The following is a 230,686-nucleotide window of genomic DNA, read 5'->3' as shown; positions in this document are numbered from 1 at the left end:
CAGCCGCGCGGTCCCTTGAGCCCGAAGTCCTCGGCGGTGACAGCTGCCCCGTGCGGGCTGTCCACAGACCCTCCCCTTTTAGACTGACTGGTCAGTACAAAAAGATAGCTCGAACTCCCGAACGACACAAAAGGCCAGGTCAAGGGCTAGCCGAGGTGGATTGTCAGTGGTGGGCCCCACGATGGATGCATACGGCCACGGAGCCGTCACACGACGACAGGAGGTTCGTCATGGCCAACTCGTCCGCAGCAGCCGCCTCTCGGTGCCGCGCAGGCGGCCCTGCCCCCTCACCGACCGGACCCGTCGCGGCATCGAGCGGTCCGGCGAACGACGTCCACCCGGTGCTGCGCCGCACCACCGCGCCGCCCGCCGCCCTCGATCTGCTGGCCCAGGCCCGCGCCGGCCTCGACGAGGCCGCCGTTCTCCCCGTGCCGAACGAGCGCTATGCCACCGCCCATCTCGCCGCGCTGCGCACCGCCGCCGCCGTGCTCGCCGCCCGCGGCCGGCCCGAAACGACCAGGCGACGCAGGGAGAGGATCCGCAGCGCCTGGGAGGTCCTCCCGGAGATCGCCCCGGAACTCACCGAATGGAGCGCCCTGTTCGCCTCGGGGGCCCGCCGCAGGGCCCGGGCGGAAGCGGGCATACCGGGGGCGGCCGGCAGCCGCGACGCCGATGATCTGCTGCGCGACGCCGCCATGTTCCTGCGCCTGGTGGAGCGGCTCCTGGCGCTCCAGCCGACGCTCCCGCAGGCCCGGAAGGAGCGGCCCGACGCGGGATGACGGCCGCAGCGGTCCGAGGCAATAGGGTGGACAGCACCTGCATCACCTGCACCGTTCACGCTCCGCCCGCAGTGGCGGCACCGTGCCGAGGAGTCAACTGCCGTGTCGGACCAGCTGCGCCCCCGCGCCTCCCTCCGTACCGCCGTGGTCTGGGAGGTCCTGAAGGACGCCCTCGACCGTCAGGTCAAGGCGACCGGCAGGGACGCCCTGGACGTCCTGGACACCGGCGGAGGCACCGGAAACTTCGCGGTGCCGGTCGCCCGGCTCGGCCACCGGGTCACCGTCGTCGACCCCAGCCCCAACGCGCTCTTCGCGCTGGAGCGCCGCGCCGCCGAGGCCGGAGTCGCCGACCGGGTCCGCGGCGTCCAGGGCGACATCCTCGGCCTGTTCGAGGTGGCCGAGCGCGGTGGTTACGACGCGGTGCTGTGCCATGGCGTCCTGGAGTACGTCGACGACCCCGCCGAGGGCGTGCGGAACGCTGTCGAGGCACTCCGCCCGGCCGGTGCGCTGAGCCTGCTCGCCGCCGGCCTCGGCGGCGCCGTCCTCGCCAGGGCCCTCGCCGGCCACTTCACCGAGGCCCGGCAGGCGCTCAGTGACCCCGCGGGCCGCTGGGGCGACGGCGACCCGATGCCCCGGCGCTACACCGCGGAGCAGCTCAACGAACTGGTCTCCGCGGCGGACGTGGAGGTCGGCGCGGTCCACGGTGTACGGGTCTTCGCCGACCTCGTTCCGGGCGTTCTGGTGGACACCGAGCCCGGAGCGATGGAGGCGCTGCTGAAGCTGGAGAGCGCGGTTGCGGAACTGCCGGCCTTCCACTCGGTCGCGACCCAGTTGCACGTTCTGGGCACGAAGCGCACCTGAGCCCGCGGCCGGGTCCGGGCGTAGCCGGGCCCCGGCACGGGCCGGTACCGGGCCGCGCCCGGCCGTAGCGCGGCTGATCAGCAACGCAGCTGCATACGGAGTACGCCCCAGGACCCCCGATCGGGCTCCAGTCACCGTATGATCGGGGGACACCATCCGGCATGACGGATCGGAGGTTGGGGAATCAACGCCTCAGCAGCTGTGCCGTCGTGGCGGCCCGGACTGGCTGATTGGCAATGAGGGCGGGTTTCACGGGGGCGAATCCCTGCCTATCCTGGAAGGGCCGCAAACCGGCCGCCCCCCGTGGCCGACGACGAGGAGGACTCCGTGCCGCTCTCGGAGCACGAGCAGAGAATGCTCGAGCAGATGGAGCGAGCGCTGTACGCCGAAGATCCCAAGTTCGCGACAGCGCTCGAGGGAAGCGGGCTGCGTACGTACACCCGGCGACGGGTCTACCAGGCGGTCGCAGGATTCCTGGTGGGTATCGCGCTCCTCATGGCCGGAATGGTCGCCAAGCAGATCTGGATCAGCGTGGTGGGGTTCCTCGTCATGCTGGGCTGTGCGGTCCTTGCGGTCACCGGTTGGCGCAAGGCGCCCAAGCCCGGCGAGCAGCAGGCTGCCGGTAGCGGGAGCGGACGCCGACACCCCAAGCAACGCCGAACCGTGATGAACCGGATCGAGCAGCGGTGGCAGCGCCGCCGTGACGAACAGGGTCAGTAACCCCTTCTGAACGTGTGTGGGTCAGGGGCGGCCGCATGAGCGCGGCCGCCCCTCACCCATGTCTGCGTACCACCCGCGCGGGCTGCACGCCCTGTGCTGCGGTGCCGCGCGGTCTCCGATCCGAACCGCCCACGGCTTTCGCTCTCCGCCGTCGCACGGCCGAGGGCGGAGCCGATCCGGCACAGAGCGTGCGGGACGGGGCGCGGCCGCCGGCCGCGCCCCTCAGCCCTGCTGCCGGGACGGCCACCGCGGCAACCCGCTCCACCGTGCCGCCCACCGGCCGGTCAGCGCGGACCAGCGCTCGGAGGCCGCCCACACCGCACGTGCCGTCGAGCGCGGTGCCAGGACCGCCCGGATCCGGGCGGAGCGGTCGGCGGAGGCCCGCAACCCGCTGCGTACCGTCTCCACGTCCTCCGTGAGCCCCGTGGCCGCCCGGGGCTCCGGGGCGTACAGCACCTGCTCCACCGCCCCCGCCACCCGGTGCACGGCGGCGGCCTCGTCGGGGTCCAGCTGCCCCAGCCGCACCACCCGCGCCGCCGCCTTGCGCGGCGTCTGCGAATCGTCGGGGCCGATGCCGTGGTCCCACGCCGTGTCGGTGATCTCCAGCCACGCAGCCAGCGTCCTGGCCGTCGCATCCGCCGGCGTACGGCCCGAGGACGCGTTCAGCCTCTGTGTACGCACCCGGACCCGCCAGAACATCGGCAGCAGCGGCAGCGTGAGCACCAGCAGGATCGCCAGGGCACCCCAGACGATGGTGCTCGTGGGCGTCCCGGGGTCCTGCGGAGCCGCGAAGCCCGGTGCCGCAGTGGGGCCGCAATCGCCCTGCCTGCTCTGCTGCGACGAGCAGCTCGCCGACGCGGAGGGCGCTGCCCGCGGGGCGGCCGCGGCACTCGCCTCCGGCCCGCTCGGGGCGGTCGTGTCGCCGGTGGGCGCGTCCGGCTGTGTGTACGTGGGCACGCTGCCCCGCGACGGCGTCGGCTCGAAGCGGGTCCATCCGATGCCCTGGAAGTACAGCTCGGGCCAGGCGTGCGCATCGCGCAGTCCGACCGACACCGAACCGTCCGTCTGCACGGTGCCGGGCGTGAAGCCCACTGCGACCCGGGCCGGGATGCCCAGCGTCCGTGCCATCGCGGCCATCGTGAACGAGAAGTGGACGCAGAAGCCCCGCCTGTCCTTCAGGAAGCGGGCGATCGCCGCCGAGCCGGTGCCGGAGGTCACCGAGGTGTCGTAGGTGAAGTCCCCCTCCGAGGCGAAGAAGTTCTGCAGCTTCACCGCTCGCTCGTAGTCGTTGGTGGAGCCCTTCGTCACCCGTTCCGCCGTCTCCTTGACCACCTTCGGGAGCGAGCCGGGGATCTGGGTGTACTCGTTCCGCAGCGCGGCCGGTGCCGGGACCGCCGCGGCCAGCTGATCCGCGGTCGGCTGCACCACCAGGCTGGAGACCTGGTACGTCGCCCCGCGGGTCGTCTGGCCCCGGTCACCGACGAGGGTGCGCCCCTCGGGCTCGTACCGCCAGCGCCCGTCGATCCTGATCTCGGCAGCCGGGTAGGGGAGCGGCAGATAGGTCTGCTGGTACGAGCGAGACGCGGAGACGTTCGTCCTGATCTCCGTGACGGCGACGTCCGAAGCCAGTCCCGCCGGATCGGGAAGCCGCTTCGGTACGTCCTGCAGGCTGCGCCGCGAGGGCCGCCACTCGCTTCCGGTGAACTGGTCCAGGGCCAGGATCCGCAGATAGAAGTCCTGGGGACGGGTGGAATTGGTGCGGTACGACATCACCTGCCGGTTCTCCGGCTGGTTCAGATCGTTCTGCAGCGAGACCAGCGGGTTGACCGCGGAGATCGTGCCGCCGCCTCCGCCCTTGCCCGCCCCGCTCCCCGAACCGGCCAGCACGCCGCCGTCGAGCGCGGGCAGCGCCGCCGGCACGGCCAGGGAGATCCCCAGCGCCAGCGCACCGATCCGCCGGCCGGTGCGGACCGGGGCGTGCACCTGGCCGCCCGACGCATCCCGACCGGCCGGTGTCCGGCCCACGCCGCCGAAGACCCGGCCCCACTGGGAGATCCGGTCCCGGCCCTCGGCCAGCAGAAGGAGCAGATAGCCGCAGGCCGCGAGCAGGAACCACAGCCAGCCCGCACCGCCGCCGCCGGACAGTCCGGCAGCCACCGAGTAGAGCGCGAGGAGCGGCAGTCCGGCCGGGGCCGCGCTGCGGAACGTCACCGCAAGGGTGTCCACGACAAGCCCGACCAGCAACACGCCGCCGACCAGCATCAGCCGGATGCCCTCCGTCGCGGGCGCCGGAATGGCGTACCTGCCGACATCGTCCACGCCTGTCGTCAGCAGGTCCGCGAGCCGCTGGACGGCCTCGGGACCGGGCAGGAAGCCGAGCACGGCCTGGCCCCGGGCGAACACCACGGTCACCAGCACCAGAGCGACGAGGAACTGCATCGCGATGGTGAGCAGCCGCGGCAGCGGCGCCCGGCGGGCGAGCGCGCCCACCCCGCTCTGGACCGCCAGCAGGAAGGTGGCCTGCAGGATCCAGTAGGACCGGTCGACCAACGGCAGCATCGACCCCGCCGCCAACAGCGTCGCCGCAAAGGCGCAGAGCGCCAGCCGACCGCGACCGCTCATGACCGTCCCCTCATGACCGTCCCCCGCCGAAACCTCATGACCATCCCCCGGTGAAACCTGTCGTCCCGCCCGTGGCGCCGTTCGACAGGGCGGACTGCGTCACGGAACTCTGCTGTCCCGCCAGCTGCCACAGCTCGGCGAGCTTCGCTCCGGGCTCCACCGGGACCACCGTCCAGCCCGACTCGCGCAGCAGCCGCAACCGCTCCTGCGACGCCTCGCGTGCGGCCTCCTGCGGATCGCCGTGCGCCCAGGCCTCGCTGTCCAGCACGAATGCGACGGCACCGCCGCTGCGCTGACGCATCCTGGCCGCCACTGCCGCCTGCTCCTCGTCCAGATCGCCGAAGAAGGCGACCAGCAGCCCTTCGTTGCCGCCGCGCAGCACGTCGTACGCGCGCGACAGGCCGTCCCCGTCGGAGTGGTCGACGACCGCGAGCGTGTCCATCATCAGCCCCGCGGAGTCGGCGGACTCCTGGGTGGATCCGGCGAAGCCTCCCTCGCCGTGCCCCGGCACCGAGCTTCCGTCGTCGGTCAGCAGCCGCACCGCGAAGCCCCGCTCCAGCATGTGCACCAGAGCGGACGCGGCCCCCGACACCGCCCATTCGAAGGCGGAGTCGGGACCGATCCCCAGATAGGCGATCCGCCGGGTGTCCAGCAGCACCGTGCACCTGGCCCGCTGCGGCTGTTCCTCGCGGCGCACCATCAGCTCGCCGTACCGCGCGGTGGAGCGCCAGTGGACCCGGCGCAGATCGTCGCCGTGCCGGTAGCCGCGCGGAATCACGTCGTCCTCACCGGCCAGCGCCAGGGAGCGCTGCCGCCCCTCGCCGTACCCGGAGGCCTCGCCCGCCAGCCGCATCGGCGGCAGCGGCTCGGTCCGAGGGATGACGACCAGGGTGTCGTACGCGCTGAACGAGCGGGTCAGCTCGCACATGCCGAACGGATCGCTGAGCCGCAGCTGCAGCGGTCCGAGCGGATACCGCCCGCGCAGATCCGACCGGACCCGGTACGACACCTCGCGGGCACCGCCCGCCTCCACCCGGTCCAGCACGAACCGGGGCCGTGGCCCCAGAACGTACGGCACCCGGTCCTGCAGCATCAGCAGCCCGGTGGGCAGCCGCGACACGTTCTCCATCCGCAGATGCACCCGCGCCTCGGTGCCCGCCGGGACCCGGGACGGAGAGAGCCGCCGGGTGCCCGCGACCCGGTAGCGGGTGCGGAAGAGCACCGCGACACAGACCAGCGGCAGAACGGCGAGCAGCATCCCGACCCGCAGCAGATCCCCCTGGCCCAGCACGTACGCGCAGACCGCGGCCGCGATCCCGGCCGCGAGGAAGGACCGCCCGCGCGTGGTCAGCCCGCCCAGCGCGGCCCGGAGACCGCCCTTGTCGTCGCCGTCGTTCATCGCGGCGGGCCCCCCGGCGGCCATCACACCCGCCGCATGCCGGGCGGCTGCTGCCGGCCGTACACCGCGGCGCCGGGCTGGTGCGGCGACGGCGCCGGGACAGCCGTACCGCCGCCGGCGGTCGGCACCGGTGTCTGCTGCAGGATCTCCAGCACGACCTGCTCAGCCGTACGGCGGTTCAACTGGGCCTGGGCGGTGGGCAGCAGCCGGTGCGCGAGGACCGCGACCGCCAGCGCCTGCACATCGTCCGGAAGGCAGTAGTCCCGCCCGCTCAGCGCAGCCGAGGCCTTCGAGGCGCGCAGCAGATGCAGCGTGGCACGGGGCGAGGCGCCGAGCCGCAGATCGGGGTGGACACGGGTGGCCCCGACCAGCTCCACCGCGTACCGCCGTACCGAATCGGCCACATGGACCGTCCGTACCGCTTCGATCAGCTTCACGATGTCGTGGGCGTGCGCCACCGGCTGCAGATCGTCGAGCGGTGAGACCCCGCCGTGGACATCGAGCATCTGCAGCTCGGCCTCCGCGCTGGGATAGCCGATCGACACCCGGGCCATGAACCGGTCGCGCTGGGCCTCGGGCAGCGGATACGTGCCCTCCATCTCCACCGGGTTCTGGGTGGCCACCACCATGAAGGGGTCGGGCAGCTCGTAGCTGTGCCCGTCGATGGTGACCTGGCGCTCCTCCATCGACTCCAGCAGTGCGGACTGCGTCTTCGGCGAGGCGCGGTTGATCTCGTCGCCGATCACGATCTGGGCGAAGATCGCGCCCGGCTTGAACTCGAACTCGCGCTGCTGCTGGTCGAAGATGGACACCCCCGTGATGTCCGAAGGCAGCAGATCCGGTGTGAACTGGATGCGCCGCACCGAGCAGTCGATGGACCGCGCGAGCGCCTTGGCCAGCATGGTCTTGCCCACCCCGGGGACATCCTCGATGAGGAGATGCCCCTCCGCGAGCAGCACGGTCAGCGAAAGCCGTACGACCTCAGGCTTGCCCTCGATCACAGCCTCCACCGACCTGCGCACCCGCTCAGCTGTGGTCGTCAGATCTGTGAGGCTCGCTCGATCGTCATAGGTCGTCACCCCGGCCCTCCTCGGCCCTGCCCCCTGCTCCCGAGGAGCAGGGGGGTACCCCATTCACGGGCCGATGCGCTGTCGTTGGACCGGCCACCCCGAAACTCGGACACCCCTCGGACGCGTCCGGCGGGATGTCACACCCGCATTCTTGTTGCCGTTACCGCTTCGTGTCACTCGCCTGTGGACAAGTGGGAGCGAAATGTCGGGGTTGCGGGAATTTTTGGTGCCCGCCGCGAAGCCTCGGACGTCAGCTGGTGGGGAGGATCTCCCGCAGCAAGCCGCTGGTCACGTCGAAGACGAAGCCGCGGACGTCATCGGTGTGCAGGAGGAACGGCGAGGTGCGGACGCGCTGCATCGACTGCCGTACGTCCTGATCCGCGTCCTTGTACGCCTCCACGGCCCAGACCGGCCGCTGGCCGACCTCCACCTCCAGCTCCTGCCGGAACTCCTCGGTGATCGACTCGAGGCCGCAGTTGGTGTGGTGGATGAGTATGACGCTGCGGGTGCCGAGCGCCCGCTGGCTGATGGTCAGGGACCGGATCACGTCGTCGGTGACCACACCGCCCGCGTTGCGGATGGTGTGGCAGTCGCCGAGCGCCAGGCCGAGCGCGTCGTGGAGGTCGAGCCGGGCGTCCATGCAGGCGACCACGGCGACCTTCAGCACCGGCCGCGCGTCCATGCCCGGATCGTCGAATTCGGCCGCGTAACGGATGTTCGCCTCGACCAGCCGGTCGGTGACCGTACCGCCGGTGAGGGCCTGTCCGGCAGCGGGTGCGGAGTGCTCGGTGGGGGACTGCGCGGTAGTCGACATGGATATGACGTTAGCTGTCGCGAAGCGCCCTGGCGTGCTGTGGGAAGGGACAAAGAACGTCAACGAGGCTTGTTGTGAGGTAACCCACAGGCCCCGCGCCGGATCGCCCGTCCGGGTGAACGGCGGGCCGGGCGACGCGCTGTCCGGTTGATTGATCGGGAATCGATCGAATGGCAGGGTGGACTAAAGTGACGGGAAGTTACCGAGAGCTTGCACATTTCCGAAGATTTCCCCTGTGTGCGCGGCGTACGTACGGCCCGGCCCTCTCCCGCTCGCCGGTCGGCCGACGCCACTTCCCCGGCGCCGGCTGACCTCCCCTTCCGAGCGGGCGGGGACCAGGCCGCACGTGCAGCCACACGGGACCTGAGCCTGAGAGGGCGCATGAGCCAGACCCGACACGTCCCGGTGATGCTCCAGCGATGCCTGGACCTGCTGGCCCCGGCTCTGGAAGCACCGAGCCCGCAGCAGCCCGTGGTGGTCGACTGCACCCTCGGTCTCGGCGGCCACAGCGAGGCCCTGCTCGCCGCCTTCCCGTCCGCACGGCTGATCGCACTGGACCGGGACAAGGAAGCCCTGCGCCTCTCCGGTGAGCGGCTCGCCCCGTACGGTGACCGGGCCACGCTGGTGCACGCCGTCTACGACGAGCTGCCCGAGGTGCTCGCCCGGCTCGGTGTCCCCAAGGTCCAGGGCGTCCTGTTCGATCTCGGGGTCTCCTCCATGCAGCTGGACGAGGCCGACCGCGGATTCGCGTACGCCCAGGACGCCCCGCTCGACATGCGGATGGACCAGACGACCGGCATCGGCGCGGCCGAGGTGCTCAACACCTACCCGCCGGGCGAGCTCGTCCGGATCCTGCGTGCGTACGGCGAGGAGAAGCAGGCCAAGCGGATCGTCTCCGCGATCGTGCGCGAGCGCGAGAAGGAGCCGTTCAGCAACAGCGCCCGGCTCGTCGAGCTGATCCGTGACGCGCTGCCGCAGGCCGCCAAGCGCACCGGCGGCAATCCCGCCAAGCGCACCTTCCAGGCCCTGCGCATCGAGGTCAACGGCGAGCTCACCGTCCTGGAGCGGGCGATCCCGGCCGCCGTGGAGTCCCTCGCCGTGGGAGGCCGGATCGCCGTCCTCTCGTACCACTCGCTGGAGGACCGGCTGGTCAAGCAGGTCTTCGCGGCAGGTGCCGCGAACACGGCGCCGCCCGGACTGCCCGTGGTCCCCGAGCGCTACCAGCCCCGGCTGAAGCTCCTGACCCGCGGCGCGGAACTGCCCACGGAGGAGGAGGTCGCCGAGAACCGGCGCGCCGCCCCCGCCCGGCTGCGCGGCGCCCAGCGGATCCGCGAGGAGGAACGATGAGCACGGCCGGCCCGGCCGGCACGGCACCGGGAGAGGTCGAGGTGGCGCGGTGAGCCGACCGGCAGGACAGCTGAGGGGACGGGCCGCGCGGCTCGTGCGGCTGATGCCCTCCGGGCCCAGCAACGCGGCACGTACGCCCTTCGTCCTGCTGATCGTGCTGCTCCTCGGCGGCGGTCTGATCACCCTTCTGCTGCTGAATTCCGCGCTCAACGAAGGATCGTTCAGGCTGAGCGAGCTGAAGAAGCGGACCACCGACCTCACCGACGAGGAGCAGGCCCTCCAGCGGGATGTCGACGGCCGCTCCGAGCCGGACGCCCTGGAGCGGCGCGCCCGCGAGCTCGGCATGGTGCCCGGCGGCAGCCCCGCCTTCCTCGGCCCCGGCGGTACGGTCCGCGGTGTTCCCTCCGAGGTCGTCGCCCCGGCGCAGCCCCGGAAGGCCCCGCCGCCGGTCACCGCCTCGCCGTCGCACTCCGTGTCGCCGGCGCCCCCGCCCTCCGGTTCCGCCTCCGCGCCGCCCGCCACGAAGCCCAGTACCTCGGCCGCGCAGCCGAGCACCCCGGCACACCAGTCCTCGACGAGCCCCGGCAGGTGATGCAGTGCCCTCCAAGGAACCACCGCGCCGCCGGGTCCCCGGCCCCGCGCGCCCCCGCAGCGCCGCCCCCGGCCAGGCCCGCCCCCGGCCCGCCTCCCGTCGCCCGTCGTCGGCGGCCCCGCGCGGCCACGCGCCGCGCAGACCGTCGTCGCGCCCGCTGCGGCTGGGCAGCCCGCGTCCCCGGCTCCGCCTGGTCAGTCTGGCGCTGACGCTCGTCATGCTGGCGTTCGTCGTCCGGCTTCTCCAGGTCCAGGCCGTCGACGCCAGCGCGTATGCCGCCAAGGCCGAGAAGAACCGCTACCTCGAGTACACGATCTCCGCCGAGCGCGGCGAGATCACCGACCGCAGCGGTATCGCCCTGGCCACCAGCGTCGACGCGTACAACATCACCGCCGACCCCAAGATGTTCACGCCCGAGGACAGCAAGGCCCCGGACGCACCGCAGCAGGCCGCCGCCCTCCTCGCCCCCATCCTCGGCGTCGACGCCGAGGAGCTGACGGAGAAGCTCTCGAAGCCGAACAGCCGGTACGCCGTCCTGGCCCGCCGGCAGACCCCGCAGGTCTGGAAGCAGATCAAGGACCTCAAGTCCGTGTTCGCCGAGAAGGCGCAGAAGGACAAGGCCGACGGCGGCACCGGCGCCAATGTGCTGGCCGGTGTCTTCCAGGAGGCGACCACCAAGCGGGTCTACCCCAACGGCGGGCTGGCCGCCGGGATACTGGGTTACGTCAACGCCGAGGGCAGGGGTGCGGGCGGCCTCGAGTCGCAGCTGGACCAGGAGCTCGCGGGCAAGGACGGCGAGATCAAGTACGCCCAGTCCGGCGGCCGCCGGGTGCCCACTGCGGGCACCAGGGAGGTCCCGGCCGTCGCGGGTTCCGACATCGAGCTGACCATCGACCGGGACATCCAGTGGGCCGCTCAGCAGGCCATCTCGAAGCAGGTGAAGAAGTCCAAGGCGGACCGCGGCTACGTCATCGTGCAGAACGCGCGGACCGGTGAGGTGCTCGCCATGGCCAACGCCCCCGGCTTCGACCCCAACGACCTCTCGCAGGCCGACGCGGCGTCGCTGGGCAACGCGGCGCTGCAGGACGTGTACGAGCCCGGCTCCACCAGCAAGGTCATGTCCATGGCCGCCGTGCTGGAGGAGAAGGCCGCCGGCCCCGGTACCCACGTCACGGTCCCCAACCGGCTGCACCGCGGCGACCGGCTCTTCAGGGACGACATCGACCACATCACCTGGTACCTGACGCTCAACGGCGTGCTCGCCAAGTCCAGCAACATCGGCACCATCCTGGCCACCGGACAGCTCGGCAAGACCCAGGCCGCGGCCAACAAGGTCCTCTACTCGTACCTGCGCAAGTTCGGCATCGGAAGCCCGACCGGGCTGGACTACCCGGGGGAGACCCCCGGCATCCTCGCCCGGCCGCAGGACTGGTCGACCTCCCAGCAGTACACGATCCCGTTCGGCCAGGGCCTCTCGCTCAACGCCATGCAGGCCGCCTCGGTCTACTCGACGATCGCCAACGGCGGTGTCCGGATCCAGCCCACGCTGGTGCGCGGTACCAAGGGCGCCGACGGCCGGTTCACCCCCGCGGACGCTCCCGAACAGACCCGGGTGGTCAGCGAGAAGACCGCGAAGTCGCTCGCACGCATGCTGGAGTCGGTGGTCGGTGACGAGGAGGGCACCGGCACCAAGGCCCGGATCCCCGGCTACCGGGTCGCGGGCAAGACCGGGACGGCCAACCGGGTCGATCCGGTCCGCGGCGGATACCACGGCTACACCGCGTCCTTCGCGGGCTTCGCGCCCTCCGACAACCCGCAGATCACCGTCTACTGTGCGATCCAGAACCCGACGAAGGGCAGCTACTTCGGCGGCCAGATCTGCGGTCCCATCTACAAGCAGGTCATGGAGTTCGCACTGAAGACGCTCCAGATCGCACCGTCCGGCAGCAAGCCCGCCCGGCTGCCGGTGTCCTTCCAGCCCGGCGAGTGAACTCGGGGTAACCAGCCAGTGACAACCATCGCCCCTGATCCCGGAAAGCGGAACGGGAACCACCCCGGCCCGGCCCCCTCACTTCGCGAGGGGCCGGGTGCGCCCGGTACGCTCACCGCCGTGCCCCACGCTGAACAGTCCCAAACCACCCAGAAGGACGCGCCTGTGAACTACCCGGGAGCGCCCCGCCCGGACCGGCTCCAGCCGACCCCCCTCGGCGAGCTGGCAGCCCGGCTGGGAGTCGAACCGCCAGGATCCGGTGAGGTCACCGGCATCACCCATGACTCGCGGGCGGTACGGCCCGGCGACGTGTACGCGGCGCTGCCCGGCGCCCGGTTCCACGGCGCCGACTTCGCCGCCCAGGCGGCCGGCCTCGGCGCGGCAGCGGTCCTCACCGACCCGGCGGGCGCCGAACGCGCCGCCGCCACCGGACTGCCGGTGCTGGTCACCGAGAACCCGCGCGGCCGGATGGGCGAACTCGCCGCCGAGATCTACGGGCGGCCCGGCGCCGGCCTCCTCCAGGTCGGCATCACCGGAACGTCCGGGAAGACCACCACCGCGTACCTCGTCGAGGGCGGCTTCCGGGGCGCCGGACGCAGCACCGGGCTGATCGGCACGGTCGAGATGCGGATCGGCGACGAGCGCATCAAGTCCGAGCGCACCACCCCCGAGGCCACCGATCTCCAGGCCCTCTTCGCCGTCATGCGCGAGCGCGGCGTCGACGCGGTCACCATGGAGGTCTCCAGCCACGCGCTGGTCCTCGGCCGGGTCGACGGCTGTGTCTTCGACGTCGCCGTCTTCAACAACCTCAGCCCGGAGCACATGGAGTTCCACTCCGGCATGGAGGACTACTTCCAGGCCAAGGCACAGCTGTTCACCCCGCAGCGCAGCCGGCAGGGCGTCGTCAACCTCGATGACGCGTACGGCCGCAGGCTGGTCACGGAGGCGACCGTGCCGGTCGTCACCTTCTCCGCAGAGGGCCACCCGGATGCCGACTGGCGTGCCGAGAACGTCGAAATCGGCCCGCTGGGATCCACCTTCACCGTGGTCGGCCCCAAGGACGAGCGGATCACCGCGGGCGCTCCGCTGCCGGGCCCGTTCAACGTCGCCAACGCCCTCGCCGCGATCGTCACCCTCGCCGTCGCGGGCGTCGACCCGCAGACCGCGGCCGACGGGGTCGCCGCCGTCCCCGGCGTCCCGGGCCGGCTGGAACGCGTCGACGCCGGACAGCCGTACCTCGCGGTCGTCGACTACGCACACAAGACCGACGCCGTCGAGTCCGTCCTGCGCTCCCTGCGCAAGGTCACCGAGGGCAAGCTGCACGTCGTGCTCGGCTGCGGAGGCGACCGCGACACGACGAAACGCGGCCCGATGGGCGCGGCCGCTGCCCGGCTCGCCGACACCGCCGTACTGACCTCAGACAACCCCCGCTCCGAGGACCCCCTGGCCATCCTGACCGCCATGCTCTCGGGCGCCGCCGAGGTGCCGCCGCACGAGCGCGGCGACGTCCTGGTCGACGCCGACCGGGCGGCCGCCATCGCCATCGCGGTCGCCCGCGCCCGGCCCGGCGACACCGTGCTGATCGCCGGCAAGGGCCACGAACAGGGCCAGGACATCCACGGAGTGGTACGCCCCTTCGACGACCGCACGGTGCTGCGCGCGGCCATCGCACGGTCCACGGGGCACACGAGCGCCGACGACACCCCGGTGGCCGTCCCGGAACTCGCCCACACCCACGAGAACAACAGTCAGGGATGACCAAGTGATCACCCTTACCCTCGCCGAGATCGCCGAAATCGTCGGCGGGCAGCCGCACGACATACCGGATCCGGCAGCGACCGTCAGCGGGCCAGTCGTCATCGACTCCCGAGCGGTGGAGCAGGGCAGCCTGTTCGTCGCCTTCGCCGGCGAGCGGGTCGACGGCCACGACTATGCGCAGCGCGCCGTCGAGGCGGGCGCGGCGGCCGTGCTCGCCACCCGCCCCGTCGGGGTCCCGGCCATCGTCGTCGACGACGTCGTGGCCGCGCTGGGCGCCCTCGCCCGGACCGTCGTCGAACGCCTCGGCACGACCGTCGTCGCCCTCACCGGCTCCGCGGGCAAGACCTCCACCAAGGACCTGATCGCCCAGCTGCTGGAGCGCAAGGGGCCCACCGTCTTCCCGGCGGGCAATCTCAACAACGAGATCGGCCTGCCCCTCACCGCCCTGCGCGCCACCGAGAAGACCGAGCACCTCGTCCTCGAAATGGGTGCCCGCTACATCGGCGACATCCGCTACCTCACCGGCCTGGTCCCGCCGCGGATCGGCCTCGTCCTCAACGTCGGCACCGCGCACATCGGTGAGTTCGGCGGCCGGGAGCAGATCGCCATCGCCAAGGGCGAGATGGTCGAGTCGCTCCCCGAGGACGGACTCGCCGTCCTCAACGCCGACGACCCGCTCGTGCGCGCCATGACCTCCCGCACCAAGGCCCGGGTGCTGCTCTTCGGCGAAGCCGCGGAAGCGGACGTACGGGGAGAGAACGTCCGTCTCACCGACGACGGACGCCCTGCTTTCACGCTCCACACACCCACCGGGTGCAGCGATGTGACCATGCGCCTGTACGGTGAGCATCACGTGTCGAACGCGCTCGCCGCGGCCGCCGTCGCCCATGAGTTGGGCCTGTCCGCAGACGAGATCGCCGAGGCGCTCTCCGAGGCGGGCACCCTCTCCCGCTGGCGCATGGAGGTCACCGAGCGACCGGACGGCGTGACGTTCGTCAATGACGCCTACAACGCGAACCCCGAATCCATGCGAGCAGCGCTGCGCGCGCTGGTGGCCATGGGGAAGGGGCGTCGTACGTGGGCGGTGCTCGGTCCCATGGCCGAGCTCGGCGACGCCTCGCTCGCCGAGCACGACGCGGTCGGACGGCTCGCCGTCCGGCTCAACGTCAGCAAGCTCGTCGCGGTCGGGGGCAGAGAAGCCTCCTGGCTGCAACTGGGCGCATACAACGAGGGTTCGTGGGGTGAGGAGTCGGTGCACGTGTCCGACGCACAGGCGGCCGTCGACCTGTTGCGCAGTGAACTGCGCGCGGGAGACGTCGTGCTGGTGAAGGCGTCCCGGTCGGCCGGCCTGGAACAGGTCGCCCAGGCACTGCTGGAGAACTCGACCGAGGGCGAGGTCACCGGCCGATGAGGCAGATCCTCTTCGCGGGGGCCATCGGGCTCTTCCTGACCTTGGTCGGTACCCCGTTGCTGATCAAGCTCCTGGCCCGCAAGGGATACGGGCAGTTCATCCGCGACGACGGCCCGCGCACCCACGGCAGCAAGAAGGGGACGCCCACGATGGGCGGCATCGCCTTCATCCTGGCCACGCTCATGGCGTACGTCCTGGCGAAGGTGATCACCGGCGAGCAGGTGCGCTTCTCCGGCGTGCTGGTCCTGTTCCTGATGACCGGCATGGGTCTGGTCGGGTTCCTCGACGACTACATCAAGATCGTCAAGCAGCGTTCGCTGGGCCTGCGGGCCAAGGCGAAGATGGCCGGCCAGCTGATCGTCGGTATCGCGTTCGCGGTGCTGTCGCTGCAGTTCGCCGACGGCCGCGGCAACACCCCGGCCTCCACCAAGCTGTCGTTCGTCACGGACTTCGGCTGGTCGATCGGGCCGGTGCTGTTCGTCGTCTGGGCGCTGTTCATGATCCTCGCCATGTCCAACGGCGTGAACCTGACGGACGGTCTGGACGGCCTGGCCACCGGCGCGTCCGTGATGGTCTTCGGCGCGTACACCTTCATCGGGCTGTGGCAGTTCCAGGAGTCCTGCGCCAACGCGGTCTCCCTGACCAACCCCAACGCCTGCTTCGAGGTCCGCGACCCGCTCGACCTCGCGGTCGTCGCCTCCGCGCTGATGGGGGCCTGCTTCGGCTTCCTGTGGTGGAATACCTCGCCGGCCAAGATCTTCATGGGCGACACCGGTTCGCTGGCCCTCGGCGGCGCGCTCGCGGGTCTCGCGATCTGCTCCCGCACCGAATTCCTGATGGCCATCCTCGGCGGCCTCTTCGTGATGATCACCATGTCCGTGGTCATCCAGGTCGGCTCCTTCAAGATGACCGGCAAGCGGGTCTTCCGGATGGCTCCGCTCCAGCACCACTTCGAACTCAAGGGGTGGTCCGAAGTCCTTGTCGTGGTCCGGTTCTGGATCATCCAGGGCATGTGCGTGATCGTCGGACTCGGTCTCTTCTACGCAGGGTGGGCAGCCGCCAAGTGAGCAATCAGGACTGGCAGGGCAAGCACGTCACCGTCGCCGGGCTCGGCGTCAGCGGTATCCCCGCGGCCCGTGTCCTGCACGGCCTCGGCGCCATCGTCACGGTGGTCAACGACGGGGACGACGAGCGTTCCCGTACGCAGGCCGCGGAGCTGGAGGCGCAGGGCATCACCGTGCGCCTCGGCGACGGGGCGACCCTGCCCGAGTCCACCGAGCTCATCGTCACCACCCCGGGCTGGAAACCCGACAAGCCGCTCTTCGCAGCAGCCGCCGAGGCGGGCGTCCCGGTCTGGGGCGACGTCGAACTCGCCTGGCGGCTGCGCGGCTTGAACGGCCGGGAGCCGGCACCCTGGCTCGCCGTCACCGGCACCAACGGCAAGACCACGACCGTACGGATGCTCGCCTCGATCCTGGAGGCGGCCGGGCTGCGCACGGCGGCCGTCGGGAACATCGGCGTCTCCCTGCTCGACGCGGTGCTCGGTGACGAGACGTACGACGTACTCGCCGTCGAGCTCTCCAGCTACCAGCTGCACTGGGCGCCCTCGCTGCGCGCCCACTCCGCGGTCGTCCTCAACCTGGCGCCCGACCACCTCGACTGGCACGGCTCCATGGAGGCGTACGTCGCGGACAAGGGCCGGGTCTACGAAGGCAACCGGATCGCCTGCGTCTACAACGCGGCCGACAAGGCCACCGAGGACCTGGTCCGGGAGGCGGACGTCGAAGAGGGCTGCCGCGCCATCGGCTTCACCCTCGGAACCCCCGGCCCGTCCCAGCTGGGCGTCGTCGACGGGATCCTCGTCGACCGGGCCTTCGTGACCAACCGGCAGAAGCAGGCCCAGGAGCTCGCCGAGGTCGGGGACGTCAACCCGCCCGCCCCGCACAACATCGCCAACGCCCTGGCGGCCGCGGCACTGGCCCGCGCGTTCGGCGTCGAGCCGCGGGCGGTTCGGGACGGTCTGCGAGCCTTCCGCCCCGACGCGCACCGCATCGAACATGTCGCGGACGTCGCCGAAGTCGCCTACATCGACGACTCCAAGGCCACCAACACCCATGCCGCGGAGGCCTCCCTCGCGGCGTACGACCCGATCGTCTGGATCGCCGGCGGCCTCGCCAAGGGCGCCACTTTCGACGAACTGGTGACCGGGGCCGCGAAGCGGCTGCGCGGCGTCGTACTCATGGGCCGCGACCGGGCGTTCATCCGCGAAGCCCTCGCGCGACACGCCCCCGAGGTCCCGGTCGTCGACCTCGACCGGACCGACACTGGGGCGATGTCCGAGGCGGTCCGCGAGGCGGCACGGCTCGCCCGGCCGGGAGACACCGTACTGATGGCCCCGGCCTGCGCCTCCATGGACATGTTCGTCAATTACAACAAGCGGGGCGAGGCATTCGCGGACGCGGTTCGCGCACTCGCCGACGAGAGCGCCTGACGAGCCCGGCCGCCGCGCCGTACTGTCCCGGACAACCGGGTACGGCGGGCGGCTCCGCCGCACGCCCTGGCCCTCGGCAGCAGCCCCGGGCACGAGCAGTGGAGGGGACAGCGACAATGCCGGCCGACGAGAGCTCCGCCGCGCGTGGCCCAGACCGTTCACGGGTGACCGCGGCGATGAGCGGGGTGCTCGCCCCACCGCTGCAGGCCGGGCCCCCTCGGCCCGCCGGTTTCGCCCTGCGCGGCAGACTGGCGGCGGGCGCCCGGCAGCCCGCGTCGGTACCGCGCTCCCGAAGCCGTGACGGCTCCGGCCCGCGCACCCCCCGCGGCGGCGGCGGTGTGCGACGGATCTACGAGCAGGCACGCCGGGCCTGGGACCGCCCACTGACCGCGTACTACCTGATCCTCGGCGCCGGACTGCTGATCACCGTGCTCGGCCTGGTGATGGTCTACTCCGCCTCGATGATCAAGGCCCTGGAGCTCTCGAAGCCCGGCACCTACTTCTTCCGCAAGCAGTTCCTCGCGGCCGTCATCGGCTCCGTCCTGCTGGTGGCCGCCTCCCGGATGCCCGTCAAGCTCCATCGGGCGCTCGCCTACCCGCTGCTCATGGGCACGGTCTTCCTGATGGTGCTGGTCCAGGTGCCGGGGATAGGGATGTCGGTCAACGGCAACCAGAACTGGCTCTACCTGGGCGGCCCCTTCCAGCTCCAGCCCAGTGAGTTCGGCAAACTGGCCCTGATCCTCTGGGGGGCCGATCTGCTCGCCCGCAAGCAGGACAGACGGCTGCTGGTGCAGTGGAAACACATGCTGGTTCCCCTCGTCCCGGTCGCCTTCATGCTCCTCGGGCTGATCATGCTCGGCGGCGACATGGGAACTGCGATCATTCTCACCGCGATCCTCTTCGGCCTGCTCTGGCTGGCCGGGGCACCCACCCGGCTCTTCGCCGGGGTGCTCGCCGTCGCGGGCGCCCTGGTCTTCCTGCTGATCAAGACCAGTCCGAACCGGATGTCCCGGCTCAGCTGCATGGGGGTCAGCGAACCCGGCCCCGACGGCTCGTGCTGGCAGGCCGTACACGGCATCTATGCTCTGGCGTCCGGCGGATTGTTCGGATCGGGACTTGGTGCGAGTGTGGAAAAATGGGGCCAACTGCCTGAACCTCACACCGACTTCATCTTCGCCATCACCGGTGAGGAACTGGGGTTGGCGGGGACGCTGTCGGTGCTCGCCCTCTTCGCGGCTCTAGGCTATGCGGGTATCCGCGTGGCCGGACGCACGGAGGACCCCTTCGTGAGGTACGCCGCGGGAGGTGTGACCACCTGGATCACGGTTCAGGCCGTGATCAATATCGGTGCGGTGCTCGGCCTGCTGCCGATCGCCGGGGTCCCGCTCCCGCTGTTCTCCTACGGAGGATCGGCCCTGCTGCCGACCATGTTCGCTGTAGGGCTGCTGATCGCGTTCGCGCGGGAGGAGCCCGCCGCGAAGGCGGCCCTGGCCATGCGGAGGCCCGGGGTGAGATGGAAGACGATGAGACGGCGCGTCAAGAAGCGTCCGTCCGGAGAGCGGTGAATTTCGGTGCATGTCGTACTCGCCGGTGGGGGGACCGCCGGCCACATCGAGCCGGCGCTCGCCCTCGCGGACGCCCTGCGCAGGCAGGACCCGAGCGTGGGAATCACTGCCCTGGGCACGGAGCGCGGACTCGAGACCAGGCTCGTACCCGAGCGGGGGTACGAACTGGCGCTGATCCCGGCCGTGCCGCTGCCGCGCAAGCCCACCCCCGAACTGATCACCGTCCCGGGAAGGCTGCGCGGCACCATCAAGGCCGCCGAGCAGATCCTGGAGCGCACCAAGGCGGACTGCGTGGTCGGCTTCGGCGGCTATGTCGCCCTGCCCGGCTATCTCGCCGCCAAGCGGGTCGGGGTGCCGATCGTCGTCCATGAGGCCAACGCCCGGCCGGGCCTGGCCAACAAGATCGGTTCGCGGTACGCGCACGGGGTCGCCGTCTCCACCCCCGACAGCAAACTGCGCGGTGCCCGCTACATCGGCATCCCGCTGCGCCGCACCATCGCCACCCTGGACCGGGCCCGGGTCCGCCCGGAGGCGCGCGCCGCGTTCGGCCTCGACCCCAACCTGCCGACGCTGCTGGTCTCCGGCGGCTCGCAGGGCGCACGCCACCTCAACGAGGTGATCCAGCGGGTCGCCCCGCTGCTGCAGCGCTCGGGGATCCAGATCCTGCACGTGGTCGGCCCGAAGAACGAATTGCCGCGTATCGACAACATGCCCGGGATGCCGCCCTACATCCCGGTACCGTACGTGGACCGGATGGATCTCGCGTACGCCGCAGCGGACATGATGCTCTGCCGCGCGGGCGCGATGACCGTCGCCGAACTCTCCGCCGTCGGGCTTCCCGCCGCCTATGTTCCGTTGCCGATCGGCAACGGCGAACAGCGGCTCAACGCCCAGCCGGTGGTCAACGCCGGCGGCGGCCTGCTGGTGGACGACGCGGCGCTGACCCCCGAGTGGGTGCAGGGCAACGTCCTTCCGGTGCTCGCGGATCCGCACCGGCTGTACGAAATGTCCCGCGCCGCAGCCGAGTTCGGCCGCAGGGACGCCGACGACCTGCTCGTCGGCATGGTGTACGAGGCGATTGCCGCACGCCGCAACGCGTGAGGCGGGCGGGTCCGGGGGCGGCGCCCCCGGACCCGGTGAAGGAGCGAGCGTGGCCGGACCGACGACCGCCCGGCGCGGTACAGGGCATCAGGAGGACAAGCCGGCCCGCCCGCCGCGCCCCATCGGGCCCAGTGTGCGCAGCCGCCGACGACTGATCGTGATCGTCCTGGCCGTCCTGCTGCTCGCTTCGGGCTCCGTCTGGGCGCTCTACAGCTCGTCGTGGTTCCGGACCGAACACGTCAGGACCACCGGTGTCGACGTACTGACCCCGGCCGAGGTGGAGGCCGCCGCGGCGGTGCCGATCGGGGCCCCGCTGATCTCCGTGGACACGGACGCCATCGCGGACAGGTTGCGCCAGAAGTTGCCTCGTATCGACTCGGTGGATGTCGTGCGGTCATGGCCGCACGAGATCGGACTTAAAGTGATCGAACGCAAGCCGGTCCTGTTGGTGAAAAAGGGCGCAAAGTTCATTGAAGTGGACGCGAAAGGTGTCCGTTTCGCCACGGTGGACAGCGCGCCCGGGCGCGTACCGCTGCTGGAACTGACGCCCGAACGGGCAGCGAGCCTGCGCCGCTTCAGCAGTGGCCGGCTGGTGCGGGAAGCAGTCCGGGTCGCGGGCGAACTCCCCGCCGCAGTCGCCAAGGACACCCGGGTCGTGCGGGTCACCTCGTACGATTCGATCACCTTGGAACTGGCCGGGGACCGAACGGTGGTCTGGGGCAGCAGCGAAGAGGGGCCGGTGAAGGCAAGAGTCCTCACCGCTCTCATGAAAGCGGCTCCCAAAGCGGGACACTTCGACGTAAGTGCACCCACTGCTCCTGCGGTGTCCGGCAGTTGACGGACATTTGACCTGGCCAGCACCCTGGTTGGTCAGCGCTACGGGTGATCACATAGGGTGAAAAGAAAAACGGGAGGTTCGGCGTGTTCGTTGAACGTGCGCCACGTGTCGACTTAGTGTCCTGTTCGGAAGAGTCCAAGAAGCAGACACACTGGTAACCCTAAACTTCAACGTTAGGGTTTGGGTCGGCGTTCGGACCGTCCCCATCGGCATCAGTCGTCGCAGCGGGAGACCCGCGAAGCGACGACACGTAACTCGAGGCGAGAGGCCTTCGACGTGGCAGCACCGCAGAACTACCTCGCAGTCATCAAGGTCATCGGTGTCGGCGGCGGTGGTGTCAATGCCATCAACCGAATGATCGAGGTCGGTCTCAAGGGCGTCGAGTTCATCGCGATCAACACTGATGCGCAAGCCCTGTTGATGAGCGACGCCGACGTCAAGCTCGACGTCGGCCGCGAACTCACCCGCGGCCTCGGCGCCGGGGCCAACCCGGCCGTCGGTCGTAAGGCGGCAGAGGACCACCGTGAGGAGATCGAGGAGGTCCTCAAGGGGGCCGACATGGTCTTCGTCACCGCCGGAGAAGGCGGCGGCACCGGTACCGGCGGCGCACCCGTCGTCGCCAACATCGCACGCTCGCTCGGCGCCCTCACGATCGGTGTGGTCACCCGCCCGTTCACCTTCGAGGGCCGGCGTCGCGCGAACCAGGCGGAGGACGGCATCGCCGAGCTCCGCGAAGAGGTCGACACCCTCATCGTCATCCCCAACGACCGGCTGCTGTCCATCTCGGACCGCCAGGTCAGCGTGCTCGACGCGTTCAAGTCGGCCGACCAGGTGCTGCTCTCGGGCGTCCAGGGCATCACCGACCTCATCACCACCCCTGGTCTGATCAACCTCGACTTCGCCGACGTCAAGTCGGTCATGTCCGAGGCCGGATCGGCACTCATGGGCATCGGCTCGGCCCGTGGCGACGACCGCGCGGTGGCCGCGGCCGAGATGGCGATCTCCTCGCCGCTCCTGGAGGCGTCCATCGACGGCGCCCGTGGTGTCCTGCTCTCCATCTCCGGCGGCAGCGACCTCGGTCTCTTCGAGATCAACGAGGCCGCCCAGCTGGTGAGCGAGGCGGCCCACCCCGAGGCGAACATCATCTTCGGTGCGGTCATCGACGACGCGCTGGGCGACGAGGTGCGGGTCACCGTGATCGCCGCGGGCTTCGACGGCGGGCAGCCGCCGGCCCGTCGCGAGAACGTCCTCGGTGCGGGCGCCGGCAAGCGCGAGGAGACGGCGCCGCCGGCCCGGGCCGCCGAGCCGGTGCGTCAGTCCGGCGGGCTCGGTTCCGTGCCGGTGCGCGAGGAGATCCCGGCCCAGGCCGAGTCCGCACCGGTGGCGAACGAGACCCCGATGTCGCCGGTCTCTCCGCCGCATGTCCCGCCGGCCCGTCCCTACCAGGACTCCCAGGCCGAAGAGCTGGACGTTCCGGACTTCTTGAAGTGATAGGTCAGCACCACGCAGTGACTGCAGTGTCCCCGGCAGGCGGCGCTCGCTTCGCTTTCACCGACAGGTGGGGTGGGGTGAGCGCCGCTCCGTACGAGGAGCTCAACCTCGGCGGCGCGGTCGGGGACGACTCCGCCGCCGTGCTCGCCAACCGCGAGCGCGCTGCTCGGACCCTCGGTCTCGACCCGGCCCGGGTCGTCTGGATGAACCAGGTGCACGGGCGGGACGTGGCCGTGGTCGACGGTCCCTGGGGAGACGTTTCCGAGATTCCCGCGGTGGACGCGGTGGTCACCGCACGACGCGGACTCCCGCTCGCCGTACTCACCGCCGACTGCACCCCCGTACTCCTCGCCGACCCGGTCGCCGGGATCGCGGCGGCGGCCCACGCCGGCCGCCCCGGTCTCGTCGCCGGAGTCGTCCCCGCCGTGGTCGAGGCCATGGTGAAGCTCGGCGCGGAACCCTCCCGGATCACCGCGCACACCGGACCCGCCGTCTGCGGACGGTGTTACGAAGTCCCGGCGGCGATGCGGTCCGAGGTCGCCGAGGCGGTTCCCGAATCGTGGTCCGAGACCAGCTGGGGGACTCCGGCCGTGGATGTCACCGCCGGGGTTCACGCCCAGCTCGAAGCCCTCGGGGTGCGCGACCGGCACAAGTCGCCCGCCTGCACCCTGGAGTCGGGCGACCATTTCTCGTACCGCCGCGACCGCACGACCGGGCGGCTCGCCGGATATGTCTGGTTGGACTGATAGGGCATGACGGACCGTAGAACTCAACTCGACGAGAATCTGGCACAGGTGGAGGCGCGTATCGCTTCCGCTTGTGCTGCCGCCGGTCGCAAAAGGGAAGAAGTGACCCTCATTGTGGTCACGAAGACCTACCCCGCGAGCGATGTGCGGATCCTGCACGAACTCGGTGTGCGCCACGTCGCGGAGAATCGCGATCAGGACGCGGCACCCAAGGCGGCTGCTTGTTCGGATCTTTCGCTCACATGGCACTTTGTCGGACAACTGCAGACGAATAAGGTTCGTTCTGTGGCGAGTTATGCCGATGTCGTGCAGTCGGTGGACCGGACGAAGTTGGTCACGGCCCTGTCGGCCGCCGCCGTGCGCGGCGGGCGTGAACTGGGGTGTCTCATCCAGGTCGCACTCGACGCCGAGAGCGGCGCGCGCGGTGACCGGGGCGGCGTCGCGCCGGACGGGATCGAGGAGTTGGCCGCCGCGGTGGACGCCGCGCCGGGGCTCCGGCTCGACGGTCTGATGACCGTGGCGCCACTCGCCGGACCGTACGCGGGACGGCAACGCGCGGCGTTCGACCGGCTGATGGAATTCTCATCCCGCCTGCGCGGGAACCATCCGGCTGCGAACATGGTCTCTGCAGGGATGAGCGCGGACCTTGAGGAAGCCGTTGCGGCCGGAGCGACACATGTGCGCGTCGGTACTGCGGTACTCGGAGTCCGACCCGGGCTCCGGTAACGTCGCCAAGCAGGTCGGACCACAGCAGAAAATATGGTCATTCCCGCTGATGGCGGGCAGGGCCTCAGTGGATCGCGGGCACTTGGTGACAGATGCCGATCCACCACAGAGCGGAGGACTCAGAGCATGGCCGGCGCGATGCGCAAGATGGCGGTCTACCTCGGCCTCGTGGAGGACGATGGGTACGACGGTCCGGGGTTCGACCCCGACGACGAATTCGAACCCGAGCCGGAGCCGGAGCGCGACCGGCGGCGGCACCAGCCCGCGCATCAGGTGGAGCGGGACCGCGAGCGGGACGAACCGGTGCGAGCGGTGCAGCCGCCCGCGCAGCGGGAGCCCGTCCAGATTTCGGCGGAGAGCGTGCGACCCGCCCGAATCGCACCCGTGGCATCCATCACACCTGAACGCCCGAACATGGAGAAGAACGCACCGGTGATCATGCCCAAGGTCGTGTCAGAGCGGGAGCCCTACCGCATCACCACGCTGCACCCCCGGACCTACAACGAGGCCCGTACCATCGGGGAACACTTCCGTGAGGGCACTCCGGTGATCATGAATCTCACGGAGATGGACGATACGGACGCGAAGCGACTTGTCGACTTTGCCGCAGGACTCGTCTTCGGTCTCCATGGCAGCATTGAACGGGTGACGCAGAAGGTGTTCCTGTTGTCGCCTGCTAACGTCGATGTCACGGCGGAGGACAAGGCCCGCATCGCTGAGGGCGGATTCTTCAACCAGAGCTGAGAACACGACACCGGGAACAACCCCGGCCGCAAGGCCGGAGCTACGAGAGCCAGGGGAGAGGGAAGCGCGAAATGGGCGTCGCACTGCAGGTTGTCTATATCGCGCTGATGTGTTTCCTCATCGTGCTGATCTTCCGGCTGGTCATGGACTACGTCTTCCAGTTCGCACGTTCATGGCAGCCAGGCAAGCCGATGGTGGTGCTTCTCGAGGCCACCTACACTGTCACCGATCCACCGCTCAAGCTTCTGCGGCGGTTCATTCCGCCGCTGCGTCTCGGGGGCGTGGCACTCGACCTGTCCTTCTTCGTTCTGATGATCATCGTTTACATCCTGATCTCGATCGTGACCAGGCTGTGAGCGATACGGTCTTGCCGACTGCCGACGACTACGTAGAGGTGAAGAAGAGATGCCGCTGACCCCCGAGGACGTGCGGAACAAGCAGTTCACGACCGTCCGTCTCCGAGAAGGCTATGACGAGGACGAGGTCGATGCCTTCCTGGACGAGGTCGAGTCCGAGCTGACCCGCCTGCTCCGTGAGAACGAGGACCTGCGCGCCAAGCTGGCAGCCGCCACGCGTGCCGCCGCGCAGAACCAGCAGCAGGGCATGCGGAAGCCGGAGCAGCAGGACCGGCCCGGGGCACCTGTGCCCGCCGCCATATCGGGTCCGCCGGTCCAGCAGCAGCCCCCGCAGATGGGTCCGCCCCAGCTGCCCGGTGGTGCTCCGCAGCTGCCAGCCGGTCCCAGCGGTCACGGCCCCCAGGGTCAGCACGGCCCGGGCCAGCACGGTCCCGGTCAGCACGGTCCGGGTCAGCATGGCCCCATGCAGGGCGGTCCCATGGGTGGCCCCATGGGCGGTCCCATGGGCCACGCGCCGCAGATGCAGCAGATGCAGCAGATGCAGCCGCCGCAGATGCAGCAGCCCCAGGCACCCGGTGGCGACAGCGCCGCCCGTGTCCTCTCGCTCGCGCAGCAGACCGCCGACCAGGCGATCGCGGAGGCCCGTTCCGAGGCCAACAAGATCGTCGGCGAGGCACGCAGCCGCGCCGAGGGTCTGGAGCGTGACGCGCGTGCCAAGGCGGACGCGCTGGAGCGGGACGCGCAGGAGAAGCACCGCGTGGCGATGGGCTCGCTGGAGTCGGCCCGCGCGACGCTGGAGCGCAAGGTCGAGGACCTGCGTGGCTTCGAGCGCGAGTACCGGACCAGGCTGAAGTCCTACCTGGAGAGCCAGCTGCGTCAGCTGGAGACCCAGGCGGACGACTCGCTGGCCCCGCCGCGGACCCCGGCGGCTGCTTCGCTGCCGCCGTCGCCTTCGCTGGCTCCGGCCGGTGCGGGCGCCATGGGCCACACCATGGGCGGTAACCACGGTGGTCACGGTGGCCCGCAGATGGGTGGCAACCCGGGCATGGGCGCTGGACCGTCGTACGGTGGCCAGCAGCAGATGTCGCCGGCCATGACGCAGCCGATGGCACCGGTGCGGCCGCAGGCGCCGCAGCCGATGCAGCAGGCGCCGTCGCCGATGCGTGGCTTTCTGATCGACGAGGACGACAACTGATCGGGGTGCGCGCGATCTGCGCGTAGCCGTCGGCAGGCTGAGGGCCGGGCCCCGGGGATTTCCCCGGGGCCCGGCCCTTTTGCCGTGGGCGGGGCGGGGACGGCGGCCGTGTGCGGTGGGGTGGGGCGCCTGCGGCGGGCTCGTCCCCCGCGCCGTCCCTTCCCGCAACCGGGGCGCTGCCCCCGGACCCCGCTCCTCTCTCGCCGGAAGGGCTTGGGCGGCGGTGTCGCGGGTGCTGCCCGCGGATACCTGCTCCGCAGCGGCGGAGGGCCGCGAACGCGGCGTCGGCGGCGCCTGGGGTGGCGGGGGAACACGCCGAGGGCCCGGCCGGAATGCTCCGGCCGGGCCCTCGGGACAGGTGTTACTGCTCCGTCTTGCGGAGGCGGAACGTCAGCGACAGGCCGTCGTCCGTGAACGGCTCGCCGTACGAGCCGTCCGCCTCGCCCTGCGCATAGTCCACAGCCAGGACCTCGTCCGCGATCAGCGGTGCGTGCTCGGTCAGCGCCTCCGCCGTCGCCGGCGCCGTGGACGTCCAGCGGACGGCGATGCGGTCGGCCACGTCCAGGCCGCTGTTCTTGCGGGCCTCCTGGATCAGCCTGATCGCGTCACGGGCCAGCCCCGCACGGCGCAGCTCCGGGGTGATCTCCAGGTCCAGCGCGACCGTCGCGCCGGAGTCGGACGCCACCGACCAGCCCTCGCGCGGCGTCTCGGTGATGATCACCTCGTCGGGGGAGAGGGTGACCGTCTCGCCGTCCACCTCCACCGACGCCGTGCCCTCACGCAGGGCCAGGGACAGGGCCGCCGCGTCGGCGTTCGCCACCGCCTTCGCGACCGCCTGGACGCCCTTGCCGAACCGCTTGCCCAGCGCCCGGAAGTTCGCCTTCGCCGTCGTGTCGACCAGCGAGCCGCCGACCTCCGAGAGCGAGGCCAGCGAGGAGACGTTCAGTTCCTCCGTGATCTGGGCGTGCAGGTCGGGGGAGAGCGTGTCGAAGCCCGACGCCGCGACCAGGGCCCGGGACAGCGGCTGGCGCGTCTTGACGCCCGACTCGGCGCGCGTCGCGCGGCCGAGCTCGACCAGACGGCGGACCAGCGCCATCTGGGTGGAGAGCGCCGGGTCGATGGCCGTGAGGTCCGCCTTCGGCCAGGTGGAGAGGTGGACCGACTCAGGGGCGTCCGCGGTGACCGGGACGACCAGGTCCTGCCAGACCCGCTCCGTGAGGAACGGGGTCAGCGGGGCCATCAGCCGGGTGACCGTCTCCACGACCTCGTGCAGGGTCCGCAGCGCCGCCTTGTCGCCCTGCCAGAAGCGGCGGCGGGAGCGGCGTACGTACCAGTTGGACAGGTCGTCCACGAACGCGGAGAGCAGCTTGCCGGCGCGCTGGGTGTCGTAACTCTCCAGCGCCTGTGTGACCTGGTCCACCAGCGCGTTCAGCTCGCTGAGCAGCCAGCGGTCCAAGACCGTGCGGTCCGCCGGGGCCGGGTCGGCCTCGGACGGCGCCCAGTTCGACGTACGGGCGTACAGGGCCTGGAAGGCGACCGTGTTCCAGTACGTGAGGAGGGTCTTGCGCACGACCTCCTGGATCGTGCCGTGGCCCACGCGCCGGGCCGCCCACGGGGAGCCGCCGGCCGCCATGAACCAGCGGACCGCGTCGGCGCCGTGCTGATCCATCAGTGGGATCGGCTGGAGGATGTTGCCCAGGTGCTTGGACATCTTCCGGCCGTCCTCGGCGAGGATGTGGCCCAGGCAGACCACGTTCTCGTACGACGACTTGTCGAAGACCAGCGTGCCGACGGCCATCAGCGTGTAGAACCAGCCGCGGGTCTGGTCGATCGCCTCGGAGATGAACTGCGCCGGGTAGCGGCTCTCGAACAGCTCCTTGTTCTTGTACGGGTAGCCCCACTGTGCGAACGGCATCGACCCCGAGTCGTACCAGGCGTCGATGACCTCCGGGACGCGGTACGCCTCCAGCTGGCAGTTCTCGTGCGTGCAGGTGAACGTGATCGCGTCGATGAACGGACGGTGCGGGTCCAGGTCCGACTGGTCGGCGCCGGTGAGGTCGGTGAGCTCGGCGCGCGAGCCCACGCAGGTGAGGTGGTTGTCCTCGCAGCGCCAGATCGGCAGCGGGGTGCCCCAGTAACGGTTCCGGGACAGCGCCCAGTCGACGTTGTTGTTCAGCCAGTCACCGAAGCGGCCGTTCTTGACCGAGTCCGGGAACCAGTTGGTCTTCTCGTTCTCTTGGAGGAGCCGGTCCTTGATGGCGGTCGTACGGATGTACCAGGACGGCTGCGCGTAGTACAGCAGCGCCGTGTGGCAGCGCCAGCAGTGCGGGTAGCTGTGCTCGTACGGGACGTGGCGGAAGAGCCTGCCGCGGGCGGCCAGGTCCTCGGTGAGCGCCTCGTCGGCCTTCTTGAAGAAGACGCCGCCGACGAGCGGCAGCTTCTCCTCGAAGGTGCCGTCGGGGCGGACCGGGTTCACGACCGGCAGACCGTACGCGCGGCAGACCTTGAGGTCGTCCTCACCGAACGCGGGGGACTGGTGGACCAGACCCGTACCGTCCTCGGTCGTCACGTACTCGGCGTTGACGACGTAGTGCGCCGGGGCCGGGAAGTCGACCAGGGCGAAGGGGCGCTCGTACTCCCAGCGCTCCATCTCGCGGCCGGTGAAGGACTGGCCGGTGAGCTCCCAGCCCTCGCCGAGCGACTTCTCCACGAGGGGCTGGGCGACGACGAGCTTCTCCTCGCCGTCGGTCGCGACGACGTACGTGACGTCGGGGTGCGCGGCGACGGCGGTGTTGGAGACCAGCGTCCAGGGGGTCGTCGTCCAGACCAGCAGTGCGGCCTCGCCGGCCAGCGGGCCGGAGGTGAGCGGGAAGCGTACGAAGACCGAGGGGTCGACGACCGTCTCGTATCCCTGCGCCAGCTCGTGGTCCGAGAGGCCGGTGCCGCAGCGCGGACACCACGGGGCGACGCGGTGGTCCTGGACCAGCAGGTCCTTGTTGAAGATCTCCTTCAGGGACCACCAGACGGAGTCCACGTACGACGGGTCCATCGTGCGGTACGCGTCGTCCAGGTCGACCCAGTAGCCCATCCGGGTCGTGAGCTCGGCGAACGCGTCGGTGTGACGGGTCACGGACTCGCGGCACTTGGCGTTGAACTCGGCGATGCCGTACGCCTCGATGTCCTTCTTGCCGTTGAAGCCCAGCTCCTTCTCGACCGCGAGCTCGACCGGCAGCCCGTGGCAGTCCCAGCCGGCCTTGCGGCCGACGTGGTAGCCCTGCATGGTGCGGAAGCGGGGGAAGACGTCCTTGAAGACACGGGCCTCGATGTGGTGGGCACCGGGCATGCCGTTGGCGGTCGGCGGGCCCTCGTAGAAGACCCACTCGGGGCGGCCCTCGGACTGTTCGAGGCTCTTGGCGAAGACCTTGCTCTCGCGCCAGAAGTCGAGCACGGCGTGCTCCAGCGCGGGCAGGTCGACCTGGGCGGGTACCTGGCGGTACTGCGGCGATGTCATGGGCAGGAATCCTCCGGCGGACGTTTTCCACTTCCGTCGGAGGGACGAGAACCGAGCCGGCTCCCGCGGTACCACCCTCCTTGGCCGCGGGTGTGCGCCCGTGGCCCCCTCATTGGGGTCGCGATGCCGGTTCTACTTGCCTTGCGGCGTTCTTCCGACGGCTCCGGGTGATTTTCACGACGCGCTCGCCCCCGGGCTCTCACCGTCCCCGGGTCGCTCCTGGCTGCGTACGACGCTACTCGTCCCATCCACGCCTCTCGCTGGGGCCAGTGTACGGGCCCGTACGGGCGGCGGCCGACCGGTTTATCCAGCGGCTGCGGGCATGACCCGAATGGCCAGACGGGGCGCGCGGAGTCCCGGCGGGCGCCGGGAGGCGGATTACGGGGCGGGGAGCTGGGCACAACGGATTCAGGCGCGTGGTGATCCGGCATGGGGAGGGGCGATTCGGCGGCGTGCCCCGTTGCCGCGGGGCTGGGGTCGATTTATCGTCCCAGCACGATTCGCGTGCAAGATCACAATATGTGAAGGGGCCGCGGCCATGGTGGCGAAGAAGACCGCCGTAAAGAAAACGGCGTCAGCGAGATCCACGGGCGCGGCGGCCGAGGAGACGACCGGAGAGGCGGGCCCGGAGACCGCCGCGGAGCCCGGCCCGGAGAAGGCCGCGGCGAAGCGGACGGCGGCGAAGAAGGCCACGGTGAAGAAGACTGTGGCGAAGAAGACCGCGACCGGCAAAGCCCCGGCCAAGAAGGCCACGGCGAAGAAGAGCGCGGTCAAGAAGGCTTCGAAGAAGGCCGCTGCGGCGGCCACGGGGGCGGCCGAGGCCGCCGAGCAGACAGGAGCCCACACGGTGGTAGCCAAGAAGAGCGCAGCCCGGACCCGCACGGCCGCCCAGGACACGGCGCCGGTGCCGCCCGCCCGGGCTGCCGCGACAGCGCCGGGGGAACTGGCCGTACGGCCCGGTGAGGACCCCTGGACGCCGGAGGAGGTCGCGGAGGCCCGGGCCGAGCTGACCAGCGAGATCATGCGGCTGCGCAGCGAACTGGAGGCCTCGGGGGTCGCGCTCGCCGGCCTGATGAGGGACTCCGGCAACGGGGCGGGTGACGACGAGGCCGACACCGGCACGAAGAACATCACCCGCGAGCACGAGATGGCGCTCGCCGCCAATGCCACGGAGATGCTGGAACAGACCGAGCGGGCGCTGGCCAGGCTCGACGCGGGGACGTACGGACTGTGTGAGATCTGCGGCAAGCCGATCGGCAAGGCGCGGATGCAGGCCTTCCCCCGCGCCACGCTCTGTGTCGAGGACAAACAGAAGCAGGAGCGCCGCGGCTGATCCATGCAGGTGTGTCGTACCCTCGTCATCGGTCAGGAACCTAGGTTGAGGGACTCACGTGGCAGAGGCGGAGCGCATCATCAGTACGCCGGACATCCCTGAAGCCGAGGGGGCCGAGGGCAAGAGCGAGGACACGGTCACCGGCGAGGTCCGGGGCAAGGGCAAACGGAAGATCGTGGTGCTCTTCGCCGTGGCCGTCTTCGCCTATCTGCTCGACCTGATCAGCAAGATGATCGTGGTCGCGAAGCTGGAGCACCACGAGCCCATCGACATCCTCGGTGACTGGCTCCGGTTCGACGCGATCCGGAACGCGGGCGCCGCCTTCGGCATCGGTGAGGCGTTCACGGTGATCTTCACGGTTATCGCCGCGACGGTGATCGTCGTCATCGCCCGGCTGGCACGCAAGCTCTACAGCCTGCCGTGGGCCATCGCGCTCGGTCTGCTGCTCGGCGGTGCGCTCGGCAACCTCACCGACCGGATCTTCCGCTCGCCCGGCATCTTCAAGGGCGCGGTCGTGGACTTCATCGCCCCCGCCCACTTCGCCGTCTTCAACCTCGCGGACTCCGCCATCGTCTGCGGCGGCATTCTGATCGTGATCCTTTCCTTCAGGGGCCTGGACCCCGACGGCACCGTGCACAAGGACTAGCAGGGGCAAGGCATACTCGACTGGTGAGTACGTATCCCGAGGTCCGAACCCTGCCCGTACCCGACGGTCTGGAGGGCGAGCGTGTCGACGCCGCCATCTCCCGGATGTTCGGGTTCTCCCGCACCAAGGCCGCCGAGCTGGCCGTCGCCGGAAAGGTGCAGGTGGACGGCGCGGTGGTCGGGAAGTCCGAGCGGGTGCAGGGCGGCGCCTGGCTGGAAGTGGAGATGCCGCAGGCACCCGCTCCCGTGCAGATCGTCGCCGAGCCCGTCGAGGGCATGGAGATCGTGCACGACGACGACGACATCGTCGTGATCGTCAAGCCGGTCGGAGTGGCCGCCCACCCGAGCCCCGGCTGGACCGGCACCACCGTCATCGGCGGTCTCGCCGCGGCCGGGTACCGGATCTCGACGTCGGGCGCCGCCGAGCGCCAGGGCATCGTGCACCGTCTCGACGTCGGCACCTCCGGCCTGATGGTCGTCGCCAAGTCCGAGCGGGCCTACACACTGCTGAAGGCCCAGTTCCGCGACCGGGTCGTCGAGAAGAAGTACCACGCGCTGGTCCAGGGCCACCCGGACCCGATGAGCGGCACCATCGACGCCCCCATCGGGCGCCACCCCAACCTCGACTACAAGTGGGCCGTCACGGCCGAGGGCAAGCCCTCCGTGACGCACTACGACCTCATCGAGGCCTACCGGGCGGCCAGCCTCCTCGACATCAAGCTGGAGACGGGCCGCACCCACCAGATCCGGGTGCACATGTCCGCCCACCGTCACCCCTGCGTCGGCGACCTGACGTACGGCGCCGACCCGACGATGGCCAGGCGCCTCAAGCTCACGAGACAGTGGCTGCACGCGGTCCGGCTCGGCTTCGAGCACCCGTCGGACGGCAGCTGGGTGGAGTTCACCAGCAGTTACCCGGACGACCTCCAGCACGCACTGGACACGATCGCGGCGGAGAGCGAATGACCACCGGCACCCGGACCCCGTACACCACCCGCACAGCCGTCGACGAGAGCGACCGCGCGGCCTGCTTCCAGGTCCGCAAGGAGGTCTTCGTCGGCGAGCAGAACGTGCCCGAGGAGATCGAGTACGACGCCTACGACGCGGACGCGGTGCATGTCATCGCCGTCGCGGCGGACGGCTCGACGCTCGGCACGGGACGGCTTCTGCACGGCGCGGGGGTGGCCGCCAAGACCGGTGGCGACCTCACCGTCGGCTCGCTCGGCCGGCTCGCGGTGACCAAGCGGGCACGCGGCCTCGGAGTCGGCGTGGCGCTGGTGCGGGCCATCGAGGACGCGGCCCGAGAGCTGGGGCTCGCCGTCGTGGACCTGCACGCACAGACCCATGCGCTCGGCTTCTACGAGCGGCTCGGGTACGTGGCGTACGGCCCCGAATTCCCGGACGCGGGAATCGCCCACCGGGCGATGCGCCGGAGCCTCTGACCGACTGCGCCGCACCAGCGGGGCGGCACCCCCCGGTGCGCCTGCAGCGGCCGGGCAGGGAGCCTGCGCCGACGACGGGACCGCCCGCCGTTCTGCGTGCTGTCGCGCACAACTGGCACCATGGCTCCCATGGACATCATGCTTTTCCACTCGACGTACGGCCTGCGCCCCGCGGTGCACGCCGCCGCCGCCCGGCTGCGCGCCGCCGGGCACGAGGTGCACGTGCCCGACCTCTTCGGCGGGCGCACGTTCGACACCGTCGAGGAGGGCATGGCCTTCAAGGACGAGGTGGGCAAGGACGAACTGCTCAGGCGCGCCGTGCTGGCCGCCGCACCGTACTCCGAGCGCGGCCTGGTCTACGCGGGCTTCTCCTTCGGCGCGTCCACCGCCCAGACCCTGGCACTCGGCGACAAGAAGGCGCGCGGACTGCTGCTCTTCCACGGCACGTCGGACATCGCGGAGAACGCATCGGTCGAGGAGCTGCCCGTACAGCTGCACGTCGCCGACCCGGATCCGTTCGAGACGCACGACTGGCTGAACTCCTGGTATCTGCAGATGCAGCGGACCGGTGCCGATGTCGAGGTCTACCGGTACCCCGGCGCCGGTCACCTCTTCACGGACCCGGAACTGCCGGACTTCGACGCGGCGTCGGCCGACCTGACCTGGAAGGTCTCGCTCGGCTTCCTCGCCACCCTGTAGATGTGCGGAGGGCTCCGCAACCGGGAGGGTATGCGGAGCCCTGTCGCACGGGGACCGTGATCAGGCGCGGTACGCGGTCCAGCTGTCGCTCATCCGCTGCACCTGGCCCGCGGTGAACTGGTACATGCAGGAGTCGTACGTGTAATCCATGAAGTTGTGGATCGGGTCGACCCCGGTCTTGTTGGGGCAGGTGTCGCGTCCGGTCGGGCACTCGAACGCGGCGCTCTTCTCGGCGGGCGTGTCGGCGACGTAGTCGCCGTTGCCGTTACAGCCGCCCTGGAAGGTGTGGTACAGCCCCATCCAGTGGCCGACCTCGTGGGTGGCGGTGTCGCCCTCGTCGTAGTTGGTGGCCGAGCCGCCCGGCAGCGAGGCGTCGAGGATCACCACGCCGTCCATGCTCGGGTTGGAGGCGTACGAGCTGGGGAAGGTCGCCCAGCCGAGCAGCCCGCCGCCCAGGTTGGCGGTGTAGACGTTGAGCGCGTTCTTGCCGCCCTTGCGCAGTGCCGTCTTCATCGCCTTCTCGGCGGCCGAGCCCGAGGAGAGGTTGTACCAGGACGCGTTGTCCGTGTAGTCGGTGCCGGCCAGCGAGAACTGGAAGCCGGTGGCGGTGTTTCCGGTGCCCTGGCCGCTGTAGGCCGCGTTCAGCACGTTCATCTGGCTGCTGATGTCGCCGGCCGTGAGGTTGCCGGCGGCGCCGGAGTGGATGACGTGGAAGTAGACCGGGATGGTCGCTCCGGCAGCCAGTGTGGAGCCGCTGAGCCTGCGGTCCGCGAGTCTCTCCTTGAGCTGCGTGTCCATGGCCTTGGCCTGGGTCGTGGTGAGTTCGTTGGGATCAGCGGCGTGCTCGGTGCCCGAGGGCCGGGCCTGGCGCGCGGTGGCGTCGGTGCTCGCGCACTTCTCGGCCGAGGCGGCGGCGGAGGCGGTGGACACCTTGGCGGCGGCCGAGCCGGAGGGTGCGGCGAGCGGCGCCAGGGCCAGGGTTCCGGCCAGGACGACGGTGCCGATCGCCCGGTTACGTAGGCGCGGCGATATGCGGGCAAGAGTGTGCACAGGTACTCCTCGCGGATGTGTGGGGGAGGTATTTCCTCACCCGCCCGCCGGGAGATTACGTGCGCATGTCATATGTTCGCGAGAATCGATCGAGCCCAATCAATCGCGGGGCAAACCGGGGAAACGGGAAGAAATATTTCTGCGGGCTCCGGAGTTTGAGACGCGGACGTAACGTCGCGCGTCGTCCCGGCGGGTGGTGTGTCCCCATTGGGGCCGGGGAACACACCACCCGGCGTAGCGATGTAATGCGCCGTCAACATATGCCGTCGTGGCTGGAATTCGATGCTCAGCGCACCGGGCGGTCCACCCGCTCGACCTTCTGGGTCCCGCTGAGCGTCCGGTACGAACGCGTCCAGGCGGCGGTGGCGTCCTGCCTCGTCTTGTCGGAGACGACGTAGTAGTCCATCTGCGAGCGCTCGGCGGTCACATCGAGGACGCCGTAGCCGTGCGAGTCCATGTCCACCCACTTCACATGGCGGTTGGCGGCCTTGACCGCCGCCGCGGCAAGCACGGAGACCGTCTGCGGCGCGACATGGAGGATGTCGTCGAGGTTGTCCGACGTCACCGACGTCACCACGAACTCCGTGGCGGCCGACGCCGAGAGCGGATACGTCGCGGCCTTCACCGGCACGTCGTTGGCCCACGCCATGTGGATGTCGCCGGTCAGGAAGACCGTGTTGGTGATCGACCGGTCCCGCAGATGCGCGATCAGTTCCTTGCGGTCGTCCGTGTACCCGTCCCACTGGTCGACATTGACGGCGAGCCCCTCCGTGGGCAGCCCCAGCAAGCCGGCCAGCGGCTCCAGCAGATGAGCAGGCAGGGAACCGAACGCGACCGGCGAGATCATCACCGATGTGCCGACCAGCTTCCAGGTGGCGTCCGAACCGGCCAGGCCCGACTTCAGCCAGTCCAGCTGCGCCCGGCCGGTGATCGTGCGGTCCGGGTCGTCGACCGAACCGTTGCCGACCGTCGACTGCTGGGAGCGGAAGGTGCGCAGATCGAGGAGGTGGAGATCGGCCAGGTTGCCGAAGCGCAGCCGCCGGTAGACGGTGCCCTCGGTGGAGGCGCGGACCGGCATCCACTCGAAGTACGCCTGCTTGGCGCCGGCCGCCCGGTCGGCCCAGGAGCCCTCGGTGCCCGGCGTGTGATTCTCGGCCCCGCCCGACCATGCGTCGTTGGCGAACTCGTGGTCGTCCCAGATCGCGATCAGCGGGTGCGTGGCGTGCAGGGTCTGCAGATCGGCGTCCGTCTTGTAGTGGCCGTGCCGGGTCCGGTAGTCGGCCAGGGTGAGGATCTCGTTCCTGGGCTCGTGCGGCCGTACGACGTACTTCGCGTCCGGGTAACTGCCCGACGCGTACTCATATATGTAGTCACCGAGGTGGAGGACCGCGTCGAGATCGGCGCGGCCGGCGAGATGGCGGTACGGGGAGAAGTAGCCGGACTCCCAGTTGGCGCACGACACCACCCCGAAGCGCACTCCCGGGGTGGCCGCGCCGGCCGCCGGAGCCGTACGGGTGCGGCCGGCCGGGGACCGTACCGCCGCACCGTCGCCCGCCGAGAAGCGGAACCAGTACGCGGTCGCCGGGGCCAGTCCCCGGACGTCGGCCTTGACGGTGTGGTCGGACGAGGCCCTCGCGACGGTGGAGCCCTGGGTGACGATCCGGGTGAACTCCTTGTCCTCGGCGACCTCCCACCGCACCGTCGTGTCGGCGCCGCGGCCGGAGCCGGGCACCGCGTCGGGGGTGGGGGTGACGCGGGTCCACAGGAGGATGCCGTCGGGCAGCGGGTCGCCGGAGGCGACGCCGTGCAGAAAGGCGGGCCCGGCGGCGGCGCGGGCGCCGGTGGCGGCGCCGAGCACGGGGGCCGCGACGGCGGTGGCGGCAGCGGCCTTCACCAGGGTGCGGCGGCTGGGGGCGGAAAGGGACGGAGAAAGGTGTCGACTGGTCACGGAGCAGCACCCTACTGACCAGTAAGGCGAACGGGCAGGCGAACAAAGGAAGTTCGCCTGCCCGTCGGGAATCCGCTGCCCGGAATTAGCCCTTCAGCGCCTTGGTGATCGCGGTGCTGAAGTCGGCGACGGTCATCGGGGCGTTGTCGCTGCCCCCACCGGTGACCGTCTTGCCGTCCATCTTCAGCGTCGGGGTGCCCTGGACGCCGCTCTTGTCGAACGTCTCGGACATCTTCATGGCCCAGTTGTCGTACGTGCCGTCGTTGACGTCCTTCTGGAAGGCCTTGTTGTCCTTCAGCGCGTCCACCGTGTTCGCGACCTCGATGAGGTACGAGTCCTTGGCGAACTTGTCGTCGGTCTCCTCCGGGTGGTACTTCGCGGAGTAGAGCGCGTACTTGTAGTCGAGGAACGCCTGGGGGCTGACGTTCAGCGCCGCACCCAGGGCGCTCAGCGCGTTCTTGGAGCCCTCGCCGCTGTCGCTGTTGTCGATGAACGTCGCACCGATGTACTTGACCTTGTACTTGCCGGCGTCGACGTCCTTGTGGACGGTCTCGCCGACGGTCTGCTCGAACTGGGCGCAGATCGGGCAGCGCGAGTCCTCGTAGAGTTCGAGGGTCTTCTTCGCGCTCGACTTGCCGACGACGACGGTCGTGCCGTTGGTGCCCGACGTGTTCTTCGGCGCGGTGACGTTCTTCGCGTCCGCCGCCGCCTCCCAGTGGCCGGGCTTGTTCAGCTGCATCACGCCGTAGCTGGCGACGCCGGCCACCGCCAGCACGCCGACCACCGAGACGGCGACGACGACCTGCTTGCGGACCTTGTCCTTCTTGGCCTGGCGCTCGCGTTCGGCGCGCAGCCGCTCGCGGGCGGCTGCCTTGTTGGCCTGGCTGTTGCGCTTGCTCATGGCTGATTCTCCGTGGGGTATGTGGTGTACATCGTCAGGGACGTGCGTGCTCAGGCGGTGGCGCAGGCCGAGCGCGGCGGTCCCCTCCGTCCCACGGAGTGCACGAGGAGACGGGCGTGCGCGACCAGGTGCGGGCCGGACGGGGCGGGCCGGGTGGCGCGGCGCACGCAGGTGCGAGCCGTGCCCACGACGGCGGCCGCGATCAGCAGCGGCCGGAACGCCGTGGCGGCGGCCGCCCGCAGCAGACCCGCGAGCGCGGACTCGCCGTGCCGCAGCCACGCCGCGGCCAGCAGCCCGACCGTCACATGGGCGGCCAGCAGCAGCCACGGCACCGCGGGGCCCGGGGAGGCCAGCAGAGCGGCAGCGCCGTGCCCGCCGCCGGTCACCGAGGCCAGCGGAGTGCCCACCGTGCCGACGTGGCCGAGCCGCGCTGCCGCGGCTCCGACGTCGCCGCCGCCGCACAGGACGTCGACCCCCACCGAACGCAGCGGGCCTGCGATCGGGCCGCCCGCAGCGCCGTAGCAGAGGTGCTGGCCGGTGGTGAAGACGGTGTCGGCGGCCAGCTCCAACGGCACCAGCAGCCCGGCGATCGCACCGAAGCCGCGCTCCCGGCCGGCCAGCGCGTACGCCACGGCGAAGACGAGACCGGCCAGTGCACCGACCACCGTCAGAGGCAGCGGGACCCGGGAGAGCAGCACATGGGACGCAGCCGAGAGCGTCACGACGAGCGCTGTGAAAAGCGCCGCGCGAACGACTCTGAGCTGCGTCCCTGATATGTCCATCGCCCGAGAGTGTGCCATGTGAACCTGTAAGCGATCGCTAAAGGGGGCGCTCGGGTGTGGGCGGGATCACAACCCCGGGATGCGGCCGTTGCGGAAGAGGTCCACGAAGATCTGGTGGTCGGCGCGCGCCCGGGCCCCGTAGGTGTGCGCGAAGTCCACCAGCAGCCCGGCGAAGCCCTCCTCGTCCGCCGCGATCGCCGCGTCGATCGCCCGCTCGGTGGAGAACGGCACCAGCGAGTGCCCGCTCTCGTCGTCCGCCGCGGAGTGCATCGTCGCCGTCGCCCGGCCGAGATCGGCGACGACCGCGGCGATCTCCTCCGGTTCGTCGATGTCGGACCAGTCCAGATCGACCGCGTACGGCGAGACCTCGGCGACCAGCTGCCCCGAGCCGTCCAGCTCGGTCCAGCCGAGCCACGGGTCGGCGTGCGCCTGCAGGGCACGCTGAGAGATGACCGTGCGGTGCCCCTCGTGCTGGAAGTAGTCGCGCACGGCCGCGTCGGTGATGTGCCGGGAGACCGCCGGGGTCTGCGCCTGCTTGATGTAGATCACCACGTCGTTCTCGAGGGCGTCGCTGTTGCCCTCCAGCAGGATGTTGTACGAGGGCAGCCCGGCCGAGCCGATGCCGATGCCGCGCCGGCCGACGACGTCCTTCACCCGGTACGAGTCGGGGCGGGTCAGGCTCGACTCGGGCAGCGTCTCCAGGTAGCCGTCGAACGCGGCCAGCACCTTGTAGCGCGTCGCCGCGTCGAGGTCGATCGCGCCGCCGCCCGCCGCGAACCGGCGCTCGAAGTCCCGGATCTCCGTCATCGAGTCGAGCAGCGAGAACCGGGTCAGCGACCGGGCGTCGCGCAGCGCGCCCAGCAGCGGTCCCTCGGCGGTGTCCAGCGTGAAGGGGGGCACCTCGTCGTTCTTCGCGCCCGTCGCGAGGGCGTGGATCCGCTCGCGGTAGGCCGCGGCGTACACCCGGACGAGCTCGCTGATCTGGTCGTCGCCCAGTGCCTTCGCGTACCCGATCAGGGCGACGGAGGCGGCGAACCGCTTGAGGTCCCAGGTGAACGGGCCGACGTACGCCTCGTCGAAGTCGTTCACATTGAAGATCAGCCGGCCGTTGGCGTCCATGTACGTGCCGAAGTTCTCCGCGTGCAGATCGCCGTGGATCCACACCCGGCCGGTCCGGTCGTCCAGGTACGGGCCGCCGTGCCGCTCCCGCTCCAGGTCGTTGTAGAACAGGCACGCCGTGCCCCGGTAGAAGGCGAACGCCGAGCCCGCCATCTTCCGGAACTTCACCCGGAAGGCCGCCGGATCGGCGGCCAGGAGCTCACCGAAGGCGGTGTCGAAAACCTCGAGAATCTGCTCCCCGCGCTGCGCTGCGCCGGTCTGCGCTTCCGACATCTGTGGGTGCCTCCTGGTACCTGGCGTTCATGACAAATGGGACGGGTGTCTCCGTCCTTCCAACGCGCGACGGTACCCGGGAGTGCCCATCGATTGTCAGTCCGGAGACGTAGACTTCCACGCTGTCCCCCCAGTCCGTCATTGCTTGTTTCCCCGGAGGCCCGACGCCGTGACCAAGCCGCCTTTCACGCACCTTCACGTCCACACCCAGTACTCGCTGCTGGACGGTGCCGCGCGGCTCAAGGACATGTTCGCGGCCTGCAACGAGATGGGCATGTCGCACATCGCGATGACGGACCACGGCAACCTGCACGGTGCGTACGACTTCTTCCACACGGCGACCAAGGCCGGCGTGACGCCCATCATCGGCATCGAGGCGTACGTCGCCCCCGAGTCGCGCAAGCACAAGCGGAAGATCCAGTGGGGCCAGCCGCACCAGAAGCGCGACGACGTCTCGGGTTCGGGCGGGTACACCCACAAGACGATCTGGGCGTCGAACAAGACGGGTCTGCACAACCTCTTCCGGCTCTCCTCGGACGCGTATGCCGAGGGCTGGCTGCAGAAGTGGCCGCGCATGGACAAGGAGACCATCTCCCAGTGGTCCGAGGGCCTGATCGCGTCCACCGGCTGCCCGTCCGGCGAGGTGCAGACGCGGCTGCGGCTCGGCCAGTTCGACGAGGCGGTCCAGGCGGCCTCCGACTACAAGGACATCTTCGGCGAGGGCCGGTACTTCCTGGAGCTGATGGACCACGGCATCGAGATCGAGCGCCGGGTCCGTGACGGGCTCCTCGAAATCGGCAAGAAGCTGAACATCCCGCCGCTCGTGACGAACGACTCGCACTACACGTACGCCGGCGAGGCCGCCGCACACGATGCGCTGCTGTGCATCCAGACCGGCAAGAACCTCTCCGACCCGGACCGCTTCCGGTTCGACGGCGGGGGCTACTACCTGAAGACGACGGACGAGATGTACGCCGTCGACTCCTCCGACGCCTGGCAGCAGGGGTGCGCGAACACCCTGCTGGTCGCCGAGCAGATCGACACCACCGGGATGTTCGAGAAGCGCGACCTGATGCCGAAGTTCGACATCCCGGACGGCTACACCGAGATCACCTGGTTCCAGGAGGAGGTCCGGGTCGGCATGAACCGCCGCTACCCGGGCGGCGTCCCCGACGACCGGCAGAAGCAGGCCGAGTACGAGATGGACGTCATCATCCAGATGGGGTTCCCGGGGTACTTCCTCGTCGTCGCCGACTTCATCATGTGGGCCAAGAACAACGGCATCGCGGTGGGCCCCGGGCGTGGCTCCGCGGCCGGTTCGATCGTCGCGTACGCGATGGGGATCACCGACCTCGACCCGATCGAGCACGGGCTGATCTTCGAGCGGTTCCTCAACCCCGAGCGTGTCTCCATGCCCGATGTCGACATCGACTTCGACGAGCGCAGGCGCGTCGAGGTGATCAGGTACGTGACGGAGAAGTACGGCGCCGACAAGGTCGCCATGATCGGTACGTACGGCAAGATCAAGGCCAAGAACGCGATCAAGGACTCGGCCCGCGTCCTCGGCTATCCGTACGCGATGGGCGACCGGCTCACCAAGGCCATGCCCGCCGACGTCCTCGGCAAGGGCATCGACCTCTCCGGGATCACCGACCCCAAGCACCCCCGCTACAGCGAGGCGGGCGAGATCCGGGGGATGTACGAGAGCGAGCCGGACGTCAAGAAGGTCATCGACACCGCCAAGGGTGTCGAGGGGCTGGTCCGGCAGATGGGCGTGCACGCCGCGGGCGTCATCATGTCCAGCGAGCCCATCGTCGACCACGCCCCGGTCTGGGTGCGGCACACCGACGGCGTCACCATCACGCAGTGGGACTACCCGCAGTGCGAGTCGCTCGGCCTGCTGAAGATGGACTTCCTCGGCCTGCGCAACCTCACCATCATGGACGACGCCGTCAAGATGGTGGAGGCCAACAAGGGCATCAAGCTGGAGCTGCTCTCCGTCCCGCTGGACGACCCCAAGACGTACGAGCTGCTGTGCCGCGGTGACACGCTGGGCGTCTTCCAGTTTGACGGCGGTCCGATGCGCTCCCTGCTGCGCCAGATGCAGCCCGACAACTTCGAGGACATCTCCGCCGTCTCGGCCCTGTACCGGCCGGGCCCGATGGGCATGAACTCGCACACGAACTACGCCGAGCGCAAGAACGGCCGCCAGGAGATCACCCCGATCCACCCGGAGCTGGAGGAGCCGCTCAAGGAGACGCTGGGCCTGACCTACGGCCTGATCGTCTACCAGGAGCAGGTGCAGAAGGCCGCCCAGATCATCGCCGGGTACTCGCTCGGCGAGGCCGACATCCTGCGCCGGGTGATGGGCAAGAAGAAGGCCGACGAGCTGGCGAAGAACTTCGTGCTCTTCCAGGCGGGCGCGAAGAAGAACGGCTTCTCCGACGCGGCGATCCAGGCCCTGTGGGACGTGCTGGTCCCGTTCGCCGGGTACGCGTTCAACAAGGCGCACTCCTCCGCCTATGGCCTGGTCACCTACTGGACCGCGTACCTCAAGGCGAACTACCCCGCCGAGTACATGGCGGCGCTGCTGACCTCGGTCAAGGACGACAAGGACAAGTCCGCGGTCTACCTCAACGAGTGCCGCCGCATGGGCATCAAGGTGCTCCCGCCGAACGTCAACGAGTCCGAGTCGAACTTCGCCGCCCAGGGCGACGACGTCATCCTCTTCGGGCTGACGGCCATCCGTAACGTCGGACAGAACGTCGTCGACTCGATCATCCGGTGCCGCAAGGCGAAGGGGAAGTACAGCTCGTTCCCCGACTTCCTCGACAAGGTCGAAGCGGTCGTCTGCAACAAGCGGACCGTCGAATCACTGATCAAGGCCGGCGCCTTCGACGAGATGGGCCACACCCGCAAGGGCCTCGTCGCCCACCACGAGCCGATGATCGACAACGTGGTGCAGGTCAAGCGCAAGGAGGCCGAGGGGCAGTTCGACCTCTTCGGCGGCGGCGAGGAGGACAGCGACGAGCCGGGCTTCGGGCTCGACGTCGAGTTCTCCGACATCGAGTGGGAGAAGTCGTACCTGCTGGCCCAGGAGCGCGAGATGCTCGGGCTGTACGTCTCCGACCACCCGCTCTTCGGTATCGAACACGTCCTGTCGGACAAGTCCGACGCGGCGATCTCGCAGCTCACCGGCGGTGAGCACGCCGACGGTGCGATCGTCACCATCGGCGGCATCATCTCCGGCCTCCAGCGCAAGATGACCAAGCAGGGCAACGCCTGGGCCATCGCCACCGTGGAGGACCTGGCGGGTTCCATCGAGTGCATGTTCTTCCCCGCCACGTACCAGCTGGTCTCCACACAGCTCGTCGAGGACACCGTTGTCTTCGTCAAGGGGCGGCTCGACAAGCGCGAGGACATCCCGCGGCTGGTCGCCATGGAGATGCAGGTCCCCGACCTCTCGTCGGCCGGGACCAACGCCCCGGTGGTGCTCACCATCCCCACGGTCAAGATCACGCCGCCGATGGTCGCCCGCCTCGGCGAGGTGCTCAGCAACCACCGCGGCAACACCGAGGTACGGATCAAGCTCCAGGGCCCCCGGAAGACCACCGTCCTGCGGCTCGACCGGCACCGGGTCCAGCCCGATCCGGCGCTCTTCGGCGACCTGAAGGTGCTGCTCGGCCCGTCCTGCCTGGCCGGCTGAGCCGTACACCCGCGCACGTACGAGAGGGGCGCTCCGCGAAAGCGGGTGCGCCCCTCTCGGCTGCCGGCCGGGGCCGGACCGGTTCAGTTGTGGCCGAAGCGCCGCTGGTGCTTACGAGCAACATCAGCAGGGCTGCCCTGGGCCTGCGACTGAGGCTGTATCTGCGACTCGTAAGCCGTCGACTTCGCCTCCTCCGCACCACGCTCCGATGCGGCCGCGCGGCTCGGCTGGCTGCTCTGCTTGCGGTTCTTGTTCTTGGCCATGGTGTTCCTCCTGTGCGGAATCTCGGGGCCAGGACCGCTGTCAGACTCACATATCAGGATATAGCCCGCATGTTGGATCATTACCGTGTGTAGTAAGCGGGTATCATGCGCCGATTTACCGATTCGCCACGCCGATGATCGAGTTCCGGCCGTCAACCCTCCTGCTGTCGGGCAGACTCGAAGGAAACCCTGAGCAGAACCCATTCCCGAGGTCAGGAAGAGGGTGGAACGCGTGGACCGTTGTGTCGTCCTGGTGGACGCCGGCTATCTGCTGGGCGCAGCCGCGAGTCTGCTGGCCGGAGAGCCCGCCCGTTCCCGTATCACCGTCGACCATGCGGCGTTGATCCAGGGCCTGCGCGAGCGCGCCGAAGCGGATACGGCGCAGCCGCTGCTGCGGATCTACTGGTTCGACGGCGCCCCCGACCGGGTACCGCAGCCCGAGCACCGCAGGCTGCGCGTCATGCCACGAGTGACCGTGAGGCTCGGGGCGCTGACTCGCAGTGACGGCCGGTGGGCGCAGAAGGGCGTCGACGCCGCCATGCACGCCGAACTGACCGAACTGGCCAGAAACCGCGCCTGCTCCGATGTGGTCCTGGTGACCGGCGACGGCGATCTGCTGCCCGGCCTGATGTCCGCCAAGGAACACGGTGTCGCCGTCCATCTGTGGGCCGTCCAGGCCGCCGACGGCGACTACAACCAGTCCGAGGACCTGGTCGCCGAGGCCGACGAGCGCCGGGTGCTCGACCGGGCCTGGATCACCCAGGCCGTACGGGCCAAGGACAACGGCGGCAGTTGCGCGCCGCCGCCCGCCCCCCGCCCCGAGATCGCCGCGATCCTCTCCGCGCCGCTGCCCGAGGCCGCCCTCGCCGCCTCCGCCGAACGGGCCTCGGAAGCGCAGGCGGCCGCCGCCCGCAACGGAGCGGCGGAACCGCCCGGCGACGAGGCGGTGCACGCCCCGGTCGCGCATGCGGGCAGGGGCGTCCCCACCCCCAAGGACCTGGCGGGCAGCCTCCGCGGCCCCGGCGTTCCGGTCGGCCAGGCCGCCCAGCCCCCGGCGAGCGCCACGCTGCGCTGGTCGTCCGACAAGGGCTGGATGGAGCGCAGCGGCGCGCTCGGCGAACCCGCGGAGACCGCGTCGCTGCCCACGCTCGCCCAGCTCACCTCCGCCGAGCAGCGCTGGGCGGACCGCGAGGAGGACATCACCACCGTCGGCGGCGACCCCTTCGAGGTCGGCCAGGTCTTCGCCCGGCGCTGGATGGAGCGGCTGCCGGAGACCGTCCACCTGCAGAAGCTGTCGAGCATGTACCCGCGCATTCCGCACCGCATCGACGGCGAGCTGCTGCGGTACGCGGCACGGTTCGGCCTGCTCGCCCACAAGGACGACCAGATCGACGAACACGACCGGTACGCGATCCGGGCGGGCTTCTGGCGCGAGATCGACGTACGGGCGGCGGCCGAACACGCCCCCGCTGCGGAGTAGTCCGACGGCCCCGGGCGCAATACGGGGCATCCGACCCCGTACCCTCGTACCTCGTGAGTACGGGCACAGCACAGGCGCAGACGGCGACCGGGACCGTGTGCGCGGTGCGTGATCTGGTCAAGACCTATCCCGCCGTCCGCGGCCGCCGCGGCGCACCCGCGACCCCCGAGGTGCGCGCCACCGACGGGATCAGCCTCGACGTCCGGCGCGGCGAGATCTTCGGGCTGCTCGGGCCCAACGGAGCCGGCAAGTCCACCCTCGTGCGGCAGCTCACCGGGCTGATGCGGCCGGACTCCGGCAGTGTCGAGATGCTCGGCCACGACCTCGTACGCCACCCCGAGCGGGCCTCCCGGCTGATCGGTTACCTCGGGCAGGAGTCCACCGCCCTCGACGAGCTGACCGTGTCGCTCGCCGCCGAGACCACCGGGCGGCTGCGCGGCCTCGCGGTACGCGAGGCCCGCGCCGCGCGCGACGCCGTACTCGACGAACTCGGCCTCACCGACATTGCCGCCCGCCCGCTGAAGAAGCTCTCCGGCGGGCAGCGGCGGCTGGCCTGCTTCGCGGCCGCGCTGGTCGGGGAGCGGCCGGTGCTGGTCCTGGACGAGCCGACGACCGGGATGGACCCCGTCGCCCGCCGCGCCGTCTGGGCCGCCGTCGACCGGCGACGCGCCGAGCACGGCGCGACCGTGCTGCTGGTCACCCACAACGTGATCGAGGCGGAGACCGTCCTCGACCGGGTCGCCGTCATCGAACGCGGCAAGGTCATCGCCTGCGACACCCCGGCCGGGCTCAAGCAGCGCGTGGCGGGCGACGTCCGGGTCGAGCTGGTGTGGCGCGATCGCGCGCCCCTGGACGTACCCGAAGTGGCGGCTCTGCGCCCCCTGGCCCAGGAGTCCGGGCGCCGCTGGGTGCTGCGGCTCGGGCCGGACGAGGCGCGTGCGGCGGTCGCTGCGGTGACCGGCGGGGCGGCGTTCGCCGCGCTGGACGACTTCACGCTGGCGACGCCGAGCCTGGAGGATGTCTATCTGGCCCTCGGCGGCCATGCGACGCAGGGGCTGGTGAAGGCGTGACCGGGGCGATCGGCGTGATCGGTGTGTGCCAGGTGTTCGACGCGATCCGGTGCGGATCCGGGGCCGGGCAGGAACGGAACAGGAGCGCCGTCAGGTGACGAGCATGGTTCGTGCGGAGGTGGCCGGCGCCGAGCCGGTGGCCGGAAGCCTTCCCCCGGCCGGGGACACGGCCGCCGTCGTCGCGCCGCTCGCGCCGCGGGCCCGGCTGTTCCCCGCGCTCGCCGCCGTCTACCGGGCCCAGCTGTCCCGGGCCAGGGTCGCCCGGATCCCGCTGCTCTTCGTGGCGACCTTCCAGTCCATCGGGATCATGGTCCTGATGCGCGGGGTCGTCGACGGCGGTGCGGAGGCGCGCGCCGTCGTGGCCGGATCCAGCGTGCTCGTCGTCGCCTTCGTCGCGCTCAATCTGCTCGCCCAGTACTTCGGGCAGCTGCGGGCCGGCGGCGGACTCGACCACTACGCCACCCTGCCGGTGCCGCCCGCCGCGGTGGTGCTCGGTGCGGCGGGGGCGTACGCCTCCTTCACCGTGCCCGGCACGATCGTCACCGCGGTCACCGGGAGCGTGCTCTTCCAGCTGCCGATGACCCACCTGTGGGTGCTCGTCGCCGTCATCCCGCTCGCCGGGGCCGCACTCTCCGGGCTCGGTGCCGCGCTCGGACTGCTCGCACCCCGGCAGGAGCTGGCCACGCTGCTCGGACAGCTGGGCATGTCGGCGGCGCTGCTGCTCGGGGTGCTGCCGGCCGACCGGATGCCCGAGCCGATCGGCTGGGCCCGGGATCTGCTGCCCTCGACGTACGGGGTCGAGGCCCTGTCCCGGTCGTTCGGCAGCCACCCCGACTGGGCGGTCATCGCCCTCGATCTCGGGGTCTGCGCCGTCGTCGGCGTCCTCTCGCTGGCCGTGGCGACCTGGGCGTACCGCAGGGCAGCGGTCCGGTGAGGCGCGGCACGGGGACGCCTGGCACGATGGCACGGTGACCGCACCTCTGACGCCGCCTCACCAGCCCTCGTCCAACGATCCCTGGCAGATTCCGCCGGGTGGGATGCCGCCCAAGGGCGGTGGCTCCTACCCCGGGGTTCCCATGGGGCCCCAGGAGTCCCAGGGGGACGACGATCCGCGGGCGGATCTGCGGCGGGCTGCCGTGATCACCGTGGTGCTGACCGTGGCAGGCGTCGCGCTCGGAGTGCTGTGGCTGTGGCTGGCGCCGCGGGTCCCGCTGATCTCCGACAACCAGGCGGTCTTCCTCAAGGACAGCGAGGGCGAGGAGGCGATCGGGGCCGACGGCACGTTCGTCCTGCTGGCTCTCGCCTTCGGTGCGGTCACTGCGGCGCTGGTCTTCTGGATCCACCGACGGGGCGGGATCGCGCTCGTGGCGGGCCTCGCCCTCGGCGGGCTGCTCGGGTCGCTGGTGGCCTGGGGGGTCGGCGTCTGGTTCGGACCCGAGCGGGATGTGGTCGCCCACGCGCGCGAGGTCGGCAAGGGCGTGGTGTTCGATGCGCCGCTCGAGCTGCACGCGAAGGGGGCGCTGCTGGCGTGGTCGGTGGCGGCGATGGTCGTTCACCTGGCGCTCACGGCGGTCTTCGGGCCGAGGGATCCTGAGCCGGAGTGGGGAGTCTGGCCGGGGGCGTCCGGGGCGCCGGAGGCTCCTGGGGCGGCGCCGGGCTCTCCGCCGCAGCCGTAGGGACGGGCGGAGGGTGCGGGGTGGACTGCTCCGCGAGGCCGTCCCCCCGCTCGCCACCTCCCGAAAGCGGGGCACTTCCCGCCACCCCGGTCCTCGACCGCCGGACGGGCCGGCGGTGCCCTCGACCGCCCCGCGGGCCCGGAGGACGTGCTCGCGGGCGGGCTACGGGCGGCCGATCGCTGCGAAGAGCGCCCCGGTCAGCCCGGCCAGATCCTTCGGGGACAGTTCCACCTCCAGGCCTCGGCGGCCGGCCGAGACGCAGATGGTCTCGTGGGCCTGCGCCGACGCGTCCAGCACCGTCGGCAGGCGCTTTCGCTGACCCAGCGGGGAGATGCCGCCCCGTACGTAGCCCGTCGTGCGTTCCGCCGCGGCCGGGTCCGCCATAGCCGCCCGTTTGCCGCCGACCGCCGAGGCCAGGGCCTTCAGGTCCAGGGAGCCCGCCACCGGGACGACCGCCACGGTCAGGTTGCCGTCCACGTCGGCCACCAGGGTCTTGAACACGCGGTCCGGCGAGACGCCCAGCGCCTCCGCGGCCTCCTCGCCGTAGGAGGGGGAGGCCGGGTCGTGCTCGTATGCGTGCGTCGTGAACGGCGTGCCCGCCGCGGTCAGGGCGACCGTCGCCGGGGTACCGCCGGCGCCGGACTGCTGCTGCTTCTTCGACTTCTTCGCCACGGGGCAGGGTCCTCGGGTGGTGGAGGTCAGTTGGGATGGGTGGGGGCCCTGGTCAGGTCCACCGCGGGCAGCGACGGCAGATGGCGGATGACCGCCGTCTCGGAGCGCAGCAGCGTCAGCTCCTCGCGCAGCCGCGTCGCCGTGTCCGGCGCCTGCAGCAGCCGCTGCTTGGTGGGAATGTCCAGGACGGCGGCGGCGGCCACCAGGTACGAGACGACCGACGGGTCGTCGGGCAGGTCCGCGCCCGTCGTCAGCGAGCGTTCGCTCGCTCCGGCCAGCCGCTTCTGGTAGCTGCGGAACGCCCGCAGCACGCCCTCGGCGAGCGCGCCGGCCTCGTCGCCGGCGTCCTCGTCGAGCTCTTCGAAGTCGGCCGTCAGATACGGGCCGCTCGCGTCGACCGAGAGCAGCCTGACCCGGGTGGTGCCGGTCGCCAGGACCTCGTAGCTGCCGTCCGCCCGCTCCCGGATCTTCGCCGCGTCCGCGATACAGCCGACCCGGTGGAAGGTCTGGACGGGGTCGGGCCCGAAACCGTCGGCGGGTCCGCGGTCGGTGGCGTCGGGCGCCGAGGTGGTGTCCGGCATTCCGACGGCCGTCGGGGCGGTCTCGCGGCCGTCGCGGATGGCTACCACGGCGAAGCGGCGCGGTTCGTCCTCATCGGTCTTCAGCAGCTCGCGCATCATGGCGCGATAGCGCTCCTCGAAGACGTTGAGCGGCAGCACGAGGCCGGGGAACAGCACCGCGTTCAGCGGGAAGAGGGGCAGACGAGCGGTGGTCACAACGGTCAAGCGTAATGGCCCTGCGACCGGCCGTGGTCGGCCCGGTTCCACAAAGGCGTCGCGGAGGCCACCTCGAGCCGCGCACCGTCCCGGGCATCCAGGAACCGGCCCAGCGGGTCGTCGGACACCAGCGACCACGGGAACGACGTCGCATACGGCCCGATCAGCCGGAACTGTTCCAGGGCCTCCTCCCACCGGCCGCGCACGACCAGCACGTACGCCAGCAGGTTGCGGACCTCGGCCGGCCAGGGATCGCCCGGCTCGAACGCGGCGGAGAGCGAGATCGCCAGATCCGCGGCCGAGTCGATCCGCTCCTCGAGTACGGAGGTCGTCTTCACGTCCGGACCGGCGATCAGCAGCGCGAACGCGGCCCGCACCGGCAGGGCCTGCACCAGGGAACTGGGCAGCGAGTCCTCGGCGGCGCGCTCGGCGAAGTCGAAGCACTCGCGGTGCGAGCCGTACCAGGCGGCGGAGAGGTACTGAAGCGCCGCGACGTGGCAGCCGTAGTGGTGCGAGGAGCGCCGGATCGCCTGCTCCCACAGGGCCTCGAAGGTGGTGTGCGAGGCATGTGTGCCACGCGCGTGGTCCAGGGCGAGCCGCCACGGCACCGGGTCGCGCGGATCGCTGTCGGCGGCCGCGGTGATCAGCGGCCCCACGTCGCGCAGCCGTTCCGCCCGGGCCGGCGACTCCCAGGCCCGGCGGACCGCCAGCTCGGCCTTGACCAGCAGCGCGTCCGGGTCGTGCGGGGCGGCGGCGAGCCAGTCGTTCAGCCAGCCGTCGCGGTGGTGGGCGAAGGTGACGAGACGGCTGAGGTAGCGGTCCCGGTTCTCCCATTCGGCGGAGTCCCGGGTGGTGGCGAGGAGCTTGGCGGCCGGCTCGTACTCACCGAGGGCGGCGGCGACGAGGGCCGGAGAGAGCCGTTCGTCGGGGGCGTCGAGCAGCACCGCATCGTCCGCCGGCAGTCCCGTGGACAGCTGCGGAGAGTGCCGGATCATGCGCGCGGTTCTGAGCAGAGCGCGAAGGAATGCCATGGTGCAGACCATTCAAAAGCGCTGGTCGGAGCAGCGCCAGAGGGGCACTGTGAAGCTTTGGTGCCGAGTGCAAGGGTTGCCTCGAAGGCGGTCAACAAAGCGTAAAGGAATCGCCGGAATCTGGCTTGATCATTTCGCTTCGGCCGGCCGCTGCCCGGCCGGCCGATGGGGCGGAACGGTGTGCTGCCTGGAGCCCGGGCGCCGTCGGTCACCCCCTGCGCAGCAGCCGGGACGCGCCCGCGGCCACGGTGGTGGCCAGTATCCATCCCAGCAGCACCAGGGCGGCCGCCGCCCACTGCCAGTCGCCCTCCATCCGCCAGTACCCGTCCTGCCCGAGGTTGATCACGGGCACCAGCAGGTCCAGTGCGTACAGCGCCGCGTTCCACTCGGGGTGCTCGTCCCGCTTGATCGGTGCCGGCTCGTACTGCGAGAAGGCCATCGCCCCCGCCGCCCACAGCACCGCCATCCACACCGCCGCCCGGCCCGGCCGGTAGCCGTACGCCACCGTCCAGTCCTGCAGGATTCCCCACAGCTTCGCGGCGGGCGGCAGCGTCTCGCGGCGCCGCCGCTGCTTGGCGAGCAGCACCTCGCGGGCGTCCGCGTCCTCCCCGCAGTTGCGCAGCACGGCCGCCAGCCGTTCGTACGGTTCCGGCACGTACTCCGGGGTCGCCGCCGCCACCCACTCCAGGCGCCGGGAGAGGGGGAAGTGCCCGTACGGGACGAGGTTCTCGTACACGAAGCCGCCCATCGCGAGACCGCCCGGTCCGGGCCAGCTGGTCGACAGGTCGATCAGCGTGACGACCTTCGCGCCGTTCAGCACGACCCTGCCCTCCTCGGGGCGCTCCGCGTTGAACCGCAGCTCCGGGGTGACGATCCGGCGCAGCGACAGCTCCTCGTGGGGTGTCAGGACGAACCGTGCCTTGTGCAGGTCGACCGCGTCACCGAACCGGCCGTCGTCCAGCCGCACCCCGCCGCGGCACTCGAAGATCTGCGAGCGGGAGCCGTGCGCCGGGGTCGGCGCCATGACGATGCCGTACGGGGGAGTGGTCCCCTGGTTGCCGGTGTCGACGCTCACCCACGCCTCGGTCATGTACAGCGTGCGCTCCACGGTCAGCTGCGGGGCGTTCAGCGCCCGCCGCCCCGGCCCGGCCTTCAGACGGCTGCCGCGCAGGCTCATCGAACCGCCGACCTTCGCCCCGCGCAGACTCAGTTCGCCGCGTGCCTCCACCATCTCCGCCTGCAGGTCCTGGGCGACCGTGAGCCCGTCCCCGGCGAGGGCGCGGCCCTGCCGGTCGGCCCCGAGCGCGATCTGGTTGAGCAGGAGATCCGTGCCGATGTGGGCGTCCGTGAGCCGGATCCCGCGCTCGATCCGGCAGCGCGGCAGATGCAGATCGCCCTCGGTGCGCAGCCGCGCAGCCTCCAGCCGGGGCGCCGCGCAGCCGGCCATCCGCAATGTCGTGAAGTGGCACTCGGGCAGCAGCACCTCGTTCTCCAGACGGCACCCCGTCAGTTCCACGTACGGTGCGACGCGACCACCCGCAAGATCCAGCGTCCCGGTGATCCGTACCCCCCGGAGCTTCAGTGCGGCGACACGCCCGGGCCTGGCCGGCGGTCCGCTCAGCAGCAGCCGGGCGACCACCCGCGCATCCACACTGCGCTCCGCGCCCCAGATCGTCGGCGCGAACGGATCGTCCCGGACCGTGTCACGGGTGCGCAGATCGTAGGTGCTGCCGTTCCGGAAGGCCTGCCACATCCCCAGCTCGGCCGCGCTGAGACCGTCCGGAATGTCATCGCTGTGCGGTTCGGTCACCGTGGCCCCTCCCGCTTGCAGTTGTTATGCCCACTGTGTTCCCTCTGTGTGACGCCGTGAACGCCAGTGGTCAGCTGTGGCCGGGAGTGGTCGCCGGTGACGGCCGGACATGTATCAGTCAGTGATACGGGCGGACTGCTGCCGGAAGCGGTCTGAGAGAATTGCGGTGTGATCTCTCGAATCGATCTGCGCGGCGGTGCCCTCCCCGAGGGCGGCGACCTGCGCGACCTGCTGCCCCGAGCCGAGTTCGACGTGGAGGCCGCACTGGAGACGGTGCGCCCCATCTGCGAGGACGTACGCCATCGTGGCTCAGCGGCAGTGATCGATTGGGGGGCGAAGTTCGACGGCGTACGGCTCGAATCGATCCGGGTCCCGGCATCGGCGATCGCCGATGCGCTGGAGCGGCTGGATCCCGCCGTGCGGGCCGCTCTCGAGGAGTCGATCCGCCGCGCCCGTCTCGTCCACCACGAGCAGCGCCGCACCACGCACACCACCCAGGTCGTTCCCGGCGGCACGGTCACCGAGAAGTGGGTGCCCGTCGAGCGCGTCGGCCTGTATGTGCCGGGCGGACGCTCGGTCTACCCGTCGTCCGTGGTCATGAACGTCGTACCGGCCCAGGAGGCGGGCGTCGAGGGCATTGCCGTCGCCTCCCCGCCGCAGAAGGAGTTCGGCGGCCTGCCGCACCCCACCATCCTCGCCGCCTGCGCCCTGCTCGGCGTCGACGAGGTGTACGCGGCCGGTGGCGCCCAGGCCATCGCGATGTTTGCGTACGGAACGGCCGAATGTCTTCCGGTGAACCTCGTCACCGGCCCCGGCAACATCTATGTCGCCGCGGCCAAGCGCCTCCTCAAGGGCCGCATCGGCATCGACGCCGAGGCCGGACCCACCGAGATCGCGATCCTCGCCGACTCCACCGCCGACCCGGTACACGTCGCCGCGGACCTGATCAGCCAGGCCGAGCACGACCCCATGGCCGCCGCGGTCCTGGTCACCGACTCCGAGGAGCTGGCCGCCGCCACCGAGGCCGAACTGAAGCCTCAGGTCGCCGCGAGCAAGCACGTCACCGACCGGATCGAGCCCGCGCTGGCCGGCCGCCAGTCCGCGATCGTCCTGGTCAACGACCTGGAGGACGGCCTCAAGGTCGTCGACGCGTACGCCGCCGAGCACCTGGAGATCCAGACGGCCGACGCCGCCGCGGTCGCCGGCCGGGTCCGCAACGCCGGAGCGATCTTCGTCGGCCCGTGGGCCCCGGTCTCGCTCGGCGACTACTGCGCGGGCTCCAACCACGTCCTGCCGACCGGCGGCTGCGCCTGCCACTCCTCGGGTCTGTCCGTGCAGTCCTTCCTGCGCGGCATCCACATCGTCGACTACACCCGCGATGCGCTCGCCGAGGTCGCGCACCACGTGGTCACCCTTGCCGAGGCGGAGGACCTCCCCGCCCACGGCGCAGCAATCAAGGCTCGTTTTGCCGGAGGCGAACCGGACGAGCACCGTGCCGGAGGCGAACCGGACGAGCACAGTGGCTGGAAGGTCCCGCAGCAGTGACGAACAGCAGCACCACCCGTATCGACGACCTGCCGATCCGGGACGAGCTCCGCGGACAGTCCCCGTACGGAGCGCCCCAGCTCGACGTGGCCGTCCGGCTGAACACCAACGAGAACCCGTACCCGCTCCCCGAGGCGCTCGTCGACCGGATCGCCGAGCGCGTCCGCGAGGCCGCCCGCGCACTCAACCGCTACCCCGACCGGGACGCCGTCGAGCTCCGTACCGAGCTGGCCCGCTACCTCACCCGCACCGCCGGGCACGAGGTCGCTCTCGCCAACGTCTGGGCGGCCAACGGCTCCAACGAGGTGCTGCAGCAGCTGCTGCAGACCTTCGGCGGCCCCGGACGCACCGCGATCGGTTTCGAGCCCTCGTACTCGATGCACGCTCTCATCGCCCGCGGTACCGGCACCGGATGGATCTCCGGTCCGCGCAAGGACGACTTCACCATCGATGTCGCGGCGGCGCGCGAGGCCATCGCCGAACATCGGCCGGACGTCGTCTTCATCACCTCGCCCAACAACCCCACGGGCACCGCCGTCGACGCGGACACCGTCCGCGCGCTGTACGACGCCGCCCAGGCCGCCAGGCCGTCGATGGTCGTGGTCGACGAGGCGTACGGCGAATTCAGCCACCACCCCTCGCTGCTCCCGCTGATCGAGGGCCGGCCGAACCTGGTGCTCTCGCGCACCATGTCGAAGGCGTTCGGCGCCGCCGGCCTGCGGCTCGGCTACCTCGCGGCGGACCCGGCGGTCGTGGACGCCGTCCAGCTGGTGCGGCTGCCGTACCACCTGTCGTCCATCACCCAGGCCACCGCGCTCGCCGCCCTGGAACACACCGATACGCTCCTCGGGTACGTCGCCCAGCTCAAGAGCGAGCGCGACCGGATCGTCACGGAGCTGCGCGCACTCGGTTTCGAGGTGACCGACTCGGACGCCAACTTCGTCCAGTTCGGCCGCTTCGCCGACAGCCACACCGCCTGGCAGCAGATCCTCGACCGGGGCGTCCTGGTCCGGGACAACGGCGTACCGGGATGGCTGCGGGTCTCCGCAGGGACCCCGGCAGAGAACGACGCGTTCCTCGATGCGGTGCGCGAACTCAAGAAGGAGCACGACGGATGAGCCCCCGCGTAGGCCGCGTGGAACGCACCACCAAGGAGACGTCGGTGCTCGTCGAGGTCAACCTCGACGGCACCGGCAAGGTCGATGTGTCGACCGGGGTCGGCTTCTACGACCACATGCTCGACCAGCTCGGCCGCCACGGCCTCTTCGACCTCACCGTGAAGACCGACGGCGACCTGCACATCGACACGCACCACACCATCGAGGACACCGCCCTCGCCCTCGGCGCCGCCTTCAAGCAGGCGCTCGGCGACAAGGTCGGCATCTACCGCTTCGGCAACTGCACCGTCCCGCTGGACGAGTCGCTCGCCCAGGTCACCGTCGACCTCTCCGGCCGCCCCTACCTGGTGCACACCGAGCCGGAGAACATCGCGCCGATGATCGGCTCGTACGACACGACGATGACCCGGCACATCCTGGAGTCGTTCGTCGCCCAGGCGCAGATCGCCCTGCACGTCCACGTCCCGTACGGCCGCAACGCCCATCACATCGTGGAGTGCCAGTTCAAGGCGCTGGCCCGAGCCCTGCGCTACGCCTGTGAGCACGACCCGCGCGCTGCCGGAATCCTCCCGTCCACGAAGGGCGCCCTGTGACCGGCCTCAACACCGTACTGATCGTCCTCGGCCTCTTCCTGGCCGGCGGCGTCTACTCCTTCTCGAAGCAGAAGATGCCCAAGGGCCTCATCGTGCTGCTCGGGATCGCGTCCGTGATGTGCCTGGTCGCAGGTGCCTTGCGGATCCAGGGACTCTGGGACTGAGGGAGCGACCTGTGAGTGACCAGAAGAAGGTCGTCGTCTTCGACTACGGCTTCGGCAACGTCCGTTCCGCCGAGCGCGCCCTCGCCCACGTCGGCGCGGACGTCGAGATCACCCGCGACTACGACAGGGCGATGAACGCCGACGGGCTGCTGGTGCCCGGCGTCGGCGCGTTCTCCGCCTGCATGGAGGGGCTGAAGAAGGCCCGCGGCGAATGGATCATCGGCCGCAGGCTCTCCGGCGGCCGGCCCGTGATGGGCATCTGCGTCGGCATGCAGATCCTCTTCGAGCGCGGCATCGAGCACGGCGTGGAGACGGAGGGCCTCGACGAATGGCCCGGCACCGTCACCCCGCTGAAGGCCCCGATCGTCCCGCACATGGGCTGGAACACCGTGCGAGCCCCGGAGGACTCCGAGCTCTTCGCCGGACTCGACGCCGAGGCCCGGTTCTACTTCGTGCACTCCTACGCCGTGCACGACTGGGGCCTCGAAGTCACCAACCCCAAGATCCGTGCCCCCCGGGTCACCTGGGCCACCCACGGCGAGCCGTTCGTCGCCGCGGTGGAGAACGGCGCCCTGTGGGCCACCCAGTTCCACCCCGAGAAGTCCGGCGATGCCGGCGCCCAGCTGCTGACCAACTGGATCGGAACACTCTGATGCCCACCACGCTTGAGCTCCTTCCCGCCGTCGACGTCCGCGACGGCCAGGCCGTCCGCCTCGTGCACGGCGAGTCCGGCTCCGAGACCTCGTACGGCGACCCCCTGCAGGCCGCCCTCACCTGGCAGCGGGCGGGCGCGGAATGGCTGCACCTCGTCGACCTGGACGCGGCGTTCGGCACCGGTGACAACCGGGCGCAGATCGCCGAGGTCGCCCGCTCCATGGACATCAAGGTCGAACTGTCCGGCGGCATCCGTGACGACGCCTCGCTCGCCGCGGCCCTCGCCACCGGCTGCACCCGGGTCAACCTCGGCACCGCCGCCCTGGAGACCCCGGAGTGGGTCGCCAAGGTCATCGCCGAGCACGGCGACAAGATCGCCGTCGGCCTCGACGTCCGCGGTACGACGCTGCGCGGGCGCGGCTGGACCCGCGACGGCGGCGACCTCTACGAGACGCTCGCCCGTCTCGACTCCGAGGGCTGCGCCCGCTACGTCGTCACCGACATCGCCAAGGACGGCACACTGCAGGGCCCCAACCTGGAGCTCCTGAAGAACGTCTGCGCCGCCACCGACAAGCCCGTCGTCGCCTCCGGCGGCGTCTCCTCGCTGGACGACCTGCGCGCGATCGCCTCGCTCGTGCCGGACGGCGTCGAGGGCGCGATCGTCGGCAAGGCGCTGTACGCGAAGGCGTTCACCCTCGAGGAAGCGCTCCGGGCGGTCTCCGCATGACCGACCCCGTACGCCGTGTCTTCACGGGCGCACCCTGGGAGGAGAAGTTCGGTTACGCCCGCGCGGTGGAGCTGTCCAACGGGCTCGTCCTGGTGGCCGGCTGCACGTCGGTGGTGGGCGGGCAGATCTCCGCGGGCGGCCCGTACGAGCAGGCCGTCACCTCCTTCAACGTCGCCTTCGACGCGCTGAAGCAGGTGGGGCTCGGCCGCGAGGACGTCGTCCGTACCCGGATGTACCTCACACACGCCCGGGACGTGGACGAGGTCGGCCGTGCTCACAAGGAGCTGTTCGACGATGTCCGCCCCGCGGCTTCCATGATCATCGTGTCCGGTTTCGTCGACCCCAGCCTGGTCGTCGAGGTCGAGATCGAGGCCTACAGGGCAGGTGCGCAATGAGTCTCGCGGTACGAGTCATCCCGTGCCTGGACGTCGACAACGGCCGTGTCGTCAAGGGCGTCAACTTCCAGAACCTGCGCGATGCGGGCGATCCCGTCGAGATGGCGAAGCTGTACGACGCCGAGGGCGCCGACGAGCTGACCTTCCTGGACATCACCGCGTCCAGCGGTGACCGGGAGACCACTTACGACGTGGTGCGCCGCACCGCCGAACAGGTCTTCATCCCGCTCACCGTCGGCGGCGGCGTCCGCACCGCCGACGACGTCGACAAGCTGCTGCGGGCCGGTGCCGACAAGGTCGGCGTCAACACCGCGGCCATCGCCCGCCCCGAGCTCATCCGGGAGATCGCCGAGCGGTTCGGGCGTCAGGTGCTGGTGCTCTCCGTGGACGCCCGGCGCACCGCCGAGGGCACCTTCGAGGTCACCACGCACGGCGGCCGCAGGGGCACCGGCATCGACGCCGTCGAATGGGCGCACCGCGCCGCCGAGCTGGGTGCGGGCGAGATCCTGCTCAACTCGATGGACGCGGACGGCACGAAGGACGGCTACGACACCGAGATGATCGCGGCGGTCCGCGCGCATGTGACGGTCCCCGTCGTCGCCTCCGGGGGCGCGGGCCGGCTCGCGGACTTCGCGCCGGCGATCGCGGCGGGGGCGGATGCGGTGCTGGCCGCGTCCGTCTTCCACTTCGGTGATCTGCGGATCTCCGAAGTCAAGGGCGCGCTGCGGGAGGCCGGGCACCCGGTTCGCTGAAGGTGCGGCGGGCAGGGGTGTTTCCCGTTCCTCGGCCCGCCCCTTCCCGGGACCGGGGCGCTGCCCCGGTCCCGAACGCAGGACTTGCTGAGGATGTCCTCGACCGCCGGACGGGGGAGAGGCACCCGCAGGCACCCGCAGGCGCCGGCGGGCCGGCAGCCGGCTGCGCCGGGCGGTTCCGTGCCGGCCGGCCCCGTACGCCCTACATGCCCAGCTGGGCCTTGCTCACCCGGGTGACCGCCTCCTTGTCGCCCTCCAGCTCCACGTGCGCCGCGTCCTGGCGCCCCGACGCGAAGAGCAGCAGCTCGCCCGGCTCCCCGGTCACCGTCACCACCGGAGTCCCCTTGTGGGCCACCGCCGTCTGTCCGTCCGGGCGGCGCAGCACCAGCCCCACCGGGGCCTTGCGCCCCATCAGCCGCGCAGCCTTCTCCATGCGCGACCACAGGGCGTCGGCGAAGACCGGGTCGAGCTCGCGCTGCGACCAGTCGGACTGCGCCCGGCGCACGTCCTCGGCGTGGATGTAGAACTCCACCGTGTTGGCCGCCTCGTCCACCGGCTTCAGCCCGAACGGTGACATCCGGGGCGGGCCCGTACGGATGAGCTGGATCAGCTCCTCGTACGGCTTCTCGGCGAATTCGGCCTGCACCCGGTCGAGCCGGCTCTTCAGCGGGCTCAGCAGCACCCCGGCCGCCGCGTCCGGGCGGCGCTCGCGAACCACCACATGGGCGGCGAGGTCGCGAGTCGTCCAGCCTTCGCACAGGGTCGGGGCTTCGGGGCCCGCCGCCTCCAACAGGTCGGCGAGCAGAAGTCGTTCACGCTTTGCATGGGTCGACATGACCGCCAGCGTACGACCGGTGCACGCAGTCCGCCCAGTGGACGGCCCGCCGAAAGGCTCGTGCGGCCACGGCACAATGGGGCACATGACCAGCACGCCCGCGCCCAGCACCCCGCCCGCCAGCAGCCTGGACCCCGCCATCGCCGCCCGCCTCAAGCGCGGCGCCGACGGACTCGTTCCGGCCATCGCCCAGCAGTACGACACCGGTGAGGTGCTGATGCTCGGCTGGATGGACGACGAGGCCCTGCACCGCACCCTCACCACAGGCCGCTGCACCTACTGGTCCCGCAGCCGCCAGGAGTACTGGGTCAAGGGCGACACCTCCGGTCACATCCAGCTGGTCAAATCCGTCGCCCTCGACTGCGACGCGGACACCGTCCTCGTCAAGGTCGACCAGACGGGAGCGGCCTGTCACACCGGCGACCGCACCTGCTTCGACGCCGACGTCCTCCCGCTCGGCCAGTAGGGTCAGCCGTCATGGATCTCGAGACCTTCCGCAAGCTGGCCGCCGACCGGCGTGTCATCCCCGTCAGCCGCCGGCTTCTCGCGGACGGCGACACCCCGGTCGCGCTCTACCGCAAGCTCGCGGGCGAGCGCACCGGCACGTTCCTCCTCGAATCCGCGGAGAACGGCCGCACCTGGTCGCGCTACTCCTTCATCGGGGTACGCAGCGCCGCCACCCTCACCGCCCGCGACGGCCGGGCCCACTGGCTGGGCACCCCGCCCGTCGGCGTGCCCGTCGACGGCGACCCGCTCGACGCCCTGCGCGCCACCATCGACGCCCTGCACACCCCGCGGGACCTGCACTCCGGCATGCCGCCGTTCACCGGCGGCATGGTCGGCTACCTCGGGTACGACATCGTGCGGCGGCTGGAGAGGATCGGCGAGCACGGCGGGGACGACCTGAAGCTCCCCGAGCTGACCATGCTGCTCACCTCGGACCTCGCCGTCCTCGACCACTGGGACGGCAGCGTCCTGCTGATCGCCAACGCGATCAACCACAACGACCTGGAGACCGGGGTGGACGAGGCGTACGCCGACGCCGTCGCCCGCCTCGACGCCATGGAGGCGGACCTCTCGCGTCCGGTCGAGAGCGCCCCCGCCACCCTCCCCGCGTCCGAACTCCCGCCGTACACCGCACTGTGGGGCGGTCCGGCCTTCCAGGACGCCGTCGAGGACGTGAAGGAGCGCATCAGGGCCGGCGAGGCCTTCCAGGTCGTCCCTTCCCAGCGCTTCGAAACCCCGTGCACGGCAAGCGCGTTGGATGTCTACCGGGTGCTGCGCGCGACCAACCCGTCGCCGTACATGTACCTCTTCCGGTTCGACGGCTTCGACGTCGCGGGCTCCAGCCCGGAGGCCCTCGTCAAGGTCGAGGACGGGCGCGCCATGGTCCACCCGATCGCCGGTACCCGGCCCCGCGGTGCCACCCCGCAGGAGGACCAGGCCCTGGCCGACGAACTCCTCGCCGACCCGAAGGAGCGCGCCGAGCACCTGATGCTCGTCGACCTCGGCCGCAACGACCTGGGCCGGGTCTGCGTGCCCGGCAGCGTGGAGGTCGTCGACTTCATGTCGATCGAGCGGTACTCGCACGTGATGCACATCGTCTCGACCGTCACCGGCCGCGTCGCCGAGGGCCGTACCGCCTTCGATGTCCTCACCGCCTGCTTCCCGGCCGGTACCCTCTCCGGCGCCCCCAAGCCCCGTGCCATGCAGATCATCGAGGAGCTCGAACCCACCCGTCGCGGACTGTACGGGGGCTGCGTCGGCTATCTGGACTTCGCCGGCGACTCCGACACCGCCATCGCCATCCGCACGGCGCTGCTGCGCGACGGCACCGCGTACGTCCAGGCCGGAGCGGGCATCGTGGCCGATTCCGACCCGGTCGCGGAGGACACCGAGTGCCGCAACAAGGCCGCAGCGGTGCTCCGCGCCGTCCATACCGCCAACCGCCTCCACACGAACTGACCGGGTAAGGGATAGTGGGGTACGTGAGTGCTGTTCCCGTACCCCAGCCCCGTGCCCAAGCCGTCGTCGCGCCCGACGCCACGGGAAGCCGCCGCAGCCTGGCCGTCGGCCTGCTTCTCGGGGCGATCGGCGCCACCGTGGTCCTCCTCGCCTCCGGCCAGACCTGGGCCGAGGGCAAGGCCGCCGTCGCCGGCGGCGCACTGCCGCTGAGGGTCGACGGCCAGGACGTCACCGGTCTCCCCGCCGCCCTCGCCATCGTCGGTCTGGCCGCCCTCGTCGCCGTCTTCGCCGTCCGCAGTGCCGGCCGGCTGCTCGTCGCCGGGCTGCTCGCCCTCAGCGGACTGGGCGCCGGAGTCAGCGCCTACCTCGGCGCCGCCGACAGCGCCGCCCTCGACGAGAAGGCGGCGCAGACCACCGGCGACGCCTCCGCCACCATCGACGCGCTGAGCCACACCGCGTGGCCGTACGTCACCGCCGCCGGCGGCCTGCTGATCCTCCTCGCCGGACTGCTCGCCCTGCGGTACGGGAAGTTCTGGCCCACGATGTCGGGACGGTACGAACGGGACGGCACCCCGCGCCCGCGCAGGACCACCCGCACCGCCCCGGACCCGGACCGGCCCGAGGACCTGTGGAAGGCCCTGGACCGCGGCGAGGACCCGACGCGCGAGGCATGACCCCCAGCTCACGTCGCACCCGGACGTACGGGACAATGGCGCTGAGCCCGCTGCAGAGCAGCAGCCTTTTCTGCACAGCGCACCGCAGCGGCACCAGCTTTGCGTACAGCGATATCACCAGCGCAACACCAACGAGGAGCAACTCATGGCGGGCAGCAGCCACGGACACACCCCGGCCGCCTGGACCGGTGTCATCATCGCCTTCATCGGCTTCTGCATCGCAGGCCTGTTCATGGTCGCGGCCAACCCGCTGGGCTTCTGGGCCGGCATGGTGGTCATCCTCATCGGCGGGATCGTCGGTCTGGCGATGAAGGCCGCGGGCCTGGGCATGCCGAAGGAGTCGGCCGAGCTGGCCGCGGCCAGGGCGCGTGCCGGACGGGCCCAGGTCTCCTCCTGACCCCGGTCGGACCCGTCGTGCGAGGCGCAGCCCGGTTCGGGCTGCGCCTTTCGGCGTGAGCGGGGACAATCACCGCGTGGACGCCTCGCCCTCTCCCGCCGCCGCATCCGGCCCGCCCGCGCCGGTCCTTCCGCCCGGGCCCCCGCCCTGCTTCCCGCCCGCGCCGGTGCCCCGGTCGGCCGTCCGCCGGCTCGCCACCCCCGTCGGGGTCATGGCCGCCGTCGTCGCGGCCTTCGGCTACGTGGGCGCCGTCGATCCCAACCAGCCGGGCCACTATCCGGTCTGCCCGCTGCTCCGGCTCACCGGCCTGTACTGCCCCGGCTGCGGCGGGCTGCGCAGCGCCCACGCCGTCGCGCACGGCGATATCGCGGGCGCCCTCGGCTCCAATGCCCTCGCGGTCGTCGGCTACGCGGCCTTCGCCGTCTTCTGGGTGGTCTGGATGGTCCGCGCCAGCAGGGGAAGGCCCGTACGGATCGGTCTGGCGCCGGTCTGGATGTGGGGGATCGGCGCGGTGCTGCTGATCTTCACCGTCGTCCGGAATCTGCCGTTCGGATCGATGCTGGCGCCGTGATTGCCCAGGTAGTGGGACATCCGTCGGCCGGATGTGAACCCGGGGCCTTCCTGCGGATACCATCGAGATGGCTGATCCTGTTCCCTCATCACCGTCCCGGAAGGGGGCCGCTCGCGTGAGTGTGCTCGACGAGATCATCGATGGCGTACGCGCCGACCTCGCAGAGCGGCAGGCGCGCGTCAGCCTCGACGAGCTCAAGGAGCGCGCGGCGCGCGCTCCCGCGGCCAAGGACGGAGTCGCCGCCCTGCGCGGCGAGGGCGTGACCGTCATCTGCGAGGTCAAGCGCTCCAGCCCCTCCAAGGGGGCCCTGGCCGCGATCGCCGACCCTGCCGCGCTCGCCGCGGACTACGAGGCCGGTGGCGCGTCCGTCATCTCCGTCCTCACCGAGGAGCGCCGTTTCGGCGGTTCGCTCGCCGACCTGGAAGCCGTGCGCGCCAAGGTCGACATCCCGATCCTGCGCAAGGACTTCATCGTCACCTCGTACCAGCTCTGGGAGGCCCGCGCCTACGGCGCCGACCTCGCCCTGCTGATCGTCGCCGCCCTCGACCAGGAGGCCCTCGTCTCCCTGATCGAGCGCGCCGAGTCCATCGGCCTGACGCCGCTGGTCGAGGCGCACGACGAGGAGGAGGCGGAGCGTGCCGTGGCCGCCGGAGCGAAGATCATCGGTGTCAACGCGCGCAACCTGAAGGACCTCAAGGTCGACCGTTCGACATTCGAGCGCGTCGCCCCGGAGATCCCGGCGGGCATCGTCAAGGTCGCCGAGTCCGGCGTCCGCGGCCCGCACGACCTCATCGCCTACGCCAACGCCGGCGCCGACGCCGTGCTCGTCGGTGAGTCCCTGGTCACCGGCCGCGACCCGCGCGCCGCCGTCGCCGACCTGGTCGCCGCGGGCGCCCACCCGGCCCTGCGGCACGGACGGAGCTGACCCGCACCGTGTCCGCCGACCGTCCCGCGCCCCGCACCCGTCGGGGCCCGCGCCTCGCCGGGGTGACGGCTGCCCGGGATCCGCACGCGCCGCTGGCGCGCGGCTGCCGCCCCCGCGGCTGCCGCGCCCCCGCGCGCCGCGTGCACGGCCGGCGGGTGCGGTACGTGATCGGTGACGAGCCCGGCCAGGTCAACGGCATGCGATGGCGCACGGGGACCGCGCCGTAGCGAGCCCCGGCCGACGTACCCGTACCTCTCCTTTCGTACGTACGACCCGCACCGCCCGACCACTCCCGGTCGCGGCGGCGCTCCGCTCGCGGCGCATACGGTGAACCCACCCGTTGCCATGACGAGGAGCACGTCGGATGTCATCTGACTTCTTCATTCCGGACCCCGAGGGTCTGATCCCCAGCGCCGAGGGCTACTTCGGTGCGTTCGGCGGCAAGTTCATCCCGGAGGCGCTCGTCGCCGCCGTGGACGAGGTCGCCGTCGAGTACGACAAGGCGAAGGCCGACCCGGCCTTCGCCGCCGAGCTCAATGAGCTCATGGTCAACTACACCGGCCGGCCCAGCGCACTGACCGAGGTGCCGCGCTTCGCCGAGCACGCGGGCGGCGCCCGGATCTTCCTCAAGCGCGAGGACCTCAACCACACCGGCTCACACAAGATCAACAACGTGCTGGGCCAGGCGCTGCTCACCAAGCGCATGGGCAAGACCCGTGTCATCGCCGAGACCGGTGCCGGACAGCACGGCGTCGCCACCGCGACCGCCTGCGCCCTCTTCGGCCTCGAATGCACCATCTACATGGGTGAGATCGACACCGAGCGGCAGGCGCTGAACGTGGCGCGGATGCGGATGCTCGGCGCCGAGGTCATCGCCGTGAAGTCCGGTTCCCGCACGCTCAAGGACGCCATCAACGAGGCGTTCCGGGACTGGGTCGCCAACGTCGACCGCACGCACTACCTCTTCGGCACGGTCGCGGGCCCGCACCCCTTCCCGGCGATGGTCCGCGACTTCCACCGCGTCATCGGTGTCGAGGCCCGCCGGCAGATCCTGGAGCGGACCGGACGGCTGCCGGACGCCGCGATCGCGTGTGTCGGCGGCGGTTCCAACGCCATCGGGCTCTTCCACACCTTCATCCCCGACGCGGCCGTCCGGCTGATCGGCTGCGAGCCCGCCGGACACGGCGTGGAGACCGGTGAGCACGCGGCGACCCTGACCGCGGGCGAGCCCGGCATCCTGCACGGTTCGCGCAGCTACGTCCTCCAGGACGACGAGGGCCAGATCACCGAGCCGTACTCCATCTCGGCCGGACTGGACTACCCGGGCATCGGCCCGGAGCACTCGTACCTCAAGGACATCGGCCGCGGCGAGTACCGCGCGGTCACCGACGACGACGCCATGCAGGCGCTGCGGCTGCTGTCGCGCACCGAGGGGATCATCCCGGCCATCGAGAGCGCCCATGCGCTGGCCGGCGCCCTGGAGGTCGGCAGGGAACTCGGCCGGGACGCGCTGCTCCTGGTCAACCTGTCCGGGCGCGGCGACAAGGACATGGACACGGCGGCCCGTTACTTCGGGCTGTACGAGACGGACGCGACCGTCGAGGCGGACGCGGACAACGGCGACGCCGAGATCGAGGGAGACGTCCAGTGAGCGGCAACATCGAGCTGCTGAGCTCCACCCTCGCGGCGGCCCGGGCCGAGGACCGCGCCGCGCTCATCGCCTACCTGCCGGCCGGGTTCCCGACGGTCGACGGCGGCATCGAGGCCGTCAAGGCGGTCGTCGCCGGTGGCGCCGACGTCGTCGAGGTGGGCCTGCCGCACAGCGACCCGGTGCTCGACGGACCGGTCATCCAGACCGCCGACGACATCGCCCTGCGCGGCGGTGTGAAGGTCGCCGACGTGATGCGTACGGTCCGCGAGGCCTACGAGGCGACCGGCGCCCCGATCCTCGTCATGACGTACTGGAACCCCATCGACCGGTACGGCATCGAGCGCTTCACCGCCGAGCTCGCCGAGGCGGGCGGCGCCGGGTGCATCCTGCCCGACCTGCCGGTCCAGGAGTCCTCGGTGTGGCGCGAGCACGCCGACAAGCACGGTCTCGCGACCGTCTTCGTCGTCGCGCCGAGCAGCAAGGACGAGCGCCTCGCCGCCATCACCGCGGCCGGCTCCGGCTTCGTCTACGCGGCCTCGCTGATGGGTGTCACCGGCACCCGCGAATCGGTCGGCGAGCAGGCCCAGGAACTGGTGCGGCGCACCCGCGCCACCACCACGCTCCCGGTCTGCGTCGGCCTCGGCGTCTCCGACGCCCGGCAGGCCGCCGAGGTCGCGGGCTTCGCCGACGGAGTGATCGTCGGCTCCGCCTTCGTCAAGCGGATGCTGGACGCCTCCGACGAGACGTCCGGCCTGGCCGCCGTCCGCTCGCTGGCCGGCGAACTCGCCGAGGGTGTTCGAAAGCGCTGACATCGGGCCTCACCCGAACGGGTGGACCTGGGACCGGGGAGGCACGCAGGTGCCTCCCCGGTTCGTTGCTGCGGGTGTGAGCGAGAACAACCAAGAGGGAAAAAGGGCCGCGCGCGACCGGCTCATCCAGCAGCGTGAGCAGGAGAAGGCGCGTGAGCGCCGCCGGCGCACGCTGATCGTCTCCGTCGCGGTGGTGGGTGTGCTGGCGCTCGCCGTCGTCGTCGGCGTGATCGCCGCGAATTCGGGCGGCAAGGGCGACAAGGCCAGTGGGTCCGGTCCCGTCGTCGCGCCGTCCGGGGCGACCGGCAAGGACAACCTGGCCATCCCGGTGGGCGCGGACGATGCCCCGTCCACGCTCACCATCTGGGAGGACTTCCGCTGCCCGGTCTGCGCCCAGTTCGAGAACGCGTTCCGGGACACGATCCACGAGCTGGAAGGCAGCGGTCAGCTGAAGGTCGAATACCACCTGGCCACAATCATCGACGGCAACCTCGGCGGCAGCGGCTCGCTGGACGCGGCCAATGCGGCGGCCTGCGCGCAGAACGTCGGCAAGTTCTCCGCCTACCACGACGTCCTCTACCGCAACCAGCCGGAGGAGACCGACGACGCCTTCGGCAAGAGCAGCAAGCTGATCGAGCTGGCGGGCAAGGTCGACGGCCTCGACACCCCCGCCTTCCGCAGCTGCGTCGAGGACGGCACGCACGACACCTGGGTCAAGAAGTCCAACACCGCGTTCCAGAACGGCGGCTTCCGGGGCACGCCCACCGCGCTGCTCAACGGTGAATCGATCTTCCCGAAGAAGGGGAACGAGGCGATCACGGTGGCGAACCTGAAAAAGTGGGTCGCCGAGGCCAACAAGGGGAAGAAGCCGGGGAAGGTCACTCCGACGCCGTCCGCCTCCTGACCTCGGCCGGCTTCCGCCGTCGGGGGGATGTGACGACACGCTCGTTACCCAGAAGTTGTCGGGCGGGTTGCCGCAGGTCCCGCCCGGCAAGGTAGCGTCGACCCTGTCATGGACCTTGCCTACATTCCCAGCCCGTCGACCGGCGTGATCGAGCTCGGCCCGATCCCGCTCCGCGGCTACGCGTTCTGCATCATCATCGGTGTGTTTGTCGCCGTCTGGTTCGGCAACAAGCGCTGGATCGCCCGGGGCGGCACAGCCGGCACGGTGGCCGACATCGCCGTCTGGGCGGTGCCCTTCGGCCTCGTCGGCGGTCGGCTCTACCACGTCATCACCGACTACCAGCTGTACTTCAGCAAGGGTGAGGACTGGGTCGACGCCTTCAAGATCTGGCAGGGCGGCCTCGGCATCTGGGGCGCGATCGCGCTCGGTGCCGTCGGCGCCTGGATCGGCTGCCGCCGCCGCGGGATCCCGCTGCCGGCCTGGGCCGACGCGCTCGCCCCCGGCATCGCCTTTGCCCAGGCGATCGGCCGCTGGGGCAACTGGTTCAACCAGGAGCTCTACGGCAAGGCGACGGATCTGCCGTGGGCCCTGAAGATCAGCGACGGCCCCAACCGGGTCGCCGGGACGTACCACCCCACGTTCCTGTACGAGTCGCTGTGGTGCGTGGGCGTCGCGCTCCTGGTGATCTGGGCGGACCGCCGCTTCAAGCTCGGGCACGGTCGGGCGTTCGCGCTGTACGTCGCGGCGTACTGCGCGGGGCGGGGCTGGATCGAGTACATGCGGGTCGACGAGGCCCACCACATTCTGGGCCTGCGCCTGAACGTGTGGACCGCGCTGATCGTATTCGTGCTGGCGGTGACGTACATCGTGATCTCGGCGAAGGTGCGGCCGGGGCGCGAGGAGGTTGTCGAGCCGGGGGCCGTCGAGGCGGCCGAGGGCGTGGAGGCGGCCGAGGGCGTGGAGGCGGCCGAGGGCGAGCAGGACGCGGACGCGGCCTCGGCTCCGGACGCCGCTTCGGAACCGGACGCGGACGCGGCTTCGGCACCGGACCCGGATGCCGATGATGACGCCGAGCGTGACGGTGAGGCTCGGGCGACGGAGAAGAACGGCGCCGCGGAGGCAGCCAAGAACGCCTGACACCGGCCAGGTCTACGAAAGGCCCCGGACCATGTGGTCCGGGGCCTTTGGCGTTCCCCTCCGTCCCTTCCCGAACCGGGGCGCCACCCCGGACTCCCCGGACCCCACCCGTGCTCCTGGATCGCCGGAGGAGCTGGAGTGTCTACCCGTCCTTCACGCTTTCGGGTCACCCCATCCGTTCCGCCAGCGCCAGCGTCCGGCGGGCCGCCGCCACCACCGCCGCGTCCACGAACCGTCCGTCCGGCAGCGCCAGCGCCCCCGCCTCCGCGAGCGCCGCCTCCACGATCTCCTGGGCCGAGTCGATCTCCTCCCGCGTGGGCCGGAACGCCCGTTCGATGACCGGTAGCTGCCGCGGGTGGATCGCGGCCCGGCCGACGAAGCCCAGCGCACGACCGTGTGCGCAGGAGTGCTGCAGGCCGTCCAGGTCCCGGACGTCCGGGAACACCGACTGGGTCGGCGGGGCGAGGCCGGCTGCGCGGGCCGCGACCACCACCCGGCTGCGCGACCAGTCGAGGCCCCGGTCGTCCCGTACCCCCAGATCGGCCCGGAGATCGGTCTCGCCCAGGGCGATGGAGCGGACCTGGGGATGGGAGGCGGCAATCGTGTACGCATGTTCGATACCGAGTGCCGACTCCAGCAGCGGACAGAGCGCGACACCGGGGGCCAGCGCCGCGATGTGGTGGACGGTCGCGGCGTGCGTGATCTTCGGCAGGCGCAGTTCGGCGAGGCCTGGCAGTCCGGCCAGGGTCAGCACGTCGGCCTCGGTGGCGACCCGGACATGCACCGGCGCGGCCGTGTCGGCGGCCGGTTCGGCGAGGAGTTCGGCGGTGGCGGACCGTGCATACTCCTTGCGGTCCGGTGCGACCGCGTCCTCCAGGTCGACGATCACCACGTCCGCGCCCGAGTCTCGCGCCTTGCGCACCACGTCGGGCCGGTCCCCGGGAACGTACAGCCAGGTCAGATGGGTTTCTTCGGGCGATGTCACAGGGCGCTCTCTGCTCGCAGTGCGGCGATGTCCGTGGCCGACAGGCCGAGCCCGGTCAGGATCTCGTCGGTGTCCGCGCCGTGCGGGCGGCCGGTCCAGCGGATCGCGCCGGGGGTCCGGGACAGCCGGAAGAGGACGTTCTGCATCCGCAGCGGGCCGAGATCGGGGTCGATGATCTCGGTGATGGAGTCCAGGGCCCGGTACTGCGGGTCCTGCATCACGTCGCGGATGTCCTGGATGGGCGCGATGGCCGCCTCCGCCTTCTCGAAGGCGGAGATCGCGTCGTCGCGGGTGTGCCGGGCGATCCAGTTGCCGACCGCCTCGTCGAGTTCGTCGGAGTGCTCGGCGCGGGTGGTGCCGGACGCGAACCACGGCTCGTCGATCAGTTCCGGCCGCCCGACCAGATGCATCACGCGTTCGGCGATGGACTGGGCGGAGGTGGAGACGGCGACCCACTGGCCGTCGGACGTGCGGTACGTATTGCGCGGGGCGTTGTTGCGCGAGCGGTTGCCGGTGCGTTCCTGTACGTAGCCGAGCTGGTCGTACCAGAGCGGCTGCGGGCCGAGCACGGTCAGGATCGGCTCGATGATCGCCATGTCGACGACCTGGCCCTCCCCGGTACGGTCCCGGCCCGCCAGCGCCGCCATCACGGCGTACGCGGTGGCGAGCGCCGCGATCGAGTCGGCGAGCCCGAACGGCGGCAGGGTGGGCGGCCCGTCCGGCTCCCCGGTGATCGCGGCGAAGCCGCTCATCGCCTCGGCGAGCGTGCCGAAGCCGGGGCGGTGCGCGTACGGGCCGAACTGGCCGAAGCCGGTGACCCGGGTCAGTACGAGCCGCGGGTTGACGGCGTGCAGCTCTTCCCAGCCGATGCCCCAGCGCTCCAGGGTCCCCGGCCGGAAGTTCTCGATGATCACGTCGGTGGAGGCGGCCAGCCGGAGCAGGACGTCGCGGCCGCCGGGGCCGGCGAGGTCGAGGGTGAGATTGCGTTTGTTGCGGCCGAGCAGCTTCCACCAGAGGCCGATGCCGTCCTTCGCCGGCCCGTGACCGCGTGACGGATCGGGTTTGCGCGGATGCTCGACCTTGATCACCTCGGCGCCGAAGTCGCCGAGCATGGTGGCCGCGAGGGGGCCCGCGAAGAGCGTGGCGAGGTCGAGGACCCGCAGGCCGGTGAGGGGTGCTTCCGTGGGCGCGCTCATGCGGCGTCGATCTCGGCGCGGTACGGCATGGACGTCGAGGCGCCGGGTTTCTGCACACAGAGCGCTGCGGCGGACGACGCCCACGCCAGCGCCTCCGCCATGGGCCGTCCCTCGCCGAGCGCCACGGCGAGCGTACCGACGAAGGTGTCCCCGGCGCCGGTGGTGTCGACGGCGGTCACCTCGGGGGCGGGGAAGTGGACCGGTTCGCCGCCCCGGGATGCGTACAGGCAGCCCTTCCCGCCGAGGGTGATGACGACCTCGGGGACCTTCCGGAGCAGGATCTCGGCGGCCGCGTGGGGTTCGGACTTCCCGGAGAGGGCGCACGCCTCGTGCTCATTGGGGATCAGCAGGTCGACGAATGCCAGGAGTTCGTCCGGAAGGGGCTGGACGGGGGAGGGGGTGAGGATCGTCCGGACGTCCTGCTCATGGGCCATCCGGGCCCCTTCGATCACGGCCGGCAGGGGCAGTTCCAGCTGGAGGAGCAGCAGATCGGCTTCCGCGATGGCGGCCATCTCGCCGGGGCCGAGCGTGTGGATGGTGCCGTTGGCGCCGGGGACCACCACGATGGCGTTGCCGCCTGTGTCGTCGACGACGATGTGCGCGGTGCCGCTGGGGCCCTCGGCGGTGTGCAGCAGATCGGTTTCGACGCCTGCGTGCTCAAGTTCGGCCCGGAGCCGCGTGCCGTACGCGTCGTCGCCGACCGCGCCGATCATCAGCACCTCTCCGCCCGCGCGGGCGGCGGCGATGGCCTGGTTGGCGCCCTTGCCGCCGGGGATGGTGCGGAACTCCCTTCCGGTGACGGTCTCCCCGCGCTCCGGGGCCCGTGCGACGTACGCGACAAGGTCCATATTGGTGCTGCCGAGCACCGCGATGGCGGTCATGGGCGAAGTGCCTCCTGGTAGGTCAGTTCAGCGAGTGCGTCGAAGCCGATGGAGCCGAAACCCGGGATCGACGTGGCGAGGCGGTTCTTGAGGGGAGCGGTCCACCGGTCGGGCAGCGCCTCGGGCCGGCCGGCCAGCAGACCGGCCAGCGATCCCGCGGTCGCACCGTTCGAGTCGGTGTCCCAACCGCCGGACACCGCACGGCAGATGGAGGCGGAGAAGTCGCCGTCGGCATGGGTGAGGGCGGCGGCGAGCAGCGCGGCGTTGGGCAGCACATGGACCCAGTGGTACGCGCCGAACGCGGCGTGCAGACGGTCGGCGACCGCGTCGAAGTCCGGCTCCTCGCGCGCCGCCCCGATCCCGGTGCGGACCGCGTGCGCGAAGCGCGAGCGCGGCGGCACGACGCGCAGCCCGGCCGCCAGCGCGCCGTGCACATCGGCCTCGCCGCCGGCCGCCTCGGCGAGCGCGGCGGCGGTGAACATCGCCCCGTACACCCCGTTGCCGGTGTGCGTGAGGAGCGCGTCCCGGTGCGCCTGCTCGGCGGCGGCCACTGGGTCGCCGGGGTGGGTCCAGCCGTGCACATCGGCGCGGATCTGGGCGCCGATCCACTCCCGGAACGGGTTGCGGTACCGGGCGGTGTCCGGTGGTTCGACGCCGTCGAGCAGATTGCGGTACGCCACCCGCTCGGCGGTGAACGTCCGGCCCGCGGGGAGTTCGTCGAGCCAGAGCCGGGCGAGATCGGCCGTGCTGAAGGACCGTCCGTACCGCTGGATCAGCAGCAGGGTCAGGAGCGGGTGGTTGAGGTCGTCGTCCTCCGGCATCCCGTCGATGTTCTCCGCGAGCGAGGTGGATGCGGAGCGGCGGTTCCAGGGGTACGCCGCGGCCAGTTCGGCGGGCAGTCCCCTGGCGGTGAACCAGGTGGTGAGCGGCCAGTTCCCGGTGGCGCGGGCCAGCGCCCGGATCCCGGCGAGGGGCAGCTTCTCGACGGGTTTGCCGAGCAGGCAGCCGGCGGCCCGGCCCAGCCAGGCCGCCTCCAGCCGGGCCGCACCGACCGGGGGAGGGTCCCTGCGGGGCGTGGGCCAGTGCGGGCAGGCCGCCCGGATCCCGGCCAGATCCGTGGGCTCGTCGACGGCCAACGGCGAAGCCGACCGCGCGAGTTCGTCGAGCAGCCGGCCGGCGAGCGCGCGCAGGGCAGGGGGCGCGGAGGGCTTGGACGCGCCCGCCCGCTCCGGGGCGGGGGCGCCGCCCGCCGCGTACCACCGGCGCTCGATCTCCCGCGCGTCCCGGCCGTCCTCGGCCGCCTGGCGCAGTTCGTGCCCGATCAGGTCCTCGGGCTGCACCCAGGTGACCCGCACGGTCATGTCGTGCCCGCCAGCGTGCCGAACGCCGCCTCATGCGCACGCCGCCGGGCGGTGTCCCGGGCGAACACTTCACGGGCGACGTCCGCCAGGGTCCGCGCCGGTGCGTGCAGATCGAGGCGGCTGGCCTCGGCGACCGATTTCACCCAAGCGGCCGGGATCGCCGTCTCGCCGTGCAGCGCGCCCGCGAGCGCACCGCTCATCGTGGCGATCGAGTCGCAGTCCCGGCCGTAGTTGACCGAGCCGAGCACCGCGTGCCGGTAGTCCCCGTCGGCGACCAGCAGCATGCCGAGAGCGATCGGCAGCTCCTCGATGGAGTGCAGCCGGGACGGGCGGCGGGCACCCAGCGACGGTGTGCGGTAGTCGGGCCCGACGGTGTCGAAGGGGGCGACGGCGCTACGCAGCGGCGCCAGCGCCGTCTCGAAGTCCCGGTGCCGGGCCGCTGTTTCGCACACCGCCTCGATGGCGGCCCGGGTCCCGTCCTTGGCGAGCGACAGGCAGGTGTCGACGACGGTGCCGGGCGTCGCGCCCGGGGCGCAGGCGGCGGCGACGGCCGCCGCGAAGACGCCGGCGGCCTCCCTGCCGTACGACGACTGATGGGCGCCCGCGACATCCAGTGCCTCGGCGTACGCGGCCCGCGGGTGGGCGGCGTTGACCAGGCCGACCGGCGCCATGTACATCGCCGCCCCGCAGTTCACGATGTTCCCGTTGCCGGCCTCGCGCGGATCGACATGGCCGTAGTGCAGCCGGGCGACGATCCACTTCTCGGCGAGGAAGATCCGCTGCAGCGGCAGTGCCTCGGCCTCCAGCTCGGGGATCCAGCGCGGGGACGAGATCAGCTCGGGCACGAGATGGTCGGCGACGCCGTACGCGTCGAGATGGTCCCGTACGGTGCCGTACACCCGTACCAGCGCATGGGTCATCAAGGTGTCGTCGGTGACGTGGCCGTCGCCCTTGTGGTACGGGGCGATGGGGCGGGCGGTGCGCCACTCGTCGCCGTCCCACGGGCCGACGATGCCGGTGATCCGGCCGCCGTGGCGCTCGACGATCTGCTCGGGGGGCCGGCCCTCGACCGGACCGCCGAGGGCGTCGCCGACGGCTGCGCCGACCAGGGCGCCGGTGATCCGGTCATCGAGGCCGAGCGCCGTGGGTGTTCTGTTCGGCGTGTACATCGTGGGGGACATGGGCGTCATGCGAGTCATGTCGGAATTGTCCACCCGGAGGGGTCGGTTCCGTGTCTGTCAGCAGCCCGGCGAGTTCGATGAGATCAGTGCCCGCGAGACGGGGCAGTGCGCACCCCGCGAGGGTGCGGCAGGCCTCGCGCCAGCCGTCCGGGACGGTGGCGACGCCGCCGAGTGCACCGGTCAGCGCCCCGGCCAGGGCGGGCGCCGAGTCCGCGACCCGCGACAGGCAGGCCGCGGCGGGAATGGCCTGGGCGATCTCGCCGCGGGCGGCGGTGGTCAGGGCGAGGGCGACCGGCACGGTCTCGGCGGCGGCGATCCCGTAGCTGTAGACGTGGTCGACGATCTGATGCTCCAGCACCGGTACGAGTGCGAAGGCGCCGGCCGCCTCGCCGACGAAGTCACGGGCGATCCGCACGGCGTGGGCGGCGTTGCGGGCGATCTCGGTGCCGTCGGGGAGCTGCGCGAGCGCGGCGTTCACCGCGGTGTCGACGTCGGCTCCGCCCAGCGCCTCGGCGATCGCGGCGGCCATCGCACGGGCGCCGTGCACACCGTCGCCGTCCTGGGTGTACCGGGCGTCGAACTCGGCGAGTTCGGCGGCGGACCCGGGTCGGCCGGGGTGGACGATCGCCAGGACGGCGGCCCTGACGCAGGCCGCGTCGTCGAAGTAGTGCGGGTTGTCGTGGCCCGTGGCGGGCGGCCGCAGCCCGGCCGCGAGATTGCCGAGACCGGCCCGGACCGAGATCCGGGCACGCAGCGGGAGGACGGCGGACTCGACCTCGGGCGCCCGTGCGGCGGCCGCGGCGACCTCCGCGGCCAGCGCGTTCCAGGCGACGTCGATGGCGGCCCGCATCCGGCGGTCGGGGGAGAGGCCGTGCAGCGGACCGGCCGCCGACGCGAGCACGGTGCCCGCAGCGAACGCGGCCCACTCGGCGTCGTCGGAGGGGCCGAGCCGCAGCGGCTCGGGCGGCTGATTGAGGGCGATGGGCACGGGCAGGGTGGTCGTGGCGTTCTGCTCGGCGAAGGTGTCGAGCTCCCGGGTGAGCCGCCGGGTCCACTCGGGCATCCGGGCCGCGCGGTGGCGCGCCGCGGGCCAGCCGGCGGCGTCCCCGGAGGCCAGCCCGAGCAGCAGCCCCTCGATCCGGGCCCGGCGCCCGGGCAGGGACCGGGTGCGGGACGGGGCGGGACGGTCGTCCGGGTGGGGATGGGCACCGTGTGCGGTGGTCATGACGCCGCTCCCGCGCGGCCGGCCCCGGCGGACGGAGGCGGTGGTGGGGGCGGAGGCGACGCCGACCCGTCCGAACGGGCGGCGCCGCCGGACGTACGTCCCGGGGCACGGGTGCCGCCGACCCCGGCGGACCCCGTCGTGTCGCCGGTTCCGTCGCGTCCCGCCGTCCGGGCCCCGTCCGTCTCGTCCGGTGTGAGCAGCTCCGCGATGTCCAGAACGTGGTAGCCCCGCATCGACGGCAGGCAGCTGCCCCGGACCGGGCCGATCGCCTCCCCCCAGGTCCGGGGGATCGCGGACTCCCCGCCCAGGGCGCCGGCCAGCGCTCCCGCCACCGCGGCCGTCGTGTCCGCGTCGCGGCCCATGTTGACCGCGGTCAGCACCGCCGTACGGAAGTCGCCGCGGGCCGCCGCGAACGCGCCGAACGCCAGGCCCACCGCCTCCGGCGCCAGGTCCGTCCACGGATAGCCGCCGACCACCACCGCGGAGCGCACCGCGCGTTCCCTCGTGAGGCGGTCGGGGTGCGCGTGCTGTGCGGCCGTCACCGCCCGCCGCAGCGAGCGTGCCGTCCAGGAGTCCATCGGTACGACGGACAGCGCGGCCGCGATCACGGACGTGACCCCCGCGCCCACCATGGCCGCGGCCACTCCGGCCGCCACCGCCTGGCCGCCGTAGATGCCCTCGCCGTCATGGCTGACCTGCCCGTCGATCGCGACCAGGCGCGCGGCCTCCGCGGGACGGCCCGCCGCGAAGACGCCGAACGGGGCCGCCCGCATCGCGAGCCCGTCGCTCCAGGCGTGCCGGTGCTGGGCGGAGATCGGGGCGGCCAGGCCACGGCGCAGGTTCTCCAGGGTGCCGCGCTCGCTGAACCCGGCGCCGCGGAACGGCCCCTCGTCCAGGTCGGCGATCCACAGATGCCAGGCACGCTCGACCTGCGTGACGGTCAGCGCCGAACCGTGCCGGGCGAGCAGCAGGCCGGAGAAGATCGCGTACTCCGTGTCGTCGGTGCCGGCCGGATCGTCGCTGACGAAGCCCTCGATCCGGCCCCAGCGGTGGCGGATCTCGGACGGCCGCAGGTTCTCGGCGGGTGCGCCCAGCGCGTCGCCCACGGCGAGTCCCAGGAGCGCGCCCCTGGCCCGCGCGGCTCGGTCGGGGCCGGCGGTCCGCTGCGCGTCGGGCCGGTCCGCGTCGTCCCGTACCGCCTCCGCCGTACCGCCCGTGCGCGGTTCTGCCGGATTGCCTGCAATCAACTCCATCGCGCCGACCCTTCGACCGTACCGAGCCAGTTCTCGTACCTGTCCGGATCTGTGCCACGCGGAGCCCCGACAGAGGCCGATAATCGCAACAAAAGGGCCACTCGGATGACGGGATCGCCTCGGTAAGCCAGGCCGTACTTACCTGGTCAGAGGGCAGGTAAGTACGGCCTGGCTTGCTGGCGGGGGAATCTTTTCGTGCGTACTTTCGATGGTGTTGAGCGGGGGAGGAGCGCGTGGAACCCGCTGCCGGAGAAGGGGAGAACTGTGGCCATCATCGAGACCGACGCCGTCCTGCACGAGGCGCACCGCGACAACCACACCCACCGTGATGTGAACGGCGGCTGGCTGCGTCCCGCGGTCTTCGGTGCGATGGACGGACTGGTCTCGAACCTGGCGCTGATGACCGGCGTCGCGGGTGGTTCGGTCTCCCAGCAGACCCTCGTGATCACCGGTCTGGCGGGGCTGGCCGCCGGTGCGTTCTCCATGGCAGCCGGCGAGTACACCTCCGTGGCCGCGCAGCGCGAGCTCGTCGAGGCCGAACTGGATGTCGAGCGCCGCGAGTTGCGCAAGCATCCGGTGAGCGAGATGGAAGAGCTCGCCGGGCTCTACGAGTCCCGCGGCGTCGACCCCGCCCTCGCCCGCGAGGTCGCCCGGCAGCTGTCCCGCGACCCCGAGCAGGCCCTGGAGATACACGCCCGCGAGGAGCTCGGCATCGACCCCGGCGACCTGCCGTCGCCGCTCGTCGCCGCCGTCTCGTCGTTCGGTGCGTTCGCACTGGGCGCGCTGCTGCCCGTGCTGCCGTATCTGCTCGGTGCGAGCGCGATGTGGCCCGCGGTGCTGCTCGCCCTGATCGGCCTCTTCGCCTGCGGCGCGGTGGTGGCCCGGGTGACGGCCCGCAGCTGGTGGTTCAGCGGGCTGCGGCAGCTGCTGCTCGGCGGGGCGGCTGCGGCGATCACCTACGGTCTGGGCACGTTGTTCGGTGTGGCCGTCGGCGGCTGACCAGGTGCGGGCGGTGCCTTCGTCGCGAACTGCCCGTGATCCGTGTGACGTACGTCCTGGGTTCCGCCACTGGGCGGAACACTCTTTCGGCCGTAAAATGAGTTGCTATGCAGGGCTGCACATAAGTAGCCGTTACCCGGCGGTTTCGTTTTCTTTGCCACCGGGCATGAGCCGTAGACACCGCAGGCAACGACGCCTGCTCTCTGCAGTCCCCCGGGCGCCGATCCTCCGACTGCGACCCGCCCGCCGCACCGCGGTGTCCGCATGTTGGAACGGGCTATCCGCTTCTTGAGAAGCGGCCCATTATGTAACCTGCATGAAATTTCGCAGAGGGCCAACGTCGTCCCTCGGCACTGCATATGCCACGACGACGACGGGAGAGCCAATGCGTTCCGACGCCTGGTCGCCCATGGACGGTCGCCCCGCCCAGCAGGGGATGTACGACCCCCGTAACGAGCACGACGCCTGTGGTGTCGGGTTCGTGGCCACTCTTACCGGTGTGGCCAGCCATGAGCTGGTCGAGCAGGCGCTGACCGTACTGCGCAACCTCGAGCACCGCGGTGCCACCGGATCCGAGCCGGACTCGGGCGACGGCGCCGGAATCCTGCTCCAGGTGCCGGACGCCTTCCTCCGCGAACAGGTCTCCTTCGACCTCCCCGAGGCCGGTGCCTACGCCGTCGGAATCGCGTTCCTGCCCGCCGACGACTCCACCGAGGCCGTCCGGCAGCTCGAGAAGATCGCCGCCGAGGAGGGCCTGAAGGTCCTCGGCTGGCGCGAGGTCCCGGTCAGCCCCGGCCTCCTCGGCAGCGGCGCCCGCGCCACGATGCCCGAGTTCCGTCAGCTGTTCGTCGCCGACGGTGCGAGCACCGGCATCGCGCTCGACCGCAAGGCCTTCGTGCTGCGCAAGCGCGCCGAGCGTGAGGCCGGGGTGTACTTCCCCTCGCTCTCCGCCCGCACGATCGTCTACAAGGGCATGCTCACCACCGGGCAGCTGGAGCCGTTCTTCCCGGACCTCTCCGACGGCCGCTTCGCCACCACGGTCGCGCTGGTCCACTCGCGCTTCTCCACCAACACGTTCCCGAGCTGGCCGCTCGCCCACCCGTACCGCTTCGTCGCGCACAACGGCGAGATCAACACGGTCAAGGGCAACCGCAACTGGATGAAGGCCCGTGAGTCCCAGCTCGCGTCGGACCTCTTCGGTACGGAGCAGCTGGACCGGATCTTCCCCGTCTGCACGCCGGACGCCTCCGACTCCGCCTCCTTCGACGAGGTCCTGGAGCTCCTCCACCTCGGCGGCCGTTCGCTGCCGCACTCGGTGCTGATGATGGTTCCCGAGGCGTGGGAGAACCACGTCTCCATGGACCCGGCACGGCGCGCCTTCTACCAGTACCACTCCACGATGATGGAGCCCTGGGACGGTCCGGCCTGCGTCACCTTCACCGACGGCACCCAGGTCGGCGCGGTCCTCGACCGCAACGGTCTGCGCCCCGGCCGCTACTGGGTCACCGACGACGGCCTCGTCGTCCTCTCCTCCGAGGTCGGTGTCCTGGACATCGCCCCCGAGAAGGTCGTCCGCAAGGGCCGCCTCCAGCCTGGCAAGATGTTCCTCGTCGACACCGCCGAGGGCCGCATCATCGAGGACGACGAGATCAAGGCGGGCCTCGCCGCCGAGCATCCGTACCAGGAGTGGCTGGAGACCGGCGAGATCGAGCTGGAGGATCTCCCCGAGCGCGAGCACATCGTGCACACGCACGCCTCCGTCACCCGCCGCCAGCAGACCTTCGGCTACACCGAGGAAGAGCTGCGCGTCATCCTCGCGCCGATGGCCCGCACGGGCGGCGAGCCGCTCGGCTCCATGGGCACGGACTCGCCGATCGCCGCGCTGTCCGAGCGTCCCCGGCTCCTCTTCGACTACTTCACCCAGCTGTTCGCGCAGGTCACCAACCCGCCGCTGGATGCCATCCGTGAGGAGCTCGTCACCTCGCTGCGCTCCTCGCTCGGTCCCGCCGGCAACCTGCTGGAGCCGACCGCCGCGTCGTGCCGCAGCGTCACGCTGCCGTTCCCGGTGATCGACAACGACGAGCTGGCCAAGCTGATACACATCAATGCCGACGGCGACATGCCGGGCATGAAGGCCGCCACGCTCTCCGGTCTCTACCGGGTCAGCGGTGCCGGCGAGGCCCTCGCCGCCCGGATCGAGCAGATCTGCACCGAGGCCGACGCCGCCATCGAGGACGGCGCCCGCCTGATCGTCCTGTCCGACCGGCACTCCGACGCCGAGCACGCGCCGATCCCGTCGCTGCTGCTCACCTCGGCCGTCCACCACCACCTCATCCGCACCAAGCAGCGCACCCAGGTGGGTCTGCTGGTCGAGGCCGGGGACGTCCGCGAGGTCCACCACGTCGCGCTGCTGATCGGTTACGGAGCCGCAGCGGTCAACCCGTACCTGGCGATGGAGTCCGTCGAGGACCTGGTCCGGGCCGGCACGTTCATCGAGGGCATCGAGCCCGAGCAGGCCATCCGGAACCTGATCTACGCGCTCGGCAAGGGCGTCCTGAAGGTCATGTCCAAGATGGGCATCTCGACGGTCGCCTCCTACCGAGGCGCCCAGGTCTTCGAGGCCGTCGGCCTGGACGAGGCCTTCGTCGCGAAGTACTTCCACGGCACCGCCACCAAGATCGGCGGCGCTGGACTCGACGTCGTCGCCAAGGAGGTCGCCGCCCGGCACACCAAGGGCTACCCCGCCTCGGGCATCTCCGCCTCGCACCGCGCGCTGGAGATCGGCGGCGAGTACCAGTGGCGCCGCGAGGGCGAGCCGCACCTGTTCGACCCGGAGACGGTCTTCCGCCTCCAGCACGCCACCCGCAACCGCCGGTACGACATCTTCAAGAAGTACACGGACCGGGTGAACGAGCAGTCCGAGCGCCTGATGACGCTCCGCGGCCTGTTCGGTTTCAAGTCGGACCGCGAGGCGATCCCGGTCGACGAGGTCGAGTCCGTCTCCGACATCGTCAAGCGCTTCTCCACCGGCGCCATGTCGTACGGCTCGATCTCCCGCGAGGCACACGAAACCCTCGCCATCGCCATGAACCAGCTGGGCGGCAAGTCCAACACCGGTGAGGGCGGCGAGGACGCCGACCGGCTCTACGACCCGGCGCGCCGCTCGTCCATCAAGCAGGTCGCCTCCGGCCGCTTCGGTGTGACCAGCGAGTACCTGGTCAACGCGGACGACATCCAGATCAAGATGGCGCAGGGTGCCAAGCCCGGCGAGGGCGGCCAGCTGCCCGGCCACAAGGTCTACCCCTGGGTCGCCAAGACCCGGCACTCCACCCCGGGTGTCGGTCTGATCTCCCCGCCGCCGCACCACGACATCTACTCCATCGAGGACCTGGCTCAGCTGATCCACGACCTCAAGAACGCCAACCCCGCGGCCCGCATCCATGTGAAGCTGGTCTCCGAGGTCGGCGTCGGCACGGTCGCCGCAGGTGTCTCCAAGGCGCACGCGGACGTCGTCCTGATCTCCGGCCACGACGGCGGAACGGGCGCATCCCCGCTCACCTCGCTGAAGCACGCGGGCGGCCCCTGGGAGCTCGGCCTCGCCGAGACCCAGCAGACCCTGCTGCTCAACGGCCTGCGCGACCGCATCGTGGTGCAGACCGACGGCCAGCTGAAGACCGGCCGCGACGTCGTCATCGCCGCGCTGCTCGGCGCCGAGGAGTTCGGTTTCGCGACCGCGCCGCTCGTCGTCTCCGGCTGCGTCATGATGCGCGTCTGCCACCTCGACACCTGCCCGGTCGGTATCGCCACCCAGAACCCGGTCCTGCGCGACCGGTTCTCCGGCAAGGCCGAGTACGTCGTCAACTTCTTCGAGTTCATCGCCCAGGAAGTCCGCGAGCTCCTCGCCGAGCTCGGCTTCCGCACGATCGAAGAGGCCGTCGGCCACGCCGAGCTGCTGGACACCGACCGTGCGGTCACGCACTGGAAGGCGCAGGGCCTCGACCTGGAGCCCCTGTTCTACGTCCCCGAGCTGCCCGAGGGTGCGGTCCGCCACCAGCTGGTCGAGCAGGACCACGGCCTCGCCAAGGCCCTGGACAACGAGCTGATCAGGCTCGCTGCCGACGCCCTGAACGCGGAGAGCGCCGAGGCCGCCCAGCCGGTCCGGGCCCAGCTCACGATCCGGAACATCAACCGGACCGTCGGCACCATGCTCGGCCACGAGGTGACGAAGAAGTTCGGCGGCTCGGGTCTGCCGCAGGACACCATCGACCTCACCTTCACCGGCTCCGCCGGCCAGTCGTTCGGCGCGTTCGTGCCGAGCGGAGTGACGCTGCGCCTGGAGGGCGACGCCAACGACTACGTCGGCAAGGGCCTCTCCGGCGGCCGGGTCGTCGTGCGCCCGGACCGCGGCGCCGACCACCTCGCCGAGTACTCCACCATCGCGGGCAACACCATCGCGTACGGTGCGACCGGCGGCGAGCTGTTCCTGCGCGGCCGGACCGGTGAGCGGTTCTGCGTCCGCAACTCCGGTGCGACCGTCGTCTCGGAGGGCGTGGGCGACCACGGCTGCGAGTACATGACCGGTGGCCACGCCGTCGTCCTCGGCGAGACCGGACGCAACTTCGCCGCAGGCATGTCGGGCGGTGTCGCGTACGTCGTCGACCTGGACCGCGACAACGTCAACGTCGGCAACCTCGACGCGATCGAGGCCCTCTCCGACACCGACAAGCAGTGGCTGCACGATGTCGTGCGCCGCCACCAGGAGGAGACGGGCTCCACCGTCGCCGAGAAGCTGCTGGCCGAGTGGGACACCGCGGTGAACCGCTTCAGCAAGATCATCCCGTCCACCTACAAGGCAGTGCTCGCCGCCAAGGACGCCGCTGAGCTCGCCGGTCTCTCCGAGCAGGAGACCACCGAGAAGATGATGGAGGCGGCGACCCATGGCTGACCCCAAGGGCTTCCTGACCACCGGGCGCGAGGTCGCCAAGACCCGCCCCGTCGGCGAGCGCGTCAAGGACTGGAACGAGGTCTACGTTCCGGGCTCGCTGCTCCCGATCATCAGCAAGCAGGCCGGCCGCTGCATGGACTGCGGCATCCCGTTCTGCCACAACGGCTGCCCGCTGGGGAACCTCATCCCCGAGTGGAACGACTACGCCTACCGCGAGGACTGGACCGCTGCGTCCGAGCGTCTGCACGCCACCAACAACTTCCCGGAGTTCACGGGCCGGCTGTGCCCCGCTCCGTGCGAGTCGGCGTGTGTTCTGGGCATCAACCAGCCGGCCGTCACCATCAAGAACGTCGAAGTCTCGATCATCGACAAGGCGTGGGACAGCGGCGACGTCACCCCGCAGCCGCCCGAGCGCCTCTCCGGCAAGACCGTCGCGGTCATCGGCTCGGGCCCGGCGGGTCTCGCCGCCGCCCAGCAGCTGACCCGGGCCGGTCACACCGTCGCCGTCTTCGAGCGCGCGGACCGTATCGGTGGCCTTCTCCGGTACGGCATCCCCGAGTTCAAGATGGAGAAGTCGCACATCAACCGCCGCATCGAGCAGATGCGCGCAGAGGGCACCAAGTTCCGCACGGAGGTGGAGATCGGCAAGGACATCGACGCCGCCACACTCCGCCGCCGGTACGACGCGGTCGTCATCGCCACGGGTGCCACCGTCTCCCGCGATCTGCCCGTCCCGGGCCGTGAGCTGAACGGCGTGCACTTCGCGATGGAGTACCTGCCGCTCGCCAACAAGGTGCAGGAGGGCGACCTCACGGTCTCCCCGATCTCCGCCGAGGGCAAGCACGTCGTCGTCATCGGCGGTGGCGACACCGGTGCCGACTGCGTCGGCACCGCCCACCGTCAGGGCGCGGCCTCCGTCACCCAGCTGGAGATCATGCCGAAGCCGGGCGAGGACCGGAACGCCGGCCAGCCCTGGCCGACGTTCCCCATGCTCTACAAGGTCACCTCGGCGCACGAGGAGGGCGGTGAGCGGGTCTACTCCGTCTCCACCACCCACTTCGAGGGCGACGAGGACGGCAACGTCCAGGCGCTGCACCTCGTCGAGGTGGAGTTCAAGGACGGCAAGCTGGAGCAGAAGCCCGGCACCGAGCGGCGGATCCCGGCGCAGCTGGTCACGCTGGCCATGGGCTTCACCGGCACCGACCAGTCCAACGGTCTCGTCCAGCAGTTCGGCGTGGAGCTCGACGGGCGCGGCAATGTCGCGCGCGACGCGGACTACGCCACCAACGTCGGCGGTGTCTTCGTCGCCGGCGACGCGGGCCGCGGCCAGTCCCTCATCGTGTGGGCCATCGCCGAGGGCCGCTCCGCGGCGCGCGGCGTGGACCGCTTCCTGACCGGAGCCAGCGCCCTGCCGGCCCCGATCCGCCCGACGGACCGTTCCCTGATGGTCTGATCACCAGCGGTGCCGGAAGTACCACCGGCACCACCAACAGACGTCCCGTACAACGGCGTACGGAACTGAACGCGGCGCCTGCCCGTCCCCGACCGGACGATTCGGCAGGCGCCGTGGCGCGTCCGGGGACGCCCCGTACCGGCGAACGGGACGGGTCAGGCCACCGCACCGCCGGTCAGCTGCGACGTCTTGAGGACCACCAGTGCGACCAGCAGCAGGAACAGCGCCGCACACCCGGCGATCTGCACGGCGGTACGGCGCTTCGCCGGTGCGTACGCGAGCACGGCCGTGACGATGCCGCCCGTCAGGAGCCCGCCCAAGTGCCCCTGCCACGAGGTGAACCCCGCGGAGATCAGCATCCAGACCAGGAACCCCGCCAGGAACCGGTTGACCGCCTGCATGTCCCGGCCCAGCCGCCGGTTGATGACGTAGAACGCCGCCGCCAGCCCGAAGATCGCCCCGGAGGCGCCCACCGTGAGGGCGTCCGGTGCGACCAGGTACACCATCACCGAACCACCCAGCGCGGACAGCAGATACAGGGCGAGATACCGGCCCCGGCCCAGCTGCTCCTCGACGACCCGGCCCAGGTTCCACAGCCCGTACATGTTGAAGAGGATGTGCAGCACGCCGAACGGCACGGAGCCCAAGGACGACGCGTCCGGCGGCAGATGAAGGAAGGACCCGGTCAGCAGCCGGTACCACTCGCCGTCCATCACCCCGGCCGTGTCGAACCCGGGGAAGTCCCCGCGCGCGTACACGTACTGGCTGCCGTCGGGACCGGTCAGACCCGCGCCGAGCATCCCGAACCGGTCGACGATCTCCGGACGGACCAGCTCGCCCAGATAGGCCAGGATGTTCAGGCCCATCAGTACGTACGTCACGACGGGCACCGCCGTCCTCGGCACCGTGCCGCCGAAGACCGTGCGCGCCCGGCGGATCGAGCGCTGCCCCTCCTTCACGCACTCCACGCAGTGGTGGCCGACAGCGGCCTCACGCATGCAGTCGGGACAGATGTAGCGGTCGCAGCGGGTGCAGCGCACATGCGTCTCGTACGACGGATGGCGATAGCACGTGGTGACGGCGGCCTCCATGGCCGGCTCCTTCACTGGTCGGCGGTCACAGGGGGCCGGTGGGGCGGCGGCGATCAAGATAGCGAACACCGTGAAGGGCGCCGCGGCCGGGTGCGCGAGCGGATCGGGGCGGGCCGGCCACGTGACGTAACCTCATGACTCCCGTACCAGGAACGGAGTCCCGGATGGCAGCCATCAGCCTGCGCAAGGTCGAGGAGACGGCGCCCGCGCTGGTCAGCCTCTACAGGAGTGCGGGGGTCTCGCTGCAGAAGCACGGGCTGAGCGGGGAGCGGGCGGCGGTCTATCTCGTCCTGGACTACTCCGGCTCCATGAAGGAGTACTACAAGGACGGCAGCGTCCAGGCCCTCGCCGACCGGGTGCTCGGTCTGTCGGCCCATTTCGACGACGACGGCCGCGTGCCCGTCGTCCTCTTCTCCACCGACATCGACGCGGTCACCGAGATAGCCCTGGACAACCACCGTGGGCGCGTCGACGAGATCGTGGCGGGCCTCGGGCACATGGGGAAGACGAGCTATCACCTGGCCATGGACGCGGTCATCGACCATTACATCGACAGTGGCTCGACCGCGCCCGCACTCGTCGTCTTCCAGACCGACGGCGGTCCGATCAACAAGACGGCGGCCGAGCGCTATCTGTGCAAGGCGGCGAAACTGCCGATGTTCTGGCAGTTCATCGGCTTCGGCAACAAGCGCAGTTCGCAGTTCGACTTCCTGCACAAGCTCGACGAACTGGCCGTTCCCGCACAGCGTCCCGTCGACAACGCAGGCTTCTTCCACGCCGGACTCGACCCGCGGCAGGTCCCGGACGCCGATCTGTACGACCGGCTCGTCGCCGAATTCCCGCACTGGCTGGCCGCGGCCCGAGCGCAGAGGATCGTCAAGTGACGCTACGCGTGCTGAGGGCGGCCGACCGCACGGCCGTGCCCTGGAAGAACGGCGGGGGAGTCACCCGGGAGATCGCCGCGTCCCCCGAGGGCGCACCGCTGGACGACTTCGACTGGCGGGTCAGTCTCGCCGATGTGTCCGCGGACGGGCCGTTCTCCTCGTTCCCGGGCGTCGACCGCACACTGACCGTGGTCGAGGGCGCCGGGATGGATCTGATGGTGGGCGGTGAACACCACATCGTCGACGAGCCGTACTGGCCGCACGACTTCCCCGGGGACCTGGAGACGGACGGGCGGCTGCTCGGCGGCCCCGTCGTGAACCTCAATGTGATGTACCGCCGAGGGCGTACGGCCGCGGAGGTCGCGGTCGTACGCGGCACGCTCCGGCTGCTGGCGCCGGAGGGCGGTTCGGCCCTGGCCGTCGCACTGGAGGACGGTGCGGTGCTCGAGGGCCGGGACATCGAACTCGACTGCTACGACGCGGTGGTGGCGGACCGTGCGTCCCCCGCGGTGATCCGGACCCGGGGCTGGGCGCTGCTGGTCACCCTGTCGGCCGGGTAGCGCGGGTCTCTCCGGGGACCGGGCAGGCCGCGTCACACGCCGGAACCCGGTGGGTGTGTACATCCCACTTCTCCGGCGGTCCGGACGACATCGGCACGCCCAGCATCTCGGCGACCGGCAGCATCACGGCGCCGAAGTCCTCCACGGCCTCGGCAGACTCCCACAGGTCGAAGAGCTCCACGCCCGCATCGGTCGCGATGCACACATGCGACAGGCAGCCGGCGAAGGGGTCGCCGGGCAGTGCCTGCAGTTCCTTGTCGAGAGCGTCGTACTGGTCGGCCGTGACGCCCGACAGAGTGGCGTGCACGAAAACTGCCATCGTCTATCACCTCGGGTCCGCGGGATCAGTCCTCCCCCCGCCGCCACGATGACGGCCATGTGCCCGATACAGCACACCACGATCATGGCGGGACGGCATCCGAACGAGTGGCGACCCGTAAATCCAGACAGGGGATGTCGGGATTCAAGGGTTCCATGGACGCATGACATCGACCTCCTGGGCAGCGTTCCAGTCGGCGGAGCCGGACTTCGCCGCGACCGTTCAGGCCCGTTTCGGGCTGTACAGGCACCACGTCCTGGCCACCCTTCGCAAGGATGGCTCGCCGCGGGTGACGGGCCTGGAAGTGGACTTCCGCTTCGGCGAGCTGTGGCTCGGCATGATGCCGAATTCGCGCAAGGCGCTGGACCTGCGGCGCGATCCGCGGTTCGCGGTGCAGGCCAACCCGGGGCCGGACGAGACCATGGCCGATGCCGACGTCCGGGTCTCCGGGCGCGCGGTCGAGGTGAGCGACCCGGATGTGCTGGCCCGCTTCATCGAGGAGGCGAAGCCGCCGGAGCCGTTCCATCTGTTCCGCACGGAACTGACGGAGGTGGTCCGCACCGCGCTGGACGGTGAGGAACTGATCGTCCAGGCCTGGCGCCCGGGGAGTCCCCTGCGCACGCTCCGCCGCGGAAACGACGACAGCCCCCCGTACGCAACGGCGTGACGGGACCGGGCTCGCGGCCGGGGCCCCACCGCACCGGGGCCCGCGACTGAGTTTTCTCAGAAGGCGCAGGGGCCGAAGCGGCCCCAGGCCACGACGACGGCCAGGACGAGCAGTACGAGACCGGGCAGGGCCATCCGGTACTCGTTGCGGCGTACGTGGACGACGACCGCGCCCAGCATGGTCACCGCGAGCCCCGCCGCCGCCCAGGGGACCAGTGCCGGCGCCACGTCCAGGGCGGCGGGCAGTACCAGCCCGAGCGCGCCCAGGACCTCGGCGGCTCCGATCGCCTTCACGGCGCCCGCGGAGAAGTCCTCGGCCCATCCCATGTTGGAGGCCATGAGCTTCTCGCGAGGCTGGACGGCCTTCATCAGGCCGGAGGCGAAGAAGGCGGCAGCGAGCACGCTCGCGATGATCCACAGGGTGATGTTCATCAGTACTTTTCTGCTCGATGAGTTGAAGATTCAAGCGGAAGGTAGCCCTGCGGGAGTTGAAGCGTCAAGTAAACCGACGGACCTCTCCGGTCCGCGCACCCCTGCCGGCGGCTGCTCCTGCGGACTTGAGGCGTCAAGTTATGGTGAGCCGTATGGGCACACAGGAACCACGCTGGCTGAACGACGGGGAGCACGAGTCCTGGATCGCGCTGGGCAGCATGCTGATCCGCCTCCCGGCCGCGCTGGACCGGCAGCTGCAGCGGGACGCGGGCATCAGCCACTTCGAGTACCAGGTCCTGGCCGGCCTCTCCATGGCGTCGGCGCGCACACTGCGGATGAGTGAACTCGCCGTACTCGCGGACGGCTCGCTCTCCCGGCTGTCGCACGTGGTCAAGCGCCTGGAGAAGCAGGACTGGGTGCGCCGCACCCCGGACCCCGCCGACGGCCGCTACACTCTGGCGATCCTCACGGACGCCGGCTGGGACAAGGTCGTGGCGACCGCCCCTGGCCATGTCGAGGAGGTGCGGCGGCTGGTGTTCGACCCGCTCACGAAGGTGCAGCAGAAGCAGCTGCGCGAGATCGGCCGCCGGGTGGGCGACGCGATCGGCCCCGACGACTGCCCTACCCGGCAGGCCTGATCCCCGCCGCGCCGCCGGGTCCCGGTCCGGCGCCGCGCTCACCCGTCGCCGCCGGCATCCGTCCCGTTGCTCCCGGGGGCCGCATCCGTCCCCACGACCCGCCCCCGGCAGACCCCCGGCGCCCCCCACGCGGTCCGCAACGGCCCCGCCTTCCGCAGCCACACCGACAGATCCAGCTCGTCCGTGTACCCCACCGCCCCGTGCAGCTGCAGCGCCGCCCGCGACGCCGCATATGCCGCCTCACCCGCCGCGACCTTCGCCGCCGCCACATCCGCCCCGGCGCGCGGCGCCCCCTCGGCGAGCGCGACCGCCGCCCCGTACAGCAGCGGCCGGGCGAACTCCAGGCCGATCAGCGTGTCCGCCAGCCGATGCTTGACCGCCTGGAACGATCCGATCGCCACCCCGAACTGGGTGCGCTGCTTCACGTACCCGACCGTGGCCCGCAGCAGCGCCTCACCCGTGCCGAGCGCCTGCGCCGCCGTCGCGAACGCCGCCCAGTCCGCCGCCGCGCCCGCTGCCTTGGCCACCCGCGGCCCGGAGGCGAGCAGCTGCCCGCCGGGCCCGACCCGGAACAGCCGCCGCGCCGGATCGGACGACGCGCGCAGCGGACCGTGCCCGGACGCGAGCCGCAGTTCGTCGCCCGACACGGCGAACACCGCGTCCGCGGCGTCCGCGTCCAGCGCATACGCCCCGTCGGCCGGCCGGAGCGTCACCGTCACCGCACCCGAGGCCATCCGGGGCAGCCACTCCTTCGCCGCCGGCCCTCCCGCCCCGTCGAGCAGCACCGCCGCCGCCACCGTCTCCACCACCGGACCCGGCACCGCATGGCGCCCCAACTCCACGAAGGCCGCCGCGAGTTCCACCGGAAGCGGGCCCACGCCCCCGTACGCCTCCGGTATCGCGAGCGCGAACAGCCCCGCCTCGGCGAGACGCGCCCACAGGGCCTGCCCCGGGCCGTGGTCCCCGGCGCCCCACGCCCGTACGGCCGCAGGCGTGTCCGCGGCCGACAGCATCGCGTCCAGGGTGCGGGTGAACTCCCGCTGCTCGTCGTCCAGGAGGAAGCGCATCAGCGCCGTCCCTTCGGCAGGCCGAGCAGCCGCTCGGCGATGATGTCCCGCTGGATCTCGTTCGTGCCGGCGTAGATCGGGCCCGCAAGGGAGAAGACATGGCCCTGCGCCCATTCGCCGTCCGCGAGTTCGCCGTCCGGGCCGAGCAGGTCGAGCGCCGTCTCGTGCAGTGCGATGTCGTACTCCGACCAGAACACCTTGTTCAGACTGGACTCGGCGCCGATGCCCGTCCCCGCCGCGAAGCGCGACGCGTGGGCGTAGGTGAACAGCTGGTACGCGCGCGCCCCGATCACCGCGTCCGCGACCTGGTCCCGCACCGCCGTGTCCGAGGGGTCCCCGTGCGTGCGCCACAGCTCGGCCAGCCGGTCCGCGGCGGCCAGGAAGCGGCCGGGGGAGCGCAGCGTCAGCCCGCGCTCGTTGCCCGTGGCCGACATGGCGATGCGCCAGCCCTGGCCGGGCTCCCCGATGACGTCCTCGTCGGGCACGAACACCTCGTCCAGGAAGAGTTCGGCGAAGGCGGGCTTGCCGTCGAGCCGGCCGACCGGCCGGACCGTGACCCCGGGCGCCGACAGGTCGAACATCAGATACGTCAGCCCGTGGTGCGGCTTCGCGGCCTCCGGGTCCGTCCGGAAGATGCCGAACGCCCGGTCCGCGAACGCGGCCCGGGACGACCAGGTCTTCTGCCCCGACAGCAGCCAGCCGCCGTCCGTGCGCACCGCGCGCGACCGCAGCGACGCCAGGTCCGAACCCGACTCCGGCTCGGACCAGGCCTGCGCCCAGATCACCTCGCCGCTCGCCATCGGCGGCAGGATCCGGGCCCGCTGCTCGTCCGTCGCGTGGTCGAAGAGGGTCGGGGCGAGGAGGTTGATGCCGTTCTGCGAAACCCGGCCGGGGCCGCCTGCCGCGTAGTACTCCTCCTCGAAGACCAGCCACGCAAAGATGCCGACGCCGCGGCCGCCGTACTCCGCCGGCCAGGAGACGACGGACCAGCGGTCCGCGTACAGCCGCGCCTCCCACGCGCGGTGCGCGGCGAAGCCTTCCGCCGTCTCCAGGGACGGCAGCGGTTCGGCCGGCACGTGGGCGCGGAGCCACTGCCTGGCCTCCGCCCGGAACGCCTCCTCACCGGGAGTGAAGCTCAGATCCATCGGGCGCCCGCCCTCCGTGTCGTCGTCGACCTTCCCTAACAAGTGTTTGGTAGGTTAACCTACGCCCGGGAGGCCCGTCGAGACACCGGGCACCCGAGGAGGTACGGGCGTGAACGCACCGCAGTACATACCGGGACACGGGCTGCTGGCCGGCCGCACCGCCGTCATCACCGCGGCCGCCGGCGCCGGGATCGGCGGCGCCACCGCCCGCAGGTTCCTGGAGGAAGGCGCCCGCATCGTCATCGGCGACGCACACGCACGCCGGCTGAAGGAGACCGAGCAGACGCTCGCCGGCGAGTTCGGCGCCACGAACGTCACCTCGCTGCCCTGTGACGTCACCGAGGAGACACAGGTCCGGGCCCTCTTCGCGCACGCCGAACAGGCCCACGGCGGCCTGGACATCGTCGTCAACAACGCCGGACTCGGCGGCACCGCCGAACTCACCGAGATGACCGACGCACAGTGGTCCGCGGTCCTTGACGTCACCCTGAACGGCACCTTCCGCTGCACCCGCGCCGCCCTGCGCTCCCTGAAGTCCGCGGGCCGCGGCGGCGTCGTCGTCAACAACGCCTCCGTCGTCGGCTGGCGCGCCCAGACCGGTCAGGCCCACTACGCGGCCGCGAAGGCGGGCGTCATGGCGCTCACCCGGTGTGCCGCCGTCGAGGCCGCCGCGTACGGCGTACGGGTCAACGCCGTCGCCCCCAGCCTCGCCATGCACCCCCACCTGGTGAAGGTCACGTCCGCCGGACTCCTCGACGAACTGACCCGCAAGGAGGCCTTCGGCAGGTACGCGGAACCCTGGGAGATCGCCAACGTCATCGTCTTCCTCGCCAGCGGCTACTCCTCGTACATGACGGGCGAGGTCGTCCCCGTCAGCAGCCAGCATGCGTGACCGGGAACCGCGCAGGACGTGCGCAGGGGCGTCCGCGAGGCCGTCCCGCGGGCGGAGAATGGGCGGGTGCCTACCAAGAAGAAGCCCCAGGTGACCCCCTCGCCCGAGCGGCGCCGCGAACTGCTCGACACCGCCGCCGAGGTCTTCGCCGCACAGGGATACAACGCCACCACCGTCCGCAGGATCGCGGACGAGGCCGGGATGCTCGCGGGCAGCCTCTACTACCACTTCGATTCCAAGGAATCGATCATCGACGAGATCCTCTCCACCTTCCTGACCGAGCTCTGGGAGGGCTACGACGCGGTGCTCGCCGCCGGACTCGGCCCCCGCGAGACCATCGAGGCCCTCGTCACCGAGTCCTTCCGGGAGATCGACCGGCACCGTGCCGCCGTCGCCATCTACCAGAAGGAGTCCAGGCATCTCGCCACCCAGCCCCGGTTCGGCTATCTCGTCGACTCCCAGCAGAAGTTCGAGAAGGCCTGGCTCGGCACGCTGGAACGCGGCGTCGCCGACCGGGTCTTCCGCGCCGACCTCGACGTCCGGCTCACGTACCGGTTCGTCCGCGACACCGTCTGGGTCGCGGCCTCCTGGTACCGGCCGGGCGGACAGCACAGCCCCGAGGAGATCGCCCGCCAGTACCTCTCGATGGTCCTGGACGGCATCGCCCTCGACACCTGACCCCACCCGCGCTCACCCACGAGGAGCAGCCATGGCCGAGGCCTACATCGTCGAAGCGGTACGCACCCCGGTCGGCCGACGCAAGGGAGGTCTCGGCGCCGTCCACCCCGCCGACCTCGGCGCCCATGTGCTGCGGGCCCTCGTCGAGCGCACCGGCATCGACCCGGCGGCCGTCGAGGACGTCGTCTTCGGCTGCCTCGACACCGTCGGACCGCAGGCCGGCGACATCGCCCGCACCTGCTGGCTGGCGGCCGGACTGCCCGAAGAGGTCCCCGGCGTCACCATCGACCGCCAGTGCGGCTCCTCGCAGCAGGCCGTCCACTTCGCTGCCCAGGGAGTCCTCTCCGGTACCCAGGACCTCGTCGTCGCGGGCGGCACCCAGAACATGACGCAGATCCCGATCGCCTTCGCCTCCCGCCAGGCCGCCGAACCCCTCGGCCTCACCGAAGGCCCGTACGCGGGCAGCGAGGGCTGGCGCGCCCGCTACGGGAACCGGCCGGTCAACCAGTTCCACGGCGCCCAGCTGATCGCCGGGAAGTGGGGCATCAGCCGCCGCGACATGGAGGAGTTCGCGCTCCGCTCCCACCGGCGGGCGATCCGCGCCATAGACGAGGGCCGCTTCGCCCGCGAGACCGTCGCCTACGGGGAGGTCACCGTCGACGAGGGGCCGCGCCGCGACACCACCCTGGAGAAGATGGCCGCACTCCCGCCGGTCCTGGACGGCGGCACGATCACCGCCGCCTGCTCCTCCCAGGTCTCCGACGGGGCCGCCGCGATGCTCATCGCCTCCGAACGCGCCGTCGCCGAGCACGGCCTCACCCCGCGCGCCCGCATCCACCACCTCTCGGTACGCGGCGAGGACCCGATCCGGATGCTGTCGGCGCCGATCCCGGCCACCGCGTACGCGCTGAAGAAGGCCGGCATGACGATCGACGACATCGACCTGGTCGAGATCAACGAGGCGTTCGCACCGGTGGTGCTGGCGTGGCTGAAGGAGACCGGCGCCGACCCGGACAAGGTGAACGTCAACGGTGGCGCGATCGCGCTCGGCCACCCTCTCGGGGCAACGGGCACCAAGCTGATGACGACGCTGCTGCACGAACTGGAACGCACGGGCGGCCGCTACGGCCTGCAGACCATGTGCGAGGGCGGCGGACAGGCGAACGTGACGATCATCGAACGGCTCTGAGCCGGGCGCGCCAAGGCTCTCCGGCGACCCCGCCGCGCTGGGGTGCGGCGGATCACACCGCGGATCTGCAGAACGTGCTACGGTTGCCGAGTTGCAGTTTTGGTACCCATGAACTTTATGTGCGCCTGACGGGAATGCTTCCTCAGGCGCATTATTGTTTTCCGGCTTTCTCCGGATGGGGCTCAATGCGGCGACTTGGAATTCGTAAAGTGCGGATTTCCGGCACTGCACCTCTTTAGGAGAATGACATGGCTACTGGAACCGTGAAGTGGTTCAACTCGGAAAAGGGCTTCGGCTTCATCGAGCAGGACGGCGGCGGCGCCGACGTCTTCGCCCACTACTCCAACATCGCCACCTCGGGCTTCCGTGAGCTCCAGGAGGGCCAGAAGGTCTCCTTCGACGTCACGCAGGGCCAGAAGGGCCCGCAGGCGGAGAACATCGTCCCGGCCTAATTGCCGCGACGCGTACCTCGCAGCCGGGGCCCGCACCGTGAAGGTGCGGGTCCCGGCTTGTGCTGTCCCGGGGAGTGCACCGCAAGTCCCGAGCAGTCCCCACGTAGTTCCCAGGAATCCCCAGGAGGGCAATTCCGTATGACCCGCTCCGAACGCCAGGACCGACCCGCCCGCACTCGTCCGTCGAGGGGGCGTGGCACGGCCCAGGCACAGGCAACCGCCAAGGGTTCCGGCAAGGGATCCGGCAAGGCGTCGCCCCGTCGCAGGGCCACGCCGCCGCAGGGTGAATTCGCCCTGCCCGAAACCATGACCCCCGCACTGCCCGCCGTCGAGGCGTTCGCCGAGCTGGACATGCCCGCCGCCCTGCTGAAAACCCTTGCCGCGCAGGGCGTCACCGACCCGTTCCCGATCCAGGGCGCCACCCTGCCGAACTCCCTGGCCGGCCGGGACATCCTCGGCCGCGGCCGCACCGGCTCCGGCAAGACCCTGGCCTTCGGCCTCGCGCTCCTCGCCCGCACCGCCGGCCGGCGCTCCGAGCCGCGCGCCCCGCTGGCGCTCGTCCTCGTCCCGACCCGCGAGCTCGCGCAGCAGGTCACCGACGCGCTGACGCCGTACGCGACGTCCGTGAACCTGCGGCTCGCCACCGTCGTCGGCGGCATGTCGATCACCAAGCAGTCCGCCACGCTGCGCCGCGGCGCCGAGGTGCTCGTCGCCACGCCGGGCCGGCTCAAGGACCTCATCGAGCGCGGCGACTGCCGGCTCGACCAGGTCTCCATCACCGTCCTCGACGAGGCCGACCAGATGGCCGACATGGGCTTCATGCCGCAGGTCGTCGCGCTGCTCAAGCAGGTCGAGCCGGACGGCCAGCGGATGCTGTTCTCCGCGACCCTCGACAAGAACATCGACCGGCTGGTCAAGATGTTCCTGACCGACCCGGTCGTGCACTCGGTCGACCCGTCCGCGGGCGCCGTGACCACCATGGAGCACCATGTGCTGCATGTGGCCGACGAGACCGACAAGAAGGCCGTCGCCACCCGGATCGCCGCCCGCGAGGGCCGGGTGATCATGTTCGTCGACACCAAGCGCGCCGCCGACCGCTTCGCCAAGCGGCTGCTCGCCAGCGGTGTACGGGCTGCCGCCCTGCACGGCGGACGGTCCCAGCCGCAGCGCAACCGGACGCTCGACCAGTTCAAGAACGGCCAGGTCACCGCGCTCGTGGCGACCAACGTCGCGGCCCGTGGCATCCACGTCGACGACCTCGACCTGGTCGTGAACGTCGACCCGCCGACGGACCACAAGGACTACCTCCACCGCGGTGGGCGCACGGCGCGCGCCGGGGAGTCCGGCAGCGTCGTCACGCTGGTGCTGCCGGAGGAGAAGCGGGACATGACCCGGCTGATGGCCGACGCGGGCATCGCTCCGCGGACCACCCGGATCACGTCGAGCGACGAGGAACTCACCCGGATCACCGGGGCCCGTGAGCCGTCCGGCATCGCGGTCGTCGTCGAGGTCCCCCAGCCGACGCAGCCGAAGCCGCGCACGCGGCAGGGCGGTGCGGGTGGCGGCGCCGGCGGTACGTTCCGCGCGGGCAGCCGGGGCCGGGGGCGCCGCAGTGGCTCCGGTGCCGGTGCCGGTACCGCCTCCGCGCAGGGCGGCGGCGAGGTCCGGTCGGGCGGTGCGGCGCGATCGGGCGGCGCGGCGCGGGCCGGTGGCGCGGGCCGTGGCAACGGTTCGGGCGCAGGTGCGGGGCGCGCGGCCGGCTCCGGGCGCAGCAACGGCAGCGCCGCCGCGCGGGGCCGCAGGGCGGCGTAGCCCGTACGTGGTGCGGTGACCCGGCCGACCGGGCCACCGCGCCGGGGCTCCGCCCCGGACCCGGATCGTCATGTGCCGGACAGGCCGGGCTCACCCGCCTGTCCGGCCATCGAGTTCACTGCCTCCAGCGCCCGCTGTGCCTCCGCCATCACCCGGTCCACCAGCTCCGCGCAGCTCGGCAGGTCCTCGATGACGCCGGCCACCTGACCCGACGCCATCACCCCCAGATCCGTCCGGCCGTCGACCATGGACGCCTTCAGCAGCATCGGGGTGTTCGCAGCCAGCAGCACCTGGCTCCAGGACAGATCCCTGCCGTGCCTCATCGCGAGGCCGTCGCGCACCATCCGGGACCAACTGAGCCCCGAGATCCGCTTGAAGCCCGCCGCCCGGCGCACCGCCTGGACCAGGGCCCTGGTGCGGCCGGCGTGCTCCAGCGCGGCGACCATCTCCGTGCGCAGCATCCGGTGCGGCAGCCCGTCCACCGCCGTGGTGACCGTGACATCCCTGACGCCCGCCGCCAGATAGCGCGCCTTCACCGTGTCCGGGACCGTCGAGTCCGACGTCAGCAGGAACCGCGTGCCCATCGCGATGCCCGCCGCCCCGTACGCCAGCGCCGCGACCAGCCCGCGGCCGTCGTGGAAGCCGCCCGCGGCGATCACCGGGATGTCCACCGCGTCCACCACCTGCGGCAGCAGCACCGACGTCGCCACCTCACCGGTGTGCCCGCCGCCCTCGCCGCCCTGCACGATCACGGCGTCCGCGCCCCACGCCGCGACCTTCTCGGCATGACGCCGGGCGCCGACCGACGGGACGACGACCACCCCCGCGTCCTTCAGCTCGGTGATCAGCTCCCTCGACGGGGCCAGCGCGAACGACGCGACCTTCACACCCTCGTCGACGATGATCCGTACGCGTTCGCGCGCATCACCGGCGTCGGAGCGCAGATTGACCCCGAACGGCGCCCGCGTACGGGACTTGACCTCGCGTACCGCCGCGCGCAGCTGCTCAACGGTCATCGTCGCGGACGCGAGGACGCCCAGTGCACCCGCCTCGGCGGTGGCGGAGACCAGCCGGGACCCGGCGACCCACCCCATGCCGGTCTGCACGATCGGGTACCGGACGCCGACCAGCTCGGTGAGGGGCGTGCGCATCGGATCCATCAGGCCCCGACCTCGCGGTGACGGGTGCCCTCCGGGTCGATGACCGCGCGGATCAGCCGGAGTTCGACGGCGGTGGGCTCGCGGGTGTACGGGACGTCGTCCGCGATCGTCAGCGTGAAGCCGGTCGCCTCACGGACCTGGTCTGCGGTGACGCCCGGGTGCAGCGAGGCGAGGCGCATCGAGCGGTCCGGGGTTGCGAAGTCGAGGACGCCGAGGTCGGTGACGACGCGCGGGATGCGGTGGTAGCGGGTCGCCGACGGGCCGGCGGCCGCCGCACTGTCGTGACCGACCCCGCTGATCATGTCGACGCGTTCGACGAACACCCGGGAGGAGTGCCTCGGGATCCAGTAACTGACCGGGTTGTTCAGGGTGTTGACGGGGGCGCCGCGCACGCCGAGCAGCTGGCGGGCGGGCTGTTCCCAGTCGCCGATGCAGGAGATGTTCTGGTTGCCGAACCGGTCGATCTGGCCGGCGCCCATCATCACGTGGCGCCTGCCGCCGGTGACCATGGCGAGGTGCTGGCGGTACGGCAGCCAGCCCTCGGGCGTGCCGTCGAGACCGACGATCATCGCCTCGCCGTCGGTCAGCAGCAGATCGGGCGCGAAGGTGTGTTTGGCGAGGCGGGCGCCGACGGAAGGGATCAGGCCCATCGGGCTGGCGAGCACCTCGCCGTTGTCGCGCCAGGCCTCGGCGCAGGCGATCACGCAGTACTCGGCACGGGTGGCGGACCGGGGCGCGGGGGGCGTGGTCTCAGGGGTCGTCACTTCTGCTCCTCGTGCCAGGTCCGGACGGCCGACCAGTAGCTCTTCTCGTTGCCGTCCGCGGGCAGGAACCGGTCGGCGAACGCCGCCCAGGCGGCCGGGTCGGCGGCCGCGGTGGCGTACGCCTTCTGGAACGCCTCGTCGCGCGGGTAGTCGGGGGCGCAGGAGGTGAAGTGTGCGCCGTGCGGGCTCTCGACGACGCCGGTGACCGCGTGCCGTTTGACGAGCAGGGTCTGCGGGGCGGCCCGCGCGGTCAGTTCCGCGGTCTCGACGAGCCGTTCGCAGGAGACGTACGCGGTGTCGGCGGCCTCGCAGAAGAGATCGTCGAAGTACGGGTCGGGGCCGAGGTACTGGCCGTTGCCCGAGCGGTCGGCGCGGTTCAGGTGGACCAGCGCCGCGTCCATCCGCAGGGCCGGCATCGCGACGAACTCCTCGCCGTCCTCGTACGGCGAACGCACCGTGCGCAGACCGGGGTTGACCCGCATGACGTCCGATCCGAGGCCGGCCCGGACGGGCAGGAACGGCAGCCGGTTCGCGGCGGCGTGCAGTCCCCACATGAACATCGCCTCGTCGACCTCCGTCAGCTCGAAGCCACCGCGCTGGCGGGCCGCTCTGAAGTGCGGTTCGAGCGGGATCGAGTCGAGGGTGGCGAAGGCCGCGACCAGCTTGCGGATCCGGCCGGCGGCGGCGAGCAGGCCGACGTCGGGGCCGCCGTACGAGACCACGGTGAGATCGGTGACCGGGGACCGGAGCAGTGCCCGCACCAGCGCCATCGGCTTGCGGCGCGAGCCCCAGCCGCCGATGCCGATCGTCATGCCGCTGCGGAGCCGGGAGACGGCCTCGTCGGCCGTCATGGTCTTGTCGGTCACCGTCATGCCTCCTTGCCGAAGGTGTCACGGACGCGGCCGGCGGCTCCGCTGAGGTTGGCCTCGAAGGTGAAGCCCTGCTCGAAGCGGTAGCTGCGGCGGACGTCCACCGGGTCGATGCCGTTGATGGCGGCCTTGGCGAGCCGGATCAGATACCCGTCCTTGCGGGCGATCTCGCCCGCAAGCTCCAGTGCCGCGTCCCGCAGTCCGGCGCGTGGGACGACTTTCCAGACCGAGCCGTGGGCGTGCAGTTCGGCGGCCGTGGCGGTGCGCGAGGTGTAGTACAGCGCGCGCATCAGATGCTGCGGGACGAGCCGGGCGAGATGCGTGGCGGCGCCGAGCGCGCCCCGGTCCAGCTCGGGCAGGCCGAACGTGGCGTCGTCGCTCGCCACGATCGCATCGGCGTTGCCGACCAGGCCGATGCCGCCGCCGAGACAGAAGCCGTGCACCGCGGCGACGACCGGCACCTCGCATTCGTACACCGCGGCGAACGCCTCGGAGCAGCCGCGGTTGGCGCCGATCAGCGCGGTGTGCCCGGTGTCGCGCTGCATCTCCTTGATGTCGACGCCCGCGTTGAACCCGCGCCCGGCGGCGGCCAGGACGACGCAGCGGACCTCGGGGTCACGGCCCGCTGTGCGTAACGCGTCGGCCAGGTCGTACCAGCCCCGCACGGGCAGCGCGTTGACGGGCGGGTGGTCGACGGTGACGACGCGGACGCCCTCGGCCGGGCTTGTGGTGGAGACACCCATGAGAGGATCAGCTACCTTTCCACCAAACATTTGTTAGGTGTGGAAGGTAGCAGCCTGCCCCCGCATCGCCAACAAGGAGATGTGAGATGACCACAAGCAGCGACGGACCCGGCCCGGGGATCTGCGAGGGCCGTGTGGTGATCGTGACGGGGGCCGGGCGGGGGCTCGGCCGGGCCCACGCCCTCGCGTTCGCCGCCGAGGGGGCGAAGGTCGTGGTCAACGACCTCGGCGTCGGACTCGACGGGGCGGGCGGGGCGTCCCCCGGTCCGGCCCGGCAGGTGGCCGACGAGATCGGGGCGGCGGGCGGCGAGGCGGTGGCCCACGGCGGTGACATCGCGACCGAGGCGGGCGCGGCCTCGCTGATCGGGGCCGCGCTGGACACCTACGGGCGGCTGGACACGCTGGTCAACAACGCGGGCTTCCTGCGCGACCGGATGCTCGTCAGCCTGGACGAGGACGACTGGGACGCGGTCGTGCGGGTCCACCTCAAGGGCCACTTCCTCACGCTGAAGCATGCGGCGGCGCACTGGCGGGCCGAGGCCAAGGCGGGCCGCGCCCCCGTCGCCCGGGTGATCAACACCAGTTCCGGGGCGGGGTTGCTCGGCAGCGTCGGCCAGAGCAGCTACTCCGCCGCGAAGGCCGGAATCGTCGGCCTGACGCTGGTCGCCGCGGCGGAACTCGGCCGGTACGGGGTGCAGGTCAACGCGATCGCCCCGGCGGCCCGGACCCGGATGACCGAGCAGACGTTCGCGCAGATGACGGCGGCGCCGGGGGAGGGGGCGTTCGACGCGATGGCGCCCGGGAACGTGTCGCCGCTGGTGGTGTGGCTGGGCTCGGCCGCGAGCGACGGGGTGACCGGCCGGGTCTTCGAGGCGGAGGCGGGCCGGATCACGGTGATGGAGGGCTGGCGCCCCGGCCCCTCCGTGGACCGGGGAGCGCGGTGGGCGCCGGCCGAGGCGGGGGAGGCGGCGCGGAAGCTGTTGGCCCGGGCGGGGGAGGGGCGGCCGGTGTACGGGGTGCGGTGAGGGGAAGGCCCAGCCCCTGCGGCGACCGAGGAGCGGGGGTTCGGGGACGGCGCCCCCGCCGCGCGACGGAACCGCGCACCGGCCGGGCGGGAACGGGCGGGCAGGCGACACCGGCGGCCGCAGCCGCACCGCCCCCGCTCATGTGCTGCAGTCCAGCACCGTGTGGCACAGCCCGCACCGCGCCCGTACCCGGCCCCGCACCGGGACCCGGATGCGCTGGTGACAGGTCGGGCAGGCGAAGGAGACCCTCAGCCCGTCCGGACCGCCCACGAAGGAGTACGGGACACCGGGGGCCGCGGGCGCGCCCGGATGGTCCTGGGCGTGCCGCCGGTCCTTCGCGTAACGGTGGCGGCCCGCCCAGCCGGCGGCCGCGAGCGGCGGCTGCCGGCTGTCCTGCAGCGCCCGCTCCCGCCCCGCCGTGAACGCCGTGTACGCCTGCGGGCTGGTGAACCACGGCGAGGGGTCCTCGTCGAAGGCGAACGCCCGCTTGGCCAGCACGTATCCGAACTCCTCCGGGGTGAGATAGCCGAGCTTCTGGCTCGCGGTGGCGTCCTCCCTGAAGGCGTCGAGCAGCAGCCAGCCCGCCCCCAGATACGCCGTCGCGGTGTCGGTGAGGATCTCGTTGTCGCGCGTACCGGGAAACTCGAGGCCCAGTCGGTGCAGCAGTACGTGCATGACCTCGTGCGAGAGCGCGGCGCCGATGTCCCTGCGGTGCGTGCGGAAGCGGTCGTTGAGCTCGATGAAGTACTCGGGACCTGCCGCCAGTTCGACGCTTCCCGCATGCTCCATCGCCCGGAACGCGACGATCATCCGGGCGTCCGGCAGATGCAGATGCCGGACCATCGCCCGTGCCACCCGCTGCGCGCCGAGATGGAGATCGTCCTGGTCGGAGAAGGCGGCGTCGGCGGGCACCAGGCTCGGGGCATAGCGGTGGACGCCGTCGTACGACAGCCTCCGGTACAGCGCGGTGATCGCGGAGCGTACGGTGTCGAGATGGGGAAAGCCGTGCACCACCGGGCTGCCGTTCGCCACGTCCGCACCCCTCTCCGTGACGCTCAACCGGCCTCCACTGTAAGCGGATACGCGCCGTTCGGCGCCTGAACATCCCGGGGGGTGCCCGTCCGGACCGGCGCCCCCGGGCCCAGCTCCGCATATGGAGCACCCGCGCCGTCCAGCTCCAGCACCCACACTTCGTTGGCCCCCTCGCGAAGCACCGGGCCCGGCACGTACAGCGTCCGCTGCGGACCCGCCGACCAGTAGCGGCCCAGGCAGAAGCCGTTCACCCAGACGAACCCGCGGGTCCAGCCCGGCAGTTCGACACCCGCGTGATCCGCCCGGTCCTGTTCCGTCAGCTCGAACGACCCCCGGTACAGCCCGGCGCGCCCCTCCACGACCTCCCCGAACGGGACCCCGGCCACCGCGCCCGGCTCCTCGAACGCTGCCAGCCGCAGCGCCCTGGCCCGTACCCCGTGCAGGTACTGCCGCTCGTGCAGGATCCCGCCCGTGATGCCCTTCGGCTCGCCCAGCCGGGGCCCGTAGTTGACCCGGCCCAGCGACTCCACCCACAGCTCGACGGACGCGGGTCCGGCCACAGGGTTGCCGAGCGTCGCGCTCTCCTCGCTCAGAACGCCTTCCCGGACGCCGTTCACGTACACCACCGCCCGGTCCCGGAGCCCCGCCACCTCCAGTGCGTACGGCTGCCGCGGCCCCGGAACGTCCACCTGGTAGCGGACCAGGCCCCGGTCGACGCCCAACTCCTCGAACGTCGGCGGGACTCCGGACTCCGGCGGCTCCGGGTCGCCCAGCGACTCCAGCACACCGGACAGCGGCGCCCATCCGGTCAGCTCCGCCCGCACCGGCGTCGCGAGTCCGGCCGGCTGCGGCGGCAGATCGGGAAGCGGACCGTCGGCGAACGCGCCGAGCACGTCGCGGAACAGCCAGAACTTCTCCGTCGGCCGCCCGTACTCGTCGATCGGCGCGTCGTAGTCGTACGACGTCACCGTCGGCCGGATATCCCGGTCCTGCAGCGGACCGGACCGGTTGGCCCCCGCCCAGCCCGCGAAGTTGGTTCCCCCGTGTGCCATGTAGATGTTCACGGACGCCCCGCACTCCAGGATCTCCCGCAGTGCGGCGGCCGCCTGTGCCGGTTCCCGTACGACCGGCGGGGCACCCCAGTGCTCGAACCAGCCGCACCAGAACTCCATGCACATCAAAGGCCCCTTCGGCTGATGCCGGCGCAGCACCTCGAACGCCTCGCGCGCCCCCGACCCGAAGTTCGCCGTGGCGAGCAGACCGGGCACGGATCCGCCCGTCAGCATGTGGTCCTCCGGTCCGTCGGAGGTGAACAGGGGCACGCTCACCCCGTGCTCGCCCAGCAGGTCCGCGAGCCGCCGCAGATGGACCCGGTCGCTGCCGTAGCTCCCGTACTCGTTCTCCACCTGGACCATGAGCACCGGGCCGCCGCGGTCGGTCTGCCGCTCCACCACCTGCGGCAGGAGCTGGGCGAACCACCGCTCGACCGCCGCCGTATAACCGGCGTCACGGGTCCGCACCCGCCGCCCGAACCGGCCCGTCACCCAGGCGGGCAGCCCGCCGTTCTCCCACTCGGCGCAGATGTACGGGCCCGGGCGGACGATCGCCCACAGCCCGGCCCGGTGCGCCGCGTCCAGGAATCTGCCGAGCGCCGCCACGTCCCGGTACACCCCGGGCTGCGGCTCATGGAGGTTCCACGGCACGTACGTCTCGACGCAGTTGAGGCCCATCGCGCGGAGCATCGCGAGCCGGTGGTCCCACTGCTCCTCGTGCACCCGGAAGTAGTGCAGGGCCCCCGACAGCAGGCGTACGGGCTTCCCGTCGAGCCGGAAGTGGTCGTCGCCCACGGTGAAGTCAGCCATCGTGCTCGTACTCTCCTGTTGCGCCGGTCCCGCCCGTGGACCCGGGGGGAAATCTGCGTCCAACCTCGCCCCCTGGCGTGCGGCCGGTCCATGGACAAAGATCACTGCTGTTTGGACACAACGCGCAGATGACCGCGCAGATCACCGACGTGAACCGAAGCACCACCGAACCCGGCGGGGCCGGGCCGAGCGGAGGAAGGGCCCCGATGTCGACGTACCACACCTGGATGCGCTTCTTCACGCCCAGTCCGCTCCACCACCGGCTGGGTCTCGTCTGCCTGGGAGTCGGTCTGCAGCACGGCGCTCTGCCGACGGTCGGCCCACGGACCCTGGACCACCATGTGGCCGTGATCGTCAACTCCGGCAGCGGCTGGTTCGGCGGACCCGACGGCCGCCGGACACCCGTCACCGCCCCCAGCCTGATCTGGCTGACTCCCGGTACCCCGCATCACTACGGCGCCGACCCGGGCACCGGCTGGGACGAGAGCTTCGTCGACTTCACCGGCCCCGCCACCGCCACGTACACCGAACTCGGCTTCATCGAGCCGGAGCGCCCCCTCGTCCCCCTCGCCGACACGGCGGGCCCGCGCGCCGCGGTGAGCCGGATCGTCCGGGCCGCCAGACGCGGCAACCCGCTCCTCGAGGTCGAGACCGGCGCCGCCGTCCATGAACTCCTCGTCGCCCTGCGCCGGGCCCGCGCCGACGTCAGCCCCGACGGCGACCCGGTCCTGCAGGCCCTCGCCCGCGACGCGTTCCAGCCGCTCTCGGTCGCCGAGCACGCCGCCCGGCACAAGATGACCCCCGCCGAACTGCGCACCGCGGTACGGCGTGGTGCCGGCTGCAGCCCCAAGGACTACCTCCTCGGCATCCGGCTCGGCCGTGCCAAGGAGCTCCTGGCCGCGACCGACCTGCCCGTCGCCGCGGTCGCCCGCCGTGTCGGCTACGACGACCCCGCCTATTTCTCCCGCCTGTTCGCCCGCCGCGTCGGCACCGCCCCGGTGCGCTTCCGCGAACAGCAGGGCCGCGCCGTACCGGGCGGGTGGAGCGATACGGTCCCCGACCCGGACCACCCACCGACGATCGGCCCGTAGCGGCGCCCCGCGGCAGGCCGTCTAAGCTCGTCGACCATGACCACGAGCGACACCGACGAGTCCGTCCGCGCGGAACTGAACCGGCTCCGCGAAAGCATCGACAACATCGACGCCGCTGTTGTCCACATGCTCGCCGAGCGCTTCAAGTGCACCCAGCAGGTCGGCCATCTGAAGGCGAACCACAAACTGCCCCCGGCCGACCCCACCCGTGAAGCCGAGCAGATCGCCCGCCTGCGCCGCCTCGCGGAGAACGCGAAACTGGATCCGGCGTTCGCCGAGAAGCTCCTCAACTTCATCATCGCCGAAGTGATCAGGCACCACGAGACGATCGCCAAGTCGTCCTGACCCGGGCCCCGGCGTGCGCGGCGTATCGTCCGGACCGTGACCGGCGCTCCGGCGCAGGCCCGATACCGAGCCCCGACGGCGTTGGCGAGGACCGTGATGAGGAAGATCATCCTGATGATGTCGGTGTCCCTCGACGGATTCATCGAGGGACCCGGCCGGAGCATCGACTGGCACCGGGTCGACGACGAACTGCACCAGCACTTCAATGACGAGCTCAGGGCGATGGGCGGCTTTCTGAGCGGCCGCGTCACCCATGAGCTGATGGCCGGGTTCTGGCCCACGGCCGACGCGGACCCCTCCCACGCCGGGCCGGTGGCGGAGTTCGCCGGTATCTGGCGGGACATGCCCAAGTACGTGTTCTCCAGGACCCTGACGCGGGCCGACTGGAACACCACCGTCATGCGGGACGTCGTCCCCGGCGAGATCATGGCGCTCAAGGCGCAGCCGGGCGGCGACCTCTCCCTCGGCGGCGCCGAGCTCGCCGTGGCCTTTCGCAAGCACGACCTGATCGACGAGTACCGCGTCTACGTCCATCCGGTCCTCATCGGCCGGGGCAAGCCCCTGTTCCTGCCGACGGACGCGAAGAGCGATCTGCGACTCGCCGGCACCCGGAGTTTCGGCAACGGCGTCGTCCTTCTCCGGTACCTGCGCGCCGACGAGTCCTCCGCGGCAGAGCGGTGAAGGCCGGGCCGCACGGACGCCGGTGCGATGTCGCCCCGCCCGTCACCCCCGCCTGATCCCACCCCGGCGCGGGGCGGTCAGGGAGAGATCTCCTCCAGCGGCCGGTTCGCCGTCTCCTCGGCGAACGCACCCGCCACCACCGCGCCCGCCAGCGCCACCGCACCCAGCATCACGAAGACCCCGGAGATGTCGTTGCCGGCGCCGTAGACGACACCCACCAGGATCGGGCCGAGGATCACGCCGAGGCGGTTGACCGCGCCGCCCACACTGCAGCCCAGGGCGCGCATCCGGGTCGGGTACAGCTCCGGCGTGTACAGGTACAGGCAGATGTTGGCGCCGAAGAAGCCGACGGCCGACAGCGAGGTCCAGATCAGGACCTGGACGGGGGTACCGGCGCCGAGCACCGCCAGGGTCAGCAGAAGAGCGGCCGCGCCGCCCAGGAAGACCGCGAGGATCCTGCGGCGGCCCAGGACGTCCACCGTCAGGGCGACCAGCAGGCAGCCGAGCAGCCCGGCGACCGAGGTGACCGTGGAGTAGAGCAGGGCATCGGAGAGCGTGAGGCCGTAGGCGTCCTTGTAGATGCTGGGCAGCCAGGACGTCACGCCGTAGTTGACGAAGTAGCCGGTGAACCAGACCGCACCCACCACCAGGGTGCGGCGGCGGTAGCGGCCGGTGAACAGGGAGCGCAGGCCGGTGGCGGTGCGCTCCGCGTCGGTGGCGGCCGCCGCCGCGTCGGGTGCGGGGGAGCGGGGCACCGGCGCCGGCAGGGGTTCGCCCGTCGCCGCCGCCACCTTGGCCTCGATCTCGGCCATGACCGCCTCGGCCTCCGCGGTGCGTCCCCGGTCCGCCAGCCAGCGCGGCGATTCGGGAACCGTGCGCTGGACGAGGAACGCGAGCAGCCCGGGCACGGCGGCGACGGCGAACATCACGCGCCAGCCCGCCGCGGGCACCAGCCAGGCCGCGGCCAGGGCGCCGACGGTCAGTCCCGCCGGGAAGACGAGTTCGTACAGCAGGACGAAGCGGCCCCGCTTGAAACTCCGGGTGATCTCGCTGATGAACGCCGCAGCCACCGGCACCTCGCCGCCGATCGCGAGCCCCTGGACGAAGCGCAGCGCCAGGAAGGGGGTGAGCGATGTGCAGGCGACGAGGGCGAGACCGGCGAGCCCCGAGGCCGCCACGCAGTACGCGATGACCTTGACCCGGCCGTATCTGTCGGCCAGCCGGCCGGACAGCAGCGCGCCGATGAGCATGCCGATCGAGCCGACGGTGAGCACCGACGTGGCCTCGCCGGTGGTCAGGTGCCACTCCTGCCGCAGCTCGGGCAGCGCGTACGCGATCAGCAGCTGGTCGAACGCCTCGAAGAAGGTGACCACCCCGACGACGAGGCGGACGATGACATGCCAGCGGGAGGCCGGCAGCCGTTCGAAACGGGCGGCGATGGCGTCACGGGCGGTGGGGGCGTCAGGGGCGGCCAGGGCGTCACGGGCGGCGGTGTGCCGGGTCATCCAGGGTTCCTCCTGCTCCGCGTGGGGGCGGAGCGGTTGGGGAGCCAGGTGTGCGGGAGGGCAGAGGCGTACGGGAGTGAGCCGAGCGTACGGGGGCGGGTCGGCGGCACGGGGCGCGTGAGCCTGTGAGACCGCCCACTGCCGCCCGGCTGCTCTCTGCAAGCACCTAGCTTCTTAGGGCCTAAGTTTTACCGGCCCGGGGGTGGCGGCCGTCAAGACCTCCAGGGCAAAAGAGTTTTTACGGAGGGGCCTTGCGACAAATTACTTAAGCACTTAGATTTTTAGCTCTGAGGTAACCGATTCGACTGCAGGAGGCCAACTGATGCTTGCCGACGAGGTGTTGGTCGCCGGGCAGTGGCGGCAGGGTCGTGGCGCCCCCATCAAGACCGTCGACCCCGCCACCGGCCAGGTCATCGCCACCGTGCACGCAGCATCCCTCGACGACGTCGAGGACGCCGTGACCGCCGCCGTCCACGCGGCCCACGACCCGGCCTGGCGTGAGCTCCCCGCCCACCTGCGGGCCCGGCTGCTGCACCGCATCGCCGAACTCGTCGAGCGCGACGCCGACCGGCTCTCCGCTCTGCAGACCGCCGACACCGGCAAGTGCCGCACCGAGACCCGCGCCCTCGTGCTGAGCGCCGCCGGCACCTTCCGCTACACGGCCGCCGCGCTGGAGACCGCCGAGGACGCGATCACCCCGTCCCGCGGCCCGTACGTCACGATGAGCGTCCACGAGCCCATCGGCGTCGTCGGCGCGATCACGCCGTGGAACTCGCCCATCGCCAGCGACGCCCAGAAGCTCGCCCCCGCACTCGCCGCGGGCAACGCGGTCGTCCTCAAGCCCGCGGAGTGGACCCCGCTCGTCGCCCTCGCCCTCGGCCGCCTCGTCCACCAGGCACTGACCGAGGCCGCACTGCCCACCGCACTGCTCTCCGTGCTGCCCGGCCGCGGCAGCGTCATCGGTGACGCCATCGTCCGCCACCCGGCCGTCGGGAAGATCACCTTCACCGGCGGTACGAGCACCGGCCGCACGCTCGCCCACGCCGCCGCCGACAAGCTCATCCCCGTGTCGCTGGAGCTCGGCGGCAAGTCACCGACGATCGTCTTCGACGACGCCGACCTCGAGCAGGCCCTGGCCGGCGTGATGTACGGCGTCTTCTCCTCCAGCGGACAGAGCTGCATCGCCGGATCCCGTCTCTTCGTCGCCCGTTCCCGGTACGAGGAGTTCGTCGGCGAACTCGTCGCCCGCACCCGGAAGCTGCGCGTCGGACCCGGCACCGACCCCGACACCCAGGTCGCCCCCCTCGTCCACCACAAGCACCGCGACAGCGTCGCCGCCTACGTCGACCTGGCCCGCGAAGAGGGAGCCACCGTCCGGTGCGGGGGAGCGGCCCCCGAAGGCGACCTCTACCGCAACGGCGCCTACTACCTCCCCACCGTCCTCGACGGCCTCCCCAACACCGCCCGGGTCTGTCAGGAGGAGATCTTCGGACCCGTCCTCGTCGCCCTGCCCTTCGACGACGAGGACGACCTCGTCGCCCAGGCCAACGACAGCGTGTACGGCCTCGCCTGCGGACTGTGGACCCGCGACCACGCCAAGGCCTGGCGGGTCGCCCGCCGGATCGACGCCGGCACGGTCTGGATCAACACGTACAAGCAGTTCAGCATCTCCACCCCGTTCGGCGGGCTCAAGGACAGCGGCATCGGCACCGAGAAGGGCCGCGACCTGATCCGCGGCTACCAGCGGCAGAAATCCCTCTACTGGGGCACCGGCACCACCCCGCTGCCCTGGGCCGCCAACTGATGCCGACAGACGAGGAGCCGGAGAACCAGATGACTCACCAGAACCGCACGGCGTACGAGAACGTCCACGCCCGCCCCGCCGTCCTGCCCGAACCCGTCGCCCGGCTGCGCGCCCTGCGCTCCGTCGAGCTGCACACCCCCGCCTTCACCGAGTCCACCGACTTCTACACCGAGGTCTGGGGCCTGGAAGCCGTCGAGCAGGACCGCGACGCCGCCTGGCTGCGCGGCACCGGCAAAGAGCACCACGTCCTCGCCCTCACCCGCGGCGAACGCAACGGCCTCGGCCGCATCACCTTCGCCGTCGCCACCCCCGCGGAGATCGACGAGGCCGCCCGCCGTCTCCTCGCCAGGGGCATCGTCCCCGTCGCCGGACCCGGTCCGCTCGACCAGGTCGGCGGCGGATACGGACTCCGGTTCACCGACCCCGAGGGCCGGCTGATCGAGCTCAGCGCCCAGACGCACGCCGTCACCCCGCGCGGCCGGGACGCCGCCGTCCCCGTCGGCGTCACCCACACCGTCCTCAACACCACCGACATCGACGCCGCCGTCGCCTTCTACACCTCGGTCCTCGGACTGCGCGTCTCCGACTGGTCCGAGCACCAGATGGCGTTCCTGCGCTGCAACGCGGACCACCACTGCATCGCCTTCAACCAGGCCGCATGGACGTCGCTGAACCACGTCGCGTACGAGATGACCTCGGTGGACCACTTCATGCGCGGCCTCGGCCGGCTCCGCCACCACGGCATCAACCCGCAGTGGGGCCCCGGCCGGCACGGCCCCGGCAACAACACCTTCTCGTACTTCACCGACCCCGCCGGACTCGTCTGCGAATACACCTCCGAGGTCGCGCAGATCGTCGAGGACACGTGGATCGCCAAGGTCTGGCGGCGCACCCCCGACCTCTCCGACCTGTGGGGGACCGCAGGTCCGCCGTCCCAGAAGATCCGCTGCCACATGGCCGGCGAACCCGACGCCGGGCCCCTGGCCCCAGCCACCGACGAGGTGTCCGCATGACCACCACCACCGACCGACCCACCTCCGTCGACCGCGCCACGCACCCCGCGCGTCCCGTGCGCCGCATCGGACTCGTCGGCTGGGGCGCCATCGGCCGCGTCGTCGGCACCGCCCTCACCGAAGGCCACATCCCCGGCGCCGAGCTGACCTGCATCATCGACAACCGGCCCCTCGTCGACGCCCCCGCACCCCAGCTGTCCTTCGAGGACGCCCTCGCCGTCTGCGACCTCATCGTCGAAGCCGCCGGCCAGGCCGTGGTGCGGGAGTGGGCCGAGCGGGTTCTCGACAGCGGAACCGACCTGCTGATCGCCTCCACCGGAGCGCTCGTCGACCCCGAACTCGTCGACCGGCTGCGCGCGGCAGGCCCGGGGCGCGTCTACTTCACCGGCGGCGCCGTCGGCGGACTCGACCTCCTCCAGGCCGTACGGGGAATGGGCGCCCTCACCTCCGTACGCCTGACCACCACGAAGCTGCCCGCCACCCTCCACCAGCCGTGGATGGACGCCGAACTCACCGAACGGCTGCGGTCCGCCACCGGACCCGTCGAGGTGATGCGCGGCACCGCCCGCGACGTCCCGGTGAAGTTCCCCAAGTCCACCAACGTCGCCGCGTCCGTGGCCCTGGCGACCGGCGACCCGGACCTCGTCGAGGTCGTCGTCGTCGCCGACCCGGCCGCCACCCTCACCCGGCACATCATCGAAGCGGTCGGCCCGCACGGCACGTACCGCTTCGAGGTCGCCCACCGGCCCGACGCCACCAACCCGGCCACCAGCCAGGTCGTGCCGCACGCCGTGCTGCGCAGCCTGGGCGCCGTCGTCGGCCGGGCAGGACTGATCCTGTGACCGCCACCCTCACCGCCGGCGGCGTGCACACCCAGGAGGCCGGGAACCCCGACGCACCACTGCTGCTCTGCCTGCACGGCATCGGCTCCTCGTCCGCGGCTTTCGCCCCGCAACTGGCCGCACTCTCCGACCAGGTGCGCGTCGTCGCCTGGGACGCCCCCGGATACGCGGCCTCCGCCGACCCCGACCGGGCCCCCGGCCTCGACGGCTACGCCGACACCGCGGCCGCGCTGATCCGCGACCGCGGCGGCCGGGCCCACGTCCTCGGCGTCTCCTGGGGCGGCGTCATCGCCCTGCGCCTCGCCGCCCGCCACCCCGAGCTCGTCGCGTCCCTGATCGTCGCCGACTCCAGCCGCGGCTCCGGTACCGACCCGGACAAGGCGGCCGCCATGCGCGCCCGGCCGGAACGGCTCGCCGCCGAAGGACCCGACGCCTTCGCCGCGGCCCGCGGCCCGCGCCTGGTCTCCGCCGACGCCCCCGCCGCACTCGTCGAACGGGTCGTGGCGACCATGGCCGCCTCGATCCGGACCCCCGGGTACAGGTACGCCGCCGAGTCGATGGCCGGGACCGACCTCACCGACGACCTGCCCACCATCACCGCCCCGGCCCTCGTCCTCTGCGGCGAACAGGACACCGTCACCGGACCGAAGGAGTCCCAGGCCATCGCGGGCGGCCTCACCAAATCCGTGTACGTCACCCTTGCCGGCGCCGGACACCTCGCCAACCAGGAACGGCCCGAGGCCTTCAACGCCTGGGTCCGTGCCCACCTCCACGTCGTCGCCCGCATCCCCGCGTGACGACACAGCCACCACCGCACCGAACCGAGGAGCAAACCGTGCCCATCGACAACACCCCCTACGAGACCGACGGCGACCTCGCGAAGTACACCGACTCCCTCATCGCCACGAAGGACTCCCGCGAGCCCGACTGGAACACCCTCTCCTTCCAGGCGAAGGCCGGCGACCAGTACAAGCGCGCCCAGATCCGCTACGTCGGCTCGGGCGCCACCGGCAACCACGAGAACGACAACCGCATCATCCCGTCCGGCGGCTTCACCTTCTCCAACATGCTGCTGCCGCCCGGCGCCGAAGGCCCCGAGCACACCCACCACGACGTCGAGGAAGCCTTCTTCGTCCTGGAGGGCCAGGTCAGGGTCGGTATCCACCGCGGCGCCGACGAGGCCGAGTACCGCACCCTCGGCTACCGCGACATGATCGTCGTGCCCGCCGGAGTGGCCCGCTCGCTGAAGAACGAAGGCGACACCGACGCCCTGTTCTGCGTCATCATCGGCACGCAGAAGCCGCAGGTCCCGACGTACCCCGAGCACTCCCCGATGCACGGCATCACCCGCGACTGATGGCCACCGACGACACCCCCCGTACGGCGGACGGCTCTCGTACGGTCGTCGTCACCGGCGCCGGCCGCGGCCTTGGACTGGCCGCGGCCCGCCGGATCGGCCGTGACGGCTACCGCGTCGTCATCGCCGAACTCGACGAACGGACCGGCGAACAGGCCGCCGACGACCTGCGCGCCGACGGCATCACCGCCGACTTCCACCCGCTCGACGTCGCCGATCCGGACTCCGTCACCGCACTCGCCACCACCCTCGCCGGCGACGGCACCAGGCTCCACGGCCTGGTCAACAACGCCGGTCTGGCCAACGCGGTCGGCGGCAAGGAGTTCCACGAGATCGACGTGGAGACGTGGGACCGCATCATGACGGTCAACGCCCGCGGCCCCTGGCTCGTCGCCCGCGCCCTCCTCCCGCTCATGAAGGCGGGCGGCGGCGGCCGGATCGTCAACCTCGCCTCGGACGCGGCACTGTACGGGTCACCCCGCCTCGCCCACTACATCGCCTCCAAGGGCGCCGTCATCTCCCTGACCCGGGCCATGGCCCGCGAGACCGGAGACCTCGGCATCACCGTCAACGCGGTCGCCCCCGGACTGACCGAGGGGGAGTCCTCCGTCGACATCCCCGCCGAACGGCACGAGCTGTACCGGCTGAACCGGGCGATCTCCCGGCCCCAGCAACCGGCGGACCTGGTCGGCCTGATCGCGTTCCTCGTCGGCGACGAGTCCGGCTACATCACCGGCCAGACCTTCGCCGTCAACGGCGGCTTCACCATGCACTGACCCCGCGGGCATCACCGCCGCACCGGACCACTCCTGCGGGGCCCCGGTGCGGCGACCGCCCCCGGGCACCCCCCTCACACCAAGGAGTACGAGATGGACCTCGGCCTCGCCGACCGCAGCATCCTCGTCACCGGTGGCAGCTCCGGCGTCGGCCTCGCCACGGTCCGCATGCTGCTCGCCGAAGGCGCTCGCGTCGCCACCTGCGGCCGCCGCGCCGACGCCCTCACCGCCGCTCTCCACGGACTCGCCGGACCCGACAGGCTCCACTACGCGCCCTGCGACGTACGCGACGAAGCGGCGGTCAAAGCCTTCACCGAGGAGGCCGCCGACCGCCTCGGCGGCCTCGACGGACTCGTCAACAACGCGGGCGCCTCCCGGATGAAGCCGTTCGCCGAGACCACCGCCGACGACTGGCGCGACGAACTCGAACTCAAATTCTTCGGCGTCCTCAACCCGCTGCACGCCGCCCTGCCCCACCTGCGCGCGTCCGGCAACGCCTCCGTCGTCAACATCAACGCGGTACTCGCCAAACAGCCCGAGACCCGGCTCATGACCACCAGCGCCGCCCGCGCCGGCATCCTCAACCTCTCGACGTCCCTGTCGAAGGAACTCGCCCCCGACGGAATCCGCGTCAACTCCGTCTGCCTCGGCCTCGTCGACACCGGACAGTGGGAACGCCGCTACGCAGCATCCGGCAGCCCCCTCGACTACGCCGCCTGGCAGGCCGAACTCGCCGCCGACCGAGGCATCGCACTCGGCCGCCTCGGCAACGCCGACGAAGTGGCCTACGCCGTCACGGCCCTCCTCTCACCCCGGGCCTCTTACATCACCGGCACCACCGTCGACGTCTGCGGCGGCGTCAACCGCGCCATCGCATAACTCCCACCCCCCACCCCCGTACACGTACCTCAGGAGCGCAACGACATGACCCAACCCAACGGCGGCGACCTGCTCGTCGAGACGCTGCGCGGACTCGGCGTCGACACGGTGTTCGGCATCGTCAGCGTGCACAACCTGCCGCTCGTCGAAGCCGTGGACCGCGACCTGCGCTTCGTCCCCGTCCGCCACGAAGCCGCCGCGGTCAACGCGGCCGACGGCTACGCCCGCGCCACCGGACGCCTCGGCTGCGCGCTCACCAGCACCGGCACCGGAGCGGGCAACGCGGCAGGCTCCCTCATCGAGTCCCTCAGCTCCGGCACCCCCGTCCTGCACATCACCGGGCAGATCGACAGCGAGTACCTCGGCTCCGGACGCGGCTTCATCCACGAGACCAAGGACCAGCTCGGCATGCTCCGCGCGGTCTCCACCCACGCCGTCACCGTCACCGACGCCGCCGGCGCGGGCGACATCCTGCGCGACGCCGCCGCCCGCGCCCTCACCGCCCCGCACGGTCCCGTCAGCGTCGAATGGCCCATCGACCTGCAGTTCGCCCCCCAGCAGCTGACCGGCACCCCCGTACCCGCCGGCTCGCCCCCGGCCCTGCCCGACCCGGCACTCCTCGACGAGGCCGCGGCCCTCCTCGCCGCCGCCCGGCGCCCCCTCGTCTGGGCCGGCGGCGGAGCCAACAGCGCCCGGCCCGAACTCGCCGCACTCCTCGACGCGCTGAACGCCGGACTCGTCACCTCCAACTCCGGCCGCGGCTCCGTCCCCGAGTCCGACGAGCGTGTCCTCGGCAACTACGCCACCGCCCCCGCAGGACGCGCCCTCCTCGCCGAAGCCGACGTGCTGCTCTCCATCGGCACCCACTTCCGCTCCAACGAGACCGCCGACTACAGCCTCGAACTGCCCGCGGTACACATCCAGCTGGACCTCGACCCGGCCGCACCCGGCCGCGTCTACCCGGCCACCTGCGCCCTGCACGGCGACGCCGCCGCCGTCCTCACCGCCCTCCTGGAACGCATCACCAGCAGCGGTACGGAGACCCACTGGCCGGCCCGCGTCCGCACGGCCCGTCACGACGCCCGCACCGCACAGCGCCACGCGATCGGCCCGCAGGCCGCCATCAACGACGCCATCCGCGACGCCTGCCCGCCCGCGTCCGTCATCGCCCGCGACGTCACCATCCCCTCCTCCACCTGGGGAAACCGGCTCCTGGAGATCACCGACCCGGCCACCAACGTCTTCCCCCGCGGCGGCGGCATCGGACAGGGACTCGCCATGGGCATCGGCGCCGCACTCGGCCGCCCCGACACCCCCACCGTCGTCATCGCAGGCGACGGCGGCCTCGCCGTCCACCTCGGCGAACTCCTCACCCTCGCCCAGGAGAAGCCCCGCCTCACCCTCCTCGTCTTCAACGACGGAGGCTACGGAGTCCTGCGCAACATGCAGGACACCCACTTCCCCCGCCGCTCCGGCGTCGACCTCACCACCCCCGACTTCGCCGGGCTCGCCGCCGCCGTCGGACTCCCGTACGCCCGCATCGCCACCGAAGGCGACGCCGGACCCGTCATCAAGGAAGCCACCGCCTCCGACGGGCCCACCCTCGTCGAGATCGACCTCGCCGCACTCGGGCCGATGAACACCCCGTTCACCCCGCCCGTCAAGCTCCCCTCGACCGCCACCGGACAGGGAGGCGACCCGCGATGACCACCATCGGACAGGAACACCAGCTCGACCTGCTCGTCCACCGCATGACCTGGGAAGCCGACGGCGTCCTCGGTATCGAACTCACCCACCCGGACGGCACCCCCCTCCCCGCCTGGGCCCCCGGCGCCCACATCGACGTACACACCGGCGGCCACGTCCGCCAGTACTCCCTGTGCTCCGACCCCGACGACGCCACCCACTGGCGCATCGGCATCCTCAAGGAACCCGCCTCACGCGGCGGCTCCGCCCACATCCACACCCAGCTGCGCCCCGGCCAGACCCTCCGCGTCCAGGGCCCGCGCAACCACTTCGAACTCGACGCCGACAACAACGCCGGCAGCTACCTCTTCATCGCCGGCGGCATCGGCATCACCCCGCTCCTCGCCATGGCCCGTGAAGCGGCCCGCCGCGCCGTCCCGTGGCGCCTCGTCCACGGCGGCCGTACCCGGACCTCCATGGCCTTCGGCGCCGAACTCACCGCACTCGCCGAACTGCCCTGCGGAACAGTCGAGTTCATCCCCCAGGACGAACAGGGCCACATCGACCTCGACACCCTCCTCGGCGACCTCCCCGCAGACACCCAGGTCTACTGCTGCGGACCCGAACCCCTCCTCGCCGCCGTCGAGGAACGCTGCCCCACCGCCCGCACGGAACGCTTCGCCGCCCCGGTGGCAGCACCCCGCGACGGCGACGACACCGCATTCGACGTCGTCTGCTCCCGCACCGGAACCACCGTCCAGGTCGGCCCCGACACCTCTGTCCTGGACGCCCTGGAAGGCGCTGGAATCTCCGTGCCGTCCTCCTGCCGCGACGGCATCTGCGGCACCTGCGAGACCAAGGTCCTCGAAGGCACCCCCGACCACCGGGACTTCCTGCTCTCCGACACCGAGAAGGCCGCCGGCGCCTCGATGATGCTCTGCGTCTCCCGCGCCTGCACCCCACGCCTCGTCCTCGACCTGTGAACCACCCCCGAAGGGAGCCGACATGACCACCCCGCAGTACCTCAACCCCCACCAGGCACGCACCGCCGAACCCACCCCGTACGAGAAGAAGCTCGCCGCAGTGATCGAGGAAGTCTTCGGCACCGGCACCCACGACCTGCCCGGCCTCGTCGCCGGACTCAACGCCCGCGACCTGCCCGCCCCCGACGGCAACCCGTGGACCGAGGACACCTTCCGCACCGAGATGCGACGCCTGGGAGCGTGAAACGACCATGACCAACCGCACCGCACCGCACACGGGCGGAACCACCCGCCCCTCCGAAGTCGCCCGCCCCGGCAACCGCACCGCCGACCGGCTCTTCACCACCGGCATACGCAACCAGTGGTACGCCGTGTGCCCCTCCGACGCAGTCCCCGCCGGCGGCATGCACCGCCTCACCCTCCTCGGTGAGGAATGGCTCCTCTTCCGCCGCGCCGACGGCACCCTCCACATGCTCGAGGACCGCTGCCCCCACCGCGGTGCCCGCCTCTCGCTCGGCAAACACCTCGGCGACCGCATCGCCTGCTGGTACCACGGCGTCCAGGTCGACGGCACCGGCACCGTCGCCGCCGTACCCGGCCTGCCCGGCTGCAACCTCGAAGGCAAACAGCTCGTCGCCGCACCCCACGTCCTCGAGACCGGCGGTGCGATCCTCGCCTACTTCGGCGACGACGCGCACCCCGAGCCGGCCCCCCTCGTCCTGCCCGAACAGCTCACGGACCCCGACGTATCGGCCTTCCTCTGCTACGCGGAGTGGAACGTCAACTGGCGCTACGCCGTCGAGAACCTCCTCGACCCCATGCACGGATCGTTCCTCCACCGCGACTCGCACAGCATGTCCGAAGGGCAGACCACCGCCCGCTTCCGGATCCGCGAGACCGAACGCGGCTTCTTCTTCGAGAAGACCGACCAGAGCGGCGTGAACTTCGACTGGGTCGAACTCTGCCGCACCGGCATCGACTGGGTCGACCTCACCATCCCGTACCCGCCGACCGCCGGCCCCGGCGGCCCGTTCGGCATCGTCGGCATGGCCACCCCCATCGACGAGGACCGCTGCGCCGTCTTCTTCTGGCGCTACCGCCGCGTCACGGACTGGCAGCGCGACACCTGGCGCTTCCTGTACAAGACGGTGCTGGAGGACCGCCACTGGGACGTCCTCGAACAGGACCGGATCATGCTCGAAGAACTCCGCAGCGATGCCGACCAGGCGGAGAACCTGTACCAGCACGACCTCGGCGTCGTCCGCGTCCGTCGCATGTACCGCACGGAGGCAGAGGCCCAGGCGAACGCGACGGCGTGAGCCGCGCCGAACGGGACGTCCTCGGACGCCGGACAGAATCAGCCTGTCCGGCGTCCGAGGACACACTGCTGTCCGGGACAGCGACCTCAGGCCGGTCCCATGCCGAGGCCTCCTCCCGGCCGGGGCAGGATCAGTCCGTCCGGCCGGCGGACATGCCACCGTCCGGGCGGGCGGATTCACGCTCCGGCGACCGAGGACGCAGAAGGCCACCGGCCGACCCGGTCATTCCTCCTCCGCCGCCAGCACGGACCGCTCCAGCTTCCCCAACAACCGCGCCAACTCCCGGCACTCCGCAGGAGTGAGCCCCGCCAGCATCCGCCGCTCGTTCTCCAGATGCTCCGAGAACAGCTCGTCGATCGTCGACAGCCCCTCCTGCGTCAACCGCGAATGCACCACCCGACGGTCCTCCGGATCCCGCTCGCGAAGAATCAGCCCGTCCTTCTCCAACCGGTCGATCCGCAGCGTCACCCCCGCCGAACTGATCAGCCCGGAATCGGCCAGCTCACCCGCCGTACGACGAAACGGCGCCCCCGCCCTGCGCAACGCGGTCAGCACATCGAACCCCGCCATCGACAGACCCTTGCGCTCCACCGGACGGGAGATCGCCGCGCTGTACCGCAGAAACGCCCGATGCAGCCGGCCGAACACCTCCAACGGCGCCGTATCCAGATCCGGCCGCTCCCGCCGCCAGTCTTCGACGATCGACGCCACCGCATCCTGCCGCGTCGCGGAAGCCGTTTTCTTCGCCATCCCGGGCACCCTCCGTGCAGGAACACAATGGGCAAGAATCTTAGCCCTCAAGGGCCCCACGGCCCGCGGCCACCCACCCGCATGCGCTCAGCCCTGGGAGAACTCCACCTGCGCACCCCTCACCCCATACGGCAGCATGGATCCATGTCCGTACTGACGCGCAACGAAGCGCAGACCCGAGCCCAGTTCCTCGACGTACAGCGGTACACCATCGACCTCGACCTGACCACCGGCGAGGACACCTTCGACTCCCGCACCGTCATCCAGTTCACCGCACACGCCGCCGGGAACACCTTCGTCGAGCTCAAGCCCGCCACCCTGCGCTCCATCAGCCTCGACGGACACCCCCTCGACCCGGCCGACCTCACCGAGAACCGGTTCCCGCTCACCGCACTCACCGCAGGCCCCCACGAACTGCGCATCGACGCCGCCATGCGCTACTCCCGCACCGGCGAAGGCATGCACCGCTTCACCGACCCCGCCGACGACGAAACCTACGTCTACACCCAGCTCTTCATGGAAGACGTCCAACGCGTCTTCGCCGCATTCGACCAGCCCGACCTCAAATCCGTCTTCGCCCTCACCGTCACCGCCCCCGAAGGCTGGACCGTCCTCGGCAACGGCATCGCCACCCCCCACAGCGACGGCCGCTGGACCATCGCCGACACCCCCCTGCTCTCCACCTACCTCGTCGCCGTCGCCGCAGGCCCCTGGCACTCCGTCACCACCGAGCACGCCGGCCTGCCCTTCGGCCTCCACTGCCGCCGCTCCCTCGCCCCCCACCTCGACGCCGACGCCGACGAAATCCTCGACATCACCCGCGCCTGCTTCGACCGCTACCACGAGAAGTTCGACGAGCCCTACCCCTTCGACTCCTACGACCAGGCGTTCGTCCCCGAATTCAACGCCGGCGCCATGGAGAACCCCGGCCTCGTCACCTTCCGCGACGAATTCGTCTACCGCTCCGCCGTCACCGACACCGAACGCCAGACCCGCGCCATGGTCATCGCCCACGAAATGGCCCACATGTGGTTCGGCGACCTCGTCACCCTCGCCTGGTGGGACGACATCTGGCTCAACGAGTCCTTCGCCGAATACATGGGCTACCAGACCCTCACCGAAGCCACCCGCTTCACCGACACCTGGATCGACTTCGGCGTGGCCCGCAAGGGCTGGGGATACGACGCCGACCAGCGCCCCTCCACCCACCCCGTCGCCCCCGACCCCGCCGCCGTCCCCGACACCGCATCCGCGATGCTCAACTTCGACGGCATCTCCTACGCCAAGGGCGCATCAGCGCTGCGCCAACTCGTCACCTGGCTCGGCGAAAAGGACTTCCTCACCGGCATCAACACCCACTTCGCCCGCCACAGGTTCGCCAACGCCACCCTCGCCGACTTCATCGACAACCTCGCCTCCGCCACCGACCGTGACGTCCACGCCTGGGCCGAACAATGGCTCCGTACCACCGGAGTCGACACCCTCACCCCCCAGGTCAGCGAATCCGACGGCGCCTGGTCCGTCACCATCGACCGCAGCGGCAGCCGCCCCCACCGCATCGCAGTCGGCGCCTACGACCTCGCACTCGACACCCAGCCGGGCCCCGACCGCCTCACCCTGCGCGACCGCTTCGAACTCGACGTCCCCCACGGCAACACCGTCAAGATCCACCCCGGACGCCGCCCCGTCCTCATCGTCCCCAACGACAACGACCTCACCTACGCCAAGGTCCGACTCGACCCCGAATCCTGGAACACCGCCCTCCACACCCTCTCCGGCATCCCCGACGCGCTCACCCGAGCGGTCATCTGGAACACCGCCCGTGACATGGTCCGCGACGGCGAACTACCCCCCACCACCTACCTCCAGGCAGCCCGCACCCACCTCCCGCACGAAACCGACCTCGCCCTCGTCCAAGGCGTCCTTGCCTTCGCCGACACCCAGATCACCCGCCGCTACACCACCCCCGAGCACCGTCCCGCCGCCCTCGCCACCCTCACCGACCTCTGCCGCGACCTCATCCGCCGCACCGAGGACGGCACCAACCCCGGCCTGCGCCTCACCGCCGTACGCCACCTCATCGACGCCGCCCCCCACCCCGACGCCCTCCACGACTGGCTCACCGACGGCAGCGTCCCCGGCGGCCCCGAACTCGACCCCGAACTCCGCTGGCGCATCCTCACCCGGCTCTCCGTCCTCGGCGCCGCCGACGAACCTGCCATCGCCGCCGAACTCGCCCGCGACCCCAGCGCCACCGGCCAGGAAGGCGCCGCCCGCTGCCGCGCCGCTCTCCCCACCCCCGAAGCCAAAGCCACCGCCTGGCACGCCCTGTTCAACGACGACACCCTCTCCAACTACCTCTTCACCGCCACCGCCCGAGGCTTCTGGCAACCCGAACAGGCCGACCTCCTCCACACCTACGTCCCCCGCTACTACCCCGAAGCCGCCGCACTCGCCGCCCGCCGCGGCCCCGCCATCGCCGAAGCCGCGGGCCACAACGCCTTCCCTCAGTACGCCATCGACACCGACAACCTCCACCACGGCGAACAAGCCCTCGACGACCCCACCCTCATCCCCGCACTCCACCGCAAACTCACCGACCAGATCGACGACCTGCGCCGCGCCCTCGCCGTACGCAACGCCCACTGAGCTTCGTGGGGACTGCAAATCGTTCGGCTCTGCAGGCCGTTGTAGAAGCTGTGCACGTGGATCACCGCCGGCCGCACGGCCGGCGGTGATCCACTCGGTGAGTCCGGGTGTCGTTGCCCTTCGCCGGGGTCAGCAGCCGGGCGAACTCGGTGACAAGTCGGGAGAGTTCGGTCATCTCGGGGCATGCGGTGGTGAGGGGCGCCAGGAGGGCGGTGTCCTTGGTCCACAGGTGTTCGGGGTGAGTGAGCAGGAGCCGGGTCGCGTGGAGTGGGCTTACCACCGGCCGGTTGCCGTCGGCTTGTCCCTGGGTGAGGTGGCGGACCAGGAGGTTGTGGCTGCCGGCCCGGGGGCCTGCTCGCGGAAGGTCTGCCGCTGGCCGAGAGTCCCGAAAACACTGTTCCCACGAGGGAGTCGACATCACGCATGTGATGTCGACGACACCCGTCGCATGCCGTCGCCGCCGACTACGGAGCAGAGCCGACGAACGGTGTGACTCGGGTTGTTGGAGTTACTGACAGGCTGCGGAGAGGCGGCCGTCGAAAGTGCTGCCGAAGGTGTTGAGGCCGGTCTTCCAGCGCGTGGTCCAGCGGGCTGGGCCCTTGCCTGTGGGGTCGGGCAACATGATCGCCATAGGGACGCACTTCAGGGCGGCCTCCTCGGTCGGTGCGGTGGAGACGGGCTTGAGGACCTTCGCGATCTTGTCTCGGTCCTGGCGGGCGGCATGGCCGAAGGAGTTCCTCAGCAGGTGGACCACGCAGGTCCGGACAGTCGTTTTCGGTCAGACCGTCCCGACCGCGTCGGGCAGTCCCTTGAGCCCGTCGCGCACCAGCATGAGGACGTCGTTCACGCCGTGGCTCTTGATCTCGGTGAGCATGTGCATCCTGTGCTTGGCGCCTTGGCCGCCGTCGCGCCCGCAGTCCGAGGATGTCCCGGCGGGCCCCGGTGTCCTGCGCTGGTGCCGCGTCGTGGTCCGAAGCTGGAACCGCTGCTGTCCGGTGACTGGTTCGGCCCCGCTCCGGTTGCCGCTCATGTGAGGGGTGCCAAGCTTTGCAAGCAAGGCCACAGGGTGGGGTTCAGCCGCTGATCGTTCACCGTGATCACCAGGGAGTTTCCAGTGGAAGCACTTCCGTTCGACCAATGGGCGCTCGGGTGGGCGGTCGCGGCCGGGAAGGTCTCCCGTGGCGCGGTCGTAGCCGGGCTTCTGGTGGACCTTGCGGCTGATCCACGCGAGGTGTTTTCAGGCCCGACGGTGGCCTTCCCTTTGAGCCCCGCTGCCCGGGCCCTCCAGGTCTCGCCCGTGACCGTCCACGCCGCCCTGCAGCGGCTTGCCGAGGCCGGCCTGGTCCGTTTCCGCGCAGAGGACCACCCGGATGGACCTCAGATGACAGTCACCCTCCTGCACCCTGACAACACAGGCTCCCGGGATGACCGCACCACACCCCGGGTCACCCCGCACAGCAGGGAAGGCTCACCGGTATGAGCACAGACGGCCCCCGATCTTCGGCGAAAAGCCTCCTGCGTGGCGCCGCCACGGAGCCCGGGACTCACAGCAGCGCCGAGCAGGCCGCGGCCGGAACGGCACGGGTGCCGATCGGCGCTCACAGAAAGCCGGGCGGGAACCGGAAGTACAGCCGCACGCAATGCGAGTTCACCTCGACCGGGTACCGGTGACACTTCTGGGACGACGCGGTCTCCACCAGACGCCTGAAGTGATTGTCTACTGCGGACTCTCTCAGCATGGGTCGACTTGTCCCACTTCGGGGCCGAGTGACGTACGCGCGGGGACCTCCCCGGTATTCCGCGCCGAGCATCTGCAGGGGACGGGGATCGACGGGACGAGGAGCGCACGGTGGTGACAGCGCAGAACGACACGCTGCGGGACAAGGACCGGACCGCTGTCGAAGGCGACGGAACCGAGAGGATCCAGTCGGCTGAAGGGGCGGTCGAGGGGAGCGAGCCGGCCTTGGCCGACGGCACGGAGCCGCTCGATGCGACGGCGGTGCTCGCCGCGACGCCGCGGGCCGACGTCACGACCGTCGTCGACGGCTGGGCCCCGGTGGACGCAGGCGAGCCGGTCGCGGGTCTGCCGGCGTGTTTCCCCGGGCGTCCCGCCGCCGCGCCGCGGACACTGCTCGATGTGTTCGAGGCCACCGTACGGGCCCACCCGCACGAGGCAGCGCTCGACGACGGCCGTACCGCACTCACCTACCGGACACTGGCCGCCGAAGTCGAGGCGCTGCGCCGGCGGCTCGCGGCCGCGGGTGTCGGCGCGGGCGACCGGGTGGGCGTCCGGATGCCGTCGGGCACCAGCGACCTCTACATCGGCATCCTGGCCGTCCTCGCCGTAGGCGCCGCGTACGTCCCCGTGGACGCCGAGGACCCGGACGAGCGCGCGGAGCTCGTCTTCGGGGAGGCAGCGGTGACGGCCGTCCTCGGGGCGCAGTGCCGTCTCACCCTGACGGGAAGCGGTGCCGTCCGCGCCCCCCGGCGTCGACCCGGTCCTGAGGACGATGCCTGGATCATCTTCACCTCCGGTTCCACCGGAAAGCCCAAGGGAGTCGCCGTCACCCACCGCAGCGCGGCGGCGTTCGTCGATGCCGAGGCCGGGCTCTTCCTGCAGGAGGAGCCGGTCGGGCCGGGAGACCGGGTGATGGCGGGCCTGTCGGTCGCCTTCGACGCCTCCTGCGAGGAGATGTGGCTCGCGTGGCGCAACGGCGCGTGCCTGGTGCCCGTGCCGCGCTCCCGGGTGCGCGACGGCGCCGACCTGGGCTCCTGGCTCGCCGAGCAGGAGATCACGGTGGTCTCCACGGTGCCGACACTGGCCGCGCTGTGGCCCTGCGAGGCACTCGACGAGGTGCGGCTGCTGATCTTCGGTGGCGAGGCGTGCCCGCCCGAACTGGTCGATCGTCTGGTCACCGAGGGCCGCGAAGTCTGGAACACCTACGGCCCCACCGAGGCGACCGTAGTGGCTTGCGGCGCGCTGCTGACCGGTCAGGGACCGGTCAGGATCGGCCTGCCGCTGGACGGCTGCGAGCTGGCCGTGGTCGACGAGGCCGGCGTACCCGTGCCGATGGGCGGCAGCGGCCAGCTCATCATCGGCGGCGTCGGTCTGGCCCGCTACCTCGACCCCGCCAAGGACGCCGAGAAGTATGCCCCGCTGGAGTCCCTCGGCTGGTCCCGCGCCTACCGCAGCGGCGACCTCGTCCGGGCCGAGCCCGACGGGCTGGTCTTCTTGGGCCGCGCCGACGAGCAGGTCAAACTCGGCGGCCGTCGGATCGAACTCGGTGAGGTGGACGCCGCGCTCCAGGCGCTGCCCGGCGTGGCCGGCGCCGCCGCGGCGGTCCGCACCGCCCGGCGCGGCAACCAGCTCCTGGTCGGCTACGTGGTGACCACCGGCGGCTGGGATCGGGCCGCGGCCGTCGACCTGCTGCGCGCGCAGTTGCCGGCCGCGCTCGTACCGCTGCTCGCCCCCGTCGACGTCCTGCCCACCCGCACCTCGGGCAAGGTGGACCGCGCGGCCCTGCCGTGGCCGCTGCCGGGCGCCGCGGAACCGGTCACGGCGGGCCCGGCCCTGCACCTCACCGCCACCGAGGCGTGGATCGCCGAGCAGTGGGCCGAGGTCCTCGGCGTACCGGTCACCGACAGCCGCGACGACTTCTTCGCGATCGGCGGCGGCAGCCTGGCCGCCGCCCAGCTCACCACCGTGCTGCGCGGCCGCTACCCGGCGGTCGCCGTACTCGACATCTACCAGCACCCCACAGTCCGCAAGCTTGCCCGGATGGTGGAGGGCACGGCACGCACGGAGACCGGGGCGCGCGACGTCTCGCCCGTCCCGACCCGCGCCAAGATCATCCAACTGCTCCTGCTGCTGCCCCTGTTCACTCTGGCCGGGTTGCGCTGGACGGTGGCGCTGCTGGCCCTGGGCAACGTCCTGGCATGGTCCGGCGGGTTTGCGTGGGCGCCGACCGCCTCCTGGTGGCTGGTCACGGCCGCCGGCGCGATGCTGTTCAGCCCACCGGGCCGGCTCGCGATCTCCGCTGCCGGGGCACGCTGTCTGCTCGCCGGGGTGCGCCCCGGAAGCCACCCGCGCGGCGGCAGCGTCCACCTGCGGCTGTGGACCGCCGAGCGGCTCGCCGAGGTCGCCGGGGCGACGTCCCTGTCCGGGGCGTGGCTGATCCGGTACGGCCGTGCCCTTGGCGCCCGTGTCGGCCCCGAGGTGGACCTGCACTCGCTGCCGCCGGTCACCGGGATGCTCAAACTCGGCCGGGGTTGCGCTGTCGAGGCAGAAGTAGACCTCTCCGGTTACTGGCTGGACGGGGACCGGCTGCACATCGGGGCGGTGAAGGTCGGCTCCGGCGCGGTCGTCGGCACCCGCAGCACCCTGCTGCCCGGCGCCCGCGTCGGTAAGCGAGCCCAGGTGGCGGCCGGCTCCAGCGTCACCGGGCAGGTGCCCACAGGCCAGCGCTGGGCCGGCGCGCCCGCCGTCAAACTCGGCCGGGCCGAACGCCGCTGGCCCAAGCAGCGCCCCCCGCGCCGGGCCCGATGGGCCGCTGCCTACGGCGCCAGCGGATTCGGCCTGAGCCTGCTCCCGGCGGCCGCCGCGGCCGCCGCCCTCGCCGTGGCAGGCGCTCTCATTCCGGCCGGCATCAGCCTCAGTGGCGCGCTGCGCGGAGCACTGGCCGCCCTGGTCCCCGCCGCCGCGGCGTTCGGGCTGACCTACGCCGTGCTGCTGTGGGCCGCAGTCCGGCTGCTGAGCATCGGCCTGCGCCCAGGCTGGCACCCCGTACACAGCAAGGTGGGCTGGCAGGCGTGGACCATCAGCCAGCTGATGGACGCGGCCCGGCAGACACTCTTCCCGCTCTACGCGGGGCTGATCACACCCGTCTGGCTGCGCGCTCTGGGCATGAAGATCGGCCGCCGGGCCGAGGTGTCCACCGTGCTGGCGCTGCCGAGCCTTACCACCATCGGCGACGGCGCCTTCCTGGCCGACGACGCCCTGGTCGCCCCGTACCAGCTCGGCGGCGGCTGGCTGCGGATCGGCGCTGCAGAGATCGGCGAGCGGGCCTTCCTCGGCAACTCCGGCATGACCGCCCCGGGACGCACCGTGCCCGACCGCGGACTGGTGGGCGTGCTGTCCGCCACACCGAAGAAGGCCAAGGCGGGCCGCTCCTACCTGGGGATGCCGCCAGTGCGCCTGCCCCGTTCGGCCGACAGCGTCGATCAGAGCCTGACCTACCAACCGCCGGCCCGGCTGGTGTGGGCGCGCGGCCTGGTCGAGGTGTGCCGGCTGGTGCCCGTCCTCGCCTCCGCCGCCCTTTCCGTCCTGACCCTGGCCGCACTCGCCGGGCTGGCCGAGGCCGGCTCCCCGCTGCTGGCCGCACTGGCGTCCGGCCTCGTACTGCTGGCCGCGGGCACCGCGGCAGCCATGGTGTCCATCAGCGCCAAGTGGCTGCTCGTCGGACGGTTCCGGGCCGTGGAACACCCGCTGTGGAGCAGCTTTGTGTGGCGCAACGAGCTCGCGGACACCTTCGTCGAAGTGCTGGCAGTGCCCTGGCTGGTCGGCTCGGTGCCCGGCACCCCGGTGATGAGCCTGTGGCTGCGCGGCCTGGGGGCCACGATCGGCCGGGGCGTGTGGTGTGAGAGCTACTGGCTGCCCGAGGCCGACCTGGTCACCCTGGAGGACGCGGTGAGCGTCGACCGGGGCTGCGTCCTGCAGACCCACCTCTTTCACGACCGGATCCTGCGGATGGATACGGTGATCCTGCGCGCGGGCGCGACGCTCGGACCGGGCGGCATCGTGCTGCCGGGCGGCGAGATCGGCGCCCGAAGCACGCTGGGGCCGGCCTCACTGGTCATGCGCGCGGAGTCCATCCCGCCGGACAGCCGGTGGCTGGGCAACCCGGCCGAGGCCTGGTTCGGACAAGGATGAGGCACGGCTCGACGCAGCACGGTCCGTCCGCGGTCCACGAGGGAGAACAAGACCGTTGAGTCAGAAGCAGGCAGCCGCCCCCGACCCGGACCCCTACTTTCCCACCCATGGTGACACCCGCTACCGGATCCACCGCTACGAGCTCGCACTGACCTACCGGCCCGCGGCCAACCGGCTCAGCGGCACTGCACGCCTCAGCGGTATAGCCGACTGCGGGCCGTTGCGCGAGTTCTCCCTGGACCTGGCCGACTTCCGGCTGAGCCGGGTGACGGTCGACGGCCGTACCACGCACTACACCCACCGGGACGGCAAACTGCGGATTCGCCCGGCGAAGACGCTGGAGGCAGGGGCGGCGTTCACCGTCGAGGTGCACTACACCGGCAACCCGGCACCGATCCGCAGCCACTGGGGCCTTCTGGGCTGGGAGGAGCTGACCGACGGCGCGCTGGTCGCCAGCCAGCCGATCGGCGCCCCCTCCTGGTATCCGTGCAACGACCGCCCCGGAGACAAGGCGTCCTACCAGATCTCCCTGACCGCACCGTCCCCGTACACCGTGGTCGTCGGCGGCCGGCTGCTGACCAGGACCACCCGGGCCAGCAGCACCACCTGGGTGTACGAGCAGCCCGCGCCCACCCCCAGCTACCTGGTCGGCCTCTCCGTCGGCCGGTACCAGACCGTACGGTTCACCGACCCGGCCTCATCACTCGACACCCGCCGGCCGGTGCCGCAGACGGCATACGTGCCGGCCCGGCTGGTACCGGAGTTCACCACGGACTTCGCCCGGCAGCCACAGATGATGGACTTCTTCGAGGACGCCTTCGGGCCGTACCCGTTCGATGAGTACACCGTGGTCGTCGCGGACGAGGAACTGGACATCCCGGTAGAGGCACAAGGGATGGCCACCTTCGGGACGAACCACCTCGGCGGGCGGCGCGCCTCGGAACGCCTGATCGCCCACGAACTGGCCCACCAGTGGTTCGGCAACAGCCTCACCGTCGCGGACTGGCAGCACATCTGGCTCAACGAGGGCTTCGCCAAATACGCGGAGTGGCTCTGGTCCGAACACGCCGGAGGCCCCCCGGCCCAGACGCTGGCCGCACGGGCGCACACCTACCTGCAGCGGCAGCGCCAAGACCTGCGGCTGGCCGATCCCGGACGGCGGATGATGTTCGACGACCGGCTGTACGAACGCGGAGGACTGGCAGTCCACGCCATGCGCTGCGCGCTGGGCGAGGAGCCCTTCTTCCAGATGCTCAAACGCTGGACGGCAACACACCGCCACGGCTCCGTCACCACTGCCGACTTCGCCGCCCACGCCCAGCAGTACACCCCCCGGCCCCTCAGCCCGGTCATCAACGCATGGGTACGACAGCCCGCACTGCCGGCACTGCCGGTCGCGCAATAGGTCAGCAGACCACCGAACCTCGACACCCGGCCCGATTCACACAGGACGCAATCGGACCCGGACTCCGCTCCGCCGGAGGGCGCCTGTGGCCGCTCCGACGAGCATCAGGAGAAGGTCCGACACATCGAATCCCGACCCCGACTCGGAGAGCGGCATCGCCCGGCGGCGTCGTGGGCCACCGTCACCCGCACGTTCGGCTACGACGACGCCCGCGGCACCGACTGGCCGAAGATTCGGTGCAACCCGCCGCCACGTGCCGGTACGGCAGCTCGCCCAGCTGACCGACCCCGCCCACGGCCCGCAGTTCGGCCGCTCACTCCGGCGCAGGCGGCGACCAGGCTCATCGCCGCAGAGCGGGCGGCGTGCGGGCCGTCTTCACGCACCTGAGGAACCGGCACATCCTCACCATGCTGCGGCTGTACGCGCGTCATACCACCACGCTTCTGCCGGCGCCATTCGCGCTGACCGGCACCGAGATCGCCCGCTGACAGACGATGTTGCCGTGGGACAGCCGTCATCGACCAGCGCGTGCAGCCGACCACGGAACCGCCCCAAGCCCGCGACCAGATCCCTCAGGATGCACAACGCTCACTGATCCACCCCACCCCACACCCGCACCACCCGTGCCCGGCGCCACCCCACCACCCCAGGGGAGACGCCGGGCACACCCATACCACCGGCACCCTCCACCAACCCGCCACCGCCCACCCCCCGTCCCCCTTTCGAGTTCAGATCACCACGCTCACCGGCCGCGCCACCAGAAACCCGGACAAGCTGGCATGTCCACCCGCGCGCACCCGAAGGGCCCACCACCCATGCCGACCCCACCCCTCGCCGGATCCACCACCGGACCCGACGCACTGCGCCCCCTCCTCGACACCGTCCTCACCGCACTCCACGACGGAGCCCACCAGCGCAACGGCCCCCTCCCCGCAGGCGGACCCCCCGCCACCGCCCGCCGCATACGCGCCGCCACCCACCCCGTCATCCCCGACCACGGCACCGGCCCCCACCACGCCCTGCGCACCCTCGTCACCGCACTCGCCCAAGGCTCCGCGGACCCCGCGCACCCCCACTGCGCAGCGCACCTCCACACCCCGCCCCTCGCCCTCGCCACCGCAGCCGACCTCGCCGCCTCCGCCCTCAACCCCTCCATGGACTCCTGGGACCAGGCACCCGCCGCCTCAACCCTCGAAGCCGACACCACCGCCGCACTCGCCGCCGAGATCTACCCCCACCACCCCACCCCCGACGCCCTCATCACCACCGGCGGCACCGAAGCCAACCAACTCGCCCTCCTCCTCGCCCGCGAACGCCACGGCCCCGTACAAACCATCTGCGCCACCACCACCCACCACAGCATCAACCGCGCCACCTGGCTCCTCGGACTCCCCGAACCCCTCACCATCCCCGCCCCCACCGGCGTCATGGACCTCACCGCACTCGAAGAAACCCTCACCCGGCACCACCACCGCCCCCTCCTCGTCACCGCCACCGCAGGCACCACCGACACCGGCCAGATCGACCCCCTGAACGACATCGCCGACCTCTGCACCACCCACGGCGCCGAACTCCACATCGACGCCGCCTACGGCGGCCCCCTCCTCTTCAGTCCCACCCACCGCACCGCACTCCACGGCCTCGACCGCGCCCACAGCGTCACCCTCGACCTCCACAAACTCGGCTGGCAGCCCGCACCCGCCGGCATCCTCGCCGTCCCCGACCACCACCACCTCCACCCCCTCAACCACCGAGCCCCCTACCTCAACGCCCACGACGACACCGAAGCCGGCCTCCCCGACCTCCTCGGCCGCTCACTGCGCACCACCCGCCGGCCCGACGCCCTCAAAATCGCCGTCACCCTCCAAGCCCTCGGCCGCACCGGACTCGCCGACCTCATCGACCGCACCATCACCACCGCCCACCACCTCGCCGACCTCATCACCCGCACCCCCACCCTCGACCTCTACGCCCGCCCCACCATCACCACCGTCCTCTTCCGCCCCACCGACACCGACGACCACACCGTCGCCACCATCCGCCGCACCCTCCTCACCCACGGCCGAGCCGTCCTCGGCCGCGCCCACGCCCACGACCGCCTCTGGCTCAAAGCCACCCTCCTCAACCCCCACACCACCCCCCACGACCTCCAAACCCTCCTCGACCACGTCACCCACCTCACCCACCAGCTCAAGAAAGGCAACACACCCCGATGACCGACCGACCCACCCCCGCACCCGACCAGCCACACGACCTCGTCGGCATCGGCATCGGCCCCTTCAACCTCTCCCTCGCCGCCCTCGCCCACGGCATCCCCGCCAACCCCCGCCCCCTCACCGCGACCTTCTACGAACAACGCCCCGCCTTCCACTGGCACCCAGGCCTCCTCATCGACGGCGCCAGCCTCCAAGTCCCCTTCCTCGCCGACCTCGTCACCCTCGCCGACCCCGCAAGCCCCTGGACCTTCCTCAACTACCTACGCAGCCGCGACCGCCTCTTCCCCTTCTACTTCGCCGAGCGCTTCCACATCCAACGCGCCGAATACGACGCCTACTGCCGCTGGGTCACCGACCAACTCCCCGGACTCCACTTCAGCCACCAGGTCGACGCCATCCGCTGGAACCCCGAACGCAACCTCTTCGAAGTCGACTTCACCCAACTCGACACCCACGGCGAAGCCGAAGCCCTCGGCCGCACCTACACCCGCCACATCGCCCTCGGCATCGGCACCGAACCCTTCATCCCCGCCCCCCTCAAACCCCTCGCCGACGCCGACTCCGTCCCCGTCATCCACTCCGCCGACTACCTCCACCACCGCGAACAACTCCTCCAGGCCGAACACATCACCGTCATCGGCTCCGGCCAGTCAGGCGCCGAAATCTTCCTCGACCTCCTCCGCGCACGCCCCGCCGGACACGAAAAACTCCACTGGCTCGCCCGCACCCACGCCTTCGCCCCCATGGAGTACTCCAAACTCGGCCTCGAACACTTCACCCCCGACTACAGCCGCTACTTCCACGCACTCCCCGAACACGTACGCGACGAACTCGTCCCCCACCAATGGCAACTCCACAAAGGCATCGACGCCGACACCATCGCCGCCATCCACGACGAGCTCTACCGGCGCACCCTCCACGGCGGCTGGCCCGACACCACCCTCACCCCCGGCGTCCACGTACGCACCGCAGGCCGACTCACCAACGCCCGCGTCGAACTCCACCTCGAACACACCCAACAAGGCACCCGCACCCGCCTCACCACGGACGCGGTCATCCTCGCCACCGGCTACCGCGAACGCTCCCTCGACCGCATCCTCACCGGCCTCCACCCCCACATCCGCCGCGACACCAGCGGCCGCCCCCGCATCGACGACCAGTTCCGCCTCGAACTCGACCCCACCGTCACCGGCAACATCTACGTCCAGAACGCCGAACGGCACACCCACGGCGTCGGCGCCCCCGACCTCGGACTCGCCGCCTGGCGCAGCGCCACCATCCTCAACAACCTCACCCGCACCGACGCCTACCCCCTCCCACAACGCACGGCCTTCACCACCTTCGGCCTCAGCCCCCAGAACACCCCCAAGATCCCCCACCAACACCCCGGACTCATCCCCCTCGTCCAAGGCAACTGACCACTCCCGCACACACAGAAGCGGCCGCCTCCCACGAAAGGGAGACGGCCGCCCGAAGAACGAACCGCTAGAACACCGGCACACCGTCCCGCGTCAGCCGCCAGTCCACCGAAGCGAACTGCGAACCGTCCACCGAACCCTTCGCCTGGACCCACGCGATGATCGTGTTGCGGATCTCCTCCGAATTCGCCCACAGCTGCTTCGCACCCGGCACATGCGGGAAATTACCGCCACCGCTCGCCCGGTAATTGTTCACCGCCAGCACGAACTGAGCCGCCGGGTCGATCGCCTTGCCCTCGAACGACAGATTCACGATCCGCGAACCGTTCGGCTTCGCGATATCGATGTCGTACGTCAGACCCGACACCGCGTCATAGTTGTAGTCCGGCGTGTTGTCCGCATTCGTCAGCTTCGCCGTATCCACCGGAGCGCCGGCCGCCGTCTGCACGTAATACCTGGCCGAGAACTCCAGATAGTCCTTGATCTGCGCACCCGTCAACAACCGGGCCTCAAGCGTGTTCTCGAACGGATACAGCCCCGCCGCATCCTTGATCGTCACATCGCCGGCCGGGATCTGCGCCGTACGCGAGAAACACGACGCCTGCGACAGCACCGGAAGCGACGCGTACTCACCACCGGCCAGAGCCGCCTTCACCGTCTCCGCCTGAACCACATTGATCAGATCGATGATCGGCTCGTCCTTCCACGCCGCCTCCGCCGTCGTCATCGCCGACGCCGACGTACCGATCACCTGATTGACGTACGCCACGACCTTCTTGTGCTCATCCGCCAGCAGCCCCGTGATCTCCGGGTCCTCGGCCACCGTGTTGGAGTTCAGCACCTGCGAACCGGCCTTCTCCACCACCCAGCAGCCCTTCTCCCACACCAGGTCGAAGTTGAACAGCGTCAGCCGCTGCCCCCACTTCAACGGCTCGGAGAGCACCACCTTCTTGCCCGTCTGCTTGTTCTCCACGAAGTACTCGGGGATCTCCAGATGCGCATGACCCACAAGAATCGCATCGATGCCGGGCACCTGCTCCGCCACCAGACCCGCCGCATTCTCCACATACGGGATCTGATCACCGTACGACGACGTCCCGCTGTTCCCCGAATGCGCCGCCACGATCACGACATCCGCGCCCATCGACCGAAGCCGCGGAACGAACTTCGCCGCCTGCTCCTCCAGCCCCGGGAAGACCATCTTGCCGCTGACATTCGCCTTGTCCCAGATAGCGATCCCCGGGTTCGTCAGACCCAGAATCCCCACCTTCACATCCGGACCGTGCGGCGTACGCATCCGCTTGATCACATACGGAGCGAACGCCGGCTGCAGCGTCTTGGCATCCAGCGCATTCGCACCCAGCAGCGGAAAATCACACTGCTCCTCGAACTTCCGCAGCACAGGAATGCCGTAGTTGAACTCATGGTTGCCCAGAGCCGCCGCGTCATACCCGATCGCGTTCATCGCCTGCGCCATCGGATGCACCGGACCACGCTTCGCCGTGATCGGATCGATCTTCGCGTAGTAGTACGACAGCTGCGTGCCCTGGATCGTGTCACCCGCATCGATCATCAGGGTGTTGTGCCGGCCCTTCTCCGCACGGACCTGGTCCACGAGAGTCGAGATCTTCGCCAGACCCACGTCGTTGTGCGCCTTGTCGTCGAACTCCTTGTCCGTGAAGTAGTCCCAGTTGAAGACATTCCCATGCAGATCGGTCGTCCCCATCACCGTGAACGAGTACCGCTTCGGCGGACGCCCATTCCCACGACCGTGCGCCTCGGCAGGCACAGCCACACCCCCAGCCATCGCCACACCGGCCCCGGCCGCAGCCGATGTGCCCAGGAACGTCCTACGGTTCAGCGGCATCTCTACTCCCACAGATCAGATCTCGCACTGCACAACGCGCGTAGATAATGACCCACCGACAGCACCCGGCAACACCCCTCGCAGGTTTCTATCTGATGACCACACGCGTCGGACCCCGAGGCGGCGCGGACCCACGCCCCCACGCCGCCCCCCACCGACATCCCCGAACCCGACGGCGAAACCATCTACGCCCAGGTCAACGCCCGCTTCACCATCGCACCCCAAAACTCCGAACAGAATGCTCATCGGAGCGCCCCACTGCACAATTCAACACTTGTCAATAACCCTTCACCCAAAGGTTGTTGAGACGACACGCGGACCCGAATCGCTACCCGTAGGTAAGGTCTAGGCTCAAACCATGCGCCGAGCAAAAATCGTCTGCACCCTGGGCCCAGCCACCGACACATACGACCAGATCAAGGCACTCGTCGAAGCCGGCATGGACATCGCCCGCTTCAACCTCAGCCACGGCACCTACGTCGAACACGAACAGCGCTACCGCCACGTACGCAAAGCCTCCGACGAAACCGGCCGCAGCGTCGGGATCCTCGCCGACCTTCAAGGCCCGAAGATCCGCCTCGGCCGCTTCCGCGAAGGCCCCGTACTCCTTGAACGCGGCGACACCTTCACCATCACCACCGAACCCGTCGAAGGCGACCGCAACACCTGCGGCACCACCTACGACGGCCTCAACACCGACGTCAGCCCCGGCGAACGCATCCTCGTCGACGACGGCCGCGTGACCCTCCAAGTCACCGGCATCGACGGCCCCCGCGTCCTCACCACCGTCATCGAAGGAGGCATGGTCTCCGACAACAAAGGCCTCAACCTCCCCGGCGTCGCCGTCTCCGTCCCCGCACTCTCCGGCAAGGACATCGAAGACCTCCGCTGGGCCCTGCGCACCGGCGCCGACATCATCGCCCTCTCCTTCGTACGCAACGGACACGACATCGACGACGTCCACCGCATCATGGACGAAGAGGGCCGCCGCCTCCCCGTCATCGCCAAGGTGGAAAAACCCCAGGCCGTGGAGAACATCGACGGCATCGTCGCCGCCTTCGACGGCATCATGGTCGCCCGCGGCGACCTCGGCGTCGAAATGCCCCTCGAACAAGTCCCGATCGTCCAGAAGCGCGCCATCAAACTCGCCAAGCGCAACGCCAAACCGGTCATCGTCGCCACCCAGATGCTCGACTCGATGATCGACAACTCCCGCCCCACCCGCGCCGAAGCCTCCGACGTCGCCAACGCCGTCATCGACGGCACCGACGCGGTGATGCTCTCCGGCGAGACCAGCGTCGGCAAATACCCCATCGAGACGGTCCGCACGATGTCCCGCATCGTCGAAGCCGCCGAGGAAGACATCCTCGCCAAGGGCCTGCCCCCGCTCACCGACCGCAACAAGCCCCGCACCCAGGGCGGCGCGGTCGCCCGCGCAGCCGCCGAGATGGGCGACTTCCTCGGCGCGAAATTCCTCGTCGCCTTCACCCAGAGCGGCGACACGGTCAAGCGACTCTCCCGCTACCGCTCACCCATCCCGCTCCTGGCCTTCACCCCGGACCCGGCCACCCGCTCCCAGCTGAACCTCACCTGGGGCGTCGAGACCTTCCTCGGCCCGCACGTCGACTCCACGGACGCGATGGTCGCCCAGGTCGACGAGGAACTCCTGCGGATCGGCCGCTGCGAGAAGGGCGACATCGTGGTCATCACGGCCGGATCCCCGCCCGGCGTCGCGGGATCGACGAACCTGGTACGCGTGCACCACATCGGCGAGGACGACAGCCCCAAGTAATCCGGTCGTCAGTGCTTCGGCCCGACGTGAGCGTCCATGAGAGCGACGGACGCCCGTCGGGCGACGGAGATGTTGTATTTTCTGCCCGCGCGTGTGCAGTGCTTCCACTCGACACCCAGCTTGTCGAGGGTGTCGGTGTAGAGCTGCCTGATGTCGTCCGAGACGTTGGTGAACCAGTATCTCGGGTACTCGTAGCGCTTCCGCTCGCCACCCACGATGCGGGTTGTCCAGTTCATGTTGCGACACCCGTCGGAATGGATCAGGCCCCGGACGAAGTCCCAGGGGTGCGCGTCGACGATTTCTTGCTGCCAGGGTTCCAGGACGATGCGCCGTTCGTGCTTCTTGCCCGGGCCGTGCTGCGGAAAGACGCATGTCCAGTGCTTCGTGAAGGACTTGACCTCCACGCAGCCGCTGCGCTGGCGTCGTCCCGTCCGCGGTGCAGGCATCACCCGCCGCATGGCCGCCTCGGCTTCAGTGATCAGTCCCGGCCAGGCGTCGCCGCAGAAGATCGACAGATGATGTTGCTTGGGCTTCGAGGTGATGTGTCCATCACCGAGGTAGAGCCCGAGTAGGTATGCGTACGCCACGCGGTCGAAGTCTCGGCCGGTGCATATCGGGCAGTCGGTGGGTTGCGTGTACTTGGCCCCACGTCGCTTGCGATCCTCGTGCAGCCACCAGCCGACGGTTCCGCGGGGAACGTTGAGGTGCTCAGAAACCGCTCGATTGGTTACGCCACGCCTCAGGAGTGCGAGCGCTTCGTCACGTATCGAAGGATTGTGCTGTGCCATGAGGCGGATCTTCGTCCGAGGCTTGTGAGCCTGCACTCGGATCGAAGATGCGTTCACCGCCAAGGGTGAAGATCGCCAATCGGTGATCCACCTTGGAATCGAAGGAGAAGTGCCCCGAGTCGGATTCGAACCGACGCTGTATGGGTTTTGAATCCATGGCCTCTACCGCTGGGCTACCGGGGCCCCTTCGAAACGAAGGATCTCGAAGACCCTCCGTGCCTCAAACATACCGTAACTAGGTAGGCTCTTGGCAGCAGTACCCCTGTCTTGAACGAGGAGCCCCGTGACCACGCCCGAGTCGCCCCAGCCCGTCGCCGACGACGACAAGTCGCACGTCCCGCCGCTGACGACCCGCGTCGTCATCGCCGAGGACGAGGCGCTCATCCGCCTCGACCTCAAAGAGATGCTCGAAGAAGAGGGCTACGCGGTCGTCGGTGAGGCCGGTGACGGCGAGAGGGCGGTCGAGCTCGCCCGTGAGCACCGGCCCGACCTCGTCATCCTCGACGTGAAGATGCCGATCCTCGACGGGATCTCCGCCGCGGAGAAGATCTCCGAGGAGTCCATCGCTCCCGTTCTGATGCTCACCGCGTTCTCGCAGCGCGACCTCGTGGAGCGGGCCCGGGACGCCGGTGCGATGGCGTATCTCGTGAAGCCGTTCAGCAAGAGTGACGTGGTGCCGGCGATCGAGATGGCGGTGTCGCGGTTCGCGGAGCTGAAGGCGCTGGAGTCCGAGGTCGCGGATCTTGCGCAGCGGCTGGAGACGCGGAAGCTGGTGGATCGGGCGAAGAGCATTCTGCAGACGGATTACGGGTTGTCGGAGCCGGCGGCGTTCCGGTGGATTCAGAAGACGTCGATGGATCGTCGGTTGTCGATGCAGCAGCTTGCCGAGGCGTTGATCGAGGATGCCGAGGAGAAGAAGCGGGCTGCGAACGGCGAGTAGTCGTGTAGGTGTGCAGGGAAGAGGCCCGCATCCCGATTGATTCGGGGTGCGGGCCTCTTCCGTGTGTAGGGGTGGGTCAGTCCTCGCCGAGGTAGGCCTTGCGGACGGACTCGTCGTGGAGGAGGTCCGCGCCGGTGCCGGAGAGGACGATGTTGCCGACCTCCATGACGTGTCCCTGGTCCGCGAGGGAGAGGGCCGCCTGGGCGTTCTGCTCGACGAGCAGGATGGTGGTGCCCGCCGCCTTGAGTTCGACGATGGTCTCCATGATCTTCTGCATCATGATCGGCGAGAGGCCCATGGAGGGCTCGTCGAGCATGAGCAGTTTGGGCCGGGACATGAGTGCGCGTCCCATGGCGAGCATCTGCTGTTCGCCGCCGGAGAGGGTGCCTGCGGCCTGCTTCCTGCGTTCCCCGAGGATGGGGAAGAGGTCGTAGGCGCGCTGGATGTCCTTTTCGATGCCTTCCTTGTCGGAGCGGAGGAATGCTCCGAGTTTGAGGTTTTCGGCGATCGTCAGCCGGGGGAAGATGTGGCGTCCCTCGGGGGAGTGGGCGAGGCCCAGGGCGACGATTTTGTGGGCGGGTATGCCGCTGAGTGGTTTGCCGTCGAAGAGGATGCGGCCGGAGCTGGGCTGGAGGAGGCCCGAGAGGGTGCGCAGGGTGGTGGTCTTGCCGGCGCCGTTGGTGCCGATGAGGGTGACGACCTGGCCGGCTTCGACGGTGAAGGAGATGCCTTTGACGGCTTCGATCTTGCCGTAGGCGACCTTGAGGTCTTCGACCTCGAGCAGTGCGGTCACTGGGCTTTTCCTTCCGTGCTGGTGTTGCTCTGTGCTCCGGAGGCTTCGGCGGCCTCGACTTCGGCGACTTCTTCGGCGCCGGGGGCGCCTTCGAAGGGGGTGCCGAGGTAGGCGGCGATGACGCGGTCGTCGCTCTGGACGACTTCCGAGGTTCCTTCGACGAGCTTCTCGCCTTGGACGAGGCAGGCGACGCGGTCGCACAGGTTGAAGATGAAGCGCATGTCGTGCTCGATGACGAGGACGGCGATGCCTTGGTCCCGGATGGCGAAGATGAGTTCTTCGGTGACGCGGGTTTCTTGGGGGTTCATGCCGGCGGTGGGCTCGTCGAGGAGGAGGAGTCCGGGGTCGCTGGCGAGGGCGCGGGCGATTTCCAGCTTGCGCTGGTCTCCGTAGGGGAGGTTGCGCGCGAGGTGGTCCGCCTTGTCCTGGAGGCCGATGAACTCGAGGAGTTCCATGGCGCGGGCATTGGATGCGGCTTCGGCTTTCTTGAAGCCGGGGCCGCGCAGGAGGGCCGACCAGAGGCCTTCCTTGGTGCGGGTGTGGCGGCCGACGAGGACGTTTTCCAGGACGGTCATGTTGGCGAAGAGCCGGATGTTCTGGAAGGTGCGTGCGACGCCGGCTTTGGTGACCAGGTGTGGTTTGGGCGGGAGTACGGAGCCCTTGTAGCTGACGGTGCCTTCGGTGGGGATGTACAGCCCGGTGAGGCAGTTGAAGAAGGTGGTCTTGCCGGCGCCGTTGGGGCCGATGAGGCCGACGATTTCGCCTGAGTTGACGGTGAAGTCGACGTTGCGTACGGCGGTGAGTCCGCCGAATCGCATGGTGACTCCGGTGGCCTCAAGGACGGGGGTGCCGGTCTTGGGGGCGCTTTCGGTGGTGGTGTCAGTGGTCATTTCGGGTGTCACGCCCCCGCCTTGGCGATGCCGGCGCCGGTTTCTTCGGACTGCCGTGGTTCTGGTACGTCGATGGGGTCGTTCTCGTGGTATTCGAGTTGCTGTCGCTTGTTGGCGACGACTCCTTCGGGGCGGAAGCGCATCAGGAGGATGAGTGCGAGGCCGAAGAAGAGCAGCTGGTAGTCGTTGAGGAACTGCAGCTTGGTCGGGATGACGTACAGCAGTGTGGCGCCGAGCAGGGGTCCGGTGATGGTTCCCATGCCGCCGAGGATGACGGCGGCGAGGAGGAACGCGGAGCTGGGCGGTACGGGTCCGGCGAAGACGTACATCTCGGGGACGACGGTGTGCTGTACGTGGGCTTGTACGGTGCCGGCGAGGCCGGCGAGGGTGGCGCCGAGTGCGAAGGCGATGAGTTTGACGCGGAAGCCGTTGATGCCCATGGCGGTGGCGGCTGTTTCGTCTTCGCGGATGGCGACCCAGGCGCGGCCGATGCGGGAGTTGCCTGCGCGGGCGAAGATCGTGACGACGAGTGCCGTGCAGAGCAGCATCAGCCAGAAGTAGTTGGCGTAGGAGCCGAGGGTGAAGCCGCCGATGGTGTGTTCTGCCCCGAAGTCGTATCCGAAGAATTTGAGGTCGGGGATGTTGGGGACGCCGTTGGGGCCGTTGGTGACGCTGGGGCCGGAGGTGCCGTCGAGGTTGCCCATGGTGATTCGGAAGATTTCTCCGAAGCCGAGGGTGACGATGGCGAGGTAGTCGCCGCGCAGCCGCAGGGTGGGGGCGCCGATGAGCACGCCGAAGATCAGTGATGCGGCGGCGCCGGTGAGGGCGGCGGCCCAGAACGGGAGGTGGACGCCGAAGGTTGAGGCGGTCGATCCGGAGACGAGGGCGGCGGTGTAGGCGCCTACACCGAGGAAGGCGACGTATCCGAGGTCGAGCAGTCCGGCGAGGCCGACGACGACGTTGAGGCCGAGGGCGACGGTCGCGAAGATCAGGATGCTGACGGCGAGGAGGGTGAACTCGTCGGTGTTCTGGGTGAACGGGAAGGCCGCGGCTGCCGCGAAGGCGGCGATGACGGTGACCTTGCGGTGTTCGGTGGTGAGTGCCTTGAGGCGGGCGCTCAGTCCGGAGCGGGAGAGCGTGGCGACGCCGAAGGCGGCGAGGATCAGGAAGCCGACGAAGAGTTCGCTGTCGGCCTGGAGTCCGTAGGAGGCGACGGACAGACCGATGGCGAACGCGGCGGCGATGACGAGGATTTGGGCCCAGGAGGGGAGCGCCTTGGGCCGGCGCAGCGGGCGGTCGATCTTGCCGAGGCGGAGCCACTGGTAGATGAGGAATGCCAGCAGAAGGCCGAGGCCTGCTGCACCGAGAGCGACCAACACCCACCATTTGGGGCGGCGCAGGTTCGCTTTGGTCCGTCGGTCGACGGGCAGCCCGAGTGCGGCGAGCGCCATGATGAGGGAGGCTGCTGCGGCGACGAATCCGCCGGGTTCCAGGTTGGCGATGCCGCCGAGTTCCACGGCGATGGCGATGACGGTGTACCAGGTGGCGGCGAAGGTGCCGAGTGCGATGAGCAGCAGGGCGTTGTTGCCGCGTGCGGGGTTGAGCCAGCCGAGGCCGCGTACGCCGTGGCCTGCGAGGGCGAAGAGCAGGGTGAGGGCGGCGCCGACGAGGGTGATGACCTGGAGGCCGCCGGGGTAGCCGGTGACGGTGAGGTCGCCGGGGAATTCGTCGGTCCAGGTCCAGGCGAGGAAGGTGCTCGCGAGGGTGGCGATGGCTCCGACGGTGGTGGCGAGTCGTGCGCCGGTCTCGGGGAGCGGGATGACGGGGGTGGTCTCGTGAGTGTTTGTCATGGGTATCACGCCCTGTCCGCGACACGTTCGCCGAGCAGGCCTTGTGGCCTGACCAGGAGGACGACGATGAGCAGGACGAACGCCCAGACGTTGGCCCAGGCTCCGCCGCCGAGCTTGTCCATCCCGGGGATGTCCTGGATGTACTGGATGGAGAGGGCTTCGGCGAGGCCGAGTACGACGCCGCCGAGCATGGCGCCGTAGATGTTGCCGATGCCGCCGAGGACGGCTGCGGTGAAGGCCTTGAGGCCGGCGATGAAGCCCATCTCGTAGTTGATCTGGCCGTACTTGAGGCCGGAGGAGACCGCTGCGACCGCGGCGAAGGCGGCGCCGATGGCGAAGGCCATCACGATGATGCGGTTGATGTTGATGCCCATGAGCTGGGCGGTGTCGGGGTCCTGCGCGGTGGCCTGCATGGCGCGGCCGGAGCGGCTCTTGGCGACGAAGACGCCGAGGGTCAGCATGCACAGGGGTGCGGCGACGAGGAGGAAGAGGTCTGCGCGCTGGATCTGCAGGTTCTCGGTGATCTTGAAGGCGTCGCCGGTGAATTCGGGGAAGCTGCGGGCCTTCTTGGCGTCGGGGTAGAAGCCCCAGACGATCTGCTGCAGTGCGATGGAGAGACCGATTGCGGTGATCAGCGGGGCCAGGCGGGGCGCGGTGCGCAGTGGCCGGTAGGCGAATCTCTCGGCGGCGGTGGCGATGGCCACCGAGGCTATGACGCCGCCGATGAGCATGAGCGGGATGGCCATCCACAGGGCTGTTCCGGTGGGGAGCCAGAGGTAGATGGTGAGGGCGCCGAAGCCCCCGATCATGAAGATCTCGCCGTGGGCGAAGTTGATGAGCTGGACGATCCCGTAAACCATGGTGTAGCCGATGGCGATGAGGCCATACAGGGCACCGAGGGTCAGGCCGTTGGCCAGCGTTTGCGGCAGTTCGTGCACCGCAGGCCTCCGATGAGCGTGTCGGATATGACACCGCGCGAGGGCGCTGTTGCGCCCTCGCGCGGTCTGGTTCAGGTGGTGCGGGTCGTGCGGGGTGTTGCGGTGGTCAGTCCTTGAAGGTCTCGCTCTTCACGGACTCCCACTTGCCGCCCTTGACCTCGTACACGGTGAGCTGCTTGTTGGTGGTGTCGCCGTACTCGTCGAAGGCGACCTTGCCGGTCACGCCGTCGAAGGAGACCTTGGACATGGCCGCGGTGATCTTGGCGCGGGCGTCGTCGGGCAGCTTGCCGTCGTTCTCGGCGACGACGGCCTTGACGGCCTGGATGATGGACCAGGCGGCGTCGTAGGAGTAGCCGCCGTAGGCCGCGTAGGGGTCCTTGTAGCCGCCTGCGGAGTAGTCGGCGATGAACTTCTTGGCGGTGTCGAGCTGCTCGACCGGGTAGCCGACCGAGGTGGCGAGGTCACCGTCGTTGGCGACGCCGGACGCCGAGATGAAGGCGGGGTCGTAGATGCCGTCGCCGCCCATGGCGGGGATCTTCGCTCCGGCCTTCTTGATCTGGTCGGAGAGGAGGCCGCCCTCGGGGTACTGGCCGCCGAAGTAGACGGAGTCGGCGCCGGAGTTCTTGACCTTGTCGGCGGTGCTGGAGAAGTCGGTCTCCTTCACCGTGACGTGGTCGGTGCCGACGACCTTGCCGCCCAGGCGCTCGAACTCCTTGGAGAAGATGGCCGCGAGGCCGGCGCCGTAGGTCTGCTTGTCGTCGACGACGTAGACCTTCCGCTTCTTCGCGTCGTTGTAGTAGTACTGCGCGGCGAAGCGGCCCTGGATGACGTCCGTGGTGGCCGTACGGAAGTAGGTGTCGAAGGGGCGCTTGAGGTCGCCGGTGCCCCAGTTGTCGCCCTGGCTGAGCGCCGGGTTGGTGTTGGCCGGCGAGACCTGGGTGAGGTGGGCCTTGGCGAAGTCGCTCTGCATCGACTGCGATACGCCGGAGTTCAGCGGGCCGACGACGCCGAGGACGTCCTTGTTGGCGACGAGCGACACGGCGTTCTGGTGGCCGGTGGCCGGTACGGCCTGGTCGTCCATTTCCTGGATCTTGAAGGTGACGCCGGGGACTTCTTTGTTCTTGTTCGCCGTCTTGGCGGCGAGGTCCACGGAGTTCTTGATGCCCTGGCCGAGGGCGGAGAGCGAGCCCGTGAGCGGGGCGTCCACGCCGATGATCACGGTGGTGGTCTTGCTGTCGCTGCTCTTGTTGTCGTCGCGCGAACCGCAGGCGGTCAAGGTAAGAGCACCGGTGGTCATCACAGCGGTGAGAATGAGCAAGGAACGGTGTCGCACGGTGAATCCTTTCCCAGGCGCGGCCCCCTCTGCTGAGGTGCCGTTGCACTCGCCGGGCCGTGCTGGTGCGTGGAAGCGCCGCGATCTCAGTCGCGCCCGGCGGCGCGGTGACTGGCCGTGACTCTAAGCGGAGGTGGAGGGGTACGGGACCAGGGAACGGAAGGATGTGACTGTCTTGTTATGCCATGGGTGAGTCCGAGGGGGTGATGTGCGGCTTTTCGTAGGGGCGCCGATGACCACATGCTGAGAACGCGCAGTTCGGTTAAGGGGCTTGGGGCGATCATGGTGCTGTCACGGAGTGGTGCGCCGGGCGGGTCGGGCCGGGGTCTTCCGCACGCATGGGTTGGGTTGCGCCACCTTGATTCCCTATTGCGCCCTTGTTACGGAGTGTTACGTGCGGGAACGGGGGTCCGGCTTCGGGTGGTGCGGGGGGTGAGTGGTCGGGTCCGCGTCAAGAGGTGGGATGCGGAGGTTGTGGGATTTGGTGGCGGAGGTCCGGTGTGGCTCAGGTCGGCGGGCGCCAGTTCTCGGAGCTTCCGGTGGCGCCGTGCTGGGCGGTGCACCGCTCGCGCGTCTGACGTTCGATCAGTTTCTGTGCGGCGGCTGTGCCGTGGCGTTTTTGCTCGATTCGGGCGGCTCTGACCACGTTCTCGTGGAGGGCGTACTGCTCGTTGGAGAGACCCTTTTGTTCCCAGTCGATGCCGGACTGTGAACTGCCCTTGAGGGTTTCGAGAGCCCAGTATGTGACCAGGCGGGTGCAGATGTCGGCGGGGGTGCGAGGCTGTGCGGCCGGGTCGCGAGGGGGGTCGGAGCAGCCGGAGAGGGCCGCTGCGGTGAGGAGCGCGGCGAGGGTGAGCGCGGCCGGACGGTGCGACGCGTGGCGCATGCAGGCAATTTAGGTCGTCACGGGCAGTCACGCAACGGGTCGCGCACGGCTGGTGGGCCCATGTGCAGGGAGGGCCTGGACGCGCCACTGCCCGGCCGGTGCGCGGGGTGCGTGCCGGCCGGGCAGTGGGGTGGTGGTGCGGTGGTGCCGGTGCCGTCGGGTTGCGTGGTGGGTCAGGCGGCGGCCGGCTTGGGGGCGTCGCGGAGCAGGCAGGTGAGGCGGGCGGTGCAGACCCGCTTGTCCTGTTCGTCGGTGATGACGATCTCGTACGTGGCGGTGGAGCGGCCGCGGTGTACGGGGGTGGCGACGCCGGTGACGAGTCCGTTCCGTACCCCTCGGTGATGGGTGCAGTTCAGGTCGACGCCGACGGCGAGCTTGGTGGCGCCGCCGTGGAGCATGCTGCCGACGGAGCCGAGGGTCTCGGCGAGGACGGCGGATGCGCCGCCGTGCAGCAGGCCGTAGGGCTGGGTGTTGCCTTCGACGGGCATGGTGCCGACGACGCGGTCCGCGGAGGCTTCGACGATCTGGACGCCCATGCGTTCGCCGAGGTGGCCTGCGGAGAAGAGGGCGGGCAGGTCGACGCCGAGGGCGGCGTACTCGTCGATGATCTCCTGGGGGAACTTGGGTGCGGTGTGCTCGCCCATGGGGTCCGGCTCCGATCGTCTGCGGTGGTTCATGGCTCTACTGCTGTGTGCACTGTTCTTATCAGACGACTGAGCGAACGCTTAGCGGAGCGTGGGTGCCGATTCTTCCTGGATGTCCTGTTCCGGGATGTTCCGGCTCTGGATGTTCTCGAAGCGGATGACGACGGACTTGCTGGCGGGGGTGTTGCTGGTGTCGGCGGTGGAGTCGAGGGGGACCAGCACATTGGTCTCGGGGTAGTAGGCGGCGGCGCAGCCCCTGGCGGTGGGGTAGTGGACGACGCGGAAGCCGGGGGCGCGGCGTTCGGTGCCGTCCTTCCATTCGCTGACGAGGTCGCTGTAGGCGCCGTCGGTGAGGCCGAGGGCGCGGGCGTCGTCGGGGTTGACCATGACGATGCGGCGGCCGCCCTTGATGCCGCGGTAGCGGTCGTCGAGGCCGTAGATCGTGGTGTTGTACTGGTCGTGGGAGCGCAGGGTCTGCAGCAGCAGCCGGCCTTCGGGGAGTTCGGGGTATTCGACGGGTGCCGCGGTGAAGTTGGCCTTGCCGGTGGCGGTGGGGAAGCGGCGGGAGTCGCGGGGGGCGTGCGGGAGGGTGAAGCCGTCCGGGTGGGCGACGCGGGCGTTGAAGTTCTCGAAGCCGGGCACGACGCGGGAGATGCGGTCGCGGATCGTGGCGTAGTCCTTCTCGAACTCTTCCCATTCGGTGGTGGATCCGGGGCCGAGGACGGCGCGGGCGAGGCGGGCGACGATGGCGGGTTCGGAGAGCAGGTGGGGGCTTGCGGGGGTGAGGTTGCCGCGGGAGGCGTGCACCTTGCTCATGGAGTCCTCGACGGTGACGAACTGCTTGCCGCCGGCCTGGATGTCCTTGTCGGTGCGGCCGAGGGTGGGCAGGATCAGCGCGCGGCGGCCGGTGACGGCGTGCGACCGGTTGAGTTTGGTCGACACGTGGACGGTGAGGCGGGCGCGGCGCATGGCTGCTTCGGTGACGGCTGTGTCGGGGGTGGCGGCGACGAAGTTGCCGCCCATGGCGAAGAAGACCTTGGCGTCGCCGTCGCGCAGGGCCTGGATGGAGCGGACGACGTCGTAGCCGTGGTGGCGCGGTGAGGTGATGTGGAATTCCCTGTCGAGGGCGTCGAGGAATTCGGGTGCGGGCCGCTCGAAGATGCCCATGGTTCGGTCGCCCTGGACGTTGGAGTGGCCGCGGACGGGGCAGACTCCGGCGCCGGGGCGGCCGATGTTGCCGCGCAGCAGAAGGAAGTTGACGACTTCGCGGATGGTGGCGACGGAGTGCTTGTGCTGGGTGAGGCCCATGGCCCAGCACACGATGGTGCGCTTCGAGGCGAGGACCATGGCGAGGGCCTGCTCGATGGCGCTGCGGTCGAGGCCGGTGGCGGTGAGGGTCTCGTCCCAGTCCGCGGCGCGGGCGGCGGCCGCGAACTCCTCGTACCCGTGGGTGTGTTCGGTGACGAATGCGCCGTCGACAGCGCCTTCGGTCTCCAGGATCATCTTGTTGAGGAGCCGGAAGAGGGCCTGGTCGCCGCCGATGCGGATCTGCAGGAACAGGTCGTTGAGGGCGGTGCCCTTGATCATGCCCTGGGGGGTCTGGGGGTTCTTGAACCGTTCCAGTCCGGCCTCGGGCAGCGGGTTCACCGAGATGATCTTGGCGCCTGCGGACTTGGCCTTCTCCAGGGCGGAGAGCATCCGGGGGTGGTTGGTGCCGGGGTTCTGGCCGGCGACGATGATCAGGTCGGCGTGGTGGAGGTCCTCGAGGGAGACGCTGCCCTTGCCGACGCCGATGGTCTCCGTGAGCGCGGAGCCGGAGGACTCGTGGCACATGTTGGAGCAGTCCGGCAGGTTGTTGGTGCCGAATTCGCGGGCGAAGAGCTGGAGCAGGAACGCGGCCTCGTTGCTGGTGCGGCCGGAGGTGTAGAAGAGCGCTTCGTCGGGGGAGCCGAGGGCGCGCAGTTCCCCGGCGATGATCTCGAAGGCGTGTTCCCAGGTCACCGCTTCGTACCGGTCGGCGCCCTCGGGCAGGTACATCGGCTGGGTGATGCGGCCCTGCTGGCCGAGCCAGTACCCGCTGCGGGTGGCGAGATCGGCGACGGGGTGCGCGGCGAAGAAGTCGGGGGTGACGCGGCGCAGGGTGGCTTCTTCGGCGACGGCCTTCGCGCCGTTCTCGCAGAATTCGGCGGTGTGCCGTTTGTCGCCCTCGGGCCAGGCGCAGCCGGGGCAGTCGAAGCCGTCCTTCTGGTTGACCTTGAGGAGGGTCTGGGCGGTGCGGCGCACGCCCATCTGCTGCTGGGCCATGCGCAGGCTGTGGGCAACGGCGGGAATCCCGGCGGCGGCGTGCTGGGCAGGTGCGACCTGCGGTGCGTCCTGGACCGGGTCACCGGTGGGCGGCTTGGTGGCCATTTTGCTCCCCTTTGAGCCAGCTGCGAACCTGCACGGTGTCGCTGCGTGTGTGCGTGTCCTTGGTTCCTGTCCCAAATCGTGTCACGCGGCGTGGGGCAGGTGGTCGGCGACCGTGTGCGGTCCGGATTGTCAGTGGTCCGTGGCAGGATCGGGGGCGTGGCTGAGACGGCATCGAAGAAGACGGCAGACAACCGACCGCGCCTGCTCCTGATGGACGGGCACTCCCTGGCGTACCGGGCGTTCTTTGCGCTGCCTGCGGAGAATTTCACGACGGGGGCGGGGCAGCCGACGAATGCGGTGTACGGCTTCGCGTCGATGCTGGCGAACACGCTGCGCGACGAGGCGCCCACGCATTTCGCGGTGGCCTTCGACGTCTCGCGCAAGACGTGGCGGTCGCAGGAGTTCCCGGAGTACAAGGCGACCCGTTCGAAGACGCCGGACGAGTTCAAGGGACAGGTCGAGCTCATCGGCGAGCTGCTGGACGCCATGCACGCCGATCGTTTCGCGGTCGACGGCTTCGAGGCGGACGATGTGATCGCCACGCTGGCGACGCAGGCCGAGGCGGCCGGCTTCGAGGTGCTGATCGTCACCGGTGACCGGGATTCGTTCCAGCTGATCACGGACAACGTCACGGTGCTGTACCCGACGAAGGGCGTCTCGGAGCTGACGCGCTTCACCCCGGAGAAGGTCGAGGAGAAGTACGGGCTGACCCCGCAGCAGTACCCGGACTTCGCGGCGCTGCGCGGGGACCCGTCGGACAATCTGCCGGGGATCCCGGGCGTCGGGGAGAAGACGGCGGCGAAGTGGATCAACCAGTTCGGTTCGTTCGACGACCTGGTCGCGCGCGCCGAGGAGGTCAAGGGGAAGGCCGGGCAGAATTTCCGGGACCATCTGGAGTCGGTGAAGCTGAACCGCCGGCTGACCGAGATGGTCCGCGACGTGGAGCTGCCGAAGACCCCGCAGGACCTGGAGCGTGCGCCGTACGACCGCTCGGCGGTCACGGGTGTGCTCGATGTTCTGGAGATCCGTAACCCGAGCCTGCGCGAGCGGCTGCTCGCCGTCGACCCGGGGGCCGAGGAGGCCGAGGCCCCGGCGCCGGCCGCGGGCGTCGAGCTGGACGGTGCGGTGCTGGGTGCGGGCGAGCTCGCGCCGTGGCTGGCCGAGCACGGCGGGCAGCCGCTCGGTGTCGCCACGGTCGACACCTGGGCGCTGGGCACCGGCAGCGTCACGGAGGTCGCACTGGCCGCCGGCGGCGGGGCGGCGGCGTGGTTCGACCCGGCGCGGCTCGACGCGTCGGACGAGCAGGCGTTCGCCGCGTGGATCGCGGACGCCGGGCGGCCGAAGGTCATGCACAACGCGAAGAGTGCGATGCGGGTCTTCCCCGAGCACGGCTGGCAGGTCGGCGGCGTCGCGATGGACACGGCGCTGGCCGCGTATCTCGTCAAGCCCGGCCGCCGTTCCTTCGCGCTGGACGCGCTGTCGGTGGAGTACCTGGGCCGCGAGCTGGCCCCGGCGGCTGCGTCGGACGGACAGCTGGCGTTCGGTGCGGACGACCAGGCGGAGGCCGAGGCGCTGATGGCGCAGGCCCGCGCGATCCTCGACCTCGGGGAGGCGTTCACCACCCGGCTGGAAGAGGTCGGTGCGGCCGGACTGCTCCACGACATGGAGCTGCCGACGTCCGCGCTGCTGGCCCGCCTGGAGCGGCACGGCATCGCCGCCGACCGGGAGCATCTCGAGTCCATGGAGCAGCAGTTCGCCGGTGCCGTGCAGCAGGCGGTGAAGGAGGCGCACGGGGCGGTGGGCCGCGAGTTCAACCTGGGCTCGCCCAAGCAGCTCCAGGAGGTCCTCTTCGGCGAGCTGGGTCTGCCCAGGACGAAGAAGACGAAGACCGGTTACACGACGGACGCGGACGCGCTGGCGTGGCTGGCCGTGCAGACGGAGCACGAGCTGCCGCTCATCATGCTGCGCCACCGCGAGCAGGCGAAGCTGCGGGTGACGGTCGAGGGCCTCGTCAAGACGATCGCGGCCGACGGCCGCATCCACACGACGTTCAACCAGACGGTGGCGGCGACCGGCCGGCTCTCGTCGACCGACCCCAACCTGCAGAACATTCCGGTCCGCACGGACGAGGGCCGGGCGATCCGGCGTGGCTTCGTCGTCGGCGGCGGATTCGAGACGCTGATGACGGCGGACTACAGCCAGATCGAACTGCGGGTGATGGCCCACCTGTCGGAGGACGCGGGCCTGATCGAGGCGTTCACCTCCGGTGAGGACCTGCACACCACGGTCGCCTCGCAGGTCTTCGGCGTCGACAAGTCCGCTGTGGACCCGGAGATGCGCCGCAAGATCAAGGCCATGAGCTACGGGCTCGCGTACGGGCTCTCCGCGTTCGGTCTCTCGCAGCAGCTGAACATCGAGGCGGGCGAGGCGCGCGGACTGATGGACACGTACTTCGAGCGGTTCGGCGGGGTCCGTGACTATCTGCACCGGGTGGTGGAGGAGGCCCGGGCCACCGGCTACACGGAGACGGTCTTCGGCCGCCGCCGCTACCTCCCGGACCTGAACAGCGACAACCGCCAGCGCCGCGAGACCGCTGAGCGGATGGCGCTGAACGCACCGATCCAGGGCACGGCCGCGGACATCGTCAAGGTCGCCATGCTCCACGTCGACCGGGCGCTCATCGAGGCGCAGTTGACGTCGCGGATGCTGCTCCAGGTCCACGACGAAATCGTGCTGGAGATCGCCCAGGGCGAGCGCGAGCAGGTGGAGGAGATCGTCCGCCACGAGATGTCGACGGCGGTGCAGCTGCGCGCCCCGCTCGATGTGTCGGTCGGTGTCGGTGCGGACTGGGAGTCCGCCGCGCACTGACGCGAGCGGGCGGTCGCGGCAGTCGTACGGTCCTCAGTGGCCGGGCGGGCCCGACACCAGGTCCGTCCGGCGCCCGGGTTCCCCGGTCCCGGCGGCGGGCGGCCGGTTCTGCTTGTGCACGCACAGCCGTATCCACGTCCCGTACAGCACCAGGCCGGCCGCGAGCCCGGCCCCGGCACCGAAGCAGGCGGTCGGGATGATGTCCAGCGGTGTGTCGATGTGCCCGAAGTACGCGTACCAGCGGGCGCACCGGTGGACGGTGCCGAGCAGGACGCAGGCGCCCAGCAGGGCGCCCGCGCACCATCGCGCCCTGCGGTCGAGGACCGGTACGGACGCCGGGGCCGGGCGCGCCCCGGTCCGCCGCAGCCCGGACACGGTGAACCAGGCGAGCACGGTCAGCGCCACCGCCGAACTGCCGTACTGCACGCACTGGAACACCGGAAAGCCGCCGATGCTCTCGCCCAGCACCGGCACCAGCCGGGTGCCCCACCGGTCGTGATGGGTGAACGCGTCCCACACGACATGGGTGCCCGCACCGGCGACCGCCGACAGCACGAACCACGCACCGTCGCGCACCCCCCACGGGCCGCGCCGCTCTCCGCGTACGAAGGTGTGCACACGCCCCTGCCAGGGCTGCGGCAGCAGTGCCACCAGTGGTTCGCGCAGCAGCAGCCACAGGGCCACCGCGGCCGCGGTGATCAGGACATCCACCGTGAACACACCCCATACCGCATGGGTGACCGCCCCGAACTCCATCGCGCCCGGGATCGCCGTATCCGCGTAGTACGTCATGTCGGGGGCGAACGAACCGGCGACGAGCGCCGAAGCGAAGAGCGGCCCGCGCGCGGTGCCGCTGCGGCGGAGGGCCGGCAGGACGGCTGCGGCATGGCTGAGGGTGAACGGCATGGTCGCAGTATGCGCGAGCACACCCGTGCAGATCCGGCGCACGTCCGACGCCTGTCGGACAACTTGCAGTCCGGAACGTGAAATACCGGCAACAATCGGCCGGACCCCTGTGTTCGGGCGGCGCAAGTTGCCGTAGGGTCGCCTGAGTCCTTGCGCTGGGGAGCGCAGGCAGCCGTCGATGGGGAGGGACCATACGTATGGCAGCGCAATTCGGCCGCCGACTGCGCCGAGGGGCGACCACCACTGCGGTGGCCGCGCTTGCCGTGGCTGCGCTTTCCGCCTCTCAGGGCCCCGGCGCCGTGCTCGCGTCCGACGGCGGAGGCGAGGGTCGCACGTCCGGATCGGCACCGTCCGACGACTCCGCTGCCACGGGCAACTCGCCGTACTACACGGACCTGCCCCCGCTGGTCACCCCCAACAAGCCCGGTACGTCGACCAATCTGCCGCTCACCGGCACCGCGGAGTCGGGCATACCGGCCTCGGTCCTGGCCGCGTACAAGAAGGCCCAGCAGTCCATAGCGAGCAGCGACGCGGCCTGCCGGCTGCCGTGGCAGCTCCTTGCCGCGATCGGCAAGGTCGAGTCCGGTCAGGCCCGCGGCGGCCGCGTCGACGCGAACGGCACCACGTTCTCCCCGATCCTCGGCCCGGTCCTCGACGGCCGGGGCTTCGCGATGATCAAGGACACCGACAACGGGGCGTACGACGGGGACGCGACGCACGACCGTGCGGTCGGCCCGATGCAGTTCATCCCGTCGACCTGGGAGACCTGGGGCCAGGACGGCAACGACGACGGCCGCAAGGACCCCAACAACATCTATGACGCGGCGCTGGCCGCCGGTCGCTACCTCTGCGCCGGCTCCCGCGACCTGGCGGTCGCGGCCGATCTGGACCGGGCGGTCCTCAGCTACAACCACTCGAGCGAGTACCTGCGCACGGTCCGCTCGTGGTTCGACTACTACAACCGCGGCACGCACGAGATCCCCGACGGCACCGGTGTCGTTCCGCCGCCCCTCGACGGCAGTACGGATCCGAGCCCGGGCACCGGCAGCTCACCGTCCCCGACGCCGACGCCGCCCACGGGTTCGAAGCCGAGCACCGAGCCGTCCAAGCCGGGCGGCGGTTCCACCGGCCCGAAGCCCAAGCCCCCGACCATCACGCCCGCGCCGTCGCCGTCCGAGACCCTCGCCGGGGTGGAGAACGCGGGGACCGGCGCGCTGACCGCCACCGCGGGCGACGCGTTCGCCGAGCGGATCACGGTGCGGGCGAAGAACAGGCTCGGCGGCTCGCTCGCCAAGGTGTCCGTGACGTTCAGCGTCGTCGGCGACACGGACGCCGCCTTCGCGGGCGGTAAGACCGCGGTCACCCTCGTCACCGGCGCCGACGGCACGGTGACGGCCCCGGTGCTGCAAGCGGGCGAGACGACGGGCGAGTTCACGGTCCGGGCGACGGCCACCGGCCGCTCGCTGCCCGGCGCCACGTACACGGCGACCGTCACCGCCCGGCAGGCCGACGCGATCGCCAGGACCGACGACAAGGCGCTGACCGCCGCCCCCGGCGCGGAGTTCGCCGATGCCGTCGCGGTCAAGGCCACCTACAAGGGTGCCGTGGCGTCCGGTGTCGCCGTGACCGCCACGATGATCAACGACGCGGACGAGCCGGCCGAGAACGACAAGGGCCCGTACTTCAAGGACGCGGAGGGCAACACAGTCCGCACCCTGACGGGTCTGACGACCGATGCCGACGGTTCGCTGGTGCTCCCGAAGATCTACGCCGACGACACCGCGGGCACGTACAAGCTCCGCCTGACCACCGAGGGCGGCGCGACGGTCGTCATCGAGCTCACGGTCGAGGCACCCGCCGCCTGACCGCAGGCCCCCTGGGACACACGGACCCGCGGGTCCGCACGGCCCTCACCGAGCAGCCCCTGTGCCACCACCCGGTACAGGGGCTGTTCCACGTGTTCTCATCTCGCGCCCGCGTTGCTACGGTGCCCCAACCCTGACGCTCCATCAGATCCGTACGTTCCGGGAGGCCGAGCATGCGTGCCGTCATCGCCGCCGCCATCGGGCTGGCCGCGGCCCTCGCCCTCGTGCTCACCGTCAGCGCGATCGGCGCACCTCCCGGCGAGACCTCGCCCCAACCCCTGCTGACCACCGTCCCCGGTCCCAAGAAGTAGAGGGAGGACGCCATGCGCCGCCGAGCCGGCCTCGTACTCCTGGCCTTCGCCGTGTTCTTCGCCGCCCTGTCGCCCCTGCTGCGCTGGTACGCCTTCCCGAGGCTGGCGAAGATCCCGCCGAGCCAGTACCAGGAGATGGTGCTGGAGGCGAAGCCCGCCACCCTCCTCGACTACAACGACGGCATGAAGGTCAAGCAGGTCCCCAAGGTCACCATCGTGCAGACCCTCAAGGGCAATGTGGAGGAGTCCGAGAGGATCGAGCGCACCGCCGGCCGCGACGTCGTCGTCTGGGACGGTCTCAGCTACGTCGTCGACCCGAACGGCAAGATGGTCTCCCAGATCCCCGAGCGGTACATCTTCGACGCGCACAGCCAGGCGCCGGTCCACGCCACCGGCGAAATGGTCGACGGCGATCCCGTCACGCGCCAGGGCATCGAGTTCAAATGGCCGTTCCTCACCGAGAAGCGCGACTACGAGTACTTCGACGCCCAGAGCCGCACCACCTCGCCCATCCACTACAAGGGCACCCGCACGTTCCGCGGCATGGACGTCTACTACTTCGAGCAGACCATCCCGTGGACCAAGGTCCCCATGCCGAAGAAGATGCCGATCAAGGGCGTCACCGCCGAGCAGGTCGCCCGTACGGGCATGACCCGCTGGTACACCACCAAGCGGATGTTCTGGGTCGACCCGGTGACCGGTGCACCCGTCAACGGCGAGGAGATCCACAAGGAGGAGCTGCGCAACGCGAAGGCGATGGGCATGTCCCAGGACACGGTCACCGCGTTCGCCGGGCACGTGAAGATGCGCGAGGACTACATCGAGTACACCGTCGCCCTGGTGAAGTCCCAGCGGATGCTGATCCTGCTGCTCACCTCGTACCTGCCGTGGGGCTTCCTGCTGCTCGCCGCCGTTCTGCTCGCCCTCGCGCTCTGGCTGGAGGCGCGGTCCCGGCGGCCCGGGGGCCGAGCTCCGGAGCCCGCGGCCGCACCCGCCCCGGATCCGGCACCTACTCCCGTCTGAGCCGTGCCGAGGTGTGGCGCGTCGCCGCGACCGTCGTCGGGTCCTCCGGCCACGGATGCTTCGGGTAGCGGCCGCGCAGCTCCGCCCGCACCGCCCGGTACCCGTCCCGCCAGAACGACGCCAGATCCGCGGTGACCGCCGCCGGGCGGCCCGCGGGGGAGAGCAGATGGACGAGGACGGGCACCCCGGCCACCTTCGGCGTCTCGGTGAGGCCGAACAGCTCCTGGAGCTTCACCGCCAGCACGGGCTGCTCGCCGCCGTACTCCACCCGGATCCGCGACCCGCTCGGCACCTCGATCCGTTCCGGCGCCAGCTCGTCGAGGCGGGCCGCCTCACCGGTCGCCCACGGCAGGAGCCGCCGCAGTGCCTGCCCGGCGTCGATCCGCGCCAGGTCGGAGCGGCGCCGGGCCCGGGACAGTTCCGGCTCCAGCCACTCCTCGGTACGGGCCAGCAGCGCCCCGTCCGACACATCCGGCCAGGGCGTGCCCAGCTCCCGGTGCAGAAAGGCGAGCCGCTCCCGCAGCTGTCCGGTCTCCCGGGACCAGCGCAGCAGCCCGAGTCCCTCGACCCCGAGCCCGTCCACCAGCGCCGCCCGCACCAGATCGGGCTCGGGCTGCTTCAGCGCCCGTACCGACAGCTCGACCGCGCCCAGCCGCTCCACCGTGCGCGCCACCACATCGCCGTCCGCCCAGCGGACCTCCTCACCCAGGAACCGCAGGTGCCCGGCGGCCAGCCGCGCGGTGTCCTCGTCGATGACGGCGGCGAGCCGCACCCGGGCGGACGCCGCGTGCGCGGGGCGGTCCGCGACCGCGACGGCCAGCCAGGGCGCACTGCGCAGCCGCGAACCGTCCCGCAGCTCCGCGCCCGTCCCCGAAGCCATCAGGAACGTCCCTTCGCCGCGGGCCCGCGCCACCCGCTCGGGGAACGCCAGCGCGGCCACCAGGCCGGCGGCGGCATCGTCCGTACCGGAACCCTCGCGGCCGCCCTCCAGCGACGACGACAGGCGCCGCACCTCCTGCCGCCAGCGCGCCGCATAGCCGTCCCCGCCCCGGCGGGCGGTGCGCAGTGCGGCCGCCAGGTCGTCCCCGTACTCCCGCGGCGGTTCCTCGCTCAGCAGCGCCACCACCTCCGCCGCCCGGCGCCCGCCGACCTCGGACGCACCGTCCAGCAGCGCGCGGGCGAGCCGCGGATGCAGGCCGAGCCGCGACATCCGTACGCCCCGGTCGGTCGCCCGGCCGTCCGCGTCCACCGCGCCGACCGCCGCCAGCACCTCGCGGGCCGCACCCATCGCCCCGGCCGGCGGCGGATCCAGCAGCGCCAGACCCGAAGCATCCGGATCGCCCCAGCACGCCGCCTGCAGCGCGAACGCCGTCAGATCGGCGACCTTGATCTCCGGCGAGGGGAACCGGGCCAGCCGCCCGTCCTCCGCCTGCTCCCAGCACCGGTACACCGCCCCCGGCGCCTCACGCCCCGCCCGGCCCGCCCGCTGCCTTCCCGCCGCCTGCGAGGCCCGTACGGTCGTCAGCGCGCTCAGCCCGCGGGCGTGATCGGTGCGCGGCTCCCTGGCCAGGCCGGAGTCGACGACGATCCGCACCCCCGGGACCGTCAGCGACGACTCCGCGACGGACGTGGCCAGGACAACCCGGCGCCCCTCCGAGGAGCCCGCCAGCACGGCGTCCTGCACCGCCGCCGGAGCCCGTCCGTGCACCTGCAGCACCTCGGCGGGCACCCCCGCCAGCTGCCCCGCGACCCGGCCGATCTCACCGACACCCGGCAGGAAGCACAGCACGTCGCCGTCCCGCTCGGCCAGTGCCCGGCGCACCACCGCGGCGACGTGCGTCAGCAGCGCCGGATCGACGCGCATCCCGTGCGGCGGCCGCACCGGCCGCACCGGCGGCGCCCACACCACGTCGACCGGGTGCGACACGCCGTGCGCCTCGACCACCGGCGCATCGCCGAGCAGCCGGGCCCAGCCCTCCGCGTCCGTGGTCGCCGACGCCGCGACCAGCCGCAGATCGGGCCGGATCGCCTCGCGCACGTCGAGGAGGAACGCGGCGACGGTGTCCGCGTCCAGATGACGTTCATGGCACTCGTCGATGATCACCGCATCGATCCCGGCGAGTTCCTGGTCGCGCTGGAGCCGTTGCAGGAGCACGCCGGTGGTCACGACCTCCACCACCGTGCCGCGCCCCACGACACGCTCCCCGCGCACCGTGAACCCGACGCGCTGCCCTGCCTGCTCCCCCAGCAGCCAGGCCATCCGCCGGGCCGCCGCGCGGGCCGCGATCCGGCGCGGTTCGGCGACCAGCACGCGGCGTGCGGGGCCACCGCCGACCAGGCCCGCGAGGACCAGCGGGACGAGCGTCGTCTTGCCGGTGCCCGGGGGCGCGCAGAGCACCGCGACACCCCGGTCGTCGAGCGCCTGCCGGAGGGCGGGGACGGCGGTTCGGACGGGCAGCCGGTCGAGGGCGTCGGTACGGATCACGCACCCAGTCTCGTACGACGGGTGCCCGGTCCCGTACGGAGGGAGCCCGGTCCCGTACGGAGGGAGCCCCGGTCGCGTCCGGCCAGGAGCCGGCCGTGCCGGCCGGGGCTCAGTCCCGTACGCAGACGAAGATTGCGGTGCCCGGGATCAGGTTTCCGCGCAGCGGGGACCAGCCGCCCCACTCCTGGTGGTTCCAGTCGGGCCACTCCGGTTCGACCAGATCGATCAGCCGGAACCCGCCGGCCACCACGTCCCGCACCCGGTCGCCCACCGTCCGGTGGTGCTCGACGTACACGGCGTTGCCCTGCTCGTCCTGTTCGACGTACGGAGTGCGGTCGAAGTACGAGGCGGCGACCGACAGGCCCTCGGGCCCCGGCTCGTCCGGGAACGCCCAGCGGATCGGGTGCGTCACGGAGAAGACCCAGCGGCCGCCCGGCCGCAGCACGCGGTGCACCTCGCGGAAGACCTGGACGGGATCGGCGACGAACGGGACCGCACCGTAGGCGGAGCAGGCCAGGTCGAAGGAGCCGTCCCGGAACGGCAGCCTCCCGGCGTCGGCCTCCACCAGCGGAACCTCGTCGCCGATCCGCAGCGCGTGCTGGAGCTGGCGGTGCGAGAGGTCGAGGGCGACGGCGCGGGCGCCGCGGGCGGCCAGCCAGCGCGAGCACTGCGCCGCGCCGGCGCCGATCTCCAGGATGTCCAGGCCGCTCAGCGACCCGGCCGGGCCGAGCAGCCCCGCGTCGGCCTCGTCGAGACCCTCCGGACCCCAGATGAAGCGGTCGTCGCCGAGGAAGGCGCCGTGGTCGCTCTGGTACTCGTCGGCGTTCCGGTCCCACCAGCCGCGACTGGCCCGGCTGCTCTCCGCTTCCCCGGCGCTGCGACGAGTCGCTTCCGGTTCGGTGGCGTAGATCTCTTGGCTCATCGTGTCCGTCGTTGTAGTTTGCCTTCACCCCGTTGCGCGCGGTACGTACCTGGGAGCACCTGTGGGTACGGAACCGTGCTCACGCAACAAGGCCGGGGCCGATGTGGCCTCGGGGAACATGAATTGTGTCGGGTTTGGGGCCATTTGCCCCTGGTGTCCGCCTTCGCGCATTGACCATGCCCGGCTGCCCCCGTATGCTACAAGTTGCGCTGCGAGCCTGCGCGCCTCAGACCTAGCAGGCCGCGCTTGCGTCTGTTGCATGTCCCCTCGGTTCACGAGGCGCCTCCCGCTCGCCGGGTCGGGTGCTTCCTCGGCTGTCCGGCTTCTGCAGAGGCGATACGGGCTCTCGGCGTAGCAGTACCTACGACTCACTGTCCGTACCGGAGCCCTTTCCCACATGACGAGCAGCACCGAGACCACCGCCACCACTCCGCAGGTTGCGGTCAACGACATCGGCGACGCGGACGCGTTCCTCGCGGCGATCGACGAGACGATCAAGTACTTCAACGACGGCGACATCGTTGACGGTGTCATCGTCAAGGTTGACCGGGACGAGGTTCTCCTCGACATCGGTTACAAGACCGAAGGCGTCATCCCGAGCCGCGAGCTCTCGATCAAGCACGACGTCGACCCGAACGAGGTCGTCAAGGTCGGCGACGAGATCGAGGCCCTGGTTCTCCAGAAGGAGGACAAGGAAGGCCGCCTGATCCTCTCGAAGAAGCGCGCTCAGTACGAGCGTGCCTGGGGCACCATCGAGAAGATCAAGGAAGAAGACGGCATCGTCACCGGTACCGTCATCGAGGTCGTCAAGGGTGGTCTCATCCTCGACATCGGCCTCCGCGGCTTCCTCCCGGCGTCGCTCGTCGAGATGCGTCGTGTCCGCGACCTTCAGCCCTACGTGGGCAAGGAGCTCGAGGCGAAGATCATCGAGCTGGACAAGAACCGCAACAACGTGGTCCTGTCCCGCCGCGCCTGGCTCGAGCAGACCCAGAGCGAGGTCCGCCAGACCTTCCTCACGACCCTGCAGAAGGGCCAGGTCCGCTCCGGCGTCGTCTCCTCGATCGTCAACTTCGGTGCGTTCGTGGACCTCGGCGGCGTCGACGGTCTCGTGCACGTCTCCGAGCTCTCCTGGAAGCACATCGACCACCCCTCCGAGGTTGTCGAGGTCGGCCAGGAAGTCACCGTCGAGGTTCTCGACGTCGACATGGACCGCGAGCGCGTCTCCCTGTCGCTCAAGGCGACGCAGGAAGACCCGTGGCAGCAGTTCGCCCGTACGCACCAGATCGGGCAGGTCGTTCCCGGTAAGGTCACGAAGCTCGTTCCGTTCGGTGCGTTCGTGCGCGTCGACGAGGGCATCGAGGGTCTGGTCCACATCTCCGAGCTGGCCGAGCGCCACGTGGAGATCCCGGAGCAGGTCGTCCAGGTCAACGACGAGATCTTCGTCAAGGTCATCGACATCGACCTCGAGCGCCGTCGCATCAGCCTCTCGCTGAAGCAGGCCAACGAGGCCTTCGGTGCCGACGCCGCCTCGGTCGAGTTCGACCCGACCCTGTACGGCATGGCCGCGTCCTACGACGACCAGGGCAACTACATCTACCCCGAGGGCTTCGACCCCGAGACCAACGACTGGCTCGAGGGCTACGAGACCCAGCGCGAGGCGTGGGAGACGCAGTACGCCGAGGCGCAGGAGCGCTTCGAGCAGCACCGCGCCCAGGTCATCAAGTCCCGCGAGGCCGACGAGGCCGCTGCTGCCGAGGGCGCTGCCGCCCCGGCCGGTGGCACCCCGGCTGCCTCCGGTGCCGGCGGCGGTTCGTACTCCTCGGAGTCCGCGGACACGTCCGGTGCGCTGGCGTCGGACGAGGCCCTGGCTGCCCTGCGCGAGAAGCTGGCGGGCGGCCAGAGCTGACGCTCTGACCCTCCGGCCGGTCATCGGCTGCAGTAGCTGACAGTGAGGCCCGCTCCCTTCGGGGAGCGGGCCTCACTCGTTTCCGCGGCCGGGTTACGGCGTGACGGCGATGTTGGTCAGGCCCTTGCCGCCGGTGACCGTGTTGCTGCTGTGGACGGTGGTCGGGCAGTTCGCGCCGAAGTTGGTGATGTTGAAGGCGATCTGCTTGTCGCCCGTGGCGCCGGACAGGTCCGAGGTGTTGTCGCGGAAGACGGTGCCGCAGCCCCAGCCGCTCTGCTGGGTGTGGGTCTCGTAGCCGTTGTTGGTCGTGCGGGAGCCCGTATTGCCCTCGACCAGGACATCGTTGCCCTTCACGTCGACCCAGGAGTCGTCGAAGTTGGCGCCGGTCAGCCCGCTGCCGTCGAAGGTGTTGCCGATGATGCTCGCTCCGGTGGTGCCTTCCTTGATGTCGACGTTCTCGCCGCCGACGCCCGGGCCGATCGTGTTGCCGATGATCTGCACACGGTCGCTCCGGTCGGTGAGGTCGCCGGCCGTGCCGACGTAGACGCCCTCGCCCATGCCGCGGCCGTCGTGCCCCGTGTCGTGGATCCGCGAGTTCCTGATGACGCCGTCCGCGCTGGACCTGCGGAAGTGCACACCCTCCATGTCCAGGTCGTGCACGGTCACCGAGTCGATGACGACGCCGTTCGCGGCGTCGGCCATGATGCCCTTCTGGCCGCCGGTGACGGTCATGCCCTGGACGGTCCAGTACGACGCCCCATTGAGATACAGGCCGTAGCCTCCATTCGCCGTGAGGACCGCCCCCGACGAGCCGGTGAGGGTGATCCGGGCGGAGGAGGTGCCGGGCACGGTCGCCTTGAAGTTGCCGGTGTACGTGCCGTCGGCGAGCCGGATGGTGTCACCGGGGACGGCGGCGGCCAGGGCCGCCTTGAGCTCGGCGGCGGTGCTCACGTCGACGACCGTGCCGCCGCCGGCGCCGGCGGCGGTGGCGGAGGCGAGGGCCGGGCCGCCGGAGGCGAGCACCGTGGCCAGCAGGGCGGGGAGCAGTGTGCGGGTGCGCATGGGGGTGCCTTCCCGTCGAAGGAGTGCGAGCCGTCCTGGTACATGAATGTGGGGCGTATGCCTGAACGCGCTGCCCAGTGACGGTAGGGATGGGGCGTGTCCCTGTCAAGGTCTGGACCATTGGCCGCCGATGGTCGGAGTGCGGTGAACGGAGAGAAACGTGCGGGATACATGAGTAACTGACGAGCCGTAACAACCGCTTGCCAGGATCCGGGCAACCTCAATAACCGAAGAGGAGCCGGGACATGACCCACACGTCGCACAACTCACCCGCCGCGGCGGGTTCGAGCCGCCGCAGCTTTCTGCGCCAGGTAGGGGTCACCGGCGGGGCGGGCGCGATGTTCGCGACCATGGGGGCCCTCGGCCTCGCCCCCACCGCCCGGGCCGCACAGCGCGAACCCGCCTTTCACGCCCCCAGCCGGAGCGACTTCACGCTGAAGGGGAAGGGCGCGGCCAAGGTCGTCATCGTCGGGGGCGGCATCGCCGGCCTCGCCGCCGCCTACGAACTGGGCAAGGCCGGTTACGACTGCACGGTCCTGGAGGCCAGGAGCCGTACCGGTGGCCGCAACTTCACCGTGCGCGGCGGCGATTCCACGACGGACATCCACGGAAACCAGCAGACGGCCCGGTTCACCGAGGGCCAGTACATGAACGCCGGACCCGCCCGGATCCCCCAGTGGATGGTCACCCTCGACTACTGCCGTGAACTCGGCGTCCCCATCGAGGTGTTCACCAACGTGAACGCGCAGGCCTATATCTTCAACGAGAAGGCCGGCATGAAGGCCCCGGTGCGCTACCGCACCGCGAAGGCGGATGTGTACGGCTATGTGGCCGAACTCCTCGCCAAGGCCACCGACAAGGGTGCCCTCGACCGCCGGATCACCGCCGACGACCAGGAGCGGCTCCTCGAATTCCTCAAGGACTTCGGCGACATCGGCGACACGCTCACCTACGGCGGCAGCCCCCGGCGCGGCTACCGTATCGACCCCGCGGCCGCCGGAACCCCCGGTGAGGAACTCGGCTCCGTACCGTCCGCCTCCGAGGTCTTCGCGAGCGGCGTCGGACGCTACTTCTCCTTCGAATTCGAGTACGACCAGGCCATGCTGATGTTCCAGCCGGTCGGCGGCATGGACCGGATACCCGCCGCGCTGACCCGGGCGGTGGGCGAGCGCAGGATCCGTACCGGCGCCGCCGTCAGCGACATCACCGACACGGCCCACGGCGTCACCGTCACGTACACGCAGGCCGGGCACACCCGCACCATCGAGGCGGACTACTGCATCGCCGCCCTGCCGCCCAACATCCTCGCCAAGACCTCGCACAACCTCGGCCCCGCCGTACAGACCGCACTGGAGGCCTGCAAGCCGTCCTCGGCCGGCAAGATCGGTCTGGAGTACCGGAGCCGCTGGTGGGAGACCGACCACCGCATCTACGGCGGCATCACCGAGACCGACATGGACCTGTCGCACATCTGGTACCCGTCGTACGGACACAACGGCGCGCGCGGCACCGTCATCGGCTACTACAACTACGGTGCGGACGCCGACGCGTATGCGGCACTCACCCCGCGCGAGCGGGAGGCGCGCGCCGTCGCCCAGGGTGTGAAGATCCACGGCGAGAAGTACCGCACCGAACTCGCCTCGTCGTTCTCCCACCACTGGCGCCAGACCCCGCACCTGGAAGCCGCCTGGCACTCGCTCGCCGGCGGCCCCGACGCCCCTGTGTTCGCACCGCTCAACCGGGCCGCCGGGCGGGTGTACTTCGCCGGTGACCACCTCAGCTACGCCGACGCCTGGCAGCACGGCGCGTTCACCTCCGCACGGAAGGCGGTCACCGCACTGCACGCGCGGGTCCTGGCGTAAACACCCTGTGAATGGGCACGGGAAGGGAATGCCCGTGCCCTGCCGGACGTTCTTCTTGAGGAACAAGAGGAGGAGCGGTAACCGTGCCTGATCCGCAGAGTTTGTACGAATGGGAGCCGAAGGGGCTGGCCGTCGTCGACATGGCGCTCGCCCAGGAGTCGGCGGGCCTGGTCATGCTCTACCACTTCGAGGGGTACATCGACGCGGGTGAGACGGGCGAGCAGATCGTGGACGGTCTGCTGGAGTCGTTGCCGCACCAGGTCGTGGCCCGTTTCGACCACGACCGCCTCGTCGACTACCGCGCACGGCGCCCGCTGCTGACGTTCAAGCGCGACCGCTATGCGGGCTACGAGACCCCGACGCTGGACCTCCGGGTGGTCCAGGACGCCACCGGGGCGCCCTTCCTGCTGCTGTCCGGGCCCGAGCCGGACGTGGAGTGGGAGAGGTTCGCCGCCGCCGTCGAGCAGATCGTCGAGCGGCTCGGCGTCCGCCTCGCCGTCAGCTTCCACGGTATTCCGATGGGCGTCCCGCACACCCGCCCGGTCGGCATCACCCCGCACGGCAATCGCACGGACCTGATGCCGGGCCACCGCAGCCCGTTCGACGAGGCGCAGGTCCCCGGCTCCGCCGAGGCCCTCGTCGAGTACCGGCTGATGCAGGCCGGACACGACGTCCTCGGTGTCGCCGCCCATGTGCCGCACTACGTCGCCCGCTCCGCCTACCCGGATGCCGCGCTCACCGCGCTCGAGGCGATCACGGCCGCGACCGGGCTGGTCCTGCCGAGCATCGCGCACTCGCTGCGCACGGAGGCGCACCGCACGCAGACCGAGATCGACCGCCAGGTCGACCAGGGCGACGACGAGCTCGTCTCGCTCGTCGAGGGTCTTGAGCACCAGTACGACGCGGTCGCAGGCTCCGAGACGCGCGGCAATCTGGTCGCCGAACCGGTCGACCTGCCCTCCGCCGACGAGATCGGCCTCGAATTCGAACGGTTCCTTGCCGAGCGGGAGGGCGACAGCTGACCGGCGCATGGTCCGTGACCGGGCCATGACTGTCCGGAGGCCGTTAGGCTGCGGCCATGCTGAAAGTGGGCCTGACCGGCGGCATCGGCGCCGGCAAGAGCGAAGTGTCACGGCTGCTGGTCTCGTACGGAGCCGTGCTGATCGACGCCGACAGGATCGCGCGCGAGGTCGTCGAGCCCGGTACCCCGGGGCTGGCGGCCGTCGTCGACGCGTTCGGCGCCGGCATCCTCGCCGCCGACGGCACCCTCGACCGGCCCAGGCTCGGCTCGATCGTCTTCTCGGACACCGACCGGCTGGCCACCCTGAACGCGATCGTCCACCCGCTGGTCGGAGCCCGCTCCGCCGAACTGGAGCGGGCGGCGGGCCCCGACTCCGTCGTGGTCCACGACGTCCCCCTCCTCACCGAGAACGGCCTCGCCCCCCTCTACGACCTGGTCGTGGTCGTCGACGCCGCCCCCGAGACCCAGCTCGACCGCCTTGTGCGGCTGCGCGGAATGACGGAGTCCGAGGCCCGCGCACGCATGGCCGCCCAGGCCACCCGCGAGCAGCGGCGGGCCGTCGCCGATCTGATCGTGGACAACGACGGCCCGCTGGACGAGCTGGAGCCGCAGGTCCGCAAGGTCTGGGCGGAGCTGGCGCAGCGGGCCGCCGCCCGGAGCTGACACGACGGGCAGTCGCACCGGATGACACGACGCAGCCCCGTCCGACGCAGCGGGCGGTCGGCCGGGGTGACCCGGTGACCCGTAGCAGTACCGGAATACCGGCACCCGGCCGGACGTTGCAAAGCCGTTGTCGAAGGGAAGGATGCGAGCGTGCCCGAGAGGACCCCGGAAACCCACGTCATCGACTTCCGCGCGGCCGAACGCCTGCTGGCGGCGCGCGACCCGCGGGGCGCGGTCAAGCTGCTGGACTCGGTGATCGCGGCCCACCCGGAGAACACGGCTGCCCGGCTGCTGAGGGCCCGCGCCTTCTTCGCCGCCGCCCAACTTCGCCCTGCCGAGCTCGAATTCGAACTCGTCCTGGAGCGCGAACCGGACAACGCGTTCGCGCACTTCGCCCTGGCCCGCACCTTCGAGCGGTCCGGACGCTCGGAGCAGGCCGTGCGCCACTTCCGGCTGGCCGCGGCGCTCGACCCGAACCCGGAGTACCTGCGGGCGGCCCGCTTCGACACGAGCGCCTGAACCTCCCGGCCCGCCGGACCGGCGGGTCAGTGACCGTACCTGCGGCGTTGGCCGTGGTCGGGTTCGTACGGGGGGATGTTGCGGCCCGGCTGCCAGTGCGGGCCCTGGTGCATGTGGTGGACGATCACGACAAGATCCACCACCGTCAGCAGAAGCAGCAGACCGCAGGCCGCGGCCCAGCCCGGCCGGTCGACCAGGGTGAAGGCCGTGAGGCCGAAGACGGCCCAGGCCATGCCCCATAGACTCAGGCAGAGCCGCAGTCGCAGGGGACTGCGCGCAGTCATCGGTTCATTGCCGGTACGCATGGCGATCGCCTCTCCTTCCAGGATGGACCCGCGGCAGCGATTCCGAGGCACGCCGAGACAGAGTGTGGGGAGACCGTCCGTGAACGGCACAGCATGGGGGAACGACGTCGCGCGCAGGGCCCGGGTCCGGGGGTCACTGCTGGGCGGTGCGATCGGGGATGCGCTGGGGAACCCGGTGGAGTTCCTCTCGCTGTCCGGTATCCGCAGGACGCACGGGGAAGACGGCGTCCGCGGGCTCGTCGCGGACGGGGACGGTGTCGTCGGCCGCGTCACCGACGACACGCAGATGACCCTGTTCACCGCCGAAGGGCTGATCAGGGCGCATTCCCGGGCGATGTCGAAGGGGATCGGCGGCGCCGAGACCGCGATCGTGCGCAACGCCTACCTGCGCTGGCTCGACACACAGAACCATCCTGCTCCACCCGCCCGGGGCGGAGACGACCTCATACGCACCGGCTGGCTGCGGCAGCAGCGCTTTCTGTACGCCCGCCGTGCCCCCGGCAACGCCTGCCTGACCGGGCTCGCGGCCGGCCACGTCCCCGACCCGACGGGCACGCTCGGCCGGCCGGGGCCGGTCAACACCGGGTCCAAGGGGTGCGGCACGGTGATGCGGTCCGCGCCCTTCGGCCTGATCGGTGCCGGTGCGACGGCCGGCTTCGGACTGGCTGCCCGGTGCGCGCAGATCACCCACGGGCACCCGACCGGCGCGACTGCGGCCGGGGCGTTCGCCGCGATCATCGCCCACCTGCTGGAAGGCGATTCGATGGCGGGAGCCGTGCTGCGGGCCATGGAGCTGCTCGCACGCCACCCGGGCCACGAGGAGACGACGGCGGCGCTGCGCGCGGCCGTCGACCTGGCCGCGCAGGGCGCGCCGACCGCCGAGAAGGTGGAGCTGCTGGGCGAGGGCTGGGTGGCCGAGGAGGCTCTCGCCATCGCCGTGTACTGCGCCCTGGTGCTGCCGGGCGGCGACGAGGTGGCCCAGGCACTGCTGCTCTCGGTCAACCACTCGGGCGACAGCGACTCCACCGGGTCGGTCTGCGGCAATCTGCTCGGCGCCCACCACGGCGACGTAAGGCTCCCGTCGTCCTGGCTGGCGCAGACGGAGGGCCGGTCGGTGATCGCCGAGCTGGCCGACGATCTGTGTCTGGAGTTCGAGCAGGCGGTGGACTGGCCGCAGGAGCGCTATCCGGCGTGCTGACGGGAACGGCGGCCATCGGCCGTTCGTTCGCCCTTGCATGAGCGGACCACTGGTACGTGAGGGGTATTCAGGGACGGGGCCCGGCTCGATCACGCCGGACGGCTGCGCGGTCGAGCTGTACAGACGGCTGTCGGTCGGCACGGAACCGGACGTGATCGCGGCGGCGGTGCCCGCCGGGTCGAGCATTCTGGAACTCGGTTGCGGGGTGGGCCGGATGACCCGTCCGCTGCTCGCGCGCGGCTTTGAGGTCACGGCGGTGGACGAGTCGGCGCAGATGCTGGAACACGTACGGGGCGCGCGCACGGTGCGGAGTCCCATCGAGTCCCTGGAGCTCGGCCACGAGACATTCGACGTGGTGCTGCTGGCATCGTTCCTGGTGCACGCGGGCGAACACCGGGTGCGCGACGGAATTCTGCGGACCTGCCGGAGATACGTCAAGGACGGCGGCGTCGTGCTTCTGCAGCGCGAGGGCGCCGACTACCGCACCGATCTGCCGAGGGAACGGGTCGATCCGGCCGGATACACGGTGCGGATCGTCTCGGCGGACCCCGTCGGCGACGGGGTGGACTCGGTGCACGCGGAGTACATCTTCGACGATGCGCGATGGACCCAGACGTTTCGGTCACGGGAGCTGACGAAGGAACAGTTCGAGGGGCATCTGGAGGCGGCGGGACTGACCGTCGACCGCTATCTGACGGACGACGGGGTGTGGGTGCGGGCCGTGCCCGGGTAGTCGCCGGGCGACGGGAACCGAGGGGACCGGCGGTCCGGGATGCGATGAGTTCCGGACCGCTCCGGGGTCTTTCCTTGCGTACGTGACACCACGCTTCCCGAGGAGACCCCGATGTCCGAGACCACGACGCCGACGCACACGACGGACACCGCCGCCCCGACGGCCGCGACACGCAGCCGAGGTGCGGTCGCGCTCACCGTCGCACGGGTCGCGCTCGCCCTGTTCTTCGCCTTCAGCGCGTTCGCCAAGCTGATTGCCCATGAGTCGGCGATCGAGACCTTCGACCGGATGGGCTGGAGCCATGGCGCGATGTATCTCATCGGAGCCCTGGAGATGGCAGGCGCCGTCGCGCTGCTGGTGCCCCTGCTGTCCGGGGTGGCGGCGATGGCCTTCGTCGGGCTGCTGGCCGGGGCGTCCGTCGTCCAGCTCACCCTGCTCGACCCGGTGAACGCGATCATGCCGGCACTGCTCATCGTGCTGGTCGTCCTGATCGCCCGGGACCGGCGGGACAGAACGGCGCAGCTGATCGGGCTCGTGCGCCGGCGTGCGTAGGCGGGGACGGCCCGTGCACCGCGCCGGTCAGTGGACGGTGCTGAAGCTGCGCCAGGGCAGGGCGCTCGGTGGGTTCATGTCGCTGAAGGTCGTGGCGACATAGGTCGACCCCGGACCCGTGCAGTCGCGCGTGCGGTAAAGGATGATGTCGATCAGGGTCCCGTTGATCACTTCTTTGGCGCCCGCCGGGTCGAGCCGGTGGCAGCCCCTCACGGAGGGGCTGTTCACGTTGATCACGGCATCCCGCTGGGTGACGTAGGTGACGGGCCCGACCGCGGTGCGGCCGAGGCCGGAGCAGCCCGCGACGCTGAGGGTCAGGAGCGCGGTCCCGGCTGCGATGCCGAGACGGCGGCGTCGGTGATCGATCACGGGCATGGGCGGGTCCTCGTCTGTCTCGTCCGGCTCATGTGTATCGCTGGTCACCTTGCCCGCTTCCGGGCGGCCAGGCATCCGGTGCGCGGCCTGCCGGGTGACCGAGGTCCGAGCCCATGTTCGCCCGGTGTTCGTATGGGGCATAACGTGGTAATAGCGTTCTTAATCGGATGTATCCGGCTGGCAGGGGGCCGTCATGGTCCAAGAACTGGTGGTCGTCGCGGTGGCGGCGGCGTCCGCGGGCGCGGTGTACGTGGCGATGGCCGCGAAGATCGTCAAGCAGTACGAGCGGGGCATCGTGCTGAGGCTCGGCAGGCTGCGCGATGAAGTGCGCGGGCCCGGATTCACCATGGTGGTTCCCGGTATCGACCGGCTGCGCAAGGTCAACATGCAGATCGTGACGATGCCGGTGCCCGCGCAGGACGGCATCACGCGGGACAACGTGACGGTGCGCGTGGACGCGGTCATCTACTTCAAGGTGGTCGATCCGGCGAGCGCGATCGTGCAGGTGGAGGACTACCGGTTCGCGGTGTCGCAGATGGCGCAGACCTCCTTGCGGTCGATCATCGGCAAGAGCGACCTGGACGATCTCCTGTCCAACCGGGAGAAGCTCAACCAGGGTCTGGAGCTCATGATCGACAGTCCGGCCGTGGGGTGGGGCGTCCAGATCGACCGGGTGGAGATCAAGGACGTGTCGCTGCCCGAGACGATGAAACGCTCCATGGCCCGTCAGGCCGAGGCCGACCGGGAGCGGCGCGCTCGGGTCATCAACGCCGATGCAGAACTCCAGGCGTCGAAGAAGCTGGCCGAGGCGGCGGGGGAGATGTCCGCCCAGCCGGCCGCGCTCCAGCTGCGACTGCTGCAGACCGTGGTCGCGGTCGCGGCGGAGAAGAACTCCACGCTGGTGCTGCCGTTCCCGGTGGAGCTGCTCCGCTTCCTGGAGCGGGCGCAGCAGCCGGCGCCGGCGCAGCAGGAGGTCGGGTCCGGTCCCGCGCAGCAGCCCCCGCAGAAGTCCTCGCCCCCGCAGCAACAGCCCCAGCAGCAACAGCCGTCGCCTGCGCCGCCCACCTCCGCGCCGCCCTCCTCCGGGCCCGCTCGCGCCATGCGGCCCAAGCCGCTGGCCAGGCACTGACCTGCGCGCACGCCGGTGCGAGACCGGTTGTCGGACCCCCCGCCTAGACTCGCAGACACAGAGAGACCGAGAGGACCGGACGATCGCGGGCGGGACGGGAGGGGAGCGATGACCTCGGCAGTGCACGGCGAGTACACACAGCAACAGACGCAGGACGCGGCCACCGGCCGCCTCCTGCGTTGCGCCGTCGTCTTCCTGCCCGCGCCGCTGCCGAGAGACGGGCAGGTCGCCTTCTGGGCCCCCGACGGCAGCCCGCTCCCGGCGATCGGCGACATCTGCGAGCAGGCCTCCGGCGAGACGGGCGAGATCACGGTGGTCCGGCGCCACGGGCAGCAGGGCGATGTCCGGCGTGGCACGGTGCCCGCGGTCCGGCTGCCCGTCGCCGATGCCCTGCCCCTGCTGGCCCGCGCCCGCCACCAGCAGTCCGCCCACCCGGCCGCCCGCTGCTGGGGCGCGGCCGCACTCCATGCACTCGGCCTGGTGGCCCGCGGCAGGCTGGTTCCCGGTCTCACGGCCGACGACCACGACGCCTGGCGGGCCGGGCCGCGCGACGCCGAGGACGTCGCCCATCTGCGGGCGGTCGCCGCCGCCATGCCGCCCGAGGCGTACGCCGTGCCGCTCCCGGATCGCACACCGCTCCAGCTCCCCGACCCCGAGTCGCTGCTCGGCGCCTTCCTCGACGCGGTCGCCGACACCCTGCCCCGGACGCCCGCCGCGGCGCACGCGATGGGCGCCCCCTTCGCGGCCCGCGAGGCCCAGCACCTGCCCCGGGCCCGTGACTGGTCCGTCGAGGTCGCCGCCGGCCTGGACGCGGGTGTACGGGTGTCGCTCCGCCTCGACCTGTCGGCGTACGACCTCTTCGACACGGCCGACACCCACGGCACCCCCGATCCCGACGGCACCGATGGGACCCGGGCCTCCGACAATGCCGCGGATGTCCACGGGGGCGCGGCCAGGCACGCCGCCGCGGCGATCACGCAGGTGCACAGCCTGGCCGACCCGACGTACGTCATCGACGCCGCAGCTCTGTGGAACGGCGGCGGAGGCGAGCCCTTCGGGCCCCGGGCCAGGATCGATGCCGTGCTCGCGCTGCGCCGTGCCGCCCGTGTCTGGGCGCCGCTGGAGCGGCTGCTGGACCTGCCCGTCCCCGATGTGCTCGCCCTGACCGAGGACGAACTGTACGAGCTGCTGAGCGACGCCGGTGCGCGGCTCGCTGCGGCCGGGGTGAGCGTCCACTGGCCGCGCGACCTCGTACGCTCGCTGACCGCCTCGGCCGTGGTCCGGCCCGCACCCGGCTCGGCCACCGACGGCACCTCGTTCTTCGACGCCGAGCGGCTCTTCGCCTTCGACTGGCAGCTGTCCCTCGGTGACGAGCAGCTCACCGAGCGGGAGATGGACATCCTCGCGGAGGCCCACCGGCCCGTCGTGCGCCTGCGGGACCAGTGGGTCGTCGTCGACCCCGCGCTCGTGCGCAAGGCACGCAAGCGTGAGCTCGGGCTGCTCGATCCGGTGGGCGCCCTCGCCGTGGCGCTGACCGGCAGCGCGGAGGTGGACGGCGAGCAGGTCGAGGCGGTGCCGGCCGGTGCCCTCGCCGAGCTCCGCACCCGCATCCTCACCGACGACACGGTGCTCGCGCCGCCGCCGGGACTCGACGCCACGCTCCGCGACTACCAACTGCGCGGCCTGGCCTGGCTGGACCGGATGACCGCGCTGGGCCTCGGCGGGTGCCTCGCCGACGACATGGGGCTCGGCAAGACCATCACCGTCATCGCCCTCCACCTGCACCGAGCGCACCCCGCACCCACCCTGGTGGTCTGCCCCGCCTCCCTCCTCGGCAACTGGCACCGGGAGATCAACCGCTTCGCCCCCGGTGTCCCCGTGCGCCGTTTCCACGGCACCGACCGCACGCTCGACGACCCCGACGGCGGCTTCGTTCTCACCACGTACGGCACGATGCGCTCCAGCGCGGTCCAACTCGGCGCCCACAGCTGGGGACTTGTCGTCGCCGACGAGGCGCAGCATGTGAAGAACCCGCACTCCTCCACGGCGAAGGCGCTGCGCACCATCCCGGCCCCCGCCAGGATCGCCCTCACCGGTACCCCCGTGGAGAACAACCTCTCCGAGCTCTGGGCCCTGCTCGACTGGACCACCCCCGGACTGCTCGGCCCCCTCAAGGCGTTCAGGGCCCGGCACGCCCGGATCGTCGAGAGCACCGGCACCGCGGCAGGGCTCGGCAACGACGAGGCGGTCGAGCGCCTCTCCCGGCTGGTCAGGCCGTTCCTCCTGCGCCGCAAGAAGTCCGACCCGGGCATCGCCCCGGAGCTGCCGCCCAAGACGGAGACCGACCACCCCGTCTTCCTCACCCGCGAGCAGGCCACGCTCTACGAGGCGGCGGTGCGCGAGACCATGGCCCTCATCGAAGCCTCCGAAGGCATCGCCCGCCGCGGTCTGATCATGAAGCTGCTGGCCTCGCTCAAGCAGATCTGCAACCACCCCGCGCAGTATCTGAAGGAGGAGCCGACCCGCCTCATAGGCCGCTCCGGCAAGCTCGCCCTGCTCGACGAGCTGCTCGACACGATCCTCGCCGAGGACGGTTCCGTGCTGGTCTTCACCCAGTACGTGTCGATGGCCCGGATCCTTTCCGCGCACCTCGCCTCGCGCGCCGTCCCCTCCCAACTCCTGCACGGCGGTACTCCGGTGGCCGAGCGGGAGCGCATGGTGGACCGCTTCCAGTCCGGCGAGGTTCCCGTCTTTCTGCTCTCCCTCAAGGCGGCGGGCACCGGGCTGAACCTCACCCGCGCCGCCCACGTCATCCACTACGACCGCTGGTGGAACCCGGCCGTCGAGGAGCAGGCCACGGACCGTGCGTACCGCATCGGCCAGACGCAGCCCGTCCAGGTGCACCGGCTGATCGCCGAAGGCACCGTCGAGGACCGGATCGGGGAGATGCTGGCGGCCAAACAGGCCCTGGCCGATGCGGTGCTCGGCTCCGGGGAGACCGCGCTGACCGAGCTCAGCGACCGGGACCTCGCCGATCTCGTCTCGCTGCGGAGGCCGTCATGAGCCCCCGCACCCGGCCCGCGCCCCCCTCGTACGTCAGGGCCCGCCCCGGCCCCGACGATCTGCGGCGTACCTTCGAGGCCGTGCCGCCCCGCGCCTCCCACGGCGACGAGCCGTTCGCGGACAGCTGGTGGGGGCGGTCCTGGGTGGCGGCGCTGGAGTCTCTGTCGATGGACGAGGGCCGGCTCGCCCGCGGCCGTACGTACGCCGACAGAGGCCATGTCGCGGCCATCACCGTCACCCCCGGCCGCGTCGTCGCCTACGTCCAGGGCAGCCGCCCCCGTCCGTACCGTTCCGAACTGCGGCTGCGCGTCCTCACCGACACCGGCTGGGACGCCTTCCTCGACGCCGTCGCCGCCAGGCCCGGCCATCTCGCCGCGCTGCTCGCCAAGGAGATGCCGCACACCCTCGTCGACACGGCGGCCGAGGCGGGCACCGGGCTGCTGCCCGCCGCGAACGACCTCGACCCGAGCTGCTCCTGCCCCGACCACGGCTGGCCCTGCAAGCACGTCGCCGCTCTCTGCTACCAGATGGCCCGCCTGCTGGACACCGACCCGTTCGTTCTCCTGCTGCTGCGCGGCCGCGGTGAGCGCGAACTCGTCGAGGAGCTGGGCCGGCGCAACGCCGCGCACTCGGTCCGGGAACGCCCCACGGTCCCCGCCACCCTCTCCGTACCGGCGCGGGAAGCCCTGGCCGACCGCTTCCTCCCCCCGCTGCCCGCCCCGCTCCCGGTGCCGTCGCAGCCCGGCCAGCCACCCTCGTACCCGCAGCTGCCCGGCGCCCGCGACCCGCTCTCGCTCGACCACCTCGCCACGGATGCGGCAGGCCGCGCGCACACCCTCCTCACCACCGGTCAGGACCCCGTCTGCGGACTCACCCCCTGGCAGGACGCCGTCCGGCTCGCCGCGGCCCGCCCCACCGCGGGACTCACCGCCACCACCCGTGCGCTCTACCGCGAGCTGGCCTCCGCCACCGGCCACAACACCACCGACCTGGTCCGTGCGGTCGCCGCCTGGCGCCAGGGCGGCGCCGAGGGCCTGGCGGTCCTGGAAAGCCCCTGGGACCCGCCGGCCGGCCCCTTCGACCGGGCCCGCCCCGCCCTGGCCGCCGCCGATTTCCCCCGCTTCCAGCCCTGGCGCAACCACCTCACCCATCCCGACGGCACGCTCCAGCTCCGCTTCGGCCGGGACGGCCGCTGGTACGGCTACGAGTCGGACAGGGGCAAGGACGACTGGTGGCCCCGCGCCGTACCGGACTCGGACCCGGTGGGCACACTCATGGCGCTGCTCGGCCGCTGACCATCGGCAGCGGACGCCGGACAGCTCTCGATCAGGCGGCGCGTGCACGCGGGCGCACGTCGGCCGTGCGGCTGCCCGCACGCTTCGCAGGGGTGGCGGTACTCAGAAGTCGGCGGTCGTGCGCTCTTCCAGCCGGGCCACCGAGTCCTGGGCGTAGGCATTCTCGTACGCGTTGCGGATCCGCTCGATCTGCGGGTCGCGCAGGCGTGCCTCGGTCGCCGGGTACAGCAGGATCAGTACATGACTGCGCTCCCGCTCGATCACTCCGTGGGAGTCCCGCCACTGACCGCGGCCGTCCTGGATGGTCAGGCCTCGCGGAAAGCGTGGGGTGACCTCCTCGTCGACGAAGGCCAGGAACTGACGGTCGGTCACATCGGGCCCGCCGTCCGGGCGTTCGGTGCCGAAGAAGAGCCGGGTCTCGATGTAGGCCTTGCCGCGTGTGGCGACGGTCGACGCGGCGGGCCGAGAACCTGCGGGCGCGTCGCTGCCGAGCGTGGCGTAGGCGACGGGCATGCCCACGGCCAGTACGGCGAGAGCGGCGGCCGCCGCGGTGAGCACGGTGTGCTGCTTCGGACCGTGCGGGCGGTCGTTGCTGTGAGGGCTGGTCGCAGGGGGAGGGAGCGGCAAGGGAGGGGCTTTCGTTCGGAGGGCGAGGGCGCGGGGCTTGCGCGCGGCCCACTGTGGCAAGCGACCTCCGCCGGAGAAGTGCCGGACATGGCTGTCCCATGGAAACCACCCGTACCGGTGACGGCATGAATGCGGCAGGCGGGATTGCGTGCTGAAGCCCTTCGCCAAAAACCCTTCGTTGCAGGTGGGTTGCCGGTGCTAGCTTCCTCCACGTGGCGAAACTCAATCAGATCATCGCAGTGGAGAAAGGCGTCAAGGCCAAGGCTCACCAGGACCTGACGGCGGCGCATCACGGCCTCCAGAAGGCCGGGCTGCTGGCCGGAATCTCCCGGACCTACCAGCCGAAGGACGAGGAGGGCGAGCAGCTTCCGCCCGAATCGACGCTGGTGCAGATCAAAGCCGAGGACGTGCTGCGGAACACCGCGGCGACGCTGACCCGGCTGTTCGACGTGACCGCCACGAAGGACTGGGCGAACTGTGCGGCCCGCGCGGATGTGACGGTCGACGGCCGGGTGCTCGTGGCCGATGTCCCGGTGTCGTACCTGCTGTTCCTGGAGAAGCAGCTGACCGACGTCAACACGTTCGTGCGCAAGCTGCCGGTGCTCGACGCCGCCGAGGCGTGGACGCAGGACCCCTCGACGGACTCCTGGAAGACCGAGCCGGTCCGGACGCTCCGTACGAAGAAGGTGCCCCGCAACCATGTGAAGGCGGAGGCCACCGAGAAGCACCCGGCGCAGGTCGAGGTGTACTACGAGGACGTTCCGATCGGATACTGGACGACCGTGAAGTTCTCCGGGGCACTGCCCGCGCGGCGCATCAATGAACTCCTGGACCGGGTGGAGAAGCTCCAGCAGGCCGTGAAGTTCGCCCGCGAGGAAGCCAACGGCGTGGACGTCACCGACCAGCGGGTGGGTGATGCGGTATTCGGTTACCTCTTCGGGTAGCCGACCATGGATTCCCCGGCCACATGGTTGCGGCCGGGGTGCGCGAGGAGCGCAAGCTGAAACTGAAGCTTGTCGTGACGACGCGGTTCCAGTGGAGGTTCGAGTCCTCCCCCCGGCATTCGCGTACTTTCCCTGTACGTGAACGGGCCGGGGTAGCCCAAATGGCAGAGGCAGACCGCGATCAATCTCAGACTCTTGCTCCAGACTCAGCATTCGCCGCCGATCGCCGGATCGAATGGGCTCGGGCCCATGCGCGTCGAGATGTTGGTTCGACTCCAACCCGCGGAGCTTCGGTCTGCGGTCGTCTAAAGGAAGGACGCGGCGACATTACGACTGACCCGGGCTCTTAAAAGTGCCGGCGTGCCGAACGGGCGGCATCACTCAGGGCCCGGGGGCCGGCTACGCCCCCGGGTCCGCTCCCGTTCCGGACCTCTGCCGTGCGCCGTCGGCGAGTGACACCCCGCGCCCGGCGAAGAACCGCTCGAAGTCCGCGAGGGGCAGTTCCGCGGCCCGGGTCATGGCCGTCGTGCCCGACGGGTTGTGGAAGTGCACCCCGCCGCCGTCCGGCGTACGGGACGTCAGCAGCACCAGATGACCGCCCCGCCCCGGAGCGGGCTGGTGCGGACGCCGGATCGCGTAATGCACCGACGCCATCACCGCCCGCCCCTCGTCCAGCAGAGCCACGATCTCGTCCGTCGACAGGTGCCGGTGGACGACCGCGTCGAGGCCGTGCACCTCACGTGCGTACTCCGCGAACGGGGCGTAGATCAGACCCCGGATCGTCCCCTCCGCATCCTCGGTGTACGCGCCGCACTTGAGCGCCCCGTCGCGCAGGGCGAACAGCGACGGGGCGCCGGTGCCCAGTGCCATGCGCAGACAGGTCATACCGCACAGATGACCTGCCCAGCGCGCGTACTCGGCGGGCGATTCCGCGCCCGAGTCCGCCCATCCCGGATCGGCGGCCGGATCGAGTCCGCCCTCGACGATCGGACCGACGAGTTCGGGCGAGGCGAACTGTGTATGGACGAGGACCCCGCAGGCGGGACAGGTCACTGACGGTATCCGTTCAGGAAGCGGCCGATGCGGCTGATCGCCGCGTCCAGATCGTCGGCGTGAGGGAGGGTCAGGATCCGGAAGTGGTCGGGACGCGGCCAGTTGAAACCGGTGCCCTGCACCACCTGGATCTTCTCACGCAGGAGCAGGTCGAGGACGAACTTCTCGTCATCGATGATGTGGTGCACCTTCGGGTCGATGCGCGGGAACGCGTACAGCGCACCCTTCGGCTTCACGCACGACACCCCGGGGATCTCGTTCAGCTTCTCCCAGGCCCGGTTGCGCTGCTCGTACAGCCTGCCGCCCGGCGCCACCAGCTCCCGGATGGACTGCCGGCCGCCGAGGGCGGCCTGAATGGCGTACTGGGCGGGCGCGTTCGGGCACAGCCGCATGGAGGCGAGCATCGTCAGGCCCTCCAGATAGTTGCTCGCGTGCTGCTGCGGGCCCGACACCACCATCCAGCCCGAGCGGAACCCTGCCACCCGGTATGTCTTCGACAGACCGCTGAAGGTGAGGCAGACCAGGTCGGGGGCGAGGACCGCGACACTGTGGTGCTCGGCGTCGTCGTACAGGATCTGGTCGTAGATCTCGTCGGCGAGGACCAGCAGGCCGTGCCTGCGCGCCAGGTCGAGGATGCCTTCGAGGATCTCGCGGGGATAGACGGCACCGGTCGGGTTGTTCGGGTTGATGATCACGACGGCCTTGGTGCGGTCGGTGATCTTCGACGCCAGGTCGCCGAGGTCCGGATTCCAGTCCGACGCCTCGTCGCAGGTGTAGTGCACGGCCCTGCCGCCCGCGAGGGTGACGACGGCGGTCCACAGCGGGTAGTCGGGCGACGGGATCAGCACCTCGTCGCCGTCCTCCAGCAGCGCCTGCACGGACATCGAGATCAGCTCGGACACACCGTTGCCGAGGAAGATGTCGTCCACCCCGACGTCGGTCAGCCCCATCGCCTGGTAGCGCTGCGCCACCGCGCGGCGGGCGGAGAGGATGCCGCGCGAATCGCTGTAGCCGTGGGCCTGGGGGAGCATCCGGATCATGTCCTGGACGATTTCCTCCGGCGCCTCGAAACCGAAGAGCGCGGGGTTGCCGGTGTTGAGGCGGAGCACGCTGTGGCCCGCCTCCTCCAGGGCGTTGGCGTGCTCGATGACCGGGCCCCGGATCTCGTAACAGACCTCGTTGAGCTTGCTGGACTGCCGGAACTCCATGCGGTGGCCTCCCCGATCCGATTGCGATACTTGGTTTTACCAAGCCTGAGCTTGGAAAGTCCAACAACATGTCTAGACTGCGTCGCATGCCACGTCAGCAGCAGCCATCCGCACGCACTGCGCGCCGCCGGAGTTACGACCAGTTCTGCGCCACCGCCCGGGCCCTCGACTCCGTCGGCGACCGGTGGACGCTGCTGATCGTCCGCGAACTGCTGGCGGGGCCACGCCGCTACACCGATCTGCACGCGGACCTTCCCGGCGTCAGCACGGACGTCCTCGCGTCCCGGCTCAGGGACATGGAACAGGGCGGTCTGGTCACCCGTCGCCGGCTGCCGCCGCCCGCCGCCGCCTCGGTGTACGAACTGACCGGACGCGGCCATGAGTTGCTGCCGGTCCTGACCGCTCTCGCCGAGTGGGGGGCGCCCGCGATCGGTGAACGGCGGCCGACGGATGCGGTGCGGGCGCACTGGTTCGCGCTCCCGCTGCGGCGGGCGCTGGCTGGGCTGACCCATGAAGGGATCGTCGAAGTCCACCTCGACGAGGGGGAGTTCCACATCAGAGTGGGTGGACCGGATGTCGATGCGGGGGTGTACGGGGACGGGCCCGCCGCTCACGCCGACGCCCGGATCGCGCTCGATACCGAGCTCTGTCTCGCGCTCGGACGGGGCGAGTGCACGCTCGCCGAGGCGGTGAAGGACGGACGGATCGTGGTCGTGGGCGAGGGCCCGCTGGCCGGAGAGCTTCGGGGCGAATGACCGTCATGCGACTGCCGTACGGCCGTCGTGTCCGGATGATTCCGCGTATGAACTCCTGGGTAGCTTTGGGGCATTTGAGATCTCCTGGATGCCGAGGCGGAGGAGTTCGCGTGAGAATAGGCAGACAGCAGGAACGGCGAGACCGGCAGGAACGGCAGGAACGGCAGGAACGGCAGGAGCAGTACGGGCAGCAGCTCCGACTCGGCACGGCCCTGGCCGGGGGCGGGTGTGCGGCCGCGATCGAGTTCGTACCGCCGGCGGCCACGGCCGCGCCCGCCAGTGGGGTGAGCGGCACCGTGGTCGCGAAGGGCACGTCGACCGGGAAGCTGAACGTCAAGACGCCGAACGGCCGTACGGATGTGACCTTCCGGACGATCACCGTGGAGCCTGGTGGCTCCACCGGCTGGCACACCCACAGCGGTCAGGTGCTCGCGGTCGTCAAGTCGGGGACTCTGACGCGCACGCTGGACGACTGCTCGGTCGAGGTGATGGCCGCGGGCACGTCGTTCATCGAGCCGTCAGGCGCTGACCGCCCCCACATCGGACACAACCTGGGCACCGAGCCGGTCGTGCTCTGGGTGGCCTATCTGCTGCCCGAGGGCAGTGCACTCTCCGACGACGCCGATGCGGTGGACTCCGGCGCGAAGAAGTGACATGGCGCGAGACGCCCGCCCGCCGTCGCCGGCCGTCGGTCGACGAGCGTCTCCCCGCGCGCCCCGAAACCGGTGATCCGGACGAGGGGAACGAGACAGGAGCCGTACGGCCATGAACGGGGGCGAACCGCAGGACACGGACCGCGCGGACGGCCACTTCGACCCGGCGCGCCGTGCAGTCTTCGCTCAGCAGGAGCTGCTGCGTGTGCTCGCCACCCACTGCTCCGGATCCCGCGCGGAACTTCGCAGCCCCGCGGCGTGCGGTGACGACCGGTCACGGCCCGCGAGTGCGCCGGCCGACGCGGTCGCCGCGACCAAGGCCGTACTGCGCGGGCAGCCGCAGACCGCCCAGGGGCTGCTGGAGCGCGGCTCCCGGCGCATCGGGGCACCGGACACCGTCACCGGGTCATGGCCCGACGACATCGGACGCCTCGCCGAAGCGGCCGCCGCCCGCGAACCGGGCCTGCAGCCCCTCGCCGACCGCGTGGTGCGCCTCGCCCGGCGCGCTGACACACGGGCGAGAGGGGCGATGATGGACGGGTGCGACTTGAACCGATCACCTGGGAAAGGCTGGCCGAGGCGTTTGCCGCGCACGCCGAAGGGCTGAAGACGGCCGACGGCGGACCCTGGCTCAAGCTCGCCGTGGACGGCGCTCCGGCCGCGCGCACCGGAGAACTGGCGGAGCGCGTCGCAGAGGCGCTGCGGATCCGTGGCCGTGCGGTGCTCGTCGTGTCCACCGAGGGATTCCTGCGTCCTGCCAGCCTGCGCTACGAGTACGGCAAGGAGGACCCCGACTCGTACTTCGACAGCTGGTTCGACACGGGTGCGCTCTGGCGTGAGGTCTTCGGACCGCTGGAGGCGGGCGGCAGCGGGCGCGTGCTGCCCGATCTCTGGGACCCGGCGACGGACCGGGCCACCCGCAGCCCGTACCGGCAGCTCCCCGAAGGCGGTGTGCTGGTGGTGCACGGTCCGCTGCTGCTCGGGCACTGGTTCCCGTTCGACGCGAGCGTCCATCTGCGGCTGTCGCCGGGTGCGCTGCGACGGCGTACCGGGGAGAGCGAGCGGTGGACCCTTCCCGCCTTCGGGCGGTACGAGGACGAGGTGGGGCCCGCCGGGCGCGCGGACGTGGTCGTCCGGGCCGACGATCCGCTCCACCCCGCCTGGACCGGTCTGCCCCGGGAGGGCTAGGGCCTCTCGTTGGATCAGGCTGGATCAGGGAGCGGGCGGCCGCCCACCGTCGTGACCGCCTCGGCCCCCGACCGGCACCCCGCCGCAGCGGCCGTCGTGTCGTCCGCCCCCGCCAGCCGCGCGGCGAGGAAACCGCCGGTGAAGGCGTCGCCCGCCCCCGTCGAGTCCACCGCTCCGCGTACCGGGACAGCCGGCACGCGCCCGGTGACCGTCCCTCCGGTGGCCAGTAGCGCTCCCTCCTCGCCCAGGGTGACGACGACCTGCGGAATCACCAGGCTCAACTTGGCTGCGGCGTCGGCCGGTTCGGGAAGGCCGGTGAGCAGCCGGGCCTCGTCGGCGTTCGGCAGGAGCAACTGCGTCCCCTCCACGGCCGTCAGGAACGGACCGACGCCGAGCTCGGCGAGGAAGCCGGCGGAGGCGGGGTCCACACTCGCCGGGATCGACCGCCGCCGGGCCTCCCGCAGGGCGAGCAGGGTCGTGGCGCGACTGGTCTCGGCGAACAGGAGGTAGCCGGAGACGTGGAGGTGCGCGATGCCGTCGAGCATCGACGGCGACCAGTCGTCGGGGGCGAGCCGCAGCACGGCGCCGCTGTCGGTGAGGAAGGTGCGCTCGGCGGCGGCGTCGACGAGCGCGACGACGGTGGCGGTCGGCGCCTCGCCGTCCACGGCCAGCAGCGGACGTACCTCCGCCCGTCGCAGCGCCTCTTCGTGCCAGGCCGCGGAGTCGGCACCCACCCGGGCCAGCAGCCGCACGTCGCGGCAGCCCGAACGTGCCGCCCAGCAGGCGACATTGGCACCCGCCCCGCCCGGCAGCGTGCTGATCCGGGCCGCCGTGTCCGTACCGTGGACGAGAGCCGCCCCGTGCCGGGCCACCACATCCGTGACCACGTCCCCGACGACGAGAAGTCCGCCCTCGGTCACCGTCCGGACGCCCCTTTCGGCCCGGCCGTTCCCCGTTCCGCGGCGGCCCAGGCGAGGGCGATCCGCGCGGCGAGCGCCACGTTTCCGCGTACGGCCGCCAGGTTGGCCTCCAGCGAAGCACCGCCGGTGTGCTGCATCAGCTGGTCCAGCAGGAACGGTGTGACGGCCTGCCCCACGATGCCGCGCTCCCGGCACGCGTCCAGCGCCTGGGCCAGCACCCGGTCGTGCAGGGCGGGATCCAGCTGATCCTTCGGCGGTACGGGGTTGGCGACGATCAGTGCCGCGGCGGGGCCGCCCAGAGCGTCCCCGGCCTGCATCACCTGCGCGACCTCCTCCGGTGTATGCACCGTCCAGTCGACGGGCTCGCCCGAACTGCTCAGATAGAACCCGGGGAAGTGCTCCGTGCGGTAGCCGAGCACGCCGACCCCGAGCGTCTCCAGGCGCTGCAGTGTGGCCGGGACGTCCAGGATCGACTTCACGCCCGCACACACCACGGTGATGCCGGTGCGGGCGAGCAGCCGGAGATCCGCGGACTCGTCCTGGGTCGCGGTCCAGTCCCGGTGTACGCCGCCGAGGCCGCCGGTCGCGAAGACGCGCAGGCCCGCGCGCGCCGCGAGGAACGCCGTTGCGGACACGGTCGTCGCCCCGCTCGCTCCCGCCGCCAGTGCCGGTGCCAGGTCCCGGTGCCCCAGCTTCCGCACTGCCGGGTCCTCGGCGATCCGTTCCAACCGGGCCTTGTCCAGGCCGATATGGGCGCGTCCGTCCAGTACGGCGATGGTGGCGGGGACGGCGCCCGAGGAGCGCACGAGCTCCTCCAGTTCCTTCGCGACCTGCAGATTCCGGGGGCGCGGCAGGCCGTGCGCGATGATCGTCGATTCCAGGGCCACGACGGGGCAGTGCGCGGCGAGGGCCTCCTGCACCTCTTCGGAGAGGGCCGGTGCGTACGGGTGGGCGCTGTGCGGCGCATTCGGTGACATGTCCACATCCTTGTCGCGGCGGGACCGGCCTCAAACGTGCGCCGCGGCCCGAACGGCCGCCCCTCGGACCGCTCCTGAGGGCAGGACGCCGGTCCGGGTACCCCTGCCCGTCCCGCTCACCCTTCCCGTCGGCCCGGCCCGGCCCGCACCGGCCCGGTCAGGCTGCGGCGGCGGGCCGGGACAGTGCGCGGCGCAGCGCCAGTGCCGCCATCGGCAGCAACAGGCACGCGGCGGTCGCGTTCAGCGTGCCGTAGCCGGCCTGGGAGACGATCAGTCCGGCGACCGCACCGCCGATGCCGGCCGCCGTGTTCATGGTCAGATCCGACAGTCCCTGTACGGCGGCGCGGGCGGGCTGCGGTACGGAGTCGGTGAGGAGCGCGGAACCGGCGACCATCCCAGCCGACCAGCCGAGCCCGAGCACGAACAGGCCCGCGGCCGTCCGTCCGTGGCTGGCGCCCGCGGTGCCGGCCAGCAGCGCGGCGCAGGACAGCAGCCCGACCGCCAGACCGATCACGGCGAGCCGTCCGAAGCGGTCGGAGAGCCAGCCCATCACCGGCGAGAACGCGTACATGCCCGCGATGTGCCCGCTGATGACCAGGCCGATCAGCTGGAGGTCCGCGCCGTGGTGGCCCAGGTCGACCGGGGTCATCACCATGATCGAGACCATCGCGGTGTGCGACAGGGCCACCGTCACCAGCGCCAGCCGGGCCATCGGTGAGGCACGTACCGCAGCCAGGCCCGCACGCAGCGAACGGCCGCCCGCGGACCGGTCGTCCTGCGGGGCGAGCGCCCGGGCGGTGAGCAGCGGGTCGGGCCGCAGCAGCCCCCCGAGCACCGCCGCGGCGATCAGGAAGACGGCGGCCGCCAGGAGGAACGGTCCGGCCGTCTCGGATATGGAGGTGCCCCGGAAGAAACGGCCCGCCGGAGCCGCGATGTTGGGCCCGAGGACCGAACCGATCGTGGTGGCCCAGATGACGGTGGAGATCGCCCGGCCGCGACGGTCCGGCTCGGCCAGATCGGCGGCGGCGAACCGGGCCTGCAGATTGGCCGACGAACCGGCACCGAACCCGGCCATGCCGAGCAGCAGCAACGGGAAACTGCCCACGAGGGTGGAGAGGACCACCAGCCCCGCGCCCAGCGCACCGATCAGATACGCCAGCACGAGGCCGGGGCGCCGGCCCCGCGAGGTCATGAGCGCGGCCAGCGGCAGCGACAGCAGCGCCGTACCGGTCACGGACGCGGTCGGCGCGAGACCGGACAGCGACTCGGAGCCGCTCACCTGCGTCGCGAGCACGGGGGCCAGTGCGATGCCGGTGGGTACGCCGAGGCCGCCGAGAATCTGGCCGGCGACGAGCACGGCCGATGTCCGGCGCCGCAGGGCGGGCAACTGCGCCGCGGTGACGGGACGGCGCGGCCCGGTGGGGATGTCAGGTGCGTCGAGGGCGTTGGTCACTTACGGAGTGTGCCAGCTCGCACGCAGGTGTGAAAACGGCTCCGGCCGGGCGGGCGGCGGCGTGCCGTCCCCGAGCGGAGTGCGGCCTCAGAACAGCGGCTGTGGCAGTACCCCTTCCAGCGCCAGCAGCCGGCGCTTGGTCTCCAGACCGCCGCCGAATCCGCCGAGCCCACCGTCGCTCTCCACCACCCGGTGGCACGGCACCACGACCGGCAGCGGGTTGGACCCCATGGCCGCCCCGACCGCCTGGGCCGCGCCCGGCTGCCCCACCCGCTGGGCGAGATCCCCGTATCCGACGACCGTCCCGTACGGCACGCCCGCCGCGAGCTCGCGGAGCACCTGACGGTTGAAGCCGGACGTCAGCGACCAGTCCAGCGCGAGGGAGAACTCCCGCAGCGAACCTGCGAAGTAGGCCGCGAGCTGACGTATCGGCTCGGCGAGGCGGGCGGAGCCCGGTGACTCCACCGGCTCCGCACCGAGCCGGGCCCGCAGCTGCCCGAGCGCCTTGTCCCGCACCGGTGGGCCGGCGTGGAACACGACGCTCACCAGCCCGTCACCGGTCGCGGCAAGGAGCAGCGGCCCGATGTCGCTCCCGACGACGGCCCACTCGACAGTCCCGCCGACGCTCCTGTCGGCACCCCGGTCGCTGTTCATGGGAACCACCGTACGACCGGCCACTGACAACGGGGGAGGAGATGATCCGGACGGCCGTCAGCCGGTGGCGCCGCGCACCACGTCAGGGGCGTTGGTGATGATCCCGTCGACGTGGAAGCGGTTCACCTTCACCGCGGTCGCCGCGTCGTCGACCGTCCATGTGTTGACCCGGAGCTTCCTGCCGTGCGGACCCTTCAGCGCGTGCACGGCAGCCACGTAGCGCGCGCCGATCGATGCGTACGACGGGTTGATCTGGTCGGTGAACGCCGCGTACGCCTTCAGATCGGCAACCTTGGGGGTGCCGAGGAATCCGGTGGTGACGTCCGGACGCTGCTGGTGCACCTTCCTGACGCTGCCCGCACCGAAGCTCTGGATCACCAGCCTGTTCCTGGCGTGATCCGCGTCCAGCCACCCCTTGCGGCTCAGCACCCGCAGCGTCTCCCGCTCGATGCCCGGGTACATTTCCGGGCTCTTGATCTCCAGCAGCAGGTTCTGGTGGTTGTGCTCGATCCGGTCCAGGTACTGCTTGAGTGTGGGGACCCGGGTCCCGGTGTACCGGGTACCGAACCAGCTGCCCGCGTCCAGCCGGGCGATCTCCGCGGCCGTGAAGTCCTTGACCGCCCACGGTGCACGCTTCGGAAAGACCTTCTCGACGTCGGTGGTCCGCTTCAGGTCGGTGTCGTGGATGACGACCAGTACCCCGTCCCTTGTGCGCTGGACGTCGTTCTCCACCCACGCGAAGCCGAGACGTCCGGCCCGGTCGACGGCGGGCAGGGTGTTCTCCGGCGCGTAGGCCGACGCGCCCCGGTGGGCGAAGACGGCCGGGGCATCGGGCGGCTGCACGGCCCGTCTGCTCACGGCGGTCCGGAGGACACTCCCCGCCCTCGTGTCCGTGCGCGCACTCGCACCTGTCTCCGTGCCGGAGTCCGTGGCCTGCGAGTGGGGGATCAGCAGCAGCGCGCCGGCACCCAGCAGGGCGACGGCAGCGAGGGAGACGGTGGCGGTGCGTGCGTACACGTGTACTCCTTGCATCAGAGTTACGTTCGGGCCGAGGGTGACAGCCGCCCCCGAACGACGGGCCGGCGAGGGATGGCCACCGCATGAACGCAAGAGCCGGGACCGGGTCTGCGGCCGGTCGGCGTGCCGATAAAATGCAGCTCTTCTGTTTGTCTGCCGGGCGTCGCGCCTTAGGGTCACCCCGAACCCGGGCTTCCTCGAAGGGCGTACGAGCATGCAGGGCACAATCGACGGTTTCGGCTATGGGATGGTGACGCCCGCCGCGGCCTTCCTCATGGCGTGCCTCGGCGCGGCCCTGGGCCTCCGCTGCACGACGCGGTCGCTGCGGACCGAGCGCTCGTTCAAGGCCGGATGGCTCGCTCTCGGGGCGACGTCCATAGGCTCCGGCATCTGGACGATGCACTTCATCGCGATGACGGGGTTCAGCGTCGAAGACGTGCCGATCCGCTACGACACCCCGGTCAGCTTCGCCAGCCTGGCCGTCGCGATCGTCATGGTCGGCATCGGCATCTTCATCGTCGGCTACCGCGGCGCGACCCTCATGGCACTCGTCACCGGCGGCACCATCACCGGTCTCGGCGTCGCCACCATGCACTACCTCGGCATGGCAGGCATGCGGCTCCAGGGGCAGTTCGAGTACGACACGCTCACCGTCTCGCTCTCCGTCGTCATCGCCGTGGTCGCCTCGACGGTCGCGCTCTGGGCGGCCGTCTCCGTCCGCGGTTTCCTGCCCAGCCTCGGTGCCAGCGTGGTGATGGGCATCGCGGTGAGCGGGATGCACTACACGGGCATGGCCGCGCTCAGCGTCCATCTGCACCCCGTCACCGCGTCCGGCAGCGGGCCTACGGCGCCCCTGGTCCCGCTGTTGATCGGCCCGGGCTGCTTCCTCCTGCTCGCCGCGGTGGTCGTGATGTTCGACCCCCTGATGGTGATGGGCGACCAGGACTGGGACGACCCGGCGGGCCGCGGTGCCCACGGGGCCGGACGGCCCCCCGGTATCCCCGTACAGCGTCAGGTCCCGCGGTTCGGCACCTACGCCGACCCGGCGTCCTTCCATGCGCAGCATCACGAGGCCCCGCCGTCGCGGGACCGGTGACCGGACCCCGGTTGTCAGTGGGGGGGTCGTACGGTGGTTCCATGCGGCCCGTTTCGAAGATCGAACGTTCGGTGGCGCCTTTCGAGGTCGTCAGTCCCTATCAGCCCAGCGGCGACCAGCCGACGGCCATCGCCGAGCTGGAGCGGCGCATCCGGGCAGGTGAGAAGGACGTCGTGCTGCTCGGCGCGACCGGCACCGGTAAATCGGCGACCACCGCCTGGATGATCGAGAAGCTGCAGCGCCCCACCCTGGTGATGGCGCCGAACAAGACCCTCGCGGCCCAGCTGGCGAACGAGTTCCGGGAACTGCTCCCCAACAACGCCGTCGAGTACTTCGTCTCGTACTACGACTATTACCAGCCAGAGGCGTACATTCCGCAGTCGGACACGTACATCGAGAAGGATTCGTCGATCAACGACGAGGTCGAGCGGCTGCGCCACTCCGCGACGAATTCCCTGCTCACCCGCCGTGACGTGGTCGTGGTCGCCTCGGTCTCCTGCATCTACGGCCTCGGTACGCCACAGGAGTACGTGGACCGCATGGTCCCGCTGAAGGTGGGCGACGAGATCGACCGCGACCAGCTGTTGCGCCGCTTCGTCGAGATCCAGTACACGCGCAACGACATCGCATTCACCCGGGGCACCTTCCGGGTCCGCGGCGACACCATCGAGATCTTCCCGGTCTACGAGGAGCTCGCCGTCCGCATCGAGATGTTCGGCGACGAGATCGAGGCGCTGTCCACCCTCCATCCGCTCACCGGCGAGGTCATCAGCGAGGACAACGAGCTCTACGTCTTCCCCGCCAGCCACTACGTGGCGGGACCCGAGCGCATGGAGAAGGCGGTCAACGGCATCGAGCAGGAGCTGGAGCAGCGCCTCGCCGAGCTGGAGAAGCAGGGCAAGCTGCTGGAGGCCCAGCGGCTGCGGATGCGCACCACGTACGACATCGAGATGATGCGCCAGATCGGCACCTGCTCCGGTATCGAGAACTACTCGATGCACATGGACGGCCGTGAGCCCGGCACCGCCCCCAACACCCTCCTCGACTACTTCCCCGAGGACTTCCTGCTCGTCATCGACGAGTCGCACGTCACCGTGCCGCAGATCGGTGCGATGTACGAGGGGGACGCCTCCCGCAAGCGCAGCCTCGTCGACCACGGCTTCCGGCTTCCGTCCGCCCTCGACAACCGTCCTCTGAGGTGGGAGGAGTTCGTGGAGCGGATCGGCCAGACGGTCTATCTCTCCGCCACCCCGGGCAAGTACGAGCTGTCCCGCGGCGACGGGTTCGTGGAGCAGATCATCCGCCCCACCGGCCTCGTCGACCCGGAGGTCGTCGTCAAACCCACCGAGGGCCAGATCGACGACCTGGTGCACGAGATCCGCAAGCGCACCGAGAAGGACGAGCGGGTCCTGGTCACCACCCTCACGAAGAAGATGTCCGAGGACCTCACGGACTACTTCCTGGAGCTGGGCATCCAGGTCCGCTATCTGCACAGTGACGTCGACACCCTGCGCCGCATCGAGCTGCTGCGCGAACTGCGCGCCGGTGAGTACGACGTCCTGGTCGGGATCAACCTCCTGCGTGAGGGCCTCGACCTGCCCGAGGTGTCCCTGGTGGCCATCCTCGATGCCGACAAGGAGGGCTTCCTGCGCTCCGGGACGTCCCTCATCCAGACCATCGGCCGAGCGGCCCGCAATGTCTCCGGCCAGGTCCACATGTATGCGGACAAGATCACCCCGGCGATGGAGAAGGCCATCGACGAGACCAACCGCCGCCGGGAGAAGCAGATCGCGTACAACACCGAGCGCGGGATCGATCCGCAGCCGCTGCGCAAGAAGATCAACGACATCGTCGCGACGATCGCCCGCGAGGAGGTCGACACCGAGGAGCTGCTCGGCACCGGATACCGCCAGGGGAAGGGCGCCAAGGCCCCGGTCCCCGCGCTCGCCGGCAAGACGGGCAAGGCGGGAAAGGCGGCCGGATCCGCGAAGGCCGGCGCCGTGGTCACGGACCGGCCGGCGACCGAGCTCGCCGGGATCATCGAGGAGATGACCGACCGGATGCGGGCCGCCGCCGCGGACCTGCAGTTCGAGGTGGCCGCCCGGCTGCGCGACGAGGTCGGCGAGCTGAAGAAGGAGCTGCGGCAGATGCGTGAGGCGGGCCTGGCCTGACCCACCGCACCGGTGTGTTGCAAGACCGACACAAAAACGGTCCAAACCTGCTGCGCCTTACGCGTGACTGCGTAGGGTGCGGGGAAACCGCGCAGGACGGTTGCGGGGCAAGCAGGAGAGGGGACAGCGCGTGACGGTCAACATGACCAAGGGTCAGGCCATCAGCCTGCAGAAGAGCGACGGGGGGACCCTGACCGCGGTACGGATGGGGCTCGGCTGGCAGGCGGCGCCGCGCCGCGGTCTGTTCGGCTCACGCACCCGGGAGATCGACCTGGACGCGTCGGCGGTGCTGTTCGCCGACAAGCAGCCGGTCGACGTGGTCTTCTTCCGTCATCTCGTCAGTGACGACGGGTCGGTCAAGCACACCGGGGACAACCTGGTCGGCGGCGCCGGTTCGGGCGGCGACGACGAGGCGATCCTCGTCGATCTGCAGCGGGTGCCGGTCCACATCGACCAGATCGTCTTCACGGTGAACTCCTTCACCGGCCAGACGTTCCAGGAGGTGCAGAACGCCTTCTGCCGCATCGTCGACGAGACCAACGGCCAGGAGCTCGCCCGGTACACGCTCGACGGCGGCGGCCAGTACACCGCCCAGATCATGGCCAAGGTGCACCGCGCGGGCGCCGGGTGGCAGATGACCGCCCTCGGCAATCCCGCCAACGGCCGTACGTTCCAGGACCTGATGCCGACGATCCTGCCGCATCTGTAGGCACGGCCGGGCCGATCGGGTCCGTATCGGTACGCGCAGCTCCCGGTGGCATCGGCCGCCGGGAGCTGCACCACATGGCGCTGCGTCAATTCGTCGAGGGGACAGGGCAATGACGGCCGAGCTGGTCCGGGGGCAGAACCACACCTTGCCCCAGACCCGTCTGGAGATCCGGGTGTCGGCCGGTACGCCCGTCGTGGCCGGTGCCACGCTCGGCGACGAGCGCGGCACGGTGCACGGCATCGAGTGGATCGCCCACCCCGGATCGCCCCAACTGCCCGGACTCGAAGTGTCCAAGCAGGCCGCCGCCGACCACCGGCTGGCCGTGGACCTCGATGCCGTGCCCGCTGCGGTGCACCGCGTCACGGTGCTGCTGGCCCTGCCCATGGGGGCCGACGGCCCGGTCAGATTCGGAGCGGTCGCCGCGCCCTTCGTCGCCGTCACCGGTCTCGACGGCACCGAGATCGCCACCTTCACCCTCACCGGCCTGGACGCCGAATCCGCGGTGGCCGCCCTGGAGCTCTACCGCCGCCAGGGTGCCTGGAAGGTCCGTGCGGTCGGCCAGGGCTATGCGGGCGGCCTTGCCGCGATGCTCGCCGACCAGGGGGTGACCGCCGCGGCGGAGCTGGCCCGGTCGATCCACGAGGCGGTCGCCCGGGGCCTGGCCCGCTCGGTGGCGCCGCCCCCGCCCCGTACGCCGGAGGGCGACCGGGTCCGCCACAGTGCACCGGCCGGCGACCCGGCCCCGGCCGCCACCCCACAGGCCGACCCCGCACCGTCCCCGGTCACGGAGCCCACCACCGCCCCCGGCCCGGCCTCCGCCACAGGTCCGATCAACTACGCGCACCCCCGCCGCCAGGCCGCCGCACCCCCGCCGCCCCCGCCCACCGCACCGCCCGCCGAGCCGGGCCGGCCCGCCCCGCCCGTCGCCGGGGACGCGACCGGCTGGTCCATGGAGGAGCGCCTCTACAACCAGGTCTGGGGCATGTTCGAGGACCTGGCCCGCACCACCGCCGCGTACCGCAGCGCCGTCGACTTCGCCGAGTCCCGCATGGACCAGGAGCTCGACCGTGCGCTGTCCGACCCGCGCAACAGGATCGGCGGGGCGGGCGACCGTGCCCGCGAGGCGGCCCGCGCCAAGCGCGACCAGCTGACCGCCCGGGCCCGTGAGGCGCTGGACCGCGACCTCGCCCAGCTCGCGGCCGAGTCCGCCGTCGTCGAACCCGCGCTCCCCGCCGCGTTCGCGGGCTGGGACAACCCCGTCTGGCATTCCTACCGCGTCCCCATGGAGCTGCCCATGGCGCTGCGGATCGGCGATCTTCATCTGCCCGAGAGCACCGGTCTGCATATCCCGCTGCTCGTACGGCTGCCGTTGGAACGCGGCATCTGGGTCGACAGCGGGCGTACGGCCTCGGAAGCCGCTGCTCTGACCGATACGGGCCAGCTCCGCCGCCTCGCCATGGAGAACGCGGTGGCGCATGCGGCCCGGCTGCTCGCCGTCCACCCGGCGCACGAGTTCTCCGTTCATGTCATAGACCCCGCGGGCTCGGCTGCCGCGGCCCTCGCGCCGCTGGTGAACTCCGGGGTGCTCGCCGGGCCGCCCGCCGCAGGCGCCGGGGGCGTGGCAACGGTCCTCGCCCGTCTCACCCGACGGGTCGATCTGGTTCAGATGGCGATCCGGGCAGGCGCCACCGATTCGCTTCCACCGGACCTGGACACCGCCGAACAGCTGTTGATCGTCAACGACTTCCCGCACGGCTTCGACGACCGGGCCGTCACCCAGCTGCGCTATCTGGCCGACGAGGGACCTTCGGTCGGCGTCCATCTGATGATGGTCGCGGACAGGGAGGACGCGAGCGCCTACGGGCCGGTGCTCGATCCGCTGTGGCGGTCCCTGCTGAGGATCACCCCGGTCGCCGACGACCACCTGGCCGACCCCTGGGTCGGCCACGCCTGGACGTACGAGCCGCTGAGGACGCCGCCCGGCAGCCGGGTGCTCGAGCAGGTCCTCGCCCAGGTCGCCACCGCCCGGCGAACCGGCCGTCGCTCCTAAGGGCTGTCCCGTCATCCCTGGTGGATCAGCGCGCGGCGTCGGATGTGGTGCATCGCAAGGCGGAGGAGCGTCCTCATACCGGTCGTATCCGGGCGTTCCGGCAACGCGGCGAGGTGCCGCAGCTGTCGTCGTGCGCCCGCCAGGGATGACGGGACAGCCCCTAGGGCAGTGCCTCCTCGTAGCGCCGCCTACCTGGCGTTTTGAGGGATCTTTACCCTGTGCTTTACCTTTTCTTGGTGTTCCCTGTACTGTTCCTGGGACGGAGGGGAGTACTCCCTACGCGGCGTGCCCGTCAGTACGGACTGTGACCGGTCCCGGGGCGCCGGCCCGTGGTGCGCATCCCGTGCGCCCGGGTGGAAGAGACCTCCGGCAGCGACGACGCTGATCAGTAGCCGTAGCGAACTGCCGGAGGCGCAGTGGACGTTTCAGGAACCATCTGGGTGCTGACCATTCTCGGTCTGTCAGCCCTTGTTGCCATCGACTTCTTCATCGGGCGCAAGCCCCATGACGTGACGACGAAGGAAGCCGGAATCTGGACGGTCGTCTGGATCGTGCTCGCCGCGCTCTTCGGGCTCGGCCTGCTGGTCTCCGGCGAGAGTCAGGCGTCGGGCGAGTTCTTCGCCGGCTACATCACCGAGAAGTCGCTCAGCGTGGACAACCTCTTCGTGTTCGTCCTGATCATGGCGAAGTTCTCGGTGCCGTCCCACCTCCAGCAGCGCGTGCTGCTCGTCGGTGTGCTGATCGCCCTGGTTCTGCGAGCGATCTTCATCGCCGCGGGCGCCGCGGTCATCGCCAACTTCTCGTGGATCTTCTACATCTTCGGCGCGTTCCTGATCTATACCGCCTGGAAGCTCATCCAGGAGGCGCGGGGCGACGAGGAGGAGGACGAGTTCGAGGAGAACCGTCTCCTCAAGTCGATCGAGCGCCGCTTCGGCGTCGCCGACAGGTACCACGGCACGAAGCTCTTCATCAGGAACAACGGCAAGCGCGTCATGACGCCGTTGATGGTCGTGATGCTCGCCATCGGTACCACCGATGTGCTGTTCGCGCTGGACTCGATCCCGGCGATCTTCGGTCTGACCCAGGACCCGTACATCGTCTTCACCGCCAACGCCTTCGCCCTGATGGGGCTGCGGCAGCTGTACTTTCTGATCGGCGGTCTGCTCAAGAAGCTGGTGCACCTCAGCTACGGGCTCTCGGTCATCCTCGGCTTCATCGGCGTGAAGCTGGTGCTGCACGCCTTGCACGAGTCCGGGGTGCACGTCCCCGAGATCTCGATCCCCTTCTCGCTCGGCTTCATCTGCGCGGTGCTGGTGATCACCACGATCACCAGCCTCATCGCCAACAAGAAGCAGGAGGCGGCCGAGGCCGACCGGGCGGCGGAGAAGGGTTCCGGCGTCGAGGTCTGATGCCCGGGTGCGGGCGGGCGGCGGAACCGCCCGCCCGCACCCCGTGTCACCAGCCGCGTGCGCGCCACTCCGGCAGCTGCGGCCGCTCGTCTCCGAGCGTCGTGTCGTGGCCGTGGCCCGGGTAGACCCAGGTCTCGTCGGGCAGCTGGCCGAAGAGCTTGGTCTCCACGTCGTGGAGCAGGCTCGCGAACGCCTCGGGGTCCTTGTGCGTATTGCCGACCCCGCCGGGGAAGAGGCAGTCCCCGGTGAACAGATGCGGGGCGCCGTGCGGGTCGTCGTAGATCAGCGCGATCGAGCCCGGGGTGTGGCCGATCAGGTGGCGGGCGGTCAGCGTGACCTGACCCACCCGGATCGTGCCGTTGTCGTCGACGAGGACATCGGTCGGGACCGGGATGCCTTCGGCGTCGTAGCGCCCGGCGTACGTACGCGCGCCGGTGGCCGCCACCACCTCGCCCAGCGCCTGCCAGTGGTCTCCGTGCCGATGAGTGGTGACGACGGACGCGATGGAGTCGTCACCGATCAGCTGCAACAGGGTCCCGGCCTCGTTGGCCGCGTCGATCAGGAGCTGCTCGCCGGTGGCCCGGCAGCGCAGCAGATAGGCGTTGTTGTTCATCGGGCCGACGGCGACCTTGGAGATCATCAGATCCGTCAACTCGTGTACATCCGCAGGTCCGCCGACCTTGACCGCTCCGCTGTACGTCATGTGTCTCAGCCTATAGCGGGGGCATTACGGGGAGGGTGCCGCCGTCCACGGTCAGCGCGGACCCGTCGCGGCGCCCGGAGAGCCAGCCCAGCAGCTCCGGCGCCGTGCCGCGGATCACGACGGGACCGCCTTCCGTGCCGCCGCCCGTGGTCCAGAGCTGGCCGTCGTCGGCGGCCAGGTCCGTGGACACGACCGCAGGATGGCCGTCGAACCGCTCCGCGAGGAAATCGATCTCACGGGCCACGAACTCGTCCGGCAGATCCTCCAGCTCGTACCCGATCCCCAGGTCCACGTGGTGCATCTCGACCTCGATCCGGCGGCGGAAGGGGAGGCGGGACGCCGAGTCGGTCACGCCGTTGCGCAGCGTGACCGTGCGCGACCAGTCGGCCGGCTCGGCGGCCGCGGCCAGGAAGAGGTCCGCGCTCTCGCGCGCATCCGCCAGCTGATCGGCGAGCGGCCGGGGTGCGTCGCGCTCGATGTCGCGCTCGCGGGTTTCGCTGTCTGCGTACATCGGACGACCCTGGAGAACATTTAGGAGCGCGTCGGCGTTACGAGAGAGGTGCGCAAGGACGTGGCCCCGGCTCCAGCCGGGCAGCCGGGACGGCTCGGCGATCGTGGTGTCGTCCAGTTTGCCCGTTGCGCTGAGGAGCCGATCGGTTGCTTCACGTACGGCTTCCAGGTCGTGCGCATGATCAGTCATGGGGCCGAGCCTAGCCTCGCCACTCAATCGGGTGAAGGAGTCATCGGGCGTCCGTAAATCGAATGCGCGTGCTATACGCTCGGAATCGAAAGCTTCGTACATCGCTGTGGCGCCCCCCATACCCTGGGACGGGGCTCAGTTCCCCCGCTTCTCTCCAGAAAGGTGCGGACCGGCGTGGTCGACCGTCTCATCGTCCGTGGCGCTCGCGAGCACAACCTCAAGAACGTCTCGCTCGACCTTCCCCGCGACTCCCTCATCGTCTTCACCGGGCTCTCCGGGTCGGGCAAGTCGTCCCTCGCGTTCGACACGATCTTCGCCGAGGGCCAGCGGCGGTACGTCGAGTCGCTCTCCTCGTACGCCCGGCAGTTCCTCGGCCAGATGGACAAGCCGGACGTCGACTTCATCGAGGGCCTCTCGCCCGCCGTCTCCATCGATCAGAAGTCGACCTCGCGCAACCCGCGCTCGACGGTCGGCACGATCACCGAGGTCTACGACTACCTCCGGCTGCTCTTCGCCCGGATCGGCAAGCCGCACTGCCCCGAGTGCGGCCGGCCGATCTCCCGCCAGTCGCCGCAGGCCATCGTCGACAAGGTGCTCGGCCTGCCCGAGGGCAGCCGTTTCCAGGTGCTGTCACCGCTGGTGCGCGAGCGCAAGGGCGAGTTCGTCGACCTTTTCGCCGATCTGCAGACCAAGGGCTACAGCAGGGCCCGGGTCGACGGCACGACCATCCAGCTCTCCGAGCCGCCCACGCTCAAGAAGCAGGAGAAGCACACCATCGAGGTGGTCATCGACCGTCTCACGGTGAAGGACAGCGCCAAGCGCCGGCTGACCGACTCGGTCGAGACCGCGCTCGGTCTGTCCGGCGGCATGGTCGTGCTCGACTTCGTCGACCTCCCCGAGGACGACCCCGAGCGTGAGCGGATGTATTCCGAGCACCTCTACTGCCCGTACGACGACCTCTCCTTCGAGGAGCTGGAGCCGCGCTCCTTCTCCTTCAACTCGCCGTTCGGCGCCTGCCCCGACTGCACGGGCATCGGTACGCGGATGGAGGTCGACCCGGAGCTGGTCGTCCCCGACGAGGAGAAGTCCCTCGACGAGGGGGCGATCCACCCCTGGTCGCACGGCCACACGAAGGAGTACTTCGGGCGGCTGATCGGCGCCCTCGCCGACGCCCTGGGATTCCGTACGGACATCCCGTGGGCGGGTCTGCCGCAGCGCGCCAAGAAGGCCCTGCTCCACGGCCACAAGATCCAGACCGAGGTCCGCTACCGCAACCGGTACGGGCGCGAGCGCGCCTACACCACCCCCGCCTTCGAGGGCGCGGTGCAGTTCGTCAAGCGGCGGCACTCCGAGGCCGAGAGCGACTCCAGCCGGGAGCGCTTCGAGGGCTACATGCGTGAGGTGCCCTGCCCGACCTGCGAGGGCACGAGGCTGAAGCCGATCGTCCTCGCGGTGACGGTGATGGAGAAGTCCATCGCCCAGATCTCCGCGATGTCGATCAGCGAGTGCGCCGAATTCCTCGGCCGGCTGAAGCTGAACGCCCGCGACAAGAAGATCGCCGAGCGCGTGCTGAAGGAGGTCAACGAGCGGCTGAGGTTCCTGGTCGACGTCGGCCTCGACTACCTCTCGCTGAACCGCGCGGCAGGCACCCTGTCCGGCGGCGAGGCACAGCGCATCCGGCTCGCCACCCAGATCGGCTCCGGACTCGTCGGTGTGCTGTACGTGCTGGACGAGCCGTCCATCGGACTCCACCAGCGCGACAACCACCGGCTGATCGAGACCCTGGTCCGCCTCCGCGACATGGGCAACACGCTCATCGTCGTCGAGCACGACGAGGACACCATCAAGGTCGCGGACTGGGTCGTCGACATCGGCCCCGGCGCCGGCGAGCACGGCGGCAAGGTGGTCCACTCCGGATCGCTCAAGGAGCTGCTGGCCAACGGCGATTCGATCACCGGTCAGTATCTGGTCGGCAAGAGGGCCATCCCGATGCCGGACATCCGGCGCCCGGCCGACCCGTCCCGCCGGCTCACGGTGCGCGGAGCCCGGGAGAACAACCTCCAGGACATCGACGTCTCCTTCCCGCTCGGTGTGCTCACGGCGGTCACCGGCGTCTCCGGCTCCGGAAAGTCGACGCTGGTCAACGACATCCTCTACACCCACCTGGCACGCGAGCTGAACGGCGCCAAGTCGGTCCCGGGCCGGCACACCCGGGTCGACGGCGACGATCTGGTCGACAAGGTGGTGCACGTCGACCAGTCGCCGATCGGCCGTACGCCCCGGTCCAACCCGGCGACGTACACCGGCGTCTTCGACCACGTCCGCAAGCTCTTCGCGGAGACGATGGAGGCGAAGGTGCGCGGCTATCTGCCGGGCCGCTTCTCCTTCAACGTCAAGGGCGGCCGTTGCGAGAACTGCTCCGGCGACGGCACGATCAAGATCGAGATGAACTTCCTGCCGGATGTGTACGTCCCGTGCGAGGTCTGCCACGGGGCGCGGTACAACCGGGAGACCCTGGAGGTCCACTACAAGGGCAAGTCCATCGCCGAGGTGCTGGACATGCCGATCGAGGAGGGCCTGGAGTTCTTCGAGGCCGTCCCGACGATCGCCCGCCATCTGCGTACGCTCCACGAGGTGGGCCTCGGATACGTCCGGCTCGGCCAGTCCGCGCCGACGCTCTCCGGCGGCGAGGCGCAGCGCGTGAAGCTCGCGAGCGAGCTGCAGAAGCGCTCCACCGGCCGCACGGTCTACGTCCTGGACGAGCCGACCACCGGACTGCACTTCGAGGACATCAGCAAGCTCATCAAGGTGCTGTCCGGGCTGGTCGACAAGGGCAACTCGGTGATCGTCATCGAGCACAACCTCGATGTCATCAAGACCGCGGACTGGGTCATCGACATGGGTCCCGAGGGCGGTAGCGGCGGCGGGCTGGTCATCGCCGAGGGCACCCCGGAGCAGGTCGCCACGGTGCCGGGGAGCCACACCGGCAAGTTCCTGCAGGGCGTCCTGGACGCGGACCGGGTGAGCGAGGCGGCGGTGCCGGCGGCGCGCAAGCCGGTGCGGAAGGCGTCGGCGAAGGCGGTGGCCGCGAAGTCGACCCCGGCCAGGAGGACGGCGACGGCCAAGACCGCGACGACAGCTGCGGCGAAGAAGCCTGCGGCCAAGAAGGCGACCCGCACGCGCAAGGTCTGACCTCTCGCACGGCAAGCACGACGGCGGCTCCCGGAAGGGGGCCGCCGTCGTGCTTCAAAGGGCTGTGACCAGGGGCGATGGTCCAGGACCGGCCCGGCCGCAGGGCCGCCCGACTCCGCCGGTATCGTCGGTTCTGTCACCGATGCCTGTGGTGCCCCGGGTGCCTCCGGTATCCCCGGTGCCTCCGGCATCCCGGTGATCCGGCGCCTGTCCGGCGCCTCTCACGCTGCCCCGTCACCCCCGTGGAGTCCGCATGCCCGGCCAGCCCGCCGCCCGCCGAACCGTGCTGAAGGGGGCTGCTCTCGCCGGTATCGCCGGGCTGGGAGCGGTCGCCTGTTCGACCGAGTCGAAGCTCGGGCACGCCCAGACGCCCACCCCCACCGCCCCCGTCGAGCTCGGCGCCGTGGACGAGGTGCCGGTCGGCGGGTCCAAGCTCTACCGCGAGCAGCGGGTCGTCGTCAGCTGCCCGGCCGCGGGCCAGTACAAGGCGTTCAGCGCCCAGTGCACCCACGCGGGCTGCCTCCTGGACAAGGTCGAGAAGAACGAGGGGAGCTGCCCCTGCCACGGCAGTCGCTTCGACACGACCACCGGTGAGGCGGTGCGCGGTCCGGCGACCGTGCCGCTGCCCGCCGTTCCGGTCAAGGTCGAGGGCGGAAAGCTGATAGCCGGCCCCGACGCCTGACGCGGCAGGTGCGGCGCCCGACGCCACCCGTCCCCGTCCGCATCGGAACCGTTCGTCACTCCCAGTCCCAGTCGATGCCCACCAGGCCGGGCCGCACCCCCTGCTCCACCAGGTGGACGGTCCGGTGCCGGCCGGTGAGCGCGAGGTCGGTACGGTCGCCCCGCGGAGCCCCCGCCGTGGTCTGGGCGAACCGCCGGCACCGGACCGGCAGCGCGGCCTCGTCGAAGCGCACTTGCAGTACGTACTGCCCGCCGCCGCTGCCGAAGCCTCGCACGTACTCGCCGCACGGTCCGCCCGTGCCGTCGTCGAATCCATAGCCGAACAGGTACGTCTGACCCACCTGCAACCGGGTGTCGAAGAGCAGTTCGGCGACGAGCACCCCCGACCTCCGGTCCCGGCGGACCCGGCCCGTCCGGCAGTTCTCCCGGGCCACCACCTCGACCCGCGCGGGGTCGCAGCCCGGATCGCCGCGGTAGACGGCGAGATAGCGGTCGATCCCGTCGCGGTGTGCGCGCACGACCTGCTGCGAGTCCCGGCGCCGCAGCTCCCGGCCGGCCCCGATCCGTACCCGCTCCTGGTGCCCCACCGTGTGCAGCCCGCCGTCGGCCGGTGACTCCAGCGCGTCGAGCAGCCGCTCCACCGCACCGGAGGCCTCCCGCACGGAGCGGTGGGAACGGGTCGCCGGGCGCTCGGAGGCCGTGGGGGAGTCCCCGTCGCCGAGCAGACGGAGCAGTGAATTCCGCGGCAGCTCCAGTACCTCCTCCAGGGCCCCCACCGCCCGCAGGGACTCGGCGCGCTGTGGGCGCCGGGCCCCTTGCTGCCAGTAACTCAGGCTGGTCACACCGACCTTGACCCCGCGGTGTGCGAGGTGGTGCTGCACCCGCTGGAGCGGCAGCCCGCGCACCGAGAAGGCGGTGCGCAGCGCCAGATGGAACGGGCCGGTGTGCAGCACCTGCGCCAGTTCGGCCTCGGTGCGCTGCATGGCGAGCCTCCAGGGAACGATTCACGGCACGGGGCGGGGGACCGCGCCGGTGGGAGTGGGACGGCAGGCGACCGCGGGCGGACCGCTCACGGGTCCGCCACACCGTTCACGCCGCGATGTTCCCCCGCATTGAAGCGTGTTGACCCGTTCCCGACAACGGTTGAAGCCGCCTTCGGCGGAGCCCCGCAGGCGCTGCTGCGATGTCCTCCACCCCGGCCGAGGCAGGAACGCCTGCACAGCGGCGGCGTGCGGCCGGGAGCGCGGCCGGTGCGGGCGCCCTCGCCCTGCCCGCTCCGTGCGGTGTCACCACTCTGCGCAACCGGTCCGTATCCCGAAGCGTGGTTCCGTCTCCCGGGGACACCTGACTGTCACCGCCCGCAAGTAGGGTGGGTGGCATGGCAGACCCCTCCAGCTACCGCCCCAAGCCGGGACAGATCCCCGACTCTCCGGGGGTCTACAGATTCCGCGACGAGCACCGCCGGGTGATCTACGTCGGAAAGGCGAAGAGCCTGCGCCAGCGCCTGGCCAACTACTTCCAGGACCTGGCCGGTCTCCACCCGCGTACCCGCACGATGGTCACCACGGCCGCCTCCGTCGAGTGGACCGTCGTCGCCACCGAGGTCGAGGCGCTGCAGCTGGAGTACTCCTGGATCAAGGAGTACGACCCCCGGTTCAACGTCAAGTACCGCGACGACAAGAGCTATCCGTATCTCGCGGTCACGCTGAACGAACAGTTCCCGCGGGTCCAGGTCATGCGCGGCGCCAAGAAGAAGGGCGTGCGCTACTTCGGTCCGTACGGGCACGCCTGGGCGATCCGCGAGACCGTCGACCTGATGCTCCGGGTCTTTCCGGTGCGTACATGCTCCGCCGGCGTCTTCAAGAACGCCGCACGGACCGGGCGACCCTGCCTCCTCGGCTACATCGGGAAGTGCGCGGCCCCCTGCGTCGGCCGGATCACCCCCGAGGAACACCGCGAACTGGCGGACGATTTCTGCGACTTCATGGCCGGCCGCACGGGTGCGTACATCCGGCGCCTCGAGAAGGACATGATGGCGGCCGCCGAGGAGATGGAGTACGAGCGGGCGGCCCGGCTCCGCGACGACGTGGAGGCCCTCAAGCGGGCCATGGAGAAGAGCGCCGTCGTCCTCGCCGACGCCACCGACGCCGACCTGATCGCGGTCGCCGAGGACGAGCTCGAAGCCGCCGTGCAGATCTTCCATGTCCGCGGCGGCCGGGTACGCGGCCAGCGCGGGTGGGTCACCGACAAGGTCGAGGCGGTCGATACAGCGGGCCTCGTCGAGCACGCCCTGCAGCAGCTGTACGGGGAGGAGACGGGCGACTCCGTCCCGAAGGAGGTCCTCGTCCCGGCCCTGCCCGAGGACCCCGAATCGGTCTCCCAGTGGCTCGCCGGCCGCCGCGGCTCCCAGGTCAGCCTGCGCATACCGCAGCGCGGCGACAAGAAGGACCTGATGGTGACGGTCCAGCGCAACGCCCAGCAGGCCCTGGGGCTGCACAAGACCAAGCGCGCCTCCGACCTGACCACCCGCTCCCGCGCCCTGGAGGAGATCTCCGAGGCGCTCGGCCTCGATACGGCTCCGCTGCGCATCGAATGCTTCGACATCTCCCATCTCCAGGGCGACGACGTAGTCGCGTCCATGGTCGTCTTCGAGGACGGCCTGGCCCGCAAGAGCGAGTACCGCCGCTTCCAGATCAAGGGCTTCGAGGGGCAGGACGACGTCCGCTCGATGCACGAGGTGATCGGCCGCCGCTTCCGGCGCTACCTCCAGGAGAAGGAGCGCACGGGGGAGTGGGAGGAGGCCCCGGCCCCCGCGGACACCGTCGCGGACCCCGGTGCCGGAGCGGTCCTGGAGGGCCCCGCCCGGGACGCCGACCCCTTCGACAACGAACCCCGCGAGGACGACGGCCGTCCCAAGCGGTTCGCCTACCCGCCGCAGCTCGTCGTGGTCGACGGCGGGCAGCCGCAGGTCGCCGCGGCCAAGAGGGCCCTGGACGAGCTGGGGATCGACGACATCGCCGTCTGCGGCCTCGCCAAGCGCCTCGAAGAGGTCTGGCTGCCCGATGACGACGACCCCGTGGTCCTGCCCCGCTCCAGCGAGGGCCTCTACCTCCTGCAGCGCGTCCGTGACGAAGCACACCGCTTCGCCATCACCTACCAGCGCGCCAAGCGGGCCAAGCGCATCCGCTCCAGCCCCCTGGACGCCGTCGTCGGCCTCGGCGAGACCCGGAAGCAGGCGCTGATCAAGCATTTCGGCTCCGTGAAGAAGCTGAAGCAGGCGACAATCGACGAGATCTGCGAGGTTCCGGGGATAGGCCGCAGGACGGCGGAATCAGTGGCTGTCGCCCTCGCCTCGACCACCCCGGCCGCGCCCGCCGTGAACACGGCGACAGGAGAGATCATTGAAGAGGACGACGGGGGCAGCGCACCATGACTGAGCACGAACACGAGCAGGAACGACCGCAGGAACACGAACAGCCGGGGCAGGAGCGCGCGCACGACCGCACAGGCCGCGCGCACGACGGCACGGACCGAGCAGACGGAGCAGGACACGTGAGTACGGGCACCATGACCGAGACGGGCGATGCCGGTGCGGCCATCCCCGAGCTGGTGATCATCTCCGGCATGTCGGGCGCCGGGCGGTCCACCGCCGCCAAGTGCCTGGAGGACCTCGGCTGGTTCGTGGTCGACAACCTGCCACCTGCCCTGATCCCCACCATGGTGGAGCTCGGCGCCCGGTCCCAGGGCAATGTGGCCCGGATCGCCGTCGTCGTCGACGTGCGCGGCCGCCGCTTCTTCGACAACCTCCGGGAGTCCCTCGCCGACCTGGAGGCGAAGCACGTCACCCGGCGGATCGTCTTCCTGGAGTCCTCCGACGACGCACTGGTGCGCCGTTTCGAATCGGTCCGCCGCCCGCACCCCCTCCAGGGCGACGGACGCATCGTCGACGGCATCGCCGCCGAGCGGGACCTGCTGCGCGAGCTGCGCGGCGACGCCGACCTGGTGATCGACACCTCCAGCCTGAACGTGCACGAGCTGCGCGCCAAGATGGACGCCCAGTTCGCCGGCGACGAGGAGCCGGAGCTGCGCGCCACGGTGATGTCGTTCGGCTTCAAGTACGGCCTGCCGGTCGACGCCGATCTGGTGGCGGACTGCCGCTTCCTGCCCAACCCGCACTGGGTCCCCGAGCTGCGCCCGTTCACCGGACTCAACGAGGAGGTCTCGGCGTACGTCTTCAACCAGCCCGGCGCCAAGGAGTTCCTCAACCAGTACACCGAGCTGCTGCAGCTGGTCGCCGCGGGCTACCGCCGCGAGGGCAAGCGCTATGTGACGATCGCCGTCGGCTGCACCGGTGGCAAGCACCGCTCCGTCGCGATGTCCGAGAAGCTTGCAGCCCGGCTCGCCACCGAGGGGATCGAGACGGTCATCGTCCACCGGGACATGGGGCGCGAGTGACCAGCCGTAGTCTCCGCCTGCGGCGGCTGCGCAGAGCCACCAGCGCGCTGTCCGCCCGCAAGCGCGGCGCCCAGCCCAAGGTCGTCGCGCTCGGCGGCGGCATGGGGCTGTCCGCGTCGCTCGCTGCGCTGCGCCGGATCACGGGTGATCTCACCGCCGTGGTCACCGTCGCCGACGACGGCGGCTCCAGCGGCCGGCTCCGCGAGGAGCTCGGCGTCCTGCCGCCCGGCGACCTGCGCAAGGCGCTCGCCGCGCTCTGCGGCGACGACGAGTGGGGCCAGACCTGGGCGCAGGTCATCCAGCACCGCTTCCAGTCCAAGGGCGATCTGCACGAGCACGCGGTCGGCAATCTGCTGATCGTCGCCCTGTGGGAGCAGCTCGGCGACCATGTCCAGGCCCTCGACCTGGTCGGCAGGCTGCTCGGTGCGCACGGCCGGGTCCTGCCCATGTCCGCCGTGCCGCTGGAGCTCCAGGCGCTCGTACGGGGGCACGACCCGGCCCGCCCGGACGACGTGGACACGGTGCGGGGTCAGGCGACGGTGGCGCTCACCCCCGGCGAGGTGCAGTCCGTGCACCTCGTCCCGAACGACCCGCCAGCCGTTCCGGAGGCCGTCGAGGCGGTCCTGGATGCAGACTGGGTGGTGCTCGGCCCGGGATCCTGGTTCTCCTCGGTGATCCCGCATCTGCTCGTACCGGAACTGCTCGACGCGCTCGTCACGACCAGGGCCCGCAAGGTCCTCTCGCTCAATCTCGCTCCGCAACCCGGCGAAACTGATGGCTTCTCTCCGCAGCGTCATTTGGAGGTTTTGGGACGACACGCCCCTAAACTCGCCCTGGACGTGGTGCTGGCCGACGAAGCCGCCGTGCCCGATCGCGAGTCACTCGCCGATGCCGCCAAACGGCTCGGCGCCGCGGTCGAGCTGGCGCCGGTGGCCTCACCCGACGGCGTTCCGATCCATGATCCGGAGCTGTTGGCCGCCGCGTACGACCGTATTTTTCGGATGCATGGAAGGATCGGCCCATGGCGATGACGCCGGCGGTGAAGGACGAAATCTCTCGGCTTCCCGTGACCCGCACCTGCTGCAGGAAGGCGGAGGTCTCGGCGATTCTTCGGTTCGCGGGCGGGCTGCACCTGGTGAGCGGCCGGATTGTGATCGAGGCGGAGCTGGACACCGCGATGGCGGCGCGCCGGCTGAAGCGGGACATCCTCGAGATCTTCGGGCACAGCTCGGAGCTGATCGTGATGGCGCCCGGCGGGCTGCGGCGCGGTTCCCGCTATGTCGTGCGGGTGGTGGCGGGCGGCGACCAGCTGGCTCGCCAGACCGGACTGGTGGACGGCCGCGGCAGGCCCATCCGCGGGCTGCCGCCGCAGGTCGTCTCGGGGGCCACGTGCGATGCCGAGGCCGCCTGGCGCGGGGCCTTCCTGGCCCACGGTTCGCTGACCGAGCCGGGCCGTTCCTCCTCGCTGGAGGTGACCTGCCCGGGGCCGGAGGCGGCGCTGGCGCTGGTCGGTGCGGCCCGCAGGCTCTCCATCGCCGCGAAGGCCCGCGAGGTGCGCGGCGTGGACCGCGTCGTCGTCCGCGACGGCGACGCGATCGGCGCCCTGCTCACCCGGCTCGGCGCCCATGAGTCGGTGCTGGCCTGGGAGGAGCGGCGGATGCGCCGCGAGGTGCGCGCCACCGCCAACCGGCTGGCCAACTTCGACGACGCCAACCTGCGCCGCTCCGCGCGCGCGGCGGTGGCCGCAGGTGCCCGGGTGGGCCGCGCCCTGGAGATCCTGGGCGAGGAGGTGCCCGAGCACCTCGCGGCGGCCGGACGGCTGCGCATGGAGCACAAGCAGGCCTCCCTGGAGGAACTGGGCGCGCTCGCCGACCCGCCGCTGACCAAGGACGCGGTCGCCGGACGGATCCGGCGGCTGCTGGCCATGGCCGACAAGAGGGCCCAGGACCTGGGTATTCCGGGAACGGAATCGACCCTCAGCGAGGAGCTCGCGGACGGCCTGGTGGGATGACCCGCGCACAGCCACGAAAGCCGGCCAAAGACGGAACGCGCAGCACCCCGGCGGGTGTTGACACTCCGTAATCATGACTGCGTACGTGGCCGAGCAATCGGAGGCCCGTATTCCTACCGAGGAGTACGGGCCTCCGCGGCTCTCCGGGGCTCTCTCGATGTCACTCCAGGGCCGTCCGAGGGGTAGGGTCGGAGGCGGTCGGGGACATCCCATACAACTCGCCGGCGTCGAAACCCGGCGTACCTAACGAGGAGATCGGTTCGTGACGATCCGCGTAGGCATCAACGGCTTTGGCCGCATCGGTCGTAACTACTTCCGCGCGCTGCTGGAGCAGGGTGCGGACATCGAGATCGTGGCTGTCAACGACCTGGGTGACACTGCGACCACGGCTCACCTGCTGAAGTACGACACCATCCTGGGTCGTCTGAAGGCCGAGGTCAGCCACACCGCCGACAGCATCACCGTCGACGACCACACCATCAAGGTGCTCTCCGAGCGCAACCCGGCCGACATCCCCTGGGGTGAGCTGGGTGTCGACATCGTCATCGAGTCGACCGGCATCTTCACCAAGAAGGCCGACGCCGAGAAGCACATCGCCGGTGGCGCGAAGAAGGTCCTCATCTCGGCTCCGGCCAAGGACGAGGACATCACCATCGTGATGGGTGTCAACGAGGAGAAGTACGACGCGGCCAAGCACCACGTCATCTCCAACGCCTCCTGCACCACCAACTGTGTGGCGCCGATGGCCAAGGTCCTCGACGAGAACTTCGGCGTCGTCAAGGGCCTCATGACGACGGTCCACGCGTACACGAACGACCAGCGCATCCTGGACTTCCCGCACTCCGACCTGCGTCGCGCCCGCGCCGCGGCGGAGAACATCATCCCGACCACGACCGGTGCCGCCAAGGCCACCGCTCTGGTGCTCCCGCAGCTCAAGGGCAAGCTCGACGGCCTCGCGATGCGCGTCCCGGTCCCGACCGGTTCGGTCACCGACCTCGTCATCACCCTCGAGCGCGAGGTCACCAAGGACGAGGTCAACGCGGCATTCCAGAAGGCCGCCGAGGAGGGCCCCCTCAAGGGCCGCCTCTTCTACACCGAGGACCCGATCGTGTCCTCGGACATCGTGTCGAGCCCGGCGTCCTGCACCTTCGACTCCCTGCTGACCATGGCAGAGGGCACGCAGGTCAAGGTCATCGGCTGGTACGACAACGAGTGGGGCTACTCCAACCGCCTCGTCGACCTGACCGTCTTCGTCGGCAGCCAGCTCTGACCCTCGAATCGGCAGGCACCTCGATGTGAGCACGGGGCTCGAACAGCGCAACGCCGCGCGGTTCGAGCCCCGTTGCATGCTCTCTCGCCCTCCAAGGAGTCCAGCAAGATGAAGACGATCGACGAACTTCTCGCCGAAGGCGTCGCCGGCAAGCGCGTATTCGTACGCGCCGACCTCAACGTGCCGCTGAGCGGCACCACCATCACCGACGACGGCCGCATCCGCGCCGTCCAGCCGACTGTGGAGAAGCTCGCGGCGGCCGGGGCGCGGGTCGTCGTCGCCTCGCACCTGGGCCGCCCCAAGGGCGCCCCGGACCCGGCGTTCTCCCTGGCCCCCGCCGCCGCCCGGCTCGGTGAGCTGATCGGCGCCGACGTGGCCTTCGCGACCGACACGGTCGGCGAGTCCGCCCGCGCCACCGTCGCCGCGCTCGCCGACGGCAAGGTCGCCGTCATCGAGAACCTGCGCTTCAACCCCGGCGAGACCTCGAAGGACGACGCCGAGCGCGGCGCGTTCGCCGACCAGCTCGCCGAGCTCGCCGACGTGTACGTGGGCGACGGCTTCGGAGCCGTCCACCGCAAGCACGCCTCGGTCTTCGACCTCCCGGCCCGGCTGCCGCACGCCGCGGGCGACCTGATCGCCACCGAGGTCGGCGTCCTGAAGAAGCTCACCGAGGACGTCGAGCGCCCGTACGCCGTCGTGCTCGGCGGCTCCAAGGTCTCCGACAAGCTCGGCGTCATCGACCACCTGCTGGAGCGGGCCGACCGCATCCTCATCGGCGGCGGCATGGCGTACACCTTCCTCAAGGCCCAGGGCCACGAGGTCGGTAGCTCCCTCCTGCAGGAGGACCAGATCCCGGCGGTGCTGGAGTATCTGAAGCGGGCCGAGGAGAAGGGCGTGGAGTTCGTGCTCCCCGCCGACGTCGTGGTCTCCGGGCAGTTCCCGGACCTCGGGACCAAGGCCCCGACCGAGCACCGCACGGTGCCCGCGGACGCCATTCCCGCCGGTTTCATGGGCCTGGACAACGGACCCGAGACCAACAAGCTGTACGCCTCGAAGCTCGCCGACGCCGTCACCGTCTTCTGGAACGGCCCGATGGGCGTCTTCGAGCACCCCGACTACGCCGAGGGCACCCGGGCCGTCGCCCAGGCCCTCGTCGACTCCGAGGGCTTCAGCGTCGTGGGCGGTGGCGACTCCGCCGCGGCCGTCCGCATCCTGGGCTTCGACGAGAATGCATTCGGCCACATCTCGACCGGTGGCGGCGCCAGCCTCGAATACCTCGAGGGCAAGACGCTTCCCGGACTCGCCGCACTGGAGGACTGACCTTTCATGAGCACCCGTACCCCGCTGATGGCGGGCAACTGGAAGATGAACCTCAACCACCTCGAGGCCATCGCACACGTCCAGAAGCTCGCCTTCGCCCTGGCCGACAAGGACTACGACGCGGTCGAGGTCGCCGTCCTGCCGCCCTTCACCGACCTGCGCTCGGTGCAGACGCTGGTCGACGGCGACAAACTGAAGATCAAGTACGGCGCCCAGGACATCTCGGCGCAGGACTCCGGCGCGTACACCGGTGAGATCTCCGGCCCCATGCTCGCCAAGCTGAAGTGCACCTATGTCGCGATCGGCCACTCCGAGCGGCGTCAGTACCACCACGAGACCGACGAGATCGTCAACGCCAAGGTGAAGGCCGCCTACAAGCACGGCCTGACCCCGATCCTGTGCGTCGGCGAGGAGGAGTCGGTCCGCGAGGAGGGCCGCCACGTCGCGCACACCCTCGCGCAGGTCGACGGAGCGCTCAAGGACATCCCGGCCGAGCAGGCCGAGACGATCGTGATCGCGTACGAGCCGGTCTGGGCCATCGGGACCGGCAAGGTCTGCGGTGCCGACGACGCCCAGGAGGTCTGCGGGGCCATCCGCGGCCGGCTCGCCGAGCTGTACACGCAGGAGCTGGCCGACGCGGTCCGCATCCAGTACGGCGGCTCCGTCAAGTCGGGGAACGTCGCGGAGATCATGGCGAAGCCCGACATCGACGGTGCGCTGATCGGCGGCGCCGCGCTCGACGCGGACGAGTTCGTCAAGATCGTCCGCTTCCGCGACCAGTGAGTATGCGGTAGCGCGGATCCGTCGTACTCTTGCGGGGGCCGGGGAGGTGTTGTCCTCCCGGCCCCCGTTGTCCGATAGAGCAGTCCAAGGGAATTCCGGAAAGTAGGGACCAGCCGTGGTTGTGGGGTTCTCGATCGCCCTGATCGTCTTCAGTCTGCTGCTGATGCTGCTGGTGCTGATGCACAAGGGGAAGGGCGGCGGCCTCTCCGACATGTTCGGTGGCGGTATGCAGTCGTCCGTCGGTGGCTCCTCGGTCGCCGAGCGAAACCTCGACCGGATCACTGTGGTGGTCGGTCTGGGATGGTTCGCGTGCATTATCGTGCTTGGTCTGCTGATGAAGCTGGACAACTGACCCGGCGTCCGCGATTTCGGTGAGGGTGTAACTCCTTTCACTGGACGCGCGTTGGGCCTTACGTAGACTGGGGCATCTTCGAGCACCATCACGCAGGGAGTTACGACCGTGGCAAGTGGCAACGCGATCCGGGGAAGCCGGGTCGGAGCGGGGCCGATGGGTGAGGCCGAGCGGGGCGAGTCCGCGCCGCGCCTCCGCATCTCCTTCTGGTGCTCGAACGGGCACGAGACGCAGCCGAGCTTCGCCAGTGACGCGCAGACGCCGGAGACCTGGGACTGCCCGCGCTGTGGTTTTCCGGCCGGGCAGGACCGGGACAACCCGCCGGACCCGCCGCGCACCGAACCGTACAAGACGCACCTTGCGTACGTACGCGAGCGGCGCAGCGATGCGGACGGCGAGGCCATCCTCGCCGAGGCCCTGGCGAAACTCCGGGGCGAGATCTAGAAGTTGTTCACCGGCCGGACACCCCATGGGTGCCCGGCCGGAGTGCAATTGTCGGCGCCGCAGCTCTCTGTCGCCTCGTCAACCCCTCTGATCAATTAAGTTGGAGGGGCAGCGGGGCATGTGCAGGCACGAGAAGAAGTGGGCTGATATCCGGGATGAACGCATCAAGCCGAACCAAGCTCAATCAGACGCCCGAATGGATCGCTCTCGGCAAGCACCGTGAGCAGCTCGGTCGGACGCATCTGCGGCAGCTGTTCGCGGACGATCCGGACCGCGGGACCGGATACACCCTCCGCGTCGGCGATCTGTATCTCGACTACTCCAAGCATCTGGTCACCGACGAGACGCTCCGGCTGCTGCGCGAGCTCGCCGGTGCGACCGGTGTCGCCGAGCTGCGTGACGCGATGTTCCGCGGCGAGAAGATCAACACCACCGAGGACCGTGCCGTCCTGCACACCGCGCTGCGCGCCCCGCGCGACGCGGTGATCGAGGTCGACGGCGAGAACGTGGTGCCCGCCGTCCACGCCGTCCTCGACAAGATGGCCGCCTTCGCCGACCGCATCAGGTCGGGGGAGTGGACCGGTCACACCGGCAAGCGGATCAAGAACGTCGTCAACATCGGCATCGGCGGTTCCGACCTCGGCCCCGCCATGGCGTACGAGGTGCTGCGCTCCTTCACGGACCGCTCGCTCACCGTCCGCTTCGTCTCCAACGTCGACGGCGCCGACCTGCACGAGGCCGTCCGCGACCTCGACCCGGCGGAGACGCTCTTCATCATCGCGTCGAAGACGTTCACCACGATCGAGACCATCACCAACGCCACCTCGGCCCGCGACTGGCTGCTGACCGGACTGCGCGCCGACCAGGACGCCGTCGCGAAGCACTTCGTCGCCCTGTCGACGAACGCCGAGAAGGTCGCGGACTTCGGCATCGACACCGCCAACATGTTCGAGTTCTGGGACTGGGTCGGCGGCCGCTACTCGTACGACTCCGCCATCGGCCTCTCGCTGATGATCGCCATCGGCCCGGACCGGTTCCGCGAGATGCTCGACGGCTTCCACCTCGTCGACGAACACTTCCGCACCGCCCCGCCGGAGGCCAACGCGCCGCTGCTGCTCGGCCTGTTGGGCGTCTGGTACGGCGCGTTCTTCGACGCCCAGTCGCACGCCGTGCTGCCGTACAGCCACTACCTGTCCAAGTTCACCGCCTACTTGCAGCAGCTGGACATGGAGTCCAACGGCAAGTCCGTGGACCGGGACGGTCATCCGGTCGAGTGGCAGACCGGACCGGTCGTCTGGGGTACTCCCGGCACCAACGGGCAGCACGCCTACTACCAGCTGATCCACCAGGGCACCAAGGTCATCCCGGCCGACTTCATCGGCTTCGCCGAGCCGGTCGCCGATCTGCTGCCCGGGCTGGTCGCCCAGCACGATCTGCTGATGGCCAATTTCTTCGCCCAGACCCAGGCGCTGGCCTTCGGCAAGACGCCGGACGAGGTCCGCGCGGAGGGCGTCGCCGAGGAGCTGGTGCCGCACAAGACGTTCCGGGGCAATCACCCGACGACCACGATCCTGGCCGACCGGCTGACGCCGTCCGTCCTCGGACAGCTGATCGCGCTCTACGAGCACAAGGTCTTCGTCCAGGGCGCCGTCTGGAACATCGACTCGTTCGACCAGTGGGGCGTCGAGCTCGGCAAGGTCCTCGCCAAGAAGATCGAACCGGTGCTGACCGGCGGCACGGGCGGCGCCGAGGAGCTGGACAGCTCGACCGCCGCGCTCGTCGCCGCGTACCGCACGCGCAGGGGCCGCTGAGCCGATGACCAGGGGGGAGGGGACGGTACGGCTCCGGCCGCCGAACAACACGCCTGACCCGAGGGCCGTCGGCTGGTGGCGCACCCAGTGGCTGCTGCTGACCGCGGCGCCGGTGGCCGTCCTGGCCGTGCTGGGTGCGCTCATCGCATCCGCCCGGTTCTGGCTCTGGCTGCCCGCCGCGGTCCTCGCGGTCCTCGGTGCGGCGTGTGCCGCCCTCCTCCCCCTCTGGCGGTTTCGCACCCACCGCTGGGAGGTCACCGACGAAGCGGTGTACGTCAGGACCGGGGTGTTCCGGCAGGAGTGGCGGATCGCGCCGATGTCCCGGATCCAGACCGTCGACACCGTGCGCGGCCCGCTCGAACAGCTCTGGAGACTCGCCTCGGTCACCGTCACCACCGCGTCGTCCAGGGGAGCTGTGACGATCGGGGGCCTCGACCACGAGCTGGCGGCCGAACTGGCCGAGCGGCTGACCCGGATCACCAGGGACACCCCCGGGGACGCCACATGAGCGAGGTGGCGGACGGCACGGGCCCCGAGCGGCTCGCCTCCGCCCCGGCCGGCAGGGCGGACCACGACGCCACGGCTCCCGTTGCGGCCACCGGAGAGGAATGGCAGCGGCTCGACCGGCGAACGGTCCTCGTCACCGCACTCGTCTCGGCAGGCGTGGCAGCAGGCGCGGCCGTGCCCACCACGCTCGGCCTCGCCGGACGGCTCGGCTTCCCGGCCGCCGTCGGCTGGGTGCTGACCGGCGCGCTCCTCCTGATCGGCTGCGGCGCGGGCGGTGACTACGTGCGCTGGCGCCGCACCCGTTACCGCATCGGTGCCGAACGCATCGAACTGCACACCGGCCTGCTGCTGGTCAAAAGGCGCTCACTGGCCCGCGAACGCATCCGCAGTGTCGACCTCACCGCCCATCCGATGCTGCGCCTCCTCGGTCTCGTCACCGTCCGGATCGGCACCGGCGAGCACACCGGCGGCGAATCCACCCTGGAGTTCGACCCGGTCCGCAGGAGCGAGGGCGAACACCTCCGCCGCGAACTGCTGTCCCGTACGGCCACCGGCGCACCCGGCGCCCACCGCCAGGGCGAGCTCGTCGTGCTCGACCCGCGCTGGATCCGCTACGCACCGCTCTCGTTCGTCGCACCCGCGCTCGGCGGTGCGGCAGCCGGGGCGGTGATGCAGGTCAGCGACTGGTTCGGGGCACAGGGCCAGGTGCTCGACTGGATAGGCGACCGGTTCCGGGACACCTCGCTGACCGTGATGATCGTGATCCTGGCCGGCGCCGCAGCGGTCGCCGGGGTCGTCGGCGCGTTCGGGCTCTGGGTCGAGATGTGGTGGAACTACCGGCTGGAGCGCGAATCCGGCGGCACGCTGCGGATCCGGCGCGGACTGCTCACCTCGCGGTCCGTCTCCATCGAGGAGCGACGGCTGCGCGGCGTCGACCTCGTCGAGCCGCTCGGCATCCGGCTGTTCGGCGCCGCCCGGGTGGACGCGATCACCACCGGCCTCGCCACGGACGACGAGGAGCAGCGCCGTGACCACCACACGCTGCTGCCCGCCGCGCCGCGGAACGTCGCCGACACCGTGGCCGCCGACGTCCTGCGCGAGACCGTGCCGCCGACCGGCGCCGCGCTCACCGCGCACCCCGTCGCGGCCCGCGGCCGGCGGCTGCGCCGGGCGCTCGGGGCGGCCCTGACACCTGTACTGGTCCTCGGCGTCCTCGGCGTCCTGCTGACGCCCGTGCTGCTGTGGGTCGCGCTGGGCTGCGCCGCCGTCGGGCTGCCCGCCGCGGTACTCCTCGCCAGGGACGCGTACCGCGGCCTGGGACACGCCCTCAGCGGCGGCTACCTGGTGACCCGTTCCGGCACCGTACGGCGTTCCACCGCCGCCCTGGAACGGGCCGGCGTGATCGGCTGGACGGTCAGGCAGTCGTACTTCCAGCGGCGGGCCGGGCTGCTGAGCGTCACTGCCACGACGGCGGCCGGAGCAGGCGCGTACACGGCGTACGACGCGGATGCGGCCGAGGGCCTCGACTTCGCCTCCGAGGCCGTACCAGGGCTGCTCGAGCCCTTCCTGGAGCGCACCCCGCCGACCGCCTGAACCCGCCGGCCGCACATCGTGCCGATGGTGCAGCAGCGGTCGTCCGTGGTGCCCGCGCGCACGACGGAGTCCGGGGTCCGGCGGATGCGGCCGTCCCACCTCGGTGGTCCGCCGGCCGTGGGGGGCGCCCCCGGCACGGTTCGCCGCGCGCCATGACCGGGCAGGACACGACAGGGGCCCGGCCGCTCCTGGGAGCGAACCGGGCCCGAGCGCAGCAGCGCCGACGACCGCTCAGGGGGAGGCCGGCGGATACAGCGCACGCGGCAGCCGCGAGGCCGCCGCCGCGTCCAGCAGCCACAGGGTCCGGCTGCGACCGTACGCGCCCGCCGCCGGGGCCTGAATCTCCCCGGCTCCCGACAGCGCGATCTCGGCGGCCTCCGCCTTGTCCTCGCCCGCCGCGAGCAGCCACACCTCGCGGGCCGCCCGGATCGCGGGCAGCGTCAGGGAGATACGGGTGGGCGGCGGCTTGGGAGCGCCGTGCACACCGACGACGGTGCGCTCGGTCTCCCGGACCGCGGGGAGCTCCGGGAAGAGCGATGCGACATGCGTGTCCGGGCCCACGCCCAGCATCAGCACATCGAACGTCGGCACCGGACCGTGGTCCTCCGGACGGGCCGCGGCGGCCAGTTCGGCGGCGTACGCGGCCGCGGCGGCGTCGGCGTCGCTGCCGTGCGGACCGTCCGAAGCCGGCATCGCATGGACCCGGGACGGGTCCAGCGGCACCGAGTCCAGCAGGGCCTTGCGGGCCTGCGTGACATTGCGCTCCGGATCGCCGTCCGGCAGGAAACGCTCGTCGCCCCACCACAGTTCGAGCCGTGACCAGTCGATCGCGTCCCGGGCGGGCGCATCGGCGAGGGCGGCCAGCAGGCCATTGCCGTTGCGCCCGCCGGTGAGCACCACCGACGCGTGGTCCCGCGCGGCCTGGGCGTCCACGATCTTCGTGATCAGCCGGGCAGCGGCGGCCTGTGCCATCAGCTCCTTGTCGCGGTGCACGACAAGCTGAGGGGCACTCACTTCGACGCCGCCTTCTTCGCCGCGGTCTTCTTGGCGGCCGCCGGTGCGGCAGCCGCCGTGCCGGCGGTGGCGGGCTTCGCCGGCTCGGCGGGCCCGGACTCCGCCGTGCCGGCGAGCCGGTCCACGCCGAACTTCACCGCGGACGCGTACGTGTTGTCCGGGTCCAGCCGGCGCAGCTCCTCGGCGAGCAGCTCGGCGGTCTCCCGCCGCTTGAGCGCCACCGCGCGGTTCGGCTGTCCCTCCATGGAGAGCGTGGCCAGCGAACCGTCGGGGCGGTCCAGGACGATGGTGCCGCCCTTGGTCTGCATCCGTACGGCCGTCAGACCGGGCCCCTGGGACTGCGTACGCTCCACCGGCACGTTCAGCCGGTCCGCGAGCCACATGGCGAGCAGCTCGCAGCTCGGGTTCTCCGACTCGCCCTCGACCGTCGCCGAGACGACCTCGACGGGCTTCTGGTCGAGTGCGGCCGCGAGCATGGAACGCCACGGCGTGATGCGGGTCCAGGACAGATCCGTGTCGCCCGGGGTGTACGACTGGGCGCGCACCGCGAGTTCGGCGCTCGGGTGCTCCGCCGAATACGCGTCCGTGATCCGGCGCTGGGCGAGTGCGCCCAGCGGATCCTTCGCCGGGTCCTCGGGCGCGCCCTCGGGCCACCACACCACGACCGGGGCGTCCGGCAGCAGCAGCGGCAGGACCACCGACTGGGCATGGTTCGCGAGTTCGCCGTGCAGTCGCAGCACGATGGTCTCGCCGGATCCCGAGTCGGAACCGACCCGCACCTCGGCGTCCAGCCGCGCGTCGCGCCGACTGCGCGGGGAACGGCTGGCCCGCTTGATCACCGCGATGATGCGCGAGGGGTGCTCGCGCGAGGAGTCGCCGGCCGCCTTCAGGGCGTCGTAGGCGTTCTCCTCGTCGGTGACGACCACCAGGGTCAGCACCATGCCGACGGCCGGGGAACCGGCGGCACGCCGGGCCGACACCAGCGCCTGGTTGATCTTGCTGGAAGTTGTCTCCGTGAGATCGATCTTCATGGCCGACGCCAGCTCCGTCCGTCTCGTGCGAGCATCTCGTCCGCCTCGGCCGGACCCCAGGTTCCCGCCGCGTACTGCGCGGGCTTGCCGTGCTTGTCCCAGTACTCCTCGATGGGGTCGAGGATGTTCCAGGAGAGCTCGACCTCCTGGTGCCGGGGGAAGAGGTTGGCGTCGCCGAGCAGCACATCGAGGATGAGCCGCTCGTACGCCTCCGGGCTGGACTCGGTGAAGGACTCGCCGTACGCGAAGTCCATCGTGACGTCCCGGACCTCCATCGAGGTGCCGGGCACCTTGGAACCGAAGCGCACCGTCACGCCCTCGTCCGGCTGGACCCGGATGACCAGGGCGTTGCCGCCCAGCTCCTCCGTCGCGCCGGACTCGAAGGGCAGATACGGCGCCCGCTTGAAGACGACCGCGATCTCGGTGACCCGGCGGCCGAGCCGCTTTCCGGTCCGGAGATAGAACGGCACGCCCGCCCAGCGGCGGTTGTTGATCGTCAGCTTGATCGCGGCGTAGGTGTCGGTCTTCGACTTGGGGTCGATACCGTCCTCCTCGAGGTAGCCGGGCACCTCCTCGCCGCCCTGCCAGGCGTGCGCGTACTGGCCGCGCACGGTGTGCTTGCCGAGATCCTCGGGCAGCTCCACCGCGGTGAGCACCTTGAGCTTCTCGGCGACCAGGGCCTTCGGGTGGAAGGAGCCGGGCTCCTCCATCGCGGTCAGCGCCAGCAGCTGGAGCAGGTGGTTCTGGATGACGTCACGGGCGGCGCCGATGCCGTCGTAGTAGCCGGCCCGGCCGCCGATGCCGATGTCCTCGGCCATCGTGATCTGGATGTGGTCGACGTACGACCGGTTCCAGATCGGCTCGAACATCGTGTTGGCGAACCGCAGCGCCAGGATGTTCTGGACCGTCTCCTTGCCCAGGTAGTGGTCGATCCGGAAGACCTCGTTGGGCGGGAACACGTCGTGCACGAGCTGGTTGAGCTCCTGCGCGCTGGCGAGGTCGTGGCCGAACGGCTTCTCGATGACGGCGCGCCGCCAGGAGCCCTCCTTCTGGTCGGCGAGCCCGTGCTTCTTGAGCTGCTGGACGACCTTGGGGAAGAACTTCGGCGGGACGGACAGGTAGAAGGCGAAGTTGCCGCCCGTGCCCTGCTCCTTGTCGAGCTCCTGGATGGTGGCCTTGAGGGTCTCGAAGGCGTCGTCGTCGTCGAAGTTGCCCTGGACGAAGCGCATCCCCTGGATGAGCTGCTGCCAGACCTCTTCGCGGAACGGCGTACGGGCGTGCTGCTTGACGGCGTCGTGGACTTCTTGCGCGAAGTCCTCGTCGTGCCACTCGCGGCGCGCGAAACCGATGAGGGAGAAGCCCGGCGGCAACAGGCCGCGGTTGGCCAGGTCGTAGACGGCGGGCATCAGCTTTTTACGGGACAAATCGCCCGTGACGCCAAAGATGACCAGGCCCGACGGCCCCGCGATACGCGGGAGCCGGCGGTCCTGGGCGTCACGGAGCGGATTGGCTCCGGGAACACCAGACAATGTGGTCAGCCCTCCGAAGGGGCGAGGCGCTTGAGCTCCGCCTCGGTGGAGTTGAGCAGGTCGATCCAGGACGCCTCGAACTTCTCGACGCCCTCGTCCTCGAGGAGCTGCACGACGTCGTCGTAGGAGATCCCGAGCTTCGCGGCGGCGTCGAGCTCGGCCTTCGCCTGCTCGTAGGTGCCGGCGATGGTGTTGCCGGTGATCTGCCCGTGGTCGGCCGTGGCCTCGAGGGTGGCCTCGGGCATGGTGTTCACCGTGCCGGGGGCGACCAGGTCGTCGACGTACAGCGTGTCCTTGTACGCGGGGTCCTTCACGCCGGTGGAGGCCCACAGCGGGCGCTGCTTGTTGGCCTGCACCTTGTCCAGCGCGGCCCAGCGGTCGGAGGAGAAGACCTCCTCGTACGCCTGGTAGGCCAGCCGGGCGTTGGCGAGCGCCGCCTTGCCCTTCAGCGCCTTGGCCTCGTCGGTGCCCAGCGCGTCGAGCCGCTTGTCGATCTCGGAGTCCACGCGGGACACGAAGAACGAAGCCACCGAGTGGATCCTGGAGAGGTCGAGGCCCGCGGCCTTCGCCTTCTCCAGGCCCGCCAGGTAGGCGTCCATGACCTCGCGGTAGCGCTCCAGCGAGAAGATCAGCGTCACGTTGACGCTGATGCCCTTGCCGATGACCTCGGTGATCGCCGGCAGACCGGCCTTCGTCGCCGGGATCTTGATGAGCGTGTTCGGCCGGTCCACCAGCCAGGCCAGCTGCTTGGCCTCGGCGATCGTGGCATCGGTGTGGTGGGCCAGGCGCGGGTCGACCTCGATGGAGACCCGGCCGTCCTGGCCGTCCGTGGCGTCGAAGACAGGACGCAGGATGTCGGCGGCGTCGCGTACATCCGCAGTCGTGATCATGCGGATGGCCTCGTCGACCGTGACCTTGCGGGTCGCGAGGTCGGTGAGCTGCTGCTCGTAACCGTCGCCGTGCGAGATCGCCTTCTGGAAGATCGACGGGTTGGTGGTGACGCCCACGACGTGCTGCTGGTCGATCAGCTCGGCGAGGTTGCCGGAGGTGATCCGCTTGCGCGACAGGTCATCGAGCCAGATCGCCACGCCCTCGTCGGAGAGGCGCTTGAGTGCGTCTGTCATGAGAGTTGCATCTCCTACTAGTCGTATAACGGCGTCAGCGCGTGACGTCGGCGAGAGATTCCCGTGCGGCGGCGGCCACGTGCTCGCCGGTGAAGCCGAACTCGCGGAAGAGGACGTTGGCGTCGGCCGAGGCACCGAAGTGCTCCAGCGAGACGATGCGGCCGGCGTCACCGACGTACCGGTGCCAGGTCAGACCGATGCCCGCCTCGACGGCGACGCGGGCCTTCACGGACGGCGGCAGAACGCTGTCCTTGTACGCCTGGTCCTGCTCCTCGAACCACTCGACCGACGGCATCGACACCACGCGGGTCGGGATGCCGGCAGCCTGCAGCTCCTCGCGCGCCTCGACGGCGAGGTGCACCTCGGAGCCGGTGCCGATGAGGAGAACCTGCGGCTCGCCGCCCTCGGCCTCGAAGAGCACGTAGCCGCCCTTGGCCGCGTCCTCGTTCGCCTCGTACGTCGGCACGCCCTGACGGGTCAGCGCCAGACCGTGCGGGGCACCCTTGCCGAACACCTTGGTGTAGCGGCGCAGGATCTCGCGCCAGGCGATGGAGGTCTCGTTGGCGTCGGCGGGGCGGACGATGTTCAGGCCGGGGATGGCGCGCAGCGAAGCCAGGTGCTCCACCGGCTGGTGGGTCGGGCCGTCCTCGCCGAGACCGATCGAGTCGTGCGTCCACACGTACGTCACCGGCAGGTGCATCAGCGCGGACAGGCGCACGGCGTTGCGCATGTAATCGGAGAACACCAGGAAGGTGCCGCCGTAGATGCGGGTGTGACCGTGCAGTGCGATGCCGTTCATGGCCGCGGCCATGGCGTGCTCGCGGATACCGAAGTGGATCGTCCGGCCGTACGGGTCCGCGCCCGGCAGCGGGTTGCCCACCGGGAGGAAGGACGACGTCTTGTCGATCGTCGTGTTGTTCGAGCCCGCGAGGTCGGCGGAGCCGCCCCACAGCTCGGGGATGATCTCGCCGAGCGCCTGGAGCACCTTGCCGGAGGCGGCGCGGGTGGCGACACCCTTGCCCGGCTCGAAGACCGGAATCCTGTCCTCCCAGCCCTTGGGCAGCTCGCCCGCGGAGATCCGGTCGAACTCGGCGGCGCGCTCCGGGTTGGCGGTGCGCCACGCGGCGAAGGACTTCTCCCACTCGGCCTTGGCCTCGCGGCCGCGGTCCAGCGCCTCACGGGTGTGCGAGATGACCTCGTCGGAGACCTCGAAGGACTTCTCCGGGTCGAAGCCGAGGACCTTCTTGGTCGCGGCGACCTCGTCGTCGCCGAGCGCCGAGCCGTGCGAGGCCTCGGTGTTCTGGGCGTGCGGGGCCGGCCAGGCGATGATCGAGCGGGCCGCGATGAACGACGGGCGCTCGGTCTCGGCCTTGGCCGCCTGCAGCGCCTTGTACAGACCCGCCGGGTCCAGGTCGCCGTTGGGCAGCTGCTCGACACGCTGCACGTGCCAGCCGTACGCCTCGTACCGCTTCAGGGTGTCCTCGGAGACCGCGGTCTCCGTGTCGCCCTCGATGGAGATGTGGTTGTCGTCCCAGAGCAGCACCAGGTTGCCGAGCTTCTGGTGTCCGGCCAGCGAGGACGCCTCCGCGGAGATGCCCTCCTGCAGGCAGCCGTCACCGGCGATCGCCCAGACCGTGTGGTCGAAGGGGGAGGTGCCGGGGGCCGCCTCAGGGTCGAAGAGGCCGCGCTCGTAGCGGGCGGCCATCGCCATGCCCACGGCGTTGGCGACGCCCTGGCCCAGCGGGCCCGTCGTCGTCTCGACACCGGTGGTGTGGCCGTACTCCGGGTGTCCGGGGGTCTTCGAGCCCCAGGTGCGGAATGCCTTGAGGTCATCGAGCTCCAGGCCGTACCCGGCCAGGTAGAGCTGGATGTAGAGGGTCAGGCTGCTGTGACCTGCCGAGAGCACGAACCGGTCGCGACCGGTCCACTCCGCGTCGGCGGGGTCGTGCCGCATCACCTTCTGGAAAAGGGTGTACGCGGCGGGAGCCAGGCTCATCGCCGTGCCCGGGTGGCCGTTTCCGACCTTCTGTACGGCGTCGGCGGCAAGGACGCGGACAGTGTCCACGGCCCGCTGGTCCAATTCGGTCCACTGGAGATCTGTGGTGGTCGGCTTGGTGCTCACCCTGAGTCAGGGCTCCTCTCCACTGTTGTAAAACCGGTGACTGTGACGCACCGGGCATTGCCGAGCCTACCCCCGACAGAACCCGCAATTTCCTGGTGCTTTCCAGGGTGCAGGCGTCCCGACGAGTTCGCCTCCCGTATGAGCGGAGCGGCTCACTTTTGGGCTTCTCCGATGAGCGCGACGGCATACTTTTGGGCCTCTCCGATGAGCGCCGGCCGTCACTTGTGCGCCACTTCCGAGCGGCGTTTCCGCGCCACTCCAACACGACCCCACCCCCGCGAAGGAGGGCCTGTCCCCAACGTCTACAGTGGTCTGGTTCGCGCAAGTCTCTCCTGGGCCTCCACGCCCGGAGCTTGCTGGGATTTCTCTGTCAGGGGTGTGCGTGACGGCCGTCGAGTCCCGACCCGCAGGGGTCGCCTTGACTCCGAGCCCAGGGGGCCATCGCCCGTTCGGGGCCCGTATCAAGGCATTCGTGGCGCTGACCAAGCCGCGGATCATCGAGCTGTTGCTGATCACCACTGTTCCGGTGATGTTCCTGGCCGCTCAGGGTGTGCCCGACCTGTGGCTCGTACTCATTACCACCATCGGCGGATATCTCTCCGCCGGCGGTGCCAATGCGCTCAACATGTACATCGACCGCGACATCGACGCGTTGATGGACCGTACGTCGCAGCGTCCGCTCGTCACCGGCATGGTGAGCCCGCGCGAGTGCCTGGCCTTCGGTATCGCCCTCGCGGTGATCTCGACCGTCTGGTTCGCGCTGCTGGTCAACTGGCTGTCGGCGGCCCTGTCGCTCGGTGCGCTGCTCTTCTATGTCGTCGTCTACACGATGCTGCTCAAGCGCCGTACCGCGCAGAACATCGTCTGGGGCGGCATCGCGGGCTGCATGCCGGTCCTCATCGGCTGGTCCTCCGTCACGAACTCGATGTCGTGGGCGGCCGTCATCCTCTTCGCCGTCATCTTCTTCTGGACGCCGCCGCATTACTGGCCGCTGTCGATGAAGGTGAAGGACGACTACGCCCGGGTCGGCGTTCCGATGCTTCCGGTCGTCGCCTCCAACCGGGTGGTGGCCCGCCAGATCGTCCTCTACAGCTGGGTGATGGTGGTCGTCTCGCTGCTGCTGACCCCGCTCGGCTACACCGGCTGGTTCTACACCGCGGTGGCGCTGCTGACCGGCGGGTTCTGGCTCTGGGAGGCGCACGGCCTGCAGAACCGGGCCAGGGCCGGGGTGTCCGGTGCCAAGCTCAAGGAGATGCGGCTGTTCCACTGGTCGATCACCTATGTCTCGCTGCTGTTCGTCGCGGTCGCGGTGGACCCCTTCCTGCGCTAGCACCCCCTTCTGCTCCTGCCGGCGGGCGGACGACGTGGCCCATGCCACGCCGTCCGCCCGTCGCCAGTTGATCTACCGCTCGGTAGCATCCGATACATGGCAGAGACGGCAGAAACCCAGCAGGTTGACGACAGCAAGCAGGCCGCCCGCGCGGAGCGCAGGGCAGCCAGGCTCGCCAAGCAGATCGGCGCCTTCGCCAAGGCGCACGGCGGCGCCGAGGGGCAGCTCGCCTACATCGGGCAGATGGGCACCCGTATCGTCCTGGTCGGCGAGGACGGCGGCTGGGGCGACCTGGTCGCCCCGTCGTACGCGGTCGCCGAGAGCGCCGCGGCGAAGGCCGGGATCACGATGCACGAGTCCTTCGACGGCGAGTTCGCCGCCAAGGTCCGCACCGGCCCGTACGAGTGGACGCGGATGGCCGGGATCCAGCTGGGCGGTCCGTCCAACCAGGCCTGAACGGTGCGCAACAAGGGCTGAGCGGGCGTGCGGGCCGTATCCCGGTGGCACAGGAGCAACAACTGACACCGGGGTCACCCGTTAGGACGTGTACACACACGTCGTCGCAGGGAGCCCGGGATGGCCGACACACTGCACGTGACGGACCCGGTCGACCAGCAGTGCCACGGGGTGCTCCGCACCGAGTTCGGCCGCGGCACCTTCGAGGCCCGGCTGGCGACGGCCGCCACGGCCGGCGGGCCGCCCGCCCCCGGTACCACCTGGTTCGACACCCAGACCGGCTTCGCCGTGCGCCGCTGGTGCGCGCCGCTGCTGGACCTCGACCCCCACTGCCTGCCGGCCGGCTATCTGGCCCGCCGCCGGGAACTGGGCGTCGTGGAGACCGGCCGGCGGCTGCTGCGCGCCACCGGGGCGGACGCGCGCGAGATCGTCCGGCTGGAGTCCCTGGCCGAGCAGATCGCCGACACCTCGGGCACCGTCGGGAGCTTCCTCGCCAACCTCGCCGAGGCCGTGCACACCGCGGCCGCCTCGGCCACCGCCTTCACCTCCGACGCGGCCGCGCACCACGGACCGGAACCCGACCCGGGGCCACCGGGACCGGGGCAGGTGCGCGGCGCGGCCGGCCGGTGGCTCGCCGGGCGCGACGCGGCACGCAGAGCGGCCCGCACGGGCGCGGGCGGCCCGCGTACGCCGGGCGCCGCCCCCGACGACCCGGTGCTGCTGCGGCATCTGCTGTGGGCCGCGGTGGCCTGCGGGCGTCCGCTGCAACTGCAGCTGCGCTCCACCGACCCGCGGCGGCTCGCGGGCTTCGCCGCCGCCACGGCCGGACTGGGCAGCGATCTGGTGCTGCTGAACAGCTATCCGTACCACCGGCACGCCGCACAGCTCGCGCACGCCCACCCGCATGTGTACGCCGACGCGGGCGCCGCCCCTGCCCGTACGGGGGCGCGCGCCGCGGCCGTCCTGGCGGAGATCCTGGAGCTGGCCCCGTTCGGCAAGGTGCTCTTCTCCAGCGGCGCCCAGGGGCTGCCGGAGCTCCATGTGGTGGGCGCGCACCAGTTCCGTGAGGCGCTCGGCCGGGTGCTGGGCGGCTGGGTGGCGGACGGCGCGTGGTCACATACCGATGCCACGCGGGGCGCCGCGATGATCGCGTCCGGCAATGCGCGCAGGGTGTACGGGCTGGGGTGACGGACCGGCTCAGCCCTTGCCCTGGTCGGGCGCCGTCCCCCGGGAGCCGGGCGCCGGAGCGAAACGTGCTCCGTTCTTCTCGGCCCAGGCACGGAACCCCGACATATGGGTGGGCGTCGAGAAGTGCTCGGGGCTCTCTCCGGCGCCCTCGCGCATCAGCACGAACTGGCAGCCCCGACAGTGCCGCAGGTCCGGTCCCTGCGTGGCCGCGGTGCCATGGACCCGGTCCGCGAGGGCGGCGGCCCGGTCGCGGGAGCGCACCGCCGTGCGGACCGAGGCGCGGGCGAGCGCCGTCGCAAGCGGGATCAGGACGATCAGCACCCCGAGCCGGCCCCAGGAGAAGTCCGCGAACAGGAGGAACAGCCCGATGACGACGACCAGCGAGGGCAGTGCCGTACCGACCCGGGGCAGCTTGGCCCGGGGGAGGGGCATCTCGTACTTCCCGCTCTCGGCGAGCGAGAGACCGCGGTGGAAGCACCGGACGCGGTCCTGTCCCGTACACGAACCCATGTCCACCCCAGAGATCGAACGAACGATCTGTGACGGCCTACATGGTGGGGCCGGAGGGACGCGTTCCTTGAATGCGCGACGGGAAATGGCCGAAAGCGGAGGGGAAGTGAGCCGAACCGCCGCCCTTGCGCTCAGCCGGCGGCTGCGGGCTCCGGCTGCTCGGCGGCGGGACCGGGCACGGACGCGACGGCCACGGGGCGTTCACGCAGCGACAGCAGCACCCGCAGGACCGCGATCCACACCAGGCACGAGCCGAACATGTGCAGCCCGACCAGGATCTCGGGGGTGTCGGTGAAGTACTGGACGTAACCGATCACGCCCTGTGCCATCAGCACCAGGAAGAGATCGCGGGTGCGGCGCTGCGGCGCGGCCGGCGCGTCGACGGCCTTCAGCACGAACCAGAGTGCCACCGTCAGCGCCACCACGACCCAGGCGAGATCGGCGTGCAGCTGCGCGATCATCTTCCAGTCGAGCGGAATGCGGTGGACGTCGCTGGAGTCTCCGGCGTGCCGTCCGGCGCCGGTGACGACCGTGCCGACGGCGATCAGCAGTCCGGCCGCGGCCGTCAGCAGCCAGGTCAGCTGCGCGACCGCCTTGCCCACCAGCGGACGGGGTTCGGCGTCGCCCTCGCGGGCCCGCTGCCAGGTCAGCACGGCGACCGTGAGCAGCGCGGTGGAGAGCAGGAAGTGCGCCGCGACGGTGTACGGGTTGAGACCGACCAGCACCACGATGCCGCCGAGCACCGCATTGCCCATGACCACCCAGAACTGCGCCCAGCCCAGCCGGGTGACGCTGCGCCGCCACGGCTTCGCGGAACGGGCGGCGATGATCGCCCAGCCGACCGCCGCGCACAGGACGTACGTGAGCATCCGGTTGCCGAACTCGATGGCTCCGTGGAAACCCATCGCGCTGGTCGCCGTCAGGCTCTCGTCGGTGCACTTGGGCCAGGTCGGGCAGCCCAGGCCGGAGCCGGTGAGCCGCACCGCGCCGCCGGTCACCACGATGAGCACGGCCATCACGACGGCCGACATCGCCGCACGCCGGACCGTCCGGGGGGACGGGGTCCAGCGTCCGGCGATGAAGGAAAGCGGGTTCCGTACGGCTTGAGCGACGTCGGCTCGGGTCAGCTGAGGCACGCGCACCATCGTAAGCGGCGGCTTGTGCAAGCTTTCACGAGGGGGACGAGTTACCCCGAACCGCCGGACCGGAGCGCCGGCCGGGCGGTCGTGCGCGGCCGGGCGCGATCACTCCCAGCGGAAGAACTTCGCCGCCGCGCCCAGCCCGAGCACCGCCCAGACCGCGAGGATCCCGAGATCCCGCCACGGCATCGATGCGCCGTGCTGGAGCACGTCCCGCAGCCCGTCCGACAGGGCCGCGATCGGCAGCAGCCCGAGCACCGACTGCACCGCGTCCGGGAACTTGTCCAGCGGCACGATGACCCCGCCGCCGACCAGCAGCAGCAGGAAGACCAGGTTGGCCGCGGCGAGCGTCGCCTCCGCCTTGAGCGTCCCGGCCATCAGCAACCCGAGTCCGGAGAAGGCCGCGGTGCCGAGCACGAGGAGCAGCAGCACGGCGAACGGGCTGCCGTGCGGCGACCAGCCCAGCGCGAACGCGATAGCCGTCAGCAGCACGACCTGCAGAACCTCGGTGACCAGCACGGAGAGGGTCTTGGCGGTCATCAGGCCCCAGCGGGGCAGCGGTGAGGCACCGAGCCGCTTGAGCACGCCGTAGCGCCGCTCGAAGCCGGTGCCGATGGCCTGGCCGGTGAAGGCGGTGGACATCACGGCGAGCGCGAGAACGCCGGGCGCCAGGAAGTCGACGGACCGGCCGGCACCGGTGTCCACGATGTCGACCGCGCTGAACAGCACCAGCAGCAGCGTCGGAATGATCACTGTCAGGAGCAGCTGCTCGCCGTTGCGCAGCAGCATCCGCGTCTCCAGCGCGGCCTGCGCACCGATCATGCGGGGCAGCGGGGCGGCACCGGGCCGCGGGGCGTACGTACCGGCGCTCATGCGCGCAGCTCCTTGCCGGTCAGTTCCAGGAAGACGTCCTCCAGGGTGTGGCGCTCGACGGCGATGCCGTCCGGCATCACGCCGTGCTGCGCGCACCAGGAGGTGACGGTGGCCAGCAGTTGCGGGTCCACCTCGCCGGTGATGCGGTACGCGCCCGTGGCGACCTCGGCCGCCTGGGTGCCGTCGGGCAGCGCCTTGAGCAGCGAGCCGAGGTCGAGGCGGGGGCGGCCGGTGAAGCGCAGGGTGTTCTCGGCGCCGCCGCGGCAGAGTGTCTCGGGGCTCCCCTGGGCGATGACCCGGCCCGCGTCGACGATGGCGACGTCGTCGGCGAGTTCCTCGGCCTCGTCCATGAAGTGGGTGGTGAGGACCACCGATACACCGTCGCCGCGCAGTTCCCGTACGAGATCCCAGGTGGAGCGGCGGGCCTGCGGGTCGAGGCCGGCGGTCGGCTCGTCCAGGAACACCAGCTCGGGGCGGCCGACGACGGCCATGGCCAGGGCGAGCCGCTGCTGCTGGCCGCCGGAGAGCCGCCGGTAGGCCGTACGGCCGCAGCTGCCCAGACCCAGGCGTTCGATCAGGGCGTCGACATCCAGCGGGTGGGCATGGAGCTTCGCCATGTGGCGGAGCATCTCGTCGGCACGCGCCCCGGAGTGGACACCACCCGACTGCAGCATCACGCCGATCCGGGGCCGGAGCGCGGCCGCGTCGGCGACCGGGTCGAGGCCGAGGACGCGCACGGTGCCCGCGTCGGGCCGGCGGTAGCCCTCGCAGGTTTCGATGGTGGTGGTCTTGCCGGCGCCGTTGGGACCGAGGACGGCGGTGACCGTTCCGGTGCGTACGCCCAGGTCGAGGCCGTCCACGGCGGTCTTGGCGCCGTACCGCTTCACCAGGCCACGGATCTGCACGACCGGCTCGTTCTTCATGGCCGGTAAGTCTAGGCAGCGGCCCGGCAGCCGAGTCCCCCGGGGCTGGATTAGGTAACCCTAAGTGACGAATTCCACGATTGATCGTTTCGGACCGTGGTTGTCAGGGCCGGAGGAATTACGCAACAATGGCGTTGTGAAATACCAGGGCGAGGCTCCGCAGGAGGAACTCGCGACCGGCGAGCGCTCGACGCGCAACCGGGTCGCGCGCTCCATCCTGGACCACGGCCCGTCCACCGTCGCCGATCTGGCGAAGCGCCTGGGGCTGACCCAGGCCGCCGTCCGCCGCCATCTCGACGCCCTCGTCTCCGACGGCGTCGTCGAGGCCCGCGAACAGCGGGTGTACGGGGCGCGGACCCGCGGCCGTCCGGCCAAGGTGTTCGCCCTGACCGACTGCGGCCGGGACGCCTTCGACCAGTCGTACGACAAGCTTGCCGCCGACGCCCTGCGCTGGATCGCCGAGACCGCGGGCGACGAAGCGGTCGTCGCCTTCGTCCGCGCCAGGGCCACCGCCCAGTCGGCCGCCTACCGCGAGGCCATCGACGCGGCGGGCCCCGAGCAGCGCACAGAGGCGCTGGCCAAGGCCTTGTCCGCCGACGGGTACGCTGCTACGGCGCGAAGCGCGCCGGGCCCCCACCAGGGCGAGCAGCTGTGCCAGCACCACTGCCCGGTCGCACATGTCGCCGAGCAGTTCCCGCAGCTGTGCGAGGCGGAGACGGAGATCTTCTCCAGCCTGCTCGGGACCCATGTGCAACGTCTGGCCACCATCGCCCACGGCGACGGGGTGTGCACGACGTTCGTACCGCGCGGCGGACCCGCAACCGCACAGACCACCACATCAGCATCTGCAAGCACGGCCGGGAGGAACCCCGCATGACGCTCCCCACGGAGACTGCCCACCCTGAGCTCGAGGGTCTGGGTACGTACGAATTCGGCTGGGCCGACTCCGACGCGGCAGGCGCGGCGGCCAAGCGCGGCCTCTCCGAGGCTGTCGTACGCGACATCTCGGCAAAGAAGAACGAGCCCGAGTGGATGCTGAAGCTCCGCCTCAAGGGCCTGCGCCTGTTCGACAAGAAGCCCATGCCGAACTGGGGCTCGGACCTCTCGGGCATCGACTTCGACAACATCAAGTACTTCGTGCGGTCCACCGAGAAGCAGGCGGAGTCCTGGGAGGACCTGCCCGAGGACATCAAGAACACGTACGACAAGCTCGGCATCCCGGAGGCGGAGAAGCAGCGCCTGGTCGCCGGTGTCGCCGCGCAGTACGAGTCCGAGGTCGTCTACCACCAGATCCGTGAGGACCTGGAGGAGCAGGGCGTCATCTTCCTCGACACGGACACCGCGCTGAAGGAGCACCCGGAGCTCTTCCAGGAGTACTTCGGCACCGTCATCCCGGTCGGCGACAACAAGTTCGCCTCGCTGAACTCGGCCGTGTGGTCCGGCGGCTCGTTCATCTACGTGCCGAAGGGTGTCCACGTCGACATCCCGCTGCAGGCCTACTTCCGTATCAACACGGAGAACATGGGCCAGTTCGAGCGGACGCTGATCATCGTCGACGAGGACGCCTACGTCCACTACGTCGAGGGCTGCACCGCGCCGATCTACTCCTCGGACTCGCTGCACTCCGCCGTCGTCGAGATCATCGTGAAGAAGGGCGGCCGCTGCCGCTACACGACGATCCAGAACTGGTCGAACAACGTCTACAACCTGGTCACCAAGCGCGCCGTGGCGTACGAGGGCGCGACCATGGAGTGGGTCGACGGCAACATCGGCTCCAAGGTCACGATGAAGTACCCGGCCGTCTACCTGATGGGCGAGCACGCCAAGGGCGAGACGCTCTCCATCGCCTTCGCGGGCGAGGGCCAGCACCAGGACGCCGGATCCAAGATGGTCCACATGGCGCCGAACACCTCCTCCAACATCGTCTCCAAGTCGGTGGCGCGAGGCGGCGGCCGTACCTCGTACCGCGGTCTGGTCGAGATCGGCGAGGGCGCCGCGGGCTCCAAGTCCAACGTGCTGTGCGACGCGCTCCTGGTCGACACGATCTCCCGCTCCGACACGTACCCGTACGTGGACGTCCGCGAGGACGACGTGTCCATGGGCCACGAGGCCACCGTCTCCAAGGTCTCCGAGGACCAGCTCTTCTACCTGATGAGCCGCGGTCTGACCGAGTTCGAGGCCATGGCCATGATCGTGCGCGGCTTCGTCGAGCCGATCGCGCGCGAGCTGCCCATGGAGTACGCGCTCGAGCTCAACCGGCTGATCGAGCTGCAGATGGAGGGTTCGGTCGGCTAGCACAGCCTGACGACCGAATCCCCCGACTTTTGACAGAGAAAGCGAGCACTACGACAGCCATGGCTGAGGCTCAGAACATTCCGGCGGGGTCCACCACCACCGGGTCCATCGCGGTGGCCGCCGAGTCGACCGTCGCCACGCGCGTGAGCGCGCCCCCGTCCTTCGACGTCGCGGACTTCCCGGTCCCGCACGGCCGCGAGGAGGAGTGGCGGTTCACGCCGCTGGAGCGGCTGCGTGGGCTGCACGACGGCACGGCCGTCGCGACCGGTGGCGCCGTCAAGGTCGCGGTGGAGGCCCCCGAGGGCGTCACCGTCGAGACCGTCGGCCGTGACGACGCCCGGCTCGGCCGGGCCGGCACCCCGGTGGACCGCGTCGCCGCCCAGGCGTACTCGTCCTTCGAGCAGGCCTCGGTCATCACGGTCGCCAAGGAGGCCGTGCTCCCCGAGCCGATCCGGATCGCCGTGCACGGCGAGGGCGGTGTGGCCTACGCCCACCAGGTCGTCGAGCTGGGAGCCTTCGCCGAGGCCGTCGTCGTCATCGACCACACCGGTGACGCGGTCGTCGCGGGCAACGTCGAGTACGTCCTCGGTGACGGCGCGAAGCTCACCGTCGTCTCCGTCCAGGACTGGGACGACACCGCAGTCCACGCCGCCCAGCACAACGCGCTGATCGGCCGGGACGCCACCTTCAAGTCGATCGTCGTCACCTTCGGCGGCGACCTGGTCCGGCTCCACCCGCGGGTCGCCTACGCGGGCACCGGCGGCGAGGCCGAGCTCTTCGGCCTGTACTTCACCGACAAGGGCCAGCACCAGGAGCACCGCCTCCTGGTCGACCACAACACCCCGCACTGCAAGTCCAACGCCGTCTACAAGGGCGCGCTGCAGGGCCAGGACGCGCACGCGGTATGGATCGGTGACGTCCTCATCCAGGCCAGGGCCGAGGGCACCGACACGTACGAGATGAACCGCAACCTGGTTCTCACGGACGGTGCGCGGGTCGACTCCGTGCCGAACCTGGAGATCGAGACCGGCGAGATCGTCGGCGCCGGCCACGCCTCCGCCACCGGCCGCTTCGACGACGAGCAGCTCTTCTACCTGATGTCCCGCGGCATCCCGGCCGAGGAGGCCCGCCGGCTCGTCGTGCGCGGCTTCTTCGCCGAGCTCGTCCAGCAGATCGGTCTGCCGGACGTCGAGGCCCGTCTGCTCGACAAGATCGAGGCCGAGCTGAAGGCTTCCGTCTGATGGCCTTCGTCAAAGTCTGTGCGCTGAGCGAGCTGGAGGAGGACACCCCGAAGCGGGTGGAACTCGACGGCACGCCGGTGTCCGTGGTCCGCACCGAGGGCGAGGTGTTCGCGATCAACGACATCTGCTCGCACGCGAACGTCTCACTGTCCGAGGGCGAGGTCGAGGACTGCATGATCGAGTGCTGGCTGCACGGCTCCAGCTTCGACCTGCGCACCGGTAAGCCGTCCGGTCTTCCCGCGACGCGCCCCGTCCCCGTATACCCCGTCAAGATCGAAGGGGACGATGTGCTCGTCTCCGTCACCCAGGAGTCCTGAGTCACCCATGGCAACGCTTGAAATCCGCGACCTGCACGTCTCCGTCGAGGCCGACAACGCCACGAAGGAGATCCTCAAGGGCGTCGACCTGATCGTGAAGCAGGGCGAGACCCACGCCATCATGGGCCCCAACGGGTCCGGCAAGTCGACCCTCGCGTACTCCCTCGCGGGTCACCCCAAGTACACGATCACCAGCGGCACGGTGACCCTGGACGGCGAGGACGTCCTGGCGATGACCGTCGACGAGCGCGCCCGCGCCGGCCTCTTCCTGGCCATGCAGTACCCGGTCGAGATCCCCGGTGTCTCGGTCTCCAACTTCCTGCGTACCTCCGCCACCGCCGTCCGCGGCGAGGCGCCCAAGCTGCGTACCTGGGTGAAGGAGGTCAAGGAGACGATGGCCGACCTCCAGATGGACCCGGCGTTCGCCGAGCGCAACGTCAACGAGGGCTTCTCCGGCGGTGAGAAGAAGCGCCACGAGATCCTTCAGCTGGAGCTCCTCAAGCCGAAGGTCGCGATCCTCGACGAGACCGACTCCGGCCTGGACGTCGACGCCCTGCGCGTCGTCTCCGAGGGCGTCAACCGGGTCCGCGAGACCGGCGAGGTCGGCACGCTGCTGATCACGCACTACACGCGGATCCTCCGTTACATCAAGCCCGACTTCGTACATGTCTTCGCCAACGGCCGTATCGCCGAGTCCGGCGGCGCCGAGCTCGCCGACAAGCTGGAGAACGAGGGCTACGAGGCATATGTGAAGGGTGGCGCTTCCGCGTGACACAGCTGCCGGGCCTCCTCGACACCGAGGCGATCCGCAAGGACTTCCCCCTGCTGGATCGTACGGTCCACGACGGGAAGAAGATCGTTTACCTGGACAGCGCGGCGACTTCGCAGAAGCCGCGCCAGGTGCTCGACGCTCTCAGTGAGTACTACGAGCGGCACAACGCCAACGTCCACCGAGGTGTGTACACGATCGCGGAGGAGGCCACGGCGCTGTACGAAGGCGCCCGTGACAAGGTCGCCGCGTTCATCAACGCGCCGAGCCGCAACGAGGTGATCTTCACCAAGAACGCCTCGGAGTCGCTCAACCTGGTGGCGAACATGCTCGGCTGGGCCGACGAGCCCTACCGGGTGGACCACGAGACCGAGATCGTCACCACGGAGATGGAACACCACTCCAACATCGTGCCGTGGCAGCTGCTCTCGCAGCGCACCGGCGCGAAGCTGAAGTGGTTCGGCATCACCGACGACGGCCGCCTCGACCTGTCCAACATCGACGAGGTCATCACGGAGAAGACGAAGATCGTCTCCTTCACGCTGGTCTCCAACATCATGGGCACGATCAACCCGGTCGAGAAGATCATCCGCCGGGCCCAGCAGGTCGGCGCGCTGGTCTGCATCGACGCCTCGCAGGCCGCCCCGCACATGGTGCTCGACGTGCAGGCGCTGCAGGCCGACTTCGTGGCCTTCACCGGTCACAAGATGGTCGGCCCGACCGGCATCGGTGTCCTCTGGGGCCGTCAGGAGCTGCTCGAGGACCTGCCGCCGTTCCTCGGCGGCGGCGAGATGATCGAGACCGTGTCGATGCACTCGTCGACCTATGCCCCGGCGCCGCACAAGTTCGAGGCGGGTACGCCCCCGATCGCGCAGGCCGTCGGCCTCGGCGCGGCCGTGG

General features: G+C 70.7%; 204 protein-coding genes, 1 tRNA gene and 3 pseudogenes (2 of these 208 running past the window's edge). 132 read left to right on the top strand and 76 right to left on the bottom strand.

Features of this window, described 5'->3' with window-relative positions:
* Positions 1–65: the start of an ATP-binding cassette domain-containing protein gene (locus LRD69_RS07245; protein ID WP_277325731.1), read on the bottom strand. The gene continues 826 nt to the left of window position 1, outside the view; 65 of the gene's 891 nt are visible here — the first part of the coding sequence; it begins with the start codon at positions 63–65; its stop codon lies off the left edge, out of view.
* Positions 66–230: 165 nt separating this feature from the next.
* Here LRD69_RS07245 and LRD69_RS07240 point away from each other — a divergent pair, with 165 nt between their 5' ends.
* From LRD69_RS07240 to LRD69_RS07230, 3 genes are all read left to right on the top strand, one after another.
* Complete coding sequence (locus LRD69_RS07240; protein ID WP_277325730.1) at positions 231–779, top strand: SAV_6107 family HEPN domain-containing protein; 549 nt, start codon at positions 231–233, stop codon at positions 777–779.
* 102 nt (positions 780–881) lie between these two features.
* Positions 882–1,640: a methyltransferase gene (locus LRD69_RS07235; RefSeq protein WP_277325729.1), complete on the top strand. Its 759-nt coding sequence runs from the start codon at positions 882–884 to the stop codon at positions 1,638–1,640.
* Between the two features lie 327 nt (positions 1,641–1,967).
* Positions 1,968–2,360, top strand: a complete 393-nt coding sequence (locus LRD69_RS07230; protein ID WP_277325728.1) for a DUF3040 domain-containing protein — start codon at positions 1,968–1,970, stop codon at positions 2,358–2,360.
* 222 nt (positions 2,361–2,582) lie between these two features.
* On the opposite strand, the gene LRD69_RS07225 is transcribed toward LRD69_RS07230, so the two are convergent.
* The 4 genes from LRD69_RS07225 to LRD69_RS07210 all read right to left on the bottom strand — a co-directional run bounded on the left by LRD69_RS07225 (position 2,583) and on the right by LRD69_RS07210 (position 8,265).
* Positions 2,583–4,982: a DUF3488 and transglutaminase-like domain-containing protein gene (locus LRD69_RS07225; RefSeq protein ID WP_277325727.1), complete on the bottom strand. Its 2,400-nt coding sequence runs from the start codon at positions 4,980–4,982 to the stop codon at positions 2,583–2,585.
* Positions 4,983–5,016: 34 nt separating this feature from the next.
* The gene (locus LRD69_RS07220) at positions 5,017–6,405 is read right to left on the bottom strand and encodes a DUF58 domain-containing protein (RefSeq protein WP_277325726.1); all 1,389 of its coding nucleotides are present in this window, start codon (positions 6,403–6,405) and stop codon (positions 5,017–5,019) included.
* Positions 6,405–7,460, bottom strand: a complete 1,056-nt coding sequence (locus tag LRD69_RS07215) for a MoxR family ATPase (protein WP_277325725.1) — start codon at positions 7,458–7,460, stop codon at positions 6,405–6,407. Before LRD69_RS07215 ends, LRD69_RS07220 begins: the two co-directional genes overlap by 1 nt.
* A gap of 241 nt (positions 7,461–7,701) precedes the next feature.
* Positions 7,702–8,265, bottom strand: coding sequence for a carbonic anhydrase (locus LRD69_RS07210; protein WP_277325724.1), 564 nt, complete (start codon positions 8,263–8,265; stop codon positions 7,702–7,704).
* A 381-nt stretch (positions 8,266–8,646) separates the two neighbouring features.
* Between LRD69_RS07210 and rsmH the strand changes: the two genes are divergently transcribed.
* The 16 genes from rsmH to LRD69_RS07130 all read left to right on the top strand — a co-directional run bounded on the left by rsmH (position 8,647) and on the right by LRD69_RS07130 (position 26,616).
* Positions 8,647–9,612 carry a 16S rRNA (cytosine(1402)-N(4))-methyltransferase RsmH gene (gene rsmH / locus LRD69_RS07205; protein WP_277325723.1) on the top strand — a complete coding sequence of 322 codons (966 nt, stop codon included), beginning with the start codon at positions 8,647–8,649 and terminating at the stop codon, positions 9,610–9,612.
* Between the two features lie 49 nt (positions 9,613–9,661).
* On the top strand, positions 9,662–10,204 hold the full coding sequence (locus LRD69_RS07200) for a hypothetical protein (protein ID WP_277325722.1): 543 nt from the start codon (positions 9,662–9,664) through the stop codon (positions 10,202–10,204).
* Between the two features lie 4 nt (positions 10,205–10,208).
* Positions 10,209–12,194, top strand: coding sequence for a penicillin-binding transpeptidase domain-containing protein (locus LRD69_RS07195; RefSeq protein WP_277325721.1), 1,986 nt, complete (start codon positions 10,209–10,211; stop codon positions 12,192–12,194).
* Between the two features lie 165 nt (positions 12,195–12,359).
* Positions 12,360–13,952, top strand: coding sequence for a UDP-N-acetylmuramoyl-L-alanyl-D-glutamate--2,6-diaminopimelate ligase (locus tag LRD69_RS07190; RefSeq protein ID WP_277325720.1), 1,593 nt, complete (start codon positions 12,360–12,362; stop codon positions 13,950–13,952).
* Positions 13,953–13,956: 4 nt separating this feature from the next.
* Positions 13,957–15,363 carry a UDP-N-acetylmuramoyl-tripeptide--D-alanyl-D-alanine ligase gene (murF, locus tag LRD69_RS07185; protein ID WP_277325719.1) on the top strand — a complete coding sequence of 469 codons (1,407 nt, stop codon included), beginning with the start codon at positions 13,957–13,959 and terminating at the stop codon, positions 15,361–15,363.
* A complete protein-coding gene (mraY, locus tag LRD69_RS07180) occupies positions 15,360–16,430 on the top strand; it encodes a phospho-N-acetylmuramoyl-pentapeptide-transferase (protein ID WP_277325718.1) in 1,071 nt (356 codons plus the stop codon). The genes murF and mraY overlap by 4 nt, the downstream gene beginning before the upstream one ends.
* On the top strand, positions 16,427–17,854 hold the full coding sequence (gene murD / locus LRD69_RS07175; RefSeq protein WP_277325717.1) for a UDP-N-acetylmuramoyl-L-alanine--D-glutamate ligase: 1,428 nt from the start codon (positions 16,427–16,429) through the stop codon (positions 17,852–17,854). The genes mraY and murD overlap by 4 nt, the downstream gene beginning before the upstream one ends.
* Before the next feature lie 116 nt (positions 17,855–17,970).
* Entirely contained in the window at positions 17,971–19,419 is a 1,449-nt protein-coding gene (ftsW, locus tag LRD69_RS07170; protein ID WP_277325716.1) for a putative lipid II flippase FtsW, read from the top strand.
* Between the two features lie 6 nt (positions 19,420–19,425).
* The gene (murG, locus tag LRD69_RS07165) at positions 19,426–20,520 is read left to right on the top strand and encodes an undecaprenyldiphospho-muramoylpentapeptide beta-N-acetylglucosaminyltransferase (protein ID WP_277325715.1); all 1,095 of its coding nucleotides are present in this window, start codon (positions 19,426–19,428) and stop codon (positions 20,518–20,520) included.
* Positions 20,521–20,569: 49 nt separating this feature from the next.
* Positions 20,570–21,358 (top strand): FtsQ-type POTRA domain-containing protein, encoded by a 789-nt coding sequence (locus tag LRD69_RS07160; protein WP_277325714.1) that lies wholly within the window; start codon positions 20,570–20,572, stop codon positions 21,356–21,358.
* Positions 21,359–21,634: 276 nt separating this feature from the next.
* On the top strand, positions 21,635–22,849 hold the full coding sequence (ftsZ, locus tag LRD69_RS07155; protein ID WP_277325713.1) for a cell division protein FtsZ: 1,215 nt from the start codon (positions 21,635–21,637) through the stop codon (positions 22,847–22,849).
* Entirely contained in the window at positions 22,846–23,595 is a 750-nt protein-coding gene (gene pgeF / locus LRD69_RS07150; protein ID WP_277325712.1) for a peptidoglycan editing factor PgeF, read from the top strand. Before ftsZ ends, pgeF begins: the two co-directional genes overlap by 4 nt.
* A 6-nt stretch (positions 23,596–23,601) precedes the next feature.
* Positions 23,602–24,321: a YggS family pyridoxal phosphate-dependent enzyme gene (locus LRD69_RS07145; protein WP_277325711.1), complete on the top strand. Its 720-nt coding sequence runs from the start codon at positions 23,602–23,604 to the stop codon at positions 24,319–24,321.
* A 126-nt stretch (positions 24,322–24,447) separates the two neighbouring features.
* The gene (sepF, locus tag LRD69_RS07140; RefSeq protein ID WP_277325710.1) at positions 24,448–25,065 is read left to right on the top strand and encodes a cell division protein SepF; all 618 of its coding nucleotides are present in this window, start codon (positions 24,448–24,450) and stop codon (positions 25,063–25,065) included.
* 71 nt (positions 25,066–25,136) lie between these two features.
* A complete protein-coding gene (locus LRD69_RS07135; RefSeq protein ID WP_037697102.1) occupies positions 25,137–25,421 on the top strand; it encodes a YggT family protein in 285 nt (94 codons plus the stop codon).
* A 49-nt stretch (positions 25,422–25,470) separates the two neighbouring features.
* Positions 25,471–26,616 (top strand): DivIVA domain-containing protein, encoded by a 1,146-nt coding sequence (locus LRD69_RS07130; protein WP_277325709.1) that lies wholly within the window; start codon positions 25,471–25,473, stop codon positions 26,614–26,616.
* A gap of 361 nt (positions 26,617–26,977) precedes the next feature.
* Here the strand turns inward: LRD69_RS07130 and ileS are convergent, their stop codons facing one another.
* Complete coding sequence (ileS, locus tag LRD69_RS07125) at positions 26,978–30,127, bottom strand: isoleucine--tRNA ligase (protein ID WP_277325708.1); 3,150 nt, start codon at positions 30,125–30,127, stop codon at positions 26,978–26,980.
* 538 nt (positions 30,128–30,665) lie between these two features.
* Here ileS and LRD69_RS07120 point away from each other — a divergent pair.
* From LRD69_RS07120 to LRD69_RS07100, 5 genes are all read left to right on the top strand, one after another.
* A complete protein-coding gene (locus LRD69_RS07120) occupies positions 30,666–31,460 on the top strand; it encodes a TraR/DksA C4-type zinc finger protein (protein WP_277325707.1) in 795 nt (264 codons plus the stop codon).
* A 58-nt stretch (positions 31,461–31,518) separates the two neighbouring features.
* Positions 31,519–32,106 carry a signal peptidase II gene (gene lspA / locus LRD69_RS07115; protein WP_277325706.1) on the top strand — a complete coding sequence of 196 codons (588 nt, stop codon included), beginning with the start codon at positions 31,519–31,521 and terminating at the stop codon, positions 32,104–32,106.
* A gap of 23 nt (positions 32,107–32,129) precedes the next feature.
* A complete protein-coding gene (locus tag LRD69_RS07110) occupies positions 32,130–33,071 on the top strand; it encodes an RluA family pseudouridine synthase (RefSeq protein ID WP_277325705.1) in 942 nt (313 codons plus the stop codon).
* A complete protein-coding gene (locus tag LRD69_RS07105) occupies positions 33,068–33,547 on the top strand; it encodes a GNAT family N-acetyltransferase (protein WP_277325704.1) in 480 nt (159 codons plus the stop codon). The genes LRD69_RS07110 and LRD69_RS07105 overlap by 4 nt, the downstream gene beginning before the upstream one ends.
* Before the next feature lie 120 nt (positions 33,548–33,667).
* Entirely contained in the window at positions 33,668–34,246 is a 579-nt protein-coding gene (locus tag LRD69_RS07100) for a dienelactone hydrolase family protein (RefSeq protein WP_277325703.1), read from the top strand.
* A gap of 60 nt (positions 34,247–34,306) precedes the next feature.
* Here the strand turns inward: LRD69_RS07100 and LRD69_RS07095 are convergent, their stop codons facing one another.
* From LRD69_RS07095 to LRD69_RS07075, 5 genes are all read right to left on the bottom strand, one after another.
* Complete coding sequence (locus tag LRD69_RS07095; protein ID WP_277325701.1) at positions 34,307–35,296, bottom strand: zinc metalloprotease; 990 nt, start codon at positions 35,294–35,296, stop codon at positions 34,307–34,309.
* A 286-nt stretch (positions 35,297–35,582) separates the two neighbouring features.
* Entirely contained in the window at positions 35,583–37,244 is a 1,662-nt protein-coding gene (locus tag LRD69_RS07090) for an alkaline phosphatase D family protein (RefSeq protein ID WP_277325700.1), read from the bottom strand.
* An 85-nt stretch (positions 37,245–37,329) separates the two neighbouring features.
* Positions 37,330–38,145, bottom strand: a complete 816-nt coding sequence (locus LRD69_RS07085) for a DsbA family protein (protein WP_277325699.1) — start codon at positions 38,143–38,145, stop codon at positions 37,330–37,332.
* A gap of 50 nt (positions 38,146–38,195) precedes the next feature.
* Entirely contained in the window at positions 38,196–38,927 is a 732-nt protein-coding gene (locus LRD69_RS07080) for a hypothetical protein (protein WP_277325698.1), read from the bottom strand.
* 66 nt (positions 38,928–38,993) lie between these two features.
* On the bottom strand, positions 38,994–40,319 hold the full coding sequence (locus LRD69_RS07075; protein WP_277325697.1) for a DUF2252 domain-containing protein: 1,326 nt from the start codon (positions 40,317–40,319) through the stop codon (positions 38,994–38,996).
* Between the two features lie 169 nt (positions 40,320–40,488).
* Between LRD69_RS07075 and dnaE the strand changes: the two genes are divergently transcribed.
* Positions 40,489–44,025 carry a DNA polymerase III subunit alpha gene (dnaE, locus tag LRD69_RS07070; RefSeq protein ID WP_277325696.1) on the top strand — a complete coding sequence of 1,179 codons (3,537 nt, stop codon included), beginning with the start codon at positions 40,489–40,491 and terminating at the stop codon, positions 44,023–44,025.
* 83 nt (positions 44,026–44,108) lie between these two features.
* Here dnaE and LRD69_RS07065 read toward each other — a convergent pair whose 3' ends face one another.
* Positions 44,109–44,288 (bottom strand): hypothetical protein, encoded by a 180-nt coding sequence (locus LRD69_RS07065; RefSeq protein ID WP_277325695.1) that lies wholly within the window; start codon positions 44,286–44,288, stop codon positions 44,109–44,111.
* 223 nt (positions 44,289–44,511) lie between these two features.
* Between LRD69_RS07065 and LRD69_RS07060 the strand changes: the two genes are divergently transcribed.
* The 4 genes from LRD69_RS07060 to LRD69_RS07045 all read left to right on the top strand — a co-directional run bounded on the left by LRD69_RS07060 (position 44,512) and on the right by LRD69_RS07045 (position 48,514).
* A complete protein-coding gene (locus LRD69_RS07060) occupies positions 44,512–45,768 on the top strand; it encodes an NYN domain-containing protein (RefSeq protein ID WP_277325694.1) in 1,257 nt (418 codons plus the stop codon).
* A gap of 95 nt (positions 45,769–45,863) precedes the next feature.
* Positions 45,864–46,838 (top strand): ABC transporter ATP-binding protein, encoded by a 975-nt coding sequence (locus LRD69_RS07055; RefSeq protein WP_277329651.1) that lies wholly within the window; start codon positions 45,864–45,866, stop codon positions 46,836–46,838.
* Positions 46,839–46,941: 103 nt separating this feature from the next.
* Positions 46,942–47,772, top strand: coding sequence for an ABC transporter permease (locus LRD69_RS07050; RefSeq protein WP_277325693.1), 831 nt, complete (start codon positions 46,942–46,944; stop codon positions 47,770–47,772).
* A gap of 34 nt (positions 47,773–47,806) precedes the next feature.
* Entirely contained in the window at positions 47,807–48,514 is a 708-nt protein-coding gene (locus tag LRD69_RS07045; protein WP_277325692.1) for an ABC transporter permease, read from the top strand.
* A gap of 162 nt (positions 48,515–48,676) precedes the next feature.
* Here LRD69_RS07045 and ybaK read toward each other — a convergent pair whose 3' ends face one another.
* The 4 genes from ybaK to LRD69_RS07025 form a co-directional block, all read right to left on the bottom strand.
* A complete protein-coding gene (ybaK, locus tag LRD69_RS07040) occupies positions 48,677–49,186 on the bottom strand; it encodes a Cys-tRNA(Pro) deacylase (protein ID WP_277325691.1) in 510 nt (169 codons plus the stop codon).
* A gap of 26 nt (positions 49,187–49,212) precedes the next feature.
* Positions 49,213–49,962, bottom strand: coding sequence for an LON peptidase substrate-binding domain-containing protein (locus LRD69_RS07035; RefSeq protein WP_277325690.1), 750 nt, complete (start codon positions 49,960–49,962; stop codon positions 49,213–49,215).
* 5 nt (positions 49,963–49,967) lie between these two features.
* Positions 49,968–51,005 carry a hypothetical protein gene (locus tag LRD69_RS07030; RefSeq protein WP_277325689.1) on the bottom strand — a complete coding sequence of 346 codons (1,038 nt, stop codon included), beginning with the start codon at positions 51,003–51,005 and terminating at the stop codon, positions 49,968–49,970.
* 196 nt (positions 51,006–51,201) lie between these two features.
* Positions 51,202–52,803: an oxidoreductase gene (locus LRD69_RS07025; RefSeq protein ID WP_277325688.1), complete on the bottom strand. Its 1,602-nt coding sequence runs from the start codon at positions 52,801–52,803 to the stop codon at positions 51,202–51,204.
* A 168-nt stretch (positions 52,804–52,971) separates the two neighbouring features.
* Between LRD69_RS07025 and hisD the strand changes: the two genes are divergently transcribed.
* The 8 genes from hisD to hisF are packed head-to-tail and all read left to right on the top strand — an operon-like array spanning position 52,972 to position 58,751.
* Positions 52,972–54,348 (top strand): histidinol dehydrogenase, encoded by a 1,377-nt coding sequence (gene hisD / locus LRD69_RS07020; protein ID WP_277325687.1) that lies wholly within the window; start codon positions 52,972–52,974, stop codon positions 54,346–54,348.
* Positions 54,345–55,466: a histidinol-phosphate transaminase gene (locus LRD69_RS07015; protein ID WP_277325686.1), complete on the top strand. Its 1,122-nt coding sequence runs from the start codon at positions 54,345–54,347 to the stop codon at positions 55,464–55,466. The genes hisD and LRD69_RS07015 overlap by 4 nt, the downstream gene beginning before the upstream one ends.
* Positions 55,463–56,059: an imidazoleglycerol-phosphate dehydratase HisB gene (gene hisB, locus LRD69_RS07010; RefSeq protein WP_277325685.1), complete on the top strand. Its 597-nt coding sequence runs from the start codon at positions 55,463–55,465 to the stop codon at positions 56,057–56,059. Before LRD69_RS07015 ends, hisB begins: the two co-directional genes overlap by 4 nt.
* A complete protein-coding gene (locus tag LRD69_RS07005) occupies positions 56,056–56,223 on the top strand; it encodes a hypothetical protein (RefSeq protein ID WP_277325684.1) in 168 nt (55 codons plus the stop codon). Before hisB ends, LRD69_RS07005 begins: the two co-directional genes overlap by 4 nt.
* Positions 56,224–56,234: 11 nt before the next feature.
* Positions 56,235–56,876, top strand: a complete 642-nt coding sequence (gene hisH, locus LRD69_RS07000) for an imidazole glycerol phosphate synthase subunit HisH (protein WP_277325683.1) — start codon at positions 56,235–56,237, stop codon at positions 56,874–56,876.
* Positions 56,876–57,604 (top strand): bifunctional 1-(5-phosphoribosyl)-5-((5-phosphoribosylamino)methylideneamino)imidazole-4-carboxamide isomerase/phosphoribosylanthranilate isomerase PriA, encoded by a 729-nt coding sequence (gene priA / locus LRD69_RS06995; protein WP_277325682.1) that lies wholly within the window; start codon positions 56,876–56,878, stop codon positions 57,602–57,604. The genes hisH and priA overlap by 1 nt, the downstream gene beginning before the upstream one ends.
* Positions 57,601–57,999, top strand: coding sequence for a RidA family protein (locus LRD69_RS06990; protein ID WP_277325681.1), 399 nt, complete (start codon positions 57,601–57,603; stop codon positions 57,997–57,999). The genes priA and LRD69_RS06990 overlap by 4 nt, the downstream gene beginning before the upstream one ends.
* The gene (gene hisF / locus LRD69_RS06985; RefSeq protein ID WP_277325680.1) at positions 57,996–58,751 is read left to right on the top strand and encodes an imidazole glycerol phosphate synthase subunit HisF; all 756 of its coding nucleotides are present in this window, start codon (positions 57,996–57,998) and stop codon (positions 58,749–58,751) included. Before LRD69_RS06990 ends, hisF begins: the two co-directional genes overlap by 4 nt.
* 202 nt (positions 58,752–58,953) lie before the next feature.
* Here the strand turns inward: hisF and LRD69_RS06980 are convergent, their stop codons facing one another.
* Positions 58,954–59,586 (bottom strand): TIGR03085 family metal-binding protein, encoded by a 633-nt coding sequence (locus LRD69_RS06980; protein WP_277325679.1) that lies wholly within the window; start codon positions 59,584–59,586, stop codon positions 58,954–58,956.
* 85 nt (positions 59,587–59,671) lie between these two features.
* On the opposite strand from LRD69_RS06980, the gene hisI reads away from it, so the two are divergent.
* From hisI to lgt, 11 genes are all read left to right on the top strand, one after another.
* Complete coding sequence (gene hisI / locus LRD69_RS06975; protein WP_030972822.1) at positions 59,672–60,052, top strand: phosphoribosyl-AMP cyclohydrolase; 381 nt, start codon at positions 59,672–59,674, stop codon at positions 60,050–60,052.
* 11 nt (positions 60,053–60,063) lie between these two features.
* A complete protein-coding gene (locus tag LRD69_RS06970) occupies positions 60,064–61,551 on the top strand; it encodes an anthranilate synthase component I (protein ID WP_277325678.1) in 1,488 nt (495 codons plus the stop codon).
* 14 nt (positions 61,552–61,565) lie between these two features.
* Positions 61,566–62,225, top strand: coding sequence for a TIGR02234 family membrane protein (locus LRD69_RS06965; RefSeq protein ID WP_277325677.1), 660 nt, complete (start codon positions 61,566–61,568; stop codon positions 62,223–62,225).
* 145 nt (positions 62,226–62,370) lie between these two features.
* Positions 62,371–62,622, top strand: a complete 252-nt coding sequence (locus LRD69_RS06960; RefSeq protein ID WP_277325676.1) for an HGxxPAAW family protein — start codon at positions 62,371–62,373, stop codon at positions 62,620–62,622.
* A gap of 76 nt (positions 62,623–62,698) precedes the next feature.
* The gene (locus LRD69_RS06955; protein ID WP_277325675.1) at positions 62,699–63,193 is read left to right on the top strand and encodes a DUF2752 domain-containing protein; all 495 of its coding nucleotides are present in this window, start codon (positions 62,699–62,701) and stop codon (positions 63,191–63,193) included.
* Between the two features lie 115 nt (positions 63,194–63,308).
* Positions 63,309–64,118: an indole-3-glycerol phosphate synthase TrpC gene (gene trpC / locus LRD69_RS06950; RefSeq protein WP_030972813.1), complete on the top strand. Its 810-nt coding sequence runs from the start codon at positions 63,309–63,311 to the stop codon at positions 64,116–64,118.
* Positions 64,119–64,180: 62 nt separating this feature from the next.
* Positions 64,181–64,345: a tryptophan synthase subunit(beta) gene (locus tag LRD69_RS06945; RefSeq protein ID WP_277329650.1), complete on the top strand. Its 165-nt coding sequence runs from the start codon at positions 64,181–64,183 to the stop codon at positions 64,343–64,345.
* 137 nt (positions 64,346–64,482) lie between these two features.
* The gene (gene trpB / locus LRD69_RS06940) at positions 64,483–65,769 is read left to right on the top strand and encodes a tryptophan synthase subunit beta (RefSeq protein WP_277325674.1); all 1,287 of its coding nucleotides are present in this window, start codon (positions 64,483–64,485) and stop codon (positions 65,767–65,769) included.
* Entirely contained in the window at positions 65,766–66,578 is an 813-nt protein-coding gene (gene trpA, locus LRD69_RS06935) for a tryptophan synthase subunit alpha (RefSeq protein ID WP_277325673.1), read from the top strand. The genes trpB and trpA overlap by 4 nt, the downstream gene beginning before the upstream one ends.
* A gap of 76 nt (positions 66,579–66,654) precedes the next feature.
* Positions 66,655–67,482, top strand: a complete 828-nt coding sequence (locus tag LRD69_RS06930) for a thioredoxin domain-containing protein (protein ID WP_277325672.1) — start codon at positions 66,655–66,657, stop codon at positions 67,480–67,482.
* A gap of 108 nt (positions 67,483–67,590) precedes the next feature.
* Entirely contained in the window at positions 67,591–68,619 is a 1,029-nt protein-coding gene (gene lgt / locus LRD69_RS06925; RefSeq protein WP_277325671.1) for a prolipoprotein diacylglyceryl transferase, read from the top strand.
* A 166-nt stretch (positions 68,620–68,785) separates the two neighbouring features.
* On the opposite strand, the gene LRD69_RS06920 is transcribed toward lgt, so the two are convergent.
* The 7 genes from LRD69_RS06920 to LRD69_RS06890 are packed head-to-tail and all read right to left on the bottom strand — an operon-like array spanning position 68,786 to position 76,701.
* Positions 68,786–69,604: a CoA ester lyase gene (locus tag LRD69_RS06920; protein ID WP_277325670.1), complete on the bottom strand. Its 819-nt coding sequence runs from the start codon at positions 69,602–69,604 to the stop codon at positions 68,786–68,788.
* The gene (locus LRD69_RS06915; protein ID WP_277325669.1) at positions 69,601–70,800 is read right to left on the bottom strand and encodes a CoA transferase; all 1,200 of its coding nucleotides are present in this window, start codon (positions 70,798–70,800) and stop codon (positions 69,601–69,603) included. The genes LRD69_RS06920 and LRD69_RS06915 overlap by 4 nt, the downstream gene beginning before the upstream one ends.
* A complete protein-coding gene (gene rbsK / locus LRD69_RS06910; protein ID WP_277325668.1) occupies positions 70,797–71,681 on the bottom strand; it encodes a ribokinase in 885 nt (294 codons plus the stop codon). The genes LRD69_RS06915 and rbsK overlap by 4 nt, the downstream gene beginning before the upstream one ends.
* Entirely contained in the window at positions 71,678–73,042 is a 1,365-nt protein-coding gene (locus tag LRD69_RS06905; RefSeq protein WP_277325667.1) for an ADP-ribosylglycohydrolase family protein, read from the bottom strand. Before LRD69_RS06905 ends, rbsK begins: the two co-directional genes overlap by 4 nt.
* A complete protein-coding gene (locus tag LRD69_RS06900; RefSeq protein WP_277329649.1) occupies positions 73,039–74,232 on the bottom strand; it encodes an ADP-ribosylglycohydrolase family protein in 1,194 nt (397 codons plus the stop codon). Before LRD69_RS06900 ends, LRD69_RS06905 begins: the two co-directional genes overlap by 4 nt.
* A complete protein-coding gene (locus LRD69_RS06895; protein WP_277325666.1) occupies positions 74,168–75,448 on the bottom strand; it encodes an ADP-ribosylglycohydrolase family protein in 1,281 nt (426 codons plus the stop codon). The genes LRD69_RS06900 and LRD69_RS06895 overlap by 65 nt, the downstream gene beginning before the upstream one ends.
* On the bottom strand, positions 75,445–76,701 hold the full coding sequence (locus LRD69_RS06890) for an ADP-ribosylglycohydrolase family protein (protein WP_277325665.1): 1,257 nt from the start codon (positions 76,699–76,701) through the stop codon (positions 75,445–75,447). Before LRD69_RS06890 ends, LRD69_RS06895 begins: the two co-directional genes overlap by 4 nt.
* A 264-nt stretch (positions 76,702–76,965) precedes the next feature.
* Between LRD69_RS06890 and LRD69_RS06885 the strand changes: the two genes are divergently transcribed.
* From LRD69_RS06885 to LRD69_RS06875, 3 genes are all read left to right on the top strand, one after another.
* On the top strand, positions 76,966–77,700 hold the full coding sequence (locus tag LRD69_RS06885; RefSeq protein WP_277325664.1) for a VIT1/CCC1 transporter family protein: 735 nt from the start codon (positions 76,966–76,968) through the stop codon (positions 77,698–77,700).
* A 385-nt stretch (positions 77,701–78,085) separates the two neighbouring features.
* Positions 78,086–82,645: a glutamate synthase large subunit gene (gene gltB, locus LRD69_RS06880; RefSeq protein ID WP_277325663.1), complete on the top strand. Its 4,560-nt coding sequence runs from the start codon at positions 78,086–78,088 to the stop codon at positions 82,643–82,645.
* The gene (locus LRD69_RS06875) at positions 82,638–84,098 is read left to right on the top strand and encodes a glutamate synthase subunit beta (protein ID WP_277325662.1); all 1,461 of its coding nucleotides are present in this window, start codon (positions 82,638–82,640) and stop codon (positions 84,096–84,098) included. Before gltB ends, LRD69_RS06875 begins: the two co-directional genes overlap by 8 nt.
* Before the next feature lie 155 nt (positions 84,099–84,253).
* On the opposite strand, the gene LRD69_RS06870 is transcribed toward LRD69_RS06875, so the two are convergent.
* Positions 84,254–85,189: a rhomboid family intramembrane serine protease gene (locus tag LRD69_RS06870; RefSeq protein WP_277325661.1), complete on the bottom strand. Its 936-nt coding sequence runs from the start codon at positions 85,187–85,189 to the stop codon at positions 84,254–84,256.
* A 164-nt stretch (positions 85,190–85,353) separates the two neighbouring features.
* Between LRD69_RS06870 and LRD69_RS06865 the strand changes: the two genes are divergently transcribed.
* A complete protein-coding gene (locus LRD69_RS06865) occupies positions 85,354–86,073 on the top strand; it encodes a VWA domain-containing protein (protein WP_277325660.1) in 720 nt (239 codons plus the stop codon).
* Positions 86,070–86,633, top strand: coding sequence for a HutD family protein (locus LRD69_RS06860; protein WP_277325659.1), 564 nt, complete (start codon positions 86,070–86,072; stop codon positions 86,631–86,633). Before LRD69_RS06865 ends, LRD69_RS06860 begins: the two co-directional genes overlap by 4 nt.
* Here the strand turns inward: LRD69_RS06860 and LRD69_RS06855 are convergent.
* Entirely contained in the window at positions 86,614–86,952 is a 339-nt protein-coding gene (locus LRD69_RS06855) for a hypothetical protein (RefSeq protein ID WP_277325658.1), read from the bottom strand. The two genes, LRD69_RS06860 and LRD69_RS06855, sit on opposite strands and share 20 nt — an antisense overlap.
* Positions 86,953–87,115: 163 nt before the next feature.
* On the opposite strand from LRD69_RS06855, the gene LRD69_RS06850 reads away from it, so the two are divergent.
* Positions 87,116–87,619, top strand: a complete 504-nt coding sequence (locus LRD69_RS06850; RefSeq protein WP_277325657.1) for a pyridoxamine 5'-phosphate oxidase family protein — start codon at positions 87,116–87,118, stop codon at positions 87,617–87,619.
* Positions 87,620–87,675: 56 nt separating this feature from the next.
* On the opposite strand, the gene LRD69_RS06845 is transcribed toward LRD69_RS06850, so the two are convergent.
* Entirely contained in the window at positions 87,676–88,050 is a 375-nt protein-coding gene (locus LRD69_RS06845; protein ID WP_277325656.1) for a DoxX family protein, read from the bottom strand.
* 152 nt (positions 88,051–88,202) lie between these two features.
* Here LRD69_RS06845 and LRD69_RS06840 point away from each other — a divergent pair, with 152 nt between their 5' ends.
* Positions 88,203–88,688, top strand: a complete 486-nt coding sequence (locus LRD69_RS06840; protein ID WP_277325655.1) for a MarR family transcriptional regulator — start codon at positions 88,203–88,205, stop codon at positions 88,686–88,688.
* 38 nt (positions 88,689–88,726) lie between these two features.
* Here the strand turns inward: LRD69_RS06840 and LRD69_RS06835 are convergent, their stop codons facing one another.
* Both LRD69_RS06835 and LRD69_RS06830 read right to left on the bottom strand, forming a co-directional pair.
* Entirely contained in the window at positions 88,727–89,755 is a 1,029-nt protein-coding gene (locus LRD69_RS06835; RefSeq protein ID WP_277325654.1) for an acyl-CoA dehydrogenase family protein, read from the bottom strand.
* The gene (locus tag LRD69_RS06830) at positions 89,755–90,900 is read right to left on the bottom strand and encodes an acyl-CoA dehydrogenase family protein (protein ID WP_277325653.1); all 1,146 of its coding nucleotides are present in this window, start codon (positions 90,898–90,900) and stop codon (positions 89,755–89,757) included. Before LRD69_RS06830 ends, LRD69_RS06835 begins: the two co-directional genes overlap by 1 nt.
* Before the next feature lie 109 nt (positions 90,901–91,009).
* On the opposite strand from LRD69_RS06830, the gene LRD69_RS06825 reads away from it, so the two are divergent.
* From LRD69_RS06825 to LRD69_RS06805, 5 genes are all read left to right on the top strand, one after another.
* A complete protein-coding gene (locus LRD69_RS06825; RefSeq protein WP_277325652.1) occupies positions 91,010–91,792 on the top strand; it encodes an SDR family oxidoreductase in 783 nt (260 codons plus the stop codon).
* A 66-nt stretch (positions 91,793–91,858) separates the two neighbouring features.
* Positions 91,859–92,470: a TetR/AcrR family transcriptional regulator gene (locus LRD69_RS06820; protein ID WP_277325651.1), complete on the top strand. Its 612-nt coding sequence runs from the start codon at positions 91,859–91,861 to the stop codon at positions 92,468–92,470.
* A gap of 31 nt (positions 92,471–92,501) precedes the next feature.
* The gene (locus LRD69_RS06815) at positions 92,502–93,659 is read left to right on the top strand and encodes an acetyl-CoA C-acetyltransferase (RefSeq protein WP_277325650.1); all 1,158 of its coding nucleotides are present in this window, start codon (positions 92,502–92,504) and stop codon (positions 93,657–93,659) included.
* A 248-nt stretch (positions 93,660–93,907) separates the two neighbouring features.
* Positions 93,908–94,111 (top strand): cold-shock protein, encoded by a 204-nt coding sequence (locus LRD69_RS06810; RefSeq protein ID WP_003969786.1) that lies wholly within the window; start codon positions 93,908–93,910, stop codon positions 94,109–94,111.
* A 138-nt stretch (positions 94,112–94,249) separates the two neighbouring features.
* Positions 94,250–95,923 carry a DEAD/DEAH box helicase gene (locus LRD69_RS06805; protein ID WP_277325649.1) on the top strand — a complete coding sequence of 558 codons (1,674 nt, stop codon included), beginning with the start codon at positions 94,250–94,252 and terminating at the stop codon, positions 95,921–95,923.
* A gap of 68 nt (positions 95,924–95,991) precedes the next feature.
* Here the strand turns inward: LRD69_RS06805 and LRD69_RS06800 are convergent, their stop codons facing one another.
* Genes LRD69_RS06800 through LRD69_RS06785 form a run of 4 tightly spaced genes read right to left on the bottom strand, consistent with a single transcriptional unit; the run spans position 95,992 to position 99,459 of the window.
* A complete protein-coding gene (locus LRD69_RS06800; protein WP_277325648.1) occupies positions 95,992–97,074 on the bottom strand; it encodes a nitronate monooxygenase in 1,083 nt (360 codons plus the stop codon).
* 8 nt (positions 97,075–97,082) lie between these two features.
* Positions 97,083–97,847: a CoA-transferase gene (locus LRD69_RS06795; protein WP_277325647.1), complete on the bottom strand. Its 765-nt coding sequence runs from the start codon at positions 97,845–97,847 to the stop codon at positions 97,083–97,085.
* Complete coding sequence (locus tag LRD69_RS06790) at positions 97,844–98,719, bottom strand: CoA-transferase (RefSeq protein ID WP_277325646.1); 876 nt, start codon at positions 98,717–98,719, stop codon at positions 97,844–97,846. The genes LRD69_RS06795 and LRD69_RS06790 overlap by 4 nt, the downstream gene beginning before the upstream one ends.
* Positions 98,716–99,459, bottom strand: coding sequence for an enoyl-CoA hydratase family protein (locus LRD69_RS06785; RefSeq protein WP_277325645.1), 744 nt, complete (start codon positions 99,457–99,459; stop codon positions 98,716–98,718). The genes LRD69_RS06790 and LRD69_RS06785 overlap by 4 nt, the downstream gene beginning before the upstream one ends.
* A gap of 86 nt (positions 99,460–99,545) precedes the next feature.
* Between LRD69_RS06785 and LRD69_RS06780 the strand changes: the two genes are divergently transcribed.
* On the top strand, positions 99,546–100,484 hold the full coding sequence (locus LRD69_RS06780; protein ID WP_277325644.1) for an SDR family oxidoreductase: 939 nt from the start codon (positions 99,546–99,548) through the stop codon (positions 100,482–100,484).
* A gap of 138 nt (positions 100,485–100,622) precedes the next feature.
* Here LRD69_RS06780 and LRD69_RS06775 read toward each other — a convergent pair whose 3' ends face one another.
* Both LRD69_RS06775 and LRD69_RS06770 read right to left on the bottom strand, forming a co-directional pair.
* Positions 100,623–101,516 carry a hypothetical protein gene (locus tag LRD69_RS06775; RefSeq protein ID WP_277329648.1) on the bottom strand — a complete coding sequence of 298 codons (894 nt, stop codon included), beginning with the start codon at positions 101,514–101,516 and terminating at the stop codon, positions 100,623–100,625.
* A 23-nt stretch (positions 101,517–101,539) separates the two neighbouring features.
* Complete coding sequence (locus tag LRD69_RS06770; protein WP_277325643.1) at positions 101,540–103,378, bottom strand: beta-galactosidase family protein; 1,839 nt, start codon at positions 103,376–103,378, stop codon at positions 101,540–101,542.
* Between the two features lie 206 nt (positions 103,379–103,584).
* On the opposite strand from LRD69_RS06770, the gene LRD69_RS06765 reads away from it, so the two are divergent.
* From LRD69_RS06765 to LRD69_RS06755, 3 genes are all read left to right on the top strand, one after another.
* Positions 103,585–104,469: an AraC family transcriptional regulator gene (locus tag LRD69_RS06765; RefSeq protein ID WP_277325642.1), complete on the top strand. Its 885-nt coding sequence runs from the start codon at positions 103,585–103,587 to the stop codon at positions 104,467–104,469.
* A gap of 36 nt (positions 104,470–104,505) precedes the next feature.
* Positions 104,506–104,814: a chorismate mutase gene (locus LRD69_RS06760; protein ID WP_277325641.1), complete on the top strand. Its 309-nt coding sequence runs from the start codon at positions 104,506–104,508 to the stop codon at positions 104,812–104,814.
* A gap of 96 nt (positions 104,815–104,910) precedes the next feature.
* Entirely contained in the window at positions 104,911–105,495 is a 585-nt protein-coding gene (locus tag LRD69_RS06755; RefSeq protein WP_277325640.1) for a dihydrofolate reductase family protein, read from the top strand.
* Positions 105,496–105,572: 77 nt separating this feature from the next.
* On the opposite strand, the gene LRD69_RS06750 is transcribed toward LRD69_RS06755, so the two are convergent.
* A complete protein-coding gene (locus LRD69_RS06750; protein ID WP_277325639.1) occupies positions 105,573–107,000 on the bottom strand; it encodes an MFS transporter in 1,428 nt (475 codons plus the stop codon).
* Positions 107,001–107,322: 322 nt separating this feature from the next.
* Here LRD69_RS06750 and LRD69_RS06745 point away from each other — a divergent pair, with 322 nt between their 5' ends.
* The 11 genes from LRD69_RS06745 (at position 107,323) to LRD69_RS06695 (ending at position 117,659) form a co-directional block, all read left to right on the top strand.
* Positions 107,323–108,804, top strand: a complete 1,482-nt coding sequence (locus LRD69_RS06745; RefSeq protein WP_277325638.1) for an aldehyde dehydrogenase — start codon at positions 107,323–107,325, stop codon at positions 108,802–108,804.
* 29 nt (positions 108,805–108,833) lie between these two features.
* Positions 108,834–109,817 (top strand): VOC family protein, encoded by a 984-nt coding sequence (locus LRD69_RS06740; RefSeq protein ID WP_277325637.1) that lies wholly within the window; start codon positions 108,834–108,836, stop codon positions 109,815–109,817.
* Positions 109,814–110,659 (top strand): aspartate dehydrogenase domain-containing protein, encoded by an 846-nt coding sequence (locus LRD69_RS06735; RefSeq protein WP_277325636.1) that lies wholly within the window; start codon positions 109,814–109,816, stop codon positions 110,657–110,659. Before LRD69_RS06740 ends, LRD69_RS06735 begins: the two co-directional genes overlap by 4 nt.
* Positions 110,656–111,456: an alpha/beta hydrolase gene (locus tag LRD69_RS06730; protein ID WP_277325635.1), complete on the top strand. Its 801-nt coding sequence runs from the start codon at positions 110,656–110,658 to the stop codon at positions 111,454–111,456. The genes LRD69_RS06735 and LRD69_RS06730 overlap by 4 nt, the downstream gene beginning before the upstream one ends.
* Before the next feature lie 44 nt (positions 111,457–111,500).
* Positions 111,501–112,016, top strand: coding sequence for a cupin domain-containing protein (locus tag LRD69_RS06725; protein WP_176902123.1), 516 nt, complete (start codon positions 111,501–111,503; stop codon positions 112,014–112,016).
* On the top strand, positions 112,016–112,792 hold the full coding sequence (locus LRD69_RS06720; protein WP_277325634.1) for an SDR family oxidoreductase: 777 nt from the start codon (positions 112,016–112,018) through the stop codon (positions 112,790–112,792). Before LRD69_RS06725 ends, LRD69_RS06720 begins: the two co-directional genes overlap by 1 nt.
* A 93-nt stretch (positions 112,793–112,885) precedes the next feature.
* The gene (locus LRD69_RS06715) at positions 112,886–113,671 is read left to right on the top strand and encodes an SDR family oxidoreductase (RefSeq protein WP_277325633.1); all 786 of its coding nucleotides are present in this window, start codon (positions 112,886–112,888) and stop codon (positions 113,669–113,671) included.
* Between the two features lie 45 nt (positions 113,672–113,716).
* Positions 113,717–115,378 carry a thiamine pyrophosphate-binding protein gene (locus tag LRD69_RS06710; protein ID WP_277325632.1) on the top strand — a complete coding sequence of 554 codons (1,662 nt, stop codon included), beginning with the start codon at positions 113,717–113,719 and terminating at the stop codon, positions 115,376–115,378.
* Positions 115,375–116,340 (top strand): PDR/VanB family oxidoreductase, encoded by a 966-nt coding sequence (locus LRD69_RS06705; RefSeq protein WP_277325631.1) that lies wholly within the window; start codon positions 115,375–115,377, stop codon positions 116,338–116,340. Before LRD69_RS06710 ends, LRD69_RS06705 begins: the two co-directional genes overlap by 4 nt.
* A gap of 22 nt (positions 116,341–116,362) precedes the next feature.
* Complete coding sequence (locus LRD69_RS06700; protein WP_277325630.1) at positions 116,363–116,584, top strand: recombinase-like helix-turn-helix domain-containing protein; 222 nt, start codon at positions 116,363–116,365, stop codon at positions 116,582–116,584.
* 7 nt (positions 116,585–116,591) lie between these two features.
* A complete protein-coding gene (locus LRD69_RS06695) occupies positions 116,592–117,659 on the top strand; it encodes an aromatic ring-hydroxylating dioxygenase subunit alpha (protein WP_277325629.1) in 1,068 nt (355 codons plus the stop codon).
* Between the two features lie 222 nt (positions 117,660–117,881).
* On the opposite strand, the gene LRD69_RS06690 is transcribed toward LRD69_RS06695, so the two are convergent.
* Entirely contained in the window at positions 117,882–118,409 is a 528-nt protein-coding gene (locus LRD69_RS06690; protein WP_277325628.1) for a MarR family transcriptional regulator, read from the bottom strand.
* A gap of 144 nt (positions 118,410–118,553) precedes the next feature.
* Between LRD69_RS06690 and pepN the strand changes: the two genes are divergently transcribed.
* On the top strand, positions 118,554–121,058 hold the full coding sequence (gene pepN / locus LRD69_RS06685) for an aminopeptidase N (RefSeq protein WP_277325627.1): 2,505 nt from the start codon (positions 118,554–118,556) through the stop codon (positions 121,056–121,058).
* A 29-nt stretch (positions 121,059–121,087) separates the two neighbouring features.
* Here the strand turns inward: pepN and LRD69_RS06680 are convergent.
* Together LRD69_RS06680 and LRD69_RS06675 are read right to left on the bottom strand one after the other, a co-directional pair.
* Positions 121,088–121,398: pseudogene (locus LRD69_RS06680) on the bottom strand (ISL3 family transposase); the annotation flags it as partial.
* Between the two features lie 168 nt (positions 121,399–121,566).
* Positions 121,567–121,990, bottom strand: a pseudogene (locus LRD69_RS06675) (transposase); the annotation flags it as partial.
* Positions 121,991–123,114: 1,124 nt separating this feature from the next.
* Here LRD69_RS06675 and LRD69_RS06670 point away from each other — a divergent pair.
* The 5 genes from LRD69_RS06670 to LRD69_RS06650 all read left to right on the top strand — a co-directional run bounded on the left by LRD69_RS06670 (position 123,115) and on the right by LRD69_RS06650 (position 132,026).
* Entirely contained in the window at positions 123,115–126,987 is a 3,873-nt protein-coding gene (locus LRD69_RS06670; RefSeq protein ID WP_277329647.1) for a Pls/PosA family non-ribosomal peptide synthetase, read from the top strand.
* 55 nt (positions 126,988–127,042) lie between these two features.
* On the top strand, positions 127,043–128,392 hold the full coding sequence (locus LRD69_RS06665; RefSeq protein WP_277325626.1) for a M1 family metallopeptidase: 1,350 nt from the start codon (positions 127,043–127,045) through the stop codon (positions 128,390–128,392).
* A 362-nt stretch (positions 128,393–128,754) separates the two neighbouring features.
* A complete protein-coding gene (locus LRD69_RS06660; protein WP_277325625.1) occupies positions 128,755–128,880 on the top strand; it encodes a hypothetical protein in 126 nt (41 codons plus the stop codon).
* Positions 128,881–129,207: 327 nt separating this feature from the next.
* Positions 129,208–130,608, top strand: coding sequence for an aminotransferase class V-fold PLP-dependent enzyme (locus LRD69_RS06655; protein ID WP_277325624.1), 1,401 nt, complete (start codon positions 129,208–129,210; stop codon positions 130,606–130,608).
* Positions 130,605–132,026: a SidA/IucD/PvdA family monooxygenase gene (locus LRD69_RS06650; RefSeq protein ID WP_277325623.1), complete on the top strand. Its 1,422-nt coding sequence runs from the start codon at positions 130,605–130,607 to the stop codon at positions 132,024–132,026. Before LRD69_RS06655 ends, LRD69_RS06650 begins: the two co-directional genes overlap by 4 nt.
* 67 nt (positions 132,027–132,093) lie before the next feature.
* Here the strand turns inward: LRD69_RS06650 and LRD69_RS06645 are convergent, their stop codons facing one another.
* Positions 132,094–133,893, bottom strand: coding sequence for a 5'-nucleotidase C-terminal domain-containing protein (locus LRD69_RS06645; protein ID WP_277325622.1), 1,800 nt, complete (start codon positions 133,891–133,893; stop codon positions 132,094–132,096).
* A gap of 358 nt (positions 133,894–134,251) precedes the next feature.
* Between LRD69_RS06645 and pyk the strand changes: the two genes are divergently transcribed.
* A complete protein-coding gene (gene pyk, locus LRD69_RS06640) occupies positions 134,252–135,685 on the top strand; it encodes a pyruvate kinase (RefSeq protein WP_277325621.1) in 1,434 nt (477 codons plus the stop codon).
* An 8-nt stretch (positions 135,686–135,693) separates the two neighbouring features.
* Here the strand turns inward: pyk and LRD69_RS06635 are convergent, their stop codons facing one another.
* Entirely contained in the window at positions 135,694–136,473 is a 780-nt protein-coding gene (locus tag LRD69_RS06635) for a helix-turn-helix domain-containing protein (RefSeq protein WP_277325620.1), read from the bottom strand.
* Positions 136,474–136,583: 110 nt separating this feature from the next.
* A tRNA-Leu gene (locus LRD69_RS06630) sits at positions 136,584–136,656 on the bottom strand.
* A 100-nt stretch (positions 136,657–136,756) separates the two neighbouring features.
* Here LRD69_RS06630 and LRD69_RS06625 point away from each other — a divergent pair.
* Entirely contained in the window at positions 136,757–137,413 is a 657-nt protein-coding gene (locus LRD69_RS06625) for a response regulator (RefSeq protein WP_277325619.1), read from the top strand.
* 76 nt (positions 137,414–137,489) lie between these two features.
* Here the strand turns inward: LRD69_RS06625 and LRD69_RS06620 are convergent, their stop codons facing one another.
* The 8 genes from LRD69_RS06620 to LRD69_RS06585 form a co-directional block, all read right to left on the bottom strand.
* On the bottom strand, positions 137,490–138,206 hold the full coding sequence (locus LRD69_RS06620; protein ID WP_277325618.1) for an ABC transporter ATP-binding protein: 717 nt from the start codon (positions 138,204–138,206) through the stop codon (positions 137,490–137,492).
* Positions 138,203–139,096, bottom strand: coding sequence for an ABC transporter ATP-binding protein (locus LRD69_RS06615; RefSeq protein ID WP_277325617.1), 894 nt, complete (start codon positions 139,094–139,096; stop codon positions 138,203–138,205). The genes LRD69_RS06620 and LRD69_RS06615 overlap by 4 nt, the downstream gene beginning before the upstream one ends.
* 8 nt (positions 139,097–139,104) lie before the next feature.
* Positions 139,105–140,946, bottom strand: a complete 1,842-nt coding sequence (locus LRD69_RS06610; protein ID WP_277325616.1) for a branched-chain amino acid ABC transporter permease — start codon at positions 140,944–140,946, stop codon at positions 139,105–139,107.
* Positions 140,947–140,951: 5 nt separating this feature from the next.
* Positions 140,952–141,884 carry a branched-chain amino acid ABC transporter permease gene (locus LRD69_RS06605; RefSeq protein WP_277325615.1) on the bottom strand — a complete coding sequence of 311 codons (933 nt, stop codon included), beginning with the start codon at positions 141,882–141,884 and terminating at the stop codon, positions 140,952–140,954.
* 106 nt (positions 141,885–141,990) lie between these two features.
* Entirely contained in the window at positions 141,991–143,217 is a 1,227-nt protein-coding gene (locus LRD69_RS06600; protein WP_277325614.1) for a branched-chain amino acid ABC transporter substrate-binding protein, read from the bottom strand.
* 505 nt (positions 143,218–143,722) lie between these two features.
* Positions 143,723–144,103 carry a hypothetical protein gene (locus LRD69_RS06595; RefSeq protein ID WP_277325613.1) on the bottom strand — a complete coding sequence of 127 codons (381 nt, stop codon included), beginning with the start codon at positions 144,101–144,103 and terminating at the stop codon, positions 143,723–143,725.
* A gap of 173 nt (positions 144,104–144,276) precedes the next feature.
* On the bottom strand, positions 144,277–144,747 hold the full coding sequence (locus tag LRD69_RS06590) for a hotdog fold thioesterase (protein ID WP_277325612.1): 471 nt from the start codon (positions 144,745–144,747) through the stop codon (positions 144,277–144,279).
* Positions 144,748–144,828: 81 nt separating this feature from the next.
* On the bottom strand, positions 144,829–147,156 hold the full coding sequence (locus LRD69_RS06585) for an FdhF/YdeP family oxidoreductase (protein WP_277325611.1): 2,328 nt from the start codon (positions 147,154–147,156) through the stop codon (positions 144,829–144,831).
* Between the two features lie 156 nt (positions 147,157–147,312).
* Between LRD69_RS06585 and polA the strand changes: the two genes are divergently transcribed.
* Complete coding sequence (polA, locus tag LRD69_RS06580) at positions 147,313–150,024, top strand: DNA polymerase I (RefSeq protein WP_277325610.1); 2,712 nt, start codon at positions 147,313–147,315, stop codon at positions 150,022–150,024.
* A 33-nt stretch (positions 150,025–150,057) separates the two neighbouring features.
* Here the strand turns inward: polA and LRD69_RS06575 are convergent, their stop codons facing one another.
* Positions 150,058–150,930, bottom strand: a complete 873-nt coding sequence (locus LRD69_RS06575) for a DUF4184 family protein (RefSeq protein WP_277325609.1) — start codon at positions 150,928–150,930, stop codon at positions 150,058–150,060.
* A 197-nt stretch (positions 150,931–151,127) separates the two neighbouring features.
* Here LRD69_RS06575 and LRD69_RS06570 point away from each other — a divergent pair, with 197 nt between their 5' ends.
* From LRD69_RS06570 to LRD69_RS06560, 3 genes are all read left to right on the top strand, one after another.
* On the top strand, positions 151,128–152,795 hold the full coding sequence (locus LRD69_RS06570) for a lytic transglycosylase domain-containing protein (RefSeq protein WP_277325608.1): 1,668 nt from the start codon (positions 151,128–151,130) through the stop codon (positions 152,793–152,795).
* Between the two features lie 173 nt (positions 152,796–152,968).
* Positions 152,969–153,106 (top strand): SPW_0924 family protein, encoded by a 138-nt coding sequence (locus tag LRD69_RS06565; RefSeq protein WP_277325607.1) that lies wholly within the window; start codon positions 152,969–152,971, stop codon positions 153,104–153,106.
* Between the two features lie 12 nt (positions 153,107–153,118).
* Positions 153,119–154,129 carry a DUF3068 domain-containing protein gene (locus LRD69_RS06560; protein WP_277325606.1) on the top strand — a complete coding sequence of 337 codons (1,011 nt, stop codon included), beginning with the start codon at positions 153,119–153,121 and terminating at the stop codon, positions 154,127–154,129.
* Here LRD69_RS06560 and hrpB read toward each other — a convergent pair.
* Both hrpB and LRD69_RS06550 read right to left on the bottom strand, forming a co-directional pair.
* Complete coding sequence (hrpB, locus tag LRD69_RS06555; RefSeq protein ID WP_277325605.1) at positions 154,116–156,614, bottom strand: ATP-dependent helicase HrpB; 2,499 nt, start codon at positions 156,612–156,614, stop codon at positions 154,116–154,118. The genes LRD69_RS06560 and hrpB overlap by 14 nt on opposite strands.
* Positions 156,615–156,723: 109 nt before the next feature.
* Positions 156,724–157,536: a class I SAM-dependent methyltransferase gene (locus LRD69_RS06550; RefSeq protein ID WP_277325604.1), complete on the bottom strand. Its 813-nt coding sequence runs from the start codon at positions 157,534–157,536 to the stop codon at positions 156,724–156,726.
* A gap of 397 nt (positions 157,537–157,933) precedes the next feature.
* Between LRD69_RS06550 and rpsA the strand changes: the two genes are divergently transcribed.
* The gene (gene rpsA / locus LRD69_RS06545) at positions 157,934–159,442 is read left to right on the top strand and encodes a 30S ribosomal protein S1 (protein ID WP_277325603.1); all 1,509 of its coding nucleotides are present in this window, start codon (positions 157,934–157,936) and stop codon (positions 159,440–159,442) included.
* Between the two features lie 93 nt (positions 159,443–159,535).
* Here rpsA and LRD69_RS06540 read toward each other — a convergent pair whose 3' ends face one another.
* Complete coding sequence (locus tag LRD69_RS06540) at positions 159,536–160,504, bottom strand: right-handed parallel beta-helix repeat-containing protein (RefSeq protein WP_277325602.1); 969 nt, start codon at positions 160,502–160,504, stop codon at positions 159,536–159,538.
* A 338-nt stretch (positions 160,505–160,842) separates the two neighbouring features.
* Here LRD69_RS06540 and LRD69_RS06535 point away from each other — a divergent pair, with 338 nt between their 5' ends.
* From LRD69_RS06535 to LRD69_RS06520, 4 genes are all read left to right on the top strand, one after another.
* On the top strand, positions 160,843–162,366 hold the full coding sequence (locus LRD69_RS06535) for an FAD-dependent oxidoreductase (protein WP_277329646.1): 1,524 nt from the start codon (positions 160,843–160,845) through the stop codon (positions 162,364–162,366).
* A gap of 83 nt (positions 162,367–162,449) precedes the next feature.
* Positions 162,450–163,388: a PAC2 family protein gene (locus LRD69_RS06530; protein WP_277325601.1), complete on the top strand. Its 939-nt coding sequence runs from the start codon at positions 162,450–162,452 to the stop codon at positions 163,386–163,388.
* Positions 163,389–163,444: 56 nt separating this feature from the next.
* Positions 163,445–164,050: a dephospho-CoA kinase gene (coaE, locus tag LRD69_RS06525; protein ID WP_277325600.1), complete on the top strand. Its 606-nt coding sequence runs from the start codon at positions 163,445–163,447 to the stop codon at positions 164,048–164,050.
* 150 nt (positions 164,051–164,200) lie between these two features.
* Entirely contained in the window at positions 164,201–164,569 is a 369-nt protein-coding gene (locus tag LRD69_RS06520; RefSeq protein WP_277325599.1) for a tetratricopeptide repeat protein, read from the top strand.
* Between the two features lie 26 nt (positions 164,570–164,595).
* On the opposite strand, the gene LRD69_RS06515 is transcribed toward LRD69_RS06520, so the two are convergent.
* A complete protein-coding gene (locus LRD69_RS06515) occupies positions 164,596–164,874 on the bottom strand; it encodes a DUF6343 family protein (protein WP_346771899.1) in 279 nt (92 codons plus the stop codon).
* 79 nt (positions 164,875–164,953) lie between these two features.
* Here LRD69_RS06515 and LRD69_RS06510 point away from each other — a divergent pair, with 79 nt between their 5' ends.
* From LRD69_RS06510 to LRD69_RS06500, 3 genes are all read left to right on the top strand, one after another.
* Positions 164,954–166,072, top strand: coding sequence for an ADP-ribosylglycohydrolase family protein (locus LRD69_RS06510; protein WP_277325598.1), 1,119 nt, complete (start codon positions 164,954–164,956; stop codon positions 166,070–166,072).
* 37 nt (positions 166,073–166,109) lie between these two features.
* Positions 166,110–166,805: a class I SAM-dependent methyltransferase gene (locus LRD69_RS06505; RefSeq protein WP_277325597.1), complete on the top strand. Its 696-nt coding sequence runs from the start codon at positions 166,110–166,112 to the stop codon at positions 166,803–166,805.
* Between the two features lie 111 nt (positions 166,806–166,916).
* The gene (locus LRD69_RS06500) at positions 166,917–167,357 is read left to right on the top strand and encodes a DoxX family protein (RefSeq protein WP_277325596.1); all 441 of its coding nucleotides are present in this window, start codon (positions 166,917–166,919) and stop codon (positions 167,355–167,357) included.
* A 27-nt stretch (positions 167,358–167,384) separates the two neighbouring features.
* On the opposite strand, the gene LRD69_RS06495 is transcribed toward LRD69_RS06500, so the two are convergent.
* Positions 167,385–167,732 carry a hypothetical protein gene (locus LRD69_RS06495; RefSeq protein WP_277325595.1) on the bottom strand — a complete coding sequence of 116 codons (348 nt, stop codon included), beginning with the start codon at positions 167,730–167,732 and terminating at the stop codon, positions 167,385–167,387.
* Positions 167,733–167,925: 193 nt separating this feature from the next.
* Between LRD69_RS06495 and LRD69_RS06490 the strand changes: the two genes are divergently transcribed.
* From LRD69_RS06490 to LRD69_RS06480, 3 genes are all read left to right on the top strand, one after another.
* Positions 167,926–168,861 carry a slipin family protein gene (locus tag LRD69_RS06490; RefSeq protein WP_277325594.1) on the top strand — a complete coding sequence of 312 codons (936 nt, stop codon included), beginning with the start codon at positions 167,926–167,928 and terminating at the stop codon, positions 168,859–168,861.
* Between the two features lie 108 nt (positions 168,862–168,969).
* Positions 168,970–171,924, top strand: a complete 2,955-nt coding sequence (locus tag LRD69_RS06485; RefSeq protein WP_277325593.1) for a DEAD/DEAH box helicase — start codon at positions 168,970–168,972, stop codon at positions 171,922–171,924.
* Positions 171,921–173,219: an SWIM zinc finger family protein gene (locus tag LRD69_RS06480; protein WP_277325592.1), complete on the top strand. Its 1,299-nt coding sequence runs from the start codon at positions 171,921–171,923 to the stop codon at positions 173,217–173,219. Before LRD69_RS06485 ends, LRD69_RS06480 begins: the two co-directional genes overlap by 4 nt.
* A gap of 102 nt (positions 173,220–173,321) precedes the next feature.
* On the opposite strand, the gene LRD69_RS06475 is transcribed toward LRD69_RS06480, so the two are convergent.
* Positions 173,322–173,732 (bottom strand): DUF3574 domain-containing protein, encoded by a 411-nt coding sequence (locus LRD69_RS06475; protein ID WP_277329644.1) that lies wholly within the window; start codon positions 173,730–173,732, stop codon positions 173,322–173,324.
* 326 nt (positions 173,733–174,058) lie between these two features.
* Here LRD69_RS06475 and LRD69_RS06470 point away from each other — a divergent pair, with 326 nt between their 5' ends.
* Together LRD69_RS06470 and LRD69_RS06465 are read left to right on the top strand one after the other, a co-directional pair.
* Complete coding sequence (locus LRD69_RS06470) at positions 174,059–174,790, top strand: hypothetical protein (RefSeq protein WP_277325590.1); 732 nt, start codon at positions 174,059–174,061, stop codon at positions 174,788–174,790.
* A gap of 32 nt (positions 174,791–174,822) precedes the next feature.
* Positions 174,823–174,908 (top strand): annotated as a pseudogene (locus LRD69_RS06465).
* Positions 174,909–175,189: 281 nt separating this feature from the next.
* Here the strand turns inward: LRD69_RS06465 and LRD69_RS06460 are convergent.
* Together LRD69_RS06460 and LRD69_RS06455 are read right to left on the bottom strand one after the other, a co-directional pair.
* Positions 175,190–175,843, bottom strand: coding sequence for a peptidase (locus LRD69_RS06460; RefSeq protein ID WP_277325589.1), 654 nt, complete (start codon positions 175,841–175,843; stop codon positions 175,190–175,192).
* Entirely contained in the window at positions 175,840–177,051 is a 1,212-nt protein-coding gene (locus LRD69_RS06455; RefSeq protein ID WP_277325588.1) for a pyridoxal phosphate-dependent aminotransferase, read from the bottom strand. The genes LRD69_RS06460 and LRD69_RS06455 overlap by 4 nt, the downstream gene beginning before the upstream one ends.
* 86 nt (positions 177,052–177,137) lie before the next feature.
* Between LRD69_RS06455 and LRD69_RS06450 the strand changes: the two genes are divergently transcribed.
* The 4 genes from LRD69_RS06450 (at position 177,138) to LRD69_RS06435 (ending at position 179,647) form a co-directional block, all read left to right on the top strand.
* On the top strand, positions 177,138–177,806 hold the full coding sequence (locus tag LRD69_RS06450) for a helix-turn-helix domain-containing protein (protein ID WP_277325587.1): 669 nt from the start codon (positions 177,138–177,140) through the stop codon (positions 177,804–177,806).
* A gap of 110 nt (positions 177,807–177,916) precedes the next feature.
* Positions 177,917–178,459 (top strand): cupin domain-containing protein, encoded by a 543-nt coding sequence (locus LRD69_RS06445; protein ID WP_277325586.1) that lies wholly within the window; start codon positions 177,917–177,919, stop codon positions 178,457–178,459.
* Between the two features lie 112 nt (positions 178,460–178,571).
* On the top strand, positions 178,572–179,066 hold the full coding sequence (locus LRD69_RS06440; RefSeq protein WP_277325585.1) for a hypothetical protein: 495 nt from the start codon (positions 178,572–178,574) through the stop codon (positions 179,064–179,066).
* On the top strand, positions 179,000–179,647 hold the full coding sequence (locus LRD69_RS06435; RefSeq protein WP_277325584.1) for a uridine kinase: 648 nt from the start codon (positions 179,000–179,002) through the stop codon (positions 179,645–179,647). The genes LRD69_RS06440 and LRD69_RS06435 overlap by 67 nt, the downstream gene beginning before the upstream one ends.
* Before the next feature lie 14 nt (positions 179,648–179,661).
* Here the strand turns inward: LRD69_RS06435 and LRD69_RS06430 are convergent, their stop codons facing one another.
* The 5 genes from LRD69_RS06430 to LRD69_RS06410 all read right to left on the bottom strand — a co-directional run bounded on the left by LRD69_RS06430 (position 179,662) and on the right by LRD69_RS06410 (position 184,668).
* Entirely contained in the window at positions 179,662–180,567 is a 906-nt protein-coding gene (locus tag LRD69_RS06430; RefSeq protein ID WP_277325583.1) for a PfkB family carbohydrate kinase, read from the bottom strand.
* Positions 180,564–181,544 (bottom strand): pseudouridine-5'-phosphate glycosidase, encoded by a 981-nt coding sequence (locus tag LRD69_RS06425; protein ID WP_277325582.1) that lies wholly within the window; start codon positions 181,542–181,544, stop codon positions 180,564–180,566. Before LRD69_RS06425 ends, LRD69_RS06430 begins: the two co-directional genes overlap by 4 nt.
* 157 nt (positions 181,545–181,701) lie before the next feature.
* Positions 181,702–182,997 (bottom strand): MFS transporter, encoded by a 1,296-nt coding sequence (locus LRD69_RS06420; RefSeq protein WP_277325581.1) that lies wholly within the window; start codon positions 182,995–182,997, stop codon positions 181,702–181,704.
* Between the two features lie 87 nt (positions 182,998–183,084).
* Entirely contained in the window at positions 183,085–183,651 is a 567-nt protein-coding gene (locus tag LRD69_RS06415; protein ID WP_277325580.1) for a methylated-DNA--[protein]-cysteine S-methyltransferase, read from the bottom strand.
* 57 nt (positions 183,652–183,708) lie between these two features.
* Positions 183,709–184,668 carry a glycerophosphodiester phosphodiesterase family protein gene (locus LRD69_RS06410; protein WP_277325579.1) on the bottom strand — a complete coding sequence of 320 codons (960 nt, stop codon included), beginning with the start codon at positions 184,666–184,668 and terminating at the stop codon, positions 183,709–183,711.
* Between the two features lie 214 nt (positions 184,669–184,882).
* On the opposite strand from LRD69_RS06410, the gene LRD69_RS06405 reads away from it, so the two are divergent.
* The 5 genes from LRD69_RS06405 (at position 184,883) to LRD69_RS06385 (ending at position 192,103) form a co-directional block, all read left to right on the top strand.
* Positions 184,883–185,764 (top strand): MHYT domain-containing protein, encoded by an 882-nt coding sequence (locus tag LRD69_RS06405; RefSeq protein WP_277325578.1) that lies wholly within the window; start codon positions 184,883–184,885, stop codon positions 185,762–185,764.
* Positions 185,765–185,805: 41 nt separating this feature from the next.
* The gene (gene uvrB / locus LRD69_RS06400; protein WP_277325577.1) at positions 185,806–187,935 is read left to right on the top strand and encodes an excinuclease ABC subunit UvrB; all 2,130 of its coding nucleotides are present in this window, start codon (positions 185,806–185,808) and stop codon (positions 187,933–187,935) included.
* 130 nt (positions 187,936–188,065) lie between these two features.
* The gene (locus LRD69_RS06395) at positions 188,066–188,644 is read left to right on the top strand and encodes a TerD family protein (protein WP_277325576.1); all 579 of its coding nucleotides are present in this window, start codon (positions 188,066–188,068) and stop codon (positions 188,642–188,644) included.
* Between the two features lie 109 nt (positions 188,645–188,753).
* A complete protein-coding gene (locus tag LRD69_RS06390) occupies positions 188,754–190,694 on the top strand; it encodes a TerD family protein (protein ID WP_277325575.1) in 1,941 nt (646 codons plus the stop codon).
* 416 nt (positions 190,695–191,110) lie between these two features.
* A complete protein-coding gene (locus LRD69_RS06385; protein WP_277325574.1) occupies positions 191,111–192,103 on the top strand; it encodes a TerC family protein in 993 nt (330 codons plus the stop codon).
* Between the two features lie 46 nt (positions 192,104–192,149).
* Here LRD69_RS06385 and LRD69_RS06380 read toward each other — a convergent pair whose 3' ends face one another.
* Together LRD69_RS06380 and LRD69_RS06375 are read right to left on the bottom strand one after the other, a co-directional pair.
* Positions 192,150–192,806, bottom strand: coding sequence for an MBL fold metallo-hydrolase (locus tag LRD69_RS06380; protein WP_277325573.1), 657 nt, complete (start codon positions 192,804–192,806; stop codon positions 192,150–192,152).
* A 10-nt stretch (positions 192,807–192,816) separates the two neighbouring features.
* Positions 192,817–193,506, bottom strand: a complete 690-nt coding sequence (locus tag LRD69_RS06375) for a maleylpyruvate isomerase family mycothiol-dependent enzyme (protein WP_277325572.1) — start codon at positions 193,504–193,506, stop codon at positions 192,817–192,819.
* Between the two features lie 174 nt (positions 193,507–193,680).
* Here LRD69_RS06375 and uvrA point away from each other — a divergent pair, with 174 nt between their 5' ends.
* Positions 193,681–196,698 carry an excinuclease ABC subunit UvrA gene (gene uvrA, locus LRD69_RS06370; RefSeq protein WP_277325571.1) on the top strand — a complete coding sequence of 1,006 codons (3,018 nt, stop codon included), beginning with the start codon at positions 193,681–193,683 and terminating at the stop codon, positions 196,696–196,698.
* 253 nt (positions 196,699–196,951) lie between these two features.
* Entirely contained in the window at positions 196,952–197,380 is a 429-nt protein-coding gene (locus LRD69_RS06365; protein ID WP_277325570.1) for a Rieske (2Fe-2S) protein, read from the top strand.
* Positions 197,381–197,435: 55 nt separating this feature from the next.
* On the opposite strand, the gene LRD69_RS06360 is transcribed toward LRD69_RS06365, so the two are convergent.
* Entirely contained in the window at positions 197,436–198,362 is a 927-nt protein-coding gene (locus LRD69_RS06360; protein ID WP_277325569.1) for a hypothetical protein, read from the bottom strand.
* 395 nt (positions 198,363–198,757) lie between these two features.
* On the opposite strand from LRD69_RS06360, the gene uvrC reads away from it, so the two are divergent.
* The 12 genes from uvrC to LRD69_RS06300 all read left to right on the top strand — a co-directional run bounded on the left by uvrC (position 198,758) and on the right by LRD69_RS06300 (position 211,925).
* The gene (gene uvrC / locus LRD69_RS06355; protein ID WP_277325568.1) at positions 198,758–200,812 is read left to right on the top strand and encodes an excinuclease ABC subunit UvrC; all 2,055 of its coding nucleotides are present in this window, start codon (positions 198,758–198,760) and stop codon (positions 200,810–200,812) included.
* Positions 200,809–201,834 (top strand): RNase adapter RapZ, encoded by a 1,026-nt coding sequence (rapZ, locus tag LRD69_RS06350; RefSeq protein ID WP_277325567.1) that lies wholly within the window; start codon positions 200,809–200,811, stop codon positions 201,832–201,834. Before uvrC ends, rapZ begins: the two co-directional genes overlap by 4 nt.
* The gene (yvcK, locus tag LRD69_RS06345; RefSeq protein WP_277325566.1) at positions 201,831–202,865 is read left to right on the top strand and encodes a uridine diphosphate-N-acetylglucosamine-binding protein YvcK; all 1,035 of its coding nucleotides are present in this window, start codon (positions 201,831–201,833) and stop codon (positions 202,863–202,865) included. The genes rapZ and yvcK overlap by 4 nt, the downstream gene beginning before the upstream one ends.
* Positions 202,856–203,845, top strand: coding sequence for a DNA-binding protein WhiA (whiA, locus tag LRD69_RS06340; RefSeq protein ID WP_030919772.1), 990 nt, complete (start codon positions 202,856–202,858; stop codon positions 203,843–203,845). Before yvcK ends, whiA begins: the two co-directional genes overlap by 10 nt.
* Before the next feature lie 262 nt (positions 203,846–204,107).
* Positions 204,108–205,115, top strand: a complete 1,008-nt coding sequence (gap, locus tag LRD69_RS06335; RefSeq protein WP_277325565.1) for a type I glyceraldehyde-3-phosphate dehydrogenase — start codon at positions 204,108–204,110, stop codon at positions 205,113–205,115.
* A 108-nt stretch (positions 205,116–205,223) separates the two neighbouring features.
* The gene (locus LRD69_RS06330; RefSeq protein ID WP_277325564.1) at positions 205,224–206,435 is read left to right on the top strand and encodes a phosphoglycerate kinase; all 1,212 of its coding nucleotides are present in this window, start codon (positions 205,224–205,226) and stop codon (positions 206,433–206,435) included.
* Positions 206,436–206,441: 6 nt separating this feature from the next.
* Complete coding sequence (gene tpiA, locus LRD69_RS06325) at positions 206,442–207,218, top strand: triose-phosphate isomerase (RefSeq protein WP_277325563.1); 777 nt, start codon at positions 206,442–206,444, stop codon at positions 207,216–207,218.
* 115 nt (positions 207,219–207,333) lie between these two features.
* Positions 207,334–207,570: a preprotein translocase subunit SecG gene (gene secG / locus LRD69_RS06320; protein WP_277325562.1), complete on the top strand. Its 237-nt coding sequence runs from the start codon at positions 207,334–207,336 to the stop codon at positions 207,568–207,570.
* A gap of 108 nt (positions 207,571–207,678) precedes the next feature.
* On the top strand, positions 207,679–208,014 hold the full coding sequence (locus LRD69_RS06315; protein ID WP_078852825.1) for an RNA polymerase-binding protein RbpA: 336 nt from the start codon (positions 207,679–207,681) through the stop codon (positions 208,012–208,014).
* Positions 208,015–208,169: 155 nt separating this feature from the next.
* Positions 208,170–209,825, top strand: a complete 1,656-nt coding sequence (gene pgi, locus LRD69_RS06310; RefSeq protein WP_277325561.1) for a glucose-6-phosphate isomerase — start codon at positions 208,170–208,172, stop codon at positions 209,823–209,825.
* Between the two features lie 4 nt (positions 209,826–209,829).
* The gene (locus LRD69_RS06305) at positions 209,830–210,333 is read left to right on the top strand and encodes a PH domain-containing protein (RefSeq protein ID WP_277325560.1); all 504 of its coding nucleotides are present in this window, start codon (positions 209,830–209,832) and stop codon (positions 210,331–210,333) included.
* Complete coding sequence (locus LRD69_RS06300) at positions 210,330–211,925, top strand: PH domain-containing protein (RefSeq protein ID WP_277325559.1); 1,596 nt, start codon at positions 210,330–210,332, stop codon at positions 211,923–211,925. The genes LRD69_RS06305 and LRD69_RS06300 overlap by 4 nt, the downstream gene beginning before the upstream one ends.
* Positions 211,926–212,156: 231 nt before the next feature.
* Here the strand turns inward: LRD69_RS06300 and pgl are convergent, their stop codons facing one another.
* Genes pgl through tkt form a run of 5 tightly spaced genes read right to left on the bottom strand, consistent with a single transcriptional unit; the run spans position 212,157 to position 218,745 of the window.
* The gene (gene pgl / locus LRD69_RS06295; RefSeq protein ID WP_277325558.1) at positions 212,157–212,939 is read right to left on the bottom strand and encodes a 6-phosphogluconolactonase; all 783 of its coding nucleotides are present in this window, start codon (positions 212,937–212,939) and stop codon (positions 212,157–212,159) included.
* Positions 212,936–213,970, bottom strand: a complete 1,035-nt coding sequence (gene opcA, locus LRD69_RS06290) for a glucose-6-phosphate dehydrogenase assembly protein OpcA (RefSeq protein ID WP_277325557.1) — start codon at positions 213,968–213,970, stop codon at positions 212,936–212,938. The genes pgl and opcA overlap by 4 nt, the downstream gene beginning before the upstream one ends.
* Positions 213,967–215,499, bottom strand: a complete 1,533-nt coding sequence (zwf, locus tag LRD69_RS06285) for a glucose-6-phosphate dehydrogenase (RefSeq protein ID WP_277325556.1) — start codon at positions 215,497–215,499, stop codon at positions 213,967–213,969. The genes opcA and zwf overlap by 4 nt, the downstream gene beginning before the upstream one ends.
* A gap of 5 nt (positions 215,500–215,504) precedes the next feature.
* Positions 215,505–216,623 carry a transaldolase gene (gene tal / locus LRD69_RS06280; protein ID WP_277325555.1) on the bottom strand — a complete coding sequence of 373 codons (1,119 nt, stop codon included), beginning with the start codon at positions 216,621–216,623 and terminating at the stop codon, positions 215,505–215,507.
* A 34-nt stretch (positions 216,624–216,657) separates the two neighbouring features.
* On the bottom strand, positions 216,658–218,745 hold the full coding sequence (tkt, locus tag LRD69_RS06275) for a transketolase (protein WP_277325554.1): 2,088 nt from the start codon (positions 218,743–218,745) through the stop codon (positions 216,658–216,660).
* Between the two features lie 376 nt (positions 218,746–219,121).
* Here tkt and LRD69_RS06270 point away from each other — a divergent pair, with 376 nt between their 5' ends.
* The 3 genes from LRD69_RS06270 (at position 219,122) to LRD69_RS06260 (ending at position 221,719) form a co-directional block, all read left to right on the top strand.
* Complete coding sequence (locus LRD69_RS06270; RefSeq protein WP_277325553.1) at positions 219,122–220,075, top strand: heme o synthase; 954 nt, start codon at positions 219,122–219,124, stop codon at positions 220,073–220,075.
* 96 nt (positions 220,076–220,171) lie between these two features.
* Complete coding sequence (locus tag LRD69_RS06265) at positions 220,172–220,531, top strand: hypothetical protein (protein WP_277325552.1); 360 nt, start codon at positions 220,172–220,174, stop codon at positions 220,529–220,531.
* Positions 220,532–220,651: 120 nt separating this feature from the next.
* Positions 220,652–221,719 (top strand): amidohydrolase, encoded by a 1,068-nt coding sequence (locus tag LRD69_RS06260; protein ID WP_277325551.1) that lies wholly within the window; start codon positions 220,652–220,654, stop codon positions 221,717–221,719.
* Positions 221,720–221,728: 9 nt separating this feature from the next.
* Here the strand turns inward: LRD69_RS06260 and LRD69_RS06255 are convergent, their stop codons facing one another.
* The 4 genes from LRD69_RS06255 to LRD69_RS06240 all read right to left on the bottom strand — a co-directional run bounded on the left by LRD69_RS06255 (position 221,729) and on the right by LRD69_RS06240 (position 225,164).
* Positions 221,729–222,229, bottom strand: coding sequence for a hypothetical protein (locus tag LRD69_RS06255; protein ID WP_277325550.1), 501 nt, complete (start codon positions 222,227–222,229; stop codon positions 221,729–221,731).
* 131 nt (positions 222,230–222,360) lie between these two features.
* Positions 222,361–223,374 (bottom strand): COX15/CtaA family protein, encoded by a 1,014-nt coding sequence (locus LRD69_RS06250; RefSeq protein ID WP_277325549.1) that lies wholly within the window; start codon positions 223,372–223,374, stop codon positions 222,361–222,363.
* A gap of 99 nt (positions 223,375–223,473) precedes the next feature.
* A complete protein-coding gene (locus LRD69_RS06245) occupies positions 223,474–224,241 on the bottom strand; it encodes an ABC transporter permease (protein WP_277325548.1) in 768 nt (255 codons plus the stop codon).
* Entirely contained in the window at positions 224,238–225,164 is a 927-nt protein-coding gene (locus tag LRD69_RS06240) for an ABC transporter ATP-binding protein (RefSeq protein ID WP_277325547.1), read from the bottom strand. Before LRD69_RS06240 ends, LRD69_RS06245 begins: the two co-directional genes overlap by 4 nt.
* A 136-nt stretch (positions 225,165–225,300) precedes the next feature.
* Here LRD69_RS06240 and LRD69_RS06235 point away from each other — a divergent pair, with 136 nt between their 5' ends.
* The 6 genes in view from LRD69_RS06235 to LRD69_RS06210 are tightly spaced (at most 59 nt apart) and all read left to right on the top strand, a layout consistent with a single transcriptional unit that may run on beyond the window.
* Positions 225,301–226,041: a metalloregulator ArsR/SmtB family transcription factor gene (locus LRD69_RS06235; protein ID WP_277325546.1), complete on the top strand. Its 741-nt coding sequence runs from the start codon at positions 225,301–225,303 to the stop codon at positions 226,039–226,041.
* Entirely contained in the window at positions 226,038–227,459 is a 1,422-nt protein-coding gene (gene sufB / locus LRD69_RS06230; protein ID WP_277325545.1) for a Fe-S cluster assembly protein SufB, read from the top strand. Before LRD69_RS06235 ends, sufB begins: the two co-directional genes overlap by 4 nt.
* A 59-nt stretch (positions 227,460–227,518) precedes the next feature.
* Positions 227,519–228,700: a Fe-S cluster assembly protein SufD gene (gene sufD / locus LRD69_RS06225; protein ID WP_277325544.1), complete on the top strand. Its 1,182-nt coding sequence runs from the start codon at positions 227,519–227,521 to the stop codon at positions 228,698–228,700.
* Entirely contained in the window at positions 228,700–229,017 is a 318-nt protein-coding gene (locus LRD69_RS06220) for a bifunctional 3-phenylpropionate/cinnamic acid dioxygenase ferredoxin subunit (RefSeq protein WP_277325543.1), read from the top strand. The genes sufD and LRD69_RS06220 overlap by 1 nt, the downstream gene beginning before the upstream one ends.
* Before the next feature lie 7 nt (positions 229,018–229,024).
* A complete protein-coding gene (gene sufC / locus LRD69_RS06215; RefSeq protein WP_030919835.1) occupies positions 229,025–229,789 on the top strand; it encodes a Fe-S cluster assembly ATPase SufC in 765 nt (254 codons plus the stop codon).
* Positions 229,786–230,686, top strand: partial view of a cysteine desulfurase gene (locus LRD69_RS06210; protein WP_277325542.1) — the 5' portion only. Its footprint extends 356 nt past the window's final position; only the first 901 of its 1,257 coding nucleotides appear in the window; it begins with the start codon at positions 229,786–229,788; the stop codon falls past the right edge of the window. The genes sufC and LRD69_RS06210 overlap by 4 nt, the downstream gene beginning before the upstream one ends.

The organism is Streptomyces sp. JH14 (assembly GCF_029428675.1).
Lineage (GTDB): Bacteria > Actinomycetota > Actinomycetes > Streptomycetales > Streptomycetaceae > Streptomyces.
This window is presented reverse-complemented; position numbering and strand designations above follow the sequence as displayed.

Excerpts from the sequence above, each read along its gene's own strand:
- LRD69_RS07240 (WP_277325730.1), top strand. The coding sequence starts at position 231 with ATGGCCAACTCGTCCGCAGCAGCCGCCTCTCGGTGCCGCGCAGGCGGC.
- LRD69_RS07225 (WP_277325727.1), bottom strand. The coding sequence starts at position 4,982 with ATGAGCGGTCGCGGTCGGCTGGCGCTCTGCGCCTTTGCGGCGACGCTG.
- LRD69_RS07220 (WP_277325726.1), bottom strand. The coding sequence starts at position 6,405 with ATGGCCGCCGGGGGGCCCGCCGCGATGAACGACGGCGACGACAAGGGC.
- LRD69_RS07210 (WP_277325724.1), bottom strand. The coding sequence starts at position 8,265 with ATGTCGACTACCGCGCAGTCCCCCACCGAGCACTCCGCACCCGCTGCC.
- rsmH (WP_277325723.1), top strand. The coding sequence starts at position 8,647 with ATGAGCCAGACCCGACACGTCCCGGTGATGCTCCAGCGATGCCTGGAC.
- mraY (WP_277325718.1), top strand. The coding sequence starts at position 15,360 with ATGAGGCAGATCCTCTTCGCGGGGGCCATCGGGCTCTTCCTGACCTTG.
- ftsW (WP_277325716.1), top strand. The coding sequence starts at position 17,971 with ATGCCGGCCGACGAGAGCTCCGCCGCGCGTGGCCCAGACCGTTCACGG.
- LRD69_RS07145 (WP_277325711.1), top strand. The coding sequence starts at position 23,602 with ATGACGGACCGTAGAACTCAACTCGACGAGAATCTGGCACAGGTGGAG.
- sepF (WP_277325710.1), top strand. The coding sequence starts at position 24,448 with ATGGCCGGCGCGATGCGCAAGATGGCGGTCTACCTCGGCCTCGTGGAG.
- LRD69_RS07135 (WP_037697102.1), top strand. The coding sequence starts at position 25,137 with ATGGGCGTCGCACTGCAGGTTGTCTATATCGCGCTGATGTGTTTCCTC.
- LRD69_RS07130 (WP_277325709.1), top strand. The coding sequence starts at position 25,471 with ATGCCGCTGACCCCCGAGGACGTGCGGAACAAGCAGTTCACGACCGTC.
- ileS (WP_277325708.1), bottom strand. The coding sequence starts at position 30,127 with ATGACATCGCCGCAGTACCGCCAGGTACCCGCCCAGGTCGACCTGCCC.
- LRD69_RS07120 (WP_277325707.1), top strand. The coding sequence starts at position 30,666 with ATGGTGGCGAAGAAGACCGCCGTAAAGAAAACGGCGTCAGCGAGATCC.
- LRD69_RS07105 (WP_277325704.1), top strand. The coding sequence starts at position 33,068 with ATGACCACCGGCACCCGGACCCCGTACACCACCCGCACAGCCGTCGAC.
- LRD69_RS07100 (WP_277325703.1), top strand. The coding sequence starts at position 33,668 with ATGGCTCCCATGGACATCATGCTTTTCCACTCGACGTACGGCCTGCGC.
- LRD69_RS07085 (WP_277325699.1), bottom strand. The coding sequence starts at position 38,145 with ATGAGCAAGCGCAACAGCCAGGCCAACAAGGCAGCCGCCCGCGAGCGG.
- LRD69_RS07080 (WP_277325698.1), bottom strand. The coding sequence starts at position 38,927 with ATGGACATATCAGGGACGCAGCTCAGAGTCGTTCGCGCGGCGCTTTTC.
- LRD69_RS07075 (WP_277325697.1), bottom strand. The coding sequence starts at position 40,319 with ATGTCGGAAGCGCAGACCGGCGCAGCGCAGCGCGGGGAGCAGATTCTC.
- LRD69_RS07065 (WP_277325695.1), bottom strand. The coding sequence starts at position 44,288 with ATGGCCAAGAACAAGAACCGCAAGCAGAGCAGCCAGCCGAGCCGCGCG.
- LRD69_RS07050 (WP_277325693.1), top strand. The coding sequence starts at position 46,942 with ATGGTTCGTGCGGAGGTGGCCGGCGCCGAGCCGGTGGCCGGAAGCCTT.
- LRD69_RS07030 (WP_277325689.1), bottom strand. The coding sequence starts at position 51,005 with ATGGTCTGCACCATGGCATTCCTTCGCGCTCTGCTCAGAACCGCGCGC.
- hisB (WP_277325685.1), top strand. The coding sequence starts at position 55,463 with ATGAGCCCCCGCGTAGGCCGCGTGGAACGCACCACCAAGGAGACGTCG.
- priA (WP_277325682.1), top strand. The coding sequence starts at position 56,876 with ATGCCCACCACGCTTGAGCTCCTTCCCGCCGTCGACGTCCGCGACGGC.
- LRD69_RS06990 (WP_277325681.1), top strand. The coding sequence starts at position 57,601 with ATGACCGACCCCGTACGCCGTGTCTTCACGGGCGCACCCTGGGAGGAG.
- hisF (WP_277325680.1), top strand. The coding sequence starts at position 57,996 with ATGAGTCTCGCGGTACGAGTCATCCCGTGCCTGGACGTCGACAACGGC.
- LRD69_RS06980 (WP_277325679.1), bottom strand. The coding sequence starts at position 59,586 with ATGTCGACCCATGCAAAGCGTGAACGACTTCTGCTCGCCGACCTGTTG.
- hisI (WP_030972822.1), top strand. The coding sequence starts at position 59,672 with ATGACCAGCACGCCCGCGCCCAGCACCCCGCCCGCCAGCAGCCTGGAC.
- LRD69_RS06970 (WP_277325678.1), top strand. The coding sequence starts at position 60,064 with ATGGATCTCGAGACCTTCCGCAAGCTGGCCGCCGACCGGCGTGTCATC.
- LRD69_RS06960 (WP_277325676.1), top strand. The coding sequence starts at position 62,371 with ATGGCGGGCAGCAGCCACGGACACACCCCGGCCGCCTGGACCGGTGTC.
- trpB (WP_277325674.1), top strand. The coding sequence starts at position 64,483 with ATGTCATCTGACTTCTTCATTCCGGACCCCGAGGGTCTGATCCCCAGC.
- lgt (WP_277325671.1), top strand. The coding sequence starts at position 67,591 with ATGGACCTTGCCTACATTCCCAGCCCGTCGACCGGCGTGATCGAGCTC.
- LRD69_RS06915 (WP_277325669.1), bottom strand. The coding sequence starts at position 70,800 with ATGAGCGCGCCCACGGAAGCACCCCTCACCGGCCTGCGGGTCCTCGAC.
- rbsK (WP_277325668.1), bottom strand. The coding sequence starts at position 71,681 with ATGACCGCCATCGCGGTGCTCGGCAGCACCAATATGGACCTTGTCGCG.
- LRD69_RS06905 (WP_277325667.1), bottom strand. The coding sequence starts at position 73,042 with ATGACCGTGCGGGTCACCTGGGTGCAGCCCGAGGACCTGATCGGGCAC.
- LRD69_RS06900 (WP_277329649.1), bottom strand. The coding sequence starts at position 74,232 with ATGACGCCCATGTCCCCCACGATGTACACGCCGAACAGAACACCCACG.
- LRD69_RS06895 (WP_277325666.1), bottom strand. The coding sequence starts at position 75,448 with ATGACCACCGCACACGGTGCCCATCCCCACCCGGACGACCGTCCCGCC.
- LRD69_RS06890 (WP_277325665.1), bottom strand. The coding sequence starts at position 76,701 with ATGGAGTTGATTGCAGGCAATCCGGCAGAACCGCGCACGGGCGGTACG.
- gltB (WP_277325663.1), top strand. The coding sequence starts at position 78,086 with ATGCGTTCCGACGCCTGGTCGCCCATGGACGGTCGCCCCGCCCAGCAG.
- LRD69_RS06875 (WP_277325662.1), top strand. The coding sequence starts at position 82,638 with ATGGCTGACCCCAAGGGCTTCCTGACCACCGGGCGCGAGGTCGCCAAG.
- LRD69_RS06870 (WP_277325661.1), bottom strand. The coding sequence starts at position 85,189 with ATGGAGGCCGCCGTCACCACGTGCTATCGCCATCCGTCGTACGAGACG.
- LRD69_RS06865 (WP_277325660.1), top strand. The coding sequence starts at position 85,354 with ATGGCAGCCATCAGCCTGCGCAAGGTCGAGGAGACGGCGCCCGCGCTG.
- LRD69_RS06855 (WP_277325658.1), bottom strand. The coding sequence starts at position 86,952 with ATGGCAGTTTTCGTGCACGCCACTCTGTCGGGCGTCACGGCCGACCAG.
- LRD69_RS06850 (WP_277325657.1), top strand. The coding sequence starts at position 87,116 with ATGACATCGACCTCCTGGGCAGCGTTCCAGTCGGCGGAGCCGGACTTC.
- LRD69_RS06845 (WP_277325656.1), bottom strand. The coding sequence starts at position 88,050 with ATGAACATCACCCTGTGGATCATCGCGAGCGTGCTCGCTGCCGCCTTC.
- LRD69_RS06840 (WP_277325655.1), top strand. The coding sequence starts at position 88,203 with ATGGGCACACAGGAACCACGCTGGCTGAACGACGGGGAGCACGAGTCC.
- LRD69_RS06835 (WP_277325654.1), bottom strand. The coding sequence starts at position 89,755 with ATGCGCTTCCTCCTGGACGACGAGCAGCGGGAGTTCACCCGCACCCTG.
- LRD69_RS06830 (WP_277325653.1), bottom strand. The coding sequence starts at position 90,900 with ATGGATCTGAGCTTCACTCCCGGTGAGGAGGCGTTCCGGGCGGAGGCC.
- LRD69_RS06815 (WP_277325650.1), top strand. The coding sequence starts at position 92,502 with ATGGCCGAGGCCTACATCGTCGAAGCGGTACGCACCCCGGTCGGCCGA.
- LRD69_RS06810 (WP_003969786.1), top strand. The coding sequence starts at position 93,908 with ATGGCTACTGGAACCGTGAAGTGGTTCAACTCGGAAAAGGGCTTCGGC.
- LRD69_RS06805 (WP_277325649.1), top strand. The coding sequence starts at position 94,250 with ATGACCCGCTCCGAACGCCAGGACCGACCCGCCCGCACTCGTCCGTCG.
- LRD69_RS06800 (WP_277325648.1), bottom strand. The coding sequence starts at position 97,074 with ATGCGCACGCCCCTCACCGAGCTGGTCGGCGTCCGGTACCCGATCGTG.
- LRD69_RS06790 (WP_277325646.1), bottom strand. The coding sequence starts at position 98,719 with ATGACGGTGACCGACAAGACCATGACGGCCGACGAGGCCGTCTCCCGG.
- LRD69_RS06785 (WP_277325645.1), bottom strand. The coding sequence starts at position 99,459 with ATGGGTGTCTCCACCACAAGCCCGGCCGAGGGCGTCCGCGTCGTCACC.
- LRD69_RS06780 (WP_277325644.1), top strand. The coding sequence starts at position 99,546 with ATGACCACAAGCAGCGACGGACCCGGCCCGGGGATCTGCGAGGGCCGT.
- LRD69_RS06770 (WP_277325643.1), bottom strand. The coding sequence starts at position 103,378 with ATGGCTGACTTCACCGTGGGCGACGACCACTTCCGGCTCGACGGGAAG.
- LRD69_RS06765 (WP_277325642.1), top strand. The coding sequence starts at position 103,585 with ATGTCGACGTACCACACCTGGATGCGCTTCTTCACGCCCAGTCCGCTC.
- LRD69_RS06760 (WP_277325641.1), top strand. The coding sequence starts at position 104,506 with ATGACCACGAGCGACACCGACGAGTCCGTCCGCGCGGAACTGAACCGG.
- LRD69_RS06755 (WP_277325640.1), top strand. The coding sequence starts at position 104,911 with ATGAGGAAGATCATCCTGATGATGTCGGTGTCCCTCGACGGATTCATC.
- LRD69_RS06750 (WP_277325639.1), bottom strand. The coding sequence starts at position 107,000 with ATGACCCGGCACACCGCCGCCCGTGACGCCCTGGCCGCCCCTGACGCC.
- LRD69_RS06745 (WP_277325638.1), top strand. The coding sequence starts at position 107,323 with ATGCTTGCCGACGAGGTGTTGGTCGCCGGGCAGTGGCGGCAGGGTCGT.
- LRD69_RS06740 (WP_277325637.1), top strand. The coding sequence starts at position 108,834 with ATGACTCACCAGAACCGCACGGCGTACGAGAACGTCCACGCCCGCCCC.
- LRD69_RS06735 (WP_277325636.1), top strand. The coding sequence starts at position 109,814 with ATGACCACCACCACCGACCGACCCACCTCCGTCGACCGCGCCACGCAC.
- LRD69_RS06720 (WP_277325634.1), top strand. The coding sequence starts at position 112,016 with ATGGCCACCGACGACACCCCCCGTACGGCGGACGGCTCTCGTACGGTC.
- LRD69_RS06715 (WP_277325633.1), top strand. The coding sequence starts at position 112,886 with ATGGACCTCGGCCTCGCCGACCGCAGCATCCTCGTCACCGGTGGCAGC.
- LRD69_RS06710 (WP_277325632.1), top strand. The coding sequence starts at position 113,717 with ATGACCCAACCCAACGGCGGCGACCTGCTCGTCGAGACGCTGCGCGGA.
- LRD69_RS06705 (WP_277325631.1), top strand. The coding sequence starts at position 115,375 with ATGACCACCATCGGACAGGAACACCAGCTCGACCTGCTCGTCCACCGC.
- LRD69_RS06700 (WP_277325630.1), top strand. The coding sequence starts at position 116,363 with ATGACCACCCCGCAGTACCTCAACCCCCACCAGGCACGCACCGCCGAA.
- LRD69_RS06695 (WP_277325629.1), top strand. The coding sequence starts at position 116,592 with ATGACCAACCGCACCGCACCGCACACGGGCGGAACCACCCGCCCCTCC.
- LRD69_RS06690 (WP_277325628.1), bottom strand. The coding sequence starts at position 118,409 with ATGGCGAAGAAAACGGCTTCCGCGACGCGGCAGGATGCGGTGGCGTCG.
- pepN (WP_277325627.1), top strand. The coding sequence starts at position 118,554 with ATGTCCGTACTGACGCGCAACGAAGCGCAGACCCGAGCCCAGTTCCTC.
- LRD69_RS06655 (WP_277325624.1), top strand. The coding sequence starts at position 129,208 with ATGCCGACCCCACCCCTCGCCGGATCCACCACCGGACCCGACGCACTG.
- LRD69_RS06650 (WP_277325623.1), top strand. The coding sequence starts at position 130,605 with ATGACCGACCGACCCACCCCCGCACCCGACCAGCCACACGACCTCGTC.
- LRD69_RS06645 (WP_277325622.1), bottom strand. The coding sequence starts at position 133,893 with ATGCCGCTGAACCGTAGGACGTTCCTGGGCACATCGGCTGCGGCCGGG.
- pyk (WP_277325621.1), top strand. The coding sequence starts at position 134,252 with ATGCGCCGAGCAAAAATCGTCTGCACCCTGGGCCCAGCCACCGACACA.
- LRD69_RS06635 (WP_277325620.1), bottom strand. The coding sequence starts at position 136,473 with ATGGCACAGCACAATCCTTCGATACGTGACGAAGCGCTCGCACTCCTG.
- LRD69_RS06615 (WP_277325617.1), bottom strand. The coding sequence starts at position 139,096 with ATGACCACTGACACCACCACCGAAAGCGCCCCCAAGACCGGCACCCCC.
- LRD69_RS06610 (WP_277325616.1), bottom strand. The coding sequence starts at position 140,946 with ATGACAAACACTCACGAGACCACCCCCGTCATCCCGCTCCCCGAGACC.
- LRD69_RS06595 (WP_277325613.1), bottom strand. The coding sequence starts at position 144,103 with ATGCGCCACGCGTCGCACCGTCCGGCCGCGCTCACCCTCGCCGCGCTC.
- LRD69_RS06590 (WP_277325612.1), bottom strand. The coding sequence starts at position 144,747 with ATGGGCGAGCACACCGCACCCAAGTTCCCCCAGGAGATCATCGACGAG.
- LRD69_RS06585 (WP_277325611.1), bottom strand. The coding sequence starts at position 147,156 with ATGGCCACCAAGCCGCCCACCGGTGACCCGGTCCAGGACGCACCGCAG.
- LRD69_RS06575 (WP_277325609.1), bottom strand. The coding sequence starts at position 150,930 with ATGCCGTTCACCCTCAGCCATGCCGCAGCCGTCCTGCCGGCCCTCCGC.
- LRD69_RS06570 (WP_277325608.1), top strand. The coding sequence starts at position 151,128 with ATGGCAGCGCAATTCGGCCGCCGACTGCGCCGAGGGGCGACCACCACT.
- LRD69_RS06565 (WP_277325607.1), top strand. The coding sequence starts at position 152,969 with ATGCGTGCCGTCATCGCCGCCGCCATCGGGCTGGCCGCGGCCCTCGCC.
- LRD69_RS06560 (WP_277325606.1), top strand. The coding sequence starts at position 153,119 with ATGCGCCGCCGAGCCGGCCTCGTACTCCTGGCCTTCGCCGTGTTCTTC.
- LRD69_RS06550 (WP_277325604.1), bottom strand. The coding sequence starts at position 157,536 with ATGAGCCAAGAGATCTACGCCACCGAACCGGAAGCGACTCGTCGCAGC.
- rpsA (WP_277325603.1), top strand. The coding sequence starts at position 157,934 with ATGACGAGCAGCACCGAGACCACCGCCACCACTCCGCAGGTTGCGGTC.
- LRD69_RS06540 (WP_277325602.1), bottom strand. The coding sequence starts at position 160,504 with ATGCGCACCCGCACACTGCTCCCCGCCCTGCTGGCCACGGTGCTCGCC.
- LRD69_RS06535 (WP_277329646.1), top strand. The coding sequence starts at position 160,843 with ATGTTCGCGACCATGGGGGCCCTCGGCCTCGCCCCCACCGCCCGGGCC.
- coaE (WP_277325600.1), top strand. The coding sequence starts at position 163,445 with ATGCTGAAAGTGGGCCTGACCGGCGGCATCGGCGCCGGCAAGAGCGAA.
- LRD69_RS06515 (WP_346771899.1), bottom strand. The coding sequence starts at position 164,874 with ATGCGTACCGGCAATGAACCGATGACTGCGCGCAGTCCCCTGCGACTG.
- LRD69_RS06505 (WP_277325597.1), top strand. The coding sequence starts at position 166,110 with ATGAGCGGACCACTGGTACGTGAGGGGTATTCAGGGACGGGGCCCGGC.
- LRD69_RS06500 (WP_277325596.1), top strand. The coding sequence starts at position 166,917 with ATGTCCGAGACCACGACGCCGACGCACACGACGGACACCGCCGCCCCG.
- LRD69_RS06495 (WP_277325595.1), bottom strand. The coding sequence starts at position 167,732 with ATGCCCGTGATCGATCACCGACGCCGCCGTCTCGGCATCGCAGCCGGG.
- LRD69_RS06490 (WP_277325594.1), top strand. The coding sequence starts at position 167,926 with ATGGTCCAAGAACTGGTGGTCGTCGCGGTGGCGGCGGCGTCCGCGGGC.
- LRD69_RS06485 (WP_277325593.1), top strand. The coding sequence starts at position 168,970 with ATGACCTCGGCAGTGCACGGCGAGTACACACAGCAACAGACGCAGGAC.
- LRD69_RS06480 (WP_277325592.1), top strand. The coding sequence starts at position 171,921 with ATGAGCCCCCGCACCCGGCCCGCGCCCCCCTCGTACGTCAGGGCCCGC.
- LRD69_RS06475 (WP_277329644.1), bottom strand. The coding sequence starts at position 173,732 with ATGCCCGTCGCCTACGCCACGCTCGGCAGCGACGCGCCCGCAGGTTCT.
- LRD69_RS06455 (WP_277325588.1), bottom strand. The coding sequence starts at position 177,051 with ATGGAGTTCCGGCAGTCCAGCAAGCTCAACGAGGTCTGTTACGAGATC.
- LRD69_RS06450 (WP_277325587.1), top strand. The coding sequence starts at position 177,138 with ATGCCACGTCAGCAGCAGCCATCCGCACGCACTGCGCGCCGCCGGAGT.
- LRD69_RS06440 (WP_277325585.1), top strand. The coding sequence starts at position 178,572 with ATGAACGGGGGCGAACCGCAGGACACGGACCGCGCGGACGGCCACTTC.
- LRD69_RS06425 (WP_277325582.1), bottom strand. The coding sequence starts at position 181,544 with ATGTCACCGAATGCGCCGCACAGCGCCCACCCGTACGCACCGGCCCTC.
- LRD69_RS06415 (WP_277325580.1), bottom strand. The coding sequence starts at position 183,651 with ATGAACAGCGACCGGGGTGCCGACAGGAGCGTCGGCGGGACTGTCGAG.
- LRD69_RS06405 (WP_277325578.1), top strand. The coding sequence starts at position 184,883 with ATGCAGGGCACAATCGACGGTTTCGGCTATGGGATGGTGACGCCCGCC.
- uvrB (WP_277325577.1), top strand. The coding sequence starts at position 185,806 with ATGCGGCCCGTTTCGAAGATCGAACGTTCGGTGGCGCCTTTCGAGGTC.
- LRD69_RS06390 (WP_277325575.1), top strand. The coding sequence starts at position 188,754 with ATGACGGCCGAGCTGGTCCGGGGGCAGAACCACACCTTGCCCCAGACC.
- LRD69_RS06380 (WP_277325573.1), bottom strand. The coding sequence starts at position 192,806 with ATGACGTACAGCGGAGCGGTCAAGGTCGGCGGACCTGCGGATGTACAC.
- LRD69_RS06375 (WP_277325572.1), bottom strand. The coding sequence starts at position 193,506 with ATGACTGATCATGCGCACGACCTGGAAGCCGTACGTGAAGCAACCGAT.
- LRD69_RS06365 (WP_277325570.1), top strand. The coding sequence starts at position 196,952 with ATGCCCGGCCAGCCCGCCGCCCGCCGAACCGTGCTGAAGGGGGCTGCT.
- LRD69_RS06360 (WP_277325569.1), bottom strand. The coding sequence starts at position 198,362 with ATGCAGCGCACCGAGGCCGAACTGGCGCAGGTGCTGCACACCGGCCCG.
- uvrC (WP_277325568.1), top strand. The coding sequence starts at position 198,758 with ATGGCAGACCCCTCCAGCTACCGCCCCAAGCCGGGACAGATCCCCGAC.
- rapZ (WP_277325567.1), top strand. The coding sequence starts at position 200,809 with ATGACTGAGCACGAACACGAGCAGGAACGACCGCAGGAACACGAACAG.
- whiA (WP_030919772.1), top strand. The coding sequence starts at position 202,856 with ATGGCGATGACGCCGGCGGTGAAGGACGAAATCTCTCGGCTTCCCGTG.
- LRD69_RS06330 (WP_277325564.1), top strand. The coding sequence starts at position 205,224 with ATGAAGACGATCGACGAACTTCTCGCCGAAGGCGTCGCCGGCAAGCGC.
- tpiA (WP_277325563.1), top strand. The coding sequence starts at position 206,442 with ATGAGCACCCGTACCCCGCTGATGGCGGGCAACTGGAAGATGAACCTC.
- pgi (WP_277325561.1), top strand. The coding sequence starts at position 208,170 with ATGAACGCATCAAGCCGAACCAAGCTCAATCAGACGCCCGAATGGATC.
- LRD69_RS06305 (WP_277325560.1), top strand. The coding sequence starts at position 209,830 with ATGACCAGGGGGGAGGGGACGGTACGGCTCCGGCCGCCGAACAACACG.
- LRD69_RS06300 (WP_277325559.1), top strand. The coding sequence starts at position 210,330 with ATGAGCGAGGTGGCGGACGGCACGGGCCCCGAGCGGCTCGCCTCCGCC.
- opcA (WP_277325557.1), bottom strand. The coding sequence starts at position 213,970 with ATGAAGATCGATCTCACGGAGACAACTTCCAGCAAGATCAACCAGGCG.
- tal (WP_277325555.1), bottom strand. The coding sequence starts at position 216,623 with ATGACAGACGCACTCAAGCGCCTCTCCGACGAGGGCGTGGCGATCTGG.
- LRD69_RS06265 (WP_277325552.1), top strand. The coding sequence starts at position 220,172 with ATGGCAGAGACGGCAGAAACCCAGCAGGTTGACGACAGCAAGCAGGCC.
- LRD69_RS06260 (WP_277325551.1), top strand. The coding sequence starts at position 220,652 with ATGGCCGACACACTGCACGTGACGGACCCGGTCGACCAGCAGTGCCAC.
- LRD69_RS06255 (WP_277325550.1), bottom strand. The coding sequence starts at position 222,229 with ATGGGTTCGTGTACGGGACAGGACCGCGTCCGGTGCTTCCACCGCGGT.
- LRD69_RS06250 (WP_277325549.1), bottom strand. The coding sequence starts at position 223,374 with ATGGTGCGCGTGCCTCAGCTGACCCGAGCCGACGTCGCTCAAGCCGTA.
- LRD69_RS06245 (WP_277325548.1), bottom strand. The coding sequence starts at position 224,241 with ATGAGCGCCGGTACGTACGCCCCGCGGCCCGGTGCCGCCCCGCTGCCC.
- LRD69_RS06240 (WP_277325547.1), bottom strand. The coding sequence starts at position 225,164 with ATGAAGAACGAGCCGGTCGTGCAGATCCGTGGCCTGGTGAAGCGGTAC.
- sufB (WP_277325545.1), top strand. The coding sequence starts at position 226,038 with ATGACGCTCCCCACGGAGACTGCCCACCCTGAGCTCGAGGGTCTGGGT.
- sufD (WP_277325544.1), top strand. The coding sequence starts at position 227,519 with ATGGCTGAGGCTCAGAACATTCCGGCGGGGTCCACCACCACCGGGTCC.
- LRD69_RS06220 (WP_277325543.1), top strand. The coding sequence starts at position 228,700 with ATGGCCTTCGTCAAAGTCTGTGCGCTGAGCGAGCTGGAGGAGGACACC.
- sufC (WP_030919835.1), top strand. The coding sequence starts at position 229,025 with ATGGCAACGCTTGAAATCCGCGACCTGCACGTCTCCGTCGAGGCCGAC.